The sequence below is a fragment of the Nocardioides caldifontis genome (genome assembly GCF_008087345.1).
In the GTDB taxonomy this organism is placed as follows: domain Bacteria; phylum Actinomycetota; class Actinomycetes; order Propionibacteriales; family Nocardioidaceae; genus Marmoricola_A; species Marmoricola_A caldifontis.
The window spans coordinates 109782-332002 of record NZ_ML701737.1; the positions used below are offsets into that span (position 1 = coordinate 109782).

Consider the following 222221-nt stretch of genomic DNA (forward strand, 5'->3'; position numbering starts at 1 on the left):
ACGTGCGTCCCGGTCAGCCCGACGTCGTGGCGGAGGGCGTCGCTGAGCAGCCGCCGCGCGGGCACCTGCACGTCGTGCACGGTGCCGTTCACGTGCAGCCGCACGTCGTACCGCGTCTCCGTCACCGGCCCTCCTCGTGCGCCTCGTCCCACGCCGACCGCAGCGCCCGGGCGGTGAGCACCCGGACGAGGTGCCGACGGTAGTCCGCCGAGGCGTGGATGTCCGCCGGTGGATCGAGGCGGGTCAGCGCGAGCTCCGCCGCGTCCGCCACCGCGGCGTCGGTCGGGCCACCGGCGAGCTGCTCGGAGACGTCGACGGCGACGGGCACGTCGCAGACGGAGAAGTACGAGACCCGCGCGCCCTCGCCAGGCCGGACCACCGCCGCCACCCCGCACAGCGCGTAGTCGCCGTGCCGGCGCGCGACCTCCTCGACCGCCGTGCCGGCTCCGGCCGGCAGGGCCGGGAAGAACGCCTCGACCGCCACCTCGTCGGGGCGCAGCGAGGACTCCATCGGCCCGACGAACAGCTCGCCGGCCGGGATCCTGCGTCGCCCGTCCACCGACGCCGCGGTCACGTGGCCCTCGGTCAGCGCGAGCACCGCGGGCATCTCCGCGGACGCGTCCGCGTGCACCACCGAGCCCACGGTGGTCCCCCGGTTGCGGATCGTGGCATGCGCGACGAGCCGCAACGCCTTGCGCAGCAAGGGCTGCACCCGGGCGGCCTCGTCGTCACCGAGGACGTCGGTGTGCCGGGCCAGCGCCCCGACCCGGACTCCGTCGTCGTCGGAGCGCACGTAGGCCAGGGGCCCGATCCCGTTGATGTCGACCAGCAGCGCCGGGGATGCGAGCCGCATCGACAGCAACGGGACCAGGCTCTGGCCGCCGGCCAGCACCTTCGCGTCCGGGCTCGACGCGAGCGCCTCGAGCGCCTCGTCGAGGGAGCGCGGTCGGACGAGCTCGAAGGGTGCCGGCTTCAAACGTTCACTGCCCCTCTCGGTGCGACGTCGGACGTTCTGACGAGTCGGCTCCGGACGGGCCGACGATGAGCGCACCGCTCCGGTCCACGTCGTGCGTGCCGCCCTTGACCATGTGGAAGAACACGATGACGAGGATGGTGCCGAGCGCGATGCCACCGAGCTCGAAGTCGTCGGTGACCTCGAGGGTGACCCCGCCGATGCCGGCGATGATGCCCGCGGCGAGCCCGACGAGGTTGCGCGGGTTGCCGAAGTCGACGCCGTTCTCGACCCAGATCTTCGCGCCCACGAGGCCGATCATCCCGTAGAGCACGATCGTGATGCCGCCGAGCACGCCGCCCGGGGTGGCGTTGACGACCTGGCCGAACTTCGGGCAGAGCCCCAGCAGGATCGCCACGCCGGCCGCGAAGTAGTACGCCGCGGTGGAGTACACGCGCGTCGCGCCCATGACACCGATGTTCTCGGCGTACGTCGTCGTCGGCGAGCCGCCGAACGCGCTGGCCAGGGCGGTCGCGAGGCCGTCCGCGCCGATCGCCCTCCCCATGTACGGGTCGAGGTCGTCACCGGTCATCTCCGCGACCGCCTTCACGTGGCCGGTGTTCTCCGCGATCAGGGCGATGACGCCGGGGAGCACCAGCAGGATGAACGTGAGCGAGAAGCTCGGCCCGTGCACCGCGTCGACGCCGTCGGCGAGCGTGCCGGACGGGAAGCCGATCCAGTCGGCCGCCTCGACGTTCGCCCAGCTGACCCGGTCGTGCGGGACCGCCTCGCCGTTGCTGGTCGGGAGCACCGAGGTGATCTGCCCGAACAGCCCGTCGGCCACCCACGAGATGACGTAGCCGAAGATCAGCGCGAGGAAGACCGCGATCCGGGACCAGAACCCCGGCAGCAGCACCGCGGCGGCGACCATGAACGCCGCGGTGAGCAGCGCGATCCACTGGTCCTGCGGCCAGTAGACCCCGGCCACGACGGGGGCGAGGTTGAAGCCGATCAGCATGACCACCGCGCCCGTCACCGCCGGCGGCAGGATCCGGTGGATCAGCCGCGACCCGCCGAAGTGCACGAGCAGGCCGACGAGCGCGAGCACGATGCCGGCGACCATGATCGCGCCGGTCACGTCGGCGGAGTCGCCGCCCTGCGCCCGGATCGCGGCCACACCGGCCACGAACGAGGCGCTGGTGCCCAGGTAGCTCGGCACCCGGTTGTTGCAGATGAGCAGGAACAGGATCGTGCAGATCCCGGAGAACATGATCGCGAGGTTCGCGTCGAGCCCCATGACGATCGGGAACACGAAGGTCGCCCCGAACATCGCGACGACGTGCTGGGCGCCGAGCCCCGCCGTACGGCCCCAGCTCAACCGCTCCATCGGACCGACCGCGGCTCCTGGGGGAGGTGTCTTGCCGTCGTAAACGACGTCCCACTTGAACATCGACATCTGGCCACTCCTGTCGTTCGTACCGTGGCGGTACGCCGGCCCACCGGGTGGTCGACCGGTCACCCTCGGTTCACATGGTGGACCTCGAAGGTCACCGGGGCGAGACGCGACGGTTCCGGGGGTGTTGGGCGTGTCGCCCGAAAACGCACCCGGCAGCGGATCGGGGGCGCGACTCGATAGCGTGGCGCCGTGGCAGCGACGAACCAGGTTCCGATGACCTCCGTCGTGGGTTCGGCCTCGATCTGGGTCCTCGGTCGGGTGGCCGGTCCGCGGCGCCGTGGCCGTGTCCTGCACGTCGGCGACTCCGCGGTCTACCTCGACCTCGAGGGCACCTGTCTCGCCGTGCTCGGGGCGCGTGCCGTGCAGGTGCCGTGCGGGGTGCGGACCCAGCTCCCCACGCTCCCCGACATCGAGGCCGGTGCGGAGGTCGTCGTCGAGGACGGCTCGATCGTGCTCCCCGGCCTCGAGGTCATGGTCACCACTATCGTCGACACGACGGTCCCGGTCCTCGGCGCGGACACCGCCGCGTGGGGCGGCGAGGTGGTCGACGAGCTCCTCACCGACCGGCTCGACGCGGTCCGTGCCCAGGTGCCCGGGGCGGCGCTCGCCGCGCTCGCCGAGGGCGACGCCGGGAGCGTCCTGCAGCTGCTCGGACTCGGCCCGGGGCTGACGCCGCTCGGGGACGACGTGCTGTGCGGCTGGCTGGCCACCGCGGTCGCCAGCCGGCACCCTGCGCTCGCCGACGTCCGTGGCGCGGTCGGCGCGGCCGCGGTCGAGCGCACGACGACGCTGTCGGCCACGCTGCTCTCGTGCGCCTCACGCGGCGAGGGGCTCCCCGAGTTCCGGAGCCTGCTCGTCGGGGTCAACCAGCAGAACCGGGAGGTCGTCGAGCAGGCGCTCGAGCTGATGCTCCAGGTGGGCGAGACCTCCGGGGCCGGCAACCTGCTGGGCGCCCTCGTCGCGCTCCAGTCACCCTCGCTTCTCGCACCCCCTGCCGGAGACGTCTGAGGAGGTCGCCGTGAGCCACACCCACGTCGAGCTGCGGGACGCGTACGCCGACTCCGTGGTGCTGCTCGAGGTGAGCAAGGCCGTGGCCGCCACCCCCGGGGTCCTCGACGCGCAGGTGGCGATGGGGACGCCGCTCAACGTCGAGGTGCTCACCGGCATGGGGTTCGAGGTGCCGCCCTGCTCCCCCAACACGATGGTGGTCGCGCTCCGGGTCGGCTCGGAGGAGGAGGTGCCGGCGGCGCTGGCCGCGGTCGACGCCGCCCTCGCCGCGGGACGACGCGACTCCTCCGGTTCCTCGGGGTCCGACGGCCCGTCGGCGGTCCTCCCCCGCACCACGGGCCGCGCCCTCAGGCGCACCGGCAGCACGCTGGCGCTCGTCTCGGTCCCCGGTGAGCACGCGACCGCCGAGGCGGTCGACGCGCTCGACGCCGGGGCCGACGTCCTCGTCTTCAGCGACAACGTGCCGGTCGAGCAGGAGGTCGCGCTCAAGCGGCTCGCGACCGAGCGCGGCCGGCTGGTGATGGGGCCTGACTGCGGCACCGCGGTCGTCGACGGCGTGGGGCTCGGTTTCGCCAACGTCGTGCCCCCGGGCGACGTGGCCCTCGTGGCCGCCTCGGGCACCGGCGCGCAGCAGCTGATGTGCCTGCTCGCCGCCGCGGGGGTGGGGGTCGGCGACGTGCTCGGCGTGGGCGGTCGCGACCTGTCCGAGGAGGTCGGTGGGCTCTCCACCCTCGAGGCGCTGCGCAGGCTCGACGCCGACCCAGGCGTACGCCGCATCGTGCTCGTGTCCAAGCCGCCCGCCCCGGCCGTCGCGGCCCGCGTCGAGGAGCACGCCGCCGGGCTCTCCACCCCGGTCGACCTCGCGCTCCTCGGCCCCGGCCGTCCGGACCTGACGGCGGTCGCGGAGTCGGTCGTGGCGGCCCTCGGCGGCACCGCCCCGACCTGGCCCGTCCGCGGCACGGCGCGCCCGGCGCGCGGCGGCCACCTCCGTGGGCTGTTCGTCGGCGGCACGCTCTGCGACGAGGCGATGATCATCGCGGCCGGCCGCCTCGGCCCGATCCGCAGCAACATCCCGCTCTCCCCCGAGCTCGCGCTCGGCCCCGACCTCCAGTCGGACGGCCACCTGATGGTCGACTTCGGCGACGACCGGCTCACCCAGGGCCGGGCGCACCCGATGATCGACCCCACCCTCCGGCTCGAGCAGCTGGCCCGGTTCGGCGCCGACCCCGCCACCGGGGTGCTGCTGCTCGACGTGGTCCTCGGCCACGCGGCCGAGCCCGACCCCGCCGCGCTGCTCGCCCCGGCGATCGCGGCGGTCGACGTCCCGGTCGTGGTCGCCTGCGTCGGCACCACCGCGGACCCCCAGGGGCTCGACCGGCAGGCGGAGGCGCTGGCAGGGGCCGGCGCCGAGGTCCACCTCTCCAACGCCGCCGCGGCCCGGCGCGCGGCCGAGCTCGCAGGAGGTGCCGCATGAGCACCGGCCCGATCGTCGCCGCCGGCGCCGACCTGTTCGCCACCGCCGTCGAGTCCCAAGGCGTCCCCGTCGAGCGCGTCGACTGGCGACCGCCGATGGAGGGCACCTCCGCCGACCTCGCCACCGTCCTCACCGACCCGCTCCGTGCCGACGCCAACCGGCGGGCCGTGGAGGCGGTGCTCGGTGTGCAGGCGGTGCTGGTCGACGTCGCGCCCGCGTCCGAGGTGCTCGGGCTCTCGAAGGGCGAGTTCCTGCACGCCGGCCCGCCGATCGGGTGGGAGCGCACCTCCGGCCCGCTCCGCGGCGCGCTGATGGGCGCCGCCGCCCTCGAGGGGCTGGTCGACGACCCGGAGGACGCAGCTGCCCTGTTCGAGGCCGGGTCGGTCACCTGGGAGCCGTGCCACCACCGCAGCGCCGTCGGTCCGATGGCCGGGGTGGTGTCGCCGTCGATGTGGATGTTCGTGATCGAGGACGCCGCGTCCGGGCGCCGCACGTACTGCTCGCTGAACGAGGGGCTCGGCAAGGTCCTCCGCTACGGCGCCTACGCCCCCGACGTGCTCGACCGGCTCCACTGGATGGCGGCGGTGCTCGGACCGGTGCTCCGCGACGCCGTACGCACGACGGGGCCGGTGGACGTCACCGCGATCCTCACCCAGATGCTCCAGATGGGCGACGAGGCGCACAACCGCAACCGGGCCGGCACGCTGATGCTGCTGCGCGACCTCTCCCCCGCGATGGTCTCCGGGCCGCACCCGTCCTCGGACGTCGCGGAGGCGCTGCGGTTCATCGGCGGCAACGACCACTTCTTCCTCAACCTCGCGATGCCGGCGTGCAAGCTCGCGCTCGACGCCGGGCGCGACGTCGAGGGGTCGACGATGGTCGTCGCGATGGCCCGCAACGGCACCGACTTCGGGATCCAGGTCTCCGGGACCGGCGACGAGTGGTTCACCGGGCCGGCGCAGCTCGCGGACGGGCTGTTCCTGGGGTCCTACGGGCCCGACGACGCCAATCCCGACATCGGCGACTCGGCGATCACCGAGACCGCGGGGATCGGCGGGTTCGCGATGGCGACCGCGCCGGCGATCGTCCGGTTCGTCGGCGGCACCGTCCCCGACGCGCTGGCCACGACCCGGCGGATGCACGAGATCACGCTCGCCGAGAACCCGCGCTGGTCGATCCCGGTGCTCGACTTCGCCGGCGCCCCTACGGGCATCGACGTCACCGCGGTCTGCCGGACCGGGATCCTGCCGCAGATCAACACCGGGATGGCCGGCCGCGTCGCCGGTGTCGGCCAGGTCGGAGCCGGCCTGGTGAACCCGCCGGCCGAGATCTTCCCGAAGGCCCTCGCCGCCCTCGCCGCCCGTACCCGCTCCCGCGCCTGAGGGTCAGCTCCAGGAGTCCCAGAACGCCCGCCGCATGTCAGGCCGGTTGGAGGGGGTCAAGGGCGTCCCCTCGACGCGGTACTCCTCCAACGGCGTCGGGTCCTTGAACTCCGGCAGGGACCCGTCCGCCCGGACCACCCGCCACCACGGGACCCCGCCGCCGTGCAGCGACATCACCCGGCCGACCGAACGCGGCCCGCCCCGTCCGACGCGCTCCGCGATCGCGCCGTACGTCGTCACCCGGCCCGGCGGGACCCGTTCGACGAGCGACAGCACCGCCTCGACGTACTCCTCGTCCACGGTTCCGACCGTAACGGGGGCGGGCCCCCGACCACGTCGCAGGAACGTGGCCGGGGGCCCTAGGGGTGGGAGGGATGCGTCTAGAGGACCGGCTCGAACGGCTCGGTGCCCGGCACCAGCTGCAGGCCGGAGATCCCGGAGTGCTGCTGGGCGAACCGCAGCTCACGGCTCAGGTCGCCGACGCCGTTGGACGCCGGGAGCGGGGCGAGCGCGAGGGTCGACAGCGTGCCGAGCGCCTTGCCCTCGGCGTCGAGGAACCCGCTGCCGGAGTCACCGGGGACGCCGGGGGTCAGCGTGTAGACCGGGTGGGTCCAGCCGCCGCCGCTCGTGCCGAGGCTGGCACCGACCTTCGGCGACAGCAGCTCGACGCCGGCGCGGAGGCTGGAGTTGCCGAACGAGTAGACCTTCTCGCCTGCCGGTGCGCCATCGCTGTTCACCGCGGTCGGGCCGCCGAAGAACGGCACGCTCGGGTTCACCTTGCCGACGTGCGCGGCGTCGACCTTCACCAGCGCGAAGTCGTTGTAGGCACAGGTGTTCTCGTCGGTCGTCCCTGCCTGCTTCATCGACAGCCAGCTGCTGTAGGCCAGCGTCCCGGTCCCGACCGTGGTGCCGGCGGTGAGCAGGTTGCCGTTCTCGACGAACTCGACCTTGGTGCCGAGCGGCAGCGAGCCCGCGTCGCACCCGTTGGTGTCGGTGGCCTCGCCGGTGCCGGCGCAGTGCGCGGCGTAGCCGACGTAGACGTTGGAGGCGCTGTCGGTGAAGACGAAGTTCGCCGTGCACTGGGCGCCGTTGGTGTACATCTGCACGCCCGGGTGGATCTTCGCGCTCGCGGCGGGCGCCCACGCGGCGCGGACGGCGCTGCTCGGCTGGGCCGCATCAGCCGGGCCGGCGACGAAGGCGGCCGTGGCGAGGGCGGTGGCGAAGATCGAGGCGGCAGTGGTGCGAGCCCGTGAGGCCATGGACGTGGCTCCTTGGTGGTGACGGTCGTGAGGTGCGCTGCTGCGACGTCAACGAGGGTCCCCGGCGGAAGGTCACGCCACCCGCGTCGTACGGCCCGTTCCACTACCCGAAAAGCGGCGCGGCCCGGCCCCTCGGGAGGGGCCGGGCCGCGGTCAGGTCCGCGTCAGTTCTCGCGTCAGTACGACGGCTGCGACGGGTCGATCTGGTTGACCCAGGCCACCACGCCACCACCGACGTGCACGGCGTCGGAGTAGCCCGCGCCCTTCACGATCGCCAGGGTCTCCGCCGACCGCACACCGGACTTGCAGTGCATCACGATCTGCTTGTCGGAGGGCAGCTTCTCCAGGGCGCTGCCGTTGAGGAAGTCGCCCTTGGGGATCAGCACCGAGCCGGGGATCTTGTTGATCTCGTACTCGTTCGGCTCGCGCACGTCGACGAGCACGAAGTCGCGCTCACCGTTCTCGCGCTCCTTGATCCACTGCTCGAGCGTCGACACGGAGATCGTCGCGTCGGCGGCGGCCTCGGCGGCCTCGTCGCTGATCGCGCCGCAGAAGGTCTCGTAGTCGATCAGCCCGGTGACCGTCGGGTTCTCGCCGCACAGCGCGCAGTTCGGGTCCTTGCGCACCTTGAGCTTGCGCCACTCGAGCTCGAGGGCGTCGTAGATGACCAGCTTGCCGACGATCGGGTCGCCGATGCCGGTCAGCAGCTTGATCGCCTCGTTGACCTGGATCGAGCCGATCGCGGCGCAGAGCACGCCCAGCACGCCGCCCTCGGCGCAGGACGGGACCATGCCCGGCGGCGGCGGCTCGGGGTAGAGGCAGCGGTAGCAGGGCGCGTCGTCGGCGAGGCTCGGCGCGAAGATCGAGGCCTGCCCGTCGAAGCGGTAGATCGAGCCCCAGACGTAGGGGATCCCGAGGAAGTACGCCGCGTCGTTGACCATGTAGCGCGTCGCGAAGTTGTCCGTGCCGTCGACGATGAGGTCGTAGCCGCGGAACACGTCCATCACGTTGTCGTTGTCGAGCCGCTCGCCGTGGACGACGACCTCGACCAGCGGGTTGACCTCCTTGATGGAGTCCCGCGCCGACTCGGCCTTGGGACGGCCCACGTCGCTCTGGCCGTGGATGACCTGGCGCTGCAGGTTGGACTCGTCGACCTCGTCGAACTCGGCGATGCCGAGGGTGCCGACGCCGGCCGCGGCGAGGTACAGCAGCGCGGGCGAGCCCAGGCCGCCGGCACCGATGACCAGCACCTTGGCGTTCTTCAGCCGCTTCTGGCCGGTCATCCCGACGTCGGGGATGATCAGGTGGCGGCTGTAGCGGCGTACCTCGTCGATCGTCAGCTCGGCGGCTGGCTCGACCAGCGGGGGCAGGGACACGGCATCTCCTCGGGCACTGCGGGCGTGCGTCGACCTGGTGGTCAGGACACCGGCACAACAACGCCGGGCTCCTCCATGTTCCCCCGCCCCACAACCGCCGCCGGACACGCATCTCAGCATCCGGATCCGTCCGGTGTGGGTCGCGGCGGGAGCGGATCCCGCCGGCGGTACCCTGCAGTAGCCATCGCGGGGCCCGTCCGGGGTTCGGCATGGCGACCTACGGGGCACCGGTCACCGACCGGCCAGGAGCAGCGGGAACAGGAGGGGTCGGGTGAGCGGCGTCGACCAGGCACGACCGCGTGGCGGCCGCATGCCACGCAAGGCGAGGCGGGCACAGCTGCTCGACTCCGCGCTCGAGGTCTTCGTCGCCCAGGGGTACCACGCGGCCGCGATGGACGACATCGCCGAGCGGGCCGGCGTCTCCAAGCCGGTGCTCTACCAGCACTTCCCCGGCAAGCTGGAGCTCTACCTCGCGCTCCTCGAGCAGTCCGCCGACCGCATCATCGACGCCACCCGTGAGGCCCTGGCGTCCACGCAGGACAACAAGATGCGCGTCCTGGCGACGATGCAGGTCTTCTACGACTACGTCGCCAACGCCCAGGGCGCGTTCCGGCTCGTCTTCGAGTCCGACCTCACCAACGAGCCGCTCGTGCGGGCCCAGGTCGACCGGGTGACCGCGGTGTGCGCCGAGGAGGTCACCAAGGTCATCCACGAGGACACCGGGCTCTCCGACGAGGCGTCCCGGCTGCTGGCCGTCTCGCTCGTCGGGGTCGCCCAGTTCAGCGCCCGCTACTGGCTCGACAGCGGCGGCGACCTCGACCAGCAGGCCGCCGCCCAGCTGGTGGCTAGCCTGGCATGGCGCGGGATCAGTGGATTCCCGCTCACCGACGAGCAGGGCTGAGCGGACGCACCGCGTCCGGCCGGCCCCACATCACCCCGAAGAAGGAGCACCACCGTGGAGGTCAAGATCGGCGTCCAGCACGCCCAGCGCGAGCTCGTCATCGACACCGAGCTGTCCGGCGACGACGTCGCCGCCGAGGTGAGCAAGGCGCTGAACGAGGAGGGCGGCGTCCTCTCGCTCTCCGACTCCCGCGGCCGCCGCATCCTGGTCCCCAGCGCGAAGCTCGCGTACGTCGAGCTCGGCACCCCGACCCCCGGCCAGGTCGGCTTCCGCAGCTGACCCGCCCGCCCCTCGTCACACCACGAGGGGCGGCTCGACACCCTGCGCGCGCCACGAACGGCGGCTCGGCATCCACGACGCCGACCGCTCAGGCGTCGAGGCCCAGGTTCTCCATGCGCTTGGTGTGGTTCTCGGTCAGCCGGGTGAACAGCCGTCCCATCGCGGCGAGGTCGAGCCCGGGCCGGTCGACGCCGCCGGTGAGGAGGGCGGTGAGGGCGTCCCGGTCGGCGGCCACGCGCTGGGCCTGGGTGAGCGCCTCCCCCATCAGCCGGCGTCCCCAGAGGGCGAGCCGGCCGGCGACCCGGTGGTCGCGGGCGATGGCGGCCCGGACCCGGTCGACGACGAACTCGGCGTTGCCGGCGTCCCGGAGGCTCTCGATGATGACGGTGCGGGTCTCCGGGTCGAGGAAGGCCGCGATCTCGGTGTAGAAGTCGGCCGCCAGCCCGTCGCCGACGTACGCCGTGACGAGCCCCTCGAGCCAGTCGGAGGACGCCGTCCGGGCGTGGAAGTCGTCGAACGCCTCGCGGAACGGCTCCATCGCGGCGACCGGGTCGGCACCGAGGTCGGTGAGGTAGTCGCAGAGCCGCGCGTAATGGGTGTACTCCACCGACGCCATCCGCGCGAGCTCGCCCTTGTCGGCGAGCCCGGGGGCCATCCGCGCGTCCTGGGCGAGCCGCTCGAAGGCGGAGATCTCGCCGTACGCGACCGCCCCGAGGAGGTCGACGACCGCCTCGGCGTAGACCGGGTCCTCCATCGCGGGCGGGCGGGCGCTCGTCATGCGGGGAGGGTACTCCCCGCCCACCCGCGCCGCGTGCGGTCGGGCGGCGGTGCCCCAGCCGTTACCATGGGGAGTCACATCCCAGAGACGAAGGCAAGACTCTGACCACGTTCCGAGAGCTCGGGGTGCTCCCCGAGATCGCCGCCGCCCTCGAGCGCGGCGGCATCACGACCCCCTTCCCGATCCAGGAGATGACGCTCAGCGTCGCCCTGCTCGGCACCGACCTCATCGGCCAGGCGCGCACCGGCACCGGCAAGACGCTGGCGTTCGGCATCCCGCTGCTGCAGCGCACCGTGGCCCCGCACGACCCCGAGCACGAGGACCTCGCCGCGCCCGACAAGCCGCAGGCGCTGGTCGTCGCGCCCACCCGTGAGCTCGCGCTCCAGGTGTCCAACGACCTCAAGCTGGCCGCGCAGGACCGCAGCACCCGCATCCTCACCGTCTACGGCGGCGTCCCCTACGAGGGCCAGCTCGAGGCGCTCGAGAAGGGCGTCGAGGTCGTCGTCGGCACGCCGGGCCGCCTCCTCGACCTCGCCAACCGGCGCAGCCTCGACCTCTCGCACGTCAAGGTGCTGGTGCTCGACGAGGCTGACGAGATGCTCGACCTGGGCTTCCTCCCCGACGTCGAGAAGCTGCTCGCCAAGACGCCGAGCCACCGGCAGACGATGCTGTTCTCGGCGACGATGCCGGGCGCGATCGTGTCGCTGGCCCGCACCCACATGCGCCACCCGGTGAACATCCGCGCGGAGTCCGCGGCGGACACCCAGATGGTGCCGGCGACCGCGCAGTTCATCTACCAGGTCCACGACCTCGACAAGATCGAGATGCTCGCCCGGATCCTCCAGGCGGAGAACTCCGGATCGACGATCGTCTTCACCCGCACCAAGCGCCAGGCGCAGCGGGTCGCCGACGACCTCGCCGAGCGCGGCTTCCCCGCGAGCCCGCTGCACGGCGACATGGCCCAGGTCGCGCGCGAGAAGGCGATGGCGAAGTTCCGCGAGCGCAAGGTCCGGGTCCTGGTCGCGACCGACGTCGCCGCCCGCGGCATCGACGTCTCCGACGTCACCCACGTCATCAACTACAGCTGCCCCGAGGACGACGCGACCTACGTCCACCGCATCGGCCGCACCGGCCGCGCGGGCGCGTCCGGCGTCGCGGTCACCTTCGTCGACTGGGCGGACGTGACCCGGTGGAAGGTGATCAACAAGGCGCTCGACCTGCCGTTCGACGAGCCGGCCGAGACCTACTCGACGTCGGAGCACCTCTACCACGACCTCGGCATCCCCAAGGGCGTCAAGGGGCGGCTCAGCGAGCCGGCTCCTGAGAAGCCGCGCGAGCGCCGCGAGGAGGCGCCGCGGGAGAGCCGCCCGCGCAACCGGAACCGCAACCGCACCCGTGGCGGCCGCCCGGTCGAGGAGACCGGCGCGACCGGCGAGGGCACGGAGCAGCCGGCCGAGGTGGGCTCCTCGGAGGAGCGCCCGGCCCGGCGTCGGCGCCGCCGTCGTTCCGGCTCCGGTCAGTCCGCCGGCCAGTCCGCCGGTCAGTCCGCCGGTCAGTCCGCCGGGCAGTCGGCGGGCCAGGAGTAGCCGCCGGTCAGCGGACCGCGCGCACTGTCGGGCTGGTGTCGGCCTTGCAGTGCGGCGTCCGCCGTACCTTGGCGTAGAAGCGCCCCTCGAGGCCGGTGTTCCCGGTCTCCCACTCGTAGCGACCGTCGTCACGCTCGGTGACGTCCGAGGCGACGCGGACGTCGTCGCCACCTCCGCGGACGCCCTTCTGCTGGAAGACGACCACCAGCCGCCCCTTGGCGCACTTCGCCGGGCGGGGGCTCGAGACGGTGCCGGACAGCTCGACGCCGTCGGCCCGGATCGTCACGGTCGTGCGGGCCCGTGCCGCGGAGGCGTCGGCCGGAACGGTCACGAGCGCCACGCCGGCGAGCCCGGCGAGGGCGGCCGGCAGGGCCAGGAGGGTGGAGGTACGACGCATGGGAGCTCCCCTGTGCACGCGCCGCCCGGGTGACGGCGACCTCTCGGCAGGCTAGGACGGCCCCACCGGCAGCGGACCACCCGAACGGGTCACTCCGTGACGACGACCGTCGTCCCGATCGGAGCGAACCGCCACAACGCCTTGGCGTCCGGGCGGGCCTGCCGGATGCAGCCGTGGCTCATCGGCGTGCCAAGGTCGTCGAGCTCCTGCACCGGCTCGCCGTCGTCGACCGGGATGTCGTGGAACCCGATCGCGGCGCGGTCGCCGTGGGCGAACCGCACCATGAACTTCATCGTCCCCGAGTCGTCGATGCCGATGGCGTTCCGCGACCGGGAGTAGACCGCGTAGCTCCCCGCGTCGAGGTTGTCGTAGATGCTGCCGGAGACGAGGTACGTGCGCGCCACCGAACCGTCCTCCCGGACCAGCCAGACCCGCTGGTCGGAGACGTCGAAGACGACCCGCCGCCCCTCGCCGCTGTCGGCGGGGACCGGCACCGCGTCGGTCTCGGAGGCGCTCGCGGTGCCCGTCGACCCGGGGGCGACACTGCCGGTCGTGCTCGACGAAGCACTCCCGGAGAGCGTCAGGGCGTCGTCCCGCGGCGTCGCGGCGTACGACGGCTCCCCCGACGACGGCAGCACGCCGAGCCCGCCCAGCGCCGCGGTCGTCGTCACCACGAGCGACGCACCCAGGGCGGCGACCCGGCCCCGGCGCAGCCGCACCTCGCGCGCCGGCATCAGCGGGCCGCCTGCCGGCCCATGAGCCCTCGCGCGACCTCGCGGTAGGCCTCCGCCCCCTTGGTCGTACGCGCGGTCCGCAGGATCGACCTGCCGGCGGCCGGTGCCTCGGCGAACCGGATCGACTTCGGGATCGGCGGCTCCACGACGGCGAGGTCGTAGGTCTCGGAGATCGTGTCGAGCACCGTGCGGGCGTGGTTGGTGCGGCCGTCGTACAACGTCGGGAGGACGCCCCACACCTCGAGGTCGCGGTTGGTGAACCGGCGTACGTCGTGGACGGTGTCGAGGAGCTGGCCGACGCCGCGGTGCGACAGCGTCTCGCACTGCAGCGGCACCAGCACGCCGTGGGCCGCGGTCAGCGCCGCGACGGTCAGCACGCCGAGCGAGGGTGGGCAGTCGAGCAGGACCCAGTCGTAGCCGTCGAGCTCCTCCAGCGCCGCCCGGATGACGTGCTCCCGGCCGGTGCGCGTGAGCAGGTCGGCCTCGGCGCGGGCGAGCTCGATGGTCGCGGGCAGCAGGTCGACGCCGTCCTCGGTCTCCAGCACGACCTCGGCGGCGGGGAGCCCCTTGGTGAGCACGTGGTGGACCGACACCTCGAGGTCCTCGGGGTCGATGCCGAGGGAGAACGTCAGGCAGGCCTGCGGGTCGAGGTCGACGATGAGCACCTTCGCCCCGAGCTCCGCCAGCGCCGCGCCCAGCGAGGCCACGGTGGTGGTCTTCGCCACGCCACCCTTCTGGTTGGCGACGGCGAGAATCGTGCTCACGGCGGCCATTGTGCCCCGCAGCCCCGTCCGGACCGGGGAGGCAGGCCCTGGCATGCTGCCCGCATGTCGCAGGCCGCCAACAGCTCTCCCGCCCGCCCCGTCGCCCTGGTCACCGGACCCACCGCTGGTCTGGGCCGCCGGTTCGCCGTCCGGCTCGCCGAGCGCGGCCACGACCTCGTCCTCGTGGCCCGCGACCGGGGCCGGCTGGAGGAGCTCGCCGTCGAGCTCGAGCGCGACCACGGGGCGTCGTCGGAGGTGCTCGTCGCCGACCTGGCGGACCGCGAGCAGCTGAAGGCGGTCGAGCGCCGCGCGGCCGCCACGGAACGGCCGGTCGAGCTGGTGGTCAACAACGCGGGGTTCGGGATGAAGCACCCGTTCCTCGACAACGACGTCGAGGACGAGCAGCGGATGCTCGAGGTCCTCGTCACCGCGGTGATGCGGCTCAGCCATGCGGCTCTCGGCCAGATGGTGGAGCGCGGCAGCGGCGGGATCATCAACGTCTCCAGCGTCGCCGGCGAGCTCCCCCGCGGCACCTACTCCGCCGCGAAGGCCTACGTCACCCAGCTCTCCAAGTGGTCCGACGCGACCTACCGGGACCAGGGGGTGCGCACCATGGCGCTGCTGCCCGGGTTCACCCGCACGGAGTTCCACAGCCGGATGGACGTCAAGCAGCACTCCGCCCCGGCCTGGATGTGGCTCGACGCCGACCGCGTGGTGCGGGACGGGCTGCGGGACTTCGACGCGGGCCGGTCGGTGTCGGTCCCCTCGAAGCGCTACAAGCTGATCACCACGGCCGTCCGAGCGGTGCCGTACGGCGTGCAGGCGAAGTTCCAGTCGCTGGGCCGCAAGTAGTCCGGGCGGGGAGACCCAGGGTGCCCTTGGGGAACTGGTGCTCCCCACAGGTTGCGGTCGATGGGGAGCACCGGAAACCCATGCCACCATGGGAAACCGTCCCCCGAACTCAGCCCTCGCCGGCGATGAACGCGCGGACCGCGTCGGCGACCAGCTGCACGGCGATCGCCGAGAGCAGCAGACCGGCGATCCGGCTGACGAGCACGACCCCGCCCTCGCGGAGCAGCCGCAGGATCGGCATCGAGAAGCGCATCGAGAGCCAGATGGCGACGTGCACCAGCACCAGCGCCAGCCCGACCGCGGAGAACGACGCCACGTCGTCGACGTGCTCGGAGTAGACCATGGTCGCCACGATCGCGCCCGGTCCGGCGAGGAGCGGCGTGCCGAGCGGCACGAGCGCGATGTTGACGTCGGAGTTCGCCGTCGGCGTCTCCTCCTTGCCGGTCAGCAGCTCGAGCGCGACCAGCAGGAGGAGCAGCCCGCCGGCCGCCTGCAGCGCCGGCAACGAGATGTGCAGGTAGCTCAGGATCGCCTGGCCGAAGAAGGCGAACGCGCAGATCACGCCGAAGGAGACCGCCACCGCCTGCCAGGCAGCCCGGCGGATCGTGGCCTGCGCTCGGCCGCGGGTCAGCGACAGGAAGATCGGGATCGTCCCGACCGGGTCCATGATCACGAACAGCGTGACGAACACCTCGGTCATCAGACCGAGGGCGAGCAGGTCGCTCATGCGGGGCGGGTCCTCTCACGGGAGGCGACGGCGGCCCGCTCGCGCAGCCGCTCGTACTCCTCCGGGGCGGTGGTGTTGCACCCGAGGTCGTGGTCGACCTTCCCGGTGCCGTGGTGGTCGCTGGAGCCGGTCACGACGAGGTCGAGCTCGGCGGCGATGGCGCGCAGCTCGGCGCGCTGACGGGCGTCGTGGTCCTGGTGGTCGACCTCGATGCCGGTGAGGCCGTGCGCCTTCAACCGCGCGATGCCGTCGAGCCGCAGGTCGTCGTTGTCGTGCCTGCCCCACGGGTGGGCGACGACCGTGACGCCGCCGGCGCTGGCCACGATGCCGATCATCGACTCGACGGTCGGGGCGTAGCGGCGGACGTACGCCGGCCGCCCGGGCGACAGCCACCGGTCGAACGCCTCGTCGCGGTGGCCGACGACGCCGAGCGAGACCAGCGCGTCGGCGACGTGCGGGCGGCCGATGGCGGCGGCGTCGCGCCCGTGCTCGGCCACCAGCTCGGTGGTGATGTCGATGCCGTGGGCGCGCAGCTTCTCGACGATCAGCGGGGTGCGGCCGTCGCGGCCGTCGAGGATCCGGTCGAGCTCGGCGACCAGCGCCGGGTGCGTCGGGTCGGGCCAGTAGGCCAGCAGGTGGAGCCCGCGGCCGGCGTGCTTGCAGCTGATCTCCATGCCGGGGACCACCGTGATGCCGGCCGCGTCGGCGGCCTCCGCGGCCTCGTCCCAGCCGGTCGCGGTGTCGTGGTCGGTGAGCCCGAGGACGTCCAGCCCGGCCTCCACCGCCGCCCGGACCAGCGCGGACGGCGAGTCGGTGCCGTCCGAGCGGTCGGAGTGGGTGTGGAGGTCGATACGCACCGGTCAAGCCTAGTCAGCGGCGCGGCGCCGGCCCGCCGATCGACCGCCCGGGCAGGGTCATCTCCGTCACCCTCACCAGGAGCGCGGCAGCGTCCCGAAGGGGGTGTCGACCAGCGGCGGACCGAGGTGCGAGAGGTCGGCGAGCGGCCCCACGTCGCGGAGCAGGAGCAGTGCCGAGGCCGGGCGTACGACGACCCACAGCCACCGTCCCTCGGCCTCCCCGGCGACGACCGCCCGGTCGAGGGCCTCGCCGTCGTCGGCGGTCGAGACCGTCCACATCGGAAGGGTGACGTCCTCCACGCGCAGGTGCAGCGCTGCGGGGCCGTGGCCGACCTCCGCGCCGGGGTCGGTGTGCGTGACGCCGCCGACCCGCGCCCCGAGCCCGACGCCGGGCTCCTCGGTGACGACGGTCAGCTCGACCGGACCGTCGAGCTCGCTGGTGCCGGAGCAGGAGGCGAACGCCGCCTGCGGGGTGCCGCCCTCGACGTTGACGCAGCCGAAGTCGGTGACCTGCCAGCCGGCGGGCAGCGGCCAGGGCAGCCAGGTCGGCAGCGGGCGCGAGAGCACGAGGTGCTCCGCGAAGCTCTCGTACGACGGCTCCTCGGCCCGCCACAGCGGCGCGGTCTCCTCGTGCGTGGCGCACCGGACGTCCGTGCCCGCGACGGTGACCGGGCCGGGGCAGCGAGGGCACTGGGGCTCGAGCGTCATCGGCTCAGCCTAAAGTGGCCCGGTGCTGCCGAGGAGGGTCCCGTGCGCCGGGGCGGTGGTCCAGGACGCGACCGGCCGGCTGCTGCTGGTCCGCCGCGGGACGGAGCCCGGACGCGGCCTCTGGTCGGTCCCCGGCGGACGCGTCGAGCCGGACGAGTCGACCGAGCAGGCGGCGGCCCGAGAGGTCGAGGAGGAGACCGGGCTCCGCGTGGTCCCCGGCCGGCTCCTCGGGACCGTCGAGCGCGACGGGCCCGGCGGGGTCGTCTACGTCATCCACGACTTCGAGGCCCGCGTCGACGGCACCCCGGCGCTGCGGGCCGGCGACGACGCGGACGAGGCCCGGTGGTGCACCCCGGACGAGGTCGAGGAGCTGCCGTGTGTCGAGGGGCTGGTCGAGACGCTGCGCGGGTGGGGCGTGCTGGGCTGACCCGTCGGGAGCTCAGCAGTTCCAACGCAGGACCACCGGCGTCTCCCGCTCGTACCCCAGGACGCCGAGGGTGGCGGTGTCGAGCCGGAAGTGCCGCCCCTCGCTGACCGGCAGGTCGAGCCAGCGCGCGGTCAGCGCGCGGAGGGCGTGGCCGTGACCGAACACCAGGACGTCCCCGTCCGCCTCCCGGGCCCGAGTGACGACGCGGTCGAGCCGCGTCCCCACCTGCTCGGCGGTCTCCCCGCCGGGGACCGGGTGGGTCCACACCGTCCACCCCGGGACGGTCTCGCGGATCTCCGCGGTCGTGACGCCCTCGTAGTCGCCGTACTCCCACTCGGCGAGGTCCTGGTCGACCAGCGGGTCGAAGCCGGCGAGCTCGGCGGTGCGCAGCGCGCGGCGTCGTGGGCTGCTCAGCACCACGTCGAACTCGTGGTCCGTCAGCCGCTCACGGAGCCGCTGCGCCACCGCGACACCGGCTTCCGTGAGGTCGAGGTCGGTGACCGAGGTGTGCCGGTGGTCCCGGCTCCACTCGGTCTCGCCGTGCCGGACCAGCCAGAGCTCACCCATCCGGGCATCCTGCCACCGGCCCCTCATCCGGTGCAGATGCGCTGGGATCCGCTCGGGAACCAGCCCAGCTGCACGGCATGAACGACGGTCAGCCCCCCTGCGGCCCCGGCCAGTTCTTGTCAGGCTGAGGAACAGGACGGGCGGGCTGCTCCCCGCCGCGCTCCTCGAGGTAGTTCTGCTTCGGCACCATCACCTTGCGCCGGAAGACGCAGACCACCTTGCCGTCCTGGTTGTAGCCGAGCGTCTCCACGTGGACGACGCCACGGTCGTCCTTCGACTTCGACTCCCACTTGTCGAGCACCCGGGTCTCGCCGTAGAGCGTGTCGCCGTGGAAGGTCGGGGCGACGTGGCGCAGCGACTCGATCTCGAGGTTCGCGATCGCCTTCCCGGAGATGTCCGGGACCGACATGCCGAGCAGGATCGAGTAGACGTAGTTGCCGACGACGACGTTCTTGCCGAACTGGGTGGTCTGCTCGGCGTAGTGCGCGTCCATGTGGAGCGGGTGGTGGTTCATCGTGAGCAGGCAGAACAGGTGGTCGTCGTACTCGGTGACGGTCTTGCCGGGCCAGTGCTTGTAGGTGGCGCCGACCTCGAACTCCTCGTAGCTCCGACCGAACTGCATGCTCACTCCTGATCCGACGGGAGGCGCGCACCCGCACGCCGACGCCTGCGTTCGGCGCCGGGGCCATCGTCGCCGAACGCAGGGGCCGTCGGGAATCCGGCGGCGCGGTGGGAAACCTCACGCCGCCGCGGTGCAGCGCCCTCGCGGGCCGGTCAGGAGCCGCCGCCCCCGGCCTTCCGGCGGTGCATGTGCACCCCGCCGAGCGGGCCGTGGGTATCCGGACCGTGGCCCTTCTCCTTGCGGTGGCCCTTGGCCTCGACGCCGCGGTCGTTGGCCTGCTTGCGCTCCAACGCCTCCTTCATCCGGGCCTTGAGGTCGTCGTTGGTCGTGGACTGTTCCGACACAGGTGCCTCCTCGGGAAGGGTGCTCCCACCCTGCCACCGCGACCTGCCCGCGTCGACCCATTTGTCCCCCGGCTCCTGGCGGCCGGCGGGCCACCTCCGGCTGGTATCTTCCGCGCATGGTCGAGGGCATCGCAGGGACGCGGCCGGTCTCGGTCCACATCGGTGCCAGCAAGACCGGGACGTCCTCGTTGCAGCGCGGGTTGTGGCAGTCGGTGGAGCAGCTCGGCGCTGCCGGCATCGGCATCCCGCTGCCCGGCCGGGTCCCGCACGTACGCCGGCTGCTGCGACCGCTCGGCTGGGTGACCGGCTCGGGGTTCGTGCTCCCGCTCGACACCGAGAAGCTCGACGCGCTCGAGCGGCGGCTGACGAACACCGGGGGCGCCCGGCTGCTGATCAGCAACGAGGACCTCTGCGAGGCCGGTCCCGACCAGATCGAGGCGCTCGCCGGCGTGCTGCGCCGGGCCCGCCTCGACCCCGAGGTCGTGCTGACCGTCCGCAACCTCGCCTCGGTGCTGCCCTCGGAGTGGCAGCAGTTCCTCAAGCACCGGCTGACCACGCCGTACCCGGCCTTCCTGGAGGAGGTCCGCGACCGCCGCGGCGACGCGGCCGCACACTTCTGGACGCGGCAGGACTACGTCGCGATCGCCGAGCGCTGGACCAGGCTGTGCGCCCCGGAGCGGTTCCACGTCGTGGTCGTCCCGCCGATGGCCGAGGACCCCGACGCGGTGTTCCGGTTCTTCGCCGAGGCGGTCGGCTTCCCGCAGTCGGCGCTCCGGCTCCCCCGCGGCGACGTCAACGCCTCGCTCGGATACGTCGAGGCAGAGGTCTACCGGCGGCTCAACATCGCGCTCGGGTCCCGGCTCGCGGAGTTCGAGAAGGAGTACCAGCCGGCGATCCGGCGCGTGCTCCTCAAGGGGGTCCTGGCCCGCAAGGCCAGCGGCCGGATCACGCTTCCCCCCGAGCACGTCGACTGGGTGCGCGCGGAGGCCGACCGGCAGCGCAAGGGGCTGCTCGCCGGCGGCTACACGGTGCACGGCAACCCCGACGCCCTGGTCCCGCCGGCCGACGTGGCGAAGCCGCTGCCCGAGGTCACCGAGCAGCAGGTCGCGGACGCGGCGGTGGCGACCCTGGCGAACTTCGCGGTGCGGACCTTCGAGGCCGGCCAGACCGAGTCCGGCGAGGAGGAGCCGCCACCCGTCGGGTGACGGCCCCGCCCGGGGTCAGCGTGACTTGTACTCCTTGAGGAGGTTGCGCCCGATGATCATCTTCTGGATGTCGGAGGTGCCCTCGCCGATCAGCATGAAGGCCGCCTCGCGGTAGAGCCGCTCGATCTCGTACTCCTTGGAGTAGCCGTAGCCGCCGTGGATGCGGAACGACGCCTCCACGACCTCCTTGCAGTACTCCGAGGCGAGCATCTTCGCCATGCCGGCCTCGACGTCCATCCGCTCGCCGCGGTCCTTCATGCGTGCGGCGCGGACCATCATGTTGTGCGCCGCCTCGACCTTGGTCGCCATCTCGGCGAGTCGGAACAGCACCGCCTGGTGGTCGGCGATCGGCTTGCCGAAGGTGTGCCGCTGCTGGGCGTAGTCGATGCCGAGCTCGAAGGCGCGCAGCGCGATGCCGCAGGCGCGGGCGGCGACGTTGACGCGGCCGACCTCGACGCCGTCCATCATGTGGTAGAACCCCTTGCCCGGCTGGCCTCCGAGCACCTGGTCGGCGGCGATCCGGTGGCCGTCGAGGACCATCTCGGTGGTGTCGACGCCCTTGTAGCCCATCTTGTCGATCTTGCCGGGGACGTTGATCCCCTGGGCGACCTCGCCGAAGCCGGGCTCCTTCTCGACCAGGAACGTCGTCATGTTGCGGTAGACGCTGTCGGCGCCCTCGTCGGTCTTCACCAGCAGGGCCACGAGGTTGGAGGTGCCGCCGTTGGTCAGCCACATCTTCTGGCCGGTGATCGAGTAGGAGCCGTCGTCCTGGCGCACGGCCTTAGTCGACACCGCCGAGACGTCGGAGCCCAGCCCCGGCTCGGACATCGAGAACGCACCGCGCACCTCGCCGGTCGCCATCCGGGGGAGGTACTTCTGCTTCTGCTCGTCGGTCCCGTGCTGCATCAGCATGTGGGCCACGATGAAGTGCGTGTTGATCACGCCGGAGACGCTCATCCAGCCGCGGGCGATCTCCTCGACGCACAGCGCGTAGGTCAGGAGCGACTCACCGAGGCCGCCGTGCTCCTCGGGGATCATCAGCCCGAACAGCCCGAGCTCCTTGAGCCCCTCGACGATCTCGGTGGGGTACTCGTCCGCGTGCTCCAGCTCGGTCGCGACCGGGATGATCCGCTCGTCGACGAACGTGCGGACCGTCTTCAGGATCTCCTCCTGGATGTCGGTCAGCCCTTCGGTCCCGCACAGCCGCGCCATGAGTACGTCCTTCGGTCTCGTCCGGTGCCACCCACCGGTCCTCAGCGTCGGTGGATCGTACGCACCCGGCGCTGCACGCGGCTATGAGCGATTTCACCCGTCCACGGCAGTACGCCGACGCCGCCGACCGCCCCACCAGGCGAGCCCACCGAGCAGCACCGCGCCGAGCGTCCCGGCAGCCGCACCCGCCGCGCCGATCCGGGCGCCGGGGGCGGTGTAGGAGAGCTCGAGCGTCCCCGACGCGTCCGCGGGCAGGGCGACCGTGAGCAGCCCCGCCTGGTTGCGGCGGACCTCGGCGGGCCGGCCGTCGAAGGTGGCCTCGTAGCCCGGCCACCCCAGCGTGCCGAAGACCACGTCGCCGCCGGCGCCGGTCGACTCCAGCTCGACGCGCTCCCCGGTCAGCCCGACCGTCTCCGCGGTGCCGACCTCGCCGCCGTCGGGGACCTGGCTGAGCCGGCTGTCCGGCCACGGGTGCGGCTCGTCGCGGGTGACCAGCAGCGTCCCGCCGGGCTCGGGCTCCGCGGTCCACCCCTCGGGCTGGGTGATGCCGACGGCGAGCTTCGGCTGGACGACCACGGTGTCGACCTTCATCAGGTCGACCAGCGGTGGGCCACCGTCGGTGAGCGGCTTCCAGATCCGCTCGTAGCCGCACTTCTTGGTGAGCCCGTCGTAGGCCATGCAGAGCCGGTCGGTGAACCGCTCGAGCCCCATGCCGGTGTAGCTGTTGACCGCCTCGACGCCGGCCACGTGGTACATCGAGCCGGCGAGGTACTCCTCCCAGCTCCGGCGGAGGACCCGCGGGCCTTGCTTCTGCAGCTGCTTGAGGTCGGCGAGCTGCAGCACCAGCCCGGCCTCCTCGGGGGCCCGGTCGGCGAACCGCGCCTCGAGGACCCCGACGTCGGAGGGGAAGTACCAGGGCCGCGACCCGGCGTTCTCGCCGAAGACGACCACCTGGCCGGCGAGCACCCCGAGGGTGCCACCGACGAGGACCCCGGCGAGCAGCAGCTCCGAGCGCGGACCCCAGCGGTGCCAGGCGAGCACGACGGCCACCAGCACGACGAGCATCAGCGTCCCGCCGTACGCCGCGGCCGACGAGCGCGGGTCCTGCGCCCAGGTGAGCCAGGCGGTGAACGCGACCAGGGCGGCGCTGCCGAGCGCGCGCTGCCGCCAGTGGTCGCGGGCCAGCCCCGCCGTCAGCAGCAGCGCGACGACGACGAGGAGCCCGAGGTGGAGGTACTCCACCAGCCGCAGCGGCCAGCGGAAGAACCACAGCTTGGAGGGCGCCAAGGTCAGCAGGAGGTACGCCGTGGTGATGACCGCCAGCCCCGTGAGCCCCCGCGCGGCGCCGCCCCCGACGGCGACCAGCCGGCGGTAGCGGAACCACGGCAGCAGCGGGACGACGAACCACGCGAGGTAGGTCACCGGCACCTGCGAGGGGCCCGTGACCGAGGTGATGCCGGGGACGAAGGTGGGCGCGCTGAGCCCGAGCAGGTCGCCGAGCTCGGGGCGGAGCTTGCCGGTGTTGTAGACCAGCGGCCCCTCGACGCGGTAGGCGAGGTCGACCGCCTCCATCAGCGGGAGGTAGACGAGCGGGAGGAACGCGGCGACGCAGACGCCCACCGCGGCGAGCCGGGCGGTGCCCCACCAACGGCGGGTGGCGACCCCCTCGACGAGCAGGCCAAAGCCGAGGACGACGACCGCCAGGGTGCCGTAGGGGTTGCCGTGGGTGACGGCGAGCGCGCCGGCGAGGAACGCCCACAACGGGTTGAGGGTGCCGTGCAGCGCGCGGCGGAACGTCCACCACACCCAGGGCGCGTAGGCGAAGGCGATGAGTCCGGAGACCCAGGAGCCGGCGTCCCAGAACAGGGTGAACCCGCTGAACGGCAAGGCGGTCGCGACCACCGCGGCCGCCCACCGCGCCGCGCCGTGGTCCCGCGCGAGGAGGTAGGTGCCGAGCGCGAGCGCGGTGATGAAGGCGATCTTCACCGCGGTCACGGAGACCAAAAGGTCGCCGCCGAGCGAGACCAGCACCCAGACGAGCGCGTCGAGCGGGTTGTAGACACCGAACAGCGCCTCCCCGGCGTAGTTGCCGCCGGCCCAGGAGCCGGGGTCCATCACCGGCGGCCAGTGGCCGTCGCGGACCAGCTCGCCGAGGTGGAACCAGGTCGGCGCGAACTGCGCCGCGGTGTCACCGCGCATGTAGAAGGTGCGGCTGCCCAGGAGCGGGACCAAGGCGGACAGGGCGGTGACGACGCAGACGCCCAGCGGCCACAGCACCCGGGTCCGCAGCGGCTCGCGCGGCGGACCGAGGTCGGGTTCAGCCATCCCGGCCCTCGTGCCCGGTCTGGCGCCCGGCCTCGTCCAGGACCTCGCGGACGGCCTGCTGCTGGCTCCGCAGCTGGATCTGGTCGGCGACGGCGAACTGCTCGTGCTCGGGGCCGAGCAGCACCGCGACGGGGGTCGCCGCGCCCTCGCTGCTCTCCCGCAGCAGGAAGTGCGGCCGCCGTTTGGTCTCGGCGTAGATCCGGCCGAGGTACTCCCCCAGCACGCCCAGCACCATCATCTGGATGCCCCCCAGCCCGACGACCGCGCAGATGATCGTCACGTAGCCCTCGGCCGGGTTGCCGAAGAGGATCGCGTCGACCAGCACCCACAGCGCATAACCGACGGCGACGCTGGTCGCCAGCGCCCCGAGGTAGATCGCAAGCCGCAGCGGCCGGTTGTTGAACGACAGCACGCCGTCGATGCCGTAGTCGACGAGCGCGCGCATCGTCCACTTGGTCGCGCCGGAGCCGCGGGCGACGTTCTCGTAGTCGATGACCGCCGTGGGGAAGCCGATCCAGGCGAAGAGCCCCTTGGAGAACCGGTTGTACTCGCCGAGCGCGAGCACCGCCCGCACCGCCTTGCGGCTGAGCACCCGGAAGTCGCCGACACCGTCCTCGAGCTCGACGTCGACGAGCCGGTTCATCATCCGGTAGTACGCGCGGGACAGCAGCGTCCGCGCGACCGCGTCGCCCTTGCGGGTGCGCCGGGCGACGACCTGCTCGTAGCCCTGGTCGAGCAGCGGCAGCATCTTCGCCAGCAGCTCGGGCGGGTGCTGGAGGTCGGCGTCGAGGATCGCGACCGCCTCGTGACGGGCCTGCGTCAGCCCGGCCAGCATCGCCGCCTCCTTGCCGAAGTTGCGGCTCAGGGCGAGGTAGCGGAACCGCGGGTCCTGCTCGTGCGCCGCCCGCATCAGCTCCAGGGTGCGGTCGCGGCTGCCGTCGTCGACGAGGAGCACCTCGAACTCGTCGGTGATCGCGCCCAGCTCCGCCCGGAGGACGGTGACGAGCTGTTCGAGCACGTCCTCCTCGTTGAAGCACGGCACGACGACCGAGAGACCCACCATCGCCCCAATCCGTACGACACCTGCGAGCCCGCTCATTGTTGCAAGCGGGCCGGGCAGGCCCCCGGCGGGCGCGCCGCGCGCCCGGACGCGGCTCAGACGGTGGTGCGGAACCGCTCCGGCACGGCGACCACGGGCTGGTTCTCCATCGCCGCGATCTGCCCCTGGCCGGTGGCGCGGAACATGCCCTTGCGCTCCTTGTCCGGCTCGACGATCTTCGCGAGCTTCCGGACCGGCGGGGAGAACTCCCGGACCTCGTCGCGGACGATGCCGGCGTTGATCCGGTCGAGGAGCTCGACCATCACGTCGCCGCCCTGCCGCCAGCTGGTGCTCCGCGCCCGGCCGTCCATCTCGACCATCCGCCGCCGGTGGTCCGCGGTGGCCTGGAGCAGGTCCCGGTCGGCGAACTTGAAGTGGAACATCCACAGGTCGGGGTCGACGGTGTACGGCGCGAAGATCCCGTGCGAGGCGTGCGCCCACGCCGCCGGCACCCGCTTGAGCGACGGCTTGCACATCAGCGGGATGAACTTCGCCAGCCTGCGCTGCGCGAGCAGCGGCTCGTCGGGGCGCAGCGGCGGCTCGTGCGCCACGTCGTGGATCACGTTGAGCGTCGTGACCCCCAGGACGTCACGGTCCGGGCGGTCGGCGAGGAGGTGGCGGATGGTGGGGTACTTCGCCGGGTCGGCGACCACGAACTCGTCGGCGTCGGCGAGCAGCACCGCGTCGTAGGCGTTGAGCAGCCCCTGGGCGATGCCGCTCGCGAGCCCCATCCGCGCCGGCTCGAACCCCTTGACCTCGAGCGGCGGGATGCGGAGCACCGTGCAGGGCAGGTCGTCGGTGGAGCCGTCGGAGCTGTTGTCGTCGATGACGACGAGCGCGTCGACGCCCACCTGGGCGGAGTAGTGCGCGATCCAGCGCGGCAGCATGACGCCCTCGTCGCGGACCATCGTCAGCACGGCGACCCGCGGCAGCCGCCCCGCCTCGGTGGCGTCGTCGGCCTGCCGGCGGCGGAAGATCACGCGTCGTCCCCGTCGTCGTACCCCTCGGGGTCGTCGAGCGCGTCGACGCCCTTGCGCTTCGGCGTCGCCCAGAGCCGGACGACGCGCGCCAGCCCGTCGAGCGCCGCCTCGAGCTGCTGCTCGGTCGTCACGCTGCCGGCGGGGACGCCGCGGACGGGCCGCGGGGCGAGGTCGTCGAGGGAGCCGATCACGCGGAGGTCGAGCTTGCGGAGCCGGCGCACCTCCCGCTCGGCGAACTTCGCCACCCACGGCTCGTCGATGCCGAACATCGGGTCGTCCGCCTCGCGGCGGGCGAGCCCCTCCTTGGCGAGCGCGTGCTTGACGTAGCGGCTGTAGATGTTGCGCGGCAGCGGGTCGTCGGCGAGCCGCTCGTTGAGCGCGCGGAGCACGAGCGCCGACGCCGCGCCGATCGACGGGTTGCTGCGCCGGGTGGCGAGGTCGAACGGCTCCGGGTCCAGCCCGACGGCCTGGGCGAACCGCTCCCACAGCAGCGTGGGCGGCGCGCCCGGTGGCGGCACGGTGACCAGCGTGAACCGGTCCTTGCCGACGCCCTTGGACCAGCGGTCGGCGATCGCGCCGGTCGCCTGGTGGCGCCAGAAGTTGCGGCCGCCCGGGTGCTTGCGGTTCTCGGTGCGGACCGCCTCGAGGTAGTCCTCCCAGCCGGAGACGCCGGCGTTCTGCATCGCCTCCTGCCACATGGCCGGGACGGAGCGGGCGAGGTCGCGGACGGTCATCACGGCCTCCACCCGGTCGGTGGAGAACGAGCTGACGATCTGCTCGATCTTCGGTGGCATCCGGGGCCCGAGGAACTCCATCGAGACCAGCGCAGTGCCGTCCCAGGCGTCGACCTCGCGGACCAGCTGGTTCCACGGACCGTCCTCGGCGAGCGGCGGCTGGCCGGGGAGCCCGCGCTCGGAGACGTCGCGGACGGCGCTGACCTGGCGCCGCCAGCGCTTCCCGGGGAAGCAGAACCCCTGCCGCGCGAGCTCGTCCCGGTTGTCGCCGAGGACGTTCTGCAGGAAGCTGGTGCCCGACTTCATCGCACCGATGTGCAGCACGACGCGGTTGGCCATCAGCCGTTCTCCTCCTCCTCCGCGGGAGCCTCCAGGGCCTCCGCGACCTTCGTCACCAGGGCGGCCTCCACCCCCGCGAGCCGCTGCTCGGCGAGCTCCACCAAGGTGCGGTCCTCCGCGACGGCGGGCTCGAGCAGGTCAAGCCTTTCACAGAGCTCCCGGACGGCCTCGACCCCACCGATCCTCGCGAGCCGCGCGCCCAGTCCGCGGTGGTCGAGGTGGTCGAGCTTGTCGAGGTGGTCGAGCTTGTCGAAACCACGCCCCCCGCTCACAGCGACTCCTGCCGGTAGCGGCGGATCGCCTCGCGGAGCTCCTGCTCGTCGCGCAGCCCCGTCGGCACGAGGAGCTCGGCGACGAGGTCCTCGAGCACCGCGATGCGGAGCTGGACACGGCGGCTGGCCGCGAGCTGCTCCTCGAGGGCGGCGATCCGGCGCTGCGCCTCCACGAGCTCCCGGTCGACCCGGTCGACCGCGGCCGCCTTGACCAGCCGCTTGGCACGGGCCCGCCACCCACGCCCGAGGGGCGCCGCGGCGTCCCCGCCGCCCTCGACGGAGGTGGTCGCCTCCTCGCGCACCGTCAGCAGCAGCCGGACGACGGCATCGACCGCGACGTCCACGAGCTCGTCGGAGGTGACGTCGCCCGGGGTGCGTGCTTCCCGTCGGGTGGCCCGGATGTCGTCGAGGTCGCCGACGACGTCGTACCCGGCCTCGCGGATCCGGGCCGCGGCCTCCTCGCTCCGCTCCACCGCGGCGGCGAACTGGTCGTCGGTGATCCCGATCGGCTCGTCGTCGACGAGGGTGAGCACCCGGTGGGCGAGCACGTCGCGGAGCCAGCGGGCCTGCTCGCGGTTGGTGCCGAGCTCCTCGGGGAGCCGCTCGTTGACCCGCCGCAGCAGCTCGGCGGCGACGACCCCGAGCGACTCGTTGACCTGCGGGACGTGGAGGTCGACCAGCACGCCGTCGATCCCGCAGGCCCGCGCGAACCGGTGCCACAGCTCGGTGGCCGCGCCGTCGCGGGGGACGGTGACGACGTGCACCCGCTCGGGCGGCAGGGTCGCGCCCCAGCGGGCGGCGACGCCGGCGGGGTCCATCGTCCGCCAGCCCCACTCCGCACGCGGGCCGTCGGACTCCGGCCGCGGGACCCACGACTCGAGCGGGGTGGTGAGCGCGAACTTGAGCCGCTCCTGCCAGGCGGACGGGACCGCCCGGGCGAGGTCCCGGGTGGTGATGACGACGTGCACCTCGAGCCCGTCGAGGTCGGCGAGCGCCGCGGTGACCTGCTCGGCGGAGGCACCGGCGAACAGCTCGTAGCTGAGCACCGCCGAGCTCCCCTGCCACGCCCGGATCTCGGCGGTGAGCCGCTTCCAGGCCTGGACGGCCCGCGGCGGGAGGTTCTCCAGCCGCGGGTCCTCGCGCACCGCCATCCCGGCGTGCACCCGGTCCACGTGCCGCTCCCCCACCACGAGCACGCCGGCGTCGGCGAGCACCTGACGGTTGCCGTCGAGGATCCGCTGGAGGTACGTCGTGCCGGACTTCGGTGCCCCGACGTGGAGGTACACCCGGTCAGTCATCAGTCGCCTTTCCGTGCCCCGGTGCCCAGGTGGCACCGATCCGCCACCGCATCCTCCCCTGCTCCGGCGGGACCACCTCGCAGTGGCGCTCGACCACCGTGCCGCCGAGCCCCTGGAGCCGGGCCACCACCTCGTCGGGGTCGACGGGGAACCGCAGCCCGCCCTGGCCCTCTGCCGCCTCCTCGGCGAACTCGAGGTACGCCGACCCGCCGCCGCGGACGACCATCCCGAGGAACCTCCAGAAGTTCTCGACGCCGGCCGGCGCGAGGGCGTCGAGGAGCCCGCGCGAGTAGACCACCCGCGGCCCGCGCCGGCGGACCAGGATCGCCGCCCGGGTGACGGTGTCGCGGGCGTCGTACAGGTTGAGGTGGTCGGCGATCAGGTGCTTGACCTGCTTCGCCTGGAGGCCGCGGTAGGAGCCGCGGGCGTAGTCGAGCGCGACCGCCCGGTGGCCGGACTCGGCGAAGAGCCGGGCGTCCTGGCCGGAGCCGGCGCCGAGGTCGATGACCAGGGCGTGCTCCGGCAGCCGTGGCAGCACCCACCGGGCGAACGGCGACGGGTGCTGGGTGGCCGGGTCGCGGAGGTCGCGCCAGAAGACCTCCCAGGCACGGCGCTGCACCATCGTGTTGCCGAACCACTGGTCGAACCGGTGCACGATCTCGGGCCCCGGCTCGTGGCGGAACGACGGGTCGGGCACGCGCCACGAGGGACCGTAGGAGAGGGTCAGCACCGCGTCGGGGTCGGCCGGCACCGGGAACGGGCGCCCCTCGAACTCGAGGGTGCCGAGCGGGAGGAACTTCTCCCGGGGCAGCGGCGCCCGGACGGTGGCGGTCTCGTGGACCAGGTCGTCGACGTAGAAGCAGGCGTAGACGTCGATGCTCGCGCCAGCCCCGTCGGGGGCGTCGAAGACGACGGTCAGGAACGAACCGGTCTTGTGGATGACCTCGAGCCCGGCCCGGGTCAGCGCGCGCCCGGCCCGGAACATGTCACGGGCGACGCCGGCCGGGCTCTCGGCGTCGCTGAGGAACGCCAGGTCGATGTCGGAGTCGTGGGCGATCACGCCGCCCTCGCGCACCGCCCCGAGCAGCGTGCCGAAGGCGAGCCAGGGCTCGAGCCCGCAGTCGCGCTGGAGGACCGTGACGATCCGCTCGGCGTAGTCGAGCATCGTGGCGGTGGTGCCGCTGCCCCGGCCGGCGAACGGCCGCTGGATGATCCCCCACTTGTCGATGACGATCGGCAGCCCGTGGCGGTCGACGAAGCGGATCCGTCCCTCGCCGCTGCGGAACCGGAGCTCGCCGAGCTCGAGGGTGCGCCCCTCGTTGCGCAGGGCCACCTCGGCGACCCCGTCGAGGTAGGGGGTGAGGTTCTTGGGCCAGGGCACGAACGTCGGCGCGGCTGGCTCCTCCGAGGGGGCCGCGGGCTCAGGCGCCAGGAAGGACCAGACGGGGGTGCCGTCGAACAGCACCTCGGTCAGCCCGCGGAGCGGCTCGTGGAGGTGGAGCCCGCGCTCGTCCGCGGTGGCGGCGCGCGTCGTCACCGGTCGCCTCCCCTCCGCGGGAGGCCGCCGGACATGGTCAGGGGACGGTCACCCGGGAGTGCAGCACGCCGTGGTCGGTGATCCGGCGTACCTCGGCGGTCTTCTCGTCGGTGTAGCCGGTGAACTGCACGTCGCTGGAGCCGAAGATCCAGTCGACCCGCATCCCCTTCGGCGGCTTGCAGGCGCCGCCGCGGCTCCCACCGCGAGGGGAGTAGAGATCGGTCCTGCCCGTCACGGCACAGAAGATCTCCTCCTTCTCGTTCATGTCGCCCACGAACAGTACCGGGAGGCCGGTCTTCCTCAGCTCATTGATCACTGCGAGTTCGAGCGCCATCGCCTGGTCGCGCTCGGCCTCGCGGCCCCGCGGGGCGTTGTGGACGTTGACGACCCAGAGCTCGCGACCGGTCTCGTTGTGCTTGAGCCGCACGACCGGCTGGGGGCGCCGCTGGCCCATGAAGGGGATCGTCACCGACTCCTTGGCGGTCGCGGTGAACATGCTCTTGCGCCACACCACGGTCTGCGGGACGCCGACGCCGCCGAGCGCCGTGCCTGGCCAGGCGTCGAACGCGCCGCCGGTCGACCGCTGGAAGACCGCGAGCTGGTCCTTCTGGATCTCGGAGAACCCGATGATGTCGGAGCCCCACCGCTCGAGGTAGCTGACCGCCCACTCGGTGCGCACCCCGCCGGGGGCGAAGTGGTCGGCGTTGGAGCCGGGCCGGGTGTGGTTGCTGCCGAGGATGTTGAACTGCGTCAGCATGAAGTCGTACGGCGCGCCGGTGGCGGCGGTGGTGCGCATCGACTGGATCCGGGACTCGACCTCCTGGCGGAGCAGCCCCGAGTCCTCGAGGTCCTCCGGGGTGATCGGCTCCTGGGGCTCCTCCCCCGCGCTCCCGCCGCCCCCCGAGCCACCCAGCGAGCCGGCGTCGTCGGACTCACCACCGGTCTCACCGCCGGTCTCCTGGCCGGCGGCGTCCTTCGCGCGGGTGTCGGTGGTGTCACCGGCAGCAGTGCCGTCCTCGACCGGCTCCTCCTCGACGGGCTCGTCCTCGGCGGGGGCCGCGGCGACCGCGGTGCCGGGGGTGGCGGGCGCGGTGGCGGCCGGGCCGGAGTCGAAGGCGGTGACGACGGTCTCGGGGCTGATCGCGAACAGCATGCCGCCCGCGGCGACGAGGGTCACCGCCGTCGTCGCACCGTTGAGCTGCATCCACTTGGGCAGGCTCTTCACTGGTTCCTCCCGGCCGGCCGCTGGTGCGTCCGGTCCTCCCGCGTCGTCATGCTCCCGCCCCCGTCCCTACCCGGGTCAACGTCGCGCCACGCCGATCGGTTACGGAACCGTCGCCGATCTGGCCCTGGTCGTTGCTTCCCCAGCAGCCACGGGTGCCCGTGGTGGTCACGCCGCAGCCGTGGAGCCAGCCGGCGTCGACCTCCGTCCAACGGTAGGTATCGGCAGCCGCGACCGGAACCTTCGTGCTCGCGGTCGACCCGTTCGCCAGCTGGCCGTAGCGGTTGAACCCCCAGCACCAGAGCGCCTGGGCGTCGTCGATCGCGCAGGTCTGGGTGTCGCCGAGGCTGATCCGGCGGAACACCGCCGCTCCCTGGACACGGGTCGGCGCCGTACGGTCCCGGGTGGTCCCGTCACCGAGCTGCCCGCGGTCGTTGCGCCCCCAGCACCAGGCCGACCCGTCGGCCCGGAGCCCGCAGGTGTGCTGCCAGGACGCCTCGACGGCCCTCCAGTCCGTGGCGGCGCCGATCCGGAACGGCACGTTCTTCCGCACGTTGCCGGCGACGCCGAGCTCGCCCTGCCAGCTCTGCCCCCAGCACCAGGCGGACCCGTCGGACCGGACGGCGCAGACGTGCCAGGCGCCCACGGAGACCGACTGCCAGGTGGCACCGCCGTCGGCGACCCGGACCGGGCGCTGGCGGTTCTTGACCGCGTCGTTGCCGAGCTGGCCGCGCTCGTTGTTGCCCCAGCACCACAGGGCGCCGTTGAGCCGGATGCCGCAGGTGGTGAAGTAGCCGGACTCGACCGTGCGGTACTTCCCGCCGCCGACCACCTTCACCGGGACCGAGCTGTTGGTGCGGGCACCCGAGCCGAGCTGGCCCCACTTCCCCAGCCCCCAGCAGTACGCCGCGCCGCCGGCCCGGACGCCGCAGGTGGTCGTGCCGCTGGTGCTGATGTGGGTCCAGTCGGACCAGGAGCCGACCCGAACCGGGGAGAGCCGGTCCTTCGTCGTCCCGTCGCCGAGCTGCCCGTAGTCGTTGTCGCCCCAGCACCAGGCGGTGCCGGCAGGCCGGATCTCGCAGCTCGCCGACGCGCCCGCGCTGACCGTCCGGGCGGAGGACACCGGGTCGAGCGGCGTGGGCTCCACGACGACGACGGCCAGGGTGCCGGTGACCGGACGGTCGAACGGGCTGCGCTGGTTGCGGACGGTGAAGCCGACCTCGTAGCTGCCCGCGGTCGTGGGGGTGCCGACGACCGTCGCCCCGGAGCCGGCCGTGACGCCGTCCGGCAGGCCGGTGAGGTCGGCGACCACCAGCCGTCCCCGCTCGGCGGGGTGCACCTGCACCGGGAGGGCGAGCTCCAGCGGGGCGCCGACCGTGGCCTGGACCTTGCCGGTCGGCGTCACGACGGGCCACCGGCTGGTGCGGGTGAACGCCTGCCGCCCGACGCGGGCGAGGGACGCACGTGCCGCTCCGACGTCGTAACGGCCGTGGCGGCGGGCCGCGGCACGGAACCTGGTGCGGCCGAGGTCGCAGACCACGTCACCGGCAAGGCAGACCTGGAAGGTCTGCACCCGGGTGCCGGCCGGCGGCACGTCGGGCTGCTGGCCGAGGAAGCGGGAGGAGACCCCCTGCCCCTTCCGGTCGCCGACCGCGGAGGCGGCGGTCCGGGCCGCGCGGTCGCCGTCGCCGACGAGGACGACGGAGGCGAGCCGGTCGAGGTGCTCGGGCCGGTTGCGCATGGCGACGAGCGTCCGGTGGACGACCATCGCGCCCTGGGAGTAGCCGGTGAGCACCAGCTGCTGGTCGGGGCAGCGGGTGGCGGCGGAGTCGAGCAGGGCGATCGTCGATCGCACACCTCCGGCGACGTCGCCGCGCCAGGCACGCACCTTGCCCTTCTTCACCGCGCGGACCGCGGGGAGCCGGTGGCGCCGCGGGGCGGCGAGCGTGAGCGCCGACTTCGTGGTGCGGGTGACCACCCGGGTCACCACCCGGGTCTCGACCGAGCGCCCGCCGGTGGCCGCGGCCCCGCGGTAGGCGTCGCCGACCACGTCCAGGGTGCGGCCGAGCGAGCCGGCACGCGGCCGTCCCTTCTCGCCGTTCCCAGGGACGCCAACGAGGAGCACCTGGGCGCAGCCGGCCCCCTTCGACGCGGTCGTGACCGTGCCGGTGGCCGCCGAGGTCACCGTGGTCGGGGCGGCGGGCTGGAGGTGCGGTCCGGCGAACGCCGAGACCACGGCCAGGACACTGGCGGCAGCAACCTTGAAGGATTGCATGAGGTCTCCGCTCTACCCGGGTGCCGCGCCGCTACGAACGCGTTGATCCTAGGGAGACAGATGGGGCGTGCGGGGCAAAACGCACAATCCCGTAGGGACCTCCGAAAAGCAGTGACGCCGCCGTCCCGGAGGACGGCGGCGTCAGTGCGCGAGCTGGGCCCGGGTCAGTGCAGCTGCACCTTCGCGTAGGGGTTGACCACCTTGCCGTTCGGCAGCACGGCCCGGCTGAGGACCCGGCCGTCGTTGGTGACCCGCACGTTCTCCACCCGCATCGTGCTGGCCGTGCGGCTCGCGTTGCGCGGCGGGTTGTTGTACAGCTTGTCGATCCACCTCTCGTACTTCCGCGTGATGTCACCGCGGAACACCTTGAAGCCGGCCTCGTCGCTGTTGAGTGCCTTCGGGCTCCAGTTGGCGGTGCCGTTGATCGTCAGCCGGGCGTTGCGCTGCGCGCCCCACACGCCGTTGATGGTCAGCACCTTCATGTGGATGTAGCGGTCGTAGACGCCGTCACCGGTGGTGTCCTGGGTGTAGAACCGCCACGCCAGGCCGGCGAGCTTCGGCTTGACCTGCCGGTCGGAGACCGCGGTCAGGACCCGGATGTTGCACCCCTGCTTCCGCAGCTGCTGCAGCTTGCGGGCGATGCGGGCGCCCGGGTCACCGAGGAGACCGGTCTGACCGACGCGGATGACGGTGCGGCCGTTGCGCCCGGCGCCGCCGGTGGCGCCCTTGCACCTCACGCGCTTGAGGACGTTGACGATCGGGTCGCCCTTCGCGTTCTTGCCGCGATAGGGGTACCACCAGGCCTGGAGGTCCTTGCCGGCGACGAACTGCTGGTAGGGCTTCGCGGCCTTCTTGTCCTTCGCCATCTCGTGGAAGATCGCCTCGGCCTTCTGGAACAGCCGCGGGCGGTTCGTCACCGTGAACATGTCGTTCCACTGGCTGATCGCGGCGACCGCGGTGAAGTTCGCGGAGCCGATCATCACCACGTTCTTCGCGTTGCCGGCGTGCGAGAACAGGTACATCTTCGTGTGCGCGATGCCGCCGTAGCCGCGGCAGGAGGCCTTGCACCCGCGCATGTAGGAGCGGAGCGCCGGCGGCCGCTTCTTGTTGCGGGTGTCGAGCCCACGCTTGAGGGTCCAGTAGGCGCCGCTCTTGCGCTGCCGCTCGCCCATCGACTTCGCCATCAGGACCCGCACGCCGACCCCCCGGCGGTGGGCCTTGAGCAAGGCCTGGACGAACTGGGTGCTCTTGATGTTCCAGGAGACGATCCGGATCGTCGAGCGCGGCGGAGCGGAGTTGATGGTCCGCGCGAGGTGGCGGACGATCACCTTCTTCTGCTTCTTGCCGCCGAGCGGCTGGTTGAACTTCACCCCGAACCTCGGGGTGTAGCTGTCCGGCGCCGACTTCGGCGCGTCCTTGGGTGCGGCGTCCGCGCGGGTCGCGCCGCCGGCGAACGGCAGCAGCGACAGCGCGAGGACCAGGGTCGCCACGACCGCCCACCCCTTGCGGGAGGACAGCGGCGAACGGACGGAGTGAGAAGTCATGCGGGTGGTACCCCCCAGATCGGTGTACGGGCGCTCGAGGAGCGGCCGGGACCGCGGCAGCCTACCTGACCAAGATGTCCTTTTCGGACATCAGCCAGTGCGACCGGCGAGTCACACCAGTCACACGGGTCCCACCTCAGGGTCACTCAGGCGGTGCACTGGCGCAAGGCCTTGTGGTACTGCTTGCTCTCCGCGAGCGACCCCACGTCGTTGACGGGCCCGCCCGGGACGGCGTAGTAGCGGTCGTCGTAGGTCACGATGACCTGGCCCGAGCTGCACTCCTGGGTCACCGCGGCGACCACCGTGCCGTCCTCGGTGCACCCCTCGTAGGGGTCGGGGAGCTTCTCGCCGCCCCAGACCTCCTCGCAGGAGGCCGCGGCACCGGTCGGCGACTCCGTGGTCTCCGACGCGCCGTCGGCCCCGTCGCCCTCGTCCTCGCCGCAGGCGGCCAGCGCCACCAGCAGCAGGGGCGCGGCCAGCAGTGCGGTGGCGGTGCGCAGGCGGCTCATGGGGCGGAGTCTAGCCCGCGGGGTCGTCCTCGCCGGCCGCCTCACGGGGGGTGCCGCGGCCGACCAGCCGGCGGAGGAGCCGCCCCGCCCGGACCGACCTGCTGGACTCGTAGCGGGCCTGGAGGCGGGCGATCTCCTGCACCAGCTCGGCGACCGCGAGCCGCGCAGCGTCGTACTTCTCGGCTTCGGTGACCACGTCGGGCCCCTCCTCCCCCTCCGGGGGCGGGCTGGGCACCAGGTCCTCGAGCTCACCGTGGACGGCGAACCCGGACCGCCGCACGTAGTCGACCCACTCCCGCGCGAGCGCGTCGACGTGGTCGTGGAGCGGCCCCGACGGCGAGGTCGGGCGTCGGGAGACGTGCGCGGGGAGCATCCGCTGCGCGAGGCCGCGCTTGACCACCATCCGGTAGGACAGCGGGTCGAGCCGGCCGCGGAGGTCGTCGTTGACGTCGCGCAGCAGCGCGATCGCGGCGACCCCGAGCGACTCGTTGGTCCGCACCCGGCTCCGCTCGGGGGTACGCGCGGGGTCGAGCCCGACCGCCTCCGCGAACCGGCGCCACAGCTCCCACGGGTCCGCACCACGCGGCGGGCAGGTGACGACGTGGATCCGGTCGGCTCCGACCCGGTCGACCCAGGGGGCCAGCACTGCCGGCAGGTCCTGCATCCGCCAGAACCGGTGGTTGCGCTCGCCCGAGTCGAGGTCGGTGAGGAGCTGGGACGTGAACCGCTCGTAGCTGGCGCTGCTGCCGCTCTTGACCCCCTCCTGCCAGCCGGCGGGGATCTGGCGGCCGAGGTCGCGCACGGTCACCACGACGTGCACCTCGAGCCCGGACAGTGCGAGCAGCGCCGCGTCGACCTGGTCGGGCCTCATCGCGCTGAGGTTCTCGTGGCTGATCAGCGACGAGCCCGGGTGCGCCCGCGCCGGCGCGCAGACCCGTTCCCAGGCGCCGCTGACCTGCTTCTCGGTCAGCCCCCACTTCTCGTAGGTGCCGCGCAGCTCGATCGCCCCGTGGAACATCGCCTCCCGGTAGGGCAGCGGGTAGAGCAGCCCCTGCTCGGCGAGCAGCGGCCGGTTCGCCTCGAGGAGCTCCTGGAGGAAGGTCGTGCCGGTCTTGGGCAGCCCGATGTGCAGGTAGACCCGGCGGGGTGCGGCGCTCATGCGGGGTCCGGGGTCGGGGCGGCGGCTGGCGGCGCGTCGGGTGCGGCGGCTGACGGGGCGTCGGGCAGGGGCGGGAGCCGCTTGGGGCCCTCGACCTGCGTCCGCAGGGTGGCGATCTCGACGAGCATCTCGGCGATGATGCCGGGCACGTTGGCCACCAGCTCCTCCGGGCGTACGTCGTCGGGGTCGGGCGCCCCCGCCGGAGCAGCGGCCGGTCGGAGCTCGTCGAGGTCGCCGTGGACCCGGTGGCCCCGCTCGGCGACCAGCGCCGCCCACCCCTCGACGACGGCGTCGAGCCGGAGCCGCACGTCCTCCGGGGTCACCGGCCGCGCCGACTCGAACTGCGACAGCACCCGCTGGGAGAAGAACCGTTTGACCACGTGGGCGTAGTGCGGCTCGCGGAGCCGGCCGTCGAGGGCGAGCAGGACCTGCCGGAGCAGCGCGATCTCGGCGGTCCCCAGGGACTCGTTGGCCGACCGGGCCAGCCCCGGGTCCAGCGCGGCGGGGTCGAGGCCGAGCGCGTCCGCGAACCGGCGCCAGAGCGCGGTGCGGTCGCCGCCGGTGCGCGGCACGGTGACCAGGTGGACGTGCTCGGGGGCCGCGACCGGGGCCCAGCGGCGGAGCACCGCGCCGAGGTCCTGCTGCCGCCAGAAGGTCCCCTCCTCGGCGACCGGCGGGGGCTCGGTGAGCATCCGGTCGGCGAACTCCGCGAACGACCAGGGGTTGCCGTTCTTCACCGCCTCCTGCCAGAACGCGCTGGCCTGGCGGGTGAGGTCGCGCGCGGTGACCACGAGGTGCACCTCGAGGTCGCGGGTGTCCCGGACGACCCGCTCGACGGCGTCCTCACGCGCTCCGGCGAACAGCTCGTGGCTGATGATCCCGGTGCCGCCGAACCCGCGGATCCGGTCGAGCAGCTTCTGCCAGGTGCCGTCGACGACGTCACGGTCCAGCCGCCACCGCCCGTGCAGCCCGCGCAGCTCGACGGCGGCGTGGAACATGCACTCGGCCCGGATGAACGGGTAGATGAAGCCGTTCTCCTTCAGCGCCGGCCGGTTGTTCGCGAGCAGCCCCTGGAGGTACGTGGTGCCGCTCTTGGGCAGCCCCACGTGGAGGAAGAGTCGCTGGGCTGGCGTCGGCGCGGACATCGGGCGTCAGCGTAGTCCCGCGGCACCCCCGAGCCGCTGCCGGTGGCGCCGGCCCCTGTGGCACGCTCACGGGGTGTCCAGCCCCACCGACCTCGCACTGGTCGCCGAGGCCGCCCGGAAGTCGCGCGTGTGCTGGCTCGCCTGGAGCCACCCGGGCGGCGAGGTCCGTGACCGGCTCGTGTGGCACCTGTGGCACGACGACGCGCTGGTGGTCGTCGACGGCGACGACCACCAGGAGCTGCCCGGCCTGGCAGACACCACCGAGGTCCGGGTGACGCTGCGGTCGAAGGAGGCGCGCACGGCGCTCGTCTCGTGCACCGCTCACCCCGACGTGGTGCCGCCCGGGACCCCGGCCTGGGACGAGCACGCCTCGGCGCTGCTCGCCGTCCGGCTCAACCTCGCCGACCCCGCGGCGACCCGCGACGCCTGGGCCCGCGAGGCGCGCCTCGTCCGGCTCACCCCGGCCCCGTAGCCACGGGACGAGGGCCCCGGCGCACTACATTGGCTGGTGTGACCACGTCCCCGACCCGCGTCTTCGTCGGCCGCCTGGCCGGGCTGCAGGTCTTCGACCCGGCAGGCGACCAGGTCGGTCGTGTCCGCGACCTCGTCGCCGTGGTCCGCCCGGGGCAGCTGCCGCCGCGCATCGTCGGGCTCGTCGTCGAGGTCTTCGGGCGCCGCGCGATCTTCATCCCGATGACCCGGGTCACCAGCATCGACAGCGGGCAGATCATCACCACCGGTGTGGTCAACATGCGCCGCTTCGAGCAGCGCCCCAGCGAGACGCTGGTGGTCGGCGAGATGCTCGACCGCACCGTGCGGATCAAGGAGAGCGGCGTGGAGGGCACCGTCTACGACCTCGCGATCGAGCAGGAGCGCAACCGCGACTGGGTGGTCAGCCGGGTCGCGGTGCAGGAGGGGTCGCGGCGCCGCACCCGTGGGGGGTTCGGCCGGCGCGGGCAGACCCACGTCGTCGAGTGGCGCGACATCGAGGGGTTCCACTCGCCGCAGAGCCAGGGCGCCACCCACCTGCTCGCCGCGCTCGAGGAGATGAAGCCGGCCGACCTGGCCACCGTCATCCACGACCTGCCGCCGAAGCGGCGCGGCGAGATCGCGGCCGCGCTCGACGACGAGCGGCTCGCCGACGTGCTCGAGGAGCTCCCCGACGAGGACCAGGTCGAGATCCTCCGCCAGCTCGACGAGGAGCGCGCCGCGGACGTGCTCGAGGAGATGTCCGCCGACGACGCGGCCGACCTGATCGCCGACCTCCCGCCGGAGATCGCCGAGAAGCTGCTGCTGCTGATGGAGCCCGGCGAGGCCGAGGACGTGCGGCGGCTGATGACCTACGAGCAGCGGACCGCCGGCGGCATGATGACCACCGAGCCGGTGATCCTGCCGCCCGACGCGACCGTCGCCGACGCGCTGGCCCGGGTGCGCAACCCGGAGCTCACCCCCTCGCTCGCCGCCATGGTCTACGTCGTGCGCCCGCCGCTCGAGCCGCCGACCGGCAAGCTCCTCGGCGTCGCGCACATCCAGCGGCTCCTCCGCGAACCGCCGTCCACGATGCTCGGGGCGATGATCGACGGCTCCGAGGCCGACCCGCTCAAGCCGTCGGCCACCCTGGAGGACGTCGCCCGCCACCTCGCGGCGTACAACCTCGTCGCGGCGCCCGTCCTCGACGAGGACGGGCGGCTGCTCGGCGCGGTGACCGTCGACGACCTGCTCGACCACCTGCTGCCGGAGAACTGGCGCGACCGGCCGCGCGGCCTGCCGGGGAGGCTCCGTGTCCAGGCGTGAGGCGAAGGAGACGTCGCGCCGCGAGCAGCCGTCGCGCACGGCCCGGCTCGACGTCCCCCGCGACACCTCCCGGCGGCTGCTGCGGCGGCCTCGTTTCGAGGAGGACGCCTTCGGCAGGTTCGCCGAGCGGTTCGCCCGGTTCATGGGCACCGCGAGCTTCCTGCTCTACATGACGCTGTTCGTCACGCTCTGGCTGCTGTGGAACTGGCTGGCACCGGACGACGACAAGTTCGACCCGTTCCCGTTCATCTTCCTGACCCTGATGCTCAGCCTCCAGGCGTCGTACGCCGCTCCGCTGATCCTGCTCGCGCAGAACCGCCAGGAGGACCGCGACCGGGTCATCGCCGAGGGCGACCGCCGCGACAACGCCCGGGCCCGCGCCGACATGGAGTTCCTGGCCCGCGAGGTGGCGGCGCTCCGGATGGCACTGGGCGAGGTCGCCACCCGCGACTACGTCCGTTCGGAGCTGCGGACGCTGCTCACCGAGATCGAGGAGCTCACCCGCTCGGGGCGTGAGGAAGACGACGCCGGAGCCGGGGAGGCCACCGAGGAGAGGACCGTACGCTAGAGGGATGAGCTCCCCCACCACCGAGCAGGTCACCGCTGCCCTGGCCAAGGTCGACGACCCGGAGATCCGCCGCCCGATCACCGAGCTCGGCATGGTCGACGACGTCGTGATCGACCCGTCCGGCGCGGTGGTGGTGCGGATCCTGCTGACGGTGTCCGGCTGCCCGATGCGCGACCGGCTGACCAAGGACGTCACCGCCGCCGTCGCCGCGGTGCCCGGTGTCACCGGCGTCCGCGTCGACATGGGCGTGATGAACGAGGAGCAGCGCTCGGCGCTGCAGGCGACGCTGCGCGGCGGCCAGGCGGCACGAGAGATCCCGTTCGCCAAGCCCGGCTCGCTCACCAAGGTCTTCGCGATCGCCTCCGGCAAGGGCGGCGTCGGCAAGTCCTCGGTCACCGTGAACCTCGGCGTCGCGATGGCGCGCTCCGGGCTGAAGGTCGGCATCGTCGACGCCGACATCTACGGCCACTCGGTCCCCGCGATGCTCGGGGTAGCCGACTCCCGACCGACCCAGGTCGAGGACACGATCATGCCGGTCCCCACCTCCGAGGGGCCGTCGGTGATCAGCATCGGGATGCTCAAGCCGCGGCGCGACCAGGTGGTCGCGTGGCGCGGCCCGATGCTCGACCGGGCGCTCGTGCAGATGCTCTCCGACGTCTTCTGGGGCGACCTCGACGTCCTCCTGCTCGACCTGCCGCCCGGCACCGGTGACGTGGCGATCTCGCTCGGCCAGCACCTCCCCAACGCCGAGGTGGTCGTGGTGACCACCCCGCAGGAGGCGGCGGCCGAGGTCGCCGAGCGCGCCGGGACGATGGCCTCGATGATGCACCAGCGGGTCGTCGGCGTCGTCGAGAACATGTCGTTCCTCGCCTGCCCGCACTGCGCGGCCGAGGGCAAGGAGCACCGGCTCGACGTCTTCGGCTCCGGCGGTGGCGGCCGGGTGGCGCAGACCCTGTCCCAGCGGTTCGGCTACGACGTGCCGCTGCTCGGCGAGGTCGCGCTCGACACCCGGCTCCGCGAGGGCGGCGACTCGGGCCGGCCGATCGTCTCGGCCGACCCCTCGGCGCCCGCCGCGGTCACCCTCTCGGCGATCGCCGAGCGGCTCGGCGGCCGCAGCCGCAACCTGGCCGGCATGCAGCTCGGGCTCACCCCGGCGGGCAAGTTCTGAGGCTGTCGGCCATGATGTGCCCATGATGGGCATCGGGCTCGCCGAGTTCCTCGTGATCGGCGTCGTCGCGCTGCTCGTCTTCGGGCCCGACCGGCTGCCCGACTTCGCCCGCCAGGCGGGCCGGATGGTGCGTCAGGTCCGCACGCTCACGCGGCAGACCCGCGACGACATCCGCAACGAGCTCGGGCCGGAGTACGCCGACTTCGAGCTCACCGACCTCGACCCCCGCAAGGCGCTGCGCAAGCACATCATGGAGGCGTGGGAGGACGAGGACGACGAGCCCGCCCCCCGGCGGAAGGAGCGACCGCTCCGGGCCGGGGAGACGCCGCCGTACGACGTCGAGGCGACCTGAGCCTGCTCAGCCGACCTTCGCGTCGAGCCGCACGTCGACGGTGAACTGACGGTCGCCGCGCTGCGCGGTCAGCGTGATCGTCTCGCCGGGCCGGTGGGTGCGGATCGCGACGATGAGCGCGATCGCGTCCGGGACCGGGGAGCCCTCGACGGCGACCACGCGGTCGCCGTCGCGGAGCCCGGCCTGGTCGGCCGGGGTGCCGTCGGGCACCTCGACGAGGGTCGCGCCCTCGGTGGAGTTGCTGACGTCGGCGCCGATGATCGGGTACTCCGCCTCGCCCCGGCGCAGGATCTGCTGCGCGGTCACCCGCACCTGCTCCATCGGGATCGCGAACCCGACGCCGATGTTGCCGCGCTGCCCGATCGCCGGGCCACCGGTGGTGGCGATCGCGGAGTTCACGCCGACCACCTCGCCGCGGAGGTTCACCAGCGGACCACCGCTGTTGCCCGGGTTGATCGCCGCGTCGGTCTGCACCGCGTTGATGTACGACGACACGTCGCCCGCGCCGCTGGTGGTGACCGGGCGGTCGACGGCGCTGATGATCCCCGAGGTGACGGTGCTCGACAGGCCGAGCGGCGACCCGATCGCGACCACGGTCTCCCCGACGTGCATCGTCCGCGAGGAGCCGAGCGCCACGGGCTCCAGCCCGCCGGTGTTGCGGACCTCGAGCACCGCGACGTCGTACACCGGGCTGCGGCCGACGATCGTCGCCTCCCGGACCCGGCCGTCGTTGTCGACGACGGTGATCGTGCCGTCGTCGGCCGCTCCCTCGACGACGTGGTTGTTGGTGATGACGTGGCCCTCGTCGTCGACGACGAACCCGGAGCCGGTCGCGCCGGAGCCGGTCTCGTCGCCACCCGCGCCGGCCGCGCGGATCTGCACGGTGCTCGGCAGCACCTTCTCGGCGACCGCGGCCACGCTGCGGTTGTCGGGGTCGAGCGGCTCGGCGGTGCTGCTCCCCGAGAGCACGCCGTCCTCGGAGCCGGTCAGCAGCACGATCGCGCCGCCGACCAGGCCGCCGAGCAGCCCGAAGACCAGGGCGGTGCTGAGCAGGACGGGCCAGACCCAGCCGGGGACCGCTCCCTGCCGCCGTTCGGAAGGTGGTGGCGGCACCGGGGCGCCGGGGGTGGCCCAGACGTCACGGGGCTGCGACCAGCCCGGCTGCGGCTGGGGCTGGGGTGCGGGCTGGTGGAGCGCCGGAGGGGCGCCGAAGGGCGGCCCCGCGAAGGGCGGCGGGCCGTAGGGGTGGCTCTCCGGGTGGCCGTTTCCGGGCGTGCCCTGGTGGTCCTCGTGCGCCGTCGGGTCGTCGACGCGCTGGTCGTCGGGGCCGGGCGGGGTCACCGGGCCATTGTGGCCCACCGGTCGAAACGGACGGCCGGGTCGGTCAGCGCAGCGGCGCAGGGAGCCCTTCGGAGGAGCGGGAGCCGCCCGGGCCGGTGAACGTGGTGGGAGTGGGGCGGGCGCTGGGCGAGCCGCCGACGTTGGCGCCCGCGGGGGCGGAGCCGGTCTCGCCGACGACCGCGGTGAGCCCCCAGCCCATCAGCGCCACCACCGAGGCGGCGCCGACACCGATCGCGACGCCGGTCCCCCGCCGGGGGTGGCGGTAGTCGGAGACCACCGACGACCAGCCGGTGACCACCTCGCCGCGCTCGCCGGACTGCCAGCCGGAGAGGGACTCCGTGATCCGCTCGGTGGGGCACGGCGGCGCCCCGAGCGAGGCGAGCCGCTGCTTGAGCCACATCTCGCGCTCGACCTCGGCCCGGCAGCTCGCGCAGCCGAGCACGTGGCGCCAGGCCCGGTCGAGCTCGGCGGGCGGCAGCTGCCCGTCCACCATCGCCGAGACGGTGGAGCCGAGGTGCCGGGAGAACGACCGCATCACGACGGGGTCCCCGCCTGGGGCGGGACGGCGTGGTGGAGCTCCATGGGACCCGAGTATCGCTCGCGACCCCCGCTGGGCGCACGGTGGGCCAGCGCCTTGCGGAGCTGGGCACGGCCGCGGTGGATCCGCGAGCGGACGGTGCCCATCCGGACGCCGAGCACCCGGGCGATCTCCTCGTAGCTGAGCCCCTCGACGTCGCAGAGCACCACGGCGGCGCGCAGCTCCGGGGACAGCGCGGCGAGCGCGGCTTCCACGTCGGGGTCGAACAGCGAGTCGAGGACCCGCCGGTCGGACGCCGCCACGCGTAGCGGCGCCTTGGTGTCGATCCCCTCGGCGATCGGGTCGAACCGGATCCGCGAGCGGCGCCGGGCGGAGTCGAGGAACAGGTTGGTGGTGATCCGGTTGAGCCAGGCCTCGACGCTGCCGGGGCGGGTGCGGGACCAGTCGAACCCGTCGAAGGAGCGGAAGACCCGGACGAAGACCTCCTGGGTGAGGTCCTCGGCGTCGGCGCGGTTGCCGGTCAGCCGGTAGGCGAGCCGGTGGACGCGGGCGGAGTGCTGCTCGACCAGCTCCTCCCAGGTGGGGCGCTCCTGGGCAGGGTCGGTCCCCGGGGCGTCGTACGACGCGGCGGCCCGGGTGGGCTCGTCGGTCTGCGTGGTCATCGGCGTCTCCTCGTGCCGCACGGGGCGGCAGCACCACGCTAGGGACGCCGGCTGAGAGCGCGCTGAACGCTCCCCGTGGAACTGCTGCGACCCCGGCGGAGCAGCGGGCGGACGCGGGCCGGGCGTTCGGTAGAGTCCGGCTGTCACCACGCCGGGGTCACCGGTGCTGCAACGCCGCTGATGGAGGGGGCCACCCATGCCCGGACCGACCGGACTCAAGCCTGCGAGCTGGCTGCACGCCGAGGAGTTCGTCGCCGAGGACGAGGCGCTCGCCGAGGCCCGGGCCCGCGCCGCCGAGCTGGGCATCGCGCCGCTCGGCCAGGGCGCCGGCGCGGTCCTCCGGTTCCTCGCCAACCTGACCCAGGCCAAGTCGGTCGTGGAGATCGGCACCGGCACCGGCGTCTCGGGGCTGTGGCTGCTGCAGGGGATGCGCCCCGACGGCGTGCTCACCACCGTCGACACCGAGGCCGAGCACCAGCGGGTGGCCAAGAAGACCTTCGCCGCCGCCGGGATCGCCTCCCAGCGGGCCCGGCTGATCAACGGTGCCGCGCTCGACGTGCTCCCCCGGCTGACCGACGGCCACTACGACCTGGTCTTCTGCGACGGCGACAAGCGGGAGTACTCCGACTACCTCACCGAGGCGCTCCGGCTCCTCAAGCCCGGCGGCGTCGTGGCGTTCGACAACGCCCTCTGGCACGACCGGGTCGCCGACCCCGCCCAGCGCGACCCGGAGACCGTGGCGATCCGCGAGCTCGGCCGTCAGGTGCGCGAGAGCGAGGAGCTGCTGCCGGTCATGCTGCCGGTGAGCGACGGGCTGCTCGTGGCGCGCAAGCTGGCCTGAGCCGTCAGCTGCTGGGGACCCAGTAGCGCAGCTTCCCCTGGCGGGTGTCCTCGTACTGCCCGCCGGCCTTCTCGATCACCCGCCGCGAGGCGACGTTGTCGATGTCGCAGGTCACCAGCACCGGGTCGATCCCCCGCTCGGCGCAGAGCTCGAGCATGTCGAGGAGCGCCGCGGTGGCGTGCCCCTTCCCGCGCGCGGAGGGTCGGACGGCGTAGCCGATGTGACCGCCCCACTCGTGGAGCAGCTCGTTGAGCTCGTGGCGCAGCGCGATGCGGCCGACGTACTCACCGTCCTCGACCATCCACAGCTCGGTGGCCGCGACGTACGCCCGGGGGCGCGGCTCGTCGGGGTCGCGCTGCCGGAGCAGGAACCGGACGAGCTCGGCGAAGGTGTCCGGGTGGCGGAGCCCCTCGGCGGTGAAGTCGACGCCGGGGAACCGCCCCTCGGCGGGCCAGGACGGCAGCCGGAGGCTGTCGTCACCGGCGTCGTCGGCCTCGGCGAGCGCGGCGAGGTACGAGCGGTGGTACCGGACGTCGGGGTCGACCAGCCGCACGGCTCAGTAGCGGGGTGCGGCGAGGAACCCCGCGGCGCCCTCGGCGACCGCGACCACCTGGCACGGCTCGACGAGCACCGGCGGCGCGCCGACCAGCTTCGAGCCCGGCGCGTCGGCCGCGGTGGCGGTGAACTGCTCCTGGAAGGCCGCGCGGGCGGCGTCGGACTCGAAGACGTAGCACCCCTCGAACCACTCGCCCACGCGCATCCGCCAGGTCTTGAACCGCAGCCCCTCCATGCCGGTGAAGCGGGCGTGCGAGCTCTCCTCGACGTACGCCGCGAGCTCCGCCGCCGTGCCCGCGGGCGCGTCGGCGAGCGACCAGCGGACGGTGAGTCCGTGGAGCGGTGCGGTCATCGGTTCCTCCTCCGTGGCGGCGTGACGCCTGCGAGCGGCTGGCGCTGCTCGAGCCAGTGCAGCAGCGCCCGGGCGCCGAAGCCGGTCGCGCCCGCGGTCCACTCGAACGCGTCGACCGGCGAGTCGCCCACCGACGCGATGTCGAGGTGGGCCCACGGGACACCGCCGGTGAACGGGCGGAGGAACAGCGCGGCGGTGATCGCGCCAGGAGTGCCGGCCGCGTTGTCGGCGTCGGCCACCGAGGACTCGAGCAGCTCCTCGTAGTCGTCGGCCAGCGGCATCCGCCACAGCGGCTCGCCCGCGGCCCGGCCCGCGGCGAGCAGGTGGTCGGCGAGCGCGTCGTCGGAGGCGAACAGCCCGCCGGTGCGCTGCCCCAGCGAGATCTTCATGGCGCCGGTGAGGGTGGCGACGTCGACGAGGACCGTCGGCGCCAGCTTGTCGACGGCGTAGGCGAGCGCGTCGGCGAGCACCAGCCGCCCCTCGGCGTCGGTGTTGGTGACCTCGGAGGTGCGGCCGCCGTAGTGGCGGATCACGTCGCCCGGGCGAAGCGCGTTGCCGTCGACGGCGTTCTCGGCGCAGGCCAGGAGCCCGGTCACCCGGACCGGGCAGCCGACCTCGGCGAGGCTCCGCATCACCGCGAGCACGACGCCGGCGCCGGTCATGTCGCGCTTCATGTTCATCATCGCCTCGGCCGGCTTGATCGAGAGCCCGCCGGTGTCGAACGTGATCCCCTTGCCGACCAGCACGACGTGCGCGGCGCGGCGTGCACCGGTCGACGGCGTGTAGCGCAGCTCCACCAGCCGGGGCGGCGTGGCCGAGGCCTGGCCGACCCCGAGGATGCCGCCGAACCCCTCCTTGGCGAGCGCCTTCTCGTCGCGGACCGTGACCTCGAGCCCCGAGGCGGCGGCGACCTCGGTGGCCCGGTCGGCCATCCAGGCGGGGTTCTTCTCGTTGGAGGGGGTGAGCGCCAGCGACCGGGACAGCCATCCGGCGCGTCCGGACGCGAGCCCCGCGGCAAGCGCCTCGGACCGCCGGTCGGGGCTCCCCGGCTGCGCGAGCACGAAGCGACGGGCGGGGCGCTGCGGGCCCGACGTCTTCCGGTGGAAGGTGAACGACCCGAGCACCAGCCCCTCGACGAAGGCGCGCAGCCCCGCGTCGTGGGCGACCGAAGGCACGGAGGTCGCGACGCGGTCGCGGCCCCGGGTGCAGCGGGCGACGGCGGCGCCGGCGCGGCGCAGGTCGCCCGGGCGCCGGCTCCCGACGCCGACGAGCAGCACCGTGCCGGGCAGGTCGTCGTCGGCGGCGAGCACGAGGTGCTCGACGACCTCGCCGGCAGTGCCCTTGGCCTCGTGGCGCTCGAGCAGCCTCAGCAGGTCGACGCCGATGCGGTCGACGACCTCCGCGGCCCCCGGCCCGAGGACGAGCTCGTCGTCCTCCTTCTCGAACGGCAGCGCGAGCACGTCGGCGCCGGGGATCTGTGTCAGCGAGGAGCCGCTCAGCTCCACGTCGGGCAGGAGCCCGTCCCCCGTGCCGGTGTCGATGCCGGCTTCCAGCTCAGCCATCTGCGTGAGCGGCCGTCCCGGTCAGCCCACGACCTCCTTGAGGGCCGCGCCGAGGGCGCCGGCCTCGTCGGCGTTGAGCTCCACCACGAGGCGCCCGCCACCTTCGAGCGGGACGCGCATGACGATGCCGCGCCCCTCCTTGGTGACCTCGAGCGGACCGTCGCCCGTCCGCGGCTTCATGGCCGCCATCCGAACACCTCTTCCTACAAGCTCTCGTCGGCCTGGCGCGCGCCCTCAGGACCCCTCCGGCGACGCATGACGATCCATTATCGCCCACATGACCAATCCGTGGGCAAACGACCCGGGAACCGTCCTGATTCCGTGATCAGCCGGCCCGTCGGGCCACGCAGTCGGCGAGGTGGTCGTCGACCATCCCGGTGGCCTGCATCAGGGCGTACGCCGTCGTGGGGCCGACGAACCGGAAGCCGCGCCGCTTGAGCTCCTTGGCCATCGCCGTCGACTCCGGGGTGGTCGCCGGGACGTCGGCGAGCGTGCGGGGCGCCGGGCGACCGGGCGGCGGCGCGAACGACCAGAGCAGCTCGGTCAGCCCGCCGTCGAGCTCGACCACCGCCCGGGCGTTGTGGATCGCGGCCTCCACCTTGGCCCGGTTGCGGACGATCGCGGTGTCGGAGAGCAGCCGGTGCACGTCGGCGTCGTCGTAGCCCGCGACCGCCGCCGGGTCGAACCCGTCGAACGCCCGGCGGAACCCGTCGCGCTTGCGGAGGATCGTCAGCCACGACAGCCCTGACTGGAACGCCTCGAGGGTCAGCCGCTCGTAGAGCTCGCGGTCACCGCGGAGCGGCCGGCCCCACTCCTCGTCGTGGTAGGTGACGTAGTCCGGCGTCGACAGTGCCCAGGGGCACCGCGGGACGCCGTCCGGCCCGACCTCGGTCACGGGGCCGCCGGTGGAGCCTCGGGCGTGCCAGGAGCGGTGGGCGACCCGCTCGCCGGCTCCTCGGCAGCGGCCCGCTGCTCGAGCTCGTCGGCCAGCCGCTCGAGCAGCGCGTCGACCTCGGCCGCCCGGTAGCCGCGCAGCGCGGTGCTGAACCGGACCCGGCGCAGGTCGGCCGCGGTGAGCGGCCGGTCGGCCGGCACCAGCGCGTCGGGGCGGTCGTCGTGGACCTCGGTCATGCTGCCGCCCCGGCCGGTCGCGACGACCGCGGTGGCGCCGAGGGCGACCACGACCACGAGCGCGAAGAGCCACGTCATCGCTGGGTGCCCCGGAGCCGCTGCTCGGCGGCGTCGGCCATGATCCGTGCCGCCTCGGCCGGGTCGTCGGTGAGCTGCAGCAGGTCGAGGTCCTCCGGGCTGATCGTGCCGAGGCCGAGCGGCTGCTCGCGGAGCCAGTCGAGCAGCCCGGACCAGTAGGAGGTGCCGACCAGCACGATCGGGAACGACGTCACCTTCCCGGTCTGCACGAGGGTGAGCGCCTCGAACAGCTCGTCGAAGGTGCCGAAGCCGCCCGGGAGGACGACGAACCCTTGGGAGTACTTCACGAACATCGTCTTGCGGACGAAGAAGTAGCGGAAGTTGACGCCGAGCTCGACCCAGCGGTTCATCCCCTGCTCGCGGGGCAGCTCGATCCCGAGCCCGACCGAGGTGCCCTCGGCCTCGCAGGCGCCCTTGTTGGCCGCCTCCATCGCGCCGGGCCCGCCGCCGGTGACCACGGCGAACCCCACCTCGGCGAGGTGGCGGCCCACCTCCTCGGCCAGCGCGTAGACCGGGTCGTCGGGCTTGGTGCGCGCCGAGCCGAACACCGACACCGCCGGGCCGAGCTCGGCGAGCGCCCCGAAGCCGTCGACGAACTCGCTCTGGATCCGCAGCACGCGCCACGGATCGGTGTGCACCCAGTCGGCCGGGCCGCGGCTGTCGAGCAGCCGCTGGTCGGTCGTCGAGCCGCCCCGCGTGGAGCGCTTCACCTGCTGCCCCCGCAGCTGGACGCGCCCCACGGTGCGCTCGAACCTCTCCTCGGTCATCGTGGCTCCCCCTCCGTCGTCGTGGCTGTCCCCGGGCTGTCCCCCGGCCCCGGCTGCTCCAACCACCGTCGCAGCCGGTCGGTGACCGTCACGACCTGGTCGACGGGCACGTGCTCGTCCTGCTTGTGCGCGAACATCGGGTTGCCGGGACCGTAGTTCACGGCGGGCACCCCGAGTGCGGTGAACCGCGCGACGTCGGTCCAACCGAACTTCGGGTTCACCTGCCCGCCCACGGCCTCCACGAAGGCCGCGGCTGCGGGCACCGCGAGGCCGGGGAGCGCGCCGGGCGCCGAGTCGGTCACCACCACGTCGTACCCCTCGAAGAGGGAGCGGACGAAGGCCAGGGCCTCCTCCTCGGTGCGGTCGGGGGCGAACCGGTGGTTGATCGTCACCACGCACCGGTCCGGGACGACGTTGCCGGCGACCCCTCCGGAGATGAAGACCGCGTTGAGCCCCTCGTGGTACTCCAACCCGTCGATCACCGGGCGGCGCGGCTCGTGGGCGCGGAGCCGGTCGAGGATGTCACCGGCCGCGTGGATCGCGTTGCTCCCCATCCAGCTGCGGGCCGAGTGCGCGCGCTCGCCGCGCGCGGTCACCTCCACCCGCAACGTGCCCTGGCAGCCGGCCTCCACCACGCCGTCGGAGGGCTCCATCAGCACCGCGAAGTCGGCCTCCAGGAGCTCGGGACGCTCGCGCGCCAAGCGGTTGAGCCCGTTGAGCTCCGCCTCGACCTCCTCGCACTCGTAGAACAGGTAGGTCACGTCGCGCACCGGCTCGGTCACCGTGGCCGCGAGGTGGAGCCCCACGGCCACGCCGCCCTTCATGTCGCAGCTGCCGAGCCCGTGGAGGATCCCGCCCTCGAGCCGGGACGGCAGGTTGTCGTTGACCGGGACCGTGTCGAGGTGGCCGGCGAGGACCACCCGCTCCGGCCCGCCGAGCCGGGTGCGGGCCACGACGTTGTTGCCGATGCGGAGCACCTCGAGGTGCGCGCACTCCTGCAGCGCGCGCTCCACGGCGTCGGCGATGCGTTGCTCGTCACCGCTCACCGACGGGATGTCGACGAGCGCGGCGGTCAGGGCGACCGGGTCCGACGCGAGGTCCAGGGAGTCCATGCCGACCATCCAACCAACCCGCTCCGACAGTTGTCGCCGGTCGGCCCGACTGGCGTCGGAGCCGTTGCCGCGCTTCGCTACCTTTGGCCGCGTGAGCGCCGCCGCCCCCTCCCAGACTCCAGACCGTCCCTCCCGCGCCGGGGGCTTCGGGATCGCGACCGTGGCCGAAGGCAGCGGCGCGGTCCTCGACGTGTGGTACCCCGAGCCGGTGCTCGGCGAGGTGCCGCAGGAGGCGCCGGACGGGCTGGCCGCGCTGGAGGGCGCCGACGAGCTGCGCGGCGTGCGCCGCGAGCTGGTGCGCACCGTCGTCGACGACCTCCAGGCGCCCCCGGCGGACACCCCGGACGTCTGGCTCCGGCTCCACCTGCTCAGCCACCGGCTGGTGCGGCCGCACACCGTCAACCTGGACGGGATCTTCGGGCTCCTCACCAACGTCGTGTGGACGAGCGCCGGCCCGTGCGCCGTCGACGGCTTCGAGCTGACCCGGGCCCGGCTGCGGGGGGCCGGCCAGCAGGTCTCGGTGTACGGCGTCGACAAGTTCCCCCGGATGACCGACTACGTCGTCCCCACTGGCGTCCGCATCGCCGACGCCGACCGCGTGCGGCTCGGGGCCCACCTCGCCTCCGGCACGACCGTGATGCACGAGGGGTTCGTCAACTACAACGCCGGCACGCTCGGCGCCTCCATGGTGGAGGGGCGGATCAGCGCCGGGGTCGTCGTCGGCGACGGCTCCGACATCGGCGGCGGCGCGTCGATCATGGGGACCCTCTCGGGCGGCGGCAAGGAGGTCATCTCGATCGGCGAGCGGTGCCTCCTCGGCGCCAACGCCGGCATCGGGATCTCGCTCGGCGACGACTGCGTCGTCGAGGCCGGCTGCTACGTCACCGCCGGCTCCAAGGTGGCCGTCCTCGACGGCGACGCACCGCGCACGGTCAAGGCGGCCGAGCTCTCCGGTGCGAGCAACGTGCTCTTCCGACGCAACTCGGTCAGCGGCGCCCTCGAGGCGGTGCCGTGGAAGCGGCAGGGCATCGAGCTCAACGCCGCCCTGCATGCGAACGACTGACCCGGCTCGCCCATCGCGGAGGACCGAGGCGGGAATGGCCCGGCTCCTCGTCGCGCTCGTGGCCGTCGTCGTGCTGGCCGCCGCGGGCGGGCTCCTGGTGTGGCTCGGCGCCGGCCCCCTGCCCGACCCGGAGGGGTGCACCGCCGAGGTCGACGGCACCGAGGTCGAGCTCACCACCACCCAGTCGGAGAACGCCGCGCTGATCGCCGCGGTCGCCGTCCGGCGCGGGCTGCCGGCCCGCGCGGTGTCGATCGCGCTCGCCACCGCGTTCCAGGAGAGCAAGCTCCGCAACATCGACTACGGCGACCGGGACTCCGTCGGCCTCTTCCAGCAGCGGCCGAGCCAGGGGTGGGGCACCGAGGAGCAGCTGCTCGACCCGACGTATGCCGCCAACGCCTTCTACGACGAGCTCGTCGAGGTCGAGGGCTACGAGGAGATGCGGATCACCGAGGCCGCCCAGGCGGTGCAGCGGTCGGGGTTCCCGGAGGCCTACGAGGAGCACGCCGAGGGTGCCCGGGCGCTCGCGTCGGCACTGACCGGGTGGAGCCCGGCACGGTTCTCCTGCGTCGCCTCCGACCCGTCGGTCTCCGCGGAGAGCGAGGGACCTTCGGGGCTCACGCCGCGCGCGGAGCGGGTGCGCGAGCGGCTCGTCGAGGTGTTCGGCGAGCTGCCGCTGGGCGGGTTCGAGCCGGGCGGCGTCGACACCGGCCACATGGAGGGATCCGCGCACTACGAGGGGCGGGCGATCGACGTCTTCGTGCGGCCGGTGAACGACGCCAACAAGCGGCGCGGGTGGGCGATCGCGTCGTACCTCGTGGCGCACGCGGTCGACCTCGAGCTCGACCACGTCATCTTCGACGGCCGGATCTGGAGCGCCGGGCGCCGCTCGGAGCAGGGGTGGCGGGAGTACTCCCCCTCCTCGGCCGAGGACGCCGAACCCCGGACCCGCGCGATCCTGCTGCACCGCGACCACGTCCACGTCGACGTGGCCGAAGGGGACTGACGGGTCCCCTGCCCCGGGACCAGTCCCCGGTTCGGCGCCTCGTCGGACAACCCGCCCCGATCCACCGGACCTAGGTCCCGAGTCGCCCACGATGGATTGAGACCGGTGTCCGGTTTGCCCAGACTGATCACCACGAGGCGGCCACGGAAGGCCGCCGCCGAGGTCCGGGGGTTCTCATGGGTCAGTCGTCGATGCTCTACACGATGGGGATGGCGCTCGACCGCGCCGCCGAGAACGGGTACGACGTGACGCTGCTCGTCGAGGGCACCTGGCTCAGCGGCCGCATCGCCGCCAACGACGGCACCGGCGTGGTGGTCGAGGGGTTCGAGGGCGAGCACTGCGTGATCCGGACCGAGCGGATCTCCGCGGTGAAGGTGCTCGCGGCCTCGCCGTACCAGTCGATCAGCGGCGCCCGTCCGATGGGCTCGCACGTCAACCCGCAGCCCGCCTACGCCTGACCTGGAGCCGTGGTCGTACGACGAGCACGTGAACGAGCTCTCACCGGTTCCGCGTCGTACGGCGTCAAAGCTCGTTCACCTGTGCCGACCCCGGTCCATCCTCGGGCGACGGGCGTCAGGCGAGCCACTCGGCGGCGGCCGCGACGCGCTCGTCCGTCGCGGTGAACGCGACCCGGACGTGCCGCGCCCCCCGGCGGCCGTAGAAGTCTCCTGGCGCCACCAGGATCCCCCGGTCCGCGAGCCAACCGACCGTCGTCCAGCAGGGCTCGTCGCGGGTGGCCCAGAGGTACAGCGACGCCTCGGAGTGGTCGATCCGGAACCCCGCGCCCTCGAGCGCCCGGCGGAGGACGGCCCGGCGGGCGGCGTACCTCGCGTGCTGCTCCTCGACGTGCGCGTCGTCCTCGAGCGCGGCCTGCATGGCCACCTGCTGCGGCGCCGGCACCATCAGCCCGAGGTTCTTGCGGACCGCGAGGAGCTCGGCGACCACGGACCGGTCGCCGGCGACGAACGCGGCACGGTAGCCGGCGAGGTTCGACCGCTTCGACAGCGAGTGGACCGCGAGGATCCCGGTGTGGTCGCCGCCGCTGACGTCGGGGTGGAGCACCGACCAAGGGCGCGGCTCCTCCCAGGAGCTCTCGAGGTAGCACTCGTCGGAGACCAGCAGCGCACCGCGCTCGCGGCACCAGGCGACGACCTTGCGCAGGTGGTCGACCGGCAGCACCCGGCCGGTCGGGTTCGACGGCGAGTTGACCCACACCAGGGAGACCGGCTGGGGGCCGAGGGCGGTGAGCGAGTCCGACGGGACGGCGGTGGCGCCGGCGAGCGCCGCGCCCACCTCGTAGGTCGGGTAGGCGAGCTCGGGGTAGACGACGGTGTCGCCGGGTCCGAGCCCGAGGTGGCCGGCGAGCGAGGCGATCAGCTCCTTCGAGCCGATCGTCGGGAGCACCTGGTCGGGGGCGAGCCCGGTGACGCCGAACCGCCGCGCCAGCCAGTCGACGCACGCCGCCCGGAGCTCCGGACGCCCGACGGTCAGCGGGTAGCCCGGCGCGTCCGCGGCGGCCGCGAGCGCCTCACGGACGACCGTGGGCGTCGGGTCGACGGGGGTGCCGACGGAGAGGTCGACGATGCCGCCCGCGTGGCTCCGGGCCCGCTCGGCCATCGGGACGAGCTTGTCCCAGGGGAAGTCGGGGAGCCGGCCGGAAACCGGACGTGCCGCCCACCGGGGACCGGGGGACGGCACGACGGAGGCTGGGCCGGAGCCGGAGCTCACTCCTGGTTTTCCTGCGGCGGCAGCGCGGCGACCAGCGGGTGGTCCTTGTCGATGACGCCCATCTTCGCGGCGCCACCGGGCGACCCCAGGTCGTCGAAGAACTCCACGTTGGCGTTGTAGAAGTCCTTCCACTGCTCCGGGGTGTCGTCCTCGTAGTAGATCGCCTCGACCGGGCAGACCGGCTCGCAGGCACCGCAGTCGACGCACTCGTCGGGGTGGATGTAGAGCATCCGCTTGCCCTCGTAGATGCAGTCGACGGGGCACTCGTCGACACACGCGCGGTCCTTGAGGTCCACGCAGGGCTGTGCGATGACGTAGGTCACCTGTCTCCTCCTCGTCAGCGGTCGCGGCTCGCACCGCGGGGGCCAGCCTAGTATCCGCAGCGGGCCGGACCCACCTGGCCCCTGGCACCCGTCATTGAACCGGAAACGAGGGTCACCGTGGCGACCGATCCAACCAGCGGGCAGCCGCCGCCGTCGGCGCCGGCCTCCGGGCTCGGGCCGCACTGCCTCGGCAGCCGCGTGGTCGTCCGCCACACGCTGCCCGGGACAGGGCCGAGCGGTGGCCCCGTCCTCAACGACGTGCTCGGCGTGCTCGAGGAGTGGGGCGCCACGACCCTGACCGTACGCCGGGAGGACGGCTCGTCCGTCGTCGTCGACCGGTCCACCGTGGTGGCCGGCAAGCCGGTGCCCCCCCGGCCGCCGGTCCGGCTCCGGGTCCCGGTCGACGTGGCCGAGCGGCGGGCGGTCGACGGCTGGCCCCCGCTGGAGCGGGTCGACCTCGGCGAGTGGGTGCTGCGCGCCTCGGAGGGGTTCTCGGCGCGGGCCAACTCCGCGCTGCTGGTCGGCGAACCAGGGGCGGCCTGGCCGGAGGCCGTGGCGCGGGTGCGGCGGTTCTACGACGAGCGGGCGCTGCTGGCCCGGGCGCAGGTGGTCGCCGGCTCGGAGCAGGAGGCGCGGCTCCGCGAGGAGGGGTGGCAGCCCTCCCCCGGCTACGCGACGACGGTGTCGTTCCTGATCGGCGGCGTGGCGGGCGTGCGCCGAGCCTTGCGCGGGGCTCCTGACGTGGACGTCGCGCTCGACGGCCGGGTCACGGCACAGTGGCTCGCCGACGACGAGCGGGCGCAGCGGTTCCTGGAGCCGGCGACGCGCGTGCTGGAGGGCCCGGAGGAGGTCGTCTTCGCCTCGGTCGTCGAGGACGGGACCGTGGTCGCGAAGGGACGGGCCTCCCTGTCGGTGCGCGCCGACGTCTGGGCCGGGGTCACCGACGTGCACGTGGCCCCGTCGCACCGGCGCGGCGGGCTGGCCGGCGCGGTGATGCAGGCGCTGCTCGGGTGGGCCGCCGAGCGGGGCGCCACCGCGGCGTACCTCCAGGTGCGGGGCGACAACGACGCCGCGCTGGCGCTCTACGACCGGATCGGGTTCGTCGAGCACCACCGCACCTGGTACCTCTCCCCCTGAGCGCCGAGTCGTCGCATCTTCACGGTGACGATGCGACGACTCGAGGTGCGATCGGCGTGAAGATGCGACGACTCGGCGGGTCAGCGGCAGATGACGGTGTCCGAGGCGATGTAGGTGGTGTGCATCTTCTCGGTGTGGTGGATCTCCGACTCGCCGGCCTTGCGGAAGACCCGGGTGACGTCGACCTGGAACCCGGAGTAGCCGGTGTTCGGGACGCAGTCGTCGCCGGTCAGCGTCTGCGTGCCGGGCGAGGTGTAGGCGTAGCGCTCGGAGGTCAGCGCCTGGATGTCCCACACCTTCGTCGAGAACATCCGGACCGTGAGCGACCCTGAATTCGACCAGCTGCTCGGCGTGTGGATCGTCTGGATCAGCACGCCGTAGTCGGTGTCGTTGCGGAACCTCAGGTCGACCGTGGGCCAGGCGACCGTCGCCTCGCGGCCGACCGGGTAGCGGTCGATGTAGACCGAGTGCGGCTTGTGCTCGATGTCCTCGAGGCCGGCGAAGAACGCGGCGTTGAACGTGGTCGTCGCGACCTGGCTGACGCCGCCGCCGTAGTCCTCCTTGAACAGTCCGTTGCTGATGATCGTGCCGCGGGCGAAGCCGTTCTCCGCGGTTCGCTCGCCCACGATCTCGTTGAGGCTGAAGGTCTCCCCCGGCTTCAGCAGGGTCCCGTCGATCAGCTCGGCGGCGCGGCCGATGTTGATGTTGCGGTACTCCGCGTGGGGGTAGTAGGTCGTGAACTGAGAGACCTTCTGCTTCACGCCCAGGGCGCGGACGTCCTTGACGGTCACCTCGGGCGGGGTGTCGACCGTGGGCAGCCGGGCCGCCCGCCGCTCGCTCACCACCAGCGCCAGGAAGCTGTCGCCGAGCCGCTCGTCGTCCACCGCGCGGCCGGCCCGCCCGGGCACCACCTTCGGCCGCCCGTCGACGACCCGGACGGTGGCGTCCTGGGGCCCCTGGAGCACGTCCTCGAGCAGCGGGTCGAGGAGGCTGCGGAGCCGGTCGACGTCGACCGCCGGCTCCAGCACACCGTCGCGGACCTCCATCGAGAGCGCGGATGCGTAGTCGGCCGGGTCGAGCGAGACCCGCTGGCCGGCCGCCCGGTAGGTGACCGGTCCGTCCATCGCCGGGTCGGCGAACTCCCGCATCGCGGCGGTGACGGCGGGGACGTCCAGCTCCGGCTCGACGTCGACCAGGTCGAGCCGCACCGGCTCGCCGTCGGACGGGAAGGCGGCGACGACCGCCTCGGAAGCAGCGGCCACGTCGAGCCCGCTGCCGGCCTCGGGGAAGGTCGCCTCGGGGCCCGACGCCTCGAACCGGACCGCGCCCTCCACGGGCGGCTCGCCGACCTCCTCGGAGATCTCCTGGAGCCGCTCCTCCAGGACACCCGATCCGGTGGTGACCACGGCGGGGTACTCCTCCCCGCCGACGAGGGTCTCCCACATCTCGGCGACGCTCCACGTGCGGCCGACGGGCACCTGGTCGACCGACGCCGCGACGTCGACGTCGAGCCCGAGCTGGGCCGGCTCGAGGTCGAACGTGCGGCCGTCGACGTCGAGCGTGATCGGGCGGTCGATGCGCTCCCCGAGCCGCTCCCGCAGGACCTGCTCGGCGCGGTCGGGCTTGAGGCCGCCGACCTCCACGCCGGCGATCCGCGTGTCCTCGGGGAGCCGGTCGCTGGCGAACGCCAGCCCGGCGACGTAGAGCCCGCCGACCACGAGGACGACGGCCAGCAGCAGCCACCGCAGGAACCGTCGGTCACGCTTGCCAGGGTCCGACGACGGCTCGTCGTCGGCGATGTCGTCGAGGAACAGCCGGTCGGTCACGCCCCCAAGGCTACGGAGCCGCACCGACGGCGCCGTGGCGCCACCCGGTCAGAGCCCCGCGAACAGGTCGTCCTCCCACCCGCGCTCGTCGACGGGGCCTTGGATGCCCTTCACGAGCCGGTAGTGCTCGACGCCCCACACCTGGTTGCCGATCTGGTTCGACAGCGCGAAGAACGGCCCCTCGACCGAGATCTGGGTGCGGTGGGCCGCCATCGCCTCCATCTTCAGGTCGGCGTACGCCGTGCCGTCGACCGCGCAGGCGATGTCGGCGTCCTCGAGCATGAACGCGGGCGGCTCCTCGAGGCTGATCTCCTCGAAGGGGTTCTCGACGCCGGCCTCCTCGAACCGCTGGCGCTGCTCGCGCATCGCGCTCAGCGACATCCCCACCCAGTAGATCTTCGGGATGTCCCACGCCTCCCCCAGGTCGTGGCGGTACGACGGGACAGCTGCGAGCGCGGCGGCGTACATCGCCACCCGGTGGGCCTGGATGTGGTCGGGGTGGCCGTAGCCCCCGGTCTCGTCGTAGGTCACCAGCACCTGGGGGCGGACCTCGCGGAGGATCTCGACGAGGTGGTTCGACGCCTCGAGGAGGTCGGCCCTCCAGAACGTGTCGTCGCGGACGGTCGACTTGGGGACCGCCCTCATCGCCGACCCCCACTCCATGCCGGAGTCGCGGTAGCGACCGGGGCCGCCGAGGAACCGGTGGTCGGTGACGCCGAGGACCTTCATCGCGTCGGCGAGCTCGCCGATCCGGTGCTCCCCCAGCGCGTCCTCGCGGTCGGCGGCGAGGTGCTCGAGCTCGGGGACGAGGATCTCGCCCTCCTCCCCCAGGGTGCAGGTCACCAGGGTGACCTGGCGACCTTCGGCGACGTACTTCGCCATCGTCGCGCCGTTGTTGATGGTCTCGTCGTCGGGGTGGGCGTGCACGAGCAGCAGCCGTCGGTCCATGGGCCCCACTCTAGGGACGGGCACCGACGGGTCAGCCGGTCGGCGGCCCGAAGACGTCCAGCCACCCGTCGTACTTCTCCACGAGCACCTCGACCACGATCTCCGGCGCGTCGGTGACCACCGCCCAGGGGTGGTCCTCGTCGTCGTCCTCGTTGACGAGCCGCTCTCTGACCACCTCGGCGGTGAACCCGTCCGCGCGGAGCCGGCCGGCGGCGGCCTCGGCGTCGTCGCGCTCGAAGAACACCGCGAGGAAGTTCGTCGGTCCGGTCACGGCGCCACTGTCGCATCCGGGTCGTCGGCGCGGAGCAGCGCCCGGAGGCCGGGGAGGAACACCCGGTCCGCGTCGAGCCACTCGACGGCGTCGAGCTCGTCGGCACGCAGCCGGCGGAGCGCGTCGTGCTCGGTCGGCAGCGGCTCGCCCTCCACGACCTCGGCGGTGACGACCTCCAGGGTGAGCCCGTCGCCGAGCCCCGCGACGCCGGGCAGCCGCCCGGGCGCCCGCACGGTGCACCCGAGCTCCTCCCGGAGCTCGCGGACCGCGGCCTCCTCGAGGGACTCGCCTGCGTGCGCCTTGCCGCCGGGCAGCTCCCAGCGACCGGCAGCGGAGGCGGGGCGGGTGCGCCGGGCGGCCAGGAGTCGCGGACCGTCGGGGAGCTGGTCCAGCACGGCGACCGCCACCACCCGGGCGGCTCGACTACTCGCGTTCACCACGCCATTCCCTGTGGAGCTCCTCGACAAGGGCGTCCGCGGCCCGTTCTCGACACCTCGGCAGCCCCTTCTCAGCTGGCAGACCCTCGACTCGCCGGCAGCACGGAGGCGCCGGGACGCGGGCTGACGACCAGTCCCGCCGTTGGTCGGACAGTCTCGCACCACGCCGCCCCGAGGCTCCGGCGGCATCGGGCAGACTCGGCCCGTGGCCGCGCCAGACACCGCACCGATCCGGCTCACCGCCGGCCGTGCCCGGACCCGCGAGAACGGTCTGCTCGCCGAGGCCGCGGGCGGCCGCGTCGGACTCGCCGGCGTCCTCGGGGCGCTCACCCGGAGGGCCACGCCCGTCGACACCCGGGGCACCACCGCCCGCCGTGGCTTCGCCTGGGACCGCGAGGACCAGCGCAGCCACTGGTGGCCCCAGGGCGTCACGAGCTCCGCCGACTCAGGGCTGCCGGAGGGGAGACCCCTGCTGGTCACGACGTCCTACGCCAAGGAGGTCGGCGACGTCGCGATGGGTTCGAGGATCACCGTCGTGGACCTCGACTCCGGCCCCGGCCCGACGTACGCGCACGTGCTGCTGGTGTGTCCGGAGGTCGACGACGCCGGCAGGCTCGAGGTCCGGCCGGTCCGGTCGCACGCCGGCGGCATCGCGTGGCGCGGCAACCAGCTGCACGTCGGGTCGACGGCACGGGGCCTCTACACCTTCGACCTCGACGACGTCGTGGCGGCGGCCCGGACCGACCACCCGCACGAGCTCGGGGTGCTGCCCGACGGCGGGGTGGCCGCGTACGCCCACCGGTTCGTCCTCCCGGCCCGGCGGCTGCTGAAGGCCGGGACGGCTGAGGGGTCGACGCCCTTCAGGTACTCCTTCTTGTCGGTCTCACACGAAAAGACCCCGCAACTGTGGGTCGGCGAGTACGGCCGCGACGGAGCCACGACCCGCCTGGCGACGTACGGGCTCGCGGACGACGGGCAGGTCGCCACCGACGAGGACGGGGTGGCGGTGCCGTCGTACCTCGCGGACGGGGGCGTGCCGAGGATGCAGGGCGTGGCCGCCGTCGACGGCGTCCTCCACGTCACCACCAGCAACGGCCGCCGCGGGCGGGGCAGCATCTGGGTCGGCACCCCCGGTGCGCTGCAGCAGCGCGAGAAAGTGCTGCCTCCGGGGCCGGAGGACCTCTGCTACCGCCCGGCCGAGGACGAGCTGTGGACGGTCACGGAGTATCCCCGACGCCGGCTCGTCCTGGCGCTGCGGCGCGACTCGTTCCCCCAACCCGGGCAGGGCACCTGGCCGTAGCGCGATGGCTTCCTCACCCGCTCGTCAGGACGACCAGCTGCTGGGTGGCCCGCGTCATGGCGACGTACCTGTCGACGGCCCCTTCGATGCCCTCCCCGAGCTGCTGGGGGTCGACGAGCACCACCAGGTCGAACTCCAGCCCCTTGGCCAGCACCGGGGTCAACGCCCTGACGCGCGGGGTGGCTGGGCGGACCGGAGCGCCGATGACGCACGCCGTCCCCTCGGGGTGCGTGGCCAGCCACCGCTCGAGCACCGCGTCGAGGTCGGCGGCGGAGCCGTGCTCGACGGGGAGACCACCGGTCCGGACCGACCGGGGCACGTTGGCGTCCGGCAGCTCCGCTCGGATCACCGGTTCCGCCTCGGCCATCACCTCGGCCGGCGTCCGGTAGTTGATGCTCAACGACGCCAGCGCGACCCGCTCCAGCCCGACCCGTCGGAGCCGCTCCTCCCAGGACTCGGTGAACCCGTGGCGGGCCTGGGCACGGTCTCCCACGACGGTGAAGCTCCTCGACGGGCAGCGCGCCAGGAGCATCTGCCACTCGGCATCGGTCAGCTCCTGCGCCTCGTCGACGACGACGTGCGCGAACGGGCCGGCGAGCCGGTCGGGAGCCGCCGCGGGCACCGCGGAGTCGTCCACCAGCGCCCCACGCAGGTCCTCGACCCGCAGCATCGACATCACCTGCATCTCCGAGTCGTCGGCCGCGACCAGGTGGTCGACGACCCGGCTCATCTCCTCCTGCTGCGCGGCGAGAGCTGCCTCGTGCCGCCGCCTGCGTCGCGGCACCTCCGGGTCCCCGAGCCGCAACCGCGCCGCGTCCAGCAGCGGCAGGTCGGAGAACGTCCACGCCGAGGGCTCGTCCCTCTGCAGCAGCCGCACCTCGTCGGGGGCCAGCCACGGGGCGCACCGCCGCAGGTACGCCGGCACCGACCACAGGTCGCCGACGACGTCGGTCGCCTCGAGCATCGGCCAGGCCCTGGTGAGGGCAGTGAACAGCTCGCGGTTGCGGCCCAAGGCGGCACGGACCTGCTCCGGGGGCCCCTCGTCGTCGTGCTTGTCCACGAGGATGTCGAGCAGCGCGTCCCACACCTGGTCGCGGGCCTCGTTGTGGGGTGTGCCGGGCTCCGGCGCCGCGAACGCCTCCGCCCAGTCGGAGGGGCTGAGCCAGACGTCGCCCCACAGCGTCTCGACGACCATCCCTTCCGTCGGAGGCTCCTCGTAGAGCGCGACGGCCGGCTCGATCGCCGCGACCATCGCCGCGGACGCCTTCAGCCGGGCAACTCGCGGATCGGGCTCCTCAACAGCCTCGCGCCCCTCCGGCACCAGGTCCCGGAGCGTGCAAGGCTGCACCCCCTCCTCCCCCAGGCTCGGCAGGACGTCCCCGACGTAGGCGAGGTAGGGCTGGTGCGGGCCGACGAACAGCACGCCGCCGCGCCGGTGGCCGAGCCGCGGGTCCGAGTAGAGGAGGTACGCCGCGCGGTGCAGAGCCACCACGGTCTTGCCGGTGCCCGGGCCGCCGTCGACCACGAGCGCTCCGCGTGAACCGGCACGGATGATCGCGTCCTGGTCGGCCTGGATGGTGGCCAGCACGTCCCGCATCCGCGGCGACCGGCTGGCGCCCAGGCTGGCGATGAAGGCGGACTGGTCGTCGAGGGCGGCGCCGTGGTCGACCCCGTCCTCGGCGAACACCTCGTCCCAGTAGTCGGTGATCCGGCCCGCCGTCCACCTGTAGCGACGCCGGCTCGCCAGCCCCATCGGGTTCCCGTGCGTGGCACCGAAGAACGGCTCGGCGGCCGGCGAACGCCAGTCGACCAGGAGCGGAGTGCCGTCGCCGTCCTTCAGGCCGAGACGCCCGACGTACACCGGGTCGCCGTCGGCGGGCACCATCCGCCCCAGGCACAGGTCGAGCTCGAAGCGGCGGAGCGTGCGCAGCCGGGCACTGAGCCGGTGCACCTCCAGGTCCCGGTCCAGTGCCTGCTGACCGGAGCCGCCCGGAGCGCGGCGCGCCTCGACGAGCCGCTCGGTGAGCTCGGCGGTCGTCCGCCCCAGGGTCTCGGCGATCCGCTCGAACTGGCGCTCGTCGTGCGCGACGAGCGCCGGGTCGGCCTTGGCGGTCAGGTGGTCCGGGAGGGCGAAGACGCTGGTGCACGCGGGGTTCAACGAGGGGCTCCGATCGCACGACGACGTGGGTAGCCCGGAGAGTCTGAGCCACGACGGGGGTCTTGCCGCAAGCCCCGGGGTGCGCTATACGTTGAGAACGGAGAGGGCATCGCCCTCTCCGTTCGTCTTCCGCCGCGACGAACCCGGCTCACCCCGTCGACGAGGGCTCCCCTGCCACTTCTTGTCGTGCTGACCTGAACCCTCGCGCTGCTCAGCTCAGGCAGAGGCAGAACGGGTGCCCCGCCGGGTCGAGGAAGACCCGGAAGGTCGTGCCCGGCTGGTGCTCGTGCTTGGTCGCTCCCAGCTCGACCACGGCCGCCTCGGCGGTGTCGAGGTCGTCGACGACGACGTCGAGGTGCATCTGCTGCGGCACCTGCTGCCCCGGCCACTCGGGCGCGCGATAGTCGTCGACCTTCTGGAACGACAGGCACTGCCCCTGCTCGGACTTGACGTCGATCCAGTCGTCGCCGGGCTCGACCTTCCAGTCGAGCAGCGCCGCGTAGAACTCCGCGAGCGGAGCCGGGTCAGGGCAGTCGAGGACGGTGGTGGGATAGCGGGCGATGGCCATGGCGGGACAGTACGCCGCGCTCCACCGCCGATCCACCGCCTTCGCGCAGCCGCGGATCCGGGTGGGGAGAACGGGGTCAGTTGAGCGGCGCGCGCTGGAGCGGGACCCGCGCGCGCCGGACGACGACGTGCATCGTGACGTAGGGGCCGTGGCTGTCGCCGCGGGTCGCTCCCTGGAGCTCCACGTGGTCCTGGTCGACGAGGATCGCGTGCGCCTCCCACAGCGAGTAACGGAGCTTCTCCTGCCACAGCCAGGCCAGGCACCGCGCGACGTCCCGCTCGTCGAGCCCGGGGCCGAACTGGCCGAGCGCGATGACCAGCCGGTCCGGGTCGTCGGTGTGGCCGGCCTCGAGGTCGACGAAGAGCCGGGTCGCCAGCAGCTCGTCGCGGAGCCGCCGCTCGAGCTCGCGCAGCCGGCCGGGCGCCTCGGGCCCGGCGTTGAGCTGCACGGCCGTGCGCAGCCGGCGGTAGCGGATGAGCCGCTCCTCCTCCGTGACCCGTGTCGTCCCCATCTGCGCAGTCTCGCTGGCACGGTACGTGCGGTTCCAGACCGGTTGCATGGTCTTTACCTGGGACGCGACGCTCGTCCCGCCCGGTTCAGGACGTCGGCCTCTCCTGGACGCCGCTTCGCGACCGATGAGTCCCGGCGCCGGCGTACGTCTGCAGAACCAGTGACCGACCGACGCGAGGGGAACCCGTGAGCGCCAGCTACACCTTCGACATCTTCATGACCCTGGACGGTTACGGCTCCTACGGGCCGGGCGGCGACTGGGGTGGGTACTGGGGCAAGCACGGTCCGGAGCTCCTCGAGCACCGCCTCGCCCAGGTGAGTGAGGACCAGCGGATGGTGCTCGGTGGAGCGACGTTCCGAGAGTTCTCGCGGTGGTACGGCCCCGAGTCCGGTGAGCTGGCCGGCGAGATCGACCCCGTCAACGCGGCGGCCCGGGCGCTGCCGACCACCGTGATCTCGTCGACGCTCGACACCCCCCTCGACTGGCCGGACGCGACGCTCGAGAAGGGCGACGCGGTGGAGACCGTCGCCCGGCTGAAGGACGAGTCCCCCGTGCCGCTGCGCTCGCACGGCAGCATCTCGCTCAACCGGTCGCTGATGGCCGCCGGGCTCGTCGACCGCGTGCAGGTCACCGTCTTCCCGGTCGTCTCCGGACGCACCGGCGAGCGGCCGATCTTCGAGCGGGCCGCCGACTTCGACCTCGAGCTGCTCTCGACCACCGTGCTCGACGGGCGCACCCTCGAGCTCGTCTACCGACCGACACTGCACGGAGGACCGGCATGAGCACCCAGGACCGCGGCCCGGAGCTCGACGGCGTGAGCCAGACCTCCCGGAGCTGACGCCGAGATCCTCAGAGGCCGAGCGAACGCCCGATGATCTCTTTCTGGACCTCGGTCGTGCCGCCGTAGATCGTGCTGATCCGGCTGTCCAGGAACGCCTTCGCGACCGGGTACTCCATCATGTAGCCGTAGCCGCCGTGGAGCTGGACCGCCTTGCCCGCCAGCTTGTTCTGCAGCTCGGTCACCCACCACTTCGCCATCGAGGCGAGCGTCGAGTCGCACTGGCCGGCGAGGTGCTTCTTGATGCAGTCGTCGACGAAGACCTGCGCGATGCGCGCCTCGGTCGCCATCTCGGCGACGAGGAACCGGTTGTGCTGGAACTTGCCGATGGGGCGGCCGAAGGCCTGCCGCTCGGTGGCGTACTGCAGGCACATCTCGACCAGCCCCATGCACGCCGCGGCGCCCTGCATCGCGATCGCGAGCCGCTCCTGCGGGAGGTTCATCATCAGGTAGATGAACCCCTGCCCCTCCTCGCCGAGGAGGTTCTCCTTCGGCACCTGGACGTTGTCGAAGAACAGCTCGGCGGTGTCCTGCGCGTGCAGCCCGACCTTGTCGAGGTTGCGGCCCCGCTCGAAGCCGGCCATCCCACGCTCGACGACGAACAGGCTGATCCCCTTGTGGCCGGCCTCGGGGTCGGTCTTCGCGACGACGATGACGAGGTCGGAGAGGATCCCGTTGCTGATGAAGGTCTTGGAGCCGTTCAGCACGTAGTGGTCGCCCTTGTCGACCGCGGTCGTGCGGACCCCTTGCAGGTCGCTGCCGGCGCCGGGCTCGGTCATCGCGATCGAGGTGATGATCTCGCCGGAGACGCAGCCGGGGAGCCAGCGCCGCTTCTGCTCCTCGGTCCCGAGCTGGGTGATGTAGGGGACGATGATGTCGGTGTGGACCGGGAAGCCGGGCCCCGCCGTCCCGGCCCGGGTCTGCTCCTCGGCCAGGATCTGGTTGAACCGGAAGTCGTCGATGCCCGGGCCGCCGTACTCCTCGGGGACGTCGAAGCAGAGGAGCCCGGCCTCACCGGCCTTCAGCCACAGCTCGCGCGGCACGATGCCGTCCTTCTCCCACTGGTCGTGGTGCGGGACGACCTCCTTCTCGAAGAAGGTCCGGACCGTCTTCCGGAAGTCCTCGTGCTCGGGCTCGAAGATGTCGCGGGGGAAGGCAGCGGTGGGCATGTCAGGAGCTCCATTCCTTGAGCTGGGCGACGACAGAGGCGGCGTCCTCGCCCTCCTTGGTGGGCACGGGGACGACGTTGAGGTGGGTCACGCCGGACTCCTCGAAGGCGGCCATCCGCTCCTTGACGTACGACGCGGGGCCGACGAGGTTGCACATCTCCAGCAGCTCCAGCGGTACGGCGGCCGCGGCCTCGTCCTTCTTGCCGTCGAGGTAGAGGTCCTGGATCCGGACCGCCTCCTCCTCGTAGCCGTACTGCCGCACGACGTCGTTGTAGAAGTTCTTGCCGCGCGCGCCCATGCCGCCGATGTAGAGCGCGAACAGCGGGCGGGCGAAGTCCAGGAACCCCTTGACGTCCTCGCCGATCGCGACCATGCCGCCGGCGGCGACCTGGAGCGGGCCGAGCTCGGCGGGACGCTTCGCGGCGCCGGCGGCGAGCGACTCGCCCCAGACCTTCGAGGCGAGCTCGGGGGCGTAGAGGTGCGGGAGCCAGCCGTCGGCGTACTCCGCGGTGGCCTCGACGTTCTTGCGGCCGAGCGAGGCGATCCAGATCGGCACGGTGTCGCGCTCGGGGGTGGTGAGCATCTTCAGCGGCTTGCCGAGCCCGGTGCCCTCCCCCTCGGGCAGCGGGAGCTTGAAGATCCCGTCGTTGGTGAGCCGCTCGCGGCGCAGCGCCCGGCGGACGATGTCGACGACCTCGCGGGTCCGGCCCAGCGGCTTGCTGTAGGGGAGGCCGTGCCACCCCTCGACGACCTGCGGGCCGGAGGCGCCGAGCCCGAGGATCGCGCGGCCGCCGGAGACGTTGTCGAGCCCGGCCGCGGTCTGGGCGAGCAGCGCCGGCGTCCGCGAGTAGATGTTGAGGATCGCCGAGCCGATCTCGACGGTCTCGGTCTTGGCGGCCAGGTAGCCCATCAGCGTCGGAGAGTCGAAGCCGTAGGCCTCGGCGACCCAGATCGTGTCGAGCCCGGCCTTCTCGAGGCGGGCGACCTCGTCCGCCGCGTTGCGCGGGTTGCCGTCGTACTGGAGAGGGGTGGAGAGCTTCATGACCGTCCTGGGTTGCGAAGGCGACATCCGTACTGTGACAGCGGTACTGTCAGAGAACAAGCGTGACGAGCGTCCCACCTGACCGGGGCGTGACGAGGAGGTGGGCGTGAACGCCGGGAACGACGGCGGCGAGCCGCGCCTCACCATCGACGAGCTGGCGATGACGGCCGGGATGACGGTCCGGACCACCCGCTACTACGCGAGCCTCGGGCTGCTCCCGGCGCCGGAGCGGCGGGGTCGCGTGGCCTACTACGGCCCGGAGCACCTCGCGCGGCTGCAGCTGGTCCGCGCCCTCCAGGACCACGGGTTCACGCTGGCCGCGATCGAGCGCTACCTCGCGGGGGTGCCGCTCACCTCCTCCCCCGAGGAGCTGGCGGTGCAGCGGATCCTGCTGACCGCGTGGAAACCCAGCCAGTGGCAGCGGATGACCCGCGAGGAGCTCGACGCCCGCGTCGGTCGCCGGCTCGGCGACCGCGACCTCGAGTGGCTCACCCAGGCCGGTGCCGTACGCCGGACCTCGACCGGTGACCTCCAGGTGCTCCCGGTCGTCGACCACGCCGTGGAGGTCCTCGACCTCGACGTGCCGATCGACGCGATCGTGGACGCCAACGCCGCGGTGCGCCGGCACATGTCTGCGCTCGCCGACGAGCTCGACGACATCCTGCGGCGCAGCGTGGTCTCCCGCTACCAGGGGCAGGAGCTCTCGACCGAGGCGGCCGACCGGCTGGAGCGGACCGTCACCGGGCTCCGGACGCTCGCCCTCGACGCGATCGTGTCGACCTTCCAATGGGCGGCGAACCAGCTCGTGGCCCGCTCGGTGCCGACCCACCACGACGAGGAGCGCGGCGCCTGAGCGGGACGTCCGCGCTCACGGGTCCCGCCGGGCGGCGTAGCGCAGCATCACCTCGCGCCGGTCGCTGAGCTGGAGCTTGGTGAGGATGTGCGACACGTGGTTGCGCACGGTGATCGGCGAGATGAAGAGCCGCTCGGCGATGCGCTGGTTGGAGAGCCCCTGCGCGACGAGCTCGAGCACCTCGCGCTCGCGCTCGGAGAGCTCCGGCGGCCACGGGGCCGGCGGCGAGGAGGATCCGGGCGCCGCGATCAGCTCGAGCACCCGGCCCGCCAGCTCGGGGCCGAAGACGGCGTGGCCGGCCGCGACCGCGCGCACCGCGGCCACGACCTCGTCCGGCCCGACCCCCTTGACCAGGTAGCCGTGCGCCCCGGCCCGCACGGCGGCCAGCACCGCGGTGTCCTCGCCGCTCATCGTCAGCACCAGGATCCGGGCGCGGGTGCCCTCCGCGACCAGCGCACGGGTGGCGGCGAGCCCGCCCGCGCCGGGCATCGCCAGGTCCATCACCACCACGTCGGGGTCGAGGCGGCGGGCCAGCTCCACCGCGGCCTCGCCGTCCTCGGCCTCCCCCACCACCGGCACCCCGGCGCGGGTCAGCGTGAACCGCACGCCCTCGCGGAACATCGGGTGGTCGTCGACGAGCAGCACCCGTGGCCCGGGAGCCGGCTCAGCCACGCCCGCCTCCCAACGGCAGCAGGGCCTGCACCGTCGTCCCGGCCCCCGGTCCGCCGGAGATGACGAGCCGGCCCCCGAGCTCGGCGGCCCGCTCCCGCATCGCGACGACGCCCACGCCGACGCGGTCGCCGCTCCACCCGCGGCCGTCGTCCCGCACGCTCAGGTCGAGGCTGCCGCCGGCCAGCCCCAGCCGCACCACGGCGGACCTGGCCCCCGCGTGGCGGGCCGCGTTGGTGAGGGCCTCGGCGCCGATCCGGTAGGCCGCGACCTCGACGGCCGGGGGCAGCACGGGCAGCGGCGGGCCCTCCGCCGTGGTCGGTACACCGAGCCGGGAGGCGTGGTCGAGCAGCGCCCCGGTCAGTCCGAGCTCGTCCAGTGCCGGCGGGCGGAGCGAGCGGCTGACCCGGCGTACGTCCTCCAGCGCGGTGCGCGCGGCGTCCTCGAGCAGCGGGACCCGCTCCGCCGCCACCTCGGGGCTCTCCTCGAGCAGCTCCCGCAGCCCGGCGAGCTGCATGACCAGGCCGGCGAGCGTCGGGCCGAGCTCGTCGTGAAGATCCCGGCGCAGCCGGGCTCGCTCCTGCTCGCGGGCGGCGACCAGGGCATGCCGGCTCTCGATCAGGGCGGCCGCCAGCAGCAGCGCCGTCACCGTGCGCCCGCCCTGGCGGACGAGACCGTCGAGCAGCGCGTCGTCCTCGGCGGTGAGCCGGCGCCCTCGGGGCCACCCGACGGTGACGGCGAGGTGCCGCCCGTCGCCGCAGTCGGTGGTGCGGAGCAGCTCCGTGGTGTGTGCCGACAGCGAGCCGTGCACCGCCCGTTCCCCGTCCACCACGGCGGCGACGTGGGGGGCCCGCAGCGCGGTGGCGACGGAGGTGGCGATGCCGCGCAACGCCTCGTCGAGCGAGGTCGCCGACTCCAGGCGGTCGTCGAGCCGGCGCACGGCGGCGTAGGGGTCGGCCCGGTCGCCGTAGAGGACCTCCTGCAGCGCGCGCTGCAGCCGCCCGCGCACGGGCAGCACGGCGAGCGCGACCACCGCGGTGACCAGCCCCTGCCCCAGCGGCGGGAGGTCGACATCCAGCGTGGACAGGGCTCCGACGGCCGCGACGTAGCCGACCGCGACGACGACCGTGAGCACGGCGTGGACGACGGAGTGGTGGAGAACCACCTCCAGCCCGGGCAGCCGGCCGCGCAGGACCGCGGTCGTGACACCGATGCCCAGCACCGCGGCGCCGACGACGTCGAGGAGGTCCGCGCCGGAGGGCCAGAACGCGTGGCCGAGGAGCGCGAGCAGCACGAACACGCCGGCGGCGAGCAGGAGCTCGACCAGGCGGGTGCGCTCCTCCCCCGCCCCCCGCCGGACGCGCACGACGAAGGCGACCAGCGGCACCAGCAGGGGCAGCCCCAGCACCACGGGCTCCATCGACACCGCGAGCTCCTCGACCGACGCCGGGAGCACGCCGACCGGGTTGGGGAGGTCGGCCACCGTGGCCGGCAGCTCCGAGTCGGGGGCGCCGGCGGTGGTCGCGGCGAGGCAGTAGACCGCGACCAGGGCGCCCTGCGCGCCCACCGCGGCGGCCGCGACGGGCGCCCATCCACGCCCCGGGAGCCGGCCGTCGGGCAGGAGCAGCACCGCGAGCAGGAGCAGGGGTACGGCGAACGCGGAGAATCGGTCCGTCCACCAGGCCGCCCACTCCACGCCCACGCGGGACGGCGTCCCCGTCCACGCACCGGCGAACGCGGAGCCGCCCAGCAGCACGGCCACGGCGAGCAGGAGCCAGCCGACCGCGACGTCGGGGCGGCCGGCCGCGATGAGCGCGCCCGGGAGGGCGAAGCAGAGCGGCAGGACCACCAGCTTCCATCCTGCGGGCTCCGGTCCGCCGACGAGGAGCGACGCGGTGGCCAGCAGCGCGGCGAGGCACGCGAACGACCAGGCCGGCACGGGTGCCGACCTGGCGTTCACCCCCTCGGGCGTCACGCGTCCAGTATCGCCGCGCGGCCCCTCCCCGCACCCCCTTCCCACGTCTCGCGCGGCAGCCGGAGCAGGTGGACCCCCAGCCAGCACCAGGCCACGACCAGCACCAGGTGCGGCTCGAGCGGCCCGACCGGCGGGAACCCGAAGTCCCACACCAGGAAGAGCACCATCAGCACCAGCGGCGTCCTCGGGAACGCGCCGCTGCGCCAGCAGGCGACCGCCAGCAGCACCAGCCCCAGGAACGAGCAGAGCAGGTGCGGGTACAACGCCGTCGCCATCACGCCCGGGTCGTCGACGAGCGCGTCGTTGAGGGCGACGGCGCCGTCGGTCCCCACCACCGGGGGCGCCACCGTGCCCACGGTGTAGCCGAGGGCGAGCACGTTGTGGAACCCCCACATGCCGAGGACGACGAGGACGGCGGCCACCCCCGCGAGCCGCCGTCGCGTGTGGTGGGCGACCCAGGCGAGCCCGAGCAGCCCGACCGGCATGAACAGGCTGCTCACCAGCAGGGTCAGCTGCTCGGCCCGGTGGAGGTCGCCGTTCGCGGCACTCTCGGTGCTCCACCGGATCTGCTCGGAGAAGCCGCCGAGGTCGCCGGTCACCAGGTGGGTCACCGCCTGCGGCACCCCGTTGGTGAGCGCCGCGAGGACGAGGGCCGCGCCCGCGACGGTCTGCAGCGGGGCGCGGGTGCGGCTCCTGGTCGGCCGGCTCTCGAGCGTCGTGGTCATCGGTGCACCTCCTGGTCGGTGCCCCGATCGTGGTGGCGGGAGGGCCGGCGGCGCATGGTGCAGGTGCACCAATCGAGCTCCCGGTGCTCAGCCGGCCGACCGGGCCGCCTCGAGCGCCTGGCCGGCGTAACCGCCGCCGAAGAGGACGGCGTGGACCAGCAGGATGTGGAGCTGGTGGACCGGTACCCGTTCCCGCCAGCGGTCGGCGAGCGGGTGGACCTCCTCGTAGCCGGCGATCACGGCCGCGAGGTGCGGCGCGCCGAACAGCGCCAGCTGCGCGAGGTCGCTCTCCCGGTGACCTCCGTGCGCCGCCGGGTCGATCAGCACCGCCCCGCCGGGTGTCCACATGACGTTGCCGGACCAGAGGTCGCCGTGCAGCCTCGCCGGTGCGTCGTCGGTGTCGAACACCCCGTCGGCCAGCCGCGTGCAGGCCCGGTCGAAGACACGCGTCTCCCCCTCGTCGTACGCGCCGCGGTCGCGGGCCAGCCGCACCACCGGCGCGACGCGCGCCTCGGCGTAGAACGCGCCCCACCGCTCCCACGTGCCGAGCACCATCGGCAGCGGCTCCGCGGCCGGCCCGAAGAAGCCGTCGCCCTGCCACCCCTCCGGTCCGCTGCCGTACGCCGGAGCGCCCGTGTCGTGCGTCCGGGCGAGCGCGGCCCCGAACGACCCGGCAGCCGGCTCCGTCGGCGTGGCAGGGCGGAGCCGCTCGAGGAGCAGGTGGTCGTCACCCTCGTCCAGGACGCGGACCACCGGCGCTCCGTCCGGCACCACGAGCCAGCGAAGCCCTGCCGCCTCCCAGGCGAAGTAGCCGGCCGGCGCCGCGCCGCCCTTGCGGAAGACCTCGGTCACGACGTCACGATGCCACCGGAACGCGACCCGCGTGCGTCAGGAGATCACCGCGTCGATGGTCTTCTTCAGCGCGCTCGGCTGGCTCGGCCGCTTCGGCGCCTTCTTCCGCGCCTCCTCCATCGCCTCGCCGATCTCCTGCAGGGTCTTCCGCCCGAGCCCCTCGCGGACCTTCGGGAACCACTCCTGCTCCTCCTCCTCGATGTGGTGGCGGACGTTCTCGATGAGGACGGTGGTCTTCGCGTCGAACCGCTCCGCGTCGGGCTTCATCGCGGCGAGCTCGACGACCAGGACGTCGGCGACGTGGTGCTCCTCGTAGGACTCCAGCACGTCGTCCTCGAGCTCGGGGAGCAGCTCGCGGACCCGTGGGTACATCACCTCGTTCTCGATGTAGGTGTGCACGGTCAGGAGCTCGATCATCCGGTCGACGAGCTCGCCCTTGCGCTTGGTGGCGTTCTCCCCCGCCTTCTCGAACTCCTTGAACGTCTTGAGGATCTCCTTGTGGTCGTTCCTCAGCAGGACGATGGCGTCGTTGGACATGGCACTCCTCCGGGTACGTGACGACGTGGCGGTCTTTACCCGGCAGCTCCCCGAGCAACACGACGACGGCGTCGAGCGCGCCTCCGAGGGCGCGCCGAGGTGGCGGTGGGCGCTCACCACCCGCCGCGACCTGCTCGTGCCGGTCGTCGGTCTCGTCGCCCTCGTGGTCTACCTGCTCCACGGCCGCGACGGGCTGCTCAGCCGTGACCTCGCCGTCTACAGCTACGCCGGCCAGGAGGTCGCGGACGGCGTCCCGCCGTATGTCGGGATCCTCAACCGGGCGGGGCCGCTGGCGCACCTCCTCCCCGGCGTCGGGTCGCTGCTCGCCGAGCTCGGCGGCTTCGACCAGCTCGCGACGATGCGGCTGCTGTTCCTCGGCTTCGCGGTGGCCGCGGTCTGCGCGACGTACGTCCTGGGGCGTGAGCTCCTCGGCTCGAGGGCGGCCGGACTGGTCGCGGCCGCCGCCATGCTGAGCTTCTACGGCTTCGTCGAGTACGCCTCCAACGGTCCCCGCGAGAAGACGCCGATGGTCCTCTTCATCGTCTGCGCGCTCCTCGCCCTCACTCGGCAGCGCTGGTTCACGGCCGGGGTCTTCGCGAGCCTCGCGACGCTCTGCCTTCAGACGGCGTTCTTCGTCGCGGTGGTCGCGGTGGGGCTCGCGGCACTGCTGCTGGCGCGCAGGGGGAGGGCCCGCGCCGTCGCGATGGTCGTCGCCGGCGGTGCCACGCCGGTCGCGCTCTACCTTGCGTACGCCGCGGCCACCGGGTCCCTCCACGAGGCGGTCGAGGCGTTCGTGGGCATCAACGCCCGCTACACCACGCCCGACCCGCTGATGCCGCGGCTCGACGAGGAGTGGGAGCTGCTGCGCGAGGCCTACGGCACCTCGCTCTGGATCGGGATCGCGGGGCTCGCGACGCTCGGCCTGGCGCCGCTCGCGGTGCTCGTCCGGCCGCTCCGGCGACGGCACCCCGCCCTGCCGGTGCTCGCGGTCCTGGCGGTCACGGCCGGGACGTCGCTCGCCTGGAACGTCCACGAGTACGACGGGTGGCCCGACCTCTTCCCCGTGCTGCCGCTCGCCGCGGTCGGGGTCGGGGCGCTGTTCGACGTGGTCGCGCGGTTCCTCCCCCGCCCGACGGTCCTCCCGGTCGCGCTGGCCCTGTCCGTCGCGGCGACGGGGGTCGCGGTGGACTTCTCGGTCGGCACGCGCAGCGACGAGCTGGTCGTGCAGAGGGCCTCGACGGAGGCGGTCTTCGACGTCCTCCCCGACGCGACCGTCCTCTCCGTGGAGGCGCCGCAGCCGCTGGTGCTGACGGGCCGGACCAACCCGACCCGCCACCAGATGTTCGGCGGCGGACTGACCGACTACCTCGACGACACGTGGCCGGGCGGTCTGACCGCGTTCCTCGACGGGGTCGTCGAGGAGGAGGCCGACCTGGTGGTCCTCGGCGACCCGGTGTCGCGCCGGTGGTGGCGGCTGCTCGCGCCCGACTACGCCTACGTGGGCAGCGCCCCCGACTGGTTCTGGCTGGCGCGCAGGTCTCTCGGCGAGGAGCGGCTGGCGGCGCTGCGCGAGGCGGCTCTCTCGGCCGGCACCGGAGGGGCGCCGCCGATGGAGGTGGTGGACGGACCGATGACCCCTTGACCCAGATACCCCCCAGGGGTATGTTGCAGCGTATGGACAACCACCAGCACCACCAGCACGCAGGTCACGCAGGTCCTGCCGGTCATGCCGGTCATGCCGGTCACGCCGGTCACGCCGGTCACGCCGGAGGCGTCAACGCCATGGCGATCAGCGCCACGCTCCACTGCCTGACCGGTTGTGCGATCGGCGAGGTCCTCGGGCTGGTGATCGGCACCGCCGTGGGGCTGTCGACCGGGTGGACGATCGCCCTCGCCGTCGGGCTCGCATTCCTGTTCGGCTACGCGCTCTCCACGCTGCCGCTGCTGGCCGCCGGTCTCGGGGTGGGCGCCGCGCTGTCGGTGGTGCTGGCCGCGGACACCCTGTCGATCGCCACCATGGAGGTCGTCGACAACGCGGTCATGGCGCTGGTTCCCGGGGCGATGGACGCGGGGCTGGTCAACCCGGTGTTCTGGCTGAGCATGACGCTCGCGCTGACCGTGGCGTTCTTCGCCGCCTGGCCGGTCAACCGGGTCCTGATCGCCCGCGGCAAGGGGCACGCGCTGACCCACGAGTACCACCAGGGACACGACGAGCCACCCGCCCGGCGGGTACCGACCCCGACGACCGGCATGCTGGTGACCGCAATCGCCGCGTTCATGCTCGGCGGACTCGTCGTCTCCAGCGCCGCCGAGCTCGAGGACGAGCCCGGCGACCCGGCACCCGCGCACGCCGCCCCCTGATCGGAGGACCCATGACCCGCTCCCGCCCGTTCGCCCAGGTGGACGTCTTCGCCAGCGGTCCCTACACCGGCAACCCCGTCGCCGTGGTGCTCGACGCCGAGGGGCTCGACGACGCCGCGATGGCCGCGTTCGCCCGGTGGACCAACCTCTCCGAGACCACCTTCGTCCTGCCGCCGCAGGACGAGGCCGCCGACTACCGGCTGCGGATCTTCACGCCGGGCGGTGAGCTGCCGTTCGCCGGCCACCCCACGCTCGGGTCGGCGCACGCGTGGCTCGAGCACGGCGGGGTCGCCCGCACCCCGGGCCGGGTCGTGCAGGAGTGTGGCGTCGGGCTCGTCGAGCTGCGGGTCGAGAGCGGCGCGCTCGCGTTCGCGGCCCCCGAGCGCCGTCGCACGGGACCGCTCGACGACGCGCTGCTCGACCGGGCGGCCGGCATCCTCTCGGTGCCGCGTGCCGACATCGTCGACCACCAGTGGGTCGACAACGGCCCCGGGTGGCTGGCGGTCCGGCTCACCTCCGCGCAGCAGGTGCTCGACGTCGAGCCGGACCCGGTGGCGCTCGGCGACCTGATGCTCGGCGTGGTCGGCTTCTACCCCGACGGCTCCGAGCACCTCGTCGAGGTCCGGGCGCTGTGCGGCGACATCGGCGTCATCGAGGACCCGGTCACCGGCAGCCTCAACGCCGGCCTGGCCCAGTGGCTGATCGGCAACGGCGCTGCTCCACCGTCGTACACCGCGAGCCAGGGGCTGCGCGTCGGGCGACGCGGCGTCGTCCGGGTCTCTTCCGAGGGCGACGAGATCTGGGTCGGCGGCACCACCCTGACCTGCATCGCCGGCACGGTCACCCTCTGACGAGCGACCGCGGCACCGGGCCGACATCGGCGTGGCGGCCGGGGCGGTAGCTCGCGTGGACCTGCCCCGGGCCGGGCCGCTTCGCCAGTCCGTCGGCGACCAGGCCGGTGACGAACGCGTAGACGCCCTTGTGCAGCAGGTCCACGACCAGCTCGCCCCGCGGCCAGGTCTCGGGCGGCGCCCCGACCCCCGTGGCGTTCTCCAGCACCTGGTCGGTGGTGAGCCGGACGACCGCGAACTTCGAGGACGCGACCGGCCCCCGCAGCCCGACGTTGGCCATCACCGACCGCAGCACCCCGACGAGCGCGCCCTGCCCGTAGTGCATCGCCCAGTTCAGCGCCGTCGACTCGCGGTCCTCGAGCCCCGTGAGCCGCTCCAGCGTCCGCGCCGGCACGAACGAGCTCGGCCTGCCGGTGAGCCGCTGCTCGACCTTCTCGGCCACCGTCATCGCGACCGTGCCGACCGCGCCGGCGACGAGCCCCTGCCACACCGAGTCCCTGAGCATGCCGGCACCGTTCCCAGCTCACACCGTCGTACTCACCGCTAGGGTGCCGACCGACGAGAGAGGGGGCCTCGTGCTCGCTGACCTGTGGGACGCCGTCCCTGAGCCGCTCCGCGACCCGGTCGCCCTGGCGGTGCCGTTCTTCGTGCTGTTCGTCGCGGTCGAGGGGCTCGCCGCCTACCTCCTCGAGGACGAGCGCCCGGAGGAGCAGCGCCGCGCCGCCGACGGCCGGGCGATGCCCCTGCCCGGCGGCTACTCGCGCCCCGACGCGCTGGCGAGCATCACGATGGGAGCGGTGTCGGTGGCGACCATGACCGCGTGGAAGAGCCTCGGGCTGCTGGGCTACGCGGTCCTGTTCGCCTACGTCGCCCCCTGGCAGCTGCCCGCCGACGCCTGGTGGACCTGGGCGCTGGCGATCCTCGGCGTCGACTTCACGTTCTACTGGGCGCACCGGGTGGCCCACCGGGTGCGCGTCGTCTGGGCGACCCACCAGGCCCACCACTCCAGCGAGTACTTCAACTTCGCCACCGCCCTGCGGCAGAAGTGGAACAACGCCCACGAGCTGGTCTTCTGGGCGCCGCTGCCGGTGCTCGGGGTCCCGCCGGCGCTGGTGTTCCTGGGCTTCTCGGTGAGCCTCGTCTACCAGTTCTTCGTGCACACCGAGCACGTCGGGACGCTGTGGCGGCCGGTCGAGCTCGTCTTCAACACCCCGTCGCACCATCGGGTCCACCACGGCAGCGACCCGGAGTACCTCGACCGCAACTACGGCGGGATCCTCATCGTCTGGGACCGGCTCTTCGGGTCGTTCCAGCCCGAGCTGCACCGGCCGACGTACGGGCTCACCACCCCGGTCGGCACCACGAACGTGCTGCGGCTGCAGACGCACGAGTACGCCGCGATCGCCCGCGACGTCCGGCGGGCTCCGACCCTCCGGGAAAAGCTCGGGTACGTCTTCGGTCCGCCGGGGTGGCGGCCGGCCGTGCCGGACCCTCATTCCGTGCAGACGGGCTGATCCGGAGCCGGATCTCAGCGCAGCTGCACCGGATGACGGGGCTCAGGGCTCCTCGACCGAGGAGATGACGTACTTCGCCACGTCGGCGCCCACCACCTCGGGGAGCACCGGGGTCGGCCCCTCCGAGGCCCGGAACCGCCTCAGGTCCTCCTCGGACTCCCAGCGCTCGAGGATCACGATCCGCCCTGCCTCCAAGGGGTCCGGCGCCTGCACGAACTCCAGGCAGCCCGGAGCCTCGCGCGCGTGCGCGGTCACGCGGGCGACGCCCACCAGGTAGTCGTCGCGGTCGTGCGGGTGGACGGTCAGCGACCCGGCGACGATCAGCACGGCTCCTCCTCGAGCACCGCGGTCACGGCGGCCGCCGCGCGTCGCAGCCCGTCCGCCCGGTCGACGGCCCCCACCGCGTCGTACGACGTGGCAGCAGCGTGCAGGTCGGCGAGCTCACGGGCCACCACCTCGCGCTCGTCGTCCTCGGTGAGCGTCCGGCGCGGGGCCTCGGACGAGCCGATCCCGACCGCAGCCCCGGCGACGTGCTCGCCCGCCGCGAGCGCGCCGGTCGTGGGCGCTGCCACCGCCTCGGCGTTCTCGAGGGCGGCGAGCGTGCTCCGCAGCGACGCGGCGACCTCCTTGTCGCGCTCCCGGAGGGCGGCGGTCAGTCGGGTGCGGAGGCGGGCACGGAGCGGTGATCCGGTCATGGCCCGACGGTAGCGCCGGACGGTCAGGGAACGGGTCGGCGCAGGTACTCCGCCAGGAGCCGCGCCAGGTTGCCGATGGCGTCGGTGTGCACCACCTCGTAGCCGTGGGTGCTCAACGTCGGCAGGGCCAGCAGCGCCGCCTGGGCGCTCTGGCCGCTGGCCTTGGCCTGGGAGGCATCGGACTCGAACGAGCTGAAGACCGCCCGCGTCGGTGGGACCCCGAGCTCCACCCCGATCCGGTAGAGGTGGTCGGCGATGGCCGAGTCGTAGGCGGCCAGGGCGTCGGCGTACACGACGATCGGGGCCGCATCGACCTCGGTCTGGTACTCCGCCTCCGCCGGGCCGACGTCCAGCGCGAGCGTCACGTCGCCGGGCAGGGTGCGGGCGGCGTAGGAGGCGCCGATCCCGCCCATCTCCTCGCCGGTGCTGAACACGAGGTACACGTCGCCCGGCGGCCGCTGCCCACCCTCGCGCAGGTCCTGCGCGGCCGCGATCGAGGCAGCCACCAGGGCTCGGGCGTCCATGAAGAAGCCGGCCGCGAAGTCACCGACCTGCACCAGCGTGCGCTTGCTGCGGTGCACGCACACGCGCGTCCCCGGGTGGACGCCGGCGTCGTGGAGCTCCTCGGCGGAGCGACCGGTGAACACGTACACGTGCGTCCAGTCCAACGCCTTGTCGCCCTGGTCCGGCTTGGTCTCCCAGATCCGGGGGCTCTCCTGCGTCGTGTGCTCCGAGCCGAGGGTCAGCACGCCGGTGAGCTCCTCGTGGTCGCCGAGGACCGCCACAGGGCCGAGACCGAAGTTGCCCGGGTACATCACGCCGAGCTGCTCCACCCGGAGCGTGCCGTCCGGCTCGACGCGCTTCACGATCATCGACAGCTCGTCCAGGTGGGCGGTCACCCGGACCACCGGCGCGTCGCCGCGGCCGCGCACGAGACCGACGAGGTTCCCGGCCGGGTCGGTCCAGAGCTCGTCGACGGTGCCCTCGAGCTCGCGCTCGCAGATCGCCCGCACCTCGTCCTCCAGGCCGCCCGGCCCGTAGGTGGACATCAGCTCCTGCAGCAGCTCGGACTGCTCGATCGGCACGTCGACCGTCCTCCTCGGTGGGCCGTCCCGCGGCAGCGGGCTCGTCCCGCGCTTACCCGCGTCCTGCGACGGCAACCACCGCGACCGTCAGGCGACCGGCCAGCCGAGCAGCCCCGCGGCGAGCCCGAGGGCCGCGCACACGCCGAGGGTCCGCAGCACCGACCACCGGGCCCGGAACAGCAGCACCGCCGCGAGGAGCGTGAGGGCGACGGCCAAGGGCCGCACGGTGTCGAGCACCGGGAGCTCCAGGCCGAGAGGGCCCCAGGACCGTTCGGTCGTCTCCTCGAAGACGGTGTGCAGCGCGAAGAAGACCGCCAGGTTCGCGATCACGCCGACGACGGCTGCCATGATCCCGGTGAGCGCCGAGGAGAGCGACCGGTTGCCGCGCAGCCGTTCGACGTACGGCGCACCCAGGAAGACCAGGACGAAGCACGGCACGAAGGTCACCCACGTCGTCAACAGCGCACCGAGCACCGCCGCGACCCAGGGGTCCAGCCCTCCGGGGTCGCGGTAGGCGCCGACGAACGCCACGAACTGCACCACCATGATCAGGGGACCGGGCGTGGACTCGGCAAGCGCCAGCCCGCGGACCATCTCCCCGGGCGCCAGCCAGCCGTACACCTCGACGGCCCGCTGGGCGACGAACGCCAGCACCGCGTAGGCCCCGCCGAACGTCACCAGGGCAGCACCGGAGAAGAACAGCCCCTGGTCGGTGAAGACGCTCCCCGTCCCGGTGAGCACCACGAACGCGACGAGCGGCACCGCCCAGGCCAGAAGGCCGACCACGAGGACGCGCGCGGTGTGGCCGTGGCCGGGGTGCTCCGCGTGGAGGGCGTCGTCCGGGACCAGCGGGGGCGGGCCGTCGCTCTCGGGCTCGGCCCGGGGACGCATCACCGACGGGAGCCAGCGACCGAACAGCCAGCCCACCACGCCGGCCGCGGCGACGACGACCGGGAACGGCACCGAGAGCACGGTCAGCGAGGTGAACGCGGCGACCGCGACCCCGACGAGCGCCGGGTGTGTCAGCGCGCTGCGGCCGACCCGCACCACGGCGTGCGCCACGACGGCGAGCACCGCGGGGGCCAAGCCGGCGAACAGCGCCTCGACCGCGGTCGTGTCACCGAACCCGACGTAGAGGATCGACAGTCCGAGCAGCGCGACCACGCCGGGCAGCACGAAGAGGACCCCGGCGACCAGCCCGCCACGGACGCCGTTGAGCAGCCAGCCCACGTAGATCGCCAGCTGCTGCGCCTCCGGCCCGGGCAGCAGCGTGCAGAACGACAGTGCGTGCAGGAACCGGCGGTGTCCGATCCACCGGCGTTCCTCCACCAGCTCGCGCTGCATCACCGCGATCTGGCCTGCGGGCCCGCCGAACGTCTGGAGCGAGATCGCGAACCACGCCTTGACCGCCTCCCGGAAGGGGACGACGTCGTCGCGCGGCGGGCTCACGGGTGAAGGCAACCACGTGCCGGCGCTTGCGGGGTGGATCTCAGCCGACAACGCGCCTGAGATCCACCCGGGAACGTCAGACCCAGACGCCGAACTTGCTCGAGACCTTCCACGGGTTGCGGCCGCGCTTGTCGAAGCCGACCGTGACGACCGAGTACGGCGAGCAGGTGCGGTAGCTGCGGACCTGGAACGAGTAGCCGCCGCCCGTCGAGAACACGTCCCGCTTGCCGTTGGTGTCGGCGATCTGCTTGACCTTGGCCAGGGTCATGCCCTTCTTGACCTGCTTGAACTCGGCCCGGCTGATGCAGCCCGGGGTGTCGGCGCTGGCGGTCGAGGCCGGGACGGCGACGGTGATGGCAGCAGCGGCCAGGACGGCCGTGAGGAGCTTGCGCATGGTGGATGGATCCCCCGTGGTGAGTGCGGTGCGAACACCCGCAAGTGTCAGCGCCCAGCCACCATGTCGTGGCGCTTTTGCAGGACGAGGTGCCGTTGGTCCCGGGCGGGCAGGACGGACCGGTGGTCCAGAGCACCGCGCAGTCCGGTCAACCGCGGGCAGCGTCCGGAGCGATATTCAGGCATGAACCCGTGGCACGGTGCCGGTCAGGAACGGCTCCAGCTGATCGACACGGATTCCGCTGCCGCGCAGGCGCCCGCGGAGCCGCCGGCCCCCGAGCCGTTCGACGCCTTCTACCGTCGCGAGTACCCGCGGCTGCGGGTCCTGGCGGTGGCGCTCCTCGGCACCGACGGAGCCGACGACGTCGTCCAGGAGACGATGCTCGTCGCCTACCGTCGGTGGGAGGACGTGCGCGACCTGGAGTCGCCGGCCGGATGGGTGCGCGGAGTCTGCTCGCACAAGGCCGTCTCCACGCTCCGGCGTCGCGGCGTCGAACGACGGGCCCTCTCGCGGCTGCGTGCCCTGCCTGCTGCGGAGCCGCAGGGGCCGGGTGGGCTCGAGGACTTCTGGGCTTCCGTGCGTCGGCTGCCCGCCCGCCAGGCCCAGGTGGTCTGCCTGTACTACGCGCTCGACCTCGGGGTCGCCGAGGTCGCGAGCACGCTGGGGTGCTCGGAAGGGACGGTCAAGATGCACCTCTCACGAGCCCGGGACGGGCTCTCCCGCGCGATGGGTGAGGGGGACCGGTCATGAGCGTCGACGAGCTGGCCCGCCGGGCAGGTGCCCGGCTGCGCGAGGAGGTCGCGACCACGACGACCGCCCCCGTGGTCGAGGAGTCGCTCGCCGCCCTCCTCGCCACCGCCCGACGACGGGCACGCACGCGTCGTACGGTCGAAGGGCTCGCCGCAGCGGCGACGGTCGCGTCCGTGGTCGCCGGCAGCCTGGCCGGGCTGTACGACGGGGACGACCGGCCGGAGCCCGCGGAGCCGGTGCCCAGCACCTGCTCGAACAGTGCCCTCGTCCGGTGCACCGAGGACCGGCAGGTCACGGTCGACGCACCGGTCGGCTACGGGTTCACCCTCCTCGACGGGTTCGCGGACGGGGTGGAGTCGACCGGGGCGGCGGAGGAGGTGACCGTCTTCTCGGACCGGGGCCGGGACGGCATCACGTTCATCGTCGACGCGACGGCTGCCGAGGACGGCGTGGGGCGCGACGCCGAGTCGCTGGCCCGGTGGGTGGCGGCCCGCCCGTTCCTCCGCACGGACCTCCTGCCCTGGGACGCCGACGGCACCGCCGGCTGGCGGGTCGACGTCACCCTGCGCAAGGGGAAGGCGCTCGCACAGGCACGGTCCTGCGACGGCGAGGGGAGCGGGTCCCCCTGCCACGCCCTCATCACCACCCCGGGTGTGCCGTTCGGGGAGTCCGGGCCCTGGCCGGGGATGAGGAGCAGGTACCACTTCGTCGACGCACCCGGCGGCCACACCCTCGTCGCCTGGTCCTGGTCGTTCGGGAAGAACCCGGGACCTCTCGACCGCAACGATGCCCTCCTGGGAACCCTGCGGTTCGACGCCGGGTGAGTGTCTCCCGCGGAGGTGGTCGGGTCCGCTGCGCCTCCGGGGTCTACCCGCCAGCCGGTAGTCAGGATTCCCGCTCCCGGCGGGGCGCCGTGGCTGCTGGCAGCGATGACGGAGCCGGCCCAACGGGACGACCCTGGATGAGCCGGGAGAAGCCACCGTCGAGGTGAGGTTCCCGGCTCGACGGTCCCTTCCATCCCGAGCGAGGAAACCATGAACGAGTCCACCCTCCATCGTCCCCGGGCAGCGAACGGTCACGCGGCGGCGCAGGAGTGGCTCGGGTCTAACCAGGACCCGGACGTGTTCTTGAGCGTGCCTGACCTGCAGGTGGAGAAGCTGGGCCTGGTGGTCGAGGAGCTCGACGCCGACGTCGACCTGCATGCACGGGTCCTCGACCTGGTCGAGCTGAACGTGGGTGCCCGCGTCACGCTCGGCAAGGTGGAGCTCGACCTCGAGAACGTCCGTGCGCAGGCCATGCTCAAGGTCAAGCTGGACAAGGTCGCCGAGATCGTCGAGCGGGTCATGAAGGCCGTCGACGACCACCCGGAGCTCGTGACCTCGCTGACGAGCGCCGTCGGCGACGGCGTGCTGCTGGCCGGGGACGGCGTTCGGACGAGCCTCCGTGGGCTCGAGGGCCGCCCCGGCTGGGCGGACACCCGACCGATCGAGGACGTCCACGCGACCGGGGACGGCGGGGTACCAGCCCTTGCCAAGGCCCTCACGGGCGCAGTCCCGGACGCGATCAGGTGGGGGTGGCGCCACCGGTGGCTGGGGCTCCGCTGACGACGTCAGCCCCGAACCAGGTCACACGTTGAAGCGGAACTCGACGACGTCGCCGTCCTGCATGACGTAGTCCTTGCCCTCCATGCGCACCTTGCCGGCAGCGCGCGCGGCGTTCATCGACCCGGCCGCCACGAGGTCGTCGAAGGAGACGATCTCGGCCTTGATGAACCCCTTCTGGAAGTCGGTGTGGATCACCCCGGCCGCCTCGGGTGCGGTGGCACCCTTGCGGATCGTCCATGCGCGGGACTCCTTGGGCCCGGCGGTGAGGTAGGTCTGCAGCCCGAGGGTGTCGAAGCCGACCCGCGCCAGCACGTCGAGCCCGGGCTCGTCGACGCCCATCTCGGCGAGCATCTCGCGGGCCTCGTCCTCCTCGAGCTCCGCCAGCTCGGCCTCGATCTTCGCGTCGAGGAAGATCGCCTCCGACGGCGCGACGAGCGCGCGCATCTTCTCCTTGAGCGAGTCGTCGGCGAGCTCGTCGGAGTCGCAGTTGAAGACGTAGATGTACGGCTTGGCGGTCAGCAGCGACAGCTCGCGGACCAGGGTCCGGTCGATCGTCGTCGCGATGATCGGGGTGCCGGCCTCGAGGGAGGCGAGGGCCTCCTTCGCGGCCGCGACGACGGGCGCCAGCTCCTTCTTGCCCTTCGCCTCCTTCTCCAGCCGCGGGATCGCCTTCTCGACCGTCTGGAGGTCGGCGAGGATCATCTCGGTCTGGATCGTGGAGATGTCGGAGGCGGGGTTGACCTCGCCGTCGACGTGCGTGACGTCCTCGTCGCGGAAGACGCGGGTCACCTGGCAGATCGCGTCGGACTCACGGATGTGCGAGAGGAACTTGTTGCCCAGCCCCTCCCCCTCGGAGGCGCCGCGGACGATCCCCGCGATGTCGACGAACTGCACGGTCGCCGGGAGGATCCGCTCCGAGCCGAACAGCTTCGCCAGCACGGGGAGCCGCTCGTCAGGTACCCCCACCACGCCGACGTTGGGCTCGATCGTCGCGAACGGGTAGTTCGCGGCGAGCACGTCGTTGCGGGTCAGCGCGTTGAAGAGGGTGGACTTGCCGGCGTTGGGGAGACCGACGATCCCGATGGTGAGTGCCACAGGAGGCGAGTCTACGGTCGCCCGGGAGGCCGACCCCGGGCGCTTTCAGTCACCGCGTGACCGAGATCGCACAGAGATCGGTCATGTGATCGTCAAGTGATCGGTCATGTGATCGTCAAGTGATCGGTCAGGTGATCGGTCAGGTGGAGGCGATCCCGATCCGCCCCTCCCGGAACGCCTCGACGAACAGCGCGTGATCACGCCGCACCTGCACGGCGTACTCCAGGCCGAACTCGGTGACCGCCTCGACGAACGCGCGGCGCCGCCCCTCGAGCGACGCGGCCACCGCCTCCTCGACCTGGAAGGCGACCAGCGACTGGTCGCTGTCCTCGTCGGAGGCGCAGTGCACCTTCGCGGTGGCGCGTCCGAGCTGCTCGACGACGCTGGCCATGTCGCCCGGCTCGTTGAGCTCGCCCCAGTCCAGGTCGATCTCGTACGGCGACACCTCGGCGACGACGTACCCGACCCCGTCCAGGGTGGTCCACCCGAGCAGCGGGTCGGTGTGCGCCTGGAGCGCGCGCTGGCTGACGACGGTCCGGTGGGCCTCGTTCTCGAAGTACGACTCGACGGCCCGCCGGTCCACGAACCGGCTCACCGCCGGCACGTTCGCCTGCTTCATGCTCAGCACGACGTCGTTGTCCAGCGACTGGTTGAACCCCTCGACGAGCACGTTGTACGCCGGCAACCCGGCGCTCCCGATCCCGAACCCGGACTTCCCGACGACGTCGCGTACCTCGTAGAACAGCGTGCGGTCGAAGCGCTTGGACTCCGGGATCGAGTCGAGGTAGGCCGCGAACGCCCGGTCGACCTTTCGCCGCTCGCGGGCCCCGAGGTGGCGCACGGTGCCGCTCTCCCGGAACACCCGGACGCCCTCGGTGATCTCGGTGTTGCCCTCGAGCAGGGCCAGCCGGCTGCGGAGCCGGGCCGCCTGGAGCAGTGCCCTCAGCGGGCCGTCGGTGTTGTCGAGGTAGAGCGCGAAGTCGTCGTCGTGCGGCGACGCCACGTAGTGGTTGATCTGCGACAGGTAGCCGCGCAGGAAACGGCCGACCAGGGCCCGCACGTCGGCCTCGGGCAGCGCCTTGCGCCACCCCATCAGCGCGAGGCTCGCGGCGAACCGCTGCAGGTCCCAGGTGAAGTGGCCGATGTAGGCCTCGTCGAAGTCGTTGACGTCGAAGACCAGCCGGCCGTCGGAGTTCATGTAGGTGCCGAAGTTCTCGGCGTGCAGGTCGCCGTGGATCCAGATCCGTCCCGACCGGTCGTCGACCCACTCGTCGTCGCGGCCCGTCACGTCGGCGTAGAACAGGCACGCCGTGCCGCGGTAGAAGGCGAAGGGGTCCATCGCCATCTTGCGGTACTTCACGCGGAACGCGGCCGGGTCGGCCTCCATCAGCGGCGCGAACGCCTCGTTGAGCACGGCGATGATCTGCTGAGCGCGCCGATGGTCAGATCGAGTCATCTCCAGACCGTACGACTCGGCTACCGCAACCCGGTGAAGGCGGCCAGCGGCAAGTGGGCGTTCTACCTCGACGCCGACGGCGAGGAGCCCTACTTCAAGGGGTTCGCCGACCCGACCGTGTTCGTCTACGAGTTCAAGACCCGCAAGCAGATGGACAAGGCGTTCCGCATCGTGCGCAAGCACCACGCGCAGTGCGAGGGCGCCTTCGAGGACGCCGACGTGGCCTTCCGCCGCAGCGAGGTCGGCGTGCCCTCCCTGGGCCGTGCGCGCTACGCCTTCCGCACCCGTCAGGAGGACTTCGGCATCGGGTCGGTCGACCACTTCGTCGACGTCTACGCCGTGACCGGGAAGCGGCTGGTCAACGTGCGCGTGCAGGCCGACGGGTTCCGGCCCGCCAAGCGCAAGGTCGTCCGGCTCGCGGGGCTGGCGCTCCACCGGGCCGCCTGACCACCGTCCTCCCTGGGCGCCCCTTTCGACGCACCGTCCGGGTCCGGCCGCTGGCTAGGCTCGGGCGGTGCGTCTTGCCACCTGGAACGTCAACTCCGTCCGCTCCCGCATCGATCGCGTCGAGGCGCTGCTGCAGAGGCACGACATCGACGTCCTGGCGCTGCAGGAGACCAAGGCACGTGACGACCAGTTCCCGACGATGGGGCTGGAGCTGCTCGGCTACGAGGTCGCGGCGTACGGCGTGAACCAGTGGAACGGCGTCGCGATCGTGTCCCGCGTCGGGCTCGAGGACGTCCAGCTCGGGTTCGAGGGGATGCCGGAGTGGGGCGACCCACCGGTGGCGGAGGCCCGCGCGATCGGCGCGACCTGCGGCGGCGTGCGGATGTGGTCGCTCTACGTCCCCAACGGGCGTGCCGTCGGCGACCCCCACCTCGACTACAAGCTGCGCTGGCTGGAGGCGCTGCGGGTCGCCGCGTGCACCTGGCTCGACCACCAGCCCGACCTCCCCACCGCCCTGGCCGGCGACTGGAACATCGCCCCGCAGGACGAGGACGTCTGGGACATGGCGGTGTTCGCCAAGAGCACCCACGTCACGCCACCGGAGCGGGCGGCGTTCCAGGCCCTGGTCGACGCCGGGTTCGCCGACGTCGTCCGGCCGCACACGCCGGGCCCGGGGGTCTACACCTACTGGGACTACTACCGGCAGCGCTACGAGCGGAACAAGGGGATGCGGATCGACTTCGTGCTCGGCTCCCCCGCGCTGCAGGAGCGGGTCACCCACGCCTTCGTCGACCGTGACGAGCGGGCCGGCAAGGGGGCCAGCGACCACGCGCCGATCGTGGTCGAGCTGGATGGGTAGGAGGGGGCCATGGACAAGAACAACCTCCACCCCGGCGACGAGACCTTCCAGGGCTCCGACGGCGACGTCTCGCCCTCCGAGCGCCACGAGGGCAGCGACCAGCCCGGCGAGTCGGCGATCGAGCGGATGACCGTCGACGAGCCGGTCGACCCGGACCGCCCCGACGACCCAGGAATCACCACCGACTGACCAACGGGCCCATTTTCGTCGGAGCCGTCCGGCAGGCTGCGGCCATGACCACCAGCACCCTCGTCGCGCTCCTCGTGGCCCTGCTCGTCGGGGCGGCGCTCGGGCTCCTGTCCGGGCTCCTGCTGAGCCGCGCCCGCTCCGCGGTCGGCGAGCGAGCGGCGCTGGAGTCGCGGGCCGCCGACCAGGCGGTGGTGCGCCACGGCCTCGAGGTGCTGCAGCAGCAGCTCCGCTCGCTGCAGGACCAGCGGGTCTCGTGGCAGGCCCAGCTCCAGCAGCAGGTCCAGGACGTGCGACACAGCACCGACCTGCTGCGGCGCGAGACCACCGCGCTCTCCACGGCGCTGCGCCGGCCGCAGGTGCGCGGCCGGTGGGGCGAGCTCCACCTGCGCCGGGCGGTCGAGCTCGCCGGGCTCGTGGCGCGGTGCGACTTCGACGAGCAGGTCACCGTCCGCGACGGTGACGCAACCCTCCGCCCGGACCTCGTGGTCCACCTCGCCGGCGGCAAGCAGGTGGTCGTCGACGCCAAGGTCCCGCTCGACGCCTTCCTCGACGCCGCGGAGTGCGACGACGGCTCCCCGGAGAGCGCCGACGAGCGGGCGGCCCACCTCGCCCGCCACGCCCGGCAGTTCCGGCAGCACGTCGACACGCTCGCGGCGAAGTCCTACTGGCGGAGCCTGCCCTGCAGCCCCGAGTTCGTGGTCCTCTTCGTCCCCGGCGAGTCCTTCCTCTCCGCGGCGCTCGAGGCGGAGCCGGCGCTCCTCGAGCACGCCGCCGAGCGCCGGGTGGTCCTCGCGACGCCGACCACGCTGATCGCGCTGCTCCGCACGGTCGCCCACGGGTGGACCCAGGAGGCGCTCGCGGCCAAGGCCCGCGACATCCACCGGCTCGGCCGTGAGCTCCACGACCGGATCGGCACCATGAGCGGCCACCTCGACCGGGTCGGCCGGTCGCTCGGGGCGGCCGTGACGTCGTACAACCAGGCGGTGGGGTCGCTCGAGAGCCGCGTCCTGGTCTCGGCCCGGCGGCTGGCGGAGCTCGAGGTCACCGACGAGGAGCTGGAGCCGCCGCGCCCCGTCGAGGCAGCCCCGCGCACCCCCAGCCTGGAGGAGCTGGTCGAGGACCATCGCACCGGCGTCGACGGCCGCGACTCGGTGCCCGACCCGGGCCAAGGGTCCCCTCCCGGCCGCCGGCTCGGCGTGGCGTCCGAGGAGTCCGCGTGAGCGCGTCGTACCTTGACCGCGTGCCCCGCGTCACGCAGGCCCGCCGACAGCCACGTACGCATGCTCCGAGGACGCTCTGGGAAGAGGGTCGTCACCCGGGAGCCCTCGTGGTGCTCGTGGCCGCCGTGGCACTGGTCGTCGCCACCCTGGTCAGCCTGTGGTTCGGCGAGCGCATCGGCGTCTTCTTCGACGTGGTCTTCGTCCTGACCTGCATCGGGGCGGCCCTCGCCGTCCGGCCCCGCGACTTCTTCACCGTGGGCGTGCTGCCCCCGCTGCTGCTCGCGGCGACCGTGCTGGCCCTCGCGCTCGCCGACCGTGGCGCCGTGGCCCGGGCGGACGACCCGCTCGCGCAGGCGCTCGTCTCAGGGCTGGCGCACCACGCGCTCGCCCTGGTGCTCGGCTACGGCCTGGCGCTCGCCGTGCTGGCGCTGCGGCAGGTCGCGCTCCGCAACCGTGGCCAGCTGCGCCGCCGGAGCACTCCCGCGCGGTCGGCCCGCCCACAGGCCGCGCCCGGCCGCGTGCCGCAGCCGAGGACCGGGGAGCCGGCAGCGCAGCCCGCCGCCGAATCGCCGGCGTCCGCGGAGCAGGACGCCCCGGCGGCCCGCTGACCCTCGGGCGTCAGCCCTTCGACTGCTCGGCGGCGCGCAGGTCGCGGCGGAGCTCCTTGGGGAGCGCGAAGATCAGCGACTCCTCCGCCGTGCGCACCGCCTTGGCGTCGGGGTACCCGCGCTCGGCCAGGAACGACAGGACGCCGTCGACCAGCTCCTCGGGCACGGAGGCGCCCGAGGTCACGCTGACCGTCCGGACCCCCTCGAGCCAGGTCTCGTCGATCTCGGAGGCGTCGTCGACGCGGTACGCCGACCGGGCGCCCGCCTCGAGCGCCACCTCGACGAGCCGCACCGAGTTCGAGGAGTTCCCCGAGCCGACCACGATCACCAGGTCGGCGTCGCGGGCGATCTCCTTGACCGCGAGCTGGCGGTTCTGGGTCGCGTAGCAGATGTCGTCCGACGGCGGATCGATCAGCGCCGGGAACCGTGCGCGGAGCGCGTCCACCACGGCCATCGTCTCGTCGACCGACAGCGTCGTCTGGGACAGCCAGGCGACCTTCGACGGGTCACGGACCTCGACGCGGGCCACGTCGGCCGGTGTCTCCACCAGCTGCACGTGTTCCGGCGCCTCCCCCGCGGTGCCCTCGACCTCCTCGTGGCCGGCGTGGCCGATCAGCAGGATGTCGTAGTCCTCCTTGGCGAACCGCTTCGCCTCGTGGTGGACCTTGGTGACCAGCGGGCAGGTCGCGTCGATCGTCTTCAACCCGCGCTCGGCGGCCTGGGCGTGCACCGCGGGCGAGACGCCGTGGGCGGAGAAGACGACGGTGGCGCCGGCGGGCACCTCGTCGAGCTCCTCGACGAACACCGCGCCCCGCGCTTCGAGGGTCGCGACGACGTGCTTGTTGTGGACGATCTGCTTGCGGACGTAGACCGGGGCGCCGTAGAGGTCCAGCGCCTTCTCCACCGTGATCACCGCGCGGTCGACGCCGGCGCAGTAGCCACGGGGAGCGGCGAGCAGGACGGCGCGCTCGTCGGCGGCGTCCCGGTCGAGGACAGGGGGCATCCCCAGGTCGGACGTAGTCATAGGACTCCATCGTAGGAGGTCGCCGTTAGGGTGCCTGCGTGGCGACGACGAGCGGACCTCCCGGCGGCCCCGCGGGCAGTCCCGGCCGGCCGACTGCTCCCTCGGGGAAGCTGCAGACCAGCCCGGAGCAGCCGGCGCCGGTGCGGCAAATCGCGACGCTGCTGACCCGCTACATCGAGCGGCTCGGGGCGGTGTGGGTCGAGGGGCAGATCGCCCAGCTCAACCGGCGCCCGGGGACGGTCTTCCTCACCCTGCGGGACCCGCTCGGCGACATGTCGATGACCGTGACCTGCAACCGGATGGTCCTCGACAGCGCCGACCCGCCGGTCGTCGAGGGCGCCAGCGTGGTCGTGCACGGCCGCCCTCGGTTCTACGCCGCCCGCGGCACCCTCAGCCTGGTCGCCGACGAGATCCGGATGGTCGGGCTCGGGGAGCTCCTCGCCCGCCTCGAGCGCCGCCGGCAGCTGCTCGCCGCCGAAGGGTTGTTCGCCCGGGAGCGGAAGAAGGCGCTGCCGTTCCTCCCCGGGATGGTGGGGCTCGTCACCGCGCGGGGTTCAGCCGCCGAGCGCGACGTGCTCGAGAACGCCCGCCGCCGCTGGCCCGCGGTCCGGTTCGAGGTGGCCTACGCGACCATGCAGGGCACCAACAGCGCGCGCGAGGTCATCGAGGCGCTGCAGCGGCTCGACCGCGACCAGGCGGTCGAGGTCGTCGTGATCGCCCGTGGCGGCGGCTCGGTGGAGGACCTGCTGCCGTTCAGCGACGAGGGGCTGGTGCGCGCGGTCGCCGCCGCCCGGACCCCGGTCGTGTCCGCGATCGGTCACGAGCCCGACACTCCTCTGCTCGACCTCGTGGCCGACCACCGCGCCTCGACGCCGACCGACGCGGCGAAGGTGCTCGTCCCCGACGTCGCGGAGGAGCTGCACCGCGTCCACCAGCTGCGGGACCGGGCCCGGCACCACGTGACCACGCTCGTCCGCCACGAGCGGGAGCGGCTCGCCCAGCTGCGCGCACGACCGGTGCTCGCCGATCCCCGCACCCTGCTCGACGACCGCTCGCGGGAGGTCGCCGACCTCGTCGCGCGTGCCCGACGCTGCCACCGGCACGGCCTCGAGCGGGCCACCGACGAGGTGCGCCACGCCCGAGCGCGGGTCCGTGCGCTCTCGCCGATGGAGACCCTGCGGCGCGGCTACGCCGTTCTCCAGGACGCCGACGGCCACGTGGTGACCAGCCACACCGCGTTGCGGGGCGGCCAGCCGCTCAGCGCGCGGCTGCTCGACGGCCGCGCCGACCTCACCGTCGACGCGGTCCACCCCGACGAGCCCTCCCCCGGTTCCCAGCACGACAGCGAGGACGCATGACCGACGAGCAGGACGACCTGGGCGCACTGGGCTACGAGGAGGCCCGCGACGAGCTCCTCGAGGTGGTCCGCACCCTCGAGCAGGGCGGCGTCACCCTGGAGGAGTCGCTCGCACTGTGGGAGCGCGGCGAGAAGCTGGCGCAGCTCTGCGAGTCGTGGCTCGAGGGCGCGCGGCGCCGGCTCGACAAGGCGGTCGGCGGCTCCGAGGAGGAGTAGCGCCGGTCGGACCGCAGGTCACCGCAGGGTGGCCAGCAGCTCCTCGAGCGTCTCCTGGTCGACGCGGCCGACGACCAGGGTCGTGACCTCCGGGGTCTCCCGCACCAGCGCGAGGTCGTCGTCCTCGTCGGTGAACGTCTGCCAGGTCTCCCCGTCGATCTCCACGTCGTCGCCGCGCTCGGCCTCCTCGTCGACGTGCTGCTCGACCATGTCGTCGACCGTCTCCTGCTGCTGCTCGAGGCCGACGTACTTCTGGTCCTCGGTGAGCATGCCGAGGTGCCAGGTCTGCTGGCGGCCGCTGCCGCCGAACCGGACGCTCGTCGCGATCCACCCCTCCGGGAGCTCGTCCGGCGCCAGCAGCGGGAAGTTCGCCTGCTCGCGGGCGTACTCCACCGGCTGCGAGATGTCGATCGGCTTGACCGGGTTCTCCACGTCGTTGCGGTTGACCGCCCGGAAGACCACGAACCCGATGACCACCACGAGCAGCACGACCATCGCCCCGACCATGCCGGAGAACGACCGCTGGTACCGCCCCGGCTGCTCGCTCATGGCGGCCATTCTGGACCACCCGGTGCAGCCGCCGGGCGGTGCCACCGCCGGGTCGCGCGACCGGTCCGCGGCGGGCCGGTCGCGGTGACGGGCTCCGCTAGCCTGACCCCATGTCTGACGTGCCCGCGCCGCTCGCCGCCGCCCACGACGCCCCGGACCGCAACCTCGCCCTCGAGCTGGTGCGGGTCACCGAAGCCGCCGCGATGGCCGCCGGCCGGTGGGTCGGCCGCGGCGACAAGAACGGCGCCGACAACGTCGCGGTCAACGCGATGCGGGTGCTGATCTCCACCGTCGGGATGCGCGGCGTCGTGGTCATCGGCGAGGGCGAGAAGGACAACGCCCCGATGCTCTTCAACGGCGAGCAGGTCGGCGACGGCACCGGCCCCGAGGTCGACGTGGCGGTCGACCCGATCGACGGCACCACGCTGACCGCCAAGGGGATGAACAACGCCATCTCGGTGATGGCGGTGGCGCCGCGGGGCTCGATGTACGACCCCTCCGCGGTCTTCTACATGGAGAAGCTGGTGACGGGCCCCGAGGCCGCCGACGTGGTCGACATCCGCTACCCGGTGAAGGAGAACATCCACCAGGTCGCGAAGGCGAAGGGCGGCAGCCCGGCCGACGTCACCGTGGTGCTCCTCGACCGGCCCCGCCACGCCGACCTCGTCGACGAGATCCGGGCCGCCGGTGCGCGGATCAAGTTCATCAGCGACGGCGACGTGGCCGGCGCGATCATGGCCGCCCGCGCCGGCACCGGGGTGGACCTGCTCCTCGGCGTCGGCGGCACCCCCGAGGGGATCATCGCCGCCTGCGCGATGAAGTGCCTCGACGGCGTGATCCAGGGACGGCTCTGGCCGACCGACGACGAGGAGCGCCAGCGGGCCCTCGACGCCGGTCACGACCTCGACCCCGACCACGTGCTGACCACCAACGACCTCGTCGACACCGACGACTGCTTCTTCGTGGCCACCGGCATCACCGACGGTGAGCTCACCCAAGGGGTGCGATACCGCGCCGGCGGGGCCACCACCCACAGCCTGGTCATGAGGTCGCGCAGCGGCACGATCCGCAGCATCGTCAGCGAGCACAAGCTGCAGAAGCTGAAGTCCTACGCGAGCGTCGACTTCGAGCACTGACCCGGTGATCTGGTCCGGGCACTGATCCGCCTGGTTCCGGGGAAGACTCCGCTCGGGAGATCCTGGGACCTGGGAGGAACCGTGCTGGTGAGACCGCGCTTCGTCGTGGTCGGCGAGTCACTCGTCGACGTCGTCGTCACCCCTGCGGGCGAGACGCGGCGCGCGCCGGGGGGATCGCCGCTCAACGTCGCCGTGGGGCTGTCGCGGCTGGACGTGCCGACCACGCTGGTGACCGAGATCGGCGACGACGCCCTCGGCCGGCTGGTCGTCGACCACGTGCTGGCCAGCGACGTCGCGCTGCCGCCGGGGAGCATCGTGCCCGGCCGGCACACGAGCACGGCGACGGCGTACCTCGACGCGTCCGGCGCGGCGACGTACGACTTCGACCTGGCCTGGGAGCTCGAGCCGCGGGCCCTCCCAGAGGAGGCGGGCGCGCTCCACGTCGGCTCCCTCGGCACCGCCCTGCGCCCCGGTCGGGACCAGGTGCTGGCGCTCGTGGAAGAGGCCACGCGCCGCGAGCTGCTGGTCTCCTACGACCCGAACGCCCGGCCGTCGCTCACGCCGGACCCCGGGCAGGCGTGGCGCGACGTGCGCGAGGTGGCCGCCGCGGCGTCCATCGTCAAGCTGAGCGACGAGGACCTCGGCTTCCTCACCCCGGGGACGACCCCCGAGGAGCTCGCCCGGCTGCTCCTGCAGGGACCGACCCGGCTGGTGGTCGTCACCTCCGGGGGCTCGGGCGCCTGGGCGTTCAGCGCCGAGGCGCAGGTGCACGTCGCCTCGCGCACCAGTGAGGTCGTCGACACCGTCGGTGCCGGGGACTCGTTCATGGCCGCGCTGCTCGCGGTCGTCGTCGAGCACGGGCTCGACGACCTGACCGCGCCGCGGCTCCAGCAGTACGTCGAGGCGGCGCACGAGGCCGCGGCGGTCACGGTCTCCCGGCTGGGAGCGGACCCGCCGCGCCGGAGCGACCTCCCCTCGGGGTGGCCGGTGGTGGGCTGAGTCAGCCGACCTCGGTGCGCGGCACCGACCACCCCGGCCGACGCAGCGCGAGCGGACGGCCCTGGATCCGCTCGACCGCCTCGGTGACGATCGCGAGCACGACGGGATCGAGGGCCATGCCCACGTGGCTGGTCCGCACTTCGCGCGCTTCGGCGGCCGGGTCGACGCAGGCGCGCCAGTCGGTGATGCCGGTCGTGCACTCCTCCCCCATCGCCCAGGAGAGCCCGAGCCGCTGCAGGTGGCGCAGCAGCCGGACCTGAGCCAGCAGCAGCCCGTGGGCCGCGCCGGGGGCGAGCATCGGGCTGCCCATCGTGACGATCCCGGACACCAGGTCCGGGCGGCGGGCCGCGACCGGCGCGGGACATCATCCCGCCGAGGCTGTGGCCGACGAGGACGACCTTGCGCTCGCGGCGCTCGGCGATCCCCTCGATGCGCCGCTCGAGGGCCTCGGTGCCCCGCTCGAGGCAGCCGACGTTGCGACGATGCCCGTGCGGTACGTGCGGTGGCCGCGGTCGGGCAGGTGCCGGGCCATCCATCCGAGCGTGTAGTCACCGGCGAGGAAGCCGGGGACGAGCAGCACCGGCTCGCCGGAGGTGCGCGCGGCCCGGGTGGCGAAGGGGCGCGACCTCCGCTCGGCGCGGGCTGTGGAGGCCGCCTTCCGGTACGCCGGCCTCGACCACCACGCTCGCCTCCCGCGCGAGCGCCCGCAGCCCCCGCGGACCGGCGAAGCCGTCCGGGACCAGGAACTCGGCGAGGCGCAGGGCCCATGGGACGACGTTACCCACGTCACACGAGCCTCATGTGCATTACAACCACGTCGGTGCCGGTGCCTACCATCGACGGCATGACCGGGACCTCCGAGAGCGCCAACCCCGACTGCGCCAGCCCCGAGAGCCGCACGCCGGTGGCGGACGTCGCCGTCTCCGAGGAGCAGGTCGCGTCGCTCCCGTCGGGGATCGACATCTGCTACCAGACCTTCGGCGACCCCGACGACCGGCCGCTGCTGCTGGTGATGGGGCTCGGCGGGCCGATGACCTGGTGGCCGCCGGAGCTCTGCCGCCGGCTCGCCGCGGCCGGGTTCCACGTGATCCGCTACGACAACCGCGACACGGGACGCTCCACCCGGCTGAGCCACCTGCGGGTCCGGCGTACCGACCTGGTGAAGGCGTTCCTCGGCGGCAGCGTGCCGGTCCCCTACAGCCTGCGCGACATGGCCGACGACGCGTTCGGCCTCCTCGACCACCTCGGCATCGACGCCGCGCACCTCGCGGGGGTCTCCATGGGCGGGATGATCGTGCAGACCATGGCGATCGACCACCCCGAGCGGGTGCTGTCGATGACCTCCATCATGTCGACGACCGGCTCGCGCACGAAGGGGTTCCAGCACCCCGTGCTGCTGCCCGGCCTGCTGCGGCGCGGCGCGCGCACCAAGGAGCAGTACGTCGAGGGCACCGTCGTCTTCCAGAAGCTGATCGCCTCCCCGGCGTACCCGACCCCGGACGACAAGGTCCGCGCCCGCGCCGAGGAGACCTGGGAGCGGGGGCTGAACTTCCCCGGCGTCATGCGGCACATGATCGCCGTGGTCACCCAGCCCGACCGCACCCCCGCCCTGTCGTCCCTGCGCATGCCGGTCACCGTGGTGCACGGCACGAAGGACAAGATGGTGCACGTCTCCGGCGGCCGGGCCACCGCCAAGGCCGTCCCCGGCGCCGAGCTGCGGCTCGTGCCCGGCATGGGCCACGACATCCCCGAGGGGCTCTTCGACACCTTCGTCGACGCGATCAGCAGCAGCGCCGCCCGCGCCTGATCCCGTCTCGAGCCGCCCCTCCCTCGCACCACGACGGGCGGCTCGACACGAGAGGCGAGTCAGGTGGTGGTGATCCAGGCATAGCTCCAGGGGTGCAGCCGGAGCTGGCCGGACCACCAGTCGAGCGGGCCGTCGCTGGAGAGCAGGGGCCGCGGGTCGGTGATGCCGGCGTGGCGGAGGACCGTCGCGTCGAGCAGCTCCTCACCGTCGCTGAAGCAGGCGACGCCGAGGACCGGAGCGGCCCGCGGGTGGTGGCGCACCCACGCGAGCACCCGCGGGTTCCCCTGGTTCACCACCCACGTGTCGGCGTCGGAGCGCAGCGACTCGGTCGAGCGGCGCGCGGCGGCCATCGCGCGGAGCGCGGAGAAGATCCGCCCCTCGGGGCACTGCGGGTCGTGGCGCCGCTCCGCCGCGACCCAGTCCATCCGCGGCCGGTGCAGCCACCGGTTGTCGTCGCCGTGCTCCGGCTCGGCCGCCCAGTCGGGGTCGGAGCGCATCGCGATCTCGTCGCCCATGTAGACCAGCGGGATACCCCCGAAGGCGTACGCGACGGCATGCAGCAGCTCGACCCGGCGCAGCGCGGCGTCGACGTCGGCTGGCCAGCCGTGCTCCAGCGCCTCGTCGAGCCCGGCGAGCGAGGCGGTCATCCCCGACGTACGGACGGAGCCGGAGCCCGGGTCGGCCTGGAAGTCGGCACCCGAGGCGAACGAGCCGGGGTGCCGGCCGGCGTAGAAGTCGGCGAGGAACGCGCGGTGGCGAGCCGGGTCGACGGCCACCGCCCAGGCGTCCTCGTCGCCGACCGCCCAGCCGATGTCGTCGTGGTTGCGCACGTAGGTGACCCACCCGCTCTGCCGCGGCACCTGACGCCGCCGGGCGAGCGCCTGGGCGGGCAGCCGAGCGTCGCGGGCGGCGAGCGCCGACCACCCCATCACCATCAGCTGGTTGTCGTAGGCGAGGTCGCACTCGGGGCGGTACCGCTCGTGGCCACCCAGGTACGGCACCAGCTCGTCCGGACCGACGATCGCCTCGGCCTTGAGCAGCACCCCTGGCATGGCCAACCGGGTCAGCGCGCGCAGCGCCTGGAGGATGCGGTGCGCCTCGGGCTGGTTCTGGCAGTTGGTCCCCACGCGCTTCCACAGGAACGGCGCCGCGTCGAGCCGGACCACGTCGACGCCCCGGTTGGCCAGCGTCAGCAGGACGCCGAGCATGCTCCGGAAGACCGCCGGGTTCGCCCAGTTGAGGTCCCACTGGTACTCGTGGAAGGTCGTCCAGACCCACTCGCCGGTCTCCGGCAGGTGGGTGAAGCTGCCCGGCGCGGTGTCGGGGAACACCTCGGGAAGTGTCCGCTCGTAGGCGTCCGGCTCGGTGCGGTCCGGGAAGAACCGGTAGAAGGCGCGGTACGCCGGGTCGCCGGCCAGCGCCTTCTGGGCCCAGACGTGCTCACGGGCCGTGTGGTTGAGCACGAGGTCGACGCAGAGCGCGATCCCCCGCTCGTGGAGCGCCTCCGCGAGCGCCTCGAGGTCGGCCATCGTGCCGAGCCGCGGGTCGACGGCGTCGTAGTCCTCGACCGCGTAGCCGCCGTCGTTCTCGCCCTCGCGCGACTTGAGCAGCGGCATGAGGTGGAGGTACCGCACGCCCAGCTCCTCGAGGTGGTCGAGGTGCTCCCGGACCCCGCGGAGGTCGCCGGCGAACCGGTCGGCGTAGCAGACGTAGCCGACCACGTCCTCGGCGAGGAACCACGACGGGTCGACCTCGCGGCGCCGGTCGAGCACGCGCAGGGGCTCCGGGCGTGAGGTGGCCGCGGCCAGCGCGTCGGCCACCAGGTCGGGGACGAGGCGTGCCACGTCGCCGTGGGCGCCGTACACCTCCTCCAGGGCGTCGCGGAGGTCGGGCAGGACGAGGTCGAGCCTCGCCAGGAAGGCCTCGCCCTCGAGCAGCCCCAGCTGCTCGAGGGCGACCGGCCTCACGGTGCCGACGAGGTCGACACCTGGTTCCCGGGACACGGGGTGCGGATCAGTCCGAGAGCCGCTCCCCGGTGTCGGTGTCGAAGACGTGCACGTGCTCGGGGTCCGTCGTCACCCGCAGCGTCTCGCCCTTCTGCGCGACGGCCCGGCCGCTCATCCGGATGATCACCGTGGAGGGAGTGCCCTCCACGTCGCTGGTGCCGTAGACGTAGTTGTCGGCGCCCAGCTGCTCGACCACGGTGACCCGGATCGGGAACCCCTCACCGTCCTGCTCGGACAGCAGGCGCCAGTTCTCCGGCCGTACGCCGACGGTGACGTTGCCGTTCATCTTCTTCGCCGCGGTCGGGTCGACCGGGACGGCGTAGTTGCCGAGCTGCACCTTGCCGTCGCGGGCCACGCCCTCCATCAGGTTCATCTGCGGGGAGCCGATGAAGCCGGCGACGAAGAGGTTGATCGGCTTGTCGTAGAGCCGCAGCGGGGTGTCGACCTGCTGGAGGTACCCCTTGCTCATCACCGCGACCCGGTCACCCATCGTCATCGCCTCCACCTGGTCGTGGGTGACGTAGACGGTGGTGACGCCGAGGTCGGCCTGGAGCTTGGCGATGTCGGTGCGGGTCTGCACCCGCATCTTCGCGTCGAGGTTCGACAGCGGCTCGTCCATGCAGAACACCTGCGGCGACCGCACGATCGCGCGGCCCATCGCCACCCGCTGCCGCTGACCACCCGAGAGCGCCTTGGGCTTGCGGTCGAGGTACTCGGTGAGCCCGAGGATCCGGGCGGCCTCCTCGACCCGCTTGCGCTGCTCGTCCTTCGGGACCTTCGCCATCTTCAGCGCGAACCCCATGTTGTCCGCGACCGACATGTGCGGGTAGAGCGCGTAGTTCTGGAACACCATCGCGATGTCCCGGTCCTTGGGCGGGATGTGCGTGACGTCCCGGTCGCCGATGTAGATGTGACCGGAGTTGACCTCCTCCAGCCCCGCCAGCATCCGCAGCGTCGTGGACTTGCCGCATCCCGACGGGCCGACCAGCACCATGAACTCGCCGTCGCCGATCTCCAGGTCGATCCCGGGTACGGCGGGCTCGTCGGCGCCGGGATACCAGCGCTGCGCCTTCTCGAACCGAACAGTCGCCATGTCGTGCTCCCTCCACCGGCAGGAACGTGCCGGACGATCCGTTGTGAAGTGATGTGGGCCACACCCTATGCGTGACCCGTGATGTCCGCCCGGTTCAGCCCTTGACGGCACCTCCGGTGAGGCCGCGGACGAAGAACCTCTGCATCGCGAAGAACACGATCAGCGGCAGCAGCATCGAGATGAACGCACCTGCCGTGAGCAGCTCCGCCCCCTGGCCCTGCGTGCCGAGGAGCTGCTGGAGCTTGACGATCACGGTGGTGTTCTCGTTCTGCAGGAACAGCTTCGCGATCAACAGGTCGTTCCACGTCCAGAGGAACTGCAGGATCGCGAAGGCCGCCAGAACCGGCACCGACATCGGCACGATCAGCTTCCAGAACGTCTGGAAGTGGGTCGCACCGTCGATCTTCGCCGACTCGATGACCGACTTGGGCAGCGTCGACATGTAGTTGCGGATCGTGTAGACCGCCAGCGGCATGCCGAACCCGGTGTGCAGGATCCACACCGCGATGAACTGCCCGTTGATGCCGAGGCCGCGCGGCCCGAGCAGGTCGAGCAGCGGCGAGAACGCCACCTGGATCGGGACCACCATCACCGCGACGATCGCGATGAAGATGATGTCCTTGCCGCGGAACTCCATGAAGGTGAAGGCGTACGCCGCGAAGGTGGCCAGCAGGATCGGGATGATCGTGGCCGGCACCGACACCACGATGGTGTTGATGAAGGCCCCGCCCATGTCCAGGCTGCCGGTCAGCACCTGGTCGTAGTTGTCCCACGTCCAGCCGGCGCCGAACGGGTTGAACAGCGCCGACCACCAGCCGCTGGTGAGCACGTCGTCCCGGGTGCGGAACGAGGTGACGAGGAGCCCGATGGTCGGGATGCTCCACAGCAGGCAGAGCACCGTCATCGTGACGATGGAGAACCAGCTGCGCTCCCGGCCGTCTCTCATCTTGCTCATCGGTTCATCTCCTCCTGGCGGAAGTGCCGGACCTGGTAGAACAGCACCGGCATCACGGCGATGAGCAGGATCACGACGATCGCGGACGCCTGGCCGGCCTGGCCGTTGGCGAACAGCTCCTGGAAGAACAGGTTCGCGATCACGTTGGTCTTGTCGAGCCCGTTCTTGAGGACGTAGACGATGTCGAAGACCTTGAGGACCAGGATCAGCACGGTGATGAAGACCGTGATGATCGTGCCGCGGATCTGCGGGATCACCACCTGGAAGAAGATCTTCAGCTCGCTCGCCCCGTCGATCCGGGCCGCCTCGAGCGTCTCCTCAGGCACCCCCTTGATCGCCGAGGAGAGCAGGATCATCGCGAACCCGGTCTGCAGCCAGATCAGGATGACCATCATGAGGAACGAGTTGAGCCGGGCGGTGTCGATCGACAGCCAGGCCTGGGGCTCGCCCCCGAGCGCGCTCCACACGGCGTTGAGGAGCCCGGTCTGCTCGTCACCGCTGTCGAGCTGGTAGACGAGCAGCCAGATCGCCGAGGCGCCCACGAAGCTGATCGCCATCGGGAGGAAGATCAGGCTCTTGGCGACCTTCTCCCCCGTCTGCGACAGCTTGTCCGCGAGCACCGCCACCACGGTTCCGAACGCCACCGTGAGTGCCGGCACCACCAACAACCAGAGGATGTTGTTGGTGATCGAGATCCAGAACTCGTCGTCCTGGAAGATCGCTCGATAATTGTCGAACCCGACGTAAGCGGTGCTGTCCGCGTTGGCGAACGAGTAGTGGATCGTCTGCACCGTCGGGTACAGCAGCATGACCCCGATCGCGGCGACCGCCGGCGCCAGGTAGGCGTACGGCATCACCCTCAGCGACAGCCGCTCCGGCAGCCCTTCCACCATCATGTTGAGGAAGTAGAAGAAGACCGCCGCGCCGCCGACGCCTGCGATCAGCGCCACGATCGCGATGACGATCCGCGACCCGAACTTCTCGGGGTAGTAGCCGAAGGCCAGGAACAGGTTGCCGATGCCCCAGGCGACCACCACCATGCCGACGAGCCCGATGAAGAACTTGCCGGCGTTGAAGCCCCCGACCCCTTCCGCGGGTGGGGTGGGCGCCTTCGTGTCGTGCTTCGGCTCGAGGGAGACCGGCGCGCTTCCGCTGCCGCTCATGACTGCGGCCACGCGTTCTCGATGCGGGCTGCAGCCTCCTCCGAGGAGACGTCGTCCTGCAGCCACGAGACCATGGACCGCCAGAACTCGCCGGAGCCGACCTCCTTCGGCATCAGGTCGGAGGCGTCGAACCGGAACACGTCGGCCTCGACGGCGATCTGGGCGACGCTGCGGGTGATCTCGTCGGCGTAGTTCTGCGGGTCGAAGGTCTGGTGCGGTGACAGCCACCCACCGGCCTGGGCCCACTCGGCGCCGAACTGGTCGGAGGTGATGAACTCCATGACCTTCTGGGTGTCCTCGTCGTCCCCGTTGAACGACGCGGCCACGTCACCGCCACCGAGGATCGGCTGACCGTCGTACCCGTTCTCGGACGGCGGGAAGACGAAGAGCCCGACCTCCTCGTCCAGGTTCTCCTGGATGTTCGCCGGGTAGAAGCCGGTGACGAAGCTGCCCTGGCGCTCCCAGACGCACTGCGGCGGGTTCTTCCACATCGGGAAGTTCGACTCGCCGAACGCGGTGTTGAGGACGCCGCGGACACCGCCGAAGACGTTGCCCTGGCCCTTGGCCAGATCGCCGAAGGCGTCGAAGGCCTCCACGATCCGCGGGTCGTCGAACGGGATGTCGTGGTCGACCCACTGGTCGTAGACGTCGGGACCGTGGATGCGGAGGACGTACTCCTCGATCCAGTCGGTGCCGACCCAACCGGTCGCCTGGTCGGAGAACCAGCCCATGCACCACGGCGCGATGCCGTCGCTCTTGATGTCCTGCATCGCCTGCTCCATCTGCTGGAGCGACTTGAACTCGGTCGGGTAGCCGGCCTGCTCGTAGGCCTTCTTCGGGTACCACACGAGGCTCTTGATCGCCATCCGCATCGGCGCGCCGTAGAACCGGCCGTTCAGCCGGGCCACGTCGAGGATGCCGGGGACCAGCGTCTTCTCGATCGCGTCGACGTCGAGGAAGGTGTCGATCGGCTGGACGTCACCCTGCTCCGCCAGCTCGAGCAGACCGCCGGGCTGCGGGAAGATGCCGATGTCCGGCGCCTGGCCGGAGTTGACCCGCTGCTTGATCGTGGTGTCGAAGTTCTGGTCGGGGACGTACTCGATCGAGATCCCCGAGTCCTCCTCGAACTTCTCGAGCGCCGCCTCGAACCCCTCGGCCTCCTGGCCGCCGAAGTTGCCGAGGATCTGGACCTCGCCGTCCCCGTCGGTGTTCGCGTTGTTCGCGACGCCGCCGGCGGCCACCGAGCTGCCGGCGCCCCCGTCGGGGTCCTGGAGGCACCCGGTGAGTGCGAGTGCAGTCATGGCACACAGCCCGATGAGGGCCGCCCGCGTCTGTGGTCTCCGAGTCATCCTGCCCCTGCCCCTCTCTCGCTCCCCGAGGACCGGACGCCGGACGGGCCACGCGGGCCGCGCCGGTGACGTGGGTCACATCGCCTGACGGACCTATTCCTACTCTCGGCACTCCGCAAAGTCCAAGGAGGTTGAGGTCACAAGCCGATATACCCCCCGCCCCTGGAATCACGCCAGGACGAAACGGGCACTTCTCGGGAGCCACGAGGGGCGGCTCAACGCCAGCCCCGCGCGCCACGAGGGGCGGCTCGACGCCAGCCTCGCGCGCCACGAGGGGCGGCTCAACGCCACCCTCGCGCGCCACGAGGGGCGGCTCGACCGGGAGCCGCCCCTCGCGTGGCGTCAGTACGGGAGGAGCCCCAGCCCCGGGTGGAGCTCACCGCCGAGCCGCTGCTCGAAGTGGCCGACCCAGAGCCCCGCGGAGGTCGGGTAGAGGTCGTAGGCGCCGCGGCCGCCCTCGAGCCCCTTGGTCGGGTTCCAGGTGCGGATCGCCCGCCCGGTGTTGACGTCGATCGCCCCGAGCCCCTGGGCCCGCGCGGCGCCCGGCCCCATGGTGTTGCGCCCCTCGGGGTTGTCGAGCCAGCGGAAGTGGCCGCCGAGGAAGACCGCCTTGTCGGTGACCGCGACCGAGTGGATCGTGTCGCCGCCGGTCATCTGGATCCAGGCCGGCCGCTGGTTGGGCGCGTCGACGGGCGCCCACCGGGTCGCGGTGTCGCAGAAGGTGTTGGTGATCGCGCCGCCGGTGTTGCCGACGACGAAGAAGCTCCCGTCCGGCGACCAGTCGACGTCGCGGGTGTACCACTGCATCCCGCGGATGCAGTTGCGGTTCCAGGTGGTGGAGTACCACGGGCTCACGGTGGCCGAGCTGGACCCCAGGTTGATCATCGCGACCTGGCGGCGGGCCTGGCCGCCGACCGAGGTGAACGACCCGATGATCACCATCCGGGTCTGCTGCGGGTTGACCGCGAACCGGTAGACCCGGGTCGTCCAGGTCGTCTGGGAATCGGAGGTCTGCCCGGAGACCTGGACGTTGTTGAGGTAGCTGGTCCGAGCGCCGGTGTTCGGGTCGACCGCCACGATGCCGCCGTTCCAGTTGCCGGCGACGAAGAGCCGGTTGCCGACCAGCTGCAGGTCGCTGACCCGGCCCGTGGCGACCGGGAAGGCGAAGCCGGGGACGACGGTGTTGGTCGTCAGGTCGAACTTCACGACGTTGTTGGCGGAGCGGCCGCCGAAGGAGCCGAAGTCGCCGCCGATGTACAGGTACCGCCCGTCCGGGGTCGGCTCGATCGCGTAGACGTCGCCGTTCGCCGACAGGTTCGGGATGTTGAGCACCGCGCCCGTGGTCGCGTCGAACGCGAAGATGTTCATCCGCGAGTACGTCGGGCTCCCGCTCGGCCCCGTCACGGTGCGGATCCGGCCGCCGGCGTACATCGTGCCGCCGACCTGCCGCAGCTCGTAGACCCCCGCGTCGGAGGCCCCGGCGCCGTCGATGACCCGCGGTGTCCAGTCGACGGGGTTGGTCCGAGGGATGCTCGGGATCACCGTCCCCGCCTGTGCCGGCAGCGCGACGGAGCCCAGCCCCGCCGCCAACGTGGCCGTCATCAGCGCGGTCGCCAACCGGCGCCCCCTGCCCCGACGACGCGTAGAAGTCCCCCAGCCGTTCCCCGCCATTGCAGCCCCCAACCATCCCCAGTGGTGAAGCCGCCATCTTGCGAGACCGCGCTGGGCACCTTCCAGGGACTAACGGCCCCGCCGCGCCTTCCGCTTGACCTCGACGGCACCCATCAGGGCGACCCCCTTGACGCGCACGACGGGACCGTCGGGGGACGGCGCCTCGTCGACCTTGGAGCGACCTTCCTCGTAGGCGCCCATGATCCCGATGCCGTCGACCACGACCTGCATCTCGGGGGCGACCCACACCTCCACCCCGCCCATGAGCGCGTGGGCGTTGATCGTCGTGTGCCCCGCGGTGAAGCGGGCCTCGCGCAGGTCGAGGACGACCGAGCCCATCACCGCGAACGCCGTGTGCGTCGCCTCCACCTCCCACACCCCGGAGCGCCGGGTCTCCGACATCAGCGCGAAGGACGAGGAGTACGCGCGGGCCGGGACCGGAGGCCGCGCGGCCGGCCGGGGCTGGAGCGCCTGGCCGGTCCCCGACCCGGGCAGATCGGCGGTCAGCGGCACCAGCTCGGCGTAGGTCTTCGCCGCGTAGGTGGCCTCGAGCCGCTCCTCGAGCTCGTCGAGGTCGAGCCGCCCCTCACCTGCGGCGTGGCGGAGGAGGTCGGCGACCGCGTGGCGCTCCTGGTCGGAGACCCGCAGCCGGCTCGGGTCGGCGGGGAGGTCGTCCATGTGTCCCAGCCTAGGGGCGGGCGGCGGGGGCGGCCGGGACGGACGGCAAGATGGGGCGCATGACCGCCGTGGAGTACGTCGAGGTCGCGCGAGCGACCTCCGAGCGCGGTGAGGTCGTCCTGCGGGAGCGCCGGGACCCCGACGCGCCCGAGGGCTCGACCACCGTCCTGGAGCTCCGGGTCAACGGCGTCTTCGTGATGGACAACTGCGAGACGAGCAGCGAGGTGGCGCTCGCCGAGGCGGCGCTCTCCGTCGTGGACGAGCCGCGCTCGGTGCTGGTCGGCGGGCTCGGGCTCGGGTTCACCGCCCACGAGGTGCTGGCCGACCACCGCGTCGAGCACCTGGTGGTCGCCGAGCTCGAGGAGGCGCTCGTCGGGTGGTTCCGGGACGGCACCATCCCGCACGGCCAGGCGTTCCTCGCCGACGACCGGCTGTCGATCGCGGTCGTCGACGTGCGCCAGGTCGTGGCCGAGGCGGCCGAGGAGAGCTTCGACCTCGTGCTGCTCGACGTCGACAACGGTCCGGACTTCCTCGTGCACGAGGGCAACGCCGAGCTCTACGGCCCGGAGTTCCTGGCCGCGGTCCACCGCTGCCTCCGGCCCGGCGGAGCCGTCGCCGTGTGGTCGTCGACCCGGGCCCCTGGTCTCGAGCGGGCCATGACCGAGGTCTACGCCGGCTGCGCGACCCGGGAGTGCCCGGTGGTCCTCCAGGGCCGCGAGGACACCTACTTCTTGTACACAGGACAACGACGAAGGGACGAAGGATGACCGAGGACCAGTGGCGCGTCGAGCGTGACAGCATGGGTGAGGTCCGGGTGCCCAAGGACGCCCTCTGGCGGGCCCAGACCCAGCGGGCCGTCGAGAACTTCCCGATCAGCGGCGCCCGGCTCGAGGCCGACCACGTGCAGGCGCTGGCCCTGGTGAAGGCGGCGGCCGCCCGGGTGAACGGCCGGCTCGGGGTGGTCGACCAGGCACGCGCCGACGCGATCGCGGCCGCGGCGCTCGAGGTCGCCGAGGGGCAGCACGCCGACGCGTTCCCCGTCGACGTCTTCCAGACCGGCTCGGGCACCAGCTCCAACATGAACATGAACGAGGTGCTCGCCACCCTGGCGACCCGGGCCGGCACGGAGTCCCACCCGAACGACCACGTCAACGCCAGCCAGTCGAGCAACGACACCTTCCCGACGTCGATCCACGTGGCCGCCGTACGGTCGGTCGACGCGCAGCTCCTCCCCGCGCTCGAGCACCTCGCCGAGGCCCTCGAGGCGAAGGCCGAGGAGTTCAAGGACACCGTCAAGGCGGGGCGCACCCACCTGATGGATGCGACCCCGGTGATGCTCGGCCAGGAGTTCTCCGGCTACGCCGCCATCGTGCGCCTCGGGATCGAGCGGGTCCGCAGCGCGCTGCCCCGCGTCGCGGCCCTGCCGCTCGGCGGCACCGCGGTCGGCACCGGCATCAACACCCCGCCCGGCTTCTCCGCCGCGGTCATCGAGGAGCTCGCCTCGATCACCGGGCTGCCGTTCACCGAGGCCGAGAACCACTTCGAGGCGCAGGGCGGCCGGGACGCGCTCGTCGAGCTGTCGGGCCAGCTGCGCACCTACGCGGTCGGGCTGACGAAGATCTGCAACGACCTGCGCTGGATGGGTTCGGGGCCGCTGACCGGGCTCGCCGAGGTGAACCTCCCCGACCTGCAGCCCGGGTCGAGCATCATGCCGGGCAAGGTGAACCCGGTCCTCCCGGAGGCGACCCTGATGGTCTGCGCCCAGGTGATCGGCAACGACGTCGCGATCACGACCGCGGGCGCGTCGGGCACCTTCGAGCTCAACGTGATGATGCCGGTGATGGCCCGCAACCTGCTGGAGTCGATCCGGCTGCTGGGCAACGCCTCGCGGGTGCTGGCCGACCGGTGCGTCGCGGGGATCACCGCGAACACCGAGCGGATGCTCCGCTACGCCGAGTCCTCCCCCTCGGTCGTGACGCCGCTGAACCGCTACATCGGCTACGAGAACGCCGCGGCGATCGCCAAGAAGGCGGTCAAGGAGGAGAAGACGATCCGCGAGGTCGTCCTCGAGGAGGGGTACGTCGAGCGTGGCGAGCTCACCGAGGAGCAGCTCGACCAGGCCCTCGACGTCCGGCGGATGACCTACCCCTGACCGACCGCACCCTCGCCCATCCGGTGCAGATGGGCTCTCCCCGGCCCACCGGGGAGCCCATCTGCACGGCATGAGGGCCGGCCACGACCCGGCCGGGCCGTCAGTACCAGCCGTTGGCCTGCGAGTGCGACCAGGCGCTGCACGGGGTGCCGTAGCGGTCCTGGATGTACCCGAGACCCCAGCGGATCTGGGTGGCCGGGTTGTCGGCCCAGTCGGCGCCGGCGGAGGCCATCTTCTCGCCCGGAAGCGCCTGCGGGATGCCGTACGCCGACGACGTCGGGTTGTCGGCGTGCACGTTCCAGCCGCTCTCCTTGACCCACAGCGAGTCGAGGCAGTCGAACTCGCCGGCGGAGAAGCCGAACTCCGGCAGCATCGCCTGGGCGATCTGCCGCGGGTCGCCGCTGGCGACGTCCTTGCTCTTGGTGACCTGGCCGCCGGAACGGGTCTCCTGGTCCAGCTGGCGGAGCTTGGCCGGGTCGGCGGCGGCCCGGCCCTCGCCGCGCGACTGCTCGTCGGCGTTCGAGGCGGCGCGGGAGGCGCTGCGCGAGACGCCCTGCTCGCGCGAGGCGAGCTCGGCGGCGGTGCCGGCGTCCATCGCGGCGCTGTCGGAGGCCTCCGCGACCAGGGCGGCGACGGTGTCCTGACCGGCCTCGGAGCTCGCAGCCACCCCGGTGGCGATCGTTCCGCCGGTGGCGGCAGCGGCGACACCGGCGATCACCAGGTGACGCTTCACGAGGCTGTCCAGCACGGACAGCCGGGAGCGCCGGTGGGAGGCGCGGTGACGGGGCTCGGCTCGGGTCTCGGGACGGGACTCGGGTCGGGGCACGGAAAGGCTCACAGACGTCGACGACAAGGACTGTCGCCCCGTCCGGACCCGAACGAGGCGACATCTCCAACATCGGCAACTTGCTAGCCGGATGCAAACCCACGGCGTGTGAAGTGCCCCTCGTGACCCGCTTCACGCCGTACGACGGTCGCGTCGCCGGTCGGTCGGGGATCCCGCGCCACGGGATCCCCGACCGGTCCAGACCGGTCAGACCGTGACGCTCTCCAGCAGGTCGGTGACGAGCGCGGCGATCGGCGAGCGCTCCGACCTCGTGAGCGTGACATGGCCGAACAACGGGTGCCCCTTGAGCCGCTCGACGACCGCGACGACCCCGTCGTGGCGCCCCACCCGCAGGTTGTCCCGCTGGGCGACGTCGTGGGTGAGCACCACCTTGGAGTTCGCGCCGATCCGGGAGAGCACGGTGAGCAGCACGTTGCGCTCGAGCGACTGCGCCTCGTCGACGATCACGAAGGCGTCGTGGAGCGACCGGCCGCGGATGTGGGTCAGCGGCAGCACCTCGAGCATCCCGCGGTCGAGCACCTCCTCGATCACGTCGCGCGAGGTGAGCGCGCCGAGGGTGTCGAAGACCGCCTGTGCCCAGGGCGACATCTTGTCGTTCTCCGACCCGGGCAGGTAGCCGAGCTCCTGGCCGCCGACGGGGTAGAGCGGCCGGAAGACCACGACCTTCTTGTGCTGGCGCCGCTCGAGGACCGCCTCCAGCCCCGCGCAGAGCGCGAGCGCCGACTTCCCGGTGCCGGCCCGGCCGCCGAGCGAGACGATGCCGACGTCGGGGTCGAGCAGCAGGTCGATCGCGATCCGCTGCTCGGCCGAGCGCCCGTGCAACCCGAAGACGTCACGGTCGCCGCGGACCAGCTGCACCTGCTTGTCGGGACGCACCCGGGCCAGGGCGCTGCCTCGCTCGGAGAGCAGCCGGAGCCCGGTGTGGCACGGCAGCTCGCGGGCCGGCTCGAGGTCCAGCCGGCCCTCGTCGTACAGCACGTCGAGCTCGGCTGCGGCCACGTCGAGCTCGACCATCCCGGTCCACCCGGACTCGGGGGCGAGCTCGGCGCGGTACTCCTCCGCCTCCAGCCCCACCGCGGACGCCTTGATCCGCAGCGGCAGGTCCTTGGAGACCAGGGTGACCTCGGCGCCCTCGTCGGCGAGGTTCTTCGCGACCGCGAGGATCCGGGTGTCGTTGTCGCCGAGCCGGAACCCGGACGGCAGCGTCTGGGTGTCGATGTGGTTGAGCTCGACGCGCAGCGTGCCCCCGAGCTCGCCGATCGGGACCGGCTCGTCGAGGCGGCCGTGGCGGACCCGGAGGTCGTCGAGGCGGCGGAGCGCGGCGCGGGCGAAGAACCCCAGCTCGGGGTGGTGGCGTTTCGCCTCGAGCTCGGTGATGACGACGACCGGGAGGACCACCTCGTGCTCCTCGAACCGGCCGAGGGCGGCCGGGTCGGCGAGCAGGACGCTCGTGTCGAGCACGTAGGTCCTCGTGCCGCTGGTGCGCTGGTCCGTGTGCAGGGCCATGCTGCGCTCCTCAGGGACCGGCACGCGCACTCAGCGTCCCGGTCCGGTTGCTAGTGCCGGAACCGGGACCGGGCCCAGAAGTCCGAGTGCGGACCCCCGGATGGTGCTGGGTCGTGACCTGTCACGAACGGGCCTCCCGTCGCGGCGGGCTTCCCCACCCACCGCTGTCACGACGGTAAGCCTCGATCGCGCCTCGCGTCGGCAGACACGCGAAGAGCGGCCGGACAGGTCGCTCAGACCCCGAAGCGGCGCTGGCGCAGGGCGTAGTCGCGCAGCGCGCGGAGGAAGTCCACGCGGCGGAAGTCGGGCCAGTAGGCCTCGCAGAAGTAGAACTCGCTGTGCGCGGACTGCCAGAGCAGGAACCCGCCGAGCCGCTGCTCGCCCGAGGTGCGGATCACCAGGTCGGGGTCGGGCTGCCCCTTGGTGTAGAGGTGGTCGGCGATGTGCTCGACGTCGAGGCTGCCGGCGAGCTCCTCGAGGCTGGTGCCTTCCTGGGCGTGGTGCTGGAGGAGGGCGCGCACGGCGTCGGTGATCTCGCGGCGACCGCCGTACCCGACGGCGACGTTCACCCAGACCCCCTCCACCCCGCGGGTGACCGCCGCGGCCTCCTTCAGCGCGCGGGCGGTGCTGTCGGGGAGCAGGTCGAGGGCGCCGACGGGGTTGATCCGCCAGCGACCGTCGGCGGCGAGCTCGCCGACGACCTCCTCGATGATCCGCAGCAGCGGGTCGAGCTCCTCGCGCGGGCGGTTCAGGTTGTCGGTGGAGAGCAGCCACAGGGTGACCACCTCGATGCCGAGCTCGTCGCACCACTCGAGGAACGGCGAGATGTTCGCCGCGCCCGCCCGGTGGCCGGCGGCGGTGTCCGCGCCGACGGCCCGGGCCCAGCGGCGGTTGCCGTCGAGCATGACGCCGACGTGCTGCGGCAGCCCCTGCTCGGGCAGGCGGCGGACCAGGCGGGCCTCGTAGAGCGGGTACAGCACCCGCCGGGCCGCCTGCTTCGCCTTCAGGGTCACCGAGCTCACAGGTTGAGGTTACGGCTCCGTCGGTACCGTGAGGGCATGAATGGGGACCACGGTGCTGCCCACGTCCGGCGCAACGCTTCCCAGTCAGCCCAGGCCGCCGCCCAGGCAGCCGGCCACGCCGCTTCGCACGCCGCCGAGCACCTCGGCGACCAGCTCGCCGAGGCCTTCGTCGAGGTCAAGCCGAAGCTCCGGGGCTGGTTGCACGCGATCACCTCACCGCTGACGCTCGCCGCCGGCATCGTCCTGATCGTGCTCTCGCCGACGACGGCCACCCGCATCGGGAGCACGGTCTTCACGATCTCGGCGCTGCTGCTGTTCACCGTGTCGGGGATCTACCACCGCGGCACCTGGAGCCCGCGGACCTGGATGTTCCTGCGGCGCTTCGACCACGCCAACATCTTCCTGCTCATCGCCGGCAGCTACACGCCGTTCACGTTGCTGATGGTCGAGGGGGCGACGCGCACGCTGCTGCTCTCGATCGTCTGGGGCGGGGCGACCGCTGGGGTCTTCTTCCGGGTCTTCTGGCCCGACGCGCCGCGCTGGCTCTACACCCCGCTCTACGTGCTCCTCGGGTGGGCGGCGATCTTCTTCGCCGACGAGTTCGTCGGCAGCGGGCAGACCGCCGTGCTGGTGCTCACGATCGTCGGCGGCGCGCTCTACACGGTGGGCGGCCTCGTCTACGGCTTCCGCAAGCCGGACCCGTTCCCGTCGTGGTTCGGGTTCCACGAGGTGTTCCACACGCTGACGATCGCGGCGTTCGTCACCCACTACGTGGGCATCTCGATCGCGACCTACTCGCTGCGCTGAGCGGGCTCCAGACGAGCGGAGGACGACCTGCGCGCCCCTCGCGCAAGGTTCCCGAACCGTGCCGGTTCTTCCTTTACGGGACCTATGGACCGGGGTCCGGCACCCGGCCTACCGTGGTCGGCAACCGAAAGGTCGTCCGATCGGAGGTGCTGATTACGTGACACCACGCAGGTCACACCATGAGCCCGAAGGGCCCTGAGAACCGAGGAGAACGACCGACGGAGGGAAGGCCGCGTGCCTTCCCTTCGTCATGTCCGGAGCCCGCCCCGGCAGTCATCGCCCGGAAAGCTGCCGCCGCAGCTCGGCCGGGTCGCTCACCGGCCGCTCGCAGACCAGCTGCCGGCAGACGTACGCCGCCGCCCGCCCGTCCGCCAGCCCTCGCCCCTCCAGCAGGGGTACGACGGCCGCCGGCCCCGGCTCCCCGGCCACCACGACCGACCCCGGCAGCGCCGAGCGTCGGGCCACCGCGAGCAGCTCGTCCCGGAGCGGGTCACCCGCCTCCCCCACGACCGCCACCTCGACCGGGCCCCCGAGCGCCGCCTCCGCCGCGGCCAGGGACCAGCCGGCGAACCGGGGAGCGCGCTCGGCCAGGGTCCGCACCGACCGCAGCGCCGCCTCTGCCGCCGAGCGGTGCCGCCCGCTGCCGGTGAGCGCCGCCCAGGTGAGCAGCGCGTGCACGGTCGCGGACAGCCCGGACGGGCTGGCGTTGTCCGACGGGTCGCGCGGCCGGGCCACCAGCGCCTCGGCGTCGGCCGCGGTGTCGAAGAAGCCGCCGTCGTCGGCCGTGAACCGCTCGAGCGCCCCGTCGAGAAGCCTTCCCGCGGCGTCGAACCACCGACGCTCGCCGGTCGCCTGGCCGAGCGCCAGCAGCCCGGAGGCGACGCAGCCGTGGTCCTCGAGGACGGCGGCATGCCGCCCCGCCCGGCCGTCCCGGGACACCCGGAGGAACCGGTCCCCGTCGAGGTGCACGTCGAGCAGCAGCTGCGCGGCACGTGCGGCGGCGTCGACGTACTCCGTGGCGCCGAGCAGGGTGCCGGCCTCGGCGAGCGACCCGATGGCCAGCCCGTTCCAGGCCGCGACCACCTTGTCGTCACGGGCGGGCCGGGTGCGGGCCGCCCGGGCCTCGAGCAACGAGCGACGGACCCGCTCCCACCGCTCCGGGTCGTCGGGGTCGGAGCGCAGCTGGAGCGTCGAGGCACCCTCCTCGAAGGTCCCCTCCGCCGTCACGCCGAGCAGCCCGGCCACCCACGCGCCGTCGTCCTCGCCGAGCACGTCGTGCAGCTGTGCGGGGGTCCAGACGTAGAACCGTCCCTCCACCCCCTCGGTGTCCGCGTCCAGCGCGGAGGCGAAGCCGCCCCCCGGCGTGCCGAGCTCGTCGAGGAGGAACCGCGCGGTCTCGTGCGCCACCCGCCGGCCCAGCGCGCTGTCGGTGCGCGCACCCCAGCGGGCGTAGACCCCGAGCAGCTGGGCGTTGTCGTAGAGCATCTTCTCGAAGTGCGGCACGACCCACCCGGCGTCGACGCTGTAGCGGGCGAAGCCGCCGCCGAGCTGGTCGTACATGCCGCCGCGGGCCATCGCCTCGAGGGTCCCGTGCAGCATCCCCGAGGCGTTGGGAGACCGGGTCCGTGCGGCGTGCCGGAGGAGGAACTCGAGCACCATCGTCGGCGGGAACTTCGGCGCACCCCCGAACCCGCCCGCGGAGGCGTCGTACTCCCGGGCGAGGGTGCGGACCGCGCCCTTCAGCGCCTCGTCGTCGAGGTCGTCCCCGGCCTCCATGGCCAGCCCGGACCGCAGGTGCTCGCGGACGTCCGCGGCGACCGCGGCCACCTCGCCGCGCCGGTCCCGCCAGGCGTCGGAGAGCGCGACGAGCACGTCCCGGAACGCGGGCTGGCCGTGGCGCGGCTCGTCGGGGAAGTAGGTGCCGCAGAAGAACGGCTCGCCGTCCGGCGTCGTGACGACGGTCATCGGCCAGCCGCCGTGGCCGGTCATCGCGGTCGTCGCCTGCATGTAGACCGCGTCGACGTCGGGCCGCTCCTCCCGGTCGACCTTGACGTTGACGAACCGCTCGTTCATCAGCGCCGCGGTCGCCGGGTCCTCGAAGGACTCGTGCGCCATCACGTGGCACCAGTGGCAGGCGGCGTAGCCCACTGACAGCAAGACAGGTTTGTCGAGCTCCCTCGCCTCGACGAACGGCTCCTCCGACCACTCCCACCAGTCGACCGGGTTGTCCTTGTGCTGCAGGAGGTACGGCGAGGTGGCGTGCGCGAGACGGTTCACCCGAGCAGTCTTCCCACCTCAGGCCAGGGAGAGAAACAGCTTCTCCATCTTCTTGACGTCGACGCTGTCGGGACCGTCCCCGTTGACGAGGCACTTCTGGAGGCCGGTGGCGACGATCGCGAACCCGGCCCGGTCCAGCGCACGGGACACCGCGGCGAGCTGGGTCACGACGTCCTCGCAGTCGCGCCCCTCCTCGAGCATCCGCAGGACGCCGTCGAGCTGCCCGCGGGCGCGCTTGATCCGGTTGATCGCCGAGGTCATCTCGGCCGGGTCGAGCTCCATACGTCCTCCTCGATGGCGACGTCGTCAAGATACCCCCCAGGGTACTGCTATGCTCATACTTATACCCTCCGGGGTATAGGAACTTCAGGGAGGATGGACCATGCGCAACCTTGCGATCCTCACGATCGACACCCCGTCCCTCGGCGACCGCAGCTACGTCGTCCACGACGGCGAGGTCGCCTTCGTGGTCGACCCGCAGCGCGACATCGACCGGGTCCTCGACCTGTTCGAGAAGCACGGGGTGCGGTTGACCGACGTGTTCGAGACACACATCCACAACGACTACGTCACCGGCGGGCTGGCGCTGGCCGAGCGCACCGGCGCGACGTACCGCGTCAACGCCGACGACCAGGTCTCCTTCGACCGCACCCCCGTCCGGGACGGCGAAACCATCGAGGTGGGGCCGCGGATGCGGCTCACCGCGCTGTCGACCCCCGGCCACACGTTCACCCACCTCTCCTACGCCCTGACCGACGCCACCACCGGCGAGCAGCTCGCGGTCTTCTCCGGCGGCTCCCTGCTGTACGGCGCCACCGGCCGGCCGGACCTGCTGGGCGAGGAGCACACCCACGCGCTGGTGCGTCACCAGCACGCCTCGGCCCACAAGCTCGCCGAGCTGCTGCCCGACGAGGCCGAGGTGTTCCCGACGCACGGCTTCGGCTCGTTCTGCGCCGCCACCCAGTCCGATGCCACCGAGTCCACGATCGGCCAGGAGAAGCAGTCCAACCCGGCGCTCACCCAGGACGAGGAGACCTACGTCCGCGAGCTCCTCGACGGGCTCGGCGCGTTCCCCGCCTACTACGCCCACATGGGCCCCGCGAACGCCGCCGGGCCCTCCGAGCCCGACCTGAGCGTGCCCACCGAGGCTGACGCGGGTGAGCTGCGCCGGCGTATCGAGGCCGGCGAGTGGGTCGTCGACCTGCGCAACCGCACCGCGTTCGCCGCCGGCCACGCGCCCGGCACCCTGAACTTCGGGCTCGACGGCGCGTTCGCCACCTACCTGGGCTGGCTCATCACTTGGGGCACCCCGGTCACCCTGCTCGGCGAGACCGCCGAGGACGTCGCCGAGGCCCAGCGCGAGCTGGTCCGCATCGGCATCGACCGGCCGGCCGCGCACGCCACCGGCGGCCCCGAGGACTGGTCCGACCGCGACCTCGCGTCCTTCCCGACCGGCACCTTCGCCGATCTCGAGCAGGTCCGTCGCCACCGGCCGGTCGTCGTCCTCGACGTGCGACGAGCCGACGAGCACGACAAGGCGCGCATCAAGGGCGCGGTGAACATCCCGATCCACGAGCTGCCGAACCGGGTCGAGGAGGTTCCCGAGGGCGAGCTGTGGGTGCACTGCGCCAGCGGATACCGCGCCAGCGTCGCCGCCTCGATCCTCGACGCCGCAGGCGGCCGGAAGCTGGTCGCGATCGACGACAGCTTCGCGAACGCCGAGAAGGTCGGGCTGCACCTGGTCGGCCCCGAGGCGTGACCCTGCTCGTCGCCGTGCCGCTGGAGCAGGCCGCCGGCACCTCCCTGGTCGTCATCACGCTGACCAGCGCCGCGGCCCTGGTCGTGCGGTCCGGCGTGGGCGCCGCCCCCGAGCGGCCCCCTGTCCTGGCTCTCACCGCCGCCCGCGCCCTGCCTGCGCTGGCCTGAACGCTGCACCACCCGAAGGAGAACCACCATGTGCCGAGCAACGACCTGCCGAACCTGCGGCAAGACCACCTGGGCCGGCTGCGGCCAGCACGTCGCGCACGTCAGGTCAGCCGTCCCGGCCGGCCAGTGGTGCGAGGGACACCCGGAGGGCGAGCGCGCCGGCTGGCTCGGCAGGCTCCTCCGTCGCTGACGGGAGCCCGCGGGGCGGGCGTGATGCCCACCACGACGGCTCCGTGAGGCGCCGGTGACCGGGGCTGGTGCGTGGCAGAGTTGGGCGGTCCACGCCGCGAACGGAGCCCACGCTTGTCCACCGCCACCCCGGCGCCCAGCCCCTCCCCCACCACCCCCGACGCGGCGCCACCGGGGCACACCGTGCGCGCCGCCCTGCGCTCGCCCGCGATGCTGCGCACCGAGGTCCTCGCCGGGCTGGTCGTCGCCCTCGCGCTCATCCCCGAGGCGATCTCGTTCTCGATCATCGCCGGGGTCGACCCCCGGGTCGGGCTGTTCGCCTCGTTCACGATGGCCGTCTCGATCGCGTTCCTCGGCGGCCGGCCGGCGATGATCTCCGCGGCGACCGGGGCGATCGCCCTCGTCGTGGCGCCCGTCGTGCGCGACCACGGCTACGACCACCTCGTGGCCACCGTGCTCCTCGGCGGGGTGATCCAGGTGGTGCTCGGCGTGGCCGGCGTCGCCCGGCTGATGCGGTTCATCCCGCGCTCGGTGATGGTCGGGTTCGTCAACTCGCTGGCCGTGCTGATCTTCGTCGCCCAGCTGCCGCACCTCGTCGACGTGCCGTTCCTCGTCTACCCGATGGTCGCCGCCGGGATCCTGGTGATCGTCGCGCTCCCCCGGTTCACCCGTGCCGTCCCCGCGCCGCTGGTCGCGATCGTCGCGCTCACCGCCCTCACCGTGCTCGGCTCGCTCACCGTGCCGGACGTCGGCGAGGAAGGCGAGCTGCCGGACAGCCTGCCCTCGCTTCTCCTCCCCGACGTGCCGCTCACCTGGGAGACGCTCGAGGTGATCGCGCCGTACGCACTGGCGATGGCGCTGGTGGGACTGCTGGAGTCGCTGCTGACCGCGAAGCTCGTCGACGACATCACCGACACCCACTCCGACAAGACCCGCGAGGCGTGCGGCCAGGGCGCCGCCAACGTCGTCACGGGGCTCTTCGGCGGCATGGGCGGCTGCGCGATGATCGGCCAGACGATGATCAACGTGAAGGCCTCGGGCGCCCGCACCCGGATCTCCACCTTCCTCGCCGGCGTCTTCCTGCTGGTGCTCGTCGTCGGGCTCGGCGACGTCGTCGCGGTCATCCCGATGGCGGCGCTCGTCGCGGTGATGGTCATGGTCGCCGTCGGCACCTTCGACTGGCACTCGGTCCGCCCCTCCACCCTGCGCCGGATGCCGCGGTCGGAGACGACGGTCATGCTCACGACGCTGGTGGTCACCGTGGCGACCAGCAACCTCGCGATCGGCGTGGTGTGCGGGGTGCTCGTCGCGATGACCCTCTTCGCGCGCCGGGTCGCGCACCTCACCCGCACCCACCGCGAGCTCGTGACGGAGGACGACGGCTCGACGACGGCGGTCTACCGGGTCACCGGCGAGCTGTTCTTCGCCTCCAGCAACGACCTCTACACCCAGTTCGAGTACGCCGCCGACCCGCCGCGCGTCGTCGTCGACCTGTCGTCGTCGCACGTCTGGGACGCGTCGTCGGTCGCCGCGCTCGACGCGATCACCACCAAGTACGCCCGCAAGGGGAAGACCGTCGAGATCGTCGGGCTCGACCCGCACAGCGCCGAGCGCCACGGACGGCTCAGCGGCGAGCTGCCCTGACCCTGGTCCGCCGACGGCCTCACCTCGGGACGCACCGATGCCCGCCACCAGGGAGGGGTGACGGGCATCGGTCAGAGGCGGCGGGGGAGGTTCCGCCTGGTCAACGGCTCAGCTGCGGGTCCAGAGCTTCAGCGAGGTGACGCCCACCTCGGTGCTGGACCAGCTCGAGGCCGGGTTCGGGACGACCTTGGTCGAGGCGCCCTGGCCGATCTGCAGGGTGATCCGGGGGTACCAGGTGCGGTCCTTGACCTCCATGATCCGGTTCCACCAGCCCTTGTCGGCCGCGGCGAAGGTGCTGATCTTGCGGCCGTCGATCCAGACCGTGATCGAGCCCGGGACCTTCTCCACCGTGTAGGTGTGCTCGGCGTTCGGGTCGAACCACGAGTGGTTCTTGAGGATCAGCGGCTTCTTGATCGAGTCCTGCGTGGCGCCGTACTCGTTGTGCATGGTCACCGCGACGCGCTTCTGGTCGCCGGTCCACATGCCGCCCATCCACTCCATGACGTCGATCTCGCCGTCGGAGGCGTTGTTCGGACGGAACCACAGCAGGCAGGGCCAGATGCCGGAGGCGTCCTCGAACGTGCCGGTCACCTCGGCGCGGAAGTAGTTCGGGACCACGAGGTTGCCGGACTTGCCGACGATCTCACCGGAGGTGTACGGCCGGCTGTAGCCGGACTCCCGCTTGCCGAGGATCTTGAGCCCACCCGACCCGGCGGTGACGTTCTTCGCCATGTTGATCGAGTTGTCGTTGGACTGGGTCTGGTTGTTGTAGACCGTCCAGCCGCTCAGGTTCCCGAACGTCGTGGAGTAGCTGAGCTCCCAGCCCTCCGGCGCCTCACCGGCGGGCTTGCCCGGGGCCGGAGCCGGCTCAGGCGCGGGCTCCGGAGTCGGCGTCGGAGTCGGCGTCGGAGTCGGCGTCGGAGTCGGCGTCGGAGTCGGCGTCGGAGTCGGCGTCGGAGTCGGCGTCGGAGTCGGGGTCGGAGTCGGCGTCGGGGTCGGAGTCGGGGTCGGCTTGGGGGCCGGCGCCGGCGCGACCGGCGTGGTGAGCGGCATCGCGTAGACGGGGCTCTTCTTCCCCTCCGTGCCGACCAGCACCTTGGCGCCGGTGCGGTCCACCTCGACCGACTCGACGGCCTTGAGCGCCGTCGGGTTCGCCAGCGTGCGAGGGGTGGCGCCGAAGCCGGAGTACACGTAGGTGGTGCTCTGCGTGGCGAGCGCGAAGGTCGTCCCGTCCGGGGCGAACGACGCGGCGGTCACGTCGGCGGGCGCGGTGCCCACCTTGGTGAGGGCGTTGTCCTTACCGGCGACCAGCTTGGTCGGCGCGGCGTAGATCGCGGCGCCCTTGGCGCGCTTGGTGACGACGTAGAGGCGGCCGGTGGTCGGGTGGACCATCAGCGCCTCGGCGTGCTGGGCGCCGTCGGGGTAGCGGAGGTTGAACCGTGTGGCGGCGACCGAGCCGTTGGCGAGCTTCTGGGGCTCGGTGAAGCGGTAGGCGCTCACGGTCTTGCGGCTGTCCTTGTCGTTGCCGAGGTCACCGATCCAGAGCGTGTGGCCGGGGCCGCTGGAGATGTCCTCCCAGTCGGTGGCGCTCGCGCCCTCGAGCTTCAGCACCGCGTCGGTCTTGCCGTCGGCGCCCACGGCGAACACGCGGGCGGAGTCGCCGCTGTCGTTGTGGGTGAAGACGACGTCACGCGCATAGGTGCTGCGGGCGAGGCCGCTGGACTCGGTGATGCGGGTGTCGCTGAGGACGCGGTCGATCTCGGCGGCCGAGGTCGCGCCCTGCGCGGCACCGGCGGCCAGGGGGGTCACGACGGCGACCGAGGCGACAGCGGCGGTCAGACGTGCAGAAGTGGTGGTCAAGACTGTCTCCCAACAGCTTTCGCGGATTTCGCAGGCCGTCCCAGGGCGGCGCACCCCCCGTGCACCCGAAGGTCCCGGGACCAAGGTCCTGCTCGATACATAAACCGTTGTCGGGTTCATCCGAGGAGGACTTGAGTGACCGCGGTCACTCCGGACAAATCGGACCGGATCGGCCGGCGCCCACGAGCCGCGGTTGAGGGAATGCGGCAGGGGGCAACGCTCGTTGGAGAAGGTGCACGCCCGGAACCGACGAGAGGACGCCCCCGTGGCCACCGTCACGCTGACCGCATCGGACTTCGAGAAGACCGTTCTCGACAACGACATCGTCCTGGTGGACTTCTGGGCCTCCTGGTGCGGCCCGTGCCGCCAGTTCGCCCCCACCTACGAGAAGGCGTCGGAGGCGCACTCCGACATCGTGTTCGGCAAGGTCGACACCGAGGCCGAGCAGAGCCTGGCCGCCGCGGCGAACATCACCTCGATCCCGACGCTGATGGCCTTCCGCGAGGGGATCCTCGTCTTCTCCCAGCCCGGCGCCCTCCCGCCGCAGGCGCTCGAGCAGGTCGTCGGCGCGGTCCGCGCCCTCGACATGGACAAGGTCAAGGCGCAGGTCGCGGAGTTCGAGGCCGAGGAGCGCCGCGCCTCGGGCGAGACCGCCTGACGCCGCCACGCCCGTGGACGCCGACGCCTGGGACGCCAGGTACGCCGCGTCGGACCAGGTCTGGTCCCGCGGCCCCAACCAGTTCGTCGAGGCCGAGCTGGCCGACCTCCCACCCGGGGCGGCCCTCGACGTCGCGTGCGGCGAGGGGCGCAACGCCCTCTGGCTCGCGCAGCGCGGGTGGGACGTCACCGCCCTCGACTTCTCCGCGGTCGCCGTCGAGCGCGGCCGCCGGCTGGCCGGTGACCTCCCGGTCGCGTGGGTGGTCGGCGACGCCCTGACCGTCGAGCTCCCGGAGGTCGACCTCGTGGTGCTCGCCTACCTCCAGCTCGCCGAGGACGAGCGCCGCACCGCCGTACGCCGGAGCTTCGCGGCGCTCCGACCCGGAGGCACGTTCTTCCTGGTCGCCCACGACTCGACGAACCTCACCGAGGGCACCGGTGGGCCGCAGGACCCTGCGGTGCTCTACACCGCCGACGACGTGCTCGCCGACCTGGCCGGGGAGCCGTTCGACGTGGTGCGCGCCGGGCGCGTGGCCCGCGTCGTCCCCGCCGACGACGACCACGGCGGCGAGGCGGACCGCACCGCCTGGGACGCCCTGGTCCGGCTGGTCCGGCGCTGAGGCACCTGCGCGCCGGTCTGGACGACCAGCCACAGGGCATCATCGGGACATGGCGCCGACCGCTCCCCTTCCGGACCTCCGCACCCGGCTCGGCCAGGCGCTGTTCCTGCGCGTCGCCGGCCCCGAGGGGCCGAAACGGGCCGAGCGGATCCACGGCCGCGAGGGCGAGCGGTGGTTCCCCTCCGGGAGCGCGATCCAGCGGGTCCACGGCGACGCCTCGATGTTCGTCGGCGGCCTCCGGGCGCTGATGCTGCAGGCGCTCCACCCGGCGGCGATGACGGCGGTCGCCGAGCACTCCGGCTACCGCGGCGACATGTGGGGCCGGCTGGCCCGGACCAGCACCTTCCTGGCCACGACCACCTTCGGCACCGCGGACGACGCCCAGGCCGCCGTCGACGCCGTACGCCGGATCCACGACTCGATCACCGGCACGATGCCCGACGGCTCGCCCTACCGCGCCTCCGACCCCCACCTGCTGCGGTGGGTGCACGTCGCCGAGATCGACAGCTTCCTCACCGCCCACCGCACCTACGGCCTCGAGCCGCTCGACCAGGCCGGCCGGGACGAGTACGTCGCCCAGACCGGTCAGGTCGCCGAGCGGCTCGGCGCGGTCGACGTGCCGACGACCGAGGCAGAGCTGCGGGAGGCGCTGGCGGTGTACCGCCCGGAGCTGCGCGGCACCGACCACGCGCGCGAGGCGGTCCGGTTCCTGCTCCTCCACCCCGACCTGCCGCTCGCGGCGCGACCGCCCTACCTGGTGATCGCGTCCGCGGCGATCGGGCTGATGCCGGTCTGGACCCGCCGCGAGCTGCGGCTGCCGTGGCTGCCGGTCACCGAGCGCACCACGGTCCGGGCGCTCGGCCACGTGGCCACCGGCACGATCCGGTGGGCGATGACGCCGCGGACCGCCTGACCCCGACTGTCCGACCTCTGCGGGCGTCAGCCGCGGCCGTCGGTCCCCTCGGGCTCCGACCGGCCCTCGGGACCGTCCTCCTCGAAGCGGATCTTGCGGAACTGGCGCCGCATGCTCAGCCACAGCAGCACGGTGATCACGATCAGCCCGAGGATCACCAGAGCGCCGACCCACCCCGGGGTGAGGTTCTCCTCGACCTCGGGGTCGAGCTCGTCGGAGAGCACCACGGACAGGTGCACGGGCAGGTGGAGCAGCGGGCTCATCGTTCCCTCGTCGTCGGGTGGTCGCGGATCCCCGCGAACAGGTCGTCCTCGGGCAGCTCGACCTCCACGAGGCTGCGGGCCAGCTCGTAGTCCTCGGTCGGCCACGCCTGCTGGTGCACCTCGAGCGGCACCGCGAACCAGCGCCCGTCCGGGTCGATCTGGGTGGCGTGCGCGATCAGCGCCCGGTCGCGCACCGGGAAGTACTCCGCGCAGGGCACCCGGGTGGTCACCCGGGCGTCGTGGGCCGGGTCGGGCTTCCACTCCGCGAGCCACTCGGCGTAGGGCGACTCCAGGCCGCGCTCGATCATCGCGTCGTGGAGCGCCTGGGTGCGCTCGCGGTGGAACCCGTGGTGGTAGTAGAGCTTGAGCGGCTGCCAGGGCTCCCCCGCGTCCGGGTAGCGCTCGGGGTCGCCGGCGGCCTCGAACGCCGCGACGGTGACCTTGTGGCACATGACGTGGTCGGGGTGCGGGTAGCCGCCGTTCTCGTCGTAGGTGGTCACCACCTGCGGCTTGAACGACCGGATCAGCCGCACCAGCGGCTCGGCGGCCACCTCGACAGGGACGGTCGCGAAGCACCCCTCCGGCAGTGGCGGCGGTGGGTCGCCCTCGGGGAACCCGGAGTCGACGAACCCGAGCCAGTCCTGGCTCACCCCGAGGATCTCGCGCGCCGCGTCCATCTCCTTGCGGCGGATCTCGGCGATGTTCTCGAGCACGTCCGGCCGGTCCATCTTGGGGTTGAGGATCGACCCGCGCTCCCCGCCCGTGCAGGTCACCACGTGGACGTCGACGCCCTCGGCGACGTACTTCGCCGTGCTGGCGGCGCCCTTGCTGGACTCGTCGTCGGGGTGCGCGTGCACGTGCATGAGACGCAAGGGCGACGGCATGGGGCCATCCTAGGTTCCCGCCTAGGATGGCCGCGTGACCGACCTCGACGACCTCACGCAGCGCTACGGCGGACGCCGCAGCGTCGGGGTCCGCGTGGTGGCCCTGCTGCTGGTCGCCGGGCTGGTCGCCGGCGCCGCGACCTACCTGGTCTGGGTGCTCACCGACCGGTTCGACGTCGAGGCGCAGGGCGACGTCGCGACGTACGACGTGCGCAGCGACCACCTGACCGTGGCGACGCTCGAGGTGGTGCGCGAGAGCACCTCGACCGAGGCGTCCTGCACGGTCTCGGCGCTGTCGAGCGACGGCGGCGTGGTGGGCGAGGTCACCGTCCCGGTCACCGACGGGCCGGTCCGCCAGACGGTGGAGGTGGAGATCCGCACCGAACGGCGGGCCACGACGGTGACCACCGAGGGGTGCACCTCACCCGGCCAACCCCGGGCCCGCACGTGACGACCTGACGCGTTCCCACCCGTCCGGTAGTCTTGACCACTTGGCCTGACCATGCCCCGGTGCCGCACGGCTCCGGGGCGTTACCCCGTCCGACCACAGGAGCATCGAAGTGACCCAGTCCCAAGAGCACGACGTCATCTGGCTGACCCAGGAGGCATTCGACAAGCTCCAGGACGAGCTCGAGCACCTGCGAGGCCCGGTCCGCGAGGAGATCGTGGCCCGGATCAGCGCTGCCCGCGACGAGGGCGACCTCAAGGAGAACGGCGGCTACCACGCCGCCCGCGAGGAGCAGGGCAAGGCCGAGGCCAGGATCCGCCAGCTCGAGGACATGCTGCGTCGCGCGCGGGTCGGCGAGACCCCGGCCGACGACGGCGTCGTCGAGCCCGGGATGATCGTGACCGTCCGCTTCGCGGGCGACGACGAGACCGAGGAGTTCCTCCTGGGCGCCCGCGAGATGGCGGACATGCGCCCCGACCTGCAGGTCTACTCCCCGCAGTCGCCGATGGGCTCCGCGATCATCGGCAGCAAGCGCGGCGACACCGTCGACTTCACCGCGCCCACCGGCAAGCAGCTCAAGGTGGAGATCGTCGAGGCGGTCCCCTTCCAGGGGTGACCCCCTGACCGGCCGCGCTCAGCGGCGCTGGCGGACCGGGTACCCCCGGGTGCGCAGGTGCTCGAGCACCTGCTCGGCGTGCTCGGGGCTCCGGGTCTCCACCTGCAGCGCCACCTCCACCTCGTCGAGGTGGAGGGCGGCCGAGGTGCGCCGGTGCACGACGTCGAGCACGTTGGCACCGGCGTCCGCGATCTCGGTGAGCAGCCGGGCGAGCCCGCCGGGCCGGTCCGGGATGCGGGCGCGGAAGTCCAGGTAGCGGCCGGCGGCCGCCATGCCGTGGCGCATCACGTTCATCAGCAGGATCGGGTCGATGTTGCCGCCGGAGAGCACCACGACGGCCGGTGTGGTGAAGCGCTGCGGGTGGTCCATCATCGCGGCCACCCCGGCGGCGCCGGCCGGCTCGACGACGAGCTTCGCGCGCTCGACGAGCATCAGCAGCGCCTTGGAGAGCGACTCCTCGCTGACCGTGAGGAACTCGTCCACGTGGGCGCGGACAGCGGCGAACGGCACGTCCCCCGGACGCCCGACCGCGATGCCGTCGGCGATCGTGCTCATCGCGTCGAGCGCGTGCGGCGCACCCTTCTCCAGGGAGATCGGCCACGCCGCCGCGCCGGCCGCCTGCACGCCGACGACGTGCACGTCGGGCCGCTCGCGCTTCACCGCGGTCGCGATCCCGGCGAGCAGCCCGCCTCCCCCGGCCGGGACGATCACCGTGCGGACCTCGGGGCACTGCTCGAGGATCTCGACCCCGCAGGTGGCCTGGCCGGCCACGATGTCCGGGTGGTCGAACGGGTGCACCAGGACCGCGCCGGTCTCCTCGGCGTACCTCCGGGCCTGGACGAGCCCCTCGTCGATCGTGGTGCCGACGAACTCCACCTCGGCGCCGTAGGCCCGGGTGGCCTTCTCCTTCACGATCGGCGCGCCCTGCGGCATGTAGACGCGTGACCGGATCCCGAGGAGCTGGGCGGCGAGCGCGACGCCCTGGGCGTGGTTGCCGGCGCTCGCCGCGACGACGCCCCTGGCGCGCTCCTCGTCGGAGAGCCGGGACATCCGGGTGTAGGCCCCGCGGATCTTGAAGGAGCCGGCGCGCTGCAGGTTCTCGGTCTTGAGCAGCACCGGGCCGCCGGCGACCAGCGAGAGCCACCGGGACTCCTCGACCGGCGTGCGGATCGCGACCCCCTCGAGGAGCCGCTGGGCGTCCGCCACGTCCTCGGCGCTCGGGCCGACCTCGCTGCTCATCCCCGCAGCGTAAGGCCTGCTGCGGCGCTCAGGCGGGCTGCTGACCGGCCACGATCGCCTCGCGGACCGCCTCGCGGAGCTCGACGAACCGGGGCAGCGCCCGGAGGTGGTCGGGTGCGGCCCGCTCGCCGTTCTCGGTGAGGACCGCCGACTCGTCGAGGACGATCCGCCCCGGCCGGGGGCTCATCACCAGCACCCGGGAGCCCAGGAAGACCGCCTCGTCGACGCTGTGGGTGATGAAGAGGACCGTCTTGCCGGTGGCCCGCCAGATCTCCAGCAGCTCCTCCTGGAGCCGCTCGCGGGTCAGCGCGTCCAGCGCCCCGAACGGTTCGTCCATGAGGACGATGTCGGGGTCGTTGGCGAGCACCCGCGCGATCTGGCACCGCTGCTGCATGCCCCCGGAGAGCTCGTAGGGGCGGTGGTCGGCGAAGTCGGTGAGCCCGACGAGCTCGAGGTGCTGGCGCGTCCGCTCCTCGCGCTCGGCCTTGTCCACCTTGCGCAGCCGGAGCCCGAGCTCGACGTTGCGACGCACCGAGAGCCACGGGAAGAGCGTGGCCTGCTGGAAGACCACCCCGCGCTCCTCCGACGGGCCGCGGACCGGCTCGCCAGCGACGCTCACGGTGCCCTCCGAGGGACGCATGAACCCCGCCAGGAGCCGGAGCAGCGTGGTCTTCCCGCATCCGGACGGCCCGGCGAGCGTCACGAACTCGCCGGGCTCGATCGTCAGGTCGATCCGGTCGAGCGCCGGGACCTCGGCACCACCCACGACGAAGTGGTGGCTCAGCCCGGCGATCTCGACCGGTTGCCGGTGCGGTGTGCGTACGGCGTCCGCCATGACGTGGCTACTCCGAGGCCCGGCGCGCGGGGCCGGCGTCGACGTGCTCGGCGTACTCCTCGGGGGTGCCGACCTTGGTGATCCCGCCCTGGTCGAGCAGGAACTTCGCGGTGGTCAGCATGTCCTCGGCCAGCTTGCCGCCGAGGTAGTCCTGCCCGGCCTGCTCCTCGGCGGTCAGGTAGGTCAACCCCTCGAACTGCGCCCTGGCCGCGTCGGGCTCGATGCCGAGCACGACCGCGACGGACTCCGCGGCGGCGTCCGGGTCGTCGGCGATCATCTTGACCGCGTGGTCCTGGAGCTTCGCCCACATCGTCATGAACTCCTCGTTCTCCGCCGCGAAGGTGCGGTCGACGGTGCCGAGGTCGAAGGTCGGGCGGCCCGCCTCCGCGGTGTCCTCGCTCGACAGGATCCGCGTCCCGCCGTCGTCGAGGAGCTGGCTCTGGGTCGGGTCCCAGACCCAGGCGGCGTCGATCTGGTCGCCCTGCCACGCGCCTGGCATCTTCTCCGGTGCGAGGTTGATGATCTTCACGTCCTTGTTCGGGTCGATCCCCTCCTCGATGAGCGCCTGGAGCAGCGAGTAGTGCGCGGTGCTGCTGAACGGGACCGCGATCTTCCCGCCCTTCAGCTGGCTGATCTCCGTGACGTTCTCGTCCTTGACCACCAACGACTCGGCGTCGCCGATCACGTCGTGGATCCAGACGACCGCGAGGTCCACGTCGCGCACCTTCGGCTCGGAGGAGGCGATGGTGGCCGGAGAGGAGCCCATCAGCCCCAGGTCCACGTCACCCCCGCCGTAGTACTCCACGACGTCACCGCCGGACGCAGCCTGCACCCACTCGATCTTCGCGTTCGGCATGCACGCCTCGAGGAGACCGAGGTCCTTCACGACCAGGTCGCCGTTGGGGATCGGCTGCCATGCGATGCGGGCCGTGGTCTCGATCGACTCGTCCGGCTCGAACGGGCAGTCGCTGTCCGCGGCGGTCGTCGACTCGCGACCGGACTCGACGCAGCTGCTGAGCACGCCTGCGAGCGAGACGGCGGCAGCGCCGGCCAGGACGCGCTTCAGGGTGGGGTTCACAGGTTCTCCTTCGTGCGCTGACGCGCGGTCGACTGCGGGGTCGGGGTCGGTCGGTGGAGGGCGCTCACGCCTTGCCGCGCCAGGGGACGAGGGCTCGTTCGAGGTACTTCAGCCCGAGGTCGAGCGCGATGGCCGCGAAGCCGATCACGATGATGCAGGCGATCACCAGGTCGGTCCGGAGCTGACCACCGGCGAGGTAGGCGAGGCCGCCGATGCCGGGGATGCCGTTGTCGATCTCGGCGGCGACCACCGTCGTCCACGCGAAGCCGACGCCGACCCGGAGCCCGGTCAGGACCTCGGGCAGCGTGGACGGCAGCACCACCGTGGTGAGCGTCTGGCGGCGGGAGGCGCCGAGGGTGAGGACCGCGTTGACCTGGTCCTCGCGCACCCCCTTCACCCCCGAGATGGTGGCGACCGCGATCGGCGGGAACGCCGCGAGGAAGAGCAGCCAGATCTTGGAGGTGTCGCCGATGCCGAACCAGGCGATGAGGAGCCCGACGTAGGCGAGCGGCGGCAGGGAGCGGACGAAGTTGAGGTAGGGCTCGAGGAGCACACCCAGCCAGGTCGTCCCCATCAGCAGCCCCAGCGGGACGCCGACGACGACGCCGGCCGCGACACCGATCGCGATCCGCTGCAGGCTGGCGACCAGGTGCTCCCAGAGGTAGTAGTTCTGCTCACCGCGGACGATCCGGTCGGACCCCTCGCTCACCGGGTGGTCCGTGTTGGCGGTGACGAAGGCGTCCCAGACCGCCCCGGGCGACGGCAGGTAGAGCGGCCGGACCAGCTCCAGCCGCGTCACCAGCCACCAGACCAGGATCAGCCCGACCAGCGACGCCGTGTGCAGCCCGAGCCGGCGGAGCCGCTGCGCCCGCTTGGCGCGCCGCTCCAGCGCGGCCGCGCCGTTGCCGCCGGTGGGCTGCGGCGCGCGGCCCCCCGCGGTCGTGCCGGCGCCCGTGTCGACGCTCGTGTCGGTCATCGGTTCCCTCGGCTCCCTGTTGTCGGGTGCATCAAACCACATAAAGTTGATTGACTTTGGGTAGGGGTCCGGGTTCGGCGCGGATCAACCCGCGGCCGGGTCCTCCTCGGCTGCCTCGACGACCGGGTCGGTCCGTCCGGGCTCCACCTCGGGCGGTGTCTGGTTCAGGTAGACCACCACCGCGTTCAACGCCGCGACGAACGGTACCGCCACGAGCGCACCCGCGATCCCGGCGAGGTATACCCCGCAGGCGATCGAGAGGATCACCGCGAGCGGGTGGACCGACACCATCCGGCCCAGCAGGAAGGGCTGCAGGATGTGCGCCTCGAGCTGCTGCACGCCGATCACGCCCCCGAGCATGATCAGCGCCACGATCGGCCCCTGGTCGACCAGCGCGACGAGGCAGGCCACGAACCCGGACACCGTCGCCCCGACCAGCGGCACGAACGCGCCGAGGAAGACCAGCACCCCGATGGCCGCCACGAACGGCACCTTGAGGATCGCGGCGACGATCATGATGCCGACCGCGTCGACCAGCGCCACCAGCACCGTCGCCCGCACGAACTGCGTCAGGCTGAGCCAGGCCACCCGGCCGGAGGCGTCGACCCGCTCACGGGCGGCCCGCGGGAAGAGCCGGACCACCCAGGCCCAGATGGTGCGCCCGTCGGCGAGGAAGAAGTACGTCGCGAACAGCACGATGAAGAACCCGGCGACGATGTGGGTGATCGTCGTGCCGACGTCCTGCAGCCGACCCACGATCTCCTCGTTGCTGGAGACCACGAGGTCCTGCATCTCCTGGATGCCGTCGTCGATCTGCGCGTCCGAGACGTGGAACGGGCCGTCCCGCAGCCACGTGCGGATCTCCTCCAGCCCCTCGACCACCCCTTCGGCGAGGTCGTTCGCGCCCTGGATCACCTGCTGGGTGGCGAAGGTGAGCATCAGCCCGACCACGCCGAGCACCAGCACCACGACCAGCAGCGACGAGAGCCCTCGACCGAAGGCGAGCGCGAGCAGGTTGACCAGCGGCGCGACCAGGGCGGCGACGAACAGCGCCACCACGACCGGCATCATCACGAGCGAGAAGAACGACACCGCGTAGGCGATCACCGCGCCCGCGGCCACGATCACCAGGAACCGCCACGACCAGGCCGCGGCCAGGTCGACGCCGTAAGGCACGCGCGCCGTGCGGAAGTTCGACTGCCCCGCCCGGATGCTCGGCTCCTCCGGGTCGGCCTCGTCGTGGCGCCGCTCCGCGCGTACCTGGGCCCAGTGCTTGGCGAACTGCGCGGAGAACCGTCGCTCGAACTGGTCGTCGAGCTGCTCCTGCGACATCGCGCGCCGGCGGCGCCGGCTCAGCACGCCGTGGAGCCGGCCGCCCTCACACGGCGCGCCGGCCCCCTCCGAGCGTGTCTCGTCGGGCGGGGGGCCGTCCTCTGCGGGTCGCACCGCGTCAGCGTATGTCGGGGGTGGAACCGGGTCAGGACAGCGCGCGGTCGAGGTCGGCGACCAGGTCGTCGACGGTCTCGATGCCGACCGAGAGCCGGATCAGGTCCGACGGGACCTCGAGGTCGGTGCCGGCCACCGAGGCGTGGGTCATCCGGCCCGGGTGCTCGATCAGCGACTCGACGCCGCCGAGCGACTCCCCCAGAGTCCAGAGCTTCGTCGCCCCGCACACCTCGAGCGCCTTCTGCTCCCCTGCCGCGACCCGGAACGAGACGATGCCGCCGTACCTCTTCATCTGGCGGCTCGCCACCTCGTGGCCGGGGTGCGAGGAGAGCCCCGGGTAGACGACCTCGGAGACACCCGGGTGCTCGGAGAGGAAGGCGACGACCGCCTCGGCGTTGTCGCAGTGCCGCTCCATCCGCAGCGCCAGCGTCCGCAGCCCCCGCAGGACCAGCCAGGAGTCGAAGGGGCCGGCGACGCCGCCGATCGCGTTCTGGTGGTAGCGGATCTTCTCCGCCAGGTCGCCTTCCCGGACGACCAGCGCGCCGCCGACGACGTCGGAGTGGCCGCCGCAGTACTTCGTGGTCGAGTGCACGACCGCGTCGGCGCCGAGGGTCAGCGGCTGCTGGAGGTACGGCGAGGCGAAGGTGTTGTCGACGACGAGCAGCGCACCGGCGTCGTGGGCGATCCGCGCGAGCTCGGGGATGTCGGCGATGTTCAGCAGCGGGTTGGTCGGCGTCTCGACCCAGACGATCCTGGTCTCCCCCGGCCGGATCGCGGCGGCGACGGCCTCGGGGTCGGAGACGGGCGCCGGCGTGTGCGCCAGCCCCCAGGGGGTCTCGACGCGGTCGAAGAGCCGGTAGGTGCCGCCGTACGCATCGTTCGGGATCACCACGTGGTCGCCGGGGCGGCAGACCGAGCGCAGCAACGTGTCCTCGGCGGCGAGCCCGCTGGCGAAGGCGAACCCGTGGTCGCCGTCCTCGAGCGCCGCGATGCACTCCTCGAGCGCGGTGCGGGTCGGGTTGCCGGAGCGGGAGTACTCGTAGCCGCCGCGCAGCCCGCCGACCCCGTCCTGCAGGTAGGTGCTGGTCGCGTAGATCGGCGGGATCACCGCCCCCGTCGTCGGGTCGGGCTCGTAGCCGGCGTGGATCGCCCGCGACTCGAACCCCAGCTTCTCCACGCCCGCCCGGGCGCTCCCGCCCGCCTGGTCGCCGGTCCGGCCGCCCTTGTCCTCGTCGCTCATGACGACCAACGTACCCACGGGACTATCCGACCCACTTGCGTGGTTGCACAGACTGGAAGCCCAGAGAGACCGGAGGAACCCCATGCTGTTCTCGCGCCAGAAGAGCCGCCTGCCCGAGCCGGGCGAGGCGCTGCCCGGCCGCCCCGCGCCGTGGTTCACCCTCCCGGAGAAGCACCTGGTCCTCGACGCCCCGATCGTCACCGACGAGGTCCCCGAGGGGCTGGAGGTCGCGATCTTCGGCCTCGGCTGCTTCTGGGGCGCGGAGGAGATCTACTGGCAGAAGCCGGGCGTGTGGTCGACGAGCGTCGGCTACGCCGGCGGGATCACCCCGCACCCGTCGTACGAGGAGGTCTGCTCCGGGCTGACCGGTCACACCGAGGCCGTCCGGGTCGTCTACGACCCTGCGGTGGTCTCCTACGAGTCGCTGGTCAAGACCTTCTTCGAGGTCCACGACCCCACCCAGGGGATGCGGCAGGGCAACGACGTCGGCACGCAGTACCGCTCCGCGATCTACACCACCACGCCCGAGCAGGTCGAGGTCGCCGAGCGGCTGACGAAGGTCTACGGCGAGGAGCTCGCACGTCGCGGCCTGGGCCCGATCACCACCGAGATCGCCCCGGCGCCGACGTACTACTACGCCGAGGAGCTGCACCAGCAGTACTTGGCCCGGAACCCCTTCGGCTACCGCTGCCACGCCAACACCGGAGTCCCCTTCCCCGCCGACGCCTGAGGGACCTTCGAACCGCCCCTTCTGGCGCGCGCTGTAGGTGTTGAACCGCCCCTCGTGGCGCGCGTAATGGTGTTGAACCGCCCCTTCTGGCGCGTCCGTGCCGACCCGAGGGCCACTGGAACGTGCAGCTCTGCCTGAAGCCGGGGTGCATGACCGGTTCTCGAGAGAGCTGCACGTCCGACCGGACCAAGCCCGAAGCCGGATGGTGTCGAGCCGCCCCTTCTGGCGCGTCGAGACGCCCGCGCAGACGCCGTACGACGAGCAGCAGCACGCCACGAAGGGCGGCTCAACACCAAGCCCGGTCCACCACGAAGGGCGGTTCAACGCCTCCAGGCCCACCACGAGGGGCGGCTCAACCAGAGGTGTCGAGGGCGCGGATCTTCCGCCGCAGCAGCTCCTTCTCCCGCTCGTTGCCGCAGAGCTCGACGGCCCGGGCGAGCTCGGTACGCGCCTCGTCGACCCGGCCGAGGCGGGTCAGCAGCTCGCCCCGGACGCTCGGGAGCAGGTGGGAGCGGGTCAGCGTGCCGGAGGCGACGAGGTCGTCGACCAGCGGGAGGGCGGCGGCGGGCCCCTGGGCGACGGAGATCGCGACGGCCCTGTTGAGCTCGACGACCGGTGACGGCGCCAGCCGGGCGAGCGCCTCGTAGAGCACCACGATCCGGTCCCAGTCGGTGTCGTCGACCGAGGGAGCGACCGCGTGGCACTCGGCGATGGCCGCCTGGAGCCCGTAGGCGCCGAGCCCGCGGCCCACGCTGCCGGCCATCGCGAGGGCCGCCCGTCCCCGCCGGATCGCCGCCCGGTCCCAGCGCCGCCGGTCCTGCTGCTCGAGGAGGACCGCCTCGCCGTGCTCGTCGACCCGCGCCGGGAACCGGGACGCGGTCAGCTCGAGCAGGGCGAGGAGCCCCTGGGCCTCGGACTCGTCGGGGAAGAGCCGCGCCACGACGCGGGCCAGCCGGACCGCCTCGTGGGCGAGGTCCGTGCGGATCCAGTCGGTCCCCGACGTGGCCGCCGACCCCTCGGTGAAGATCAGGTAGACCACGCTGAGCACGGTCCCGAGCCGCTGTCGCCGCTCCTCGACGGACGGCACCTCGAACGGCACCTGCGCCGCCGCGAGGGTCTTCTTCGCCCGGGTGATCCGGGCCTGCACCGTGGCGGTCGGGACCAGGAACGCCGCCGCGATCTCCTCGCTGGTGAGACCGCCGACCACGCGGAGCGTCAGCGCCACGCTCGCCTCCCGCGACAGCACGGGGTGACAGGCGATCAGCACCAGCGCCAGCCGGTCGTCCTCGATCCGGTCGGGGTCCCACAGGAGGTCGTCCTCCACTTCGACGACCTCCTGGGCCAGCGCGGCGTACCGCTCCTCCAGCGCCGACCGGCGGCGGAAGGTGTCGATCGCCCGCCGCCGGCCGACGGTGAGCAGCCACCCGGTGGGGTCGCGCGGCACCCCGTCGCGGGGCCAGGACACCAGCGCCTCGGCGAGGGTGTCCTGGGCCAGGTCCTCCGCGAGCGAGAAGTCGCCGGTGTAGCGGGCCAGCGCCCCGACCACGCGCGGGGCCTCCCGCCGCCAGACCGCCTCGACGGCCTCGCGGCTCCCGGCCCGTACGGCGCTCAGAGCTGGCCGGTCGCCTCGCGCCACGCCCGCTCCTTCTGGATCCACACGTTGTCCTGCGGGAACTCGTCGATGCTGGTGACGCGGCGGATCTCGGTCTTCATGCCCGGGCCGGCCATCGGCGCCTTCTTCGCCCACTCGACGGCCTCCTCCTGCGAGGCCACGTCGAGGATGTAGAAGCCGCCGAACAGCTCCTTGGTCTCGCCGTAGGGACCGTCCGTCACGACCGGCGGCTCCGAGGAGTAGTCCACGACGACGCCCTTCTCCGCGTCGTCGAGCCCTTCGGCCGCGACCAGCACGCCGGCCGAGATCATCTCGTCGTTGAACCGGCCCATCGCCTCGAGGATCTCCTCGAACGGCACGTCCTGGAAGGAGGCGAACGCCTCGTCGGTCGCCCGCATGATCAGCATGTACTTCACGGTGCTCTCCTCGTCGTCCCGGGGCCCCTTCTGGCCCCTGCTGCACCAAGGTCGAACGGCACGGCGCCGGATCGACACGGCGGGCAGAACAATTTCAGACGAGCGGCGGTTCCGCAGGGTGCAGCAGCGAAAGCTGCCCGGTTCGCGCCTGCTCGGTGAGCTCCTGCATCCGCCGGCGGGAGGCGAACCAGCCCTTCACCTGCTCGGTCTGCAGCAGCGTGCCGTTGCGCGAGACCCGGATCGTCCACGGGATCCCGAAGAGCGACCGCGCGAAGGCGACCGGCACCACGAGCAGCATCAGCAGCAACAGCTCGACGGCGGCCAGGAGGAAGAACAGCAGCACCGGCAGGAGCAGGATCAGCAGGACCACGGCGATGATCGCGGAGATCGGGTCGTCACCGAGGTGGGTGGCGGAGCTGGTCCACCCGTCGGCGCTGCCGCCGGGCAGGTCCCTGACCCGCCGTCGCCAGGGCAGCCACTGCCGTTCGATGCGGAAGAAGGAGTTCTCGGGGCCGTAGACGCGCACAGTGCAGAAGCACACCGGGTCCGTCGGTCACCCGACAAGGACCTGACGTCCCGTCCTGCGGTTCACCGCGACTCGAAGGCGAGGCGGGCGCCGAGGGCGGCGAAGGAAGCGGCGAACGCCTTGCGGAGCCGCTCCAGGAGCCGCGGCCGCGAGAGCACCTGCTCGCGCAGGGCGGCCGCGCAGCAGCCGTAGCCGGCGAACACCACGAAGGTCATCGCCATGAAGACCGCGCTGAGCGCGAGCATCTGCCACGTCGCGCCGCCGATGCCCGGGGTGACGAACTGCGGCAGGAACGCGAAGAAGAACAGCGTCAGCTTGGGGTTCAGCAGGTTCAGCGTGATCCCGGAGCCGACCACCGACCGCCACGACCCGCCCCGCGACGACCCGCCCTCGACGACCAGCGCACCGCGGTCGCGCCAGGTCCGCCACGCCATCCACAGCAGGTAGCCGACACCGAGGTACTTCAGCACCTGGAACGCCACGCCGCTGGCGTGCAGCACGGCCGCGAGCCCGGTGATGGCCGCGACGAGGTGCGGCACGGTGCCGAGGGTGCAGGCGAAGGCAGCCACGAGGGCTCCCCGGCTCCCCCGCGCCAACCCGGTGGCGATGGTGAACAGGGCGCCGGTCCCCGGCGTCGCGACGATGACCAGCGCGGTCAGCAGGAACGTCGGCGTCATCCCTCGATGCTGGCAGCGGTGGCCCCGCACGTCCACCGCCTACTCGAGGAAGCCGGCCTCCTTCAGCCAGTCCTCGGCGACCTTGGTCGGGTCCTCGCCGTCGACGTCGACGCGCGCGTTGAGGTCGAGCAGCACCTCGTCGGTCAGCGCCTCGGAGACCGGGGCGAAGAGCTCCTCGACCTCCGGGTGGGCGTCGACGACCTCCTTCCGGAACACCGCGGAGACGTTGTACGCCGGGAAGAACCGCCGGTCGTCCTCGAGCACCACGAGGTCGAGCGCCTTGATCCGGCCGTCGGTGGTGAACACCTCACCGAAGTTGCACTCGCCCTGGTCGGTCGCCGCGTAGATCGCCCCGGTGGCCAGCGTCTTGACGTTCCCTCGCGGCACGTCGGAGCCGAAGGTGAGGTCGTAGGCCTCGAGCATCGGCTCGAACCCGTCGTTGCGGTTCTTGAACTCCGACTCGACGCAGAACGTCCGCTGCTCGGGCGGCAGCTCCTGGATCTCCGAGAGCTTGGTGATCCCGAGCTGGTCCAGCGTCTCCTTCGGCGTCGCGAAGCCGTAGGTGTTGTTCATCGGCGCAGGCTCGAGCCAGACGAGGCCGTTCTCCTCGAGGTCCTCGTCGCGCACCGCCTCGTACTGCTTCTTCTCGTCGGGGATCGGCTTGGTGTGCCCGAGGTAGCTGATCCATGCCGTGCCGGTGTACTCCCACTCCATGTCGACCTGGCCGTCGACCTGCGCGTAGCGGGCGCTCGCGCTGCCCGGGATGTTCGTCAGGTCGGTGACCCCGGCGCCGGCCGACTTCAGCAGGATCACCGCGATCTTGCCGAGGACCAGCTGCTCGGTGAAGTTCTTCGAGCCGACCTTGACCTCCGCGCCGGTCAGGTCGACGTCCTCGACGGGCCCCGCGAGCGTCCCGGTCGGGCTGAACCCGGACGCCGTCCCGAGCCCGCAGCCGGCGAGCGCGAGGAGGACCGCAATCCCGGCGACGAGTCGTGCGGCAGGAGCGCGCATCACAACCCCTTCGGCCGTACGGCGGTCTCGAGCACGCGTCCCAGCCAGTCGACGACCAGCGCGAGCAGCGCGATGAGGAGCCCGCCGCTGACCAGCACCGACGTGCGGAACAGCGTGATGCCCGTCTGGATCAGCGCGCCGAGACCGCCGGCGTCGATGAAGGTCGCGAAGGAGGCGACGCCGACGACCAGGACGAGGGCGGTGCGGACCCCCGCCATGATCACGGGCACGGCGAGGGGGAGCTCGATCCGCCACAGCACCTCGGCGGCGGACATCCCCATCCCGCGGCCCGCCTCGACGAGCGTGGCGTCCACCCCTTGGAGCCCGACGATGGTGTTCCGCAGCACCGGCAGGATGCCGTAGAGGGTGAAGGCGACGATCGCGGTCCAGAAGTCGAAGCCGAGCCAGATCGCGAAGAGCACGACGAGCCCGATCGCGGGGGCAGCCTGGCCGATGTTCGCGACGCCGACGACCAGCGGCGCGGCGCGGGAGAACCCCCGGCGGGTCAGCATGATCCCGAGCGGCACGGCGATCAGCAGCACCAGCACGGTGGCGACCACCGTGAGCCGGACGTGCTGCCAGGTCAGCCGGCCGATCGCGTCCCACGCGAGCTGCCGCGCCTCGATGTCGTCGAGGTCCGCGGTCAGCCGCCACGCGACCCAGCCGCCGAGCACCACGAGCACCAGCACCGGGATGCCGGCGAGCAGGAGGAGCTGCTCGCGGTTCGCCGACGACCGGAGCCGCGCGGCACGGCCGGTCGGGGCGGGCTGCGCGGCGGTGTCCGTCACGTGCGCTCCGTCCCGTCGGGACCGGAGCCCGCGGAGGCCTCCACCTGCTGGGCGGTCTCCTGGATGTGCCGGGTGACGCTGGCGAAGTCCACGACCCCCAGGAACTCGTCGCGCCGGCCGGTCACCACCGCGGCGCCGTAGCTGGAGCTGAGCATGTCGTCGAGGGCGTCGTTGAGGGTGGCGCGCCGGTCGACCCCGAGCACCTCGTCGCCGGCCGGCGGCGGGACCCGGTCCTGCCCCTCGAGGTCGCGCACCCAGCACCAGGCACGCGGCCGGCGGCGCTGGTCGAGCACGATCACCGAGCTCTCCCCCGCCTGGCCGGCCCGGGCGAGGACCTCGGCCACCGGCTCCCCCACCGACGCGGTCGGCCACGACCGCAGCTCGATGTCGTCGACCCGCGTGAGCGTGAGCTGCTTGAGCCCGGACCCGGCGCCGACGAAGTCCTCGACGAACCGGTTCGCGGGGGCGGCGAGGACGTGCTCGGGGGTGTCGTACTGCGCGACCTGCGCGCCCTCCTGGAGGATGCAGATCCGGTCGCCGAGCTTCACCGCCTCGTCGATGTCGTGGGTCACGCAGACGATCGTCTTGCGGAGCTCGGACTGGATCGACATCAGCTCGTCCTGGAGCCGCGAGCGGGTGATCGGGTCGACGGCGCCGAACGGCTCGTCCATGAGCACCACCGGCGGGTCGGAGGCCAGCCCACGTGCGACGCCGACCCGCTGCTGCTGGCCGCCGGAGAGCTCGCGCGGGTATCGGTCCCGGTAGCGGCCGGGGTCGAGGTTGACCAGGTCAAGCAGCTCGTCGACCCGGGCCTCGACGCGCTTGTCGTCCCACTTCAGCAGCTTGGGCACCAGCGCGATGTTCTGCGCGACGGTCATGTGCGGGAACAGGCTGCCGCCCTGGATCACGTAGCCGATGTGGCGGCGCAGCTCGTCGACCTTCTGCTTCCGGACGTCGTCGCCGCCGATGGTGATCGTCCCCGAGGTCGGCTCGATGAGCCGGTTGATCATCTTCAGCGAGGTGGTCTTGCCGCACCCCGACGGCCCGATGAACATGACGATCTCGCCGGCCGGCACGTGCAGGGTGAGCCCGTCGACCGCCGGCCGCTCCTGGCCGGGATAGCTCTTCGTCACGTCGACGAGCTCGAGGTCGACGCCACTGATCGGCTGGTCGGTCATCTCAGGCACGGATCCCCTTCGAGGTGGTGAGCCGCCCGAGCAGCAGCAACAGCGCGTCGAGCACCAGCGCGAGGAGCACGACGCCGATCGTCCCGACCAGGGCGGAGTAGAGCGCGTTGGCGTTGCCGATCTGCTCCAGCCCGCTGAAGATGTAGCCGCCCAGCCCGGGGCCGAGCACGACGGCCGCGATCGCCGCCACCCCCATCGACATCTGCGTCGAGGTCCGGATCCCGGCCAGGATCACCGGCCATGCCAGCGGCAGCTGGACGCGCAGCAGGGTGGCCACCGCGCCCATCCCCATCCCCCGCGCGGACTCCAGCAGGGTCCGGTCGACACCCTGCAGGGCCACCACGGCGTTGCGCAGGATCGGCAGGACTGCGTAGAAGGTGACCGCCGCGACCGCCGGCCCCGGCCCGATGCCGAGCAGCGGCAGCAGGAACCCGAGCAGCGCGAACGACGGGAGGGTGAGGCCGATCGCGCTCACCGCGTTCGCCAGCCCCTCGAGGGCCGGCACCCGGGTCACCAGGACGGCGAGCAGGAACGCGATGACCGCGGCCAGGGCCACGCACTGCACGACGAGGGAGACGTGCTGGTAGCCGCCGTACACGATGTCGGCGCGCTCCTGCACGATGAAGTCCCACACGGCTGCGCGTCACCCCCTGGTCGGCGGCTCCTACCCCGTCGTCCCGTCGGGAAACCCCCTCAGCGGTCGACCCACTCCGTCCCGGCGGGCCGCAGCACGCCGTTCCCGCCGGTCGCCTCGGCCACCACACCGTCGAGCGGCGCGCCCGGAGGAGCGGCCAGCACCATGGTCACCGACGGACCGTAGGCGACGTCGCGCACCACGACGCCGCGGCTGCGCAGGTCGTTCTCGACCCGACCGGCCTCGGCGTGGCCGACCTCGAGCACCACCAGCTCGAGCAGCCGCTGCTCGCGGGTGCCGGCGGCCGCGAGCCCCTCGCGCACCGCCTCGCCGTACGCGCGGACCAGCCCGCCGGCCCCGAGCAGCACCCCGCCGAACCACCGGGTGACCACCACGACCGCGTCGCTCACCCCCGCCCCGCGGAGCACCTCGAGCATCGGCGCCCCGGCGGTGCCGGCGGGCTCGCCGTCGTCGGCGGAGCGGGCGACGGTGCCGGTGGGGCCGAGCACGAACGCCGAGCAGTGGTGGCGGGCGTCCCAGTGCTGCCGGCGGGCCGCCTCGACCACGGCGCGCGCGGCCTCCTCGGTCGCCACCCGCTCGACGCGGCAGAGGAACCGCGAGCGCTTGACCTCGATCTCCGCCTCGGCCGTCCGCGCGGGCACGAAGTACGACGTCACGCTCACCAGACCCCCAGGACCTGACCGCCGAGCCGCACCACGAACCCCGTCACCACGAGCAGGAAGAAGACCCGCACGAACCCTCCGCCCCGGGCCACCGCCGTCCGCGCGCCGACGTAGGAGCCGACGAGGTTCGCCGCACCGACCACCAGCCCGGTCCGCCACAGCACGGCGTCCTGCGGGACGAAGACGACGAGTGCCGCGAGGTTGGTGGCCCAGTTCGCCATCTTGGCCTTCGCCGACGCCTCGAGGAACGAGTAGCCGAGCAGCCCGACCAGCGCGAACACGAAGAAGGAGCCGGTGCCGGGGCCGATCGCGCCGTCGTAGCCGCCGATCACGAACCCCGCCGCCATCGCCACCGCGGTGTGCCGGTGGCCGGAGAACCGCAGCGTGGTCACGTCACCGATCGCGGGCCGGAGCAGCACGTAGCCGCCGACGAGCACCAGGACGACCAGCACCAGCGGGTCGAACGCCGAGCGCGGGATGTGGGAGGCGGCGAAGGCGCCCAGCAGCGACCCGGCGAAGGCGAGCACCATCAGCGGCAGGAACGTCCGGGCGTCGGGCTTCACCCGCCGGTAGTAGGTGATCGAGCTGGTCGTCGTGCCGCACACCGAGGCGAGCTTGTTCGTCGCCAGCACCTGCACCGGTTCCGCCCCGGGCAGCCCGAGCACCAGCGCCGGGAGGAGCACCAGCCCGCCGCCCCCGACCACGGCGTCGACGAAGCCCGCGAACAGCGCCGCCAGGACGAGCAGCGCGAGGACCTCGAGCGAGGGGTCCAACCGCTAGTCGCGGGCGAGGAACGCGAGCAGGTCCTGCCGGGTGAGCACGCCGACCGGCTTGCCGTCCTCCTGCACCAGCAGGGCGTCGGCGCCCTCGAGCGCCTCGACCGCCCGCTCGACCGGCTCGGTGGAGCCGATCGTCGGGAACGGCTCGCCCATGTGCGCCTCGACGAGATCGCTCAGCCGCGCCTCGCTGCGGAACAGCAGGTCGAGGAGGACCTTGTCCGACACCGAGCCGGCGACCTCGGCGGCCACGACGGGCGGCTCGGCGCGGACCACGGGCATCTGCGAGACGCCGTACTCCTTGAGGATCTGCACCGCCTCCGCGACCGTCTCGTGGGGGTGCGTGTGCACCAGGTCGGGCAGCCGGCCGTCCTTGCCGCGCAGCACCTCGCCGACCGTCCGCCCCGGGCTCGCCGGCAGGAAGCCGAAGCGGGCCAGCCACTCGTCGTTGAAGACCTTCGTCAGGTAGCCGCGGCCGGAGTCCGGGAGCAGCACGACGACGACCGCGTCCTTGCCCTCCGGGGTCCCGGCGAGCTCGCCGGCCAGCTGGGCCGCGGCGAACGCCGCCATCCCGCTCGACCCGCCGACCAGCAGCCCCTCCTCCCGGGCGAGGCGGCGGGTCATCGTGAACGAGTCGCCGTCGGAGACCTCGATCACCCGGTCGACCACGGAGCCGTCGTAGGTCGTCGGCCAGAAGTCCTCGCCCACCCCTTCGACGAGGTACGGGCGGCCCGTGCCGCCGCTGTAGACCGAGCCGGCCGGGTCCGCCCCGACCACCTGGACCCCGGTGCCCTGCTCCTTGAGGAACCTGCCGACGCCGCTGATCGTGCCGCCGGTGCCCATGCCGGTGACGAAGTGGGTGATCCGGCCCTCGGTCTGCCGCCAGATCTCCGGTCCGGTGTCCTCGTAGTGCGAGCGGGGGTTGTGCTCGTTGGAGTACTGATCGGGCTTCCAGGCGCCGTCGATCTCCTGCACCAGCCGGTCGGAGACCGAGTAGTAGCTGTCCGGGTGCTCGGGGGCGACCGCCGTGGGGCAGACGACCACCTCGGCGCCGTACGCCTTGAGGACGTTGCGCTTGTCCTCGCTGACCTTGTCCGGGCAGACGAAGACGCAGCGGTACCCCTTCGCCTGCGCGACCAGGGCGAGGCCGACGCCGGTGTTGCCGGAGGTCGGCTCCACGATCGTGCCGCCCGGCTTCAGCGCCCCCGACTCCTCGGCGGCCTCGACCATCCGGACGGCGATGCGGTCCTTCACCGAACCGCCGGGGTTGAGGTACTCCACCTTCGCCAGCACCAGGGGGCCGTCAGGGTGCACCACCCGGCCGAGCCGTACCAACGGGGTGTTGCCGACAAGGTCCAGCATCGACTCGACGTAGTCCACGCCGCGAGTCTAGACAGCGTCGGGTCGCGGAGGTCCGCCCCAGCCCGGCCCGAGCAGCGCCTCGCCGCCGTCCAGGGCGGTGAGCACCCACGGGCCGCGCTCGGTCACGGCCACCGTGTGCTCGAAGTGCGCGGCGAGCCGGCCGTCGTCGGTGGCGACCGTCCACTCGTCGTCGAGGAGGTGGTTGCGTGGCGACCCTGCGGTCACCATGGGCTCGACGGCGATCACCAGCCCCGGGGTGATCCGGAGCCCGCGGCCCCGGCGCCCGAGGTTGGGCACGTCGGGAGGCTGGTGCATCGCGGTGCCGATGCCGTGGCCGGTGTACTCCTCGACCAGCCCGAACGGCCCCTGGCCGCGGACGTGTTCCTCCACGGAGGCCGAGACGTCACCGAGCCGCCCGCCGGGGCGGGCGGCAGCCAGCCCCTTCCAGAGCGCCTCCTCGGTCACGCGGAGCAGCTTGCTGGCCTCCGGGGTGACTTCGCCGACCGGGACGGTCACCGCCGCGTCGCCGTGCCACCCCTCGACGATCGCCCCGCAGTCGATCGAGACCAGGTCGCCCTCGGCGAGGACGCGGCTCCCGGGGATGCCGTGGACGATCTCGTCGTTGACCGAGACGCAGATCGTCGCCGGGAAGGGCGGCTCGCCGTAGCCGAGGAACGACGGGGTCGCGCCGCTGGAGCGGATGTGGTCCTCAGCGACCCGGTCGAGCTCCGCGGTGGTGAGCCCTGGGCGCACGGTGGCGCGCAGCAGCTCCAGGGTGCGGCCGACGACGAGCCCGGCGGCCCGCATCAGCTCGATCTGCTCAGGCGTCTTGTACTCGACGCCCCGGTCGCGGAACACGGTCGTGGCAGGGCGCGGTGGGGCCGGCTCAGCCGGCCTTGCCCAGCCCCTCGAGGATCCGGCCGGTGACCGCCTCGACGTCGCCGATCCCGTCGACGTCGACGAGGAGGCCGCGCTCCCGGTAGACGTCGAGCAGCGGCGCGGTCTGCTCGGTGTAGAGCTGCTGGCGGCGCCGGACGACCTCCTCGGTGTCGTCGCTGCGCCCCTCGATCTGCGCCCGCTTGAGCAGCCGGGCGACGAGCTCGTCCTCGTCGGCGGTCAACGCGACCACCGCGTCGAGCTCGTAGCCGTACTCGCGGAGGATCGTGTCGAGCTCCTCGACCTGGGCGAGGGTGCGCGGGTAGCCGTCGAGCAGGAACCCCGCCTTGGCGTCCTCCTCGCCGAGCCGGTCGCGGACCATCGCGTTGGTCACCGAGTCGGGGACGTACTCACCGGCGTCCATGTAGCGCTGTGCCTCGACGCCGAGCTCGGTCTTGTTCGCGACGTTCATGCGGAAGATGTCCCCGGTCGAGATCGCGGGGATCCCGAACTTCTGCGAGACGACCTTCGCCTGGGTGCCCTTGCCCGCGCCCGGCGGACCCATCAGCAGGAGGCGCATTAGCGGAGGAACCCTTCGTAGTTGCGCTGCTGGAGCTGGCTCTCGATCTGCTTCACCGTGTCGAGGGCGACGCCCACCATGATCAGGATCGAGGTGCCGCCGAACGGGAAGTTCTGGTTGGCATTGACCAGCGCGAGCGCGATCAGCGGGATCAGCGCGATCAGGCCGAGGTACGTCGCTCCCGGGGCGGTGATGCGGGAGAGGACGTAGCTGAGGTACTCCTCGGTCGGCTTCCCGGCCCGGATCCCAGGGATGAAGCCGCCGTACTTCTTCATGTTGTCCGCGACCTCCTGGGGGTTGAAGGTGATCGCGACGTAGAAGTAGGTGAAGAAGATGATCATGGCGAAGTAGACCGCCATGTAGATCGGGTGGTCCCCGGAGACCAGGTGGGCCTGGATCCACTGGGCGACCGAGCTGCTCTGGTCCTGGTCGAACTGGGTCGCCAGCGCCGGGAGGTAGAGCAGGCTCGAGGCGAAGATGACCGGGATGATGCCGGCCTGGTTCACCTTCAGCGGGATGTACGTCGAGCTCCCGCCGTACATCCGCCGGCCGACCATCCGCCGGGCGTACTGCACGGGGATCCGCCGCTGCCCCTGCTCCATGAAGATGACCACGGCGATGATCACCATGCCGATGACCAGCACCATGCCGAAGACGTCCCAGCCGCGCTCCTCCTTCAGCTGCCACAGCGCCGAGGGGAAGGTCGCGACGACCTGGGTGAAGATCAGGATCGACATGCCGTTGCCGATGCCGCGGTCGGTGATGAGCTCGCCGAACCACATGATGATCGCGGTGCCGGCGGTCATCGTGATGACCATCGTCAGCATCGTCTGGACGCCGTCGTCGTAGAGCAGCGGGAGCGTGCACCCCTGGAGCAGCTGGCCGCCGCGGGCGAGCGCGACGATGCCGGTCGCCTGGAGGATCGCGAGGGCGAGCGTCAGGTAGCGGGTGTACTGCGTGATCTTCGCCTGGCCGGCCTGGCCCTCCTTCTTGAGGGCCTCGAGCCGAGGGATCACCACGACCAGCAGCTGCAGGATGATGCTGGCGGTGATGTAGGGCATGATCCCGAGCGCGAACACGGTCAGCTGGAGCAGCGCTCCGCCGGAGAACAGGTTGATCAGCCCGTAGACGCCGCTGTTGCTCTCGAGCTGCGCCACGCACTCGCGGACGTTCGAGACGTTGACGCCGGGCGACGGCAGCTGCGAGCCCAGCCGGAAGATCACGATGATCGCGAGCACGAACAGCAGCTTGCGACGCAGGTCCGGCGTACGGAACGCGTTGACGAATGCGCCTAGCAAGGGTCCCTCTTTCTGCTCCGACGGCGCCGTGGCGCCGCCTCGTGACCGGGGCCGGCCTCGGGGCCCTCAGGCCCCCGGAAGCCTAACAGGGGCCCGCCCGCCCACCGCCGCAGCGTGCGACGTGGAACGGTCGGGCCCCTGTGAGGTGGTCAGATCTCGGTGGTCGAGCCGCCGGCGGCGGCGATCTTCTCCTTGGCCGAGCCGGAGAACGCGTGCGCGCTCACCTGGACGGCCGCGGAGATCTCGCCGTTGCCGAGCACCTTGACCGGGCGACCGGCGCGCACGGCGCCCTTCGCGGCCAGGTCGACCGGGGCGACCGTGCCGCCCTCGGGGAACAGCTCGTTGATCCGGTCGAGGTTGACGACCTGGTACTCCACCTTGAACGGGTTCTTGAACCCCTTCAGCTTGGGCAGCCGCATGTGCAGCGGCATCTGACCGCCCTCGAACGCCGGGGAGACGTTCTTGCGGGCGCCGGTGCCCTTGGTACCGCGACCGGCGGTCTTGCCCTTGGAGCCCTCACCGCGACCCACACGGGTCTTGGCGGTCTTCGCGCCCGGAGCCGGCCGCAGGTGGTGCAGCTTCAGCGACATGTCAGGCACCTCCCTCTACCTCTTCGACCGTCACGAGGTGACGGACGGTGTGGACCATGCCCCGGATCTCGGGACGGTCCTCCTTGACGACCACGTCGCCGATCCGCTTCAGCCCGAGCGAGCGCAGGGTGTCGCGCTGGTTCTGCTTGCAGCCGATCGTCGACCTGTGCTGGGTGACCTTGATCGCCATCAGGACGACACCTCCGCCCGCGCCTTCAGCAGCGCCGCCGGGGCGACGTCCTCGACGGAGAGGCCACGGCGCGCGGCCACGGCCTCCGGCTCCTCGAGCCCCTTCAGGGCCTCGACGGTGGCGTGCACGATGTTGATCTGGTTCGACGAGCCGAGCGACTTGCTCAGCACGTCGTGGATGCCGGCGCACTCGAGCACGGCGCGCACCGGGCCACCGGCGATCACACCGGTACCGGGAGCGGCCGGGCGCAGGAGCACCACGCCGGCAGCCTTCTCGCCCTGGACGGGGTGCGGGATCGTGCCCTGGACGCGGGGGACGCGGAAGAAGTGCTTCTTGGCCTCCTCGACGCCCTTGGCGATCGCGGCCGGCACCTCCTTGGCCTTCCCGTAGCCGACGCCGACCATGCCGTCACCGTCGCCGACGATCACGAGGGCGGTGAAGCTGAAGCGACGACCACCCTTGACGACCTTGGCGACACGGTTGATCGCGACGACCCGCTCGATGTAGGCGGTCTTGTCCGCTGCCTGGCCGCGACGGTCGTCGCGACCGCGACGGTCGCCCCCACCGGTACGGCGCTGGGGTCCGCTCATGTCGAACTACCTTCTCTCTCTGGTCTGCTCTGCTGCGATCGTCGGGCGATCAGAACGCGAGCCCGCCCTCGCGGGCACCGTCGGCGAGGGCCGCGACGCGGCCGTGGTACTTGTTCCCGGCGCGGTCGAAGACCACGCCCTCGACGCCCGCCGCCTTCGCACGCTCGGCGACCAGCTCGCCGACGCGCTTGGCCTTGGCCGACTTGTCGCCCTCGACCGAGCGGAGCTCGGCCTCCATCGTCGACGCGTAGGCCAGCGTGCGGCCCGCGTCGTCGTCGACGACCTGCGCGGTGATGTGCTTCGCCGAGCGGGTGACCACCAGCCGCGGACGCTCCGGGGTGCCCGCGATGCGCTTGCGGCCCCGGACCTGGCGACGCAGGCGGGACGCGGCGCGCCCGGTGGTGTGCTTGCGCTGCTTGAGTGCGATCGCCATGGTCACTTACCAGCCTTTCCGACCTTGCGGCGCACGACCTCGCCCGCGTAGCGCACACCCTTGCCCTTGTAGGGCTCGGGCTTGCGCAGCTTGCGGATCTTGGCCGCGACCTCGCCGACCAGCTGCTTGTCGATGCCGGCGACGCCGAACTTCGTCGGGCCCTCCACCGTGAACGTGATGCCCTCGGGGGCGTCGAACACGATCGGGTGGGAGTAACCGAGCTGGAACTCCAGCTGGGTGGGCCCCTTGGACAGGACGCGGTAACCCACGCCCACGATCTCGAGCTTCTTCTCGTACCCCTGCGTCACGCCGGTCACCATGTTGGCGATGAGCGTGCGGGTCAGCCCGTGCAGCGAGCGCGACTCGCGCTCGTCGTCGGGCCGGGTCACCGTGACGGCGCCGTCCTCGTCGCGGGCCACCGTGATGGGGGCCGCGACCGTGTGGCTGAGGGTCCCCTTGGGGCCCTTCACCGTCACGTGGCGGTCGTCGAGCGTGACCTCGACACCGGACGGGACCGGGACGGGGAGCTTGCCGATGCGCGACATGCCTAGTTCTTCCTCTCGGTCCTGGTCACCAGACGTAGGCGAGGACTTCGCCGCCCACGCCCTTCTGGTTCGCCTGTCGGTCGGTCAGCAGCCCCTGGCTCGTCGAGATGATCGCGATGCCGAGGCCACCGAGGACCTTGGGCAGGGACGTGTGCTTGGCGTACACGCGCAGACCGGGCTTGCTGATGCGGCGGATGCCGGCGATCGAGCGCTCCCGGTTCTGGCCGTACTTGAGGGTGATGGTCAGCACCTTGCCGACCTGCCCCTCGGGGGCGTCGTCCACGTCGTAGCCGGTGATGTAGCCCTCCTGCTGGAGGATGTCGGCGACGCCGGCCTTCAGCTTGCTGTGCGGCATCGTCACCGAGTCGTGGTACGCCTGGTTGGCGTTGCGCAGACGCGTGAGCATGTCTGCGATCGGGTCGGTCATCGTCATGACAGTGTCAGTTCCTTCTCGCCGTGGTTTCCCGTGAGGGACCTGCGGCGTCCGTGCGGTCTGACGGGCGCTCGGAGCGCCCGGGACCACCAGTGGTCGGGGTGGAGGTCACCAGGAGGACTTGGTCACGCCGGGCAGCTCGCCCCGGTGCGCCATGTCCCGCAGGCAGATCCGGCAGAGGCCGAACTTGCGGTAGACGGCCTTGGGCCGGCCGCAACGCTGGCACCGGGTGTAAGCCCGGACAGCGAACTTCGGCTTGCGGGCGGCCTTGACCTTCAGCGCGGTCTTCGCCATCTCAGTTGCCCTCCTTGAACGGGAAGCCGAGCTGCTTGAGCAGCGCGCGGCCCTCGTCGTCGTTGGTCGCGGTGGTCACCACGGTGATGTCCATGCCCCGCGACCGGTCGATCTTGTCCTGGTCGATCTCGTGGAACATGACCTGCTCGGTGAGACCGAAGGTGTAGTTGCCACGACCGTCGAACTGCCGGTCGGAGAGGCCGCGGAAGTCGCGGATCCGGGGCAGCGCCAGGGTCAGCAGCCGGTCGAGGAACTCCCACATCCGGTCGCCGCGCAGCGTGACGTGCGCGCCGATCGGCATCCCCTCGCGGAGCTTGAACTGCGCGATGGACTTGCGGGCCCGGGTGACCTGCGGCTTCTGGCCGGTGATGACCGTGAGGTCACGCACGGCACCCTCGATCAGCTTCGAGTCGCGGGCGGCCTCACCGACGCCCATGTTGACCACGATCTTGGTCAGGCCGGGCACCTGCATGACGTTGGCGTAGCCGAACTGCTGGTGCAGCGCCGGGAGGATCTCCTCGCGGTAACGCTGCTTCAGCCGCGGCAGCTGCCGGGTCTCGGTGGCGGTGTCAGTCATTCTCAGATCTCCTCACCGGACGCGCGCGAGACGCGGACGCTGCGCTGTGCGGTGTACGACGAGCCGTCGGCCCGGCGCTTCTCGACCTCGACACGCTTGAACCCGACGCGGGTGGTCTTGCCACCCTCGACGAGCATCACGTTCGAGACGTGCACGGGGGCCTCCGAGGTGATGATCCCGCCGGTGTTCCCGGCGCGACCGCCCTGCTGGAGGACCTTGGTGTGGCGCTTGACGAGGTTGACGCCCTCGACGATCACGCGGTCCTCCTCGCGGAGCACCTGGATGACCTTGCCCTCAACGCCCTTGTCCTTGCCGGCGATCACCTTGACGGTGTCGCCCTTCTTGATGTTCACGCTGTTGCGCTTCTTCTCAGCCATGGTTCAGAGCACCTCCGGCGCGAGCGAGATGATCCGCATGAACTTCTTCTCGCGCAGCTCCCGGCCGACGGGCCCGAAGATGCGGGTGCCACGGGGCTCGCCGTCGTTCTTGAGGATCACCGCGGCGTTCTCGTCGAAGCGGATGTACGAGCCGTCCGGACGACGCCGCTCCTTCACGGTGCGGACGACGACCGCCTTGACGACGTCACCCTTCTTGACGTTGCCGCCGGGGATCGCGTCCTTGACGGTCGCGACGATCGTGTCCCCGATGCCGGCGTAGCGGCGACCCGAGCCACCGAGCACCCGGATGCAGAGGATCTCCTTCGCACCGGTGTTGTCGGCGACCTTGAGTCGCGACTCCTGCTGGATCACTGTCTTCTCCTGGTCTCACCGGTTCTCCGCCCGGGGGCGGAGCCTGGTGGAACTCGTCGTTTGCGGCCTTCCCGGTGGGAAGGCGGTTACTTGGCCTTCTCGAGGATCTCGACGACGCGCCAGCGCTTGGTGGCCGACAGCGGACGGGTCTCCATGATCTGGACCCGGTCGCCGACGCCGCACTGGTTCTGCTCGTCGTGCGCCTTGAGCTTGCTGGTGCGCCGCATGACCTTGCCGTAGAGCGCGTGCTTCACGCGGTCCTCGACGAGGACGACCACGGTCTTGTCCATCTTGTCGCTGACCACGAGCCCCTCGCGGACCTTGCGGCTCGCGCGGGTCCCGGTCGTCTCGGTGCTGCTCACGTCGGTGCTTCCCTCGCTCATGCGTCACTGCCCTCCGTGCCGGGGGCCTGGCGGATCCCCAGCTCGCGTTCCCGGACCACGGTGTAGATCCGGGCGATGTCGCGCTTGACCGTCCGCAGACGGCCGTGGTTCTCGAGCTGGCCGGTGGCGGACTGGAACCGGAGGTTGAACAGCTCCTCCTTCGCCTCCCGCAGCCGGGTCTCGAGGTCGGCGTTGGTCATCTCGTCGAGCTCGTGGGCCTTGGTCGTCGCGGCCATCAGATCTCACCAGCCTCTCGCACGACGAAGCGGCACTTCATCGGCAGCTTGTGCATCGCCCGACGCATCGCCTCGCGGGCGACGTCCTCGGGGACACCGGACAGCTCGAACATCACCCGACCGGGCTTGACGTTCGCGACCCACCACTCGGGCGAGCCCTTGCCGGAACCCATGCGGGTCTCGGCCGGCTTCTTGGTCAACGGGCGGTCGGGGTAGATGTTGATCCACACCTTGCCGCCACGCTTGATGTGACGGGTCATCGCGATACGCGCCGACTCGATCTGGCGGTTGGTCACGTAGTGACCCTCGACCGCCTGGATGCCGAAGTCGCCGAAAGCGAGGCTGGTCCCGCCCTTGGCGGCACCGGTCCGCTTCGGGTGGTGCTGCTTGCGGTGCTTGACCCTGCGGGGCATCAACACGGCTCAGCCCTCCGTCGGGGTGGTCGTCGGGGCCGCGGCCTCCGCCGGAGCGGTGGCCGGGGCCTCGGTGGTGGTCTCGGCAGCACCCTCGGCGCGGGCCGAACGGGTCGGCCGGTCGCCACGGGAGCCACGGGTGGGACGGTCGCCGCCGCGGGACGGACGCCCGCGACCCGGGGCACCGGCGCGCGCGGCGGCCTGCGCCTCGCGCTCGGCGCGGGTGCCGGCGACCTCGCCCTTGTAGATCCAGACCTTCACGCCGATGCGGCCGAAGGTGGTCCGGGCCTCGTAGAAGCCGTAGTCGATGTCCGCACGGAGCGTGTGCAGGGGCACGCGGCCCTCGCGGTAGAACTCCGAGCGCGACATCTCGGCGCCACCGAGGCGGCCCGAGCACTGGATCCGGACTCCCTTGGCGCCGGAGCGCATCGAGGTCTGGATCGCCTTGCGCATCGCGCGCCGGAAGGCGACACGGCCGGAGAGCTGCTCGGCGACACCCTGGGCGACCAGCTGCGCGTCGATCTCGGGGTTCTTCACCTCGAGGATGTTCAGCTGCACCTGCTTGCCGGTGAGCTTCTCCAGCTCGCCGCGGATGCGGTCGGCCTCGGCGCCACGGCGACCGATGACGATGCCGGGACGCGCCGTGTGGATGTCCACGCGGACGCGGTCGCGGGTGCGCTCGATCTCGACCTTGGAGATGCCGGCCCGCTCCATGCCCTTGCTGAGCAGGCGGCGGATCGCCACGTCCTCACCGACGTAGCTCTTGTAGAGCTTGTCGGCGTACCACCGGCTCTTGTGATCGGTGGAGATGCCGAGGCGGAAACCGTTCGGGTGGATCTTCTGACCCATCAGGCCTTCCTGCCCTTCTTCTCGGTGTCGACGGCCGTGCGCGGCTGCACCACGAGGGTGATGTGGCTCGTCCGCTTGTTGATGCGGGAGGCGCGGCCCTGGGCGCGCGCACGCCACCGCTTCATCGTCGGGCCCTCGTCGACCATCGCCTTGCTGACGACCAGCGTGCCGGCGTCGAGCCCCTCGGTGCCGGTCGCGTTGGCGACCGCGCTCGCGAGGACCTTGTAGACGGTCTCCGACGCGGCCTGCGGCGCGAACTGCAGCAGGTCGAGGGCGTCCTGGACGTCCTGCCCACGCACCATGTCGACGACCCGGCGGGCCTTCTGGGGCGTGATGCGGACGAAGCGGGCGCTGGCGAAAGCGCCGGGCTCGTCGCCCAGCAGGCTCTCGCGGCGGGCGCTCACCTGCCTACGCTCCATTGTGCTCATGAATCTCTCGTCTCCGATCGGCCGACCGCGTCAGCGGCGGCGGCTCTTCCGGTCGTCCTTGACGTGACCGCGGTAGGTGCGGGTGGGCGCGAACTCGCCGAGCTTGTGCCCGACCATCGCGTCGGTCACGAACACCGGCACGTGCTTGCGGCCGTCGTGCACGGCGATGGTGTGGCCGATCATCTCGGGCACGATCATCGAGCGGCGCGACCACGTCTTGATCACGTTGTGGGTGCCCTTGTCGTTCTGGACCTCCACCTTCTTGATGAGGTGGCCGTCCACGAAGGGGCCCTTCTTCAGGCTGCGAGGCATCTGGGTCAGTCCTTTCGGCAGCGTGGCGGCGAAGCCGACGCTCTCGAATCAAATCGAATGGTCAGCGACGCTTGCCGGTCTTGCGGCGACGGATGATCTGGGAGTCCGAGGCCTTGCTCCGGCGGGTGCGCCCCTCCGGCTTGCCCCACGGCGACACCGGGTGGCGACCACCCGAGGTCTTGCCCTCACCACCACCGTGCGGGTGGTCGACCGGGTTCATGACGACACCGCGGACGGTCGGGCGCTTGCCCTTCCAGCGCATGCGGCCCGCCTTGCCCCAGTTGATGTTGGACTGCTCGGCGTTGCCGACCTCGCCGATCGTCGCGCGGCACCGGACGTCGACGAACCGCATCTCGCCCGAGGGCATGCGCAGCGTCGCGCGGCTCCCCTCGCGGGCGACGAGCTGGGCGGAGTTCCCCGCCGAGCGGGCGATCTTCGCGCCGCCCCCGGGGCGGAGCTCCACGCAGTGGATCGTCGTGCCGACGGGGATGTTGCGCAGCGGCAGGTTGTTGCCCGGCTTGATGTCGGCCCGGACGCCGGCCTCGACCGTCATCCCCTGCCGCAGGTCCTTCGGCGCGATGATGTAGCGCTTCTCGCCGTCGGCGTAGTGCAGCAGCGCGATGCGCGCGGTGCGGTTCGGGTCGTACTCGATCTCCGCGACCTTGGCCGGCACGCCGTCCTTGTCGTAGCGACGGAAGTCGATGATCCGGTAGGCGCGCTTGTGGCCACCGCCCTGGTGCCGGGTGGTGATCCGGCCCTGGTTGTTGCGGCCACCCTTCTTCGGGAGCGGCTTGGTCAGCGACTTCTCCGGCGTGGTCCGGGTGACCTCGACGAAGTCGGCGACCGACGAGCCGCGACGGCCCGGCGTGGTCGGCTTGTACTTACGGATTGCCATGTCTTCTCAGTCCTCGATAGCCCTCGTCAGCCCGGTCAGGAGACCGGACCCCCGAAGATGTCGATCCGCTGCCCCTCGGCCAGGCTGACGATCGCCCGCTTGGTGTTGGCGCGCTTGCCGATGCCGAACCGGGTGCGGCGGGTCTTGCCAGGCCGGTTGAGCGTGTTGACGGAGGTGACCTTGACGTTGAACACCTTCTCGACCGCGATCTTGATCTCGGTCTTGTTGGCGTCCGGGTGCACCAGGAAGGTGTACTTGTTGACGTCGAGCAGGCCGTAGCTCTTCTCGCTGACGACCGGCGCGATCAGCACGTCGCGGTGGTCCTTGTGAAAGGTGCTCACTGGGCAGCCTCCTCGCTGGCAGCAGCCTCGGACTCGGTGGCGGTCGCCTTGACGGACTTGCCGCTCGGCCGGCCGGCCACGAACGCGTCGTAGGCGGCCTGGGTGAAGACCACGTCGTCGTTGACCAGCACGTCGTAGGTGTTGAGCTGGTCGACCGCGAGCAGGTGCACGCTCTGTTCGTTGCGCAGCGAGAGCCAGGTCAGCTCGTCGCCCCGCTCGAGCACCACGAGCGCCCTGCGGCCCTCGACGATGCCGGTGAGCGCCTTGAGCGCGGCCTTCGTCGACGGCGCGTCGCCCTCGACGAGCCCGTCGACCACGTGGACGCGGCCGGAGCGGGCCCGGTCGGAGAGGGCGCCACGGAGCGCGGCGGCCTTCATCTTCTTCGGGGTGCGCTGGTCGTAGCTGCGCGGCTGCGGACCGTGGACGGTGCCACCGCCGGCGAACTGCGGCGCGCGGGTCGAGCCCTGGCGGGCGCGGCCGGTGCCCTTCTGCTTGTAGGGCTTCTTGCCACCGCCGCGGACCTCGCCGCGGGTCTTGGTGGCGTGCGTGCCCTGGCGGGCGGCGGCCTGCTGGGCCACGACCACCTGGTGGATCAGGGGGATGTTGACCTGGACGTCGAAGATCTCGGCGGGCAGGTCGACGTTCACTCGCGTGCTCACTTGGCCTCACCCTTCTTCGCGGCGCTCCGGATGACCACGAGGCCACCCTTCGGGCCGGGGACGGCGCCCTTGAGGAGGACGAGCCCCTTCTCGGCGTCGACGGCGTGGACGGTGACGTTCTGGGTCGTGACGGTCACGCCGCCCATCTGGCCGGCCATCCGCAGCCCCTTGAACACCCGACCGGGGGTCGAGCAGCCACCGATGGAGCCGGGCTTGCGGTGGTTGCGGTGCGCACCGTGCGACGCGGAGACACCCGCGAAGCCGTGGCGCTTCATCACACCGGCGAACCCCTTGCCCTTGCTGGTGCCGACGATGTCGACGACCTCGCCCGCCGCGAAGAGCTCCGGGGAGAGCTCCTGGCCCACGGTGTAGGAGCCGGCGTCGGCGGTGCGGATCTCGGCGAGGTGGCGGCGGGGGGTCACACCCGCGGTGGCGAAGTGGCCCGCCTGCGGCTTGTTGACCTTGCGGCCCTCGATCTCGCCGAAGCCGATCTGGACGGCGTTGTAGCCGTCCTTCTCCGGGCTCCGCACCTGGGTGACGACGTTGGTGCCGGCCGCGACGACGGTGACCGGGATGACGCGGTTGTTCTCGTCCCAGGTCTGGGTCATCCCGACCTTGCGGCCGAGCAACCCCTTGACGTTGCGTTCGATAGTCATCTCTTGGGACCTCAGAGCTTGATCTCGATGTCGACGCCGGCAGGGAGGTCGAGCCGCATGAGCGAGTCCACCGTCTTCGGCGTGGGGTCGATGATGTCGATGAGGCGCTTGTGGGTGCGCATCTCGAAGTGCTCGCGGCTGTCCTTGTACTTGTGCGGCGAGCGGATGACGACGAAGACGTTCTTCTCCGTCGGAAGGGGCACAGGGCCGGCGACCTTGGCGCCGGTGCGCGTCACGGTGTCGACGATCTTGCGCGCCGAGGTGTCGATCACCTCGTGGTCATAGGCCTTGAGCCTGATGCGGATCTTCTGTCCCGCCATCAGCCGTCCTTACTCCTCGTCGTTGACTGCTCCCCAAGCTCCGACCCCCGCGGTCGGGCGTGTCGCCCTGACCAGCACGTGCCGCAGCACACGCCTTCTGCGATGTTGGAGTTGGTACCCGGCACGACGCCGGATCGAGCTGAGCCTCACGGTGCGGTCGCGGCACACAGAACTGCCACGAACTCGGAACACCGATTCAGCAGTCAATGTGCACGCAAACCCCGGCGGCCCCGCCGAGCAACCTGTACATCTTGGCAGACGCCCGGATGCAGATCAAATCGGGCCGGAAGCCCCGGGCTCCGACGCCGTGAGATGCTCGGCACCCGACCCAGCCGGCCGAGGAGGGCGATGTCCGAGCACCACCCGGACCAGTCGACGAACCCGCCGTACCCGCCCCTCACCGCGCCGGGCAGCACGCCGCCGCCGGCCGCCGCTCCTCCGAGCCACCAGTGGGGTGCGCCGCCCGGCCCGCCGCCGGGCCAGTGGGTCCAGCACCCGGGCCAGCAACCGGCCCACCAACCGGCCCAGCAACCGGGCCAGCCGTGGGGTGGCCCGCCGACGTGGGCGCCGGTGCACAAGCCCGGCATCGTCGCGCTGCGGCCGCTGCGGCTCGGCGACCTGTACGACGGGGCGTTCAAGGCGATCCGCCAGAACCCGCGGGTGATGCTCGGGATGGCGATCGTGCTGGTCACCGGTTTCCTGCTGCTCCCGAGCCTGGTGAGCGTGCTGATGGCGGCCGCCGGCGACCTCTCCGGGCCGTTCGACGCCGACAGCTTCTCGGCCACCACCGAGGAGCAGGACCCGACGCAGGGCATCGCCGCGATCGTGATGTCGTACGTCGGCAACCTGCTCGCCCTCGTCGCGGGGCTGATGCTGACCGGGCTCGTCGTGCACGTCGTCGCCGAGGCGGTGCTCGGCCGGCGCACCTCGTTCGGCCAGGCGTGGACCGCGGTCCGCGGCCGGCTGCTCCGGCTGGTGGGGGTGATGCTGCTCTCGCTGCTGGTGGTCCTGCTGGTCGTCGCCGCGGCCGTCGCGGTGATCGTGGCCGCGGGGGTCACCGGGGGCACGGTCGCGGCCGTGGTGGCGGGGTTCGTCGCCGTCCCCGCGGCCGTGGTCGCGATCGTCTGGCTCCAGGTGCGCTTCTTCCTCCTCGCCCCGCCCGCCCTCGTCCTCGAGCGGCTGGGGGTGGTGGCCTCGATGCGCCGCTCCTACCGGCTGACCGCGCACCAGTTCTGGCGCACGTTCGGCATCTACCTGCTGACCACGCTGGTGGTGGGGGTCGCCGGCAGCATGCTCGCGATGCCGTTCAGCATCCTGGCCGTGGTGGGCGGCCTCTTCGTCCCCGAGGCGTGGGCCGGGCTGGTCTACGTGCTGGCGACCTACGTGGGGCTCGTGCTCACCCAGGCACTGACCACCCCGTTCACCGCGGCCGTCGTCGCCCTGCAGTACGTCGACCAGCGGATCCGCAAGGAGGGGTTCGACATCGAGCTGATCTCGGCGTCCGGAGCCCTGCCCCCGACCCACCACCTGCGCTGACGTGCCGCTGTCCACCCTCCGGCCGGAGCCCGACGACGCCCGCGAGCTCCTGCGCCGCGAGCTCGCGGAGCAGGAGTACCAACGCTCGCCGATCGAGCGGTTCTGGGCCTGGCTCGACGAGCGGTGGGACGAGCTGACCGACCAGGTCGTCGACATCGGCGCAGCGCCGACGTTCGCGATCGTGCTCCTCGTCGTCGGGCTGCTCGTCGTGCTGGGCTTGACGCTCCCCCGGGTGCGGCGGGACCGCGGGGCCGGCGCGAACGCCCCCGGCGGCGTGCTCGACGACCGCGGGGCCGGCGCCGACGAGCTGCGTCGGGACGCCGAAGCCGCTGCCGCCGCGGGCGACCACGAGCGCGCCGTGGCGACCGCGGTGCGCGCGCTGGTACGCCGGGCCGTGGAGCGCGACCTCCTCGACGACGCGCCGGGCCGCACCACGCACGAGGTGCTGGAGCTGGTGGCCGTCCGCTTCCCCGACCACGGTGACCGGCTGCGCGACCACGCCGACCTGTTCGACGCGGTGGTCTACGGCCGGCGACGGGTCGGGGCGCTGCAGAGCGCCGCCGCCCTCCAGCTCGAGACCGACGTGCGCAGGACCCGGCCGCTGTCCTTCGCCGAGACCGGCCGCCCGACCGGACCGGCGGTCCCCCGGTGAGCGCCCCGGCCGCCCAGGGCTCGCGACGCGGGACCGTCGTGCTGGTCGTCCTGCTCCTCGCGGCGGGCGCGCTCGTCGCCGTGCTGGCACCCGGGCGCGCCCACCCGACCGACGACCTGCACCCGGAGAACCCGGACCCCAACGGCGCCAGGGCGGTCGCCGAGGTGCTCGACGACCAGGGCGTCGACGTCGAGGTCGCCGACGACCAGGAGGCCCTGGTCGACGCCGAGGTGGACGGCGCCACGACGCTGGTGGTCACCTCCACCGCCTTGCTCGGCACCTCGACCGTCGAGACGCTCCGCGAGCAGGCGGCGGACGCAGGCGAGGTGGTGCTGGTGCAGCCGACGCCGTACCTCCTGGCGCAGTGGCCGCTCCCCGCCCGGCTGGTGGTGATCGACGCGTCGGGCCGGCACGACGCGGCGTGCGGCGACGACCTCGTCGGCGACCTCACCCTGACCGTCACCGAGGGCTGGGGCTACGGGTCGACCGGCGGGGCCGAGGGGTGCTTCCCGACCGGCGACGACGCCGCCTTCCTCCTCCCGGACGCCGGCGGGGTCACCGTCCTCGGCGCCGGGGACGTGCTGGCGAACGAGGAGGTCACGCAGACGGACAACGCGGCGCTGGCCCTGCGGCTGCTCGGCGGCCACGAGCGGCTGGTCTGGTACGTCCCCGACCCCGCCGACCTCTCGGCCGCCGACGAGGCACCCGACACCGGCGTGGTCCCCGACGGGTTCGTGCCGGCACTCGTGGTGCTCGCCCTCTCGACCGTCGCGTTGGTGCTCTGGAGGGGCCGGCGGCTCGGTCCGCTGGTGACGGAGCCGCTGCCGGTCGTGGTGCGCTCGGCGGAGACCGCCGAGAGCCGCGGGCGGCTCTACCGCCGGGTGCGCGACCAGCGGCACGCCGCGGAGGCGCTGCGCCGTGGCAGCCGGCGCCGGCTCACCGCCACGCTGGGGCTGACGCGCGGCACGACCCCCGAGACCCTCGTGCGCACCTTGGCCGACCGGACCGGCCAGCCCGCCGAGCGGCTCCACGACGTGCTCGTCGCCCGGGAGGTCCGGGACGACGCGGCGCTGGTGCGGCTCGCCCGCGACCTCGCCGACCTCGAACGGATGCAGGAGACTGACCCGCGATGACAGCCACCGACGAGAACCACACCACCGTCAGCCCCCAGGAGGCCCAGCAGGCCCTGCAGCAGGTCCGCGCGGAGGTGGCCAAGGCCGTGGTCGGCCAGGACGCCGCCGTCGCCGGGCTCCTGGTCGCGCTGGTCAGCGAGGGCCACGTGCTGATGGAGGGCGTGCCGGGCGTCGCCAAGACGCTGCTGGTCCGCACCCTCGCCGCGGCCCTCGACGTCGACTCCAAGCGGGTGCAGTTCACCTCGGACCTGATGCCCGGCGACCTCACCGGCTCGATGATGTACGACGCCCGGCAGGGCGACCTGCACTTCCGGCAGGGCCCGGTGTTCACCAACCTGCTGCTCGCCGACGAGATCAACCGGACGCCGCCGAAGACCCAGTCGGCGCTGCTCGAGGCGATGGAGGAGCGGCAGGTCTCGGTCGACGGGGTGACCCACCGGCTCCCCGACCCGTTCCTGGTGGCGGCGACGCAGAACCCGGTGGAGTACCAGGGCACCTACCCGCTGCCCGAGGCGCAGCTCGACCGGTTCCTGCTCAAGGTGACCCTGCCGGTGCCCGGCCGCGACGAGGAGGTCGAGATCGTCCAGCGCCACGCGACCGGCTTCGACCCGCGCTCGCTGGCCGAGACCGGCGTGCGACCGGTCGCGTCGGCCGGCCACCTGCGGGCCGCCGTGCAGGCGGTGCGCGGCGTCCGGGCGGAGCCGGCGGTGTGCGGCTACGTCGTCGACATCGCCCGCGCCACGCGGGTCTCGCCATCGGTCAACCTCGGGGTGAGCCCGCGTGGCGCGACGGCCCTGCTCCGCACCAGCCGCGCCTGGGCGTGGCTCAACGGCCGCGACTTCGTCACCCCCGACGACGTCAAGGCGCTGGCGCAGGCGACGCTGGCCCACCGGATCAGCCTCCAGCCGGCGGCCGAGCTCGAGGGGGTCGAGGTCGCGCGGGTGCTGCACGCCGCGGTCGAGTCCGTGCCGGTCCCGGTGGCGCAGGCCGGCTGACCGCGGTGAGCATCACCGGCCGCGTCCCGCTGCTGCTCCTCGCCGGGCTCGCAGCCGTCGCGGTGCGCCCGGTGACGTCGACCGCCTGGCTGTGGGCCGGCGCGGTCGTGCTGGTGACCCTCCTCGACCTCGTGCTGGCGCCGTCCCCACGACGGCTCGAGGTCGAGCGTCGCGGTCCCGAGCCCACCCGCCAGGGCGTCACCACCGCCACCGAGCTGCTGGTGCGCAACGGCGGGGCGCGGACCGTCCGCGGCGTCGTCCGCGACGCCTGGCAGCCGACCGCCGGCGCCACCGCGAACCGGCACCGGGTGCGGCTGCCCGGCGGCGAGCACGCCCGGCTGCGCACCGCGCTCACCCCGGTGCGCCGCGGCGCTCTCCGCGCCCACCTGGTGACGGTGCGGGTGCGGGGGCCGCTCGGGCTGGCGCACCGGCAGCGCTCGGTGGCCGTGCCGGGCACCCTCCAGGTCCTCCCCCGGTTCGACTCCCGCAAGCACCTCCCCGGCCGGCTGGCGGTGCTGCGCGACCTCGACGGCCGCTCGGCGGTGCTGACGCGGGGCCAGGGCACCGAGTTCGACTCGCTGCGGGAGTACGTCCCCGGCGACGACGTGCGGAGCATCGACTGGCGCGCGACCGCGCGCAGCCGCTCCCCCGTCGTGCGTACCTGGCAGCCGGAGCGCGACCGGCGCGTGGTGATCGTGCTGGACACCTCGCGCACCTCCGCGGCCCGGGTCGGCGACGAGCCCCGCCTGGACGCCGCGATCGAGGCGGTGCTGCTGCTCTCGGCGCTGGCCGGCCGCGCCGGCGACATGGTCGACGTCGTCGCGGGCGACGCCCGGGTCCGTGCCCAGGTCCGCGCCGGCGGCCGGCCCGGTGCCCTCCCCGAGCTGATGGGCACCCTGGCCACCGTGCACCCGGCGCTCGTGGAGGCCGACTGGGGGCGGCTCGCCGGGGCGGTGACCACGCTGACCCGGCGGCGGTCGCTCGTGGTCCTGCTCACCGCCCTCGAGCGCGCCCCGGTCGAGCAGGGGCTGCTCCCGGTGCTGCCGGCCCTCGTGCAGCGCCACCAGGTGGTCGTGGCGGCGGTGCGCGACCCGTCGCTGGCCACGCTCGCCTCGACGCGCGGCACCGCCTCCGAGGTGTACGCCGCCGCGGCCGCCGAGCGGGCGGAGGGCGACCGGGCCTACGCCGCCGACCTGCTGAGGGTGGTCGGGGCGGACGTCGTCGACGCCGACCCGGAGGAGCTGCCCGTCGCGCTGAGCGACCACTACCTGGCGCTCAAGGCCCGCGGGCTGCTCTGAACCCGTTTCAGTCGGCCGCGGCCACCTGCGCCTCGCGCGCGGAGGCGGCGACGTCGCCGCTCTCGCCCCGCCGGTGGGCCAGCCGGCCGGGGCCGAACACGTAGGCGAGGAACGCGAGCTCGGCCAGCGCGCCGATCGAGATCCGGGCCCAGGTCGGGAGCCCGCTCGGCGTCACGAACGCCTCGATCACGCCGCTGACCAGCAGCACGACGACGAGCCCCATCGCCACCGCCACCGCGGCCCGCCCCTCCCGGGCCAGCGAGCTCCCGCGGCTCATGGGCCCGGGAGCCACCCACGACCAGAACACCCGCAGGCCGACGCCGGCGGCCACGAAGACCGCCGTCAGCTCGAGCATCCCGTGCGGCAGTATCAGGCCGAAGAACAGGTCGCCGCGGTCGTGGCGGACCATGATCGAGCCGGTCACGGCGATGTTGAGCACGTTGGTCCACAGCAGGTAGACCACCGGCAGCCCGAAGACCCCGAGGGCGATGCAGAGCGCCGCGACCCACGCGTTGTTGGTCCACACCTGGGCGGCGAAGTGGGACGCCTCGTAGCTGCTGTAGTAGGCCTCGAAGTCCACGTTGACCAGCTGGTCGACCTCCTCGGGGCTGACCAGCGTCTGCTCGACCCGGGGGTGCTCGAGGAACCACCAGCCGATCGCCACGCCGACCACGACGTTGGCCACCAGGGTCGCCAGCCACCACCGGCTGGTGCGGTAGAGCGCAGCCGGGAACGTGGTGGTGAAGAACCGGCCGGCCTCGCGCCAGGACACCCCGCCGCCGACCCCGGCACGGGTGCGGGCCCGGGCGAGGATGCCGGACAGGTACGCGATCACCGTGGGGTCGGGCGCCTCCGACCGGATCACCGACAGGTGGGTCGCCACCGCCTGGTAGAGGTCGACGAGCTCGTCGGCCTCGGCGCCGGTCAGCCGCCGCCGCTTGCCCAGCTCCTCGAGCCGCCGCCACGAGTCCTGGTGCACCGAGACGAAGGCATCGAGGTCCACCGGGTCAGGGTAGGCGGTCCCGCGGTGCCCCGGCCCGGGACCGCGTAGGGTCAGCGGCCATGACGGCTCAGCAGTGGGTGGGCGAGGACGACCTCGTCACCGGTGAGGCCGTCGCGCTCGACCTGCCGCCGGCCACGATCGGCGTCCGCACGGTGTCGGGGCTGATCGACGTCGCGCTGACCGCAGCCCTCCTCCTCGTCGTCACCCTGCTCTTCTCGCTCGCCGCGCTCGAGACCGACGCCGCGCTCAGCGGGGCCGCGCAGATCGTCTCCACCGTGCTGGTGCTCGTGGGCGTGCCCGCCGTCACCGAGACGCTCACCCGCGGCAAGACCGTCGGCAAGCTCGTGACGGGGCTGCGCACGGTCCGGGACGACGCCGGCCGGATCTCCTTCCGCCACGCGCTGGTCCGGTCGCTGGTGGGGGTCGTCGAGATCTGGCTGCTCAGCGGGGTCCCGGCGATCGTCACGGCGATGGCCAACGGCAAGGGCAAGCGGGTCGGCGACCTGGTGGCCGGCACCTACGTGGTCCGCGACCGGTTCCGGCTCACCCTGCCGCCACCGGTGGTGATGCCGCCGTACCTCACCGGGTGGGCGGCCACCGCCGACCTCACCACGCTGCCGACGCAGCTCGCGGTCGCGGTCCGCCAGTTCCTCGGCCGGGCCGCCGAGCTGCAGCCGCAGGCGCGGGCCGCCACCGCGGACCGCCTGGCGTCGCTCGTGCAGCAGCACGCCGCGCCGGCGCCGCCGCCCGGCACCCACCCCGAGGACTTCCTGGCCGCCGTGCTGTGCGAGCGGCGGAACCGGGACCTGCACCGGCTCGCCCAGGAGCGGGCGCTGCGCGAGCGGCTCCGCGAACGGTTGGACGACCGGGCACCACACCAGACGACGGGGAGCTACGGAGGAGGGACATCGTGACGATCGACCGGGACCGGCTGGCCGGGCTGCGACGCGAGGAGGAGGAGAGGTTCGTCGAGAGCCACCCGCGGTCGCGAGAGCTCGCGGGCGCCGCGGCCGAGCACCTGCTGGCCGGGGTGCCGATGCCGTGGATGACCAGGTGGCCGGGGGCGTTCCCGGTCTTCGTCGACCACGCACAGGGTGCGCGGTTCACCGACGTCGACGGCCAGGAGTACGTCGACCTCTGCCTCGGCGACACCGGGGCGATGACCGGCCACGCCCTGCCGTCGGTGGCCGAGGCACTGGCCGAGCGGGCGCAGCACGGCTTCACCACGATGCTGCCGAGCTCCGACGCCGCCTGGGTCGGCGCCGAGCTGGCGCGCCGCTTCGGGCTGCCCCGCTGGCAGCTGGCGATGTCGGCCACCGACGCCAACCGGTTCGTGCTCCGCTTCGCGCGGTTCCTCACCGGGCGGCCGCGGATCGCGGTGATGGACTGGTGCTACCACGGCACGGTCGACGAGACCCTCGCCGTGCTCGACGGCGACCAGGTCGTGCCGCGTCCCGGCGCGATGGGGCCGCAGGTCGACGTCGCCGAGACCACCCGCGTGGTCCCGTTCAACGACGTCGACGCCCTGGACAAGGCACTGGCGCACGGCGACGTCGCCTGCCTGCTGATGGAGCCCGCGCTCACCAACATCGGGATCGTGCTCCCCGACGACGGTTACCTCGAGGCGGTCCGGGAGGTCACCCGCCGCCACGACGTGCTGCTGGCCATCGACGAGACCCACACCCTCTGTGCCGGTCCCGGTGGGGCCACCCGCGCCTGGGGGCTCGAGCCCGACCTGCTGGTGGTCGGCAAGCCGATCGGCGGGGGCGTGCCGGTGGCGGCGTACGGCATGAGCCAGGCGGTCGCCGACCGGATCGAGCCGGCGATGAAGGGCCACGAGATCGACGTCGCCGGCGTCGGCGGGACGCTGACCGGCAGTGCCCTGGCGCTCGCCGCGACCCGGGCCGCGCTCTCCACGTCGCTGCGGCAGGAGGACTTCGACGTCGCGGTGCCGCTCGCCGAGCGGTGGGCCGCCGGCGTGGCCTCGGTGATCTCCGACTTCGAGCTGCCGTGGCACGTGCAGCGGCTGGGGTGCCGGGCGGAGTACTGGTTCTGCCCGCCGCCGCGCAACGGCGCGGACGCGGCCGCCGCGGTCGACGACGAGCTGGAGGGGTTCATGCACCTGTGGGCGCTGAACCGCGGCATCCTGCTGACGCCGTTCCACAACATGGCGCTGTTCTCCCCGCACCACACCGGGGCCGACGTCGACCGGCACACGGAGGTGTTCCGCTCGGCGGTCGAGGCGCTGGTGGGGTGACGCGGGTCAGCGCCGGGTGTAGCAGAAGTCGGTGACCGCCCGCCCCTCGCGGAGCCCCCGGCGCTCGAACTTCGTCAGCGGCCGCTCGTCCCACCGCGCGGTCGGACCGCCCTCGAGCGCCGGCTCGGCGTCGAGGACCTCGCGCGCCTGCTCGGCGTAGTCGGCCCAGTCGGTGGCCAGCCGCCAGTCGGCGCCGGGGGCCAGCCGGGAGGCGGCGAGCGCGGCGAACGCCGGCGTGACGAGCCGCCTCTTGTGGTGCCGCTTCTTGTGCCACGGGTCGGGGAAGAACGTCCAGAGCGCCGCGAGCTGCCCTTCGGCGAACAGGTGCTCGAGGCACCAGACCGCGTCGACCGACACGACCCGGACGTTGGTCGCGCCGCTCTGCTCGAGGTGGAGGAAGGTCTGCGCGACGCCGGGCCTCCAGACCTCGAAGGCCAGCACGTCGTACGCCGGACGGGCCGCCGCCATCGCGGCCACCGACTCCCCGGTCCCCGAGCCGATCTCGACGACCAGCGGGGCGACCCGGCCGAACCACCGTTCCTGGTCGAACAGCCCCTCGTCGACGACCGAGTCCGGCACCAGCCAGTCACGGGCCCGCCTGTCCCACGCGGCCTGCTGACCGGTGGTGAGCCGGCTGCCGCGACGGGTGTAGGTCGTGACGACCTGCATCCGCCGCCCGTCCGGGGTCAGCCCGGCGCCCGGGTGCGCGGGTCGGACGGGCTCGGACATGACGGTTCCTCCGCAAGGACGTGGGGGGACCGCGCCAGGGTACCGACCGGGCGAATCACCCGAACGACCCACGGCTTCCCGGGCCAAGCACTACGGGAGGCTGACATCCCCGCTCGGGCTCTCCAGCACCTCCGAGCACCGCTCCGCCGTGACCGGGCAGAGGTAGATCGTGGAGCCGTCGGTCGCGAGGTCCGCTGAGATGACGAGGGCGTTGTCCTCGTCCCACCAGCCGACCTCCTGGACCGCGCCGCGCACCCCGCCGAGCGTCGTCGTCCGGCCGTCCCGCCACAACCGGACCTCACGGCCGACCCTCGTGACGACACCCCGCCCGTAGGGGGCGAGCCGCCCCGTCCCGGGGAGCTCTTCCACGAGCTCGGCCGTTCCGCCAGACACGTCGTAGACCTTCGTCGTGTCGTCGCGGTCGGGCACGGATACGAGGTCACCCTGGAGGTCACCCGAGGCGACGAGGCCCTGCTCGTCCGTCCACGGGACCTCGACCTCGCCCTCGGGGGTGTGCAGCACCAGCCCGTCGGGGCCGCCGACCAGGACGGTGCGCTCCGCCACCCCGCTGACCCGGCCGTCCTCGGCCACCGGGTAGCTCGCCACCTCGGTGGCTGCCTTGAGGTCGAGGACCCGGACGACGGTGGACTGCTTCCAGGCGAGGTAGCGCCCGTCGCCCGACAGGACCGCCCAGCCGACGCGCCCCGGGACCGGTGAGGCACCCCGAGTGAAGGTGAACCGCCCGTCGCCCTCCCCGGACGAGGCAACGTCGACCTGGACGATCCGCCCGTGGTCGTCCTGCGCCAGCACGAACTCGGAGGTGGCGCCGATGATCGTGTCGGTCGCGACGTCGAGGTCGTGGAGCGTGCCGTCGGGGGTGACCGCCTTCAGGTTGCTCGGGTCCCGGAAGTACACCGGGCCGGGGAGCCCTGCCAGCCGGTCGTGGGCGTCGCCGGCGACCGGCGGTCCTCCGTCCTCGTGGTCGCCGGCCAGCCCCACCACGGCGTACGCCGAGGCAGCGGCGAGGGCCACCGACGCTGCGGCCGCGACCGCCAACGTCGAGCGGCGGCTTCGTCGACCGGCGCGGACCCGGGCCCGGAACGCCACCTCGTCGAACGGTGGCACCGCCACCGCGTCGGCCACCTCGGCGAAGGTGGCACGCACCTCGGTCGTCACGTCGTTCATCGGGGCTCCTCCACGAGGCTCGTGTGGTCGGCCAGGGCGGCCCGGAGCCGCTTGAGGGCGTGGTGGGTCTGGCTCTTGACCGACCCGGTCGAGCAGCCGAGCGCGGCAGCCGTCTCGGCCTCGCTGAGCTCCTCGTAGTAGCGGAGCACGAGGGTCGCCCGCATCCGGGGCGGGAGGTCGCACACCGCCTGCCAGAGCGTGGCCCGGTCGCCGAGCACCCCGAGCCCGCCGTCGTGACCCGGGTCGGGCACCGCGTCGGTGACGACGGTCCGCCCCCGGGCCCGCCAGCCGCGGGAGGCCGCGTTGACCAGCGCCCGCCGCACGTACCCCTCGAGGGCACCGAGGTCGCGGATCCGCGGCCAGGCGACGTAGGTGTTCGCGAGCGCGGTCTGGAGCAGGTCCTCGGCCTCGTGGCGGTTCCCCGTCAACAGGTACGCCGACCGGAACAGCGCGGCCCAGCGCGCGGCGACGAAGTCGCTGAACGCCTGGTCGTGGGCGCGGTTCACGGCACCTCGAAGAAGTCGGTCATGTCAGGAAGGACTCCCGTGCGACGCCGGAGGTTGAGTGCGCGTCGCAGGGTTTTCGCCGAGCACGGCAAGAGGCCCGGCCCCCGCAGGGACCGGGCCTCTCGGCAGGTGCAGTCAGATCACTTGGTGATCTTGGTGACCCGGCCGGCGCCGACGGTGCGGCCACCCTCACGGATCGCGAACTTCAGCCCCTCCTCCATGGCGATCGGCTGGATCAGCTCGACCGACATCTCGGTGTTGTCGCCCGGCATGACCATCTCGGTGCCCTCGGGGAGGGTCACGACGCCGGTCACGTCGGTGGTGCGGAAGTAGAACTGCGGGCGGTAGTTGTTGAAGAACGGCGTGTGACGGCCGCCCTCCTCCTTCGAGAGGATGTAGACCGAAGCCTCGAAGTTGGTGTGCGGGGTCGTGGTGCCCGGCTTGATGACCACCATGCCGCGCTCGACGTCCTCGCGCTTCGTGCCGCGGAGCAGCAGCCCGACGTTCTCGCCCGCCTGGCCCTCGTCGAGGAGCTTGCGGAACATCTCGACGCCGGTGACGGTCGACTTCATCGACTTGTCGCGGATGCCGATGATCTCGACCTCCTCGTTCACCTTGATGACGCCACGCTCGATGCGGCCGGTGATCACGGTGCCACGACCGGTGATCGTGAAGACGTCCTCGACGGGCATCAGGAACGGCTTGTCGATGTCGCGCTCCGGCTGCGGGATGTAGCTGTCCACCGCGTCCATGAGCTCACCGATGCTGTTGGCCCACTTCTCGTCGCCGTTCAGCGCCGGGAACGCGGCCACGCGGACGACCGGGATGTCGTCGCCGGGGAACTCGTAGTCCGAGAGCAGCTCCCGGACCTCCATCTCGACGAGCTCGATGAGCTCCTCGTCGTCGACCATGTCGCACTTGTTGAGCGCGACGACGATCGCGGGGACGCCGACCTGGCGGGCCAGGAGGACGTGCTCCTTGGTCTGCGGCATCGGGCCGTCGGTCGCGGCGACCACCAGGATGGCGCCGTCCATCTGCGCCGCACCGGTGATCATGTTCTTGATGTAGTCAGCGTGACCAGGGCAGTCCACGTGAGCGTAGTGGCGGCTCTCGGTCTGGTACTCGACGTGCGCGATCGAGATGGTGATACCGCGCTGACGCTCCTCCGGGGCCTTGTCGATCTGGTCGAACGGCGTGAAGGGGTTCAGGTCCGGGTGCTTGTCGTGCAGGACCTTGGTGATAGCGGCCGTCAGCGTCGTCTTACCGTGGTCGATGTGACCGATGGTGCCGATGTTGACGTGCGGCTTAGTCCGCTCGAACTTAGCCTTGGCCACGGTGGGCTCCTCCTGTTGTTGTTTCTGGTCTCGTGTTGCTGGGTGACTCGCGGACCGCGATTACTCGCCGCGGACCTTCTTGACGATCTCGTCTGCGACGTTCCCGGGAACCTCGGCGTACGAGTCGAACTCCATCGAGTACGACGCCTGACCGGAGGTCTTCGACCTCAGGTCCCCAACGTACCCGAACATCTCTGACAGCGGCACGAGGGCTTCGACCACCCGGTCGCCGCTCCTCTCGAACATCGACTGCACCTGTCCACGGCGCGAGTTGATGTCACCGATGACGTCGCCGAGGAAGTTCTCCGGCGTGGTCACCTCCACCTTGAACATCGGCTCGAGCAACACCGGCTTCGCCATCCGGGCGGCCTCCTTGAAGGCCTGGATGCTGGCGAGCTTGAAGGCGAGCTCGGACGAGTCGACCTCGTGGTAGGCGCCGTCCTCGAGGGTGTACTTCACGTCGACCATCGGGTAGCCGGCGAGGACGCCGAACTCCATGGCCTCCTGGCCACCCTGGTCCACCGACGGGATGTACTCGCGCGGCACGCGGCCACCGGTCACGTTGTTCGCGAACTCGTAGCCGGCACCGGTCCCGGTCTCCGGGTCGATGTTCGGCTCGAGGCTGATGACCACCTTCGCGAACTGGCCGGACCCACCGGTCTGCTTCTTGTGGGTGTAGCTGTGGTTCGCGACCTTCTGGCGGATCGTCTCGCGGTAGGCCACCTGCGGCTTGCCGACGGTCGCCTCGACGCGGAACTCACGACGCATCCGGTCGACGAGGATCTCCAGGTGGAGCTCGCCCATGCCGGCGATGATCGTCTGCCCGGTCTCCTCGTCGGTCTTGACGGTGAAGGTCGGGTCCTCGTCGGAGAGCCGCTGGATCGCCATGCCCAGCTTCTCCTGGTCGCCCTTGGTCTTGGGCTCGATCGCGACCTCGATCACCGGGGCCGGGAAGGTCATCGACTCGAGCACGACCGGGTTGGCCTGGTCGCACAGCGTGTGACCGGTCTTGGTCTCCTTGAGCCCCATGACGGCCACGATCTGGCCGGCGCCGACCGACGCGATCTCCTCACGCTTGTTCGCGTGCATCTGGTAAACCTTGCCGATCCGCTCCTTGCGGCCGGTGACCGAGTTGAGCACCTGCGAGCCGGCCTCGAGCTTGCCCGAGTAGACCCGGACGTAGATCAGCTTGCCGAGGTGCGGGTCGGAGGCGATCTTGTAGGCCAGCCCGGAGAACGGCTCGGTGTCGGCCGGCTTGCGGAGGATCTTCTCCTCCTCGTTGTTGGGCTTGTGGCCCTCGATCGCGTCGATGTCGACCGGCGACGGGAGGTACTTCACGACCGCGTCGAGCAGGGGCTGCACGCCCTTGTTCTTGAACGCGGTGCCGCAGAGCACGGGGTTGACCTTGTCGGCGAGCGTCGCGCGGCGGATGCCGGCCTCGAGCTCCTCGACCGTCAGCTCCTCGCCCTCGAGGTACTTCTCCATGATCTCGTCGTCGGCCTCGGCCAGCGTCTCGAGGAACTTCTCGCGCCACTCGGCGGCCTGGTCGGCCAGCTCGGCCGGGATCTCCTCGACCTCGTAGTCCTCGCCCATCTTGGTCTCGCCGCGCCAGGTGAGCGCGCGCATGCCGACCAGGTCGACGACGCCGAGGAAGTCCTGCTCCGCGCCGATCGGGAGCTGGACGACGAGCGGGGTGGAGTTCAGCCGGTCGACCATCATGTCGACGCAGCGGAAGAAGTCGGCACCGGTGCGGTCGAGCTTGTTGACGAAGCACATCCGGGGCACGGAGTACTTGTTCGCCTGCCGCCAGACGGTCATGGTCTGCGGCTCGACGCCGGCCACGCCGTCGAACACCGCGACCGCGCCGTCGAGGACGCGCAGCGAGCGCTCGACCTCGGCGGTGAAGTCCACGTGGCCGGGGGTGTCGATGATGTTGATCTGGTGGTTCTTCCACCAGCAGGTCGTCGCGGCGGACGTGATCGTGATGCCGCGCTCCTGCTCCTGCTCCATCCAGTCCATCGTGGCGGCGCCCTCGTGGACCTCGCCGATCTTGTACGTGATGCCGGTGTAGAACAGGATGCGCTCGGTCGTCGTCGTCTTGCCGGCGTCGATGTGCGCCATGATGCCGATGTTGCGGACCTTCTGCAGGTCAGTGGTGATGTCGACAGCCACCTGGGATGTCCCCTAAAGACTCGAAGGAAAGAAGATCAGGGCGCGAGCGCCCTGGACGTGCGACGGGCTCCGCCGCACCAGCCTGCCAGGCGGCCGGTGACGGAGGAGCCGTCGGACGTGATGGTCACGCGAAAGCCATCCGGCAGGTCACCAGCGGTAGTGCGCGAAGGCCCGGTTGGACTCGGCCATCTTGTGGGTGTCCTCGCGACGCTTGACCGCGGCGCCGAGGCCGTTGGAGGCGTCGAGGATCTCGTTCATGAGCCGCTCGGCCATGGTCTTCTCGCGGCGGGCCTGCGAGTAGGTGACCAGCCAGCGGAGGGCGAGGGTCATCGAGCGGGTGCCGCGGACCTCGACGGGGACCTGGTAGGTCGCGCCACCGACACGGCGGCTGCGGACCTCGAGGGCCGGCTTGACGTTGTCGAGCGCGCGCTTGAGGGTCACGACGGGGTCGGTGCCGGTCTTCTCGCGGCACCCCTCCATCGCGCGGTAGACGATGCGCTGAGCGGTCTGCTTCTTGCCGTCGACCAGGATCTTGTTGACCAGCTGGGTGACGACGGGGCTGCCGTAGACCGGGTCGATGTCGATCGGTCGCTTGGGAGCGGGGCCCTTGCGCGGCATCAGCTCTTCTCCTTCTTCGCGCCGTAGCGGCTGCGAGCCTGCTTGCGGTTCTTCACGCCCTGGGTGTCGAGCGAACCGCGGATGATCTTGTAGCGCACACCGGGCAGGTCCTTCACACGACCGCCGCGGACGAGCACGATCGAGTGCTCCTGGAGGTTGTGGCCCACGCCCGGGATGTAGGCGGTGACCTCGACGCCGCTGGAGAGCCGCACGCGGGCGACCTTGCGGAGCGCGGAGTTCGGCTTCTTCGGCGTGGTGGTGTAAACGCGGGTGCACACGCCCCGCCGCTGGGGCGAGCCCTTCAGTGCGGGCGTCTTGTTCTTCGACACCTTGTCCTGGCGGCCCTTGCGGACCAGCTGCTGGATTGTGGGCACCGCGTCGTTCTCTTTCCTCTGGAGGTTCTCGGTCTTTGCTGCTGAGCTTCTCTGTCGTGACCGGAGGCCGGCTGTCCCGCACCAGCCGCCGGAGACGGACCCCGCGGTCGGGCGTGTCGCCCGATGCAGGCCGCGGCGGTCGGACCGTCGCGGAGAGCCTCGATCGAACGCTGCGAGTGCAGCCACGCGCCTCACGTCCAAGCACGCGTGATGGCCTGGATGTCCCAGGCACGATTACCTAGCCTACCGGCACGGTCAGGGAGGGTCAAAACGCACAGGGTCGCCCCTCCGGACTCCCGGCTCGGAGGGCTGCAAGCGTCCTCCCGGGGCTATCGTGCACTGCGCAACGCGACCGTGACCAGCACCGGCACACCGGACGCCGGTGACGCACCGGAACCGACCAGACGGGGGACGACGATGGCCACCACCGCGCCGGAGCGCCGGCACCCCGACCCGGCGTACCTCGCGAGCCTCCGTGCCTACCTGGAAGGCTACGCGGCCCGCACCCCGGTGCGCCGCGTCGCCGTCGTGGGCAACGCGCCGCTCGGGCCCAGCGAGGAGCGGGCCGCGCTCATCGACTCCGCCGACCTGGTCTTCCGGTGCAACTCTCTCGTCCTCGACGAGCCCGGCCGCCCCCCCACCCTCGGACGGGCCACCCACGTGGTCACCCTGGCGCGGGCGACCCGGCCGACCCCCTGGGTCTTCCAGGACTACCGTTCGCGGGCCTACCTCGTGGTCGACGTCGGCGCCACGCGCCGCCCGAACCCGCCCGGCAACCCGCCCAACTGGCCCACCGACCTGGGCGCCTGGCCGATCTCCAACCGCGAGCTCGGCATCCCGCTCAAGATCGCGATGCGCCCCCAGCGGATCGGGTACGGCGCGGTCCCGACCACCGGCACCCTGATGGCGTACGTCGCCCACGAGCTGTTCGGGGGCCCGGAGCTTCACCTGACGGGGTTCTCCTTCCTCAGCGACCGCGGCCAGACCGAGTGGCAGCACCACTGGGGGTCGACGGTGCCGGTGCACCCCGCGCACAAGCTCGACGCGGAGGGCGCGATCCTGCAGTCCTGGGTCGACGGCGGGACGGCTACGTTCGTCCCCTGAGACCTCCGCGCGTCACCGACCAGCCCCACACACACACGATCTCGGACGACAGGGAACCCCATGGGTGTCAAGGACACGGTCAACCGGCTGAAGGACTCCTCCGACGACCGGCTGGACCAGCTCGAGGCGCGGCTCGACCGCCAGCGCGAGCAGCTGGTCCGCCAGGGCGAGCAGCTCGCGCGCCAGCGGGCCCGGCTGGACCGGCAGCAGGCGATGGTCGAGCGCCAGGCCGCCCGGCTCGACCGCCAGACCGACCGGCTCCGCGACCACGCCGACCAGGTGGCGAAGGCCGCCAGCTCGGCCCTCAAGCTCGTGGCGGTCACCGAGATCCTCGGCAGCCAGGTTGCGGCCCTCGAGACCCGTCTCGCGGACCTGTCCGAGAAGGTGGGCGGGGCGGCGGTCACCGCGGCGCCCGGCGAGGTCGACGAGGCGCGGTCGCTGCTGGAGGAGGTCCGGGCCGAGCACCGCCGGGTCCGGGAGCGCTTCGGCATCGTGGCCGCCTACGAGGAGCGGGTCCGTCGGCTCGAGGAGACCCTCAGGGACGACACCCAGCGGGCGCTCGACGACTTCGTGCGCACCGCGCGGTCGCTGGCCAAGGAGCTCGACGCGCCCTTCGAGGACACCGCCTCCGGCGACGCGGACGAGCAGCACGAGGACGCCCGCGACCAGGACCCCGGTGACCAGGAGACGGACCGGGAGGAGTGACGGCGTCAGCCGTGGGTCACTCGCCGACCCGCTTCTGCTCGACGTGCGCGTTGAGCGCGACAAGGTCGGGGTGGGCGTCGAGCACCCGCACGATGCCGGCGCAGTCCAGCCGGTCCGCGCCGTGGTCCTCGACGAGCCTCCGCACGAGCTCGAGGTCCTCGGCGGTGTCGACGGTGACCCGGTAGCCCGAGCGGTCGGGCGCGAAGGTCAGGTTGCGGACGGTCACCCGGCCGCTGACGTTCTCCGCGAGGTACGGCGTCACGTGCTCGCGGTGGCCGGGCAGCCGTGCCGAGCGGTCGGCCTCCTCGAGCGCCGCCCGGGAGAACACCTCGAAGTCGAACCCACGGGGGAACGTCCGGGGTCGGGTGTTGGTGACGTAGCCGTCCGGGTCGTCGAGGCGCAGGAACTCCTCCACGCCCGCCGCGACGACCGCGCCGTCGACCAGCGGGCAGTCGGAGGTCACCCGCACCACCACGTCGAGCCGCTCCTGCTCGGCCGCGCCGCGGAACCGGGCGAGCACGTCGTGCTCGCTCCCCCGGAAGACGGCTGCCCCGACGGTCCGCGCCAGCTCGGCGACGGGGTCGTCGGTGGCGTTGGTGGTGGTGGCCACGACGACCGGCAGCCCGGCCTCGGCCAGCCGCGCCAGGTGGTGCTCCAGCAACGTGCGGGCTCCGACCCGCTCGAGCACCTTGCCCGGCAGCCGGGTGCTGGTGGTGCGGGCCTGGGTGACGACCGCGACGCGCCTCACCGCAGGAGCTCCGTCAGGGTCTCGACAACCCGGTCGACGTCCTCGTCGCGGAGCTCGACGAACAGCGGGAGCGACAGCTGCTCGGCGTAGAACTGCTCGGCGTTCGGGCACAACCCGCGCCGGTAGCCGAGGTCCTCGTAGACCGGGTGCCAGTAGACCGGGACGTAGTTGACCTGCACCCCGATGCCCGCGGCACGCATCCGCTCGTACACCTCGCGGCGGCGGCCGTCGAGGACCCGGACCGGGAAGAGGTGCCACAGCGGGTCGGACCCCGGCACCTGCTCGACCAGCCGCAGCCCGTCGACGTCGGCCAGCCCCGCGCGGTAGCGCGCGACGATCTCGCTGCGCCGCTTCTTGAAGGTCGCCAGGCGGCGTAGCTGGCTGAGTCCGAGCGCGCAGGCGACGTCGGTGAGGCGGTAGTTGAGCCCCAGCGCGTGCACCTCCTGGTGCCACCCGCCGGGATCGACCTCGCGGAACCGCGCGGGGTCGCGGACCAGCCCGATGTTGTGGAACTCCCGGGCCCGCTGCCCCAGCGCCGGGTCCTTGTGAACCACCGCGCCGCCCTCGCCGGTGGTCAGGTTCTTGGTCGGGAAGAACGACAGCGCGGTGAGGTCGGCGAGGTCGCCGACCGGGCGGCCGTCGAGGGAGCCGCCGAAGGAGTGCGCGGCGTCGGCGAGCACCAGCGCGCCGGCGTCCCGGGCGACCGCCGTGAGCGCGGCGTAGTCGCACGGCTGGCCGGCGTAGTCGACGGCCGCGACCACCTTGGTGCGCGGGGTGAGCGCCGCCTCGACCGCCGCCGGGTCGACCAGCGCGGTCTCCGGGTCGACGTCGGCGAAGACGATCGTGGCGCCGTGCATCGAGGCGGTGCTCGCGGTGGCGACGAAGGTCATCGGCGTCGTCACCACCTCGTCGCCCGCGCCGATGCCGAGGCTGTCGTACGCCGTGTGGAGTGCCGCGGTCCCGGAGGTGGTGGTGACCACGGGGTGGCCGCCGACGGCCTCCGACAACGCCGCCTCGAAGGCGTCGACGGCGGGACCGGTGGTCAGCCAGTCGCCGCGCAGGACCGCGACGACCGCCTCGACGTCCTCCTCCGAGACGGACTGGCGTCCGTAGGGCAGCACGGTCTCAGTCCAGGGTGTCGAGGAGGTCGCGGATCTGGTCCTGGGAGTACCACTGGTCGTTGAGGTCCGAGCGGTAGACGAAGCCGTCCTCGACCGCCTCGGCGTCCTCCGGCGCCTGGAAGCCGAACGTCCCGAGCTCGGGCTGGACCAGGTAGCGGTCGGCCAGCCTCAGCACGCGGCGCCCCTCGTCCGGCGAGATCATCTCCTCGTGGAGCTTCTCCCCCGGGCGGAGCCCCACGTCGTGCATCGGTGCGCCGGGGGCGACCGCCTCGGCCAGGTCGACGATCTTCATGGACGGGATCCGCGGGACGTAGAGCTCGCCGCCGTTCATCAGGTCGAAGGAGTCGACGACGAACTTCACCGCCTCGGGCAGCGTGATGAAGAAGCGGGTGCAGCGCAGGTCGGTGATCGGCAGCGACTCCCCCGCGGCCGCGAGCCTGCGGAAGAACGGGATCACCGATCCGCGGCTGCCCATCACGTTGCCGTAGCGGACCACGGAGAAGCGGGTCACGTAGTTGGCGGCGTAGTGGTTGCCGGACACGAACAGCTTGTCGGCGGTCAGCTTGGTGGCGCCGTAGAGGTTGATCGGGCTGGAGGCCTTGTCGGTCGAGAGGGCGACGACCTTCTTGATGCCGGAGTCGATCGCCGCCTCGATGACGTTCTGCGACCCCAGCACGTTGGTCTTCACGAACTCGTAGGGGTTGTACTCCGCGGTGTCGACCTGCTTCAGCGCCGCCGCGTGGACGACGTAGTCGACGCCGTGCATCGCCCGGTGGAGCCGGCGCTCCTCCCGGACGTCGCCGATGAACCACCGCAGCCGGGGGTCGTCGCCGAACCGCTGGCGGACCTCGTACTGCTTCAGCTCGTCGCGGGAGAAGACGATCAGCCGCTGCGGGTCCAGGTGCTTCAGGGCATGGTCGATGAACGCCTTGCCGAAGGACCCGGTGCCCCCGGTCACCAGGATGTTCGACCCGCTCAGTACTGACACGCGCGCTATCGTAAGCGGCCGGTTTCCCCGAGCCAGGTGGTGACGCGCGGTGCCCGAGCGACGCTTGGAGGTGCTCCTGCACGCCGACGGGGGGCCGTCGATCGGGGCCGGCCACGTGGTCCGGTGCCTCGCGCTCGCCGAGGAGCTGCACGCGCGCGGCCACGGAGCCACGCTCGTCGGCCACGTCGAGGGGGCGCTGCTGCGCGAGGGGCTCCGGGCGACCGGGACCCAGCACGTCCCGCTCTCCCGTGACGAGCCGCCCGGGCCGGCGCTCGCCCGGCTGGCGGAGGAGCGCGGGGCCGACGTCGTCCACGTGGACCGCTACGACGTCGGTGAGCTCGTCGAGGCGCTGGAGGGCGGTCCCCTCCTCACCACGACGTACGACGGTCCGCACGGCGTCCGGGCCGCGCACCTGTCCTTCGACCCCACCCTGGGGGCCGAGCACGACCCGCCACCACACAAGGGGCCGGCGCTGAGGGGGGTGCGCTTCGCGCCGCTGCGCCGCGGGGTCACCGCCCGCCGTGGCGAACCGCGGGACGCCACGGGCGACCGCCTCCGGGTGCTCGTGGTCATGGGCGGCACCGACGCCCGCGGGCTCCTCCCCCGGGTCCTCGAGCTGCTCGGCGCCTCCGGCCACCCGCTCGACGTCGTCGCCGTCGACCCCACCGCCACCGGTCCCGTGGTGACCGACCACGGGAGCGCGCGGGTGACCCGGGTCCCGCCCGACCCCGACATCGCCGCGCTGCTGGCCGGTCGTGACCTCGTGGTCAGCGCCGCCGGCACGTCGGTGCTCGAGCTGCTCTGCCTCGGGGTGCCGGCCGCACTGGTGCAGGTGGTGGAGAACCAGCGCACCGGCTACGACCGAGTGCTCTCCGCGGGGGCCGCCTTCGGGCTCGGCGACCTCGGTGACACCGGGGACCTGGCCGCCGCCCGGGCGGTGCTGGCCGAGGCCCTGACGGATGAGGGGCTGCGGGACGCGGTGGCCGCGCGGGGGCGCCGGCTCGTCGACGGGCTCGGGGCCTGGCGGGTCGTCGGGGCCTGGGAGCACCTGGCCGGACGCGCCCAGCGTCCGGCGACCGAGGACGGGCTGGAGGCCCGCGACGCCACCCTCGACGACGCGGCGACGCTGCTGGGTTGGCGCAACGACCCGTCGACCCGGAGCGCCTCGCGGAGCACCGCCGAGGTCGGCGCCGAGGAGCACCGGCGGTGGCTCGAGGCGTCGCTGGGCCGGGACGACCGGCACCTGCTCGTCGTGCGCGACGGGGCGGCGGAGCTCGGGACCGTGCGCTGGGACCGCGACGAGGCCGGCGAGTGGGAGGTCTCGATCACGGTCGCGCCGGAGCACCGGGGCCGCGGGCTCGCGGCCGGCGTCCTCGCCGCCGGCGAGCGGGCGCTGCTGGAGCGCGAGCCCGGCGCGGTGACGCTGCTCGCGGCCGTCCACGTCGACAACGCCGCGTCCCGGCGGCTGTTCGCGGCCACCGGGTGGACCCCCGACCTGCCCGCGGACGACGACGGGTTCGTGCGGCTCCTCAAGCAGCCGCGGACCGCCTAGAGCAGCTCCCAGGAGAGCGGCGTGCCGCGCTCGGCGTCCCGGGTGAACCGGCGGCCCAGGACGGTCTCCAGCGCCGCGGGCGGCAGCCCGCCGGCCGGCCGCACGGAGCGCACGTTCCGCGCGGTCACCGGATCACCGGCACGGACGTCCTCGACGACGTAGAGCGAGCGGCGCAACCGGAGCACCGCCTGCTCGGACTCGGTGGGGCCGAAGGCGGTCCCGCTCCTCGACGCGCGCCACGCGGTCTCGGTCTCGCGGCGCAGCAGCGCGAGCTCGGCGGGCTCGAGCGAGAACGCGCTGTCCACCCCGCCGTCGTCGCGCCCGAGCGTCACGTGCTTCTCGATGCAGACCGCGCCCTTCGCCACCGCGGCGACGGCGGCGCCGATCCCGAGCGTGTGGTCCGAGAGGCCGACCGGCACCCCGAACGCCTCGTGGAGCACGGCGATGTTGCCGAGGCGGGCGTCGTCGGGGTCGGCCGGGTAGGACGCCGTGCAGGCGAGCAGCACCAGCTCGGTGCAACCGCCGTCGGCTGCGGCGTTCACGGCGGCATCGATCTCGGCGAGCGTCGCCATTCCGGTCGACATCAGCACCGGCTTGCCGGTGCGGGCGATCTCGCGGATCAGCGGCAGGTCGACGATCTCGGCGGACGCCGTCTTGTACAACGCGACGCCGCACTCCTCGAGGAGCTCGATCGCGGTGGGGTCGAAGGGGGTCGAGAACGCCACCAGCCCCTGCTCACGGGCGCGGGCGAAGATCGGCTCGTGCCACTCCCACGGGGTGTGCGCCTCCTCGTAGAGCTGGTGGAGGGTCCGGCCGCCCCAGAGCCCGTGGTCGTCGGTTACCCGGAACTCGGGCCGGTCGACGTCGAGGGTGAGCGTGTCCGCGGTGTAGGTCTGGATCTTCAGCGCCTGCGCCCCGGACGCCGCGATGGCGTCGACGATCGCCAGCGCGCGGTCGAGGTCGCCGTTGTGGTTGCCGGACATCTCGGCGACCACGAACGGCGGGTGGTCGGCGCCGATCCGGTGGCCGGCGGCCTGGACAGTCGCTGCGAAACCCACGGCGCCACCCTACGGCCGCCGGCTCAGAGCCGGTCGGCCAACAGCTCGGCGAGGTGCTTCGAGCCCTGCCCGGCGAGGTCCTCGAGCTGGGTGCGGCAGGAGAAGCCGTCGGCGAGCACGACCGCGCCGTCGGGGGCGGAGCGCACCGCCGGGCCGAGGGCGTGCTCGAACACCGCCTTCGACACCTCGTAGTGCCCCTTCTCCATACCGAAGTTCCCCGCCAGCCCGCAGCAGCCGCCGACCCGGGTCAGCGAGGCGCCCGCGCGGCGCAGCAGCGCCTCGTCGGCCGCCCACCCGAGCACGGAGGCGTGGTGGCAGTGCGGCTGGGCGACGACGTCGACCCCCTCCAGCGAGGGCGGCTGCCAGCCGAGCGTGCCGAGGTGCTCGGCCAGCGTCACCAGCCGCTGCGCGACCGGCGGCGACCCGTCCGGGAGCAGCTCGGCGGAGTCCACCCGGAGGACGGCGAGGCACGAGGGCTCGAGGGCGACGATCGGCACGTCGGGGACCGCCGTCGCGGCGACCCGGTCGAGCAGCCGCGTGAGCCGCTCGCGCCCCTCCTCGAGCTGGCCGGTGCTGATCCAGGTCAGCCCGCAGCACTCGTCGCCGAACGCCACCGCCTGCACCCGCTGGCCGGCCGCCTCGAGGACCTTGGCCGCCGCGTCGGCGACCTGCGGGCTGAACCGGTTGGTGAAGGTGTCGACCCAGAGCACCACGTCCGCCTGCTCGGGGCGGTGGGCGGGGCGGGCGGAGTACGGGCGGTCGGCGAACCGCGGGACGCCGCGACGCGGGTCCACCCCCGCGAGCGCCTTGCCCCAGCCGGGAGCGAACCGGCCACCGGCGTTCGCCAGCCTGGGCGGGACCTTCGCGATGAGGGCGGGGAGCCTGCCGAGGCTGTAGTGGGTGCGCGGCCGCCGCTTCCCGTCGTACTTCTGGTGCAGCCACTCGGCCTTGTAGGTCGCCATGTCGACGCCGGTCGGGCAGTCGCGGGCGCACCCCTTGCAGGCGAGGCAGAGGTCGAGCGCGTCCTCGAGCGCCTCGGAGTCCCAGCCGCCCTCGAGCCGTCCCGTGACCGCTTCCTGCAGGACGCGCGCCCTGCCGCGCGTGGAGTCCTTCTCCTGACGGGTGGCCTGGAACGACGGGCACATCACCCCGCCGGGGCCGGTGTTGTCAGCCAGACATTTTCCGACGCCGGTGCAGCGGTGGACCGCCTCGACGAGGTCGCCGCCGTCGGCGTGCAGCCGCAGGAAGGTGCGCGGGCGCTCCTTGGGCACACCGGCCAGCCGGATGTCCGCGTCGAGCGGCGCCGGGTCGACCAGCACCCCAGGGTTGAGCAGGTCGTCGGGGTCGAAGAGCCGTTTCGCCTGTGCCATCAGCGCCAGCGACGTCTCGTCGTACATCGTGGGGAGGAGCTCGGAGCGGGCGCGGCCGTCGCCGTGCTCCCCCGACAGGCTCCCGCCGTACGACGCAGCGAGCCGGGCGGCCTCCTCGACGAACCGGCGGTAGCCGGCCCGTCCCTGGCCGGACTCCAGGTCGAAGTCGATGCGGACGTGCACGCAGCCGTCGCCGAAGTGGCCGTAGGGCACGCCGCGGTAGCCGTGCTCGACCAGGAGGGCGTCGAACGAGCGCAGGTAGTCGCCGAGCCGGTCCGGCGGGACCGCGGCGTCCTCCCACCCCGCCTGGCCGGGCGGACGGGTGGCTCGTGACGCCAGCCCGGCGCCGTCCTCGCGGATCCGCCAGATCGCCAGCTGCTCGACCACGTCGGTCAAGACCCGCGCGTCGAGGGCACCGGCCACCGCGACCACGCCGGCCGCGCGCGCCTCGGCCTCCGCGAGGGTGCCCCCGGTGAGCTCGACGAGCAGCCACCCGCTGCCGCGCGGCAGGTCCGGGGTGGTGCCGACGACCGCGGTGATCCGCTCGTCCATCCCCTCGCAGGCGACCGGCTGCTGCGCGAGGAGCGCCGGCACGGCGTCGGCGGCGTCGGCCATCGACGGGTAGCCGAGCACGGCGAGCACCCGCACCGGCGCGTCCTCGACGAGCCGCACGGTCGCCTCGGTGACGACCGCGAGCGTCCCCTCCGAGCCGACCAGGAACCGGTCGAGCGAGCGGCCGTTCTCCGGCAGCAGGTGCTCGAAGGAGTAGCCGGACACCTGGCGGATGAAGGTGCCGAAGGTGGTCCGGACGTGGCCGAGGTGGGCGTCGACCAGCTCCGCCAGCGCCGGCGCGACCGAGGCGGCGGGCGCCCCCGAGGCGGTGAGCGCCTCCAGCGACACCACGTTGTCGGCGGTGCGGCCGTAGCCGAGCGCCCGCGAGCCGCAGGCGTTGTTGCCGATCATCCCGCCGATGCTGCACCGGGTGTGCGTCGACGGGTCGGGGCCGAACCGGAGCCCGTGGACCATCGCCTCCCGCTGGAGCACGGCGTGCACGGTGCCCGGCTGCACCCTCGCGGTGCGGGCCTCGGGGTCCACGGCGAGGACCCGGTTGAGGTGGCGGTAGGTGTCGACGACGATGCCGGGGCCCACGGCGTTGCCGGCGATCGACGTGCCGGCGCCGCGCATCGTCAGCGGCGTGCCGGTCTCGCGGGCGACGGCGAGGACCGCGGCGAGCTCGTCGACGTGCTCGGGGCGGACCACCACCTGCGGCCGGACGCGGTAGATGGACGCGTCGGTGGAGTACAGCGCGCGGGCCAGCTCGGAGGTGTCGACGTCCCGGATCCCCCGCGCCTGCAAGGCTGCGACGACGTCGGTGACCTGGACGTTCATGCCGTCGCCTCCGGGTGGTAGCGGCGCCGCGCGCGGATCGCGAAGCCGACGAGCTGGACGAACAACCGCCTCACCACAGCTCCATCGACCGGGTGAGGATGCCGGCGAGGTCGTCCGCGGTGACCTCCTTGGGCGCGGTCGCGAGCAGCCGCTGCTGCTTCAGCGCCCCCTCGACGAGGTCGTCGACGTCGCCCTCGGCGTAGCCGACCGCACCGAGCCCGTTGGGGATCCCGATGTCGCGCATCAGCGTGGTCAGGACCTGCGGCAGGAAGTCGCGGGCGTCGGTCGGGCGGTCGCAGCCGCCGAGCAGCTCGGCCGCGCGCACGTGCCGGGCCGGGTCGGCGTCGAAGGTGAACCGGAACGCCTCGGGCGCGGTCAGGGAGACCGCCATGCCGTGCGGCACCAGGGGCGCGTGCTGCGGGTACCCGTCGGGGCGGAAGCTGCGAACCCGGCCGGCGACCGGGTAGGCGTTCGCGTGCGGCACGTGCACCCCCGCGTTGCCGAACCCCATGCCGGCGAAGGTCGCGGCGAGCGCCATCTGCTCGCGCGCCTCCTCGTCGTCGCCGTGGTGGACCGCCCTCCGGAACGACGTGGCGAGCAGGGTCATCGCCTTCTCCGCCCACAGGTCCGCGACCGGGTTCGCGCCGCAGTAGGGCACCCGCTCCTCGGGAGCCTTGCGGGGGTAGGAGTCGTAGGGCCGCGCGGTCCAGGACTCCAGCGCGTGGCACAGGATGTCCATCCCGGCCGCGGCGGTCACCCCGGCGGGCTGGGTGGTCGTGAGCCGCGGGTCGACCACGGCGAGCGTCGGCCGCAGCCGCGGGTGGCTGATCCCGGTCTTCACGTGCAGGGACAGCACGTCGAGCACGCAGATCGTGGTGCTCTCGCTGCCGGTGCCCGTCGTGGTCGGGACCGCCACCAACGGCTTGAGCGGGTGCTGCGGGGCCCGGGCCCGACCGACCGGCGCGTTGACGTAGTCCATCAGCTCGCCCGGGTTGCTGGTCAGCAGGTTCACCGCCTTCGCGGTGTCGATCGACGACCCTCCACCGACGGCCACGATGGCGTCCCAGGGCCCCCGGTCGCGCGCGAAGTCGACGGCCTCGACGAGGCTCGCGTCCGTCGGCTCGACGTGCACCCGGTCGAAGACGACCGCCTCGATCCCTTGCGTCCGCAGCTGCTCGGTGATGCGGCCGGGGTGGCCGGTGGCGGCGACACCGGGGTCGGTCACGACGAGCACCCGCCGCGCGTCGTACGCCTGGAGGTCGTGGGCGATCTCGTCCGATGCTCCGGGGCCGAACTTCAGGGCGGGCGCTCCGTAGGTGAAGACGGTCTCCTGCGTCACGCCGTGCGCCTCCTGTCCGGGACCAGCGAGAGGCCGTGGCGGGCGGAGCCGGAGAGCGAGAGCGCCTCCGCCTCGGCGATCGGCACCCACGCGGCCGCGTCCGTCGACCCGCCGACCTCGACCACCGAGGGGACGACGTCGACCGAGGCCTCGTCGATCTCGGCCTCGAAGATCAGCCCGATGCCGTGGTAGTCCTCGACGAGCCCGTCCGGCCGGGCCCCGGTGAAGTGGGTCGACCACACGTCGAGGATCCGTCCGGGCGTCGCGTGCAGCCCGGTCTCCTCGTAGACCTCGCGGCGCAGGGCGTCGCGCGGGTCCTCGCCGTGGTCGATCCCGCCGCCGGGGAGCGCCCAGCCGTCGAAGCGGATGTGCGGGGCGAGCCGGGTCAGCAGGACCTCGTCGTCGCTCTCGCCGCGGAGGATCAGTGCGTACGCCGCCACCCGCTGCCGCTTCGGGGGCTGGTCGACCATGGGGGCGAGTCTAGGTGTCGGCCCCGGGCGCCCCGCCGCCTGCTCACCCGCGGCACAGGACCTCGCCGTGCAGGCTCGAGAACCACGCGTCCGGCGCGGCCGCCCAGCGACGCCAGCCGTCCGCGATCCGGCGCAGCCCGTCACGGTCGGTGAGGCCGAGCTCGACGGCCCGAGCGCCCACCCGCGTGCCCTGCACCCGGTCCGCCCACAGCCCGCCCCACCACGCCACCTCGTCGGCCGAGGCGAAGCACCAGGTGGTCGACGAGCCGGCCACGTCGGTGAAGCCGGCCTCGAGCGCCCAGGACCTCAGCCGGCGACCCGCGGACGGCTCGCCGCCGTCGGAGCGTGCCACCCGGAGGTAGAGAGCCAGCCACTCGTCGAGCTCGGGCACCTCCGGGAACCACGCGAACGCCGGGTAGTCGCTGTCCCGCGCCGCCACGACACCTCCGGGTGCGCAGACCCGGCGCAGCTCGCGGAGGACCCGCACCGGGTCGGCGACGTGCTGCAGCGTCTGGTGCGCGTGGACCACGTCGAACGAGCCGTCCTCGAAGGGCAGCGCGTGCGCGTCCGCGACCCGCACCTCGCCCTCGACGCCGCGCTCGGCGAGCCCCTGTCGGGTGAGCGCGGCGGCCGCCTCGTCGATCTCGACCGCCGTGACCGGTCCCGGTGCCACGCGCTCGGCGAGGTCCGCGGTCAGCGTCCCCGGCCCCGAGCCGACGTCGAGGAGCCGCTGGCCGGGACGGAGGTGCGGGAGGAGGTACGCCGCGGAGTTCTCGGCGGTGCGCCACCGGTGCGAGCGGAGCACCGCCTCGTCGTGGCCGTGGGTGTAGGTCGGTGGTTCCACGGCGTGAACGTACGCCCGCCCGGTGGTGGCGTGGCCGGATCCCGACGTACGGACGGTCCGCGGGGTGGCGGGACCGTCCGTACGTCGGGAACGGGTGCGGAGGGGTCAGTTCCAGGTCAGGCCCGGTCAGACGCCCGCGAGGGGCCGCTCCTCGTCGACCTGCTCCTCCTCGAGCCCCGGTGCGGCCGGCTGGTACCCCGCGGCCTCGACGTCGACCGTCGGCAGCAGCCGGTCCATCCAGGCCGGGAGCCACCAGTTCCAGCGGCCGAGCAGCGACATGGTGGCCGGCACGAGCACCATCCGGACCACGGTGGCGTCGAGGAAGACCGCGACGGCCATCCCGAGCCCGAGCATCTTCACGACCGCGTCGACCTCGGTGGCGAACCCGAGGAACACCGCGACCATGATCATGGCGGCGGCCGAGATCACCCGCCCGGTGTCGCTCAGCCCGCGGACCACGCTGCCCTGCGCGTCCCCGGTGGCGAGCCAGTGCTCGCGGATCCGGGACAGCAGGAACACCTCGTAGTCCATCGAGAGGCCGAACAGGATCGCGAAGATCAGGATCGGGACCCAGCTCGAGACCGGCATCGCGTGGTCGATCCCCATCAGCTCGACACCCCAGCCCCACTGGAAGACGGCGGTGAGCACGCCGTACGCGCCGCCGATGGAGAGCAGGTTCATCACCGCCGCCTTGACCGGCACCACGACCGAGCGGAACACCATCGCGAGCAGCAGGACCGAGACGCCCACCACGAAGCCGATCACCACCGGGAGCCGGTCGCCCAGCTTCTCCGAGATGTCGTGGAACAGCGGCAGGTCACCGGTGAGCAGGGCGCCCTCGGGGAGCTGGTCGCGCACCGACTCGACCATCCCGGCGGTCCGCTCGTGGCTCGACTCGTGCGCCGGCTGCAGCTCGACCACGCTGATCGCGCCGTCGGGCGAGGTCACGGGCTTCCCCACGGCGACCACGTCGGGGTCGTCGGCCAGCGTGGTGCGGAGCCGGTCGACCTCGGCGTCGGTGACGGCCTCGCGGTCCACGACCACCGTCATCGACGAGTTCGCCCCGGCGCCGTACTCCTCCTTGACGAGGTCGAACGCCTTCCGGGTGGTCAGCTCGGTCGACTGGGTGCCCGGGTCCTGCGGCCAGGTGCGCATGTCGAGCGCGGGCAGCGCCATGAACACCATCAGCGTCGCTGCGGCGATCGCCCACGGGAGCGGCCGGCGGCCGACACGGAGCGCCCACCGCGCGGTGAGGGGGGTCCGCTCCTCGCGCGCCTGGCGGACCCGACGCGGCAGCAGCCGGGTGCCGGCGAACCGGCTCAGTGCGGGCACCAGCAGCAGCGCGGCGCCGAGGACGCAGAGGACGGCGATCGCGGTGGCGAAGCCGAAGGAGGAGTACGTCGCCAGGTCGGCGAGCCGGAGCCCCATCAGCGAGACCAGGACGGTGACCGCGGCGAACACCACCGAGCGTCCTGCGGTGGCGGACGCCTGGCCGGCCGCCTCCTCGACGGGGAGCCCGGCGCGGAGGAACTCGGCGTGCCGGGTGACCATCAGCAGGGCGTAGTCGATACCCACGCCGAGCCCGACCATCGTGGCGACCGTCGGGGCGGTCCCGCTGACGTCCATCGCCCCGGCGAGGATCGTGAGCCCGGCCGAGCCGGCGACGAGGCCGGCGACCGCCGTACCGATCGGGAGCCCGGCGGCGACCACGGAGCCGAAGGCCCAGACCAGGACGACCAGCGCGACGACGATGCCGATCAGCTCGCCCTGCCCCTTCATCGGGGCCGCGGCGGTGCCCGGCACCCCGCCGTTCATCTCCACCTGGAGCCCGGCGGCGCGGGTCGGCTCGACCGCCTCGTCGAGGTCGTCCATGTTCCCCATCAGGTCGGGATGGGTGACCTGGACGTCGTACGCCACCATCAGCAGCGCGGTGTCGCCGTCCTCCGACATCCGCGGCTCGGAGACCGAGCTGGCGTGCGGCATCGCGAGCAGATCGTCGCGGAGCTCGTCGAGCTGCTGCCGGGGCAGCCGGCCGTCGTCGCTGTGGACGACGACGCGGGCGTCGGCGAAGCCGGCTGTGGGGAAGTGCGCGCCGAGCAGGTCGTACCCCTCCTGCGACTCGGTGCCGGGGATGTTCCAGTCGTCCTGCGTCTCGCCGCCGACCGCGGCGGCGAGCCCGAACAGGAGCGCGGTGAACATGAGCCAGGCCGCGACGGCGCGCCAGGGGTGGAGCGCGGCCCAGCGTCCTGAGCGGTACAGCGTGCGGGTCATGGGTGGTGCCCTTCTCGTGTCTTTCGCCGCTGATCGCGACTGATTCCGTGTGTCGTCGTGAGAAGGGTCGAGTGATCCCCTTGGAAGGGGCTTGGAGTTGACTTGGATGGGGAGACTGGAACCGTCCAAGAGGCTTGCAGCACCCCTGGACCAGACCGGACGAACTACGCGAGAGCCCCGAAGCGCACCCCTGAAGGAGCCCCCCGCGCCGTGAGCACCACGCTGGAGCGGAGCCATGCCCAGGCCCCGCCGCGATCCCGCACGCCCCGCGACCCCTGGTTCGACAACGCCAAGATGGCGCTCGTCCTGCTGGTCGTGGTCGGCCACAGCTGGACGCTGCTCCCCGACACCGCGCTGAACTCCCGGCTCTACGACTGGCTGTACCTCTGGCACATGCCGGCGTTCGTGATGGTGACCGGCTACCTCTCGAAGCGGTTCACCTGGAACCGGCGCAACCTGCGGCGGCTGGTGACCACCGTGGTGCTGCCGTACATGATCCTCGAGGGGCTGCTCGCCCTCTTCCGGGTGCACGTGGGCGGCGAGAAGCTCGAGCGGCTCTGGCTCAACCCGCACTGGCCGATGTGGTTCCTCGCGGCGCTGTTCTTCTGGCGGCTCGCCACGCCGCTCCTCCGTCGGCTGCCGTACCCGGTCACCACCGCGGTGGTCGTCTCCGTGCTGAGCGGGCTGGTCGCCACCGAGATCCTCGACTTCAACCGGGTCCTCGGGCTGCTCCCCTTCTACGTCCTCGGCCTGGTCGCCGACAAGCGCCACGTCGACGCGATCCGCACCCAGCACGTGCGGCTGCTGGGGCTGATCGTGCTCGCCGGCGGGGCCTGGATCGCCACGACGGCGGACCTCACCGCCGAGTGGATGTACTACCGCAGCGGCTACGCCGAGATGGGCGCCGGTTTCCTCGAGGGCGCCGCCACCCGCGTCGGGCTGCTCGCCGTCGCGGTCGCCATGGCCGTCGCCGCCCTCTCCTGGCTCCCCACCAAGGGCGGCTGGTTCACCCGCATGGGCGCCGCGAGCCTGGTCGTGTACCTCTTCCACGGGTTCTTCGTGAAGGGCGCCGAGTACACCGCCCTCCCCGACTGGGCCGACGCCCACCCGCTGCTGTCGCTCGTCGTCGTCAGCCTGGTCAGCGGCGTTCTCGCCCTCGCCCTCGCCTGGCGCCCCGTCGCCAAGCCCCTCGAGAAGATCGTCACCCCCGCCCCCTGACGGACCCGGGGGTGTGTAACCGCCCCTCGTGGCGCACCTGATCGTGTTGAGCCGCCCCTCGTGGCGCGCCGGGGGTGTGTTGAGCCGCCCCTCGTGGCGCACCAGGAGCCTGTTGAACCGCCCCTCGTGGCGTGGAGCCGCCGCTGGTGGCGGCGGCCGGGAGGGGTGGCGGGGCGGGCGTGGATGGGACTGGCCCCCCGGAGCGACGAAGGAGCGCAGGGGTGGTTGCCCGCCCCGCGACCCCGGACGGCCGAGGACCGCCGCCAGCGGCGGCTCCCCTCACCACGGAGGGCGGCTCAAGACCAAAGAGACCCGCCACGAGGGGCGGCTCAACACCAAAGACGCCCGCCACGAAGGGCGGCTCAACACGAGCAGGAGACGGGCGAAGGGCCGCCCCTCCTGGAGGAGGGACGGCCCTTCGTGTGCCGGTCGGCAGGTACCCCGAGGGGTACGCCGGTCAGCTGTCGTACGAGCGGAACGGGAAGTCGTCCAGCGCCACGACCTGCTGGCCGCCGGTCTGCGAGAAGTCGTCGTAGTACGACGTGTACCCGCTGACCGTGTACGCGTTGGCCCGTGCCTCCTCGGTCGGCTCGACCCGGATGTTGCGGTACCGCTCGAGACCGGTGCCCGCCGGGATCAGCTTTCCGATGATCACGTTCTCCTTGAGCCCCATGAGCGAGTCCGACTTGGCGTGGATCGCCGCGTCGGTCAGCACCCGGGTGGTCTCCTGGAACGAGGCCGCGGAGAGCCACGACTCGGTCGCCAGCGAGGCCTTCGTGATGCCCATCAGCTGCGGACGGCCGGCCGCGGGCTTGCCACCCTCGGACACGACGCGCCGGTTCTCCGACTCGAAGGTCGGACGGTCCACCAGGTCGGACGGGAGGAGGGCGGTCTCGCCCTGCTCCAGCACCAGGACCCGGCGCAGCATCTGCCGCACGATGATCTCGATGTGCTTGTCGTGGATCTGCACGCCCTGCGAGCGGTAGACCTCCTGGACCTCGTTCACCAGGTGCTCCTGCGCCCGGCGGATGCCCAGGATCCGCAGGACGTCCTGCGGGTCCGGGGTGCCCTGGGTGATCTGCTGCCCGACCTCGACGTGGTCACCGTCGTCCACGAGGAGCCGTGACCGCTTGGAGATCGGGTACTCCTCGGGCTCCGAGCCGTCGTCCGGGGTCACGATGACCTTCTTGGACTTCTCGTTCTCCTCGATGGTCACCCGACCGGCGGCCTCGACGATCGGCGCGCGGCCCTTCGGCGTACGCGCCTCGAACAGCTCGACCACACGCGGCAGACCCTGCGTGATGTCGTCCGCGGACGCCACACCACCGGTGTGGAACGTACGCATCGTCAGCTGCGTGCCGGGCTCACCGATCGACTGGGCGGCGATGATGCCGACCGCCTCGCCGATGTCGACGAGCTTGCCGGTCGCCAGCGAACGGCCGTAGCACTTCGCGCACGTCCCGGTCCGCGCCTCGCAGGTCAGGACCGAGCGGACCTTGACCTCCTCGACGCCGGCCGCGACGAGCTCGGCGATCTTGACGTCACCGAGGTCGCCACCGGCCTCGACCAGCACCTCGCCGGTCTCGGGGTGGACGACCGCGGTCGCCGCGGAACGGGCGTACGCCGAGGTGTCGACGTTCTCCGCCAGGCGGAGGGTGCCGTCGGCCGTGCGCTCGCCGATCTTCTTGGGAAGACCACGCTCCGTGCCGCAGTCCTCCTCGCGGATGATGACGTCCTGCGACACGTCGACGAGTCGACGGGTCAGGTAGCCGGAGTCCGCGGTCCGCAGCGCGGTGTCCGCGAGCCCCTTCCGGGCGCCGTGCGTCGCGATGAAGTACTCGAGCACCGTGAGTCCCTCACGGAAGTTCGACTTGATCGGACGCGGGATGATCTCGCCCTTCGGGTTGGCCACCAGACCACGCATCGCGGCGATCTGCCGGACCTGCATCATGTTTCCGCGTGCACCGGAGTGCACCATCATGTAGATCGGGTTGGCCTTCTGCGTCTCGAAGGTGGTCTCGAGCTCCTTGGCGACCTCGTTGGAGGCCTGCGTCCAGATCTCGATGAGCTCCTGGCGACGCTCGTCGTCGGTGATCAGACCACGCTCGTACTGCTGCTGCACCTTGGCGGCCTGCGCCTCGTACTTCTCGAGGATGTCGGCCTTGTTCGACGGCGTCACGACGTCGTCGATCGAGACCGTCACGCCGGACCGGGTGGCCCAGTGGAACCCGAGGTCCTTCAGGGCGTCGAGCGCGTGGGCCACCTCGACCTTGGTGTAGCGCTCCGCGAGGTCGTTGACGATCTCGCCGAGCCGCTTCTTGCCGACCTCCTCGTTGACGTACGGGTAGTCGGCCGGCAGGGCCTCGTTGAACAGGGCCCGGCCGAGCGTGGTCTCCCGCAGCTCGCCGGAGGCCAGCCGCAGCTTGATCTTGCTCTGCAGCTCGATGCGGTCCGACGGGTCGGAGGTCTGCGCACGGTCGAAGGCCATGATCGCCTCGGCCACCGAGCCGAACACCCGGCCGTCCCCGACGTACTCCCGCGACTCGTCGCGGTTGGTCAGGAAGTACAGCCCGATGATCATGTCCTGGGTCGGCATGGTCACCGGACGGCCGTCCGACGGCTTGAGGATGTTGTTCGTCGACAGCATCAGGATCCGCGCCTCGGCCTGGGCCTCGGCGGACAGCGGCAGGTGCACCGCCATCTGGTCACCGTCGAAGTCCGCGTTGAACGCGGTGCAGACGAGCGGGTGGATCTGGATCGCCTTGCCCTCGATCAGCTGCGGCTCGAACGCCTGGATGCCGAGCCGGTGCAGCGTGGGCGCGCGGTTGAGCAGCACGGGGTGCTCGGTGATGACCTCTTCGAGGACGTCCCACACGACCGGCCGCGCCCGCTCCACCATCCGCTTGGCGGACTTGATGTTCTGGGCGTGGTTGAGCTCGACGAGCCGCTTCATGACGAACGGCTTGAACAGCTCGAGCGCCATCTGCTTCGGCAGGCCGCACTGGTGCAGCTTGAGCTGCGGGCCGACCACGATGACCGAACGGCCGGAGTAGTCGACGCGCTTGCCGAGCAGGTTCTGACGGAACCGGCCCTGCTTGCCCTTGAGCATGTCCGAGAGCGACTTCAGCGGCCGGTTGCCCGGGCCGGTGACCGGACGACCACGGCGGCCGTTGTCGAACAGCGAGTCGACGGCCTCCTGGAGCATCCGCTTCTCGTTGTTGACGATGATCTCGGGCGCGCCGAGGTCGAGGAGCCGCTTGAGCCGGTTGTTCCGGTTGATCACGCGGCGGTACAGGTCGTTGAGGTCGGAGGTCGCGAAGCGGCCACCGTCGAGCTGCACCATCGGACGCAGGTCCGGAGGGATGACCGGGACGGCGTCGAGGACCATGCCGAGCGGGCTGTTGCCGGTCTTGCGGAACGCGTCGACGACCTTGAGCCGCTTCAGCGCCCGGACCTTCTTCTGGCCCTTGCCGTTGGCGATGGTGTCCTTGAGGGACTCCACCTCGGCCTCGAGGTCGAAGGACTCCAGCCGCTTCTGGATCGCGGTGGCGCCCATGTAGCCCTCGAAGTACTTGCCGAACCAGTTCTTCATCTCCCGGTACAGCATCTCGTCGCCCTCGAGGTCCTGGACCTTGAGGTTCTTGAACCGGGTCCACACCTCCTCGAGGCGGTCGAGCTCACGCTGCGAGCGGTCGCGGAGCTGCTTCATCTCGCGCTCCGCGGCGTCGCGGACCTTGCGGCGCTGGTCGGACTTGGCGCCCTCGGCCTCGAGAGCCGCGAGGTCCTCCTCGAGCTTCGCCATCCGCTCGTTGACCTGCGTGTCGCGGCGGTTCTCGAGCCGCTTGCGCTCCATGTCGATCTTCGCCTCGAGCGAGGACAGGTCGCGGTGACGGGCGTCCTCGTCGACGTGCGTGATCATGTACGCCGCGAAGTAGATGACCTTCTCGAGGTCCTTCGGGGCGAGGTCGAGCAGGTAGCCGAGCCGGCTCGGGACACCCTTGAAGTACCAGATGTGGGTGACCGGGGCGGCCAGCTCGATGTGGCCCATCCGCTCGCGGCGGACCTTCGAGCGGGTGACCTCGACGCCGCACCGCTCGCAGATGATGCCCTTGAAGCGCACGCGCTTGTACTTGCCGCAGTAGCACTCCCAGTCCCGGGTGGGACCGAAGATCTTCTCGCAGAAGAGGCCGTCACGCTCGGGCTTCAGCGTGCGGTAGTTGATCGTCTCCGGCTTCTTGACCTCGCCGTGGCTCCACTGACGGATGTCGTCCGCGGTCGCCAGGCCGATCTTCAGCTTGTCGAAGAAGTTCACGTCCAGCAAAGCATTGTTCCTTTGGTTGCGTCTGCGCTGGTGGCTGGTTCAGGTCGGGGGTTGGGAGGAGGAGTACGCCGGGCGCCGGCTCGCCGTGCCGGCGTACTCCCCTCTCTCAGACCTCTTCGACGGAGGAGGGCTCGCGACGGGACAGGTCGATGCCGAGCTCCTCGGCCGCCCGGAACACGTCGTCCTCGGCGTCCTTCATCTCGATCGCGGTCCCGTCCTGCGACAGCACCTCGACGTTGAGGCAGAGCGACTGCATCTCCTTGACGAGGACCTTGAACGACTCCGGGATGCCCGAGTCGGGGATGTTCTCGCCCTTCACGATGGCCTCGTAGACCTTGACGCGGCCGGGCACGTCGTCGGACTTGATCGTCAGCAGCTCCTGGAGGGCGTAGGCGGCGCCGTACGCCTCCATCGCCCAGACCTCCATCTCGCCGAACCGCTGGCCGCCGAACTGGGCCTTACCGCCCAGCGGCTGCTGCGTGATCATCGAGTAGGGGCCGGTCGACCGCGCGTGGATCTTGTCGTCGACCAGGTGGTGGAGCTTGAGGATGTACATGTAGCCGACCGAGACCGGGTCCGGGAACGGCTCGCCGGAGCGGCCGTCGAACAGCTTGGCCTTGCCGTCCTGGCCCACGAGGCGGATGCCGTCGCGGGTCGGGAGGGTCGATCCGAGCAGCCCGGTGATCTCGTCCTCGCGCGCACCGTCGAAGACGGGGGTCGCCACCTTGGAGTCGGCCGGGGCGGAGTCCGCGGCGATCTCGATCAGCCGCTTCTTCCAGTCCTCGTCGTCGCCCTCGACCTGCCAACCGGTCTTGGCCAGCCAGCCGAGGTGGATCTCGAGGATCTGCCCGATGTTCATCCGGCCCGGCACGCCGAGCGGGTTGAGGATCACGTCGACCGGGGTGCCGTCCTCGAGGAACGGCATGTCCTCGATCGGCAGCACCTTGGAGATGACGCCCTTGTTCCCGTGGCGGCCGGCGAGCTTGTCGCCCACCGAGATCTTCCGCTTCTGGGCGACGTACACCCGGACCAGCTGGTTCACGCCCGGAGGCAGCTCGTCGCCGTCCTCGCGGTCGAAGACCCGGACGCCGATGACCGTGCCGGACTCACCGTGCGGCACCTTCATCGAGGTGTCGCGGACCTCGCGCGCCTTCTCGCCGAAGATCGCGCGGAGCAGCCGCTCCTCCGGGGTCAGCTCGGTCTCACCCTTGGGGGTGACCTTGCCGACCAGGATGTCGCCGGTGGTGACCTCGGCGCCGATGCGGATGATGCCGCGCTCGTCGAGGTCGGCCAGCATCTCCTCGGAGACGTTCGGGATGTCCCGGGTGATCTCCTCGGGGCCCAGCTTGGTGTCGCGGGCGTCGACCTCGTGCTCCTCGATGTGGATCGAGGTCATGACGTCCTGCTGGACGAGGCGCTGCGACAGGATGATCGCGTCCTCGTAGTTGTGGCCCTGCCACGGCATGAACGCGACCAGGAGGTTCTGGCCGAGCGCCATCTCGCCCTGGTCGGTGCACGGACCGTCGGCGATCGGGCTGCCCTGCTCGAGCCGGGCGCCCTCCTCGACCAGCGGGCGCTGGTTGATGCTGGTGCCCTGGTTGGAGCGGCGGAACTTCTGCATCCGGTAGACCGAGTGCGTGCCGTCGTCGTTCATCACCTCGACGGCGTCCGCGGACACCCGGGTGACGACGCCGGCCTTGTCCGCGGTGACGACGTCACCGGCGTCGACCGCGGCGCGGTACTCCATGCCGGTGCCGACCAGCGGCGCCTGCGAGCGGACCAGCGGGACCGCCTGGCGCTGCATGTTGGCGCCCATGAGCGCGCGGTTGGCGTCGTCGTGCTCGAGGAACGGGATCAGCGCGGTCGCCACCGACACCATCTGGCGCGGCGAGACGTCCATGTAGTCGACCTCGTTGGCCGGGAAGAGCTCGAACTCGCCCTGGCGCTGGCGGACCAGCACGCGGTCCTCGGCGAACCGGCCGTCCGCGGTGAGGATCTGGTTCGCCTGCGCGATGACGAAGTGGTCCTCCTCGTCCGCGGTCAGGTAGTCGACCTTCTCGGTGACCTGGCCGTTCTCCACCTTGCGGTACGGCGTCTCGACGAAGCCGAACGGGTTGATCCGCCCGAAGGTCGAGAGCGAGCCGATCAGCCCGATGTTCGGGCCCTCAGGGGTCTCGATCGGGCACATGCGGCCGTAGTGCGAGTGGTGGACGTCGCGGACCTCGAAGCCCGCGCGGTCACGCGACAGACCGCCGGGGCCGAGCGCGGAGAGCCGCCGCTTGTGGGTCAGCCCCGCGATCGGGTTCGTCTGGTCCATGAACTGCGACAGCTGCGAGGTCCCGAAGAACTCCTTCAGCGCCGCCACCACGGGACGGATGTTGATCAGGGACTGCGGCGTGATCGCCTCGACGTCCTGGGTCGTCATCCGCTCGCGGACCACCCGCTCCATCCGGGCGAGGCCGGTGCGGAGCTGGTTCTGGATCAGCTCGCCGACGGTGCGCAGCCGGCGGTTGCCGAAGTGGTCGATGTCGTCGGCGCGGACCTCGACGGTGCCGGCCGGCGCCTCGATCTCGGTCTCGCCGGCGTGCAGCGCGACGATGAACTTGATCGCGGCGACGATGTCCTCGATGGTCAGCGTCTGCTGGTCGAAGGGCAGCGTCAGCCCGAGCTTCTTGTTGATCTTGTAGCGGCCGACCTTGGCGAGGTCGTAGCGCTTGCCGTTGAAGTAGTAGTTGTCCAGCAGCGTCTGCGCGGCCTCACGCGTCGGGGGCTCGCCGGGGCGCAGCTTGCGGTAGATGTCGAGCAGCGCCTCGTCCTGCCCGGCGGTGTGGTCCTTCTCCAGCGTCGCCATCATGGAGTCGTACTGGCCGAACTCCTCGCGGATCTGCTCCGCGGTCCAGCCGAGCGCCTTGAGCAGCACGGTGACGTTCTGCTTGCGCTTGCGGTCGAGGCGGACGCCGACCATGTCGCGCTTGTCGACCTCGAACTCCAGCCACGCACCGCGCGACGGGATCATCTTGGCGGTGTAGATGTCCTTGTCGGACGTCTTGTCCGCGGCCCGCTCGAAGTACACGCCCGGCGAGCGGACGAGCTGGGAGACCACGACACGCTCGGTGCCGTTGATGATGAAGGTGCCCTTCTCGGTCATGAGCGGGAAGTCGCCCATGAACACGGTCTGGCCCTTGATCTCACCGGTCTCGTTGTTGGTGAACTCGGCGGAGACGTAGAGCGGCGCCGAGTAGGTGAGGTCCTTGTCCCGGCACTCCTCGACGGTGTACTTCGGGTCGTAGAAGACGGGGTTCTCGAAGGACAGGGACATGGTCCCGGAGAAGTCCTCGATCGGGGAGATCTCCTCGAAGATCTCCTGCAGCCCGGAGTTCGGGCTGACGTCCTCACCGGCGTCGACCCGGTTCTGGACGTCGAGCTCCCAACGCTCGTTCCCCACCAGCCAGTCGAAGCTGTTGGTCTGGAGAGCGAGGAGCTTCGGGACCTCCAGAGGCTCGGAGATCTTCGCGAAGGAGATTCTGCGGGGACTTTCGTGGGCGGTGCGGGGGGTGGTGCTGGCAGTGCGCGAGGCGGCCAAGAGGCGTCCTTCCACGGGCTCGGACTCTTCGTTGCATGCCTGCCCCGACCGGTGCCAGGGGGTCCATGAAGGACGGAAGAAACCGAGACGAGGGTGAGGGCAGGCGCAACGGCCGAGCCTACCAGCGCTGGAACGCGGGCACAACCAGAGGGAGCACGCCTTCGTCACTCTCCATCGCACGGCCCTCCATATGACCGGCGAGAGAGCCATCAGCGGCTCGTCAACGCACGGAAAGCATGGACCGATCAGGGGGGTGAGTCAAGCAACTCCACACGATTGCCCAGTCGTTTCGTCCTGGTCTGTCCCGCCTTTCCCGTGCGCGGCCAGCAGCCCGTCGAGCAGGCCGGCAGCATGGCGGCGGAGCCGGCGCGCTCGGCCCGTCCAGCAGGCCGGCAGCATGGCGGCGGAGCCGACACGCTCGGCCCGTCCAGCAGGCCGGCAGCATGGCGGCGGAGCCGACACGCTCGGCCCGTCCAGCAGGCCGGCAGCGTGGCGGCGGAGCCGACACGCTCGGCCCGTCCAGCAGGCCGGCAGCGTGGCGGCGGAGCCGACACGCTCGGCCCGTCCAGCTCAGTACGACGTGATCTCGTCGACCAGCCAGCTGCCGTCCTGCCGGACCATGACCATCTCCACCCGGTTCAGCGCCAGCTTCGGGTTCGCGTTCGCCGTGCTCGTGGTGCTCTGGTCCACGAAGAGCAGGACCCGCACCCGGTCCTCCGCGCCGCGCACCACCGCGGAGCCCTGCACCTCGACGGTCACCTGTGCCTGGGTCTGCTTCGCCGCCGGTGCCACGACGGAGTCGAAGGTCTCGGTGTACTTCGAGGCCATCTCCTCGGTCATGAACTCCGCGGCCGCGTCCCGGTCCTGCTCGAGGCGCCGGTGGTCGTAGACCAGGATCGCCGCGGCGGCACGCTCGGCGGCGGCCGCCGCGGAGTCGGAGGCCGCCTCGACCCGCTCGCCGCTGCGGACGTCGTCGACGCCGTCGACGCCGGCCCAGGAGAGCCAGCCGAGCGCGGCGGCCCCGGAGACCGCCAGCAGGACGACCAGCGCCGCCGCGAGGACGGCCAGCGAGGTGGTCGAGCCCCACCAGCCCGTCCCCGTCGTACGCCGGGAGGGTGCGGGTGCTCGGCCCTCGGCACGCCGACGCCGCTGCGGAGGCATGGACCGACGGGCGGGCGCCTGGGTCGGAGCGGACGGGCGAGGGACCGTGAGGGTGCCGGTCGCGGCCTCGTCCTTCGGCGGGGCTGCCGCCGACGCGCTCTCCACGGTGCGCGGACGACGCTCCCCCGCGATCCGGCGCCGTCGCGGCACGGCCTGCTGGTTGCTCGTCTGGTTGCTCATCGTGGCCACCTCACACTTCCTTGAACGAGTCGACGAGCCACTCGCCGTCCACCTGCACCAGCGACACCTGCCACCGCCAGTGGCGCGCGACCTGCTGCCCCGAGGAGACCCGGTCGGCGTCGGAGACCACGAGCACCTCGGCGGAGTCCGCGTCGATCGTCGCGATCCCGACCAGCGGGATCCCGTCGGCGTCGACGAGCACCTCCCCCTTCGAGGAGAGCTGCTGCTGCTGGATCCCGGCGAGGACGTCCTGCGCGGAGTCGGTGAACTCCTTGCGGAACTTCGTGCTCAGCAGGGGGGCGACCTCCTCGACGTACTGGTCGGCGGCGTCGGGGGTGAAGGTGTTCCAGGTCTCGACGAACCGTTCGGCGGCCTGCACCACCTCGAGGCGGTCCTGGCCGGCGGCGTCGGCGTCGCTGGTCTCGCCCCGCAGCCAGACCAGGAGCACGACGGTGCCGACGAGCGCGAGCACGGTGAGCACGGCGAGGACGGTGGCGAGGCGCCGCCGTCCGGGCGGACGGCGGTCGGTCTCCTCGGGGCCGGCGGTCACCGGCTGCTGAGCGGCTGGAGCAGCAACCACTTCCACGACTCCTTCCCCAGCGCCGCTCCCGCGCCGCCGGTGTAGCTGACAGTCCCCGCGGACTCCTCCGTGCCGTCGAGGTAGGTGACCTCGCCGGAGTCGCGGTCGTACGACGCGAGGGTGGGCACCTCGCCGGGCGCGACCCGACGCGGGGAGTGCTGCGCCCCGCGGGGGTTGCTCTGCCCGATCGGCTCGGTGCAGCGTGCGTCCTCGTCCATCGCCTTGTTGCCGCGGTCGGTCTCCGGGTCCCGCCGCTGACCGCGGTCGTAGCCGCCCTTGCAGAGCGGGACGAACTCGTCCATGACGAGCCCGAAGTGGGCGTTGTAGACCCCCTGGCTGTTGTCGTCGTCGACCACGGCGTAGCCGCCGGCGACCACGTAGGGGTAGAGGATCAGCATCATCTCGACGCCCGGCAGGTGCTCGACGACCAGCTCGTTGGTGGTGACGAGGTTGTCCAGCAGCCGGCCGAGGTCGACCTCGTTCTCCTCCAGGAAGGTCCGGAGGGTGTTCGCCGTGGCGCTGCCGTTGGCGATGATCCGGCGGATGTCGCGGTCGCTGGCCACGAGGGTGTCGGAGAGCCGGGCCAGGTCGCGGGAGAAGGTGCGGATCGCGGAGGCCTTGTCGAGCTGGGTCGACAGCACGGTGTTGCTGTCGCGGATCAACCGGGTGGTCAGCGCGAAGTTCTCGTCCGCGGTCTCGATGAACGAGCTCGAGGAGTCGATGAGCCGCTCGAGGTCGGCCCCGCCGTCCTCGAAGGCCGCGCCGAACTCGCGGACCACCGTGCGCAGGTCCTGGCGGTCGACGGACTGGACGAGCCGCTGGGTGTCGGTGAGCCACTTGGAGCTGCTGATCGGGATCGCGGTCTTCGACAGCTCGATCTCCGCGCCCTCGTCGAGGTACGGCTTGCCGTTGCTCTCCGGCTGGAGCTCGACGTACTGCTCCCCGACCGCGGAGCGGTTCCCGACGATCGCCCGGGTGTCGGCGGGGATGGCGTCCTCGCCGTTGTCGATGTCGAGGTGGACGTCGACCCCCTCGTCGGTCAGCTCCATCGAGCCGACCCGGCCGACCGTGACGCCGCGGTAGGTCACCTCGGCGCCCTCGAAGATCCCGCCGGAGTCCGCGAAGTGCGCGGTGACCCGGTAGCTGTCGTCGAGGACCAGCCGGTCGAGCTGCGCGTAGCGCGCGCCGACGTAGGAGACTCCGAGCAGCGTGATGAGCACGAAGACCATCAGCTGCATCTTGGTGCGCTTGGTGATCACGACGTCATCCCCCAGACCAGCATCGCGGCGAGGTCGGAGTCGACGGCGCCCGGACGGACCGCGGGCGCCGCGGCGCCGCGTGCCGGCTGCTCGCCGACCGCCGCCCGGCCGAGGAGCCCACCGAGCAGCCCGCCGCTGCCGCCCTGGCTGCCCTGGCCGCTCTGGCCCCCGTTGCGACCGCCACCCTGGCCCCCACCCTGGCCGCCCCCGCCGAGGAGGCCGCCGAGGTCGCCGAGCAGCCCGCCGCCACCGCCCCCGTTCCCGCCGTTGCCGCCCTGGCCACCGCCGGGGCCGCCGGGCAGCGTGCCGCCGCCGAGCCCGAGCAACCCGGTCAGCCCGCCGGCGATGCCGAAGACCTGCTCGAGCACCCGGTCGAGCTGGGTGGCTCCGAGCAGGTCCCGTAGGTCACCGGCCCCCGCGGTCTCCAGCAGCTGGCCGAGCTCGAGGTCGAGGGTGAACGACAGGTTCATGTAGTCGCCCATGTGCAGGTCGCGGGCCTGCTGCGGGTTGGTCCCGACGACGCTGTCGACGAACGGGTAGGTCAGCACGATCTGCAGCGACTTCGCCAGGCTGTCGCCCGACTCGGCCAGCTTGGTGAGGGTCGGGGCGAGCGACTCGAGGCTGTCGATCGTGCCGGCCTTCGACGCCTGGATGACCCGGGTGCCGATCCCGCTGAGCCGGGTCAGCGCGCGCAGCATCCTGACCAGGTCGTCGCGCTGCCGGTCGACCGAGGCGATCGCGCTCGGCAGCTCTTCCAGGGCGAGGTCGAGGTCGTCGGTGTGCTCGTTCAGCGAGACCGACAGCGAGTTGACCCGTTCCAGCGCCTCGACGATCTCCTCCTTGCTGCCGTCGAGCTGCCCCATGAGCTCGCTGGTGCGGCGCATCACCGACTTCACCGTGCCCTCGCGCCCCTTGAACGTCTTGTTCAGCTCGGTGGTGATCGTCTTCAGCTGGGCCACGCCGCCGCCGTTGAGCACCAGCGAGAGGGCGCCGAGCACCTCCTCGACCTCGGGGTTGCGGCCGCTCCGCTCGAGCCCGATCACGTCGCCGTCGCCGAGCTCCTCGGAGCTCGGGTTCCTCGGCGGCGGGGAGAGCGAGACGAACTTCTCGCCGAGCAGGCTGGTCTGCCGGATCTCGGCGACCGCGTTCCCGGGGAGCTCGACGTCGTCGTGGAGGAGCAGGGTGACCTTCGCGTGGTAGTCCTGGACCTCGATCTCCTCGACCCGCCCGACCGAGACGTCGTCGACCTTCACCGCGGACTGCGGCACGAGGTCGAGCACGTCGCGGAACATGACGGTGACGCGGTAAGGGTCGTCGCCGACGTCCGCCCCACCGGGGAGCGGCAGGTCGTAGACGGAGAAGTCGCAGCCGCTGAGGAGCAGCGCCGTGCTGGCGGCGAGCGCGCCGATCCTGGTCGTACGCCGACGGCTCATCGCGCCTCCTCCAGGATCCCGGCGAGCGTGGTGTCCACGTGCTCGATCTCGACGGCCGGCCGGTCGGACCGCCCGGCGGCCTGACTGTCCCCGGTGCCGGCCCGGCGGGGCGGGATGTTGCTGAGCCCGGGGAGCTCCCGCAGCGCGTTGCACAGCGGCTCGCCCTTCGGGTCCAGCGGCATGATCAGCGTGCAGACCAGCTCGACCGGGCGGTCCACGATGCTGGTGAGGTTCGCGCGCGTGTCGAGCGTGCCGGTCTCCGGGTTGTAGGTGTGGAAGAGGTTCGCGAGCGCGGTGGGGGCGACCTCGAGCACCTCCTCGAGGTGGTCGCGCTGCCGGACCAGCACCTCGCTGACCTGTCGGAGCCCCTTCACGTTGCGCGACAGAGCCTGCTCGTTCTCCTTCACGAACGACGAGACCTGCTCCATCGCGACGCCGAGGTTCTTCAGCGCCGCGGAGAGCTCCTCGCGCTCCTCCTCGAGGACCGTCGAGGCGCCGGCCAGGCTGTCGTTGAAGTCGCGGACGGTCTGGTCGTTCTCGGCGAGCGCCTTGACGAACCGCTCCACCTCGCGGGCGGTCCCGAACAGCGCGTCCTTGTTCGTGTCGAGGGTCCGGGTGAACCGGCTCAGGTTGCGGACCGTCTCGTTGAACTGCGCGCCCTGGCCGCCGAAGTTGCGGGCGGCGGAGTCGAGCAGCCGGGTCAGCGCGCCCTCCTTGTTGGCGCCGTCGGGGCCGAGCGCGACCGCGAGGTCGTCGATGCTCTGGTAGATCTGGTCGAGCTCGAGCGGGATCGCGGTGCGCTCCTCCGACAGGGTGGCGCCGTCGGGCAGCTCCGGCCCCTTCTCGTAGACCGGCGTGAGCTGGATGAACCGGTCGCCGACCACCGACGGCGCGACGACGGCGGCCTTCACGTCGGCCGGGACCTTCACCTCGGGGTCGTACTCCATCGTGACCTTCACCAGCGTGCCGGCGGGCTCGACGGTGACGACCTCGCCGATCGGGACGCCGAGCACCCGGACGCTGGACCCCTCGTAGATCGAGACCGTGCGCGGGAAGCTCGCGGTCAGCCGCTTCTGGTCGGTGCCGGGCCAGAGCGTCACCACGGCCGCGACGACCAGCACGCCGACGACCGCGAGCGCCACCGCGCGGAGCGCGGCGGGGCCCACGCCGGGGCGCGGGAGCGAAGGCAGGGACGGCATCTCGGGTGGCCTCACAGGTCCGGGTTCGGGGGGATGTTCTGGACGATGGTGTCGAACCAGGGACCGTTGCCCAGGGTGTTGGCGAACACCCGGTAGAACGGCGCCATCAGCCGGAGGCTGGCGTCGAGGTTCTCCTGGTTGGCGTTGAGCATGTCGACGACGTTGCCGAGGTGGTCGAGCGCCGGCTTGAGGTCGGCGCGGGTGTCCTTGACCAGCCCGGTGAGCTGCTGGGAGAGCTGGCTCGTCGAGACCAGCAGGTCGTGGACGGCCTCGCGCCGGGCGATCAGCGCCCGGAAGAGCCGGTCGCCGTCCTCCATCAGCCCGACGATGTCCTGGCGCCGGTCGCCGAGCACCCGGGAGACCTTCTGGAGGTTCTGCAGCAGGGTGTTGAGCTCGGCGTCGCGGGCGGCGACGTTGGCCGAGAGGGCGCTGACCCCCTTCAGCGCCGCCTGGAACTCCTCGGGGGTGTTCCGGGTCAGGGTCGCGACGGTGTCGAGGGCGGTGGCGAGCTGGTCGGTGTCGATGCGCTCGGACCGCTCGGCGAGCCCCTCGAACACGTCCACCACGTCGTACGGCGAGGCGGTGCGCTCGACCGGGATCGTGGCCCCTTCCTCCATCTGCCCGGAGCCGGACGGGACCAGGGCGAGGTACATCGCCCCGAGGATCGTCTTGACCCTGATCTGGGCCTCGCTCTGCGGGCCGAACTCGGCGTCGCCGTCGACCTGGAACTCGACCCGCACCTGGCCGTCGTGGAGCGAGACGTCGCGGACCTTGCCGACCCGGACGCCGGCGATGCGGACCTCGTCGTTCGCCTTGAGCCCGCCGGCCTCGGAGAACGACGCGTAGTAGGTGTCGCCGCCGCCGATCAGCGGCAGGTCGCCGGCCTTGAAGGCGGCGGCCATCAGCGCGGCGATCACGGCGATGCTGATCGCCCCGATCACCACCGGGTTGCGGTCGCGGAAGTTGGTGCTCATCGGGGCTCCCGCGGAAGCGCGAGCGGAGCGAGTGGTCTCGTGGGGTGGTTCATCCGATGTTGCACCTGTCCTGGGCTCCGGGGCCGTTGGCCACGGAGTAGAGCGGGCGGTCGATGAGCACCTCGTCGCCGAACCGGACCCGGCCGCCGAACTCGCAGAGGTAGAAGTTGAACCAGGAGCCGTAGATCGCGGTGCGGCCGATCTTCTCGAGCTTGATCGGGAGGACCTTGATCGCGCGGTCGAGCTCGCCACGGTTCCGGTCGAGGTTGCCGGCCACCCTGCGCAGCTCCTTGACGTCCTTGGTGAGCCCCGGGCGGATGCCGGTGACCAGGTCGGAGGTCTGCACGGCCAGGTCGGAGATCGTGTCGAGCGACCCCAGGATCGCTTCGCGGTCCTGGCTGAGCCCGCCGACGAAGCGGCGCAGCTGGACGATGAGGTCGGAGAGCTGCTGGTCGCGGTCGCCGATGGTGGTCAGCGTCTGGTTGAGGTTCGCGATCAGGTCGCCGATGAGCCGGTCGCGGGCGGCGAGCGTGCTGGTGACCGAGGCGGTCCGGTCGAGCAGCCCCTCGAGCGTGCCGCCCTCGCCCTGGAACACCTGGATCAGCTCGTAGGCGAGGTCGTTGACGTCGGCCGGGGACAGGGCGGCGAACAGCGGCTTGAACCCGTTGAACAGCACGGTGAGGTCGAGCGCGGGGGTGGTCCGCTCCATCGGGATGGTCGCGCCGTCGCGCAGCACCCCGGGGCCGCCGGGGCCCTGGGTGAGGGCGATGTAGCGCTGGCCGACGAGGTTGCGGTAGCGGATCGTCGCCTCGGTGCTCTCGGTGAGCCGTGAGCTCTCCTGCACCTCGAACTCGACGAGCGCCTTGGTCCGGTCCACGATCTCGACGCCTTGTACGGTGCCGACCTTGACGCCGGCGATGCGGACGTCGTCGCCCTTCACCACGCCGGTGGCGTCGGAGAACACCGCCTTGTAGGTGTTCGTGGCGCCGAACGAGATGTTGCCGATCGTGATCGCGAGCAGCGCGGTCGCGACCGTGGTCACGACGACGAAGATGCCGAGCTTGACGGTCGCGCCCGCGGTCTCCTTGTCGAGGAGCTTCACCGGATCGTCACCCCCTGCCCTCGCGCGAGCGGCCCCAGCAGCAGGGTCGCGAGGTCGGGCACCTCGGTCGGGGGCACGTCGAGCACGGGGGCCGCGAGCCGGTCGATCACCTGCTGTTCGTCCTCGGTGCCGACGACGGCGTCCCCGGGGGCCACCCGCTTCCCGACGGGGTACTCCACGCCGTCGTTGATGTCCGGCACGATCGCCCGCGGCGGCAGCCGGTGCTGGCCGTACTTGCCCTCCATCGCGTCGTACAGCAGCTCGCAGAAGGGGAACGGACCACGGCGGTCGCCGTTCACCGGCCGGTCGTCCGGGTTGTACCCGCGCGGCTGGTGGGGCAGCGTCTCGACGTAGATGTGCAGCGTCTTGTTGCGGAACGCCTCCGCCTCGCGCGGGATCAGCTCGACCGCGCCGTCGAGGAAGCACGGGAACTGCGGGGCGTAGCGCTCGAGCAGCGGGAGGATCTGCTGGCCCTGCTCCGAGAGCCGGATCAGGTTGTCGCCGTTGGCCTCGAGGAACTCCCGTGCGGTGCCCGAGAAACCGGCCACGTCGTCGAACAGCGCCTGGATCCGGTCCTCCTCGCTCTCGAAGGTGTTCGTCGTCCGCACGGTGTTGCGCAGCAGCCGGGTGAGCTCGGGGACCACCGACTCGTAGGTCTGCGACACCGAGCCGAGGTCGGTGAGGGTCTCGAGCAGCGCCGGGATCTCGGGGTTGAGCCGGCCGAGGTAGCTGTCGAGGGTCTCGAGCGTCGTGCCGAGCTGGTCGCCGCGCCCCTCGAGCACGTTCGCGACCGCGGTCAGCGTGTAGTTCAGCTGCTCCGGCTGGACGGTGCGCAGCAGCGGGTAGAGATCGTTGAGGACCTCCTCGACCTCGATGGCGACGTCGGTGCGCTGGATGGTGTCGCCGGCCGCGATCGGCTCGGGCGAGGGGTCCTGCGGCACGTCGAGCGAGACGTACTTCTCGCCGAAGAGCGTCTTGGGCAGGATCTGCGCGGTGACGTTCTTCGGGATCGTGTCGCGGGTCTCCGGGTAGAGCCCGAGGGTGAGCCGGGCACCGTCGCCGTCGGTCGCGGTCTCCAGCACCTCCCCCACGAGCACGCCGCGGATCTTCACGTCCGCGCGGGCCGGGAGGGAGAGGCCGATCTTCGAGGACTGGAGCGTGACCTCGTCGTACTCGCTGAACTTCTTGGTGAACACCGCGTAGGTGAACCAGACGAAGAGCAGGCACAGCGCCAGGAAGACCACGCCGAGGACGCGGCCGCTGATCGCGGTGAACGGGTTCCGTGCGGCCATGGCTACCCCGCCAGCCTCACGGTCGTGGTGGTGCCCCAGATCGCCATCGACAGCAGCAGGTCGATGACGTTGATCGCGACGATCGACGTACGCACGGCGCGGCCGACCGCGACGCCGACGCCGGCGGGGCCGCCCGAGGCGTTGTAGCCGTGGTAGCAGTGGATCAGCACGACCACGACCGAGAAGACGAGCACCTTGCCGAACGACCACAGCACGTCGCCGGGCGGCAGGAACAGCTCGAAGTAGTGGTCGTAGGTGCCGGTGCTCTGCCCGAAGAACTGGGTGACCGTGAGCCGGGTCGCGAAGTACGACGACAGCAGCCCGATGACGTAGAGCGGGATGACCGCGATCAGCGCCGCGACGATCCGGGTGGTGACCAGGAACGGCAGCGACGGGATCGCCATCACCTCGAGGGCGTCGACCTCCTCGCTGATCCGCATCGCCCCGAGCTGGGCGGTGAAGCCGCAGCCGACGGTCGCGGCGAGCGCGATGCCGGCGACCAGCGGCGCGATCTCGCGGGTGTTGAAGTACGCCGAGACGAACCCCGAGAACGCCGAGGTGCCGATCTGGTTGAGCGCGGCGTACCCCTGGAGCCCGACCTCGGTGCCGGTGAAGAACGCCATCATCGTGATGACGCCGACGGTGCCGCCGATGACGGCGAGCGCGCCGGAGCCGAGGGTGACCTCGGCGAGCAGCCGGAGGATCTCCTTCTTGTAGCGGCGGATCGAGCGCGGGGTCCACGCGACCGCGGTCACGTAGAACTTCAGCTGGCTGCCGAGGTGGTCCAGCTGCTGCACGGGCTTGGCGGCGAGCGCCTTCAGGTCGGCCACCGCGTCACCCTGTCTTCGGCGGGACGAGCTGGAAGTAGATGGCGCTCATCACGAAGTTCGCGACGAACAGCAGGATGAACGTGATGACGACGGACTCGTTGACCGCGTCGCCGACACCCTTCGGGCCGCCGCCCGCGTTCATCCCCTTGTACGACGCCACGATGGCCGCGATGAGCCCGAACACGAGAGCCTTCGCCAGCCCCTGCCAGACGTCGGGCAGCTGGGCCAGCGCGGTGAAGCTGGCGAGGTAGGAGCCGGGCGTGCCGTCCTGCAGGACGACGTTGAAGACGTAGCCGCCGAGCACGCCGACCACGCTGACGAGCCCGTTGAGGAAGACCGCGACGAACATGCAGGCGAGCACGCGGGGCACGACGAGGCGCTGGATCGGGTCGATCCCGAGCACCATCATCGCGTCGAGCTCCTCGCGGATCTTCCGGGCGCCGAGGTCCGCGGCGATCGCGGAACCGCCCGCGCCGGCGATCAGCAGCGAGGTCGCGATCGGGCCGGCCTCCCGGACGACCGCGAGCACCGCCGCCGACCCGGTGAAGGACTGCGCGCCGAACTGCTGGATGAGCCCGCCGACCTGGAGGGCGATGACGGCGCCGAACGGGATCGCGACGAGGGCGGTCGGGATGATCGTCACCGAGGCGATGAACCAGGACTGCTGGAGGAACTCGCGCCACTGGAAGGGGCGGCGGAAGAGGCCGCGGCCCACGTCGAGAGCGAAGGCGAAGAGCTTCCCCGCGGTCCCGACCGGCCGCAGCACGCGTGCGGACGTGATCGAGGACATGTCGCGCTAGACCGCCGCCGCCGCTGTCGCGTCCTGGAACGACCCCGGGGGCGGGGTCACGCCGTTCTCCCGGCACCACGCCCCCGGCTCGCGCTGGCTGCGCCGCGGCTTGCCGTTGGTCGGCTCGATCTGCAGCGGGATCGGCGGCAGCGGGGGCAGCTCCTGGTCCTTCTCCGCCTCGAGCTCGTCGGCGTCCTTCTCCTCCGACATGCCGATCGGACCGACCCGCTGGGCGTTGAGGAACTGCCGGACGACGGGCTCCTCGGAGGAGAGCAGCATCTCCCGGGGACCGAACATCGCGAGGTGCTTGTGGTACAGCAGCCCGATGTTGTCCGGGACGGTCCGGGCGGTGTTGATGTCGTGGGTGACGATCAGGAACGTCGCGTCGATCTGCGCGTTGAGGTCGACGATCAGCTGGTTGAGGAACGCCGTACGCACCGGGTCGAGACCGGAGTCCGGCTCGTCGAACAGCACGATCTCGGGGTCGAGGACCAGCGCGCGGGCCAGCCCGGCCCGCTTCCGCATCCCGCCGGAGATCTCGCCGGGGAGCTTGTCCTCGGCGCCCACCAGGCCGACGAGGTCCATCTTCTCCATGACGATGTTGTGGACCTCGGACTCGGACTTCTTCGTGTGCTCGCGCAGCGGGAAGGCGACGTTGTCGTAGAGGGTCATCGAGCCGAACATCGCGCCGTCCTGGAACAGCACCCCGAAGAGCTTGCGGACCTCGTACAGGTCCTTCTCCGAGCAGTTGGCGATGTCCAGCCCCTCGATCCAGATGTTGCCCTCGTCGGGCTTGATCAGCCCGATGAGCGTCTTGAGGAAGACCGACTTGCCGGTGCCGGAGGGGCCGAGCATCACGCAGATCTCTCCCGCGGGGATCGTCAGCGTCACGTCACCCCAGATCAGCTGCTTGCCGAACGACTTGGTGAGGTGCTCCACCTTGATCTCGACACCCACGGCCTGTCTCCCTCGCTCAAGCGCGCCTCACGCCTCCCACGTGATGCAGCGCACGGTTTCTACCCCGCTGCAACCAACGAGTAACCCCGGGCTGCGTTACGACCTCGCGGGACGGATCCCGTGGTCCGGGTCACACCGGGGCGGGGGGTGCGTGGGACGAAACCGCAGGTAGGCGGCGTGGAGGGGCAAAAGCAGGAGGAGCGGCCGCCCCTCAGGGGCGACCGCTCCTCCGCGGTGCTGCAATGCCGCTCACGCGGCTGTGTGACTGCCGCTCACGCGGCGGGGGTCACTTGACCGAGACGCTGGCGCCGGCAGCCTCGAGCTGCTCCTTGGCCTTGTCCGCGGCCTCCTTGTTGACCTTCTCGAGCACGGCCTTGGGGGCGGACTCCACCAGCTCCTTGGCCTCCTTGAGGCCGAGGCTGGTGAGGGCGCGCACCTCCTTGATGACGTTGATCTTCTTGTCACCGGCGGCCTCGAGGACGACGTCGAACTCGTCCTGCTCGGCGGCGGCGTCACCGGCGTCGCCAGCGGCGCCACCGGCGGCCGGCGCGGCGGCGACGGCCACCGGGGCCGCAGCGGTCACGCCGAAGGTGTCCTCGAACTGCTTCACGAACTCGCTGAGCTCCAGGAGGGTCATCTCCTTGAAAGCGTCGAGCAGCTCGTCGGTGCTGAGCTTCGCCATGGTGGCGTTCCTTCCGTGTGGGTGGTCCCGATGAGGGGACCCGTTCTGGTGGGTGGTTGGTCGTCAGGCCTCGGTGGTGTCCGCGGCCTCGTCGGTCGCCCCCGTGTCGGTGGCGCCCTCCTCGGCTGCGGGCTCCTCCGGAGCCGTCTCCTCCGCGGTGCCCGCGTCCTGGGCGGCCGGAGCACCGGCACCACCCGCGAGGATCGAGGGGTCCTCCTCGGCCTTCGCCTGCAGCGCACCCGCGAGACGGGCGGCCTGGGCCAGCGGCGCGTTGAGGAGGTACACGGCCTGGCTCAGCGACGCGAGCATCGCGCCGGCGAGCTTGCCGAGCAGCACCTCGCGGGACTCCAGATCGGCCAGCTTGGCGATCTCGGAGGCCTCGAGGGGCTTGCCTTCGAAGTAGCCGCCCTTGATGACGAGGGCGGGGTTGGCCTTGGCGAAGTCACGCAGCCCCTTCGCCGCCTCGACCACGTCGCCGTTGATGAAGGCGATGGCGGTCGGACCGAGGAGGAGGTCGTCGAGACCCTCCACTCCGGCGTCCTTGGCGGCGATCTGGGTCAGGGTGTTCTTCACCACGGCGTAGTTGGCGTTCTCGCCGAGAGCACGCCGCAGGTCCTGCAGCTGCTTGACGGTGAGACCGCGGTACTCGGTCAGCACGGCGCCGGTGGACTCCTGGAACGACTCCACGAGCTCCGAGACGGCGGCTGCCTTGTCTGGCCTCGCCATGGGTCTCCTTCCGATGTGGCTGGGCCCGGAGACCCCCGGGACGAGCGCCGCTCCGGCTCGGGGCCGGGAACGACGAACGCCCTGCGCGCAGACGGCACAGGGCGTGGGACCCGGGCGGACCCGGGTGCTGCTCGGTGTCACCTGCGCGGGCCGCCCGCTCCTGCGGGACCTTCGGTGACGACCTGTTTCCAGGCACGCCACGACCGGCGGTCTTCGGTTACGGATCTCATCGTACGGGGCGGCCGGTCGACCGGCCAAATCGGCGGCCGCCGACCGGACCGAATCGGGCGATACTCGCCCAAAGGTCACCCGGTTCTGTGACCATGGGACCCGTGGATCTGCAGCTCCAATCGCTCACCGACACCCTGGACATGGCCGACCACCGTGTCCGGATGGGGGCCGACAACAGCGCACGCGTCTGGCCGACCGGCTTCGACGTGCTCGACGCGAACCTCCAGGGCGGCTTCCGCAGCGGCGACCTGATCCTCATCGGCGGCCCCCAGGGGATGGGCAAGACGACCTGGGTCCTCCAGGTCGCCCGCAACATCGCCCGCCAGGGCCGGCCGGTCCTCTACTTCTGCTACGAGCACGACCAGACGACGATGCTCATCCGGCTCGTCGCCCTCGAGGCCGGGCTGATCGGCGGCATCGACGCCCCCAGCATCAACCGGATCCGCGCCACGTTCGAGGCCAACGACGGGCTCGGCCGGAGCCTCTCCCAGAGGCTCTCCGACACCTCCGGCGGCGCCGAGGCGCTCGAGGTCGTGCGGGAGTACTCCGACCGGCTCACCGTCCACCGCTCCTCCGGCAGCAAGACCACGATCGAGGTCATCAAGGAGACCGTCGAGGCGGTCACCGAGAAGCACGGGACCGCGCCGTTCGTCTGCATCGACTACCTCCAGAAGATCCCGATGCCGGGAGTCCCGGAGGAGGAGAAGACGACCGAGATCGTCACCCAGGTCAAGGACATGGCCCTCGACCACGGCGTACCCACGCTCTGCGTCGTCGCCTCCGACAAGGAGGGGATCCAGAAGGGCAAGCGGATGCGGGTCAACCACATGCGCGGCTCCTCCGCGCTGGCCTACGAGGCCGACACCGTGCTGATGCTCAACAACAAGTACGACGTCGTCGCCCGCCACCACCTCGTCTTCGACGCCGGCAACGTCGAGCGGTACAACCACTGGGCGATCCTCTCCATCGAGAAGAACCGCTCCGGGCTCACCGGCGTCGACATGGAGTTCCCGAAGCGGTTCGAGCAGTCCCGCTTCGAGACCCGCGGCCGCCTGGTGCGCGAAAAGCTCGTCGACGAGCGCGTCTTCGTCGAGTAGCCCGGGCCGGGCCCCCGCGGTTTCCCATGGTGCCCTGGGAAACCGGTGCTCCCCACAGGTTGCAGTCGATGGGAACCACCAGTTCCCCATGGAGTACGACGCCCGCGCCGACGGCAACCACCCCGGACGACAGCCCTCGGACTCAGCCCGGGTCGCGACCCGGCGCGCCAGGAGTCGTTCAGGTGAACGACCTTCGACGTCGTTCGGCCGGTTGCCGGGTCAAATGTTCGTTCACGTGCACGGACCCCGGCCACGACGGGCGGCGGCTCGCCACGTGGGGCGGCTCAACGTCTCCAGGACGCGCCACGAAGGGCGGCTCAACACCCCCATCGACGACGGAACGCCCCCCGGAGTCTCCTCCGAGGGGCGTCCTGCTGTCGTACGACGGGGTGGCCGGTCAGGCCTCGTCGTCGCCGGCGACGTTGCGGGTGCGGTTCGGGTCGACCTGGATGCCGGGGCCCATGGTCGTCGAGACCGTCACCTTGCGGATGTAGCGGCCCTTGGAGCTGGCCGGCTTGAGCCGCAGCACCTCCTCGAGCGCGGCGGCGTAGTTCTCGGCGAGCTGCTGCTCGGAGAAGGACGCCTTGCCGATGATGAAGTGCAGGTTCGCGTGCCGGTCGACCCGGAACTCGATCTTGCCGCCCTTGATGTCGGAGACGGCCTTGGCGACGTCCATGGTGACCGTGCCGGTCTTCGGGTTCGGCATCAGGCCTCGGGGGCCGAGCACCTTGCCGAGCCGGCCGACCTTGCCCATCATGTCGGGCGTCGCGACGACCGCGTCGAAGTCCAGCCAACCGCCCTGGACCTTCTCGATCAGCTCGTCGCCGCCGACGAAGTCGGCGCCCGCCCCGCGGGCCTCCTCGGCCTTGGCGGCGTTGGCGAAGACCAGGACCCTGGCGGTCTTGCCGGTGCCGTGCGGGAGGTTGACGGTGCCGCGCACCATCTGGTCGGCCTTGCGGGGGTCGACGCCGAGCCGCATCGCGACGTCGACGGTCTCGTCGAACTTCTTCTTGCTCCCGGCCTTGGCGAGCTTGATCGCCGCGAGCGGGGAGTAGGTCTCGTCCTTGTCGAAGGACTGGGCTGCTGCCCGGTAGCTCTTGCTGCGCTGCATGGTTCTGGTTTCCTCTCCAGTCGTGGTCGTCGGCCGCAGTGCGGGCCTGCCACTGTGTTCAACTACGAAGCGGCCACCGCGTGGTGACCACGGGCGCGCTCGCGCCAGTTCGATCAGCCGTCGATGGTGACGCCCATCGAGCGCGCGGTGCCCTCGACGACCTTCATGGCGGCGTCCACGTCGTTGGCGTTGAGGTCGGGGAGCTTGGTCTCCGCGATCTCGCGCACCTGGTCGCGGGTGAGCCGGCCGACCTTGTCCTTGTGCGGGACGCTCGAGCCCTTCGCGAGGCCGGCGGCCTTCTTGATCAGCTCGGCGGCCGGCGGCGTCTTCGTGACGAAGGTGAAGGTCCGGTCCTCGTAGATGGTGATCTCCACGGGGATGACCTGGCCGCGCTGCTGCTCGGTGGCCGCGTTGTACGCCTTGCAGAACTCCATGATGTTCACGCCGTGGGGACCGAGCGCGGTACCCACCGGCGGAGCAGGAGTTGCCGCCCCGGCGTTCAGCTGCACCTTGACGAGCGCAGCGATCTTCTTCTTCGGAGGCATTCCTAGGGTCCTTACTGAAACGGGTGGTGCTGGTTGCGGTGAGCCGGCCGGCCCGGAAGGTCAGACCTTCTGGATCTGGCTGAAGCTCAGCTCGACCGGGGTCTCCCGGCCGAAGATCTCGACGAGCGCCTTGACCCGCTGGGCCTCGGCGTTGATCTCGGTGATGGTGGCGTGCAGCGTCGCGAACGGCCCGTCGACGACCATGACGGAGTCCGAGACGTCGAAGTCGGCGACCTCGACCTTCTTCTTCGCGGGCGCGGCGGCCGCGGCGCCGCCCTCGGCGGCGGTGGTGGCCGCAGCGGCCTCGGCGGAGGCGACGATCGCCGGAGCGAGCATCTTCTCGACCTCCTCCAGGCTCAGCGGCACCGGCTGCTGGCTGTGGCCGACGAAGCCGGTGACCGACGGGGTGTGCCGCACCGCGGCCCACGACTCGTCGGTGAGGTCCATCCGGACGAGGACGTAGCCGGGCAGGACGGTCCGCTTGACCATCTTGCGCTGGCCGTTCTTGATCTCCGCGACCTCCTCGGTCGGGACGATCACCTCGTGGATGTAGTCCTCCATGTTGAGGGAGACGATCCGGCTCTCGAGGTTCGCCTTCACCCGGTTCTCCATGCCGGAGTAGGTGTGGATCACGAACCAGTCGCCGAACTTGTTGCGCAGCGACTCGCGGAACTCCTCCAACGGGTCGGCCGGCGCGGCGTCGACGTCGGACTCCTCGGCGTCCGCCGCCTCGACGGTGCTCTCGTCGTTCAGCGCGGCGACCTGCTCCTCGGAGACCTCGTCGATCGCCTCGGGGACGCCCGCGGGCGACTCCTCGGGGGCGCTGACCTCGTCGGCCGGGGACTCCGGGTAGCCGGGCAGGTCGTCGCCGACCACGTCCTCGGCCGGCGTCGGGGTCTCCGGCGCGGGGGTCGCCTCGCCGGCCTCCTCGGCGACCGGGGCGTCGTCGAGGGACGACTCAGCGGGCGCCTCGACCTCCTCGACAGGAGCCTCGGGCGCTTCGTCGTACGGCTGCGACACGGTTGTCAGTCACCTTCACTCTGGGGTTGCGGCCGACCGGCGGGAGCCGGTTCAGCTGAAGATCTCGAACGCGAGCTTGCCGAAGCCCAGGTCGAGCAGCGAGACGATCGTCATGACCACGACGACGAACACCAGGACCACCCAGAAGTAGGTGATCAGCTGCTGCCGGGTCGGCCACACGACCTTGCGGAGCTCGGCCACGACCTGCCGGTAGAAGGTTGCGGGGCTGGTGCGTCGCTGTGCAGTCGAGCTCTCCGTCACCCGTCCTCCTCCTCACCGTCCGGGGCGTCGTACGCCGGACTCCTTCCCCACGCAGCGGCTCCGCGTGAGGTCCTGCAGGGCACGAGGGACTTGAACCCCCAACCTTCGGTTTTGGAGACCGATGCTCTGCCAGTTGAGCTAGTGCCCTTCGACGGCTCCCGGTGACCGCACCCACGCGGCAGCCGGGCTGCGTGCGGGCATGGCGATCAAGGGTGGAAACCACCGACGAGCCAGTCTACGGGCTCGTCCCAGGCAAGTCGAACCGGCGTGCACCCGGGAGAGGCCAGGTGGAACGATGGGCGCATGACCGCGAGCAGCACGAGCACCCCGTCCGGAGCCACCCGTCCCCGCATCTCGAACCGCATCGGCAGCATCGCCGAGTCTGCCACCCTCGCGGTCGACGCCAAGGCGAAGGCGCTCAAGGCAGCCGGCCGTCCGGTGATCGGGTTCGGGGCCGGCGAGCCAGACTTCCCCACCCCGTCGTACATCGTCGAGGCCGCCGTCGCCGCCTGCAGCGACACGGCGAACCACCGCTACACCCCCGCGGGCGGGCTGCCGGCGCTCAAGGAGGCGATCGCCGCCAAGACGAAGCGCGACACCGGCTACGAGGTCACCCCCGCGCAGGTGCTGGTCACCAACGGCGGCAAGCAGGCGGTGTACGAGGCGTTCGCGACGCTGCTCGACCCGGGCGACGAGGTGATCCTCCCTGCGCCGTACTGGACCACCTACCCCGAGTCGATCCGGCTCGCGGGCGGCGTCCCCGTCGAGGTGCTCGCCGACGAGACCCAGGACTACCTGGTCACCCTCGAGCAGCTCGAGGCGGCGCGCACCGAGCGCACCAAGGTGCTGCTCTTCTGCTCCCCGTCCAACCCGACCGGCGCGGTCTACCCGCGCGAGCAGGTCGAGGCGATCGGCCGCTGGGCGGTCGAGCACGACCTGTGGGTGGTCACCGACGAGATCTACGAGCACCTCACGTACGACGGCGTCGAGGCCGTCTCGATGCCGGTGGCCGTCCCCGAGCTCGCCGACCGCTGCGTGGTCCTCAACGGCGTCGCGAAGACCTACGCGATGACCGGCTGGCGGGTCGGCTGGCTGATCGGCCCGCAGGACGTCGTGAAGGCCGCCACCAACCTGCAGTCCCACGCGACCTCCAACGTCGCCAACGTCTCGCAGCGCGCCGCGATCGCCGCGCTCACCGGCGACCTGTCCGCAGTCGACGAGATGAAGGCGGCCTTCGACCGGCGACGCCGCAAGATCGTCGAGATGCTCAGCGCGATCGACGGGGTCGTCTGCCCGGACCCGAAGGGCGCGTTCTACGCCTACCCCTCGGTCAAGGGGCTTCTCGGGAAGACGTACGACGGGGTCACGCCGACGACCAGCGCCGAGCTCGCCGAGCTGATCCTCGACAAGGCGGAGGTGGCCGTGGTGCCGGGCGAGGCCTTCGGGTCCCCCGGCTACATCCGACTCTCCTACGCCCTCGGCGACGACGACCTGGTCGAGGGGATCACCCGGCTCCAGAAGCTGTTCGCGTAGAGCGTGGCTCGGGCAGGGGCTGGATCCGCGCGCGGACGGGGGCGGCCGCACGGCGGCGCCGGCGCGGGCGTGGATGGGACTGGCCCCCCTGGAGCGACGAAGGAGCGCAACGGGTGGTTGCCCGCGCCGGGGTCGCCGGGAGGCCGCCCCCGCCCCCGACGCAACCTCCAGACCCTCCCCAAGGCGCACCTGCACCTCCACTTCACGGGGTCGATGCGGCACAGCACGTTGGTGGAGCTGGCGGCGAAGCACGACGTGCCGTTGCCGGACGCGCTGGTCGAGGACTGGCCGCCGCACCTGTCTGCGGCCGACGAGAAGGGGTGGTTCCGCTTCCAGCGGCTCTACGACATCGCGCGGAGCGTGCTGCGCACCCCTGAGGACGTGCGGCGGCTGGTCATGGAGGCGGCGCTGGACGACGCCGCCGACGGGGGCCGCTGGCTCGAGCTGCAGGTCGACCCGAGCGGCTACGGGGGGCTGTTCGGCGGGATCACCGCGTTCACCGAGCTGGTGCTGGACGCGGTCGACGAGGCAGCGAGGGCCGCGGGGATCGGGATGGCGGTCGTCATCGCCGCCAACCGCACCCGCCACCCGCTCGACGCCCGGACGCTGGCCCGGCTCGCAGCGCAGTACGCCGGCCGCGGGGTGGTGGCCTTCGGACTCTCCAACGACGAGCGCCGGGGCCGGACCGAGGAGTTCGAGCGGGCCTTCGCGATCGCGAGGCGGGCCGGGCTCCGGTCGGTCCCGCACGGCGGCGAGCTGCTCGGCCCGGAGAGCGTCCGGCGGGTGCTCGACCACCTCGGCGCGGACCGCATCGGCCACGGCGTCCGGTCGGTGGAGGACCCTGCGCTGCTCGAGGAGGTGGTCCGCCGCGGGATCGCGCTGGAGGTCTGCCCCACCTCGAACGTCTCGCTCGGCGTCTACAGCGACCTGACCTCGGTGCCGGTCCCGACGCTCCTCGAGGCCGGCGCGACCGTGGCGCTCGGCGCGGACGACCCGCTGCTGTTCGGTTCGCGGCTGGCCGGGCAGTACGCCACCGTCCGCGCCGCCCACGACCTCTCCGACGCCGATCTCGCACGGCTGGCCCGGATGTCGGTCGACGCGTCCTGCGCACCGGACAGCCTCAAGCGGGAGCTGGCGAGGGAGATCGACGACTGGCTGGCCGCGCCGGTCACCGACCCGGAGTGACGATCCCGGCCTCGTAGGCGAACACCACCGCCTGCACCCGGTCGCGCACGCCGAGCTTGTCGAGCACGGCGGCCACGTGCGTCTTCACGGTGGTCTCCCCGAGGTGCAGCCGGGCGGCGATCTCGGCGTTCGACAGCCCCCGGGCGAGCAGCGGCAGCACCTCCCGCTCCCGCGGGGTCAGCCGCGCGAGCTGCCTCTCCGCATCGCGGTGCCGGGCGCGCGCCGCGACGAGCTCGCCGACGAGCCGGGTGGTGACGGCGGGGGCGAGCAACGACTCCCCCGCGGCCACCACGTGGATGGCCCGCACCAGCTCCTCGGGCGGCGCGTCCTTGAGCAGGAACCCGCTCGCGCCGGCCTCGAGCGCGGAGAAGACGTACTCGTCCCGGTCGTAGGTCGTCAGCACCACCACCCGGGCACCGGTCGACGCGGTCACCTCGCGGGTGGCCGCGATCCCGTCGAGCACCGGCATCCGGATGTCCATCAGCACGACGTCGGGGCGGGCGGTGCGGCAGAGCTCGACGGCGGCGCGCCCGTCCGCGGCCTCGCCCACCACCTCGACGTCCGGCTCCGGCTCGAGGAGCCGCACGAACCCGGCGCGGATCAGCTGCTGGTCGTCGGCGACCACGACGCGGACGGTCACGACCGGGACGGCTCTACGGAGGTCGGCGAGCCGGCGAGGGGCAGCACGGCGTGCACCCGGAAGCCGCCGTCCGGGAGCGGGCCGCTGTCCAGGCGACCGCCGTACAGCCGGACACGCTCGCGCATCCCGACCAGCCCGTGGCCGGCTCCTGCCACTGCTCCTGGCACTGCGGCGGGCGGCCGGGTCGGCGCGCCGTTGGTGACGGCGACCTCGAGCGCGTCGGCGCGCCGCTCGAGCCGCACCTGGACCGGCGCGCCCGGGGCGTGCTTCACGACGTTGGTCAGGGCCTCCTGCACGATGCGGTACGACGACAGGGCGAGCCCTCCGACCAGGTCACCGGGCTCCCCGACCACGGAGAGGGTCACCTCGTGCCCGGCGGTGCGCAGCGGGGCGACCAGGGCCTCGATCCCGCCGAGCGTCGGCAGCGGCTCCAGCGACCCGCCCTCCCCGGACTCGTGGAGCAGCCCGAGGAGCCGGCGGAGCTCCTCCAGCGCCGAGCGGCCGGTCCGCTCGATGGTGTCGAGGGTGCGGGCGGTCGACGAGGCGGGGTCGTCGAGGAGCCGCCGCTCCACCCCGGCGTGCAGGACCACGACGCTGAGGGAGTGCGCGACGACGTCGTGGAGCTCGCGGGCGATCCGGGTGCGTTCGGCCGCGGCTGCGGCGGCTGCCTCGCGCTCGGCGGCCGCGGCGCGCTCCCGGGCGGTCGACGCCTCGTGGCGCAGCCCGTGCAGCAACCTGCCGACCACGAACGCGACGCCCCAGAAGAGCAGCGTCGGCAGGGTCTCGCCGGCCGACCGGCCGACGCTCAGCGAGGCGAGCTCGACCACGACGAGCGGGACCGCGACGCCGGCGAGCCCGAGCGGCAGCGCCGCGCGCGGGGCGTGCAGCCCGAGAGCGAAGAAGGCCACGAGCATGACGAGGAACGGCTCGAACGCGGGCTGCACCGCGAGGTCGCGGTGGAGCAGCAGGAGGTAGCCGGTCACCAGCCACGCCGCGACCAGGGCGGCGAGGGTCGGCCGCGCGACCCGGGCCACCAGCACGGCGGACGCCGCCATCAGCACCGCCACGGTCACCCACCGCGGCTCCGGGTAGCCGTCGCCGTCGCCGAGCAGCCCGTTGACGAGGACCAGCGCGACGAGGGCCAGGGGCACGGCCCAGGTCGAGACCCGGGCCGCCCCCGCGCCCACCGACCCCCCTCGCATGGCGGGACGGTAGCAACGCGCGAGCGCGCCGTGCTCCTCCTCGCGGCCCCTCCTCCTCGTCCGCGAGGACGAGGTCGACGGGCTCCCGCTCCTCTCGCGGACGACCGGCTCCGCCCGGGCAGCCGAGGCGGACCGGCCGCGGCGACCAGGACCGTGGGGCGACCGACGACCGGAGGAGAGCCATGACCCTCGACCACGCCCCCACCCCACCCGCGACCGCCGCACCCGGGAGCCCGGCTGCGGCCGACCGCCTCGCCGCCCTCGGCGGCACCCTCTTCACCGTCTGCGTCCTGGCCGGCAACGGCCTGACCGAGACCGTCGTCGGCAGCGACGACTCCCCCGCCGGCACCGCCGCCGACCTCGCCGCGCAAGGCGCGAGCACCGCCGTCCGGGTCGGGCTGGGGCTCGAGCTCGTCGGGCTCCTCCTGGCCGGCGGGTTCGCCGCGGCGGTGGCGGCCCGTGGCCTCGGCAGGGCCGCGACCCGCACGGCGGCGACGGTCGCCGCAGTGGCCGGGGGCTGCCTCGTCGCGGTCAAGCTCGCGTCGGCCGCGCCGTACCTCGCCGCCCTCAGCGCCCGCGACACGCTCCCGGACGAGGTCCTGCACGCGCTGGTCGGCACCAACGAGGCGGCGTTCGTGGTGACCTGGCTGCCCGCCGCGGTGCTCGTGGGCGCGACGGCGCTGGTGCTGCACGGCACCGGCGTCGGCGGCCGGCTCCTGCGAGCGACCGGGCTCGTGGTGGCCGGCGCCGGGCTCGCCGCCGCGCTCGTGGGGTCCATCGACCCGTCGTCGGCGTTCCCGGTGCCGTTCCTCCTCGGGCTGGTGTGGATCGCCGTGGCCGGGGTCAGGCTCGCCCGTCGCTGACCCGCCTGGTGTGGCTGCCACCCGCCGGCGGCGTGGTGCGGCAGACTGCGGCGCATGAGTACGCCTCCCGGGGGACCACCTCCGTACGACCCGAACCAGCCCCAGGACCCGAACCAGGGGTACGGCGCCCCGCCGCCCCCGCCGCCCGGCGGTGGCTCCTACCCGTCGTACCCGACCGACCCGGGCAGCGGCGGCTACGGGCAGCCGCCCTACGACCAGCCGCAGTACGGCGGCGGCCAGCCCGGTGGCGGCCAGCAGACCAACGGCCTCGCCATCGCCTCGCTGGTCACCGGCATCCTCGGCATCCCGCTGGTCTGCTGCTGGGTCGGCGTGCTGCTGTCGATCGCGGCGATCGTCACCGGCTTCCTCGGCAAGAAGAAGGCCGACGAGTCCGGTGGTCGCATCGGCGGCCGCGGGATGGCGCTCGCCGGCATCATCCTCGGTGTGATCGGCGTCGTGCTGCTGATCGTGCTGATCATCCTCGTCGCCGCGACCGGCTCGTTCGACTACACGTTCGACACCGACTCGATGTGACCCCGGGGCCGGGGCGGCGACGGGCCGTGGTGCCCGTCCGCCCCGGTACCCTCCCGGCATGAGCACGCCGCCCTCCGGACCGCGCCCGCAGGACCCGAACCAGCCCTACGGCTACGGGGAGCAGCCGGGCTACGGGCAGCAGCCCGGCTACTACGGCCAGCAGCCTCCCGGCTACCCGCCGCCGGTCTACTACCGCGTCCCCGACCACCCCCAGGCCGCGACCGCGATGATCCTGGGAATCCTCGGCATCGTGCTCTGCCAGGTCCTCGGCCCGTTCGCCTGGTCGATGGGGAAGAAGACGATGGCCGAGATCGACGCCAGCGGCGGCCAGCTCGGCGGCCGCGGCCAGGCGCAGGCCGGCTACGTCTGCGGGATCATCGCCACCGCGCTCCTCGGGATCGCGGTCGCGTTCCTGCTCGTCTACTTCGTGATCATCGTGGCGATCTTCGGCGGGATGGCGGCCAGCGCGCCCTGAGCCCCGCTCAGAAGGAGCAGCCGACCAGCACCGGTTCGGGCACCAGCGTGATCCCGAACCGGTCGCGCACGCCGTCCCGGACGCTGGCGGCGAGGGCGAGCAGCTCCTCGGTGGTGCCCCCACCCCGGTTGGTCAGCGCCAACGTGTGCTTGGTGGAGAGCCGGACCTGCCCGTCGCCGTACCCCTTGGTGAAGCCGGCGCGCTCGATCAGCCACGCTGCACTCGTCTTCACCCGGCCGTCGGGCTGCTCCCAGGCCGGCGCCCCCTCGGGCAGCGCCTCGCGGGGTACGACGGGGTTGGTGAAGAACGACCCCGCGGACCACGTGTCGTGGTCTTCCGCGTCGAGCACCATCCCCTTGCCGGCGCGCAGCCCGAGCACCGCCTTGCGGACCTCCGCGAGCGGGGCGCGCTGTCCCTGCTCGACCCCGAGCGTGCGGGCGAGCTCGGCGTACCGCACCGGCGCACCGAGGGTGCCGAACCGCAGCTGGAACGCGACGGACAGCACGACGTAGCGGGACGGGTCCTGCTTGAACCGGCTGGTGCGGTAGCCGAACCCGCAGTCGGCGTGGAAGAACGTGCGGTGCCGCCCCTCAACGCGGTCCCAGGTGCGGACGCGGGCGATCGTGTCGGCGACCTCCTGGCCGTAGGCGCCGACGTTCTGGATCGGGGTCGCGCCGACGCTGCCGGGGATCCCGGACAGCGCCTCGACGCCGATCCACCCCTCGTCGACGGCGCGGGCGACGAGGCGGTCCCACCCCTCCCCCGCGGCGACCTCGACCATCGCGCCGCCGCAGCTGTCGCCCTCGGCCCGCACGCCGGTGGTCGCGATCTCGACGACCAGCCCGTCGAACCCGGCGTCGGCGACCACCAGGTTGCTGCCGCCGCCGAGCAGCAGCACCGGGCGGCCCGCGCGGTCGGCCTCGGCGACCGCGGCGACGAGCTGCTCCTCGGTCTCGGCGCGCACCCACTCCGCGGCAGGGCCGCCGAGCCGGAGGGTGGTGCGGTCGCGGAGGAGCGGGCGGGTCACCGGCTCAGCCGACACGCAGCACCGCCTTCGGCACCCCGAGCACCTTCTCGCCCTCGCAGGTGACTTCGAGCGCGACGGTCGCCAGCCCGTCCTCGACGGACTTCACGGTGCCGGCGACCCGCACCGTCGTGCCGGTGTCGTCGTCGGGGACGACGACGGGCTTGGTGAACTTGCACCCCAGCTCGACGACCCGGCCCGGGGCGCCGGCCCACTCGTCGAGGGCGCGGGCGGCGAGTGCCATGGTGAACATGCCGTGCGCGATGACCCCCGGCAGGCCGACCGAGGTGGCAACCCGGTCGGACCAGTGGATCGGGTTGCGGTCACCGCTGGCGCCGGCGTACCTCACCAGGTCGGCGCGGGTGACGGCGTACTCCTGCGGCGGCAGCGCCTCGCCCGGCGTCATCAGGACTCCCCCCGGTGGACGAGGGTCATCGTGGCGGTGACCACGTGGGCACCGGACGCGTCGACGATCTCGGTGCTGGTGCCGATGATGTCGGAGCCGGCGATCTGCCGGAGCGAGTCGACGGTGAGCATCGCGGTGAGCACGTCACCGGCGACGACCGGACGGGAGTAGCGGAACCGCTGCTCGCCGTGGACCACCCGGTGCAGCGCGATGCCGACCGTCGGGTCCTCGAGGAGGGCGTCCATCGCCTTGAAGGCGACGACGATCGGGAACGTCGTGGGGGCCGGGGTGCCCGGCCCGTCGTAGCGGCTCCCGGTGGCGGCGGCGAACTCCGCGACCCGCTCGTCGGAGACGGCGTAGGGAGCGGGCGCCGGGAAGGTGCGCCCCGCGAGGGCTCCGTCGACAGCCATGCCCGGGACGCTAGCAAAGCGAAGGAGCGGCGCCCCGGGTCGGGACGCCGCTCCTGCAGTGCTCAGGACCCGTCAGCGGGTCTCGCGGTGCGCGGTGTGCGTGCGGCAGCGCGGGCAGAACTTCTTCATCTCCAAGCGGTCCGGGTCGTTGCGCCGGTTCTTCTTGGTGATGTAGTTGCGCTCCTTGCAGACCGTGCACGCCAAGGTGATCTTGGGGCGGACGTCACTGCTCTTGCTGGCCACGGCGTGCCTCTTCTTGTCGTCGATCTCTGCTGCGGCACGGCGAGCCGTGCCCTTTCGGTCTGCCTGTCCAGTGTGCCGCACACGGCAAGTGCCGGGACGGGCCGGAGTGGTAGCGGGGGCGGGAATCGAACCCGCGACACCACGATTATGAGCCGTGTGCTCTAACCGACTGAGCTACCCCGCCGCCGGGACGCGGCCTCCCCCGGCGAACCGGCGGCGACCATCCCAGAGCCCCTTTACGGAATCGAACCGTAGACCTACTCCTTACCATGGAGTCGCTCTGCCGACTGAGCTAAAGGGGCAAGCGAGGACAGAGCATACACAGCGGGTGGGTGGTCCCTGAAATCGGCTCCGGACGGCTCCTGAATGATGGCCCGGTGGCCTCCTCGTTCTACCGCAGCCGCCCCGACGGGACCTTCGACGCACTGCCCACGACGGGCTCGCCGTGGGGCCCCGACAGCCAGCACGGCGGTCCTCCTGCGGCCCTGCTGACGCGGGCGCTCGAGGCGCTTCCCGAGGCGGCCGGGCGGGTGCTCGGCCGGGTGACGTTGGAGCTGCTCGGCCCGGTCCCGTTGGGACCGCTGTCGGTGTCGGCGCAGGTCGAGCGCGCCGGTCGGTCGGTGGCGCTCGTCTCGGCGACGCTGGTCGACGTCGCGCGCGACCGACCGGTGGCGCGGGCCACCGGGTGGCTGTTCCCGGAGCTCGAGACCGGCGCCGGGGAGGTGGGGCCGCCGCCCTCCGCCGGCCCCTCGGAGGGTGTGCCGCACGACCGTCCGCAGGGGTGGCACGGCGGCTACCTCGACGCCGTCGAGTGGCGCTGGCTCCGGGGTGCCGTCGGCGAACCGGGACCGGCGCTGGTGTGGATGCACCCACGCCCGCTGCTGGTCGACGACGAGCCTTGGACGCCGGCGACGCTCGTGATGGCCTGCGTCGACTCGGCCTCCGGAGCCTCGTCGGTCCTCGACCCGGCGTCGTGGGCCTTCCAGAACACCGAGCTGACCGTGCACCTGCTCCGCCCTCCGGTCGGGGAGTGGCTCTGCCTCGACGCGCGCACCACGCTCGGCCCTGGATCGGTGGGGCTGGCCACCTCGGACGTGTACGACGAGCAGGGGCTGGTCGCCCGCTCCGCCCAGGCGTTGCTCGTCGCCCGGCGTCGATGAGGGGCGGTCCGGGTACCTGACCCCCGTGGCCGACACCGTCTCCCGTCCCGGCGCCCAGGAGTGGGTGCCCTCGCGTCCGACCCTCCCCCGCCTCCGCTCGGCGGTCGACGACTGCCGCGGCTGCGAGCTGTACGCCGACGCCACGCAGGCCGTCCTCGGCGACGGCCCGGACGACGCGCCGCTGCTGGTCGTCGGCGAGCAGCCCGGGGACAAGGAGGACCTCGCCGGCGAACCGTTCGTGGGGCCGGCCGGGAAGCTGCTGGACAAGGCGCTCGAGTCCGCCGGGATCGCCCCGGAGTCGGTCTTCCGCACCAACGCCGTCAAGCACTTCCGGCACGAGGGGACCCGCGGGAAGCAGCGGATCCACAAGACCCCCGGCCGCGCCCACGTGGTGGCCTGCCAGCCGTGGTTGCTGGCCGAGCTGTCCGTCGTACGGCCGGTCGGGGTGGTGCTGCTCGGTGCGACGGCAGGGCAGGCGGTCTACGGCTCGTCGTTCCGGGTCGGGGCGTCACGCGGGACGCGGATGGAGTGGCCCTCGTCGCTGGAGATCGCCGCGACGCCGGAGTGGGTGGTGCCGACCGTCCACCCGTCCTCGATCCTCCGGTCGAGGCAGCGGGACGCCGACCTGGAGGCGTTCGTCGCCGACCTCCGCGTCGCCGCCTCCCTGCTCCCCTGACCGCCGACCCGTCGCATCTTCACGCCTCATGACCGCCGAGCCGTCGCATCTTCACGCCTCATGACCGCCGACCCGTCGCATCTTCACGCGCCAGGGCCGCCGAGTCGTCGCAACTTCACTCCGCCCGGCGTCGAGCCGGCGCGTCCTGCCGGCCGGTCCACTAGCGTCCGGCGGGTGAACCCACTCGACTCCTGGGGCCGGGGCATCCACACCGCCGGCGACCGCACGTACTCCTACTTTCGCAAGGGCTCCGGCCCCGCCGTCGTGGTCATCCACGAGCTGCCGGGGATCATCCCGGAGGTCGTGGAGCTCGCCGAGGAGGTCGTCGACCGCGGCTTCACCGTCGTGCTGCCGCACCTCTTCGGCCAGGCCGGCAGGAAGGCGACGCCGGGGTACGCCGCCGCGACGGTCGCCACGGTGTGCGTGAACCGGGA

237 protein-coding genes and 3 tRNA genes (2 of these 240 cut by a window edge) are annotated in these 222221 nt (G+C 72.3%); 71 read left to right on the forward strand and 169 right to left on the reverse strand.

Annotated elements, in window-relative coordinates; all coding sequences use genetic code 11:
- The 3 genes in view from FIP57_RS06200 to FIP57_RS06210 are tightly spaced (at most 4 nt apart) and all read right to left on the reverse strand, a layout consistent with a single transcriptional unit that may run on beyond the window.
- Positions 1-125: the 5' end (the start) of a (2Fe-2S)-binding protein gene (locus FIP57_RS06200; protein WP_148572668.1), read on the reverse strand. Its footprint begins 364 nt before the window's first position; the window shows 125 of its 489 coding nt (coding positions 1-125); its start codon is at positions 123-125; its stop codon lies off the left edge, out of view.
- Positions 122-976: an FAD binding domain-containing protein gene (locus FIP57_RS06205; RefSeq protein WP_148572669.1), complete on the reverse strand. Its 855-nt coding sequence runs from the start codon at positions 974-976 to the stop codon at positions 122-124. Before FIP57_RS06205 ends, FIP57_RS06200 begins: the two co-directional genes overlap by 4 nt.
- 4 nt (positions 977-980) lie before the next feature.
- Positions 981-2408 (reverse strand): uracil-xanthine permease family protein, encoded by a 1428-nt coding sequence (locus FIP57_RS06210; protein WP_203231099.1) that lies wholly within the window; start codon positions 2406-2408, stop codon positions 981-983.
- A gap of 189 nt (positions 2409-2597) precedes the next feature.
- On the opposite strand from FIP57_RS06210, the gene FIP57_RS06215 reads away from it, so the two are divergent.
- The 3 genes from FIP57_RS06215 to FIP57_RS06225 are packed head-to-tail and all read left to right on the forward strand — an operon-like array spanning position 2598 to position 6272.
- The gene (locus FIP57_RS06215) at positions 2598-3416 is read left to right on the forward strand and encodes an oxamate carbamoyltransferase subunit AllH family protein (protein ID WP_148572670.1); all 819 of its coding nucleotides are present in this window, start codon (positions 2598-2600) and stop codon (positions 3414-3416) included.
- Positions 3417-3426: 10 nt separating this feature from the next.
- The gene (locus FIP57_RS06220; RefSeq protein WP_148572671.1) at positions 3427-4890 is read left to right on the forward strand and encodes an FdrA family protein; all 1464 of its coding nucleotides are present in this window, start codon (positions 3427-3429) and stop codon (positions 4888-4890) included.
- Positions 4887-6272 carry a YlbE family protein gene (locus tag FIP57_RS06225; protein ID WP_148572672.1) on the forward strand — a complete coding sequence of 462 codons (1386 nt, stop codon included), beginning with the start codon at positions 4887-4889 and terminating at the stop codon, positions 6270-6272. Before FIP57_RS06220 ends, FIP57_RS06225 begins: the two co-directional genes overlap by 4 nt.
- 3 nt (positions 6273-6275) lie before the next feature.
- Here the strand turns inward: FIP57_RS06225 and FIP57_RS06230 are convergent, their stop codons facing one another.
- The 3 genes from FIP57_RS06230 to moeZ form a co-directional block, all read right to left on the reverse strand.
- Positions 6276-6572 carry an MGMT family protein gene (locus FIP57_RS06230; RefSeq protein ID WP_148572673.1) on the reverse strand — a complete coding sequence of 99 codons (297 nt, stop codon included), beginning with the start codon at positions 6570-6572 and terminating at the stop codon, positions 6276-6278.
- 80 nt (positions 6573-6652) lie between these two features.
- Positions 6653-7531 (reverse strand): serine protease family protein, encoded by an 879-nt coding sequence (locus tag FIP57_RS06235; RefSeq protein WP_148572674.1) that lies wholly within the window; start codon positions 7529-7531, stop codon positions 6653-6655.
- 176 nt (positions 7532-7707) lie between these two features.
- Positions 7708-8907 (reverse strand): adenylyltransferase/sulfurtransferase MoeZ, encoded by a 1200-nt coding sequence (moeZ, locus tag FIP57_RS06240; protein ID WP_148572675.1) that lies wholly within the window; start codon positions 8905-8907, stop codon positions 7708-7710.
- A gap of 310 nt (positions 8908-9217) precedes the next feature.
- Here moeZ and FIP57_RS06245 point away from each other — a divergent pair, with 310 nt between their 5' ends.
- Together FIP57_RS06245 and FIP57_RS06250 are read left to right on the forward strand one after the other, a co-directional pair.
- On the forward strand, positions 9218-9808 hold the full coding sequence (locus FIP57_RS06245) for a TetR/AcrR family transcriptional regulator (RefSeq protein WP_148573029.1): 591 nt from the start codon (positions 9218-9220) through the stop codon (positions 9806-9808).
- A 54-nt stretch (positions 9809-9862) separates the two neighbouring features.
- Entirely contained in the window at positions 9863-10087 is a 225-nt protein-coding gene (locus FIP57_RS06250) for a DUF3107 domain-containing protein (protein ID WP_148572676.1), read from the forward strand.
- 88 nt (positions 10088-10175) lie between these two features.
- Here the strand turns inward: FIP57_RS06250 and FIP57_RS06255 are convergent, their stop codons facing one another.
- Positions 10176-10865 (reverse strand): ferritin-like fold-containing protein, encoded by a 690-nt coding sequence (locus FIP57_RS06255; protein ID WP_148572677.1) that lies wholly within the window; start codon positions 10863-10865, stop codon positions 10176-10178.
- Positions 10866-10990: 125 nt separating this feature from the next.
- On the opposite strand from FIP57_RS06255, the gene FIP57_RS06260 reads away from it, so the two are divergent.
- Positions 10991-12451, forward strand: coding sequence for a DEAD/DEAH box helicase (locus tag FIP57_RS06260; RefSeq protein WP_238993323.1), 1461 nt, complete (start codon positions 10991-10993; stop codon positions 12449-12451).
- 7 nt (positions 12452-12458) lie between these two features.
- Here the strand turns inward: FIP57_RS06260 and FIP57_RS06265 are convergent, their stop codons facing one another.
- From FIP57_RS06265 to FIP57_RS06275, 3 genes are all read right to left on the reverse strand, one after another.
- Complete coding sequence (locus tag FIP57_RS06265; protein ID WP_148572678.1) at positions 12459-12848, reverse strand: hypothetical protein; 390 nt, start codon at positions 12846-12848, stop codon at positions 12459-12461.
- 89 nt (positions 12849-12937) lie between these two features.
- Positions 12938-13582: a L,D-transpeptidase gene (locus FIP57_RS06270; protein ID WP_148572679.1), complete on the reverse strand. Its 645-nt coding sequence runs from the start codon at positions 13580-13582 to the stop codon at positions 12938-12940.
- Positions 13582-14355 carry a ParA family protein gene (locus FIP57_RS06275; protein ID WP_420846680.1) on the reverse strand — a complete coding sequence of 258 codons (774 nt, stop codon included), beginning with the start codon at positions 14353-14355 and terminating at the stop codon, positions 13582-13584. The genes FIP57_RS06270 and FIP57_RS06275 overlap by 1 nt, the downstream gene beginning before the upstream one ends.
- A 54-nt stretch (positions 14356-14409) precedes the next feature.
- Here FIP57_RS06275 and FIP57_RS06280 point away from each other — a divergent pair, with 54 nt between their 5' ends.
- Positions 14410-15198, forward strand: a complete 789-nt coding sequence (locus FIP57_RS06280; RefSeq protein ID WP_148572681.1) for an SDR family NAD(P)-dependent oxidoreductase — start codon at positions 14410-14412, stop codon at positions 15196-15198.
- A 109-nt stretch (positions 15199-15307) separates the two neighbouring features.
- Here the strand turns inward: FIP57_RS06280 and FIP57_RS06285 are convergent, their stop codons facing one another.
- The 3 genes from FIP57_RS06285 to FIP57_RS06295 form a co-directional block, all read right to left on the reverse strand.
- A complete protein-coding gene (locus tag FIP57_RS06285; RefSeq protein ID WP_148572682.1) occupies positions 15308-15925 on the reverse strand; it encodes a MarC family protein in 618 nt (205 codons plus the stop codon).
- On the reverse strand, positions 15922-16782 hold the full coding sequence (locus FIP57_RS06290; protein WP_148572683.1) for a PHP domain-containing protein: 861 nt from the start codon (positions 16780-16782) through the stop codon (positions 15922-15924). The genes FIP57_RS06285 and FIP57_RS06290 overlap by 4 nt, the downstream gene beginning before the upstream one ends.
- 72 nt (positions 16783-16854) lie before the next feature.
- Entirely contained in the window at positions 16855-17490 is a 636-nt protein-coding gene (locus tag FIP57_RS06295) for a DUF6758 family protein (RefSeq protein WP_238993324.1), read from the reverse strand.
- A gap of 22 nt (positions 17491-17512) precedes the next feature.
- On the opposite strand from FIP57_RS06295, the gene FIP57_RS06300 reads away from it, so the two are divergent.
- Positions 17513-17917, forward strand: a complete 405-nt coding sequence (locus FIP57_RS06300) for an NUDIX hydrolase (protein WP_148572684.1) — start codon at positions 17513-17515, stop codon at positions 17915-17917.
- Positions 17918-17929: 12 nt separating this feature from the next.
- Here the strand turns inward: FIP57_RS06300 and FIP57_RS06305 are convergent, their stop codons facing one another.
- The 3 genes from FIP57_RS06305 to FIP57_RS06315 all read right to left on the reverse strand — a co-directional run bounded on the left by FIP57_RS06305 (position 17930) and on the right by FIP57_RS06315 (position 19450).
- Entirely contained in the window at positions 17930-18484 is a 555-nt protein-coding gene (locus tag FIP57_RS06305; protein ID WP_148572685.1) for a histidine phosphatase family protein, read from the reverse strand.
- A gap of 88 nt (positions 18485-18572) precedes the next feature.
- Positions 18573-19106 carry a MaoC family dehydratase gene (locus FIP57_RS06310; RefSeq protein ID WP_148572686.1) on the reverse strand — a complete coding sequence of 178 codons (534 nt, stop codon included), beginning with the start codon at positions 19104-19106 and terminating at the stop codon, positions 18573-18575.
- A gap of 152 nt (positions 19107-19258) precedes the next feature.
- The gene (locus FIP57_RS06315) at positions 19259-19450 is read right to left on the reverse strand and encodes a DUF5302 domain-containing protein (protein WP_148572687.1); all 192 of its coding nucleotides are present in this window, start codon (positions 19448-19450) and stop codon (positions 19259-19261) included.
- Between the two features lie 116 nt (positions 19451-19566).
- On the opposite strand from FIP57_RS06315, the gene FIP57_RS06320 reads away from it, so the two are divergent.
- A complete protein-coding gene (locus FIP57_RS06320; RefSeq protein ID WP_148572688.1) occupies positions 19567-20655 on the forward strand; it encodes a hypothetical protein in 1089 nt (362 codons plus the stop codon).
- Positions 20656-20670: 15 nt separating this feature from the next.
- Here FIP57_RS06320 and FIP57_RS06325 read toward each other — a convergent pair whose 3' ends face one another.
- From FIP57_RS06325 to FIP57_RS06390, 14 genes are all read right to left on the reverse strand, one after another.
- Positions 20671-21867: an acyl-CoA dehydrogenase family protein gene (locus FIP57_RS06325; protein ID WP_148572689.1), complete on the reverse strand. Its 1197-nt coding sequence runs from the start codon at positions 21865-21867 to the stop codon at positions 20671-20673.
- Positions 21868-21960: 93 nt separating this feature from the next.
- A complete protein-coding gene (locus FIP57_RS06330; RefSeq protein WP_148572690.1) occupies positions 21961-24192 on the reverse strand; it encodes a hypothetical protein in 2232 nt (743 codons plus the stop codon).
- A complete protein-coding gene (locus FIP57_RS06335) occupies positions 24185-25255 on the reverse strand; it encodes a glycosyltransferase family 2 protein (RefSeq protein ID WP_238993325.1) in 1071 nt (356 codons plus the stop codon). Before FIP57_RS06335 ends, FIP57_RS06330 begins: the two co-directional genes overlap by 8 nt.
- 92 nt (positions 25256-25347) lie before the next feature.
- Positions 25348-26271, reverse strand: coding sequence for a glycosyltransferase family 2 protein (locus tag FIP57_RS06340; RefSeq protein WP_148572691.1), 924 nt, complete (start codon positions 26269-26271; stop codon positions 25348-25350).
- A complete protein-coding gene (locus FIP57_RS06345) occupies positions 26268-27344 on the reverse strand; it encodes a hypothetical protein (RefSeq protein WP_148572692.1) in 1077 nt (358 codons plus the stop codon). Before FIP57_RS06345 ends, FIP57_RS06340 begins: the two co-directional genes overlap by 4 nt.
- Positions 27344-27616, reverse strand: a complete 273-nt coding sequence (locus FIP57_RS06350; RefSeq protein ID WP_148572693.1) for a hypothetical protein — start codon at positions 27614-27616, stop codon at positions 27344-27346. The genes FIP57_RS06345 and FIP57_RS06350 overlap by 1 nt, the downstream gene beginning before the upstream one ends.
- On the reverse strand, positions 27613-28914 hold the full coding sequence (locus FIP57_RS06355; protein WP_148572694.1) for a DUF6752 domain-containing protein: 1302 nt from the start codon (positions 28912-28914) through the stop codon (positions 27613-27615). The genes FIP57_RS06350 and FIP57_RS06355 overlap by 4 nt, the downstream gene beginning before the upstream one ends.
- Positions 28907-30451: a LicD family protein gene (locus FIP57_RS06360; protein ID WP_148572695.1), complete on the reverse strand. Its 1545-nt coding sequence runs from the start codon at positions 30449-30451 to the stop codon at positions 28907-28909. Before FIP57_RS06360 ends, FIP57_RS06355 begins: the two co-directional genes overlap by 8 nt.
- Before the next feature lie 37 nt (positions 30452-30488).
- Positions 30489-31676 carry an endonuclease/exonuclease/phosphatase family protein gene (locus FIP57_RS06365; RefSeq protein ID WP_148572696.1) on the reverse strand — a complete coding sequence of 396 codons (1188 nt, stop codon included), beginning with the start codon at positions 31674-31676 and terminating at the stop codon, positions 30489-30491.
- A 46-nt stretch (positions 31677-31722) separates the two neighbouring features.
- Positions 31723-33948: an RCC1 domain-containing protein gene (locus FIP57_RS06370; RefSeq protein WP_148572697.1), complete on the reverse strand. Its 2226-nt coding sequence runs from the start codon at positions 33946-33948 to the stop codon at positions 31723-31725.
- A gap of 164 nt (positions 33949-34112) precedes the next feature.
- Positions 34113-35492 (reverse strand): phospholipase D-like domain-containing protein, encoded by a 1380-nt coding sequence (locus FIP57_RS06375; protein WP_148572698.1) that lies wholly within the window; start codon positions 35490-35492, stop codon positions 34113-34115.
- Between the two features lie 146 nt (positions 35493-35638).
- Positions 35639-36001 (reverse strand): hypothetical protein, encoded by a 363-nt coding sequence (locus FIP57_RS06380; RefSeq protein ID WP_148572699.1) that lies wholly within the window; start codon positions 35999-36001, stop codon positions 35639-35641.
- Positions 36002-36011: 10 nt separating this feature from the next.
- On the reverse strand, positions 36012-37160 hold the full coding sequence (locus tag FIP57_RS06385) for a hypothetical protein (RefSeq protein ID WP_148572700.1): 1149 nt from the start codon (positions 37158-37160) through the stop codon (positions 36012-36014).
- Positions 37157-38305 (reverse strand): hypothetical protein, encoded by a 1149-nt coding sequence (locus FIP57_RS06390; protein ID WP_148572701.1) that lies wholly within the window; start codon positions 38303-38305, stop codon positions 37157-37159. The genes FIP57_RS06385 and FIP57_RS06390 overlap by 4 nt, the downstream gene beginning before the upstream one ends.
- Positions 38306-38378: 73 nt before the next feature.
- On the opposite strand from FIP57_RS06390, the gene FIP57_RS06395 reads away from it, so the two are divergent.
- The 5 genes from FIP57_RS06395 to FIP57_RS06415 are packed head-to-tail and all read left to right on the forward strand — an operon-like array spanning position 38379 to position 42187.
- Positions 38379-38777 carry a hypothetical protein gene (locus FIP57_RS06395; protein WP_148572702.1) on the forward strand — a complete coding sequence of 133 codons (399 nt, stop codon included), beginning with the start codon at positions 38379-38381 and terminating at the stop codon, positions 38775-38777.
- A 38-nt stretch (positions 38778-38815) separates the two neighbouring features.
- Complete coding sequence (locus tag FIP57_RS06400; RefSeq protein WP_148572703.1) at positions 38816-40099, forward strand: magnesium transporter MgtE N-terminal domain-containing protein; 1284 nt, start codon at positions 38816-38818, stop codon at positions 40097-40099.
- Positions 40086-40667, forward strand: a complete 582-nt coding sequence (locus FIP57_RS06405; protein WP_148572704.1) for a DUF1003 domain-containing protein — start codon at positions 40086-40088, stop codon at positions 40665-40667. Before FIP57_RS06400 ends, FIP57_RS06405 begins: the two co-directional genes overlap by 14 nt.
- A 4-nt stretch (positions 40668-40671) precedes the next feature.
- Positions 40672-41835, forward strand: coding sequence for an Mrp/NBP35 family ATP-binding protein (locus FIP57_RS06410; RefSeq protein WP_148572705.1), 1164 nt, complete (start codon positions 40672-40674; stop codon positions 41833-41835).
- Positions 41836-41857: 22 nt separating this feature from the next.
- Positions 41858-42187, forward strand: a complete 330-nt coding sequence (locus tag FIP57_RS06415; RefSeq protein ID WP_148572706.1) for a sec-independent translocase — start codon at positions 41858-41860, stop codon at positions 42185-42187.
- 6 nt (positions 42188-42193) lie between these two features.
- Here FIP57_RS06415 and FIP57_RS06420 read toward each other — a convergent pair whose 3' ends face one another.
- The 3 genes from FIP57_RS06420 to FIP57_RS06430 are packed head-to-tail and all read right to left on the reverse strand — an operon-like array spanning position 42194 to position 44728.
- On the reverse strand, positions 42194-43528 hold the full coding sequence (locus tag FIP57_RS06420; protein ID WP_148572707.1) for a S1C family serine protease: 1335 nt from the start codon (positions 43526-43528) through the stop codon (positions 42194-42196).
- 43 nt (positions 43529-43571) lie between these two features.
- Positions 43572-44063: an anti-sigma factor family protein gene (locus tag FIP57_RS06425; protein WP_148572708.1), complete on the reverse strand. Its 492-nt coding sequence runs from the start codon at positions 44061-44063 to the stop codon at positions 43572-43574.
- A complete protein-coding gene (locus FIP57_RS06430; RefSeq protein WP_148572709.1) occupies positions 44063-44728 on the reverse strand; it encodes a sigma-70 family RNA polymerase sigma factor in 666 nt (221 codons plus the stop codon). Before FIP57_RS06430 ends, FIP57_RS06425 begins: the two co-directional genes overlap by 1 nt.
- Before the next feature lie 196 nt (positions 44729-44924).
- Here FIP57_RS06430 and FIP57_RS06435 point away from each other — a divergent pair, with 196 nt between their 5' ends.
- Positions 44925-45569: an O-methyltransferase gene (locus FIP57_RS06435; protein WP_148572710.1), complete on the forward strand. Its 645-nt coding sequence runs from the start codon at positions 44925-44927 to the stop codon at positions 45567-45569.
- A 4-nt stretch (positions 45570-45573) separates the two neighbouring features.
- Here the strand turns inward: FIP57_RS06435 and FIP57_RS06440 are convergent, their stop codons facing one another.
- From FIP57_RS06440 to dapE, 8 genes are all read right to left on the reverse strand, one after another.
- On the reverse strand, positions 45574-46122 hold the full coding sequence (locus tag FIP57_RS06440; RefSeq protein WP_148572711.1) for a GNAT family N-acetyltransferase: 549 nt from the start codon (positions 46120-46122) through the stop codon (positions 45574-45576).
- A gap of 3 nt (positions 46123-46125) precedes the next feature.
- Positions 46126-46476: a hypothetical protein gene (locus tag FIP57_RS06445; protein WP_148572712.1), complete on the reverse strand. Its 351-nt coding sequence runs from the start codon at positions 46474-46476 to the stop codon at positions 46126-46128.
- A complete protein-coding gene (locus FIP57_RS06450) occupies positions 46473-48038 on the reverse strand; it encodes a leucyl aminopeptidase family protein (protein WP_148572713.1) in 1566 nt (521 codons plus the stop codon). Before FIP57_RS06450 ends, FIP57_RS06445 begins: the two co-directional genes overlap by 4 nt.
- A 21-nt stretch (positions 48039-48059) precedes the next feature.
- On the reverse strand, positions 48060-48227 hold the full coding sequence (locus FIP57_RS06455) for a DUF3117 domain-containing protein (RefSeq protein WP_148572714.1): 168 nt from the start codon (positions 48225-48227) through the stop codon (positions 48060-48062).
- 136 nt (positions 48228-48363) lie between these two features.
- Complete coding sequence (locus tag FIP57_RS06460) at positions 48364-48933, reverse strand: DNA-3-methyladenine glycosylase I (RefSeq protein WP_148572715.1); 570 nt, start codon at positions 48931-48933, stop codon at positions 48364-48366.
- Positions 48930-49247: a DivIVA domain-containing protein gene (locus FIP57_RS06465; RefSeq protein ID WP_148572716.1), complete on the reverse strand. Its 318-nt coding sequence runs from the start codon at positions 49245-49247 to the stop codon at positions 48930-48932. Before FIP57_RS06465 ends, FIP57_RS06460 begins: the two co-directional genes overlap by 4 nt.
- Positions 49244-50014, reverse strand: coding sequence for an LOG family protein (locus FIP57_RS06470; protein WP_148572717.1), 771 nt, complete (start codon positions 50012-50014; stop codon positions 49244-49246). Before FIP57_RS06470 ends, FIP57_RS06465 begins: the two co-directional genes overlap by 4 nt.
- Positions 50011-51126 carry a succinyl-diaminopimelate desuccinylase gene (dapE, locus tag FIP57_RS06475; protein ID WP_148572718.1) on the reverse strand — a complete coding sequence of 372 codons (1116 nt, stop codon included), beginning with the start codon at positions 51124-51126 and terminating at the stop codon, positions 50011-50013. The genes FIP57_RS06470 and dapE overlap by 4 nt, the downstream gene beginning before the upstream one ends.
- Before the next feature lie 91 nt (positions 51127-51217).
- Between dapE and dapD the strand changes: the two genes are divergently transcribed.
- The 3 genes from dapD to FIP57_RS06490 all read left to right on the forward strand — a co-directional run bounded on the left by dapD (position 51218) and on the right by FIP57_RS06490 (position 53650).
- Positions 51218-52189, forward strand: a complete 972-nt coding sequence (dapD, locus tag FIP57_RS06480; RefSeq protein WP_238993326.1) for a 2,3,4,5-tetrahydropyridine-2,6-dicarboxylate N-succinyltransferase — start codon at positions 51218-51220, stop codon at positions 52187-52189.
- A gap of 34 nt (positions 52190-52223) precedes the next feature.
- Positions 52224-53192 carry a VldE C-terminal domain-containing protein gene (locus FIP57_RS24410; RefSeq protein WP_238993327.1) on the forward strand — a complete coding sequence of 323 codons (969 nt, stop codon included), beginning with the start codon at positions 52224-52226 and terminating at the stop codon, positions 53190-53192.
- 176 nt (positions 53193-53368) lie between these two features.
- Positions 53369-53650 carry a hypothetical protein gene (locus FIP57_RS06490; RefSeq protein WP_148572721.1) on the forward strand — a complete coding sequence of 94 codons (282 nt, stop codon included), beginning with the start codon at positions 53369-53371 and terminating at the stop codon, positions 53648-53650.
- 115 nt (positions 53651-53765) lie between these two features.
- On the opposite strand, the gene dapC is transcribed toward FIP57_RS06490, so the two are convergent.
- Entirely contained in the window at positions 53766-54890 is a 1125-nt protein-coding gene (gene dapC / locus FIP57_RS06495) for a succinyldiaminopimelate transaminase (RefSeq protein ID WP_275266137.1), read from the reverse strand.
- Between the two features lie 26 nt (positions 54891-54916).
- On the reverse strand, positions 54917-55243 hold the full coding sequence (gene fdxA, locus FIP57_RS06500) for a ferredoxin (RefSeq protein WP_148572723.1): 327 nt from the start codon (positions 55241-55243) through the stop codon (positions 54917-54919).
- A gap of 117 nt (positions 55244-55360) precedes the next feature.
- Here fdxA and FIP57_RS06505 point away from each other — a divergent pair, with 117 nt between their 5' ends.
- On the forward strand, positions 55361-56380 hold the full coding sequence (locus FIP57_RS06505; protein ID WP_148572724.1) for a GNAT family N-acetyltransferase: 1020 nt from the start codon (positions 55361-55363) through the stop codon (positions 56378-56380).
- A gap of 80 nt (positions 56381-56460) precedes the next feature.
- On the opposite strand, the gene FIP57_RS06510 is transcribed toward FIP57_RS06505, so the two are convergent.
- The 4 genes from FIP57_RS06510 to FIP57_RS06525 are packed head-to-tail and all read right to left on the reverse strand — an operon-like array spanning position 56461 to position 59862.
- A complete protein-coding gene (locus FIP57_RS06510) occupies positions 56461-58206 on the reverse strand; it encodes a VanW family protein (protein WP_148572725.1) in 1746 nt (581 codons plus the stop codon).
- Positions 58207-58254: 48 nt separating this feature from the next.
- Positions 58255-59154 (reverse strand): N-acetyl-1-D-myo-inositol-2-amino-2-deoxy-alpha-D-glucopyranoside deacetylase, encoded by a 900-nt coding sequence (gene mshB, locus FIP57_RS06515; RefSeq protein ID WP_148572726.1) that lies wholly within the window; start codon positions 59152-59154, stop codon positions 58255-58257.
- A gap of 31 nt (positions 59155-59185) precedes the next feature.
- Positions 59186-59425, reverse strand: coding sequence for a hypothetical protein (locus tag FIP57_RS06520; protein ID WP_148572727.1), 240 nt, complete (start codon positions 59423-59425; stop codon positions 59186-59188).
- Entirely contained in the window at positions 59422-59862 is a 441-nt protein-coding gene (locus tag FIP57_RS06525) for an NUDIX domain-containing protein (protein ID WP_238993328.1), read from the reverse strand. Before FIP57_RS06525 ends, FIP57_RS06520 begins: the two co-directional genes overlap by 4 nt.
- Before the next feature lie 205 nt (positions 59863-60067).
- Here FIP57_RS06525 and FIP57_RS06530 point away from each other — a divergent pair, with 205 nt between their 5' ends.
- On the forward strand, positions 60068-61162 hold the full coding sequence (locus tag FIP57_RS06530; protein WP_148572729.1) for a hypothetical protein: 1095 nt from the start codon (positions 60068-60070) through the stop codon (positions 61160-61162).
- 13 nt (positions 61163-61175) lie between these two features.
- Here FIP57_RS06530 and helR read toward each other — a convergent pair whose 3' ends face one another.
- The 3 genes from helR to FIP57_RS06545 all read right to left on the reverse strand — a co-directional run bounded on the left by helR (position 61176) and on the right by FIP57_RS06545 (position 64399).
- On the reverse strand, positions 61176-63320 hold the full coding sequence (gene helR, locus FIP57_RS06535) for an RNA polymerase recycling motor ATPase HelR (protein ID WP_148572730.1): 2145 nt from the start codon (positions 63318-63320) through the stop codon (positions 61176-61178).
- A 211-nt stretch (positions 63321-63531) separates the two neighbouring features.
- Positions 63532-63888, reverse strand: a complete 357-nt coding sequence (locus tag FIP57_RS06540; RefSeq protein WP_148572731.1) for a VOC family protein — start codon at positions 63886-63888, stop codon at positions 63532-63534.
- A 76-nt stretch (positions 63889-63964) separates the two neighbouring features.
- A complete protein-coding gene (locus FIP57_RS06545; protein WP_148572732.1) occupies positions 63965-64399 on the reverse strand; it encodes a hypothetical protein in 435 nt (144 codons plus the stop codon).
- Between the two features lie 185 nt (positions 64400-64584).
- Between FIP57_RS06545 and FIP57_RS06550 the strand changes: the two genes are divergently transcribed.
- Positions 64585-65181, forward strand: a complete 597-nt coding sequence (locus FIP57_RS06550) for a dihydrofolate reductase family protein (RefSeq protein ID WP_148572733.1) — start codon at positions 64585-64587, stop codon at positions 65179-65181.
- A gap of 67 nt (positions 65182-65248) precedes the next feature.
- Here FIP57_RS06550 and FIP57_RS06555 read toward each other — a convergent pair whose 3' ends face one another.
- Entirely contained in the window at positions 65249-66406 is a 1158-nt protein-coding gene (locus FIP57_RS06555; RefSeq protein WP_148572734.1) for an acyl-CoA dehydrogenase family protein, read from the reverse strand.
- 1 nt (position 66407) lies between these two features.
- On the reverse strand, positions 66408-67448 hold the full coding sequence (locus FIP57_RS06560; protein ID WP_148572735.1) for an LLM class F420-dependent oxidoreductase: 1041 nt from the start codon (positions 67446-67448) through the stop codon (positions 66408-66410).
- A 106-nt stretch (positions 67449-67554) separates the two neighbouring features.
- On the opposite strand from FIP57_RS06560, the gene FIP57_RS23590 reads away from it, so the two are divergent.
- Entirely contained in the window at positions 67555-68301 is a 747-nt protein-coding gene (locus FIP57_RS23590; RefSeq protein WP_238993329.1) for a MerR family transcriptional regulator, read from the forward strand.
- Between the two features lie 15 nt (positions 68302-68316).
- Here the strand turns inward: FIP57_RS23590 and FIP57_RS06570 are convergent, their stop codons facing one another.
- The 5 genes from FIP57_RS06570 to FIP57_RS06590 form a co-directional block, all read right to left on the reverse strand.
- Positions 68317-68973: a response regulator gene (locus FIP57_RS06570; RefSeq protein WP_238993330.1), complete on the reverse strand. Its 657-nt coding sequence runs from the start codon at positions 68971-68973 to the stop codon at positions 68317-68319.
- Positions 68966-70945 carry a sensor histidine kinase gene (locus FIP57_RS06575; protein ID WP_148572736.1) on the reverse strand — a complete coding sequence of 660 codons (1980 nt, stop codon included), beginning with the start codon at positions 70943-70945 and terminating at the stop codon, positions 68966-68968. The genes FIP57_RS06570 and FIP57_RS06575 overlap by 8 nt, the downstream gene beginning before the upstream one ends.
- Positions 70942-71670 carry a hypothetical protein gene (locus tag FIP57_RS06580; protein ID WP_148572737.1) on the reverse strand — a complete coding sequence of 243 codons (729 nt, stop codon included), beginning with the start codon at positions 71668-71670 and terminating at the stop codon, positions 70942-70944. Before FIP57_RS06580 ends, FIP57_RS06575 begins: the two co-directional genes overlap by 4 nt.
- A gap of 87 nt (positions 71671-71757) precedes the next feature.
- Positions 71758-72522 carry a fructosamine kinase family protein gene (locus tag FIP57_RS06585; RefSeq protein ID WP_148572738.1) on the reverse strand — a complete coding sequence of 255 codons (765 nt, stop codon included), beginning with the start codon at positions 72520-72522 and terminating at the stop codon, positions 71758-71760.
- A 36-nt stretch (positions 72523-72558) separates the two neighbouring features.
- The gene (locus FIP57_RS06590; RefSeq protein ID WP_148572739.1) at positions 72559-73059 is read right to left on the reverse strand and encodes a hemerythrin domain-containing protein; all 501 of its coding nucleotides are present in this window, start codon (positions 73057-73059) and stop codon (positions 72559-72561) included.
- Here FIP57_RS06590 and FIP57_RS06595 point away from each other — a divergent pair.
- The 3 genes from FIP57_RS06595 to FIP57_RS06605 all read left to right on the forward strand — a co-directional run bounded on the left by FIP57_RS06595 (position 73052) and on the right by FIP57_RS06605 (position 76271).
- Entirely contained in the window at positions 73052-74701 is a 1650-nt protein-coding gene (locus FIP57_RS06595; protein WP_148572740.1) for a glycosyltransferase family 39 protein, read from the forward strand. The genes FIP57_RS06590 and FIP57_RS06595 overlap by 8 nt on opposite strands.
- Positions 74702-74841: 140 nt before the next feature.
- Positions 74842-75420 (forward strand): DUF4396 domain-containing protein, encoded by a 579-nt coding sequence (locus FIP57_RS06600; protein ID WP_148572741.1) that lies wholly within the window; start codon positions 74842-74844, stop codon positions 75418-75420.
- 11 nt (positions 75421-75431) lie between these two features.
- Complete coding sequence (locus tag FIP57_RS06605) at positions 75432-76271, forward strand: PhzF family phenazine biosynthesis protein (RefSeq protein ID WP_148572742.1); 840 nt, start codon at positions 75432-75434, stop codon at positions 76269-76271.
- On the opposite strand, the gene FIP57_RS06610 is transcribed toward FIP57_RS06605, so the two are convergent.
- Positions 76261-76776: a hypothetical protein gene (locus FIP57_RS06610; RefSeq protein ID WP_148572743.1), complete on the reverse strand. Its 516-nt coding sequence runs from the start codon at positions 76774-76776 to the stop codon at positions 76261-76263. The two genes, FIP57_RS06605 and FIP57_RS06610, sit on opposite strands and share 11 nt — an antisense overlap.
- Before the next feature lie 70 nt (positions 76777-76846).
- On the opposite strand from FIP57_RS06610, the gene FIP57_RS06615 reads away from it, so the two are divergent.
- Positions 76847-77785 (forward strand): sterol desaturase family protein, encoded by a 939-nt coding sequence (locus tag FIP57_RS06615; RefSeq protein WP_238993331.1) that lies wholly within the window; start codon positions 76847-76849, stop codon positions 77783-77785.
- A gap of 42 nt (positions 77786-77827) precedes the next feature.
- Here the strand turns inward: FIP57_RS06615 and FIP57_RS06620 are convergent, their stop codons facing one another.
- The 5 genes from FIP57_RS06620 to FIP57_RS06640 form a co-directional block, all read right to left on the reverse strand.
- Positions 77828-78112, reverse strand: coding sequence for a putative quinol monooxygenase (locus FIP57_RS06620; RefSeq protein ID WP_148572745.1), 285 nt, complete (start codon positions 78110-78112; stop codon positions 77828-77830).
- On the reverse strand, positions 78106-78480 hold the full coding sequence (locus tag FIP57_RS06625; protein WP_148572746.1) for a hypothetical protein: 375 nt from the start codon (positions 78478-78480) through the stop codon (positions 78106-78108). Before FIP57_RS06625 ends, FIP57_RS06620 begins: the two co-directional genes overlap by 7 nt.
- Positions 78481-78503: 23 nt before the next feature.
- The gene (locus tag FIP57_RS06630) at positions 78504-79565 is read right to left on the reverse strand and encodes a M42 family metallopeptidase (protein ID WP_203231100.1); all 1062 of its coding nucleotides are present in this window, start codon (positions 79563-79565) and stop codon (positions 78504-78506) included.
- Positions 79566-79652: 87 nt separating this feature from the next.
- The gene (gene chrA, locus FIP57_RS06635) at positions 79653-81014 is read right to left on the reverse strand and encodes a chromate efflux transporter (RefSeq protein ID WP_238993332.1); all 1362 of its coding nucleotides are present in this window, start codon (positions 81012-81014) and stop codon (positions 79653-79655) included.
- A 76-nt stretch (positions 81015-81090) separates the two neighbouring features.
- Complete coding sequence (locus FIP57_RS06640) at positions 81091-81408, reverse strand: hypothetical protein (RefSeq protein WP_148572747.1); 318 nt, start codon at positions 81406-81408, stop codon at positions 81091-81093.
- A 183-nt stretch (positions 81409-81591) separates the two neighbouring features.
- On the opposite strand from FIP57_RS06640, the gene FIP57_RS06645 reads away from it, so the two are divergent.
- The 3 genes from FIP57_RS06645 (at position 81592) to FIP57_RS06655 (ending at position 83762) form a co-directional block, all read left to right on the forward strand.
- Positions 81592-82158 (forward strand): RNA polymerase sigma factor, encoded by a 567-nt coding sequence (locus tag FIP57_RS06645; RefSeq protein ID WP_162529696.1) that lies wholly within the window; start codon positions 81592-81594, stop codon positions 82156-82158.
- The gene (locus FIP57_RS06650) at positions 82155-82982 is read left to right on the forward strand and encodes a hypothetical protein (protein WP_148572749.1); all 828 of its coding nucleotides are present in this window, start codon (positions 82155-82157) and stop codon (positions 82980-82982) included. Before FIP57_RS06645 ends, FIP57_RS06650 begins: the two co-directional genes overlap by 4 nt.
- Positions 82983-83291: 309 nt before the next feature.
- On the forward strand, positions 83292-83762 hold the full coding sequence (locus FIP57_RS06655) for a hypothetical protein (protein ID WP_148572750.1): 471 nt from the start codon (positions 83292-83294) through the stop codon (positions 83760-83762).
- A 21-nt stretch (positions 83763-83783) separates the two neighbouring features.
- On the opposite strand, the gene ychF is transcribed toward FIP57_RS06655, so the two are convergent.
- Together ychF and FIP57_RS06665 are read right to left on the reverse strand one after the other, a co-directional pair.
- Complete coding sequence (ychF, locus tag FIP57_RS06660; RefSeq protein WP_148572751.1) at positions 83784-84857, reverse strand: redox-regulated ATPase YchF; 1074 nt, start codon at positions 84855-84857, stop codon at positions 83784-83786.
- Positions 84858-84996: 139 nt separating this feature from the next.
- The gene (locus tag FIP57_RS06665; RefSeq protein ID WP_148572752.1) at positions 84997-86313 is read right to left on the reverse strand and encodes a DUF2252 domain-containing protein; all 1317 of its coding nucleotides are present in this window, start codon (positions 86311-86313) and stop codon (positions 84997-84999) included.
- Between FIP57_RS06665 and FIP57_RS06670 the strand changes: the two genes are divergently transcribed.
- From FIP57_RS06670 to FIP57_RS06690, 5 genes are all read left to right on the forward strand, one after another.
- Positions 86296-86760, forward strand: coding sequence for a hypothetical protein (locus tag FIP57_RS06670; protein ID WP_148572753.1), 465 nt, complete (start codon positions 86296-86298; stop codon positions 86758-86760). The two genes, FIP57_RS06665 and FIP57_RS06670, sit on opposite strands and share 18 nt — an antisense overlap.
- Before the next feature lie 67 nt (positions 86761-86827).
- The gene (locus tag FIP57_RS06675; RefSeq protein ID WP_148572754.1) at positions 86828-87619 is read left to right on the forward strand and encodes an exodeoxyribonuclease III; all 792 of its coding nucleotides are present in this window, start codon (positions 86828-86830) and stop codon (positions 87617-87619) included.
- Positions 87620-87628: 9 nt separating this feature from the next.
- Positions 87629-87808: a hypothetical protein gene (locus tag FIP57_RS06680; RefSeq protein WP_148572755.1), complete on the forward strand. Its 180-nt coding sequence runs from the start codon at positions 87629-87631 to the stop codon at positions 87806-87808.
- 44 nt (positions 87809-87852) lie between these two features.
- The gene (locus FIP57_RS06685; protein WP_148572756.1) at positions 87853-89028 is read left to right on the forward strand and encodes a DNA recombination protein RmuC; all 1176 of its coding nucleotides are present in this window, start codon (positions 87853-87855) and stop codon (positions 89026-89028) included.
- 20 nt (positions 89029-89048) lie between these two features.
- Positions 89049-89636, forward strand: a complete 588-nt coding sequence (locus FIP57_RS06690) for a DUF6542 domain-containing protein (RefSeq protein ID WP_420846681.1) — start codon at positions 89049-89051, stop codon at positions 89634-89636.
- Positions 89637-89646: 10 nt separating this feature from the next.
- On the opposite strand, the gene FIP57_RS06695 is transcribed toward FIP57_RS06690, so the two are convergent.
- Entirely contained in the window at positions 89647-90660 is a 1014-nt protein-coding gene (locus FIP57_RS06695; RefSeq protein WP_203231102.1) for a 4-hydroxy-3-methylbut-2-enyl diphosphate reductase, read from the reverse strand.
- A gap of 110 nt (positions 90661-90770) precedes the next feature.
- On the opposite strand from FIP57_RS06695, the gene xseA reads away from it, so the two are divergent.
- Positions 90771-92018 (forward strand): exodeoxyribonuclease VII large subunit, encoded by a 1248-nt coding sequence (xseA, locus tag FIP57_RS06700; RefSeq protein ID WP_148573037.1) that lies wholly within the window; start codon positions 90771-90773, stop codon positions 92016-92018.
- Complete coding sequence (locus FIP57_RS06705) at positions 92015-92233, forward strand: exodeoxyribonuclease VII small subunit (protein ID WP_148572758.1); 219 nt, start codon at positions 92015-92017, stop codon at positions 92231-92233. The genes xseA and FIP57_RS06705 overlap by 4 nt, the downstream gene beginning before the upstream one ends.
- 18 nt (positions 92234-92251) lie before the next feature.
- Here the strand turns inward: FIP57_RS06705 and FIP57_RS06710 are convergent, their stop codons facing one another.
- Positions 92252-92782, reverse strand: a complete 531-nt coding sequence (locus FIP57_RS06710; RefSeq protein WP_162529697.1) for a DUF4245 domain-containing protein — start codon at positions 92780-92782, stop codon at positions 92252-92254.
- Between the two features lie 110 nt (positions 92783-92892).
- On the opposite strand from FIP57_RS06710, the gene glpX reads away from it, so the two are divergent.
- Both glpX and FIP57_RS06720 read left to right on the forward strand, forming a co-directional pair.
- A complete protein-coding gene (glpX, locus tag FIP57_RS06715; RefSeq protein ID WP_148572760.1) occupies positions 92893-93918 on the forward strand; it encodes a class II fructose-bisphosphatase in 1026 nt (341 codons plus the stop codon).
- An 87-nt stretch (positions 93919-94005) separates the two neighbouring features.
- The gene (locus FIP57_RS06720; protein ID WP_203231103.1) at positions 94006-94917 is read left to right on the forward strand and encodes a carbohydrate kinase family protein; all 912 of its coding nucleotides are present in this window, start codon (positions 94006-94008) and stop codon (positions 94915-94917) included.
- A gap of 1 nt (position 94918) precedes the next feature.
- Here the strand turns inward: FIP57_RS06720 and FIP57_RS06725 are convergent, their stop codons facing one another.
- Positions 94919-95227: a hypothetical protein gene (locus FIP57_RS06725; RefSeq protein ID WP_148572761.1), complete on the reverse strand. Its 309-nt coding sequence runs from the start codon at positions 95225-95227 to the stop codon at positions 94919-94921.
- A gap of 534 nt (positions 95228-95761) precedes the next feature.
- On the opposite strand from FIP57_RS06725, the gene FIP57_RS06735 reads away from it, so the two are divergent.
- Positions 95762-96724, forward strand: coding sequence for an alpha/beta fold hydrolase (locus tag FIP57_RS06735; RefSeq protein ID WP_148572763.1), 963 nt, complete (start codon positions 95762-95764; stop codon positions 96722-96724).
- 59 nt (positions 96725-96783) lie between these two features.
- Here the strand turns inward: FIP57_RS06735 and FIP57_RS06740 are convergent, their stop codons facing one another.
- From FIP57_RS06740 to FIP57_RS06770, 7 genes are all read right to left on the reverse strand, one after another.
- Entirely contained in the window at positions 96784-98727 is a 1944-nt protein-coding gene (locus tag FIP57_RS06740) for an alpha-amylase family protein (RefSeq protein ID WP_148572764.1), read from the reverse strand.
- A gap of 10 nt (positions 98728-98737) precedes the next feature.
- The gene (locus FIP57_RS06745; protein WP_148572765.1) at positions 98738-99823 is read right to left on the reverse strand and encodes an ABC transporter ATP-binding protein; all 1086 of its coding nucleotides are present in this window, start codon (positions 99821-99823) and stop codon (positions 98738-98740) included.
- 94 nt (positions 99824-99917) lie between these two features.
- On the reverse strand, positions 99918-100778 hold the full coding sequence (locus FIP57_RS06750; protein ID WP_238993333.1) for a carbohydrate ABC transporter permease: 861 nt from the start codon (positions 100776-100778) through the stop codon (positions 99918-99920).
- Positions 100775-101953, reverse strand: coding sequence for a carbohydrate ABC transporter permease (locus FIP57_RS06755; protein WP_238993334.1), 1179 nt, complete (start codon positions 101951-101953; stop codon positions 100775-100777). Before FIP57_RS06755 ends, FIP57_RS06750 begins: the two co-directional genes overlap by 4 nt.
- Positions 101938-103242 (reverse strand): ABC transporter substrate-binding protein, encoded by a 1305-nt coding sequence (locus tag FIP57_RS06760; protein ID WP_238993335.1) that lies wholly within the window; start codon positions 103240-103242, stop codon positions 101938-101940. Before FIP57_RS06760 ends, FIP57_RS06755 begins: the two co-directional genes overlap by 16 nt.
- 390 nt (positions 103243-103632) lie before the next feature.
- Positions 103633-104907: a YncE family protein gene (locus FIP57_RS06765; protein ID WP_148572767.1), complete on the reverse strand. Its 1275-nt coding sequence runs from the start codon at positions 104905-104907 to the stop codon at positions 103633-103635.
- Positions 104908-105030: 123 nt separating this feature from the next.
- Positions 105031-105639, reverse strand: a complete 609-nt coding sequence (locus tag FIP57_RS06770) for a DUF1707 SHOCT-like domain-containing protein (RefSeq protein ID WP_148572768.1) — start codon at positions 105637-105639, stop codon at positions 105031-105033.
- A 59-nt stretch (positions 105640-105698) separates the two neighbouring features.
- Between FIP57_RS06770 and FIP57_RS06775 the strand changes: the two genes are divergently transcribed.
- Positions 105699-106406 carry a spermidine synthase gene (locus FIP57_RS06775; protein WP_148572769.1) on the forward strand — a complete coding sequence of 236 codons (708 nt, stop codon included), beginning with the start codon at positions 105699-105701 and terminating at the stop codon, positions 106404-106406.
- Positions 106403-107791, forward strand: a complete 1389-nt coding sequence (locus tag FIP57_RS06780) for a class II fumarate hydratase (protein ID WP_148572770.1) — start codon at positions 106403-106405, stop codon at positions 107789-107791. Before FIP57_RS06775 ends, FIP57_RS06780 begins: the two co-directional genes overlap by 4 nt.
- Before the next feature lie 100 nt (positions 107792-107891).
- Here the strand turns inward: FIP57_RS06780 and FIP57_RS06785 are convergent, their stop codons facing one another.
- The 3 genes from FIP57_RS06785 to FIP57_RS06795 form a co-directional block, all read right to left on the reverse strand.
- Positions 107892-108524, reverse strand: a complete 633-nt coding sequence (locus FIP57_RS06785) for an aggregation-promoting factor C-terminal-like domain-containing protein (RefSeq protein ID WP_203231126.1) — start codon at positions 108522-108524, stop codon at positions 107892-107894.
- 300 nt (positions 108525-108824) lie between these two features.
- Positions 108825-110144: a PhoH family protein gene (locus FIP57_RS06790; protein ID WP_148572771.1), complete on the reverse strand. Its 1320-nt coding sequence runs from the start codon at positions 110142-110144 to the stop codon at positions 108825-108827.
- Between the two features lie 233 nt (positions 110145-110377).
- Positions 110378-111157 (reverse strand): isoprenyl transferase, encoded by a 780-nt coding sequence (locus FIP57_RS06795; protein WP_148573042.1) that lies wholly within the window; start codon positions 111155-111157, stop codon positions 110378-110380.
- A gap of 45 nt (positions 111158-111202) precedes the next feature.
- On the opposite strand from FIP57_RS06795, the gene trhA reads away from it, so the two are divergent.
- Entirely contained in the window at positions 111203-111973 is a 771-nt protein-coding gene (trhA, locus tag FIP57_RS06800) for a PAQR family membrane homeostasis protein TrhA (protein ID WP_148572772.1), read from the forward strand.
- A gap of 273 nt (positions 111974-112246) precedes the next feature.
- On the opposite strand, the gene FIP57_RS06805 is transcribed toward trhA, so the two are convergent.
- Positions 112247-114250, reverse strand: coding sequence for a thioredoxin domain-containing protein (locus tag FIP57_RS06805; protein WP_148572773.1), 2004 nt, complete (start codon positions 114248-114250; stop codon positions 112247-112249).
- A gap of 18 nt (positions 114251-114268) precedes the next feature.
- Positions 114269-114532 carry a metal-sensitive transcriptional regulator gene (locus FIP57_RS06810; RefSeq protein ID WP_148572774.1) on the reverse strand — a complete coding sequence of 88 codons (264 nt, stop codon included), beginning with the start codon at positions 114530-114532 and terminating at the stop codon, positions 114269-114271.
- 100 nt (positions 114533-114632) lie between these two features.
- Here FIP57_RS06810 and FIP57_RS06815 point away from each other — a divergent pair, with 100 nt between their 5' ends.
- From FIP57_RS06815 to FIP57_RS06820, 3 genes are all read left to right on the forward strand, one after another.
- A complete protein-coding gene (locus FIP57_RS06815; protein ID WP_148572775.1) occupies positions 114633-116009 on the forward strand; it encodes an MBL fold metallo-hydrolase in 1377 nt (458 codons plus the stop codon).
- Entirely contained in the window at positions 116006-116176 is a 171-nt protein-coding gene (locus tag FIP57_RS23110) for a hypothetical protein (protein ID WP_162529699.1), read from the forward strand. Before FIP57_RS06815 ends, FIP57_RS23110 begins: the two co-directional genes overlap by 4 nt.
- Positions 116177-116479: 303 nt before the next feature.
- Entirely contained in the window at positions 116480-118009 is a 1530-nt protein-coding gene (locus tag FIP57_RS06820; protein WP_238993336.1) for a SulP family inorganic anion transporter, read from the forward strand.
- A 108-nt stretch (positions 118010-118117) separates the two neighbouring features.
- Here the strand turns inward: FIP57_RS06820 and FIP57_RS06825 are convergent, their stop codons facing one another.
- Positions 118118-119869, reverse strand: a complete 1752-nt coding sequence (locus tag FIP57_RS06825; RefSeq protein ID WP_148572776.1) for a family 16 glycosylhydrolase — start codon at positions 119867-119869, stop codon at positions 118118-118120.
- Between the two features lie 265 nt (positions 119870-120134).
- Here FIP57_RS06825 and trxA point away from each other — a divergent pair, with 265 nt between their 5' ends.
- The 3 genes from trxA to FIP57_RS06840 are packed head-to-tail and all read left to right on the forward strand — an operon-like array spanning position 120135 to position 122059.
- A complete protein-coding gene (trxA, locus tag FIP57_RS06830) occupies positions 120135-120527 on the forward strand; it encodes a thioredoxin (protein WP_148572777.1) in 393 nt (130 codons plus the stop codon).
- 13 nt (positions 120528-120540) lie between these two features.
- The gene (locus FIP57_RS06835; protein ID WP_148572778.1) at positions 120541-121146 is read left to right on the forward strand and encodes a class I SAM-dependent methyltransferase; all 606 of its coding nucleotides are present in this window, start codon (positions 120541-120543) and stop codon (positions 121144-121146) included.
- A gap of 49 nt (positions 121147-121195) precedes the next feature.
- Positions 121196-122059 (forward strand): oxygenase MpaB family protein, encoded by an 864-nt coding sequence (locus FIP57_RS06840; protein WP_148572779.1) that lies wholly within the window; start codon positions 121196-121198, stop codon positions 122057-122059.
- Positions 122060-122085: 26 nt separating this feature from the next.
- Here the strand turns inward: FIP57_RS06840 and FIP57_RS06845 are convergent, their stop codons facing one another.
- Both FIP57_RS06845 and mca read right to left on the reverse strand, forming a co-directional pair.
- Positions 122086-122322, reverse strand: a complete 237-nt coding sequence (locus tag FIP57_RS06845) for a hypothetical protein (RefSeq protein WP_148572780.1) — start codon at positions 122320-122322, stop codon at positions 122086-122088.
- The gene (gene mca / locus FIP57_RS06850; RefSeq protein ID WP_148572781.1) at positions 122319-123206 is read right to left on the reverse strand and encodes a mycothiol conjugate amidase Mca; all 888 of its coding nucleotides are present in this window, start codon (positions 123204-123206) and stop codon (positions 122319-122321) included. The genes FIP57_RS06845 and mca overlap by 4 nt, the downstream gene beginning before the upstream one ends.
- Positions 123207-123240: 34 nt before the next feature.
- On the opposite strand from mca, the gene FIP57_RS06855 reads away from it, so the two are divergent.
- On the forward strand, positions 123241-123657 hold the full coding sequence (locus tag FIP57_RS06855; protein ID WP_148572782.1) for a DUF4307 domain-containing protein: 417 nt from the start codon (positions 123241-123243) through the stop codon (positions 123655-123657).
- A 109-nt stretch (positions 123658-123766) separates the two neighbouring features.
- Positions 123767-124270 (forward strand): transcription elongation factor GreA, encoded by a 504-nt coding sequence (greA, locus tag FIP57_RS06860; protein WP_148572783.1) that lies wholly within the window; start codon positions 123767-123769, stop codon positions 124268-124270.
- 18 nt (positions 124271-124288) lie between these two features.
- Here greA and ilvA read toward each other — a convergent pair whose 3' ends face one another.
- The 6 genes from ilvA to FIP57_RS06890 form a co-directional block, all read right to left on the reverse strand.
- Complete coding sequence (ilvA, locus tag FIP57_RS06865) at positions 124289-125509, reverse strand: threonine ammonia-lyase (RefSeq protein WP_148572784.1); 1221 nt, start codon at positions 125507-125509, stop codon at positions 124289-124291.
- 28 nt (positions 125510-125537) lie between these two features.
- Positions 125538-126344: an ABC transporter ATP-binding protein gene (locus FIP57_RS06870; RefSeq protein WP_148572785.1), complete on the reverse strand. Its 807-nt coding sequence runs from the start codon at positions 126342-126344 to the stop codon at positions 125538-125540.
- Positions 126345-126351: 7 nt separating this feature from the next.
- Complete coding sequence (locus FIP57_RS06875; RefSeq protein WP_148572786.1) at positions 126352-127422, reverse strand: taurine ABC transporter substrate-binding protein; 1071 nt, start codon at positions 127420-127422, stop codon at positions 126352-126354.
- Between the two features lie 64 nt (positions 127423-127486).
- Positions 127487-128398, reverse strand: a complete 912-nt coding sequence (locus tag FIP57_RS06880; RefSeq protein ID WP_148572787.1) for an ABC transporter permease — start codon at positions 128396-128398, stop codon at positions 127487-127489.
- An 84-nt stretch (positions 128399-128482) separates the two neighbouring features.
- Complete coding sequence (locus tag FIP57_RS06885) at positions 128483-129844, reverse strand: AI-2E family transporter (protein WP_238993337.1); 1362 nt, start codon at positions 129842-129844, stop codon at positions 128483-128485.
- Positions 129845-129875: 31 nt separating this feature from the next.
- Positions 129876-131084 (reverse strand): cystathionine gamma-synthase, encoded by a 1209-nt coding sequence (locus tag FIP57_RS06890; RefSeq protein ID WP_148572788.1) that lies wholly within the window; start codon positions 131082-131084, stop codon positions 129876-129878.
- 82 nt (positions 131085-131166) lie between these two features.
- Between FIP57_RS06890 and msrA the strand changes: the two genes are divergently transcribed.
- The gene (gene msrA / locus FIP57_RS06895; RefSeq protein WP_148572789.1) at positions 131167-131814 is read left to right on the forward strand and encodes a peptide-methionine (S)-S-oxide reductase MsrA; all 648 of its coding nucleotides are present in this window, start codon (positions 131167-131169) and stop codon (positions 131812-131814) included.
- A gap of 352 nt (positions 131815-132166) precedes the next feature.
- Here the strand turns inward: msrA and FIP57_RS06900 are convergent, their stop codons facing one another.
- From FIP57_RS06900 to rpsJ, 35 genes are all read right to left on the reverse strand, one after another.
- The gene (locus FIP57_RS06900; protein WP_238993338.1) at positions 132167-133450 is read right to left on the reverse strand and encodes an RNA polymerase sigma factor; all 1284 of its coding nucleotides are present in this window, start codon (positions 133448-133450) and stop codon (positions 132167-132169) included.
- Positions 133423-133833 carry a YciI family protein gene (locus FIP57_RS06905; protein WP_238993351.1) on the reverse strand — a complete coding sequence of 137 codons (411 nt, stop codon included), beginning with the start codon at positions 133831-133833 and terminating at the stop codon, positions 133423-133425. The genes FIP57_RS06900 and FIP57_RS06905 overlap by 28 nt, the downstream gene beginning before the upstream one ends.
- Positions 133834-133936: 103 nt before the next feature.
- Entirely contained in the window at positions 133937-134383 is a 447-nt protein-coding gene (locus tag FIP57_RS06910) for a hypothetical protein (RefSeq protein WP_148572792.1), read from the reverse strand.
- 47 nt (positions 134384-134430) lie between these two features.
- Positions 134431-135045, reverse strand: a complete 615-nt coding sequence (locus tag FIP57_RS06915; RefSeq protein ID WP_148572793.1) for a LysE family translocator — start codon at positions 135043-135045, stop codon at positions 134431-134433.
- A gap of 39 nt (positions 135046-135084) precedes the next feature.
- Positions 135085-136056, reverse strand: coding sequence for a glycine betaine ABC transporter substrate-binding protein (locus tag FIP57_RS06920; RefSeq protein ID WP_148572794.1), 972 nt, complete (start codon positions 136054-136056; stop codon positions 135085-135087).
- Positions 136056-136844: an ABC transporter permease gene (locus tag FIP57_RS06925; RefSeq protein ID WP_148572795.1), complete on the reverse strand. Its 789-nt coding sequence runs from the start codon at positions 136842-136844 to the stop codon at positions 136056-136058. The genes FIP57_RS06920 and FIP57_RS06925 overlap by 1 nt, the downstream gene beginning before the upstream one ends.
- A complete protein-coding gene (locus FIP57_RS06930) occupies positions 136841-138022 on the reverse strand; it encodes an ABC transporter ATP-binding protein (protein ID WP_148573045.1) in 1182 nt (393 codons plus the stop codon). Before FIP57_RS06930 ends, FIP57_RS06925 begins: the two co-directional genes overlap by 4 nt.
- 1 nt (position 138023) lies before the next feature.
- Positions 138024-138665: an ABC transporter permease gene (locus tag FIP57_RS06935; protein WP_148572796.1), complete on the reverse strand. Its 642-nt coding sequence runs from the start codon at positions 138663-138665 to the stop codon at positions 138024-138026.
- Between the two features lie 59 nt (positions 138666-138724).
- Complete coding sequence (locus tag FIP57_RS06940; protein WP_148572797.1) at positions 138725-139348, reverse strand: YigZ family protein; 624 nt, start codon at positions 139346-139348, stop codon at positions 138725-138727.
- The gene (locus tag FIP57_RS06945; RefSeq protein WP_148572798.1) at positions 139345-140121 is read right to left on the reverse strand and encodes a sulfite exporter TauE/SafE family protein; all 777 of its coding nucleotides are present in this window, start codon (positions 140119-140121) and stop codon (positions 139345-139347) included. The genes FIP57_RS06940 and FIP57_RS06945 overlap by 4 nt, the downstream gene beginning before the upstream one ends.
- Before the next feature lie 3 nt (positions 140122-140124).
- Positions 140125-141504: a cystathionine beta-synthase gene (locus FIP57_RS06950; RefSeq protein ID WP_148572799.1), complete on the reverse strand. Its 1380-nt coding sequence runs from the start codon at positions 141502-141504 to the stop codon at positions 140125-140127.
- A gap of 9 nt (positions 141505-141513) precedes the next feature.
- On the reverse strand, positions 141514-142344 hold the full coding sequence (gene map, locus FIP57_RS06955) for a type I methionyl aminopeptidase (protein ID WP_148572800.1): 831 nt from the start codon (positions 142342-142344) through the stop codon (positions 141514-141516).
- A 28-nt stretch (positions 142345-142372) separates the two neighbouring features.
- Positions 142373-142942: an adenylate kinase gene (locus FIP57_RS06960; protein WP_148572801.1), complete on the reverse strand. Its 570-nt coding sequence runs from the start codon at positions 142940-142942 to the stop codon at positions 142373-142375.
- Complete coding sequence (secY, locus tag FIP57_RS06965) at positions 142942-144240, reverse strand: preprotein translocase subunit SecY (RefSeq protein WP_148572802.1); 1299 nt, start codon at positions 144238-144240, stop codon at positions 142942-142944. Before secY ends, FIP57_RS06960 begins: the two co-directional genes overlap by 1 nt.
- A gap of 149 nt (positions 144241-144389) precedes the next feature.
- Positions 144390-144830 carry a 50S ribosomal protein L15 gene (rplO, locus tag FIP57_RS06970; protein ID WP_148572803.1) on the reverse strand — a complete coding sequence of 147 codons (441 nt, stop codon included), beginning with the start codon at positions 144828-144830 and terminating at the stop codon, positions 144390-144392.
- A 1-nt stretch (position 144831) separates the two neighbouring features.
- The gene (gene rpmD, locus FIP57_RS06975; RefSeq protein ID WP_420846682.1) at positions 144832-145020 is read right to left on the reverse strand and encodes a 50S ribosomal protein L30; all 189 of its coding nucleotides are present in this window, start codon (positions 145018-145020) and stop codon (positions 144832-144834) included.
- The gene (gene rpsE, locus FIP57_RS06980; protein ID WP_148572804.1) at positions 145020-145610 is read right to left on the reverse strand and encodes a 30S ribosomal protein S5; all 591 of its coding nucleotides are present in this window, start codon (positions 145608-145610) and stop codon (positions 145020-145022) included. Before rpsE ends, rpmD begins: the two co-directional genes overlap by 1 nt.
- Before the next feature lie 49 nt (positions 145611-145659).
- Entirely contained in the window at positions 145660-146043 is a 384-nt protein-coding gene (gene rplR, locus FIP57_RS06985) for a 50S ribosomal protein L18 (RefSeq protein WP_148573047.1), read from the reverse strand.
- Positions 146044-146045: 2 nt separating this feature from the next.
- Positions 146046-146588, reverse strand: coding sequence for a 50S ribosomal protein L6 (gene rplF / locus FIP57_RS06990; RefSeq protein ID WP_148572805.1), 543 nt, complete (start codon positions 146586-146588; stop codon positions 146046-146048).
- Between the two features lie 25 nt (positions 146589-146613).
- Entirely contained in the window at positions 146614-147021 is a 408-nt protein-coding gene (gene rpsH, locus FIP57_RS06995) for a 30S ribosomal protein S8 (RefSeq protein WP_148572806.1), read from the reverse strand.
- Positions 147022-147129: 108 nt separating this feature from the next.
- On the reverse strand, positions 147130-147315 hold the full coding sequence (locus FIP57_RS07000) for a type Z 30S ribosomal protein S14 (protein WP_148572807.1): 186 nt from the start codon (positions 147313-147315) through the stop codon (positions 147130-147132).
- A gap of 1 nt (position 147316) precedes the next feature.
- On the reverse strand, positions 147317-147892 hold the full coding sequence (gene rplE, locus FIP57_RS07005) for a 50S ribosomal protein L5 (RefSeq protein ID WP_148572808.1): 576 nt from the start codon (positions 147890-147892) through the stop codon (positions 147317-147319).
- Between the two features lie 2 nt (positions 147893-147894).
- Entirely contained in the window at positions 147895-148269 is a 375-nt protein-coding gene (gene rplX, locus FIP57_RS07010; protein WP_238993339.1) for a 50S ribosomal protein L24, read from the reverse strand.
- 3 nt (positions 148270-148272) lie between these two features.
- Positions 148273-148641, reverse strand: coding sequence for a 50S ribosomal protein L14 (gene rplN, locus FIP57_RS07015; protein WP_028660618.1), 369 nt, complete (start codon positions 148639-148641; stop codon positions 148273-148275).
- Positions 148642-148727: 86 nt separating this feature from the next.
- Positions 148728-149024 carry a 30S ribosomal protein S17 gene (gene rpsQ, locus FIP57_RS07020; protein ID WP_148572809.1) on the reverse strand — a complete coding sequence of 99 codons (297 nt, stop codon included), beginning with the start codon at positions 149022-149024 and terminating at the stop codon, positions 148728-148730.
- The gene (gene rpmC / locus FIP57_RS07025) at positions 149021-149260 is read right to left on the reverse strand and encodes a 50S ribosomal protein L29 (RefSeq protein WP_148572810.1); all 240 of its coding nucleotides are present in this window, start codon (positions 149258-149260) and stop codon (positions 149021-149023) included. The genes rpsQ and rpmC overlap by 4 nt, the downstream gene beginning before the upstream one ends.
- A complete protein-coding gene (gene rplP / locus FIP57_RS07030) occupies positions 149260-149679 on the reverse strand; it encodes a 50S ribosomal protein L16 (RefSeq protein ID WP_148572811.1) in 420 nt (139 codons plus the stop codon). The genes rpmC and rplP overlap by 1 nt, the downstream gene beginning before the upstream one ends.
- Before the next feature lie 3 nt (positions 149680-149682).
- Positions 149683-150522 carry a 30S ribosomal protein S3 gene (gene rpsC, locus FIP57_RS07035; RefSeq protein WP_148572812.1) on the reverse strand — a complete coding sequence of 280 codons (840 nt, stop codon included), beginning with the start codon at positions 150520-150522 and terminating at the stop codon, positions 149683-149685.
- Positions 150522-150950, reverse strand: a complete 429-nt coding sequence (gene rplV / locus FIP57_RS07040; RefSeq protein ID WP_148572813.1) for a 50S ribosomal protein L22 — start codon at positions 150948-150950, stop codon at positions 150522-150524. Before rplV ends, rpsC begins: the two co-directional genes overlap by 1 nt.
- Positions 150951-150980: 30 nt before the next feature.
- Positions 150981-151262: a 30S ribosomal protein S19 gene (rpsS, locus tag FIP57_RS07045; RefSeq protein WP_148572814.1), complete on the reverse strand. Its 282-nt coding sequence runs from the start codon at positions 151260-151262 to the stop codon at positions 150981-150983.
- A gap of 61 nt (positions 151263-151323) precedes the next feature.
- The gene (rplB, locus tag FIP57_RS07050; protein ID WP_148572815.1) at positions 151324-152157 is read right to left on the reverse strand and encodes a 50S ribosomal protein L2; all 834 of its coding nucleotides are present in this window, start codon (positions 152155-152157) and stop codon (positions 151324-151326) included.
- Between the two features lie 35 nt (positions 152158-152192).
- Positions 152193-152498 (reverse strand): 50S ribosomal protein L23, encoded by a 306-nt coding sequence (gene rplW / locus FIP57_RS07055; RefSeq protein WP_148572816.1) that lies wholly within the window; start codon positions 152496-152498, stop codon positions 152193-152195.
- Positions 152495-153157, reverse strand: a complete 663-nt coding sequence (gene rplD, locus FIP57_RS07060) for a 50S ribosomal protein L4 (protein ID WP_148572817.1) — start codon at positions 153155-153157, stop codon at positions 152495-152497. Before rplD ends, rplW begins: the two co-directional genes overlap by 4 nt.
- The gene (gene rplC / locus FIP57_RS07065; RefSeq protein ID WP_148572818.1) at positions 153154-153813 is read right to left on the reverse strand and encodes a 50S ribosomal protein L3; all 660 of its coding nucleotides are present in this window, start codon (positions 153811-153813) and stop codon (positions 153154-153156) included. The genes rplD and rplC overlap by 4 nt, the downstream gene beginning before the upstream one ends.
- Positions 153814-153824: 11 nt before the next feature.
- Positions 153825-154133, reverse strand: a complete 309-nt coding sequence (gene rpsJ / locus FIP57_RS07070) for a 30S ribosomal protein S10 (protein WP_148572819.1) — start codon at positions 154131-154133, stop codon at positions 153825-153827.
- Between the two features lie 348 nt (positions 154134-154481).
- Between rpsJ and FIP57_RS07075 the strand changes: the two genes are divergently transcribed.
- The 5 genes from FIP57_RS07075 to FIP57_RS07095 are packed head-to-tail and all read left to right on the forward strand — an operon-like array spanning position 154482 to position 159747.
- On the forward strand, positions 154482-155669 hold the full coding sequence (locus FIP57_RS07075; protein ID WP_148572820.1) for a DUF7847 domain-containing protein: 1188 nt from the start codon (positions 154482-154484) through the stop codon (positions 155667-155669).
- 1 nt (position 155670) lies between these two features.
- The gene (locus FIP57_RS07080; RefSeq protein ID WP_148572821.1) at positions 155671-156321 is read left to right on the forward strand and encodes a DUF4129 domain-containing protein; all 651 of its coding nucleotides are present in this window, start codon (positions 155671-155673) and stop codon (positions 156319-156321) included.
- Positions 156318-157454, forward strand: a complete 1137-nt coding sequence (locus FIP57_RS07085; protein ID WP_148572822.1) for a DUF4350 domain-containing protein — start codon at positions 156318-156320, stop codon at positions 157452-157454. Before FIP57_RS07080 ends, FIP57_RS07085 begins: the two co-directional genes overlap by 4 nt.
- The gene (locus FIP57_RS07090; RefSeq protein ID WP_148572823.1) at positions 157451-158449 is read left to right on the forward strand and encodes an AAA family ATPase; all 999 of its coding nucleotides are present in this window, start codon (positions 157451-157453) and stop codon (positions 158447-158449) included. Before FIP57_RS07085 ends, FIP57_RS07090 begins: the two co-directional genes overlap by 4 nt.
- A 5-nt stretch (positions 158450-158454) precedes the next feature.
- Positions 158455-159747 (forward strand): DUF58 domain-containing protein, encoded by a 1293-nt coding sequence (locus tag FIP57_RS07095; protein ID WP_148572824.1) that lies wholly within the window; start codon positions 158455-158457, stop codon positions 159745-159747.
- A gap of 7 nt (positions 159748-159754) precedes the next feature.
- Here the strand turns inward: FIP57_RS07095 and FIP57_RS07100 are convergent, their stop codons facing one another.
- On the reverse strand, positions 159755-160750 hold the full coding sequence (locus FIP57_RS07100) for a stage II sporulation protein M (protein WP_148572825.1): 996 nt from the start codon (positions 160748-160750) through the stop codon (positions 159755-159757).
- Positions 160751-160809: 59 nt separating this feature from the next.
- Between FIP57_RS07100 and FIP57_RS07105 the strand changes: the two genes are divergently transcribed.
- A complete protein-coding gene (locus FIP57_RS07105; protein WP_148572826.1) occupies positions 160810-161664 on the forward strand; it encodes an RDD family protein in 855 nt (284 codons plus the stop codon).
- Positions 161661-163007 (forward strand): transaminase, encoded by a 1347-nt coding sequence (locus tag FIP57_RS07110; RefSeq protein ID WP_148572827.1) that lies wholly within the window; start codon positions 161661-161663, stop codon positions 163005-163007. The genes FIP57_RS07105 and FIP57_RS07110 overlap by 4 nt, the downstream gene beginning before the upstream one ends.
- 6 nt (positions 163008-163013) lie before the next feature.
- Here FIP57_RS07110 and trmB read toward each other — a convergent pair whose 3' ends face one another.
- The 7 genes from trmB to rpsL form a co-directional block, all read right to left on the reverse strand.
- Positions 163014-163736: a tRNA (guanosine(46)-N7)-methyltransferase TrmB gene (trmB, locus tag FIP57_RS07115; RefSeq protein ID WP_148572828.1), complete on the reverse strand. Its 723-nt coding sequence runs from the start codon at positions 163734-163736 to the stop codon at positions 163014-163016.
- 90 nt (positions 163737-163826) lie between these two features.
- Complete coding sequence (locus FIP57_RS07120; RefSeq protein WP_148572829.1) at positions 163827-164921, reverse strand: WD40 repeat domain-containing protein; 1095 nt, start codon at positions 164919-164921, stop codon at positions 163827-163829.
- Entirely contained in the window at positions 164918-165427 is a 510-nt protein-coding gene (locus FIP57_RS07125) for a SigE family RNA polymerase sigma factor (protein ID WP_148572830.1), read from the reverse strand. The genes FIP57_RS07120 and FIP57_RS07125 overlap by 4 nt, the downstream gene beginning before the upstream one ends.
- A gap of 140 nt (positions 165428-165567) precedes the next feature.
- Positions 165568-166761 carry an elongation factor Tu gene (tuf, locus tag FIP57_RS07130; protein ID WP_148572831.1) on the reverse strand — a complete coding sequence of 398 codons (1194 nt, stop codon included), beginning with the start codon at positions 166759-166761 and terminating at the stop codon, positions 165568-165570.
- Positions 166762-166821: 60 nt separating this feature from the next.
- The gene (gene fusA, locus FIP57_RS07135; protein WP_148572832.1) at positions 166822-168933 is read right to left on the reverse strand and encodes an elongation factor G; all 2112 of its coding nucleotides are present in this window, start codon (positions 168931-168933) and stop codon (positions 166822-166824) included.
- 147 nt (positions 168934-169080) lie between these two features.
- The gene (gene rpsG / locus FIP57_RS07140) at positions 169081-169551 is read right to left on the reverse strand and encodes a 30S ribosomal protein S7 (RefSeq protein ID WP_148572833.1); all 471 of its coding nucleotides are present in this window, start codon (positions 169549-169551) and stop codon (positions 169081-169083) included.
- Entirely contained in the window at positions 169551-169925 is a 375-nt protein-coding gene (gene rpsL, locus FIP57_RS07145; protein ID WP_056681807.1) for a 30S ribosomal protein S12, read from the reverse strand. The genes rpsG and rpsL overlap by 1 nt, the downstream gene beginning before the upstream one ends.
- 417 nt (positions 169926-170342) lie before the next feature.
- On the opposite strand from rpsL, the gene FIP57_RS07150 reads away from it, so the two are divergent.
- Positions 170343-171029, forward strand: coding sequence for a glycosyltransferase family 29 protein (locus FIP57_RS07150; protein WP_162529700.1), 687 nt, complete (start codon positions 170343-170345; stop codon positions 171027-171029).
- Between the two features lie 60 nt (positions 171030-171089).
- Positions 171090-171734 carry a hypothetical protein gene (locus FIP57_RS07155; RefSeq protein ID WP_148572835.1) on the forward strand — a complete coding sequence of 215 codons (645 nt, stop codon included), beginning with the start codon at positions 171090-171092 and terminating at the stop codon, positions 171732-171734.
- A gap of 16 nt (positions 171735-171750) precedes the next feature.
- On the opposite strand, the gene FIP57_RS07160 is transcribed toward FIP57_RS07155, so the two are convergent.
- From FIP57_RS07160 to pseB, 3 genes are read right to left on the reverse strand one after another with little or no spacing between them, the layout of a single operon-like run.
- A complete protein-coding gene (locus FIP57_RS07160; RefSeq protein ID WP_148572836.1) occupies positions 171751-172482 on the reverse strand; it encodes a cytidylyltransferase domain-containing protein in 732 nt (243 codons plus the stop codon).
- Positions 172479-173603, reverse strand: coding sequence for a DegT/DnrJ/EryC1/StrS family aminotransferase (locus FIP57_RS07165; protein ID WP_148572837.1), 1125 nt, complete (start codon positions 173601-173603; stop codon positions 172479-172481). The genes FIP57_RS07160 and FIP57_RS07165 overlap by 4 nt, the downstream gene beginning before the upstream one ends.
- 4 nt (positions 173604-173607) lie before the next feature.
- Complete coding sequence (gene pseB / locus FIP57_RS07170) at positions 173608-174591, reverse strand: UDP-N-acetylglucosamine 4,6-dehydratase (inverting) (protein WP_148572838.1); 984 nt, start codon at positions 174589-174591, stop codon at positions 173608-173610.
- A gap of 49 nt (positions 174592-174640) precedes the next feature.
- Between pseB and FIP57_RS07175 the strand changes: the two genes are divergently transcribed.
- Entirely contained in the window at positions 174641-176143 is a 1503-nt protein-coding gene (locus FIP57_RS07175) for a bifunctional UDP-2,4-diacetamido-2,4,6-trideoxy-beta-L-altropyranose hydrolase/GNAT family N-acetyltransferase (protein WP_203231104.1), read from the forward strand.
- On the opposite strand, the gene pseI is transcribed toward FIP57_RS07175, so the two are convergent.
- The 6 genes from pseI to FIP57_RS07205 all read right to left on the reverse strand — a co-directional run bounded on the left by pseI (position 176140) and on the right by FIP57_RS07205 (position 184884).
- A complete protein-coding gene (gene pseI, locus FIP57_RS07180) occupies positions 176140-177201 on the reverse strand; it encodes a pseudaminic acid synthase (RefSeq protein ID WP_238993340.1) in 1062 nt (353 codons plus the stop codon). The two genes, FIP57_RS07175 and pseI, sit on opposite strands and share 4 nt — an antisense overlap.
- Before the next feature lie 23 nt (positions 177202-177224).
- A complete protein-coding gene (locus FIP57_RS07185) occupies positions 177225-179960 on the reverse strand; it encodes an FAD-binding and (Fe-S)-binding domain-containing protein (RefSeq protein ID WP_148572839.1) in 2736 nt (911 codons plus the stop codon).
- A 70-nt stretch (positions 179961-180030) separates the two neighbouring features.
- A complete protein-coding gene (locus tag FIP57_RS07190) occupies positions 180031-181299 on the reverse strand; it encodes a hydroxyacid-oxoacid transhydrogenase (RefSeq protein WP_148572840.1) in 1269 nt (422 codons plus the stop codon).
- Entirely contained in the window at positions 181296-181769 is a 474-nt protein-coding gene (locus FIP57_RS07195; RefSeq protein ID WP_148572841.1) for an NUDIX hydrolase, read from the reverse strand. Before FIP57_RS07195 ends, FIP57_RS07190 begins: the two co-directional genes overlap by 4 nt.
- 43 nt (positions 181770-181812) lie before the next feature.
- Positions 181813-182613, reverse strand: a complete 801-nt coding sequence (locus FIP57_RS07200; protein ID WP_148572842.1) for a class I SAM-dependent methyltransferase — start codon at positions 182611-182613, stop codon at positions 181813-181815.
- Positions 182614-182739: 126 nt separating this feature from the next.
- Positions 182740-184884 (reverse strand): MMPL family transporter, encoded by a 2145-nt coding sequence (locus FIP57_RS07205; protein WP_148572843.1) that lies wholly within the window; start codon positions 184882-184884, stop codon positions 182740-182742.
- Positions 184885-185094: 210 nt separating this feature from the next.
- On the opposite strand from FIP57_RS07205, the gene FIP57_RS07210 reads away from it, so the two are divergent.
- Entirely contained in the window at positions 185095-186102 is a 1008-nt protein-coding gene (locus tag FIP57_RS07210) for an acyltransferase family protein (protein ID WP_148572844.1), read from the forward strand.
- Positions 186103-186559: 457 nt separating this feature from the next.
- Here FIP57_RS07210 and FIP57_RS07215 read toward each other — a convergent pair whose 3' ends face one another.
- From FIP57_RS07215 to rplJ, 15 genes are all read right to left on the reverse strand, one after another.
- Entirely contained in the window at positions 186560-190423 is a 3864-nt protein-coding gene (locus FIP57_RS07215) for a DNA-directed RNA polymerase subunit beta' (RefSeq protein ID WP_148572845.1), read from the reverse strand.
- A 106-nt stretch (positions 190424-190529) separates the two neighbouring features.
- Positions 190530-194006 carry a DNA-directed RNA polymerase subunit beta gene (rpoB, locus tag FIP57_RS07220; RefSeq protein WP_148572846.1) on the reverse strand — a complete coding sequence of 1159 codons (3477 nt, stop codon included), beginning with the start codon at positions 194004-194006 and terminating at the stop codon, positions 190530-190532.
- Positions 194007-194576: 570 nt separating this feature from the next.
- On the reverse strand, positions 194577-195347 hold the full coding sequence (locus FIP57_RS07225; RefSeq protein WP_148572847.1) for a hypothetical protein: 771 nt from the start codon (positions 195345-195347) through the stop codon (positions 194577-194579).
- Positions 195348-195357: 10 nt separating this feature from the next.
- Entirely contained in the window at positions 195358-195927 is a 570-nt protein-coding gene (locus FIP57_RS07230; protein ID WP_148572848.1) for a hypothetical protein, read from the reverse strand.
- On the reverse strand, positions 195894-197186 hold the full coding sequence (locus tag FIP57_RS07235) for an MCE family protein (RefSeq protein WP_148572849.1): 1293 nt from the start codon (positions 197184-197186) through the stop codon (positions 195894-195896). Before FIP57_RS07235 ends, FIP57_RS07230 begins: the two co-directional genes overlap by 34 nt.
- Positions 197183-198619 carry an MCE family protein gene (locus tag FIP57_RS07240; RefSeq protein ID WP_148572850.1) on the reverse strand — a complete coding sequence of 479 codons (1437 nt, stop codon included), beginning with the start codon at positions 198617-198619 and terminating at the stop codon, positions 197183-197185. Before FIP57_RS07240 ends, FIP57_RS07235 begins: the two co-directional genes overlap by 4 nt.
- Positions 198616-199818: an MCE family protein gene (locus FIP57_RS07245; protein ID WP_148572851.1), complete on the reverse strand. Its 1203-nt coding sequence runs from the start codon at positions 199816-199818 to the stop codon at positions 198616-198618. Before FIP57_RS07245 ends, FIP57_RS07240 begins: the two co-directional genes overlap by 4 nt.
- Positions 199819-199829: 11 nt before the next feature.
- Complete coding sequence (locus FIP57_RS07250) at positions 199830-200792, reverse strand: MCE family protein (protein ID WP_148572852.1); 963 nt, start codon at positions 200790-200792, stop codon at positions 199830-199832.
- Between the two features lie 49 nt (positions 200793-200841).
- Positions 200842-201894: an MCE family protein gene (locus FIP57_RS07255; protein WP_148572853.1), complete on the reverse strand. Its 1053-nt coding sequence runs from the start codon at positions 201892-201894 to the stop codon at positions 200842-200844.
- A complete protein-coding gene (locus FIP57_RS07260) occupies positions 201891-203186 on the reverse strand; it encodes an MCE family protein (protein ID WP_148572854.1) in 1296 nt (431 codons plus the stop codon). Before FIP57_RS07260 ends, FIP57_RS07255 begins: the two co-directional genes overlap by 4 nt.
- Before the next feature lie 2 nt (positions 203187-203188).
- Positions 203189-204016, reverse strand: a complete 828-nt coding sequence (locus FIP57_RS07265) for an MlaE family ABC transporter permease (protein ID WP_148572855.1) — start codon at positions 204014-204016, stop codon at positions 203189-203191.
- A 4-nt stretch (positions 204017-204020) separates the two neighbouring features.
- Positions 204021-204806 carry an MlaE family ABC transporter permease gene (locus FIP57_RS07270; protein WP_148572856.1) on the reverse strand — a complete coding sequence of 262 codons (786 nt, stop codon included), beginning with the start codon at positions 204804-204806 and terminating at the stop codon, positions 204021-204023.
- A gap of 6 nt (positions 204807-204812) precedes the next feature.
- Positions 204813-205763, reverse strand: a complete 951-nt coding sequence (locus tag FIP57_RS07275; protein ID WP_148572857.1) for an ABC transporter ATP-binding protein — start codon at positions 205761-205763, stop codon at positions 204813-204815.
- A 286-nt stretch (positions 205764-206049) separates the two neighbouring features.
- Entirely contained in the window at positions 206050-206445 is a 396-nt protein-coding gene (rplL, locus tag FIP57_RS07280) for a 50S ribosomal protein L7/L12 (protein ID WP_148572858.1), read from the reverse strand.
- Between the two features lie 63 nt (positions 206446-206508).
- On the reverse strand, positions 206509-207171 hold the full coding sequence (gene rplJ / locus FIP57_RS07285) for a 50S ribosomal protein L10 (protein WP_148572859.1): 663 nt from the start codon (positions 207169-207171) through the stop codon (positions 206509-206511).
- Positions 207172-207503: 332 nt separating this feature from the next.
- Here rplJ and FIP57_RS07290 point away from each other — a divergent pair, with 332 nt between their 5' ends.
- Complete coding sequence (locus tag FIP57_RS07290; protein WP_162529701.1) at positions 207504-208499, forward strand: DnaB-like helicase C-terminal domain-containing protein; 996 nt, start codon at positions 207504-207506, stop codon at positions 208497-208499.
- A gap of 397 nt (positions 208500-208896) precedes the next feature.
- Here the strand turns inward: FIP57_RS07290 and rplA are convergent, their stop codons facing one another.
- From rplA to FIP57_RS07315, 5 genes are all read right to left on the reverse strand, one after another.
- Complete coding sequence (gene rplA, locus FIP57_RS07295; RefSeq protein ID WP_148572861.1) at positions 208897-209610, reverse strand: 50S ribosomal protein L1; 714 nt, start codon at positions 209608-209610, stop codon at positions 208897-208899.
- A 113-nt stretch (positions 209611-209723) separates the two neighbouring features.
- Positions 209724-210155: a 50S ribosomal protein L11 gene (gene rplK / locus FIP57_RS07300; protein WP_148572862.1), complete on the reverse strand. Its 432-nt coding sequence runs from the start codon at positions 210153-210155 to the stop codon at positions 209724-209726.
- Between the two features lie 60 nt (positions 210156-210215).
- Positions 210216-211175 (reverse strand): transcription termination/antitermination protein NusG, encoded by a 960-nt coding sequence (nusG, locus tag FIP57_RS07305; protein ID WP_238993341.1) that lies wholly within the window; start codon positions 211173-211175, stop codon positions 210216-210218.
- Positions 211176-211226: 51 nt separating this feature from the next.
- Positions 211227-211436: a preprotein translocase subunit SecE gene (gene secE, locus FIP57_RS07310; protein ID WP_148572863.1), complete on the reverse strand. Its 210-nt coding sequence runs from the start codon at positions 211434-211436 to the stop codon at positions 211227-211229.
- 75 nt (positions 211437-211511) lie between these two features.
- Positions 211512-211584 (reverse strand) — tRNA-Trp (locus FIP57_RS07315).
- A 155-nt stretch (positions 211585-211739) separates the two neighbouring features.
- On the opposite strand from FIP57_RS07315, the gene FIP57_RS07320 reads away from it, so the two are divergent.
- On the forward strand, positions 211740-212969 hold the full coding sequence (locus FIP57_RS07320; protein WP_148572864.1) for a pyridoxal phosphate-dependent aminotransferase: 1230 nt from the start codon (positions 211740-211742) through the stop codon (positions 212967-212969).
- Between the two features lie 117 nt (positions 212970-213086).
- Positions 213087-214154: an adenosine deaminase gene (locus tag FIP57_RS07325; RefSeq protein ID WP_148572865.1), complete on the forward strand. Its 1068-nt coding sequence runs from the start codon at positions 213087-213089 to the stop codon at positions 214152-214154.
- On the opposite strand, the gene FIP57_RS07330 is transcribed toward FIP57_RS07325, so the two are convergent.
- Together FIP57_RS07330 and FIP57_RS07335 are read right to left on the reverse strand one after the other, a co-directional pair.
- Complete coding sequence (locus FIP57_RS07330; RefSeq protein WP_148572866.1) at positions 214138-214794, reverse strand: response regulator; 657 nt, start codon at positions 214792-214794, stop codon at positions 214138-214140. The two genes, FIP57_RS07325 and FIP57_RS07330, sit on opposite strands and share 17 nt — an antisense overlap.
- Entirely contained in the window at positions 214791-215996 is a 1206-nt protein-coding gene (locus FIP57_RS07335) for a sensor histidine kinase (RefSeq protein ID WP_148572867.1), read from the reverse strand. The genes FIP57_RS07330 and FIP57_RS07335 overlap by 4 nt, the downstream gene beginning before the upstream one ends.
- A gap of 182 nt (positions 215997-216178) precedes the next feature.
- Here FIP57_RS07335 and FIP57_RS23115 point away from each other — a divergent pair, with 182 nt between their 5' ends.
- Genes FIP57_RS23115 through FIP57_RS07355 form a run of 3 tightly spaced genes read left to right on the forward strand, consistent with a single transcriptional unit; the run spans position 216179 to position 217868 of the window.
- Positions 216179-216859 carry a hypothetical protein gene (locus FIP57_RS23115; protein WP_162529702.1) on the forward strand — a complete coding sequence of 227 codons (681 nt, stop codon included), beginning with the start codon at positions 216179-216181 and terminating at the stop codon, positions 216857-216859.
- Between the two features lie 54 nt (positions 216860-216913).
- Entirely contained in the window at positions 216914-217393 is a 480-nt protein-coding gene (locus FIP57_RS07345; protein ID WP_148572868.1) for a DUF4190 domain-containing protein, read from the forward strand.
- 58 nt (positions 217394-217451) lie between these two features.
- Positions 217452-217868, forward strand: a complete 417-nt coding sequence (locus FIP57_RS07355) for a DUF4190 domain-containing protein (RefSeq protein ID WP_203231105.1) — start codon at positions 217452-217454, stop codon at positions 217866-217868.
- Between the two features lie 7 nt (positions 217869-217875).
- Here the strand turns inward: FIP57_RS07355 and FIP57_RS07360 are convergent, their stop codons facing one another.
- The 6 genes from FIP57_RS07360 to FIP57_RS07385 all read right to left on the reverse strand — a co-directional run bounded on the left by FIP57_RS07360 (position 217876) and on the right by FIP57_RS07385 (position 220253).
- The gene (locus tag FIP57_RS07360; protein WP_148572869.1) at positions 217876-218910 is read right to left on the reverse strand and encodes a UDP-N-acetylmuramate dehydrogenase; all 1035 of its coding nucleotides are present in this window, start codon (positions 218908-218910) and stop codon (positions 217876-217878) included.
- A complete protein-coding gene (locus FIP57_RS07365) occupies positions 218900-219298 on the reverse strand; it encodes a MaoC/PaaZ C-terminal domain-containing protein (protein ID WP_148572870.1) in 399 nt (132 codons plus the stop codon). Before FIP57_RS07365 ends, FIP57_RS07360 begins: the two co-directional genes overlap by 11 nt.
- On the reverse strand, positions 219298-219708 hold the full coding sequence (locus tag FIP57_RS07370) for an FAS1-like dehydratase domain-containing protein (RefSeq protein WP_148572871.1): 411 nt from the start codon (positions 219706-219708) through the stop codon (positions 219298-219300). Before FIP57_RS07370 ends, FIP57_RS07365 begins: the two co-directional genes overlap by 1 nt.
- A 72-nt stretch (positions 219709-219780) precedes the next feature.
- Positions 219781-219951, reverse strand: coding sequence for a 50S ribosomal protein L33 (gene rpmG / locus FIP57_RS07375; RefSeq protein WP_148572872.1), 171 nt, complete (start codon positions 219949-219951; stop codon positions 219781-219783).
- Positions 219952-220058: 107 nt separating this feature from the next.
- A tRNA-Met gene (locus FIP57_RS07380) sits at positions 220059-220135 on the reverse strand.
- Between the two features lie 45 nt (positions 220136-220180).
- Positions 220181-220253 (reverse strand) — tRNA-Thr (locus FIP57_RS07385).
- 75 nt (positions 220254-220328) lie between these two features.
- Here FIP57_RS07385 and FIP57_RS07390 point away from each other — a divergent pair.
- The 3 genes from FIP57_RS07390 to FIP57_RS07400 all read left to right on the forward strand — a co-directional run.
- Positions 220329-221111: a thioesterase family protein gene (locus tag FIP57_RS07390; protein WP_148572873.1), complete on the forward strand. Its 783-nt coding sequence runs from the start codon at positions 220329-220331 to the stop codon at positions 221109-221111.
- Positions 221112-221136: 25 nt separating this feature from the next.
- Positions 221137-221787, forward strand: coding sequence for a UdgX family uracil-DNA binding protein (locus FIP57_RS07395; RefSeq protein WP_148572874.1), 651 nt, complete (start codon positions 221137-221139; stop codon positions 221785-221787).
- Positions 221788-221961: 174 nt separating this feature from the next.
- On the forward strand, positions 221962-222221 hold the 5' end (the start) of the coding sequence (locus tag FIP57_RS07400) for a dienelactone hydrolase family protein (RefSeq protein ID WP_238993343.1). Its footprint extends 472 nt past the window's final position; only the first 260 of its 732 coding nucleotides appear in the window; its start codon is at positions 221962-221964; its stop codon lies off the right edge, out of view.

Coding starts and splice junctions, on each gene's coding strand:
- FIP57_RS06210 (WP_203231099.1), bottom strand. CDS start 2,408: ATGTCGATGTTCAAGTGGGACGTCGTTTACGACGGCAAGACACCTCCC.
- FIP57_RS06225 (WP_148572672.1), top strand. CDS start 4,887: ATGAGCACCGGCCCGATCGTCGCCGCCGGCGCCGACCTGTTCGCCACC.
- FIP57_RS06235 (WP_148572674.1), bottom strand. CDS start 7,531: ATGGCCTCACGGGCTCGCACCACTGCCGCCTCGATCTTCGCCACCGCC.
- FIP57_RS06245 (WP_148573029.1), top strand. CDS start 9,218: ATGCCACGCAAGGCGAGGCGGGCACAGCTGCTCGACTCCGCGCTCGAG.
- FIP57_RS06255 (WP_148572677.1), bottom strand. CDS start 10,865: ATGACGAGCGCCCGCCCGCCCGCGATGGAGGACCCGGTCTACGCCGAG.
- FIP57_RS06265 (WP_148572678.1), bottom strand. CDS start 12,848: ATGCGTCGTACCTCCACCCTCCTGGCCCTGCCGGCCGCCCTCGCCGGG.
- FIP57_RS06270 (WP_148572679.1), bottom strand. CDS start 13,582: ATGCCGGCGCGCGAGGTGCGGCTGCGCCGGGGCCGGGTCGCCGCCCTG.
- FIP57_RS06275 (WP_420846680.1), bottom strand. CDS start 14,355: ATGGCCGCCGTGAGCACGATTCTCGCCGTCGCCAACCAGAAGGGTGGC.
- FIP57_RS06280 (WP_148572681.1), top strand. CDS start 14,410: ATGTCGCAGGCCGCCAACAGCTCTCCCGCCCGCCCCGTCGCCCTGGTC.
- FIP57_RS06285 (WP_148572682.1), bottom strand. CDS start 15,925: ATGAGCGACCTGCTCGCCCTCGGTCTGATGACCGAGGTGTTCGTCACG.
- FIP57_RS06295 (WP_238993324.1), bottom strand. CDS start 17,490: ATGACGCTCGAGCCCCAGTGCCCTCGCTGCCCCGGCCCGGTCACCGTC.
- FIP57_RS06305 (WP_148572685.1), bottom strand. CDS start 18,484: ATGGGTGAGCTCTGGCTGGTCCGGCACGGCGAGACCGAGTGGAGCCGG.
- FIP57_RS06310 (WP_148572686.1), bottom strand. CDS start 19,106: ATGCAGTTCGGTCGGAGCTACGAGGAGTTCGAGGTCGGCGCCACCTAC.
- FIP57_RS06320 (WP_148572688.1), top strand. CDS start 19,567: ATGGTCGAGGGCATCGCAGGGACGCGGCCGGTCTCGGTCCACATCGGT.
- FIP57_RS06325 (WP_148572689.1), bottom strand. CDS start 21,867: ATGGCGCGGCTGTGCGGGACCGAAGGGCTGACCGACATCCAGGAGGAG.
- FIP57_RS06330 (WP_148572690.1), bottom strand. CDS start 24,192: ATGGCTGAACCCGACCTCGGTCCGCCGCGCGAGCCGCTGCGGACCCGG.
- FIP57_RS06335 (WP_238993325.1), bottom strand. CDS start 25,255: ATGGTGGGTCTCTCGGTCGTCGTGCCGTGCTTCAACGAGGAGGACGTG.
- FIP57_RS06345 (WP_148572692.1), bottom strand. CDS start 27,344: ATGGCCAACCGCGTCGTGCTGCACATCGGTGCGATGAAGTCGGGCACC.
- FIP57_RS06355 (WP_148572694.1), bottom strand. CDS start 28,914: ATGACTGACCGGGTGTACCTCCACGTCGGGGCACCGAAGTCCGGCACG.
- FIP57_RS06370 (WP_148572697.1), bottom strand. CDS start 33,948: ATGCAATCCTTCAAGGTTGCTGCCGCCAGTGTCCTGGCCGTGGTCTCG.
- FIP57_RS06375 (WP_148572698.1), bottom strand. CDS start 35,492: ATGACTTCTCACTCCGTCCGTTCGCCGCTGTCCTCCCGCAAGGGGTGG.
- FIP57_RS06380 (WP_148572699.1), bottom strand. CDS start 36,001: ATGAGCCGCCTGCGCACCGCCACCGCACTGCTGGCCGCGCCCCTGCTG.
- FIP57_RS06385 (WP_148572700.1), bottom strand. CDS start 37,160: ATGAGCGCCGCACCCCGCCGGGTCTACCTGCACATCGGGCTGCCCAAG.
- FIP57_RS06390 (WP_148572701.1), bottom strand. CDS start 38,305: ATGTCCGCGCCGACGCCAGCCCAGCGACTCTTCCTCCACGTGGGGCTG.
- FIP57_RS06410 (WP_148572705.1), top strand. CDS start 40,672: ATGAGCTCCCCCACCACCGAGCAGGTCACCGCTGCCCTGGCCAAGGTC.
- FIP57_RS06415 (WP_148572706.1), top strand. CDS start 41,858: ATGATGGGCATCGGGCTCGCCGAGTTCCTCGTGATCGGCGTCGTCGCG.
- FIP57_RS06425 (WP_148572708.1), bottom strand. CDS start 44,063: ATGCGGTCGTTCTCCCGGCACCTCGGCTCCACCGTCTCGGCGATGGTG.
- FIP57_RS06430 (WP_148572709.1), bottom strand. CDS start 44,728: ATGACCACGCAGACCGACGAGCCCACCCGGGCCGCCGCGTCGTACGAC.
- FIP57_RS06435 (WP_148572710.1), top strand. CDS start 44,925: ATGCCCGGACCGACCGGACTCAAGCCTGCGAGCTGGCTGCACGCCGAG.
- FIP57_RS06445 (WP_148572712.1), bottom strand. CDS start 46,476: ATGACCGCACCGCTCCACGGACTCACCGTCCGCTGGTCGCTCGCCGAC.
- FIP57_RS06450 (WP_148572713.1), bottom strand. CDS start 48,038: ATGGCTGAGCTGGAAGCCGGCATCGACACCGGCACGGGGGACGGGCTC.
- FIP57_RS06455 (WP_148572714.1), bottom strand. CDS start 48,227: ATGGCGGCCATGAAGCCGCGGACGGGCGACGGTCCGCTCGAGGTCACC.
- FIP57_RS06465 (WP_148572716.1), bottom strand. CDS start 49,247: ATGACGTGGCTCTTCGCGCTCGTGGTCGTGGTCGCCCTCGGCGCCACC.
- FIP57_RS06470 (WP_148572717.1), bottom strand. CDS start 50,014: ATGACCGAGGAGAGGTTCGAGCGCACCGTGGGGCGCGTCCAGCTGCGG.
- dapE (WP_148572718.1), bottom strand. CDS start 51,126: ATGGACTCCCTGGACCTCGCGTCGGACCCGGTCGCCCTGACCGCCGCG.
- FIP57_RS24410 (WP_238993327.1), top strand. CDS start 52,224: ATGGCCCGGCTCCTCGTCGCGCTCGTGGCCGTCGTCGTGCTGGCCGCC.
- FIP57_RS06490 (WP_148572721.1), top strand. CDS start 53,369: ATGGGTCAGTCGTCGATGCTCTACACGATGGGGATGGCGCTCGACCGC.
- mshB (WP_148572726.1), bottom strand. CDS start 59,154: ATGGACCGACGGCTGCTGCTCGTGCACGCCCACCCCGACGACGAGACC.
- FIP57_RS06540 (WP_148572731.1), bottom strand. CDS start 63,888: ATGGCCATCGCCCGCTATCCCACCACCGTCCTCGACTGCCCTGACCCG.
- FIP57_RS06545 (WP_148572732.1), bottom strand. CDS start 64,399: ATGGGGACGACACGGGTCACGGAGGAGGAGCGGCTCATCCGCTACCGC.
- FIP57_RS06555 (WP_148572734.1), bottom strand. CDS start 66,406: ATGCCCACCGCTGCCTTCCCCCGCGACATCTTCGAGCCCGAGCACGAG.
- FIP57_RS06560 (WP_148572735.1), bottom strand. CDS start 67,448: ATGAAGCTCTCCACCCCTCTCCAGTACGACGGCAACCCGCGCAACGCG.
- FIP57_RS06580 (WP_148572737.1), bottom strand. CDS start 71,670: ATGACCACGACGCTCGAGAGCCGGCCGACCAGGAGCCGCACCCGCGCC.
- FIP57_RS06590 (WP_148572739.1), bottom strand. CDS start 73,059: ATGTCCAACGACGCCATCGTCCTGCTGAGGAACGACCACAAGGAGATC.
- FIP57_RS06600 (WP_148572741.1), top strand. CDS start 74,842: ATGGCGATCAGCGCCACGCTCCACTGCCTGACCGGTTGTGCGATCGGC.
- FIP57_RS06605 (WP_148572742.1), top strand. CDS start 75,432: ATGACCCGCTCCCGCCCGTTCGCCCAGGTGGACGTCTTCGCCAGCGGT.
- FIP57_RS06610 (WP_148572743.1), bottom strand. CDS start 76,776: ATGCTCAGGGACTCGGTGTGGCAGGGGCTCGTCGCCGGCGCGGTCGGC.
- FIP57_RS06625 (WP_148572746.1), bottom strand. CDS start 78,480: ATGACCGGATCACCGCTCCGTGCCCGCCTCCGCACCCGACTGACCGCC.
- FIP57_RS06640 (WP_148572747.1), bottom strand. CDS start 81,408: ATGCGCAAGCTCCTCACGGCCGTCCTGGCCGCTGCTGCCATCACCGTC.
- FIP57_RS06645 (WP_162529696.1), top strand. CDS start 81,592: ATGAACCCGTGGCACGGTGCCGGTCAGGAACGGCTCCAGCTGATCGAC.
- FIP57_RS06650 (WP_148572749.1), top strand. CDS start 82,155: ATGAGCGTCGACGAGCTGGCCCGCCGGGCAGGTGCCCGGCTGCGCGAG.
- FIP57_RS06670 (WP_148572753.1), top strand. CDS start 86,296: ATGGTCAGATCGAGTCATCTCCAGACCGTACGACTCGGCTACCGCAAC.
- FIP57_RS06665 (WP_148572752.1), bottom strand. CDS start 86,313: ATGACTCGATCTGACCATCGGCGCGCTCAGCAGATCATCGCCGTGCTC.
- FIP57_RS06680 (WP_148572755.1), top strand. CDS start 87,629: ATGGACAAGAACAACCTCCACCCCGGCGACGAGACCTTCCAGGGCTCC.
- FIP57_RS06685 (WP_148572756.1), top strand. CDS start 87,853: ATGACCACCAGCACCCTCGTCGCGCTCCTCGTGGCCCTGCTCGTCGGG.
- FIP57_RS06695 (WP_203231102.1), bottom strand. CDS start 90,660: ATGACTACGTCCGACCTGGGGATGCCCCCTGTCCTCGACCGGGACGCC.
- FIP57_RS06705 (WP_148572758.1), top strand. CDS start 92,015: ATGACCGACGAGCAGGACGACCTGGGCGCACTGGGCTACGAGGAGGCC.
- FIP57_RS06710 (WP_162529697.1), bottom strand. CDS start 92,782: ATGAGCGAGCAGCCGGGGCGGTACCAGCGGTCGTTCTCCGGCATGGTC.
- glpX (WP_148572760.1), top strand. CDS start 92,893: ATGTCTGACGTGCCCGCGCCGCTCGCCGCCGCCCACGACGCCCCGGAC.
- FIP57_RS06725 (WP_148572761.1), bottom strand. CDS start 95,227: ATGGGCAGCCCGATGCTCGCCCCCGGCGCGGCCCACGGGCTGCTGCTG.
- FIP57_RS06735 (WP_148572763.1), top strand. CDS start 95,762: ATGACCGGGACCTCCGAGAGCGCCAACCCCGACTGCGCCAGCCCCGAG.
- FIP57_RS06745 (WP_148572765.1), bottom strand. CDS start 99,823: ATGGCGACTGTTCGGTTCGAGAAGGCGCAGCGCTGGTATCCCGGCGCC.
- FIP57_RS06750 (WP_238993333.1), bottom strand. CDS start 100,778: ATGAGCAAGATGAGAGACGGCCGGGAGCGCAGCTGGTTCTCCATCGTC.
- FIP57_RS06760 (WP_238993335.1), bottom strand. CDS start 103,242: ATGACTGCACTCGCACTCACCGGGTGCCTCCAGGACCCCGACGGGGGC.
- FIP57_RS06770 (WP_148572768.1), bottom strand. CDS start 105,639: ATGGACGACCTCCCCGCCGACCCGAGCCGGCTGCGGGTCTCCGACCAG.
- FIP57_RS06775 (WP_148572769.1), top strand. CDS start 105,699: ATGACCGCCGTGGAGTACGTCGAGGTCGCGCGAGCGACCTCCGAGCGC.
- FIP57_RS06780 (WP_148572770.1), top strand. CDS start 106,403: ATGACCGAGGACCAGTGGCGCGTCGAGCGTGACAGCATGGGTGAGGTC.
- FIP57_RS06790 (WP_148572771.1), bottom strand. CDS start 110,144: ATGGCCCTGCACACGGACCAGCGCACCAGCGGCACGAGGACCTACGTG.
- trhA (WP_148572772.1), top strand. CDS start 111,203: ATGAATGGGGACCACGGTGCTGCCCACGTCCGGCGCAACGCTTCCCAG.
- FIP57_RS06810 (WP_148572774.1), bottom strand. CDS start 114,532: ATGGAGCTCGACCCGGCCGAGATGACCTCGGCGATCAACCGGATCAAG.
- FIP57_RS06815 (WP_148572775.1), top strand. CDS start 114,633: ATGCGCAACCTTGCGATCCTCACGATCGACACCCCGTCCCTCGGCGAC.
- FIP57_RS06840 (WP_148572779.1), top strand. CDS start 121,196: ATGGCGCCGACCGCTCCCCTTCCGGACCTCCGCACCCGGCTCGGCCAG.
- FIP57_RS06845 (WP_148572780.1), bottom strand. CDS start 122,322: ATGAGCCCGCTGCTCCACCTGCCCGTGCACCTGTCCGTGGTGCTCTCC.
- mca (WP_148572781.1), bottom strand. CDS start 123,206: ATGCCGTCGCCCTTGCGTCTCATGCACGTGCACGCGCACCCCGACGAC.
- ilvA (WP_148572784.1), bottom strand. CDS start 125,509: ATGAGCAGCGAGGTCGGCCCGAGCGCCGAGGACGTGGCGGACGCCCAG.
- FIP57_RS06870 (WP_148572785.1), bottom strand. CDS start 126,344: ATGGCGGACGCCGTACGCACACCGCACCGGCAACCGGTCGAGATCGCC.
- FIP57_RS06880 (WP_148572787.1), bottom strand. CDS start 128,398: ATGACCGACACGAGCGTCGACACGGGCGCCGGCACGACCGCGGGGGGC.
- FIP57_RS06890 (WP_148572788.1), bottom strand. CDS start 131,084: ATGAGCGACGAGGACAAGGGCGGCCGGACCGGCGACCAGGCGGGCGGG.
- msrA (WP_148572789.1), top strand. CDS start 131,167: ATGCTGTTCTCGCGCCAGAAGAGCCGCCTGCCCGAGCCGGGCGAGGCG.
- FIP57_RS06905 (WP_238993351.1), bottom strand. CDS start 133,833: ATGCTGATCATGCGGGCGACCGACGAGGCGTTCGCCTCCTTCCAGGAC.
- FIP57_RS06915 (WP_148572793.1), bottom strand. CDS start 135,045: ATGACGCCGACGTTCCTGCTGACCGCGCTGGTCATCGTCGCGACGCCG.
- FIP57_RS06920 (WP_148572794.1), bottom strand. CDS start 136,056: ATGCGCGCTCCTGCCGCACGACTCGTCGCCGGGATTGCGGTCCTCCTC.
- FIP57_RS06930 (WP_148573045.1), bottom strand. CDS start 138,022: ATGACCGACCAGCCGATCAGTGGCGTCGACCTCGAGCTCGTCGACGTG.
- FIP57_RS06960 (WP_148572801.1), bottom strand. CDS start 142,942: ATGCGCCTCCTGCTGATGGGTCCGCCGGGCGCGGGCAAGGGCACCCAG.
- rplO (WP_148572803.1), bottom strand. CDS start 144,830: ATGTCGCTGAAGCTGCACCACCTGCGGCCGGCTCCGGGCGCGAAGACC.
- rpmD (WP_420846682.1), bottom strand. CDS start 145,020: ATGGCGATCAAGGTCACCCAGCACAGGTCGACGATCGGCTGCAAGCAG.
- rpsE (WP_148572804.1), bottom strand. CDS start 145,610: ATGAGCGGACCCCAGCGCCGTACCGGTGGGGGCGACCGTCGCGGTCGC.
- rplR (WP_148573047.1), bottom strand. CDS start 146,043: ATGGCGATCGCACTCAAGCAGCGCAAGCACACCACCGGGCGCGCCGCG.
- rplF (WP_148572805.1), bottom strand. CDS start 146,588: ATGTCGCGCATCGGCAAGCTCCCCGTCCCGGTCCCGTCCGGTGTCGAG.
- rpsH (WP_148572806.1), bottom strand. CDS start 147,021: ATGACGATGACCGACCCGATCGCAGACATGCTCACGCGTCTGCGCAAC.
- FIP57_RS07000 (WP_148572807.1), bottom strand. CDS start 147,315: ATGGCGAAGACCGCGCTGAAGGTCAAGGCCGCCCGCAAGCCGAAGTTC.
- rplE (WP_148572808.1), bottom strand. CDS start 147,892: ATGACTGACACCGCCACCGAGACCCGGCAGCTGCCGCGGCTGAAGCAG.
- rplX (WP_238993339.1), bottom strand. CDS start 148,269: ATGGCTGAGAAGAAGCGCAACAGCGTGAACATCAAGAAGGGCGACACC.
- rpsQ (WP_148572809.1), bottom strand. CDS start 149,024: ATGAGCGAGGGAAGCACCGACGTGAGCAGCACCGAGACGACCGGGACC.
- rpmC (WP_148572810.1), bottom strand. CDS start 149,260: ATGGCCGCGACGACCAAGGCCCACGAGCTCGACGAGATGACCAACGCC.
- rpsC (WP_148572812.1), bottom strand. CDS start 150,522: ATGGGTCAGAAGATCCACCCGAACGGTTTCCGCCTCGGCATCTCCACC.
- rplV (WP_148572813.1), bottom strand. CDS start 150,950: ATGAGCACAATGGAGCGTAGGCAGGTGAGCGCCCGCCGCGAGAGCCTG.
- rpsS (WP_148572814.1), bottom strand. CDS start 151,262: ATGCCTCGCAGCCTGAAGAAGGGCCCCTTCGTGGACGGCCACCTCATC.
- rplB (WP_148572815.1), bottom strand. CDS start 152,157: ATGGCAATCCGTAAGTACAAGCCGACCACGCCGGGCCGTCGCGGCTCG.
- rplC (WP_148572818.1), bottom strand. CDS start 153,813: ATGACTATCGAACGCAACGTCAAGGGGTTGCTCGGCCGCAAGGTCGGG.
- rpsJ (WP_148572819.1), bottom strand. CDS start 154,133: ATGGCGGGACAGAAGATCCGCATCAGGCTCAAGGCCTATGACCACGAG.
- FIP57_RS07075 (WP_148572820.1), top strand. CDS start 154,482: ATGTCCGAGCACCACCCGGACCAGTCGACGAACCCGCCGTACCCGCCC.
- FIP57_RS07090 (WP_148572823.1), top strand. CDS start 157,451: ATGACAGCCACCGACGAGAACCACACCACCGTCAGCCCCCAGGAGGCC.
- FIP57_RS07105 (WP_148572826.1), top strand. CDS start 160,810: ATGACGGCTCAGCAGTGGGTGGGCGAGGACGACCTCGTCACCGGTGAG.
- trmB (WP_148572828.1), bottom strand. CDS start 163,736: ATGTCCGAGCCCGTCCGACCCGCGCACCCGGGCGCCGGGCTGACCCCG.
- FIP57_RS07120 (WP_148572829.1), bottom strand. CDS start 164,921: ATGAACGACGTGACGACCGAGGTGCGTGCCACCTTCGCCGAGGTGGCC.
- rpsG (WP_148572833.1), bottom strand. CDS start 169,551: ATGCCGCGCAAGGGCCCCGCTCCCAAGCGACCGATCGACATCGACCCG.
- FIP57_RS07150 (WP_162529700.1), top strand. CDS start 170,343: ATGGCCACCACCGCGCCGGAGCGCCGGCACCCCGACCCGGCGTACCTC.
- FIP57_RS07155 (WP_148572835.1), top strand. CDS start 171,090: ATGGGTGTCAAGGACACGGTCAACCGGCTGAAGGACTCCTCCGACGAC.
- FIP57_RS07185 (WP_148572839.1), bottom strand. CDS start 179,960: ATGAACGTCCAGGTCACCGACGTCGTCGCAGCCTTGCAGGCGCGGGGG.
- FIP57_RS07195 (WP_148572841.1), bottom strand. CDS start 181,769: ATGGTCGACCAGCCCCCGAAGCGGCAGCGGGTGGCGGCGTACGCACTG.
- FIP57_RS07205 (WP_148572843.1), bottom strand. CDS start 184,884: ATGACCCGCACGCTGTACCGCTCAGGACGCTGGGCCGCGCTCCACCCC.
- FIP57_RS07225 (WP_148572847.1), bottom strand. CDS start 195,347: ATGAGCAACCAGACGAGCAACCAGCAGGCCGTGCCGCGACGGCGCCGG.
- FIP57_RS07240 (WP_148572850.1), bottom strand. CDS start 198,619: ATGAGCCGTCGGCGTACGACCAGGATCGGCGCGCTCGCCGCCAGCACG.
- FIP57_RS07245 (WP_148572851.1), bottom strand. CDS start 199,818: ATGCCGTCCCTGCCTTCGCTCCCGCGCCCCGGCGTGGGCCCCGCCGCG.
- FIP57_RS07250 (WP_148572852.1), bottom strand. CDS start 200,792: ATGAGCACCAACTTCCGCGACCGCAACCCGGTGGTGATCGGGGCGATC.
- FIP57_RS07260 (WP_148572854.1), bottom strand. CDS start 203,186: ATGGCCGCACGGAACCCGTTCACCGCGATCAGCGGCCGCGTCCTCGGC.
- FIP57_RS07270 (WP_148572856.1), bottom strand. CDS start 204,806: ATGTCCTCGATCACGTCCGCACGCGTGCTGCGGCCGGTCGGGACCGCG.
- rplL (WP_148572858.1), bottom strand. CDS start 206,445: ATGGCGAAGCTCAGCACCGACGAGCTGCTCGACGCTTTCAAGGAGATG.
- rplJ (WP_148572859.1), bottom strand. CDS start 207,171: ATGGCGAGGCCAGACAAGGCAGCCGCCGTCTCGGAGCTCGTGGAGTCG.
- rplA (WP_148572861.1), bottom strand. CDS start 209,610: ATGCAGCGCAGCAAGAGCTACCGGGCAGCAGCCCAGTCCTTCGACAAG.
- rplK (WP_148572862.1), bottom strand. CDS start 210,155: ATGCCTCCGAAGAAGAAGATCGCTGCGCTCGTCAAGGTGCAGCTGAAC.
- FIP57_RS07320 (WP_148572864.1), top strand. CDS start 211,740: ATGACCGCGAGCAGCACGAGCACCCCGTCCGGAGCCACCCGTCCCCGC.
- FIP57_RS07335 (WP_148572867.1), bottom strand. CDS start 215,996: ATGCGAGGGGGGTCGGTGGGCGCGGGGGCGGCCCGGGTCTCGACCTGG.
- FIP57_RS23115 (WP_162529702.1), top strand. CDS start 216,179: ATGACCCTCGACCACGCCCCCACCCCACCCGCGACCGCCGCACCCGGG.
- FIP57_RS07345 (WP_148572868.1), top strand. CDS start 216,914: ATGAGTACGCCTCCCGGGGGACCACCTCCGTACGACCCGAACCAGCCC.
- FIP57_RS07355 (WP_203231105.1), top strand. CDS start 217,452: ATGAGCACGCCGCCCTCCGGACCGCGCCCGCAGGACCCGAACCAGCCC.
- FIP57_RS07365 (WP_148572870.1), bottom strand. CDS start 219,298: ATGACGCCGGGCGAGGCGCTGCCGCCGCAGGAGTACGCCGTCACCCGC.
- FIP57_RS07370 (WP_148572871.1), bottom strand. CDS start 219,708: ATGGCTGTCGACGGAGCCCTCGCGGGGCGCACCTTCCCGGCGCCCGCT.